The following is a 229,405-nucleotide window of genomic DNA, read 5'->3' as shown; positions in this document are numbered from 1 at the left end:
GGACGTTAGCTGGTGGGCAGTCGGCCGCGCCAGATCTGGATGCTGCATATCGTTCTTGGAGTGCACTCGGCCGGCCGCGGACGGCCATCGGCGCTACCGCTTCCTCACCCATTACGCCGACAATCCCACGGCACGGTCCGAACTCGGGACCGCGCGCTCACTCGACCGGTGGTGCGCCGTGCTGGACCGACGACCGTCGATACCGGACTGATTCTCGGTTCTCGATTCGGCAACGCCGACGCACCGCGCGGCAACGCTTCAGGTGCCAACCCGCTACCCGCCGGGCTGCGGCGGGTAGCGGTAGAGCGCATTTTCTGAAACAAGTTCTACGGTGCGACGAGTGGCGCCAAACGCTTCAGTTGCGCCACGTCCGGCACCGAGACCAAAAGCATGGTGACACCGGCGGCCTCCCAGACTCCGATCTGCTCGCGAACCTGGGACTCGTTGCCGATGATCGCGGTCTCCAGTACCAGCTCGTCCGGTACGACGGCCGCGGCCTCGGCCTTACGACCCGCCTGGAAGAGGCGGCCGATCTCGTCGACCTCCTTCTCGTAGCCCATCCGGCGGTACACCTGGGCATGGAAATTGAGCTCGGGCGCCCCCATCCCGCCGATGTAGAGCGAGGTGATCCAGCGCATGCGTTCGATCTCGGCCGCCGGATCGTCGGTGATTATCACCTGCGCGGTGGCGGCGATCTCGAAATCCTCCCGCGAACGCCGGGCACCCGGCCGCGCGAAGCCCTCGTCCAGCCATTCGTTGTACACATCCGCCATGCGGGGCGTGTAGTAGATGGCCAGCCAGCCGTCGGCGATCTCGGCGGTGAGGGCGACGTTCTTCGGCCCTTCCGCGCCCAGCCAGATCGGCAGATCCGCACGTAGCGGGTGGGTTATCGGCTTGAGCGGCTTACCCAGACCGGTCGCGCCGGGGCCGTTGTACGGCAATGGATAGTTCGGCCCGTCGTTGACCACCGGCCCCTGCCGGGCCAGCACCTTGCGCACGATATCGACATATTCACGGGTGCGCTGCAACGGTTTGGCAAACGGCTGGCCGTACCAGCCCTCCACCACCTGCGGACCGGAGACGCCGAGGCCCAGGATCGCCCGGCCGCCGCTGAGATGGTCGAGGGTCAGCGCGTGCATCGCCGTCGCGGTGGGGGTGCGCGCCGACAGCTGCACCACCGAGGTGCCCAGCCGCACCCGCTCCGTCGCCGACCCCCACCAGGCCAGCGGGGTGAAGGCGTCCGACCCCCAGGACTCGGCGGCGAACACCGCGTCGAACCCGGCTTCCTCGGCCGCGACCACGACCTCGGCGGCATGTTCCGGCGGTCCCGCGCTCCAATATCCGAGCTGCAATCCGAACTTCACATCCGACCCCTTTCCGGCCAACTGCTTGCCAGCAGAATAAGAACCTGTTCTACTCGATATCGTGACTCAGGGGAATACTGCACCCACGGTAATTACGCAGGAACGCCCGCCGGGACTGAAACCGAGCGATGTGCTCAGTGCGCCCCTGCGGATGCAGTTCGACTACACGCGTTCCGTCGGGCCCACCATCGGCAAGTTCCTGACCGGGCTCCGCGAGCGCCGCATCTTCGGCAACCGCGGTTCCGACGGCCGGGTACTGGTACCGCCGGCCGAATACGACCCGGTGACCGCCGAACCGCTCTCGGAATTCGTCGAGGTCGCCTCGACAGGCACCGTGAAGTCCTGGAGCTGGGTCCGCGACCCGCTCCCGGACCAGCCCTTCGACCGGCCGTTCGCGTACGCGCTGATCCAGCTGGACGGCGCCGACACCGCCCTGCTGCACGCGGTGGATGTGCAGTCCCCGGAGCAGATCAGCACCGGTATGCGCGTGACGGCCCGCTGGGCCGGGGAGACCACCGGCACCATCCACGACATCGCCTGCTTCGAGCCCGGTGACACCCCGACGGCCGACCCGGCCCCGGCATCGGACGCCGAACCGGTCACGATGATCACCACGCCGATCGCGATGGATTACAAGCACACCGCGTCCCCCGAGGAGACCGCCTTCCTGCGCGGTTTGAAGGAGGGCAAGCTCATCGGCGGTCGTGCCGACGCGAACAGCAAGGTGTACTTCCCGCCGCGCGGCGTCGACCCGGTCGACGGACGCTCCACCGCCGATATGGTCGAGCTGGCCCATACGGGCATCGTCACCACCTTCTGCATCGTGAACGTGCCGTTCCAGGGTCAGCGGATCAAACCACCCTATGTGGCCGCGTACGTGCTGATCGACGGCGCGGATATCCCCTTCCTGCACCTGGTGCTCGGCTGTGAGGCCACCGAAGTACGGATGGGTATGCGGGTCAAGGTGGTCTGGAAGCCCCGCGAGGAGTGGGACTTCACGATGGCCAATATCGACCACTTCGAGCCGACCGGCGAGCCGGATGCCGATTACGACACCTACAAGCATCACCTGTGAGAGGGCTCCCCGCGTGACCATCACCGAGCGTTCCACCGATAACGCCACCGATATCGCTGTCGTCGGCTTCGCACACGCACCGCATGTGTCGGAGACCTACGGCACCACCAACGGTGTGGAGATGCTGGTCCCCTGCTTCCAGCAGCTCTACGACCAGCTCGGCATCACCAAGTCCGATATCGACTTCTGGTGCTCCGGATCGTCGGACTACCTGGCCGGACGTTCCTTTTCGTTCATCTCCGCGATCGATTCGATCGGGGCGGTGCCGCCGATCAACGAATCCCATGTGGAAATGGACGCCGCCTGGGCCCTGTACGAGGCGTGGGTGAAACTGCGCTCCGGGCAGGCGCACACCGCCCTCGTGTACGGCTTCGGCAAGTCTTCCGCGAGCACTCTTCGCCAGGTGCTGGCCACCCAGCTCGACCCTTACCTGGTCACTCCCCTGTGGCCGGATTCGCTGGCCGTCGCCGGACTCCAGGCCCGCGCCGGACTCGATGCCGGCCGGTGGACCGAACGCGATATGGCCGCCGTCTCGGCGGCGCACACCGTCCACGGCACCTCGGTCGACGATCTGCTGGCCAACCCGTACGTCGCGGACCCGCTCCGGGCCCACGACTGCGCGCCGATCACCGACGGGGCCGCGGCCATCGTGCTGGCGGTCGGTGACCGCGCCCGCGAACTGTCCGAGCGGCCCGCGTGGATCACCGGAATGGCGCACCGGATCGATTCCAGTGCGCTGGGCGCCCGCGATCTGACCACCTCCCCCTCGGCGGCGGCCGCGGGACAGGCGGTGACCGGCGGCGACACCACCGGCATCGATGTGGCCGAACTGCACGCGCCGTTCAGCCACCAGCAGCTCATCCTCGCCGAAGCGCTCGGATTGAAACCGGAGACCTCGGTCAACCCGTCCGGCGGCGCACTGGCCGGCAACCCCATGTTCGCCACCGGGCTGGAGCGCATCGGCTACGCCGCGCTGCCCATCATGGCGGGCACCGCCGGGCGCACCCTGGCACATGCCACCAGCGGCCCGGCCCTGCAGCAGAACCTTGTGACAGTACTGAATTCGGAGGCCCGCCGATGAGTTTCCCCGCCGCGGTGCTGGGCACCGGACAGACCCATCACGTCGCCAAGCGCAGCGATGTCTCGATGGCCGGGATGTGTCGGGAGGCGATCGACCGGGCGCTGGCCGACGCCGACCTGACCATGGCCGATATCGACGCGATCGTCATCGGCAAGGCGCCGGACATGTTCGAGGGCATGATGATGCCCGAGCTGTACCTGGCCGACGCGCTGGGCGCACCCGGGAAACCGCTTTTGCGCGTGCATACCGCGGGGTCGGTCGGCGGCTCCACCGCCTGTGTGGCCGCCAGCATGGTGCAGGGTGGTGTGCACGAGCGGGTGCTCGCCATCGCCTGGGAGAAGCAGTCGGAATCGAACGCCATGTGGGCCCTGTCGATTCCGGTGCCCTTCACCATGCCGGTCGGCGCGGGTGCCGGCGGCTACTTCGCGCCGCATGTGCGCTCCTATATCCGGCGTTCGAACGCGCCCCTGCACATCGGCGCAACGGTCGCCGCCAAGGATCGGCGTAACGGAGCCAAGAACCCGCACGCCCATCTCAAACAGGGCGATAAGACCGTCGAAGAAGTACTGGCCTCCCAAATGCTGTGGGATCCCATCCGATTCGACGAGACCTGCCCGTCCTCCGACGGCGCCTGCGCGGTGGTCATCGGCGGCGAGCAGTCGGCGGCCGCGGTGGAAGCCTCCGGTAAGAAGGTCGGCTGGATCCACGCCACCGCGATGCGCACCGAGCCACTGGCCTATGCCGGCCGTGACCAGGTGAACCCGCAGGCGGGTCAGGATGCGGCCAAGGCACTGTGGGCGCAGGCCGGGATCACCGACCCGCTCGCCGAGATCGATGCGGCCGAGATCTACGTGCCGTTCTCGTGGTTCGAGCCGATGTGGCTGGAGAACCTCGGATTCGCCGCCCCCGGCGACGGCTGGAAGCTCACCGACAAAGGCGAAACCGAGATCGGCGGCGCGCTGCCGGTCAACCCCTCGGGTGGAGTGCTCTCGTCCAACCCCATCGGCGCCTCCGGCATGATCCGGTTCGCCGAGGCCGCCAAGCAGGTGATGGAGCGGGCCGGGGATTACCAGGTCGACAACGCCCGCAAAGCTCTGGGCCACGCCTACGGCGGCGGCTCGCAGTACTTCTCCATGTGGGTCGTGGGATCGGAACGCCCGTGACACTGAAATTCAGCCTCGGAATCGCGCTGAGCCCACTGGATCAGCTGCCCGAGCTCGCCCGCACCGCCGAGGAGGTCGGCTTCACCTCCATCGCGCTGCCGGATTCGCTGTTCTATATGAAATCCCAGGCGGCGGACTATCCCTACACTCCGGACGGCAGCCGCTTCTGGGGACCGGAGACCCCGTGGGTGGATCCGCTCATCGCCGCGACCGCCATGGCCGCGGTGACGACCCGGCTGCGCTTCTACACCAATGTGCTCAAACTCGGATCGCGTAATCCGCTGCTGCTGGCCCGGCAGGTCGGGTCGGTGGCGAACCTGTCCGGCAACCGGTTCGGATTCGGTGTGGGAATCGGCTGGGCGCCGGAGGAATTCGAGTGGTGCGGCGTGCCCTACGCGCGTCGCGGCGCCCGGGTCGACGAGATGATCGAGGTCATCAAGCGGGTCCTCGAGGGCGGGATGGTCGAATATCACGGCGATTTCTTCGATTTCGACGAACTGCAGATGAGCCCCGCGCCGAGCGAGCCGGTTCCGTTCTATATCGGCGGTCATACCGACGTGGCGCTGCGCCGGGCGGCCAAGGTCGGCGACGGGTGGACCTCGGCGATGATGAAATTCGCCGATCTCCAGACCACCATCGCCCGCCTGGGCGAACTGCGGGCGGAACACGGACGGGCCGATGTCCCGTTCGAGATCCAGGCGGTCTGCATCGACAAATTCGGCCGCGACGGTTACCAGGAGCAGTACGACGCGGGTGTCACCGACGCCATCGTGATCCCCTGGCTGGCCGCGGGTATCGGTTTCGATGGTGAAATCGAGGCGAAAAAGGACGCGCTGCGCAAGTTCGCCGAGGAATTCATCCAGAACCCGATCGCCTGAGCGCCCGGTGCCGCTGCCGCTGCGGCGGCGGCACCCTGGCCTGTGGAGAGGAACCCCTATGAGCAGCGACGAACATCCCGCCCGGGCAGCCGGCCTGGCGTCCCAGGCCGCGGTCCGCGCCCGGGACAAGGACGCCTGGCTGGCGTTGTTCGCCGCGGACGGCGTCGTGGAGGACCCGATCGGCCCGTCCGGGTTCGATCCCGAAGGCAAAGGCCATCGTGGGTCCGCGGCCATCGCGGCGTTCTGGGACAAAGCGATAGCCGCGACGGACTCGATCGAGTTCCTGTTCGGTGATTCCTTCGCCTGTGGACCCGAGGTCGCCTTCACCGGCGCGATCCGCAGCGTCATCGGCGGTCACCGGATCGACGCGGAGGGCGTGTTCACCTACAAGGTGGACGATGCGGGCAAGATCCTGGCCCTGCGCGCGTTCTGGGAGATCGACCGAGCCATGGCGACGGCCGCACCGGCCACCTGAACGGCGGCCGGCCGGCTTCCCTCCCGGCTCGGCCGCTTCAAGCCTCGTCCACGGGTCTGCCCGGCACACTGTTCGGTGTGCCGGGCAGACCCGTATGCGCACGATGGTGACAACACCACCTGCCCTTTCGGGCCCGGGCCCTGATCGATCCGGATTGCGCGATCCCGCCTCCGGTGCGGTATCGGGCCCCGGACCTCGACAGCAGGCGGCCTCGGTAGTGTCAAAGGCCGGCGCCGCCGGTAGCGTCCACGACACGGCCGGTGATCCATCGGGCATCACTGGAGGCGAGGAACGCGGCAATATCGGCGATATCGGCGGGCGCGCCGACCCGGCCGAGCGCCGCGAGCGCCGCGGCACCGGATTTCGCTTCCGAGTCGCCCCGCAACCAACTCGCGTTCATATCGGTGTCGGTGATTCCCGGTGCGAGGGAATTGACCGTGATACCGCGTGGACCGAGCTGCTTGGCAAGGTTGAGGGTGAAGGTGTCCAACGCTGCTTTGGTCGACCCGTAGGCGATGGCACCGGGCAGGGCCAACCTCGCCGCCCCACTGGACACATTGATGATCCGTCCGCCGTCGGGGATCCGCGAGAGTCCGTGCTGCACGATGAAGAACGGTGAGCGTACGTTCACGGCGAACACCCGGTCGAAGTCGTCTTCGGTGAGCTCCGAGATGTCGGCATAGCAGCTGACACCGGCGTTGTTCACGAGTATGTCGACTCGCCTGTCGGGTACCGCCGCATCGAAGGCCGCCCACATCCGGGCGGCATCGTCGTGGGTGCCGAATTCGGCCTGCACGGCCACCGCCCGGCCACCTTCCGCATGGATCCGGGCTACGACGTCGTCGGCCGCCGGGTGGTCCGTGGCATAGGTGATGGCAACGGTAGCGCCGTCGCGGGCAAGCCGTTCGGCGATGGCCCGGCCTATCCCACGGCTGCCGCCGGTCACCAGTGCCGTCATCTTGTCGAGTGCTCCCACGGTACGGCCTTCCAATTGTTGGTCGATCAATCAACAAAACATAGCATGTTGTTGAGTGATCGACCTACAATGTGGACATGGCGGCAACGACGCGCGGACGCCCTCGGTCCTTCGATCGAGGCACGGCACTGGCCGCCGCGACCCGACTGTTCTGGGAACGCGGCTATCACGCCACCTCGCTCAGCGATCTCACCACCGCCATGGGCATACGGTCGGCGAGCCTGTACAAGGCGTTCGGAGACAAGCCATCATTGTTCCGGGAAGCCGTCGACTTCTATTCCGCCACCCCACACGCCGCGTTCGTGCGCCGCGCCCTCGACGAATCCCCCACCGCCCGGACCGCGTTCGATCGCATCCTGCACGACGCCGCGAAAATCTACCCGGACCCGGCGCACCCACCCGGCTGCCTGATCATCACCGCTGCGACCAACATCACCGAACAGGACGCCGAGGTCGAGTCCTACCTGCGCGATATCCGCAATGCCAATCTGCAGGAGTTCCACAACCGGCTCGAGGTTGCCAAGGAGACAGGCGAACTACCGTCCGACAGCGACTCCGGCGCACTCGCGAACTTCTTCGCCGTGGTGATCCAAGGCATGTCACAGCGCGCCCGCGACGGCGCGACAGCGGCGGACCTCGTTCATGTGGCAGACCTCGCGATGAAAGCGTTCTGAATTACTCGACAGCCCCGAACCGAACCACGTTCCGTGAAATGGCCCGGCCCCGCACACCAGGTCGGTACACGGGGCCGGGCCAGGTCGCTCTGCGGAACAGTCAGCTTCCGCTCTTACCCGTCACCGGGCAGGTCTTGTAGTCGACCTCGAACTCCTTGATGCCGTTCAGCCAACCCGAGCGCAGCCGCTTGGGGTCGCCCAGTTTGGTGATATCCGGCATGTGGTCGGCGATCGCGTTGAAGATCAGGTCGATCTCCAGCTTGGCCAGGTTGGCGCCGATGCAGTAGTGCGCGCCGGTACCACCGAACGCCACGTGCTGGTTGTCCTCGCGCATGATGTCGAACTTCATCGGGTTCTCGAAGACGTCCTCGTCGAAGTTCGCCGACCGGTAGAGCATCAGGACCCGCTGGCCCTTCTTGATCTGCACGCCGCCCAGCTCGGTGTCCTCGAGTGCGGTGCGCTGGAAGGTGGTGATCGGGCTGGCCCACCGAATGATCTCGTCGGCTGTGGTCTTGGGGCGTTCCTTCTTGTAGAGCTCCCACTGATCCGGGTTCTCCAGGAACGCGATCATGCCGTGGGTGATGGCGTTGCGGGTGGTCTCGTTGCCCGCGACCGCCAGCAGCATCACGAAGAAGCCGAATTCCTCGGACTTGAGGGATTCGCCGTCGATATCGGCTTCGACCAGGGTGGTGACGATATCGTCGGCCGGACACGCCTTACGGGCCTCGGCCATCATGTACGCGTACCCGAGCAGCTCGGTGGAGGCCTGCACCGGATCCACATCGATTTCCGGATCGTCGTAGCCGGTCATCTCGTTGGACCAGGTGAACACCTTCATCCGGTCTTCCTGCGGGACGCCGATCAGTTCGGCGATCGCCTGCAGGGGCAGTTCGCAGGCGATCTGGGTGACGAAATCGCCGGACCCGGCCTCGGCCGCGGCCTTGACGATGGCCTCGGTCCGCTTCGACAGCTCCTCCCGCAGCGAGTTGATCGCGCGTGGGGTGAACCCGCGCGAGATGATCTTGCGCATCCGAGTGTGCTCGGGCGGGTCCATGTTCAGCAGAATGAAACGCTGCAGTTCGATCTGCTCACGCTCGATATCGTCGTTGAAGCGCGGCAGCGCGGTGTTCTCGAAGGTCGAGAACACATCGCTGCGCCGCGAGACCTCCTTGACATCGGCGTGCTTGCTGACGACCCAGAAGCCGTCATCGTGGAAACCGCCGACCTCCGGCGATTTCTCCTGCCACCAGATCGGCGCGGTACGCCGGAGTTCGGCGAACTCCTCGACCGGAATCCGCTGCACGTACATGTCGGGGTCCGTGACGTCGAACCCGTCCGGCAGGTTCGGCCGAGCCATGCGCGTATCCACCACCAGATGTCTCCTTCGACAAACTGAAACACGTTCTACAATCATTGAAGCACAGGCGCGAGAATGAGGAAAGAAACCGGTCTGATCTTGCCCCCGCCCGTGCGTGGAACACGTTACAGTTTTATGTCCGAAACGAAAGGTTCAAGATGGGCACACCCGTTATCGTCGAGGCAGCTCGTACCCCCATCGGCAAGCGCAACGGCTGGCTGTCCGGGCTGCACGCCACCGAGATCCTCGGTCTCGCCCAGCGCGGGCTGCTCGATCGCGCCCACCTCGACCCCGCCAAAGTCGAGCAGATCATCGGCGGCTGCGTCACCCAGGCGGGCGCGCAATCCAACAATGTCACTCGCACGGCATGGCTGGCCGCCGGCCTGCCGTGGCAGGTGGGCGCCACGACGATCGACGCCCAGTGCGGTTCGGCCCAGCAGGCCAACCACCTGATCGCCGGTCTGATCGCGGCCGGCGCCATCGATATCGGCGTCGCATGCGGGGTCGAGGCGATGAGTCAGGTTCCGCTGGGCGCCAACGTCGGCGAGCAGGCCGGGCCGCGCCGTCCCGCCTCCTGGGATATCGATATGCCCAACCAGTTCGAGGCCGCCGAGCGGATCGCCGAGCGGCGCGGCATCACTCGCGAGGATGTGGACGCGCTCGGCGTCCGGTCCCAGCGGCTGGCCGCGCAGGCCTGGGCCGAGGGCCGGTTCGATCGCGAAGTGCTCACGCTGACCGCGCCGGTGGTCGACAAAGAGGGCAACCCGACCGGAGAGAAGCAGGAGGTCAGCCGCGACCAAGGGCTCCGGGAGACCTCGGCGGAAAGCCTCGCCAAACTGAAGCCGGTGCTGGAGGGCGGAATCCACACCGCCGGTACGTCTTCGCAGATCTCCGACGGCGCGGCGGCGGTGCTGCTGATGGATGAGAAGGCAGCCGAGCGGGAGGGTCTGCGGCCGCGGGCCCGGATCGTGACCCAGTGCCTCGTCGGATCCGAGCCGGAGTTCCACCTCGACGGCCCGGTGCAGGCCTGTGCCCGGCTGCTGGAGCGATCCGGTATGAGCATCAACGATATTGATCTGTTCGAGATCAACGAGGCGTTCGCGTCCGTGGCATTGTCCTGGGCCCAGGTCCACAAACCGGATATGGACCGGGTGAATGTGAACGGCGGCGCGATCGCCCTCGGCCATCCGGTCGGTTCGACGGGGTCCCGGCTGATCACCACGGCCTTGCACGAACTGGAGCGTTCCGATCGAAATATCGGCATGGTTCTCATGTGCGCCGGTGGCGCACTCGCGACAGGAACCATCATCGAACGCCTGTAGGCGACCGCCGAATTCCCTGCCGCGACAGGACGACGGGGCCCGAGTGCGGCCGCCCATGGACCCACGGGCCCCGTAACCACCGTAAATTCCACACGGTAGGTTGAACGTTCATCTCAACTTTCAGCAGACGTGTCGTACGCCACACAATGGCCGTGGCACACTACTGGAAGGGGTACCAGCTATCCAGAGGCTACTCGCCGCCCGCTCGGGAAGACCCCCGCGACGGGCGGCTACCTGGTGGTATCAGGAGTCCACAAGATCCGTGCGGGCAACCCGCAAACGCGGTACCACGGTCCACTTCTCCTGATACATGCCTAGAAGCTTCAAGGAAATCCTGATTCAGGCGTAGGTTTTCAGTTACTGAGCCGCTAATATCAATGATAGGTATCCGAGATAACGACTGTTAGTACAGTGAAGGGAATTGGGCGGCTCACAATGGCTGATTTCGCGGCGCGGCTGAACAAGCTGTTCGAAACCGTGCATCCCCCGGGGCGAAAGCCGCATACCAATGCAGAGGTAGCGGCAGCACTGACGGCATCCGGTCATCCGATCTCCAAACCGTATCTGTCGCAGTTGCGGTCGGGCCAGCGAACGAATCCTTCTGATGAGACGGTCGCCGCCCTGGCGAAGTTCTTCAAGGTCAAGCCCGACTACTTCTTCAACGACATCTACGCCGCGAAGATCGACCATGATCTGGAACTTCTATCGCAGCTACAGGGTTACGGGCTGCGGCGGCTCTCCAGCAGGGCATTCGACCTGTCCGAGGAGTCACAGAATCTCCTCACCTCCATGGCGGAGAAACTGCGTGCAAGCGAAGGCTTGCCCGAAATTCCTCCGGACGGCACCGAATAGCAGGGACAGTCAGCGCGGTGTGGCCCCGGTCGGGGCCACACCGCGCTGATGCCTGTTGATAGAAATCCCTGTGCCACCTTCCAGGCGGCCACCCGAATTCCTTCGGTGAAGGTATCGCCATGCCTGAACATCTGCGGTCCTGAGGAATACGGACCGACCGCTCGGCATGATTCCAAGGCCGCATCCGGAGATAATCACAGTGACGTAACGGACATACCGCATACCTCGGGCAACTACCGAACCGAGGCGTCGGGCCGTTTCACGGCTTCCGGCTGCGCCTCGAACGCCGCGGCGATCGCCTGCACCCAGCCGCGCGGGCTCATGCCTTCCGGTGGTGCGATCCACCGTGAGTCCACCACGACCCGGCCGAGGGGATGCCGCGCCCACTGCGCCACCTGTTCGGCACGAGCCGAAACCGCGGCGGGAGGCTCTCCGGCAGTGGCGATCTCGACGCCACCGCCGGACTGCAGATACAGCGCGTCCAAGATCTGAGCCACCCGATCCGATGCCTTGAGCTGAGTCGAAGTCCCGGTCTCCTCTTGGACGACCTCCGGGAAACGCTTCACCAGCACCTTGTGCAGCGTCTGCACCCGCCGCAGCAGCAATCGCGCGCGCGTCCACATCTCGACCACGATCCACACCGCCCCGAAGGCGATCAGCAATGCGGCCACCTGCCAGAACGGCCAGGCCCAGGCCGGCCGTCCGGGATCGGGCCGGGCGGCGCCGGCCATACCGCGCTGAATCTGGCCCACCGCCAGCAGGACCACCAGCACGGTGCCGGTGATGTAGACCGCGATGCCGCGGCCGAGCGCTGTCCAGCTCAGATTGCGCAGGCCGGTCACGATGACGAAGAGCGCGGCCGCCGCGGTCACCACCCAGGCGGCGGTGAACGAAGTGCTCAGCCCAGCGATAACCGCGAAGAGTCCCATTCCGTATATGCACGAGGCGATCTGGCGCAGATTACGGCGTGACACCACCGGCCAGGCCGCCGAAGCGACCACCGACGTGGCGGTGGCGAAGAGCAGCCACGCGGCGACCACCACACCTTCCGACAGCCGGCCCGGCGGTAAACCCCCAGGCAGCAGATTGTCGACGGCCAGTGCCACATCGGGTATCGCGGCTGTGCATGCCAGCGCCACCGCGGCGACGGCCACGACGATCGCCACCCTGGCGGTGGTCGCGGGTTTGACGAGTACACGTCCCACTCGGGCGCCGGCAGCGACCCAGACCAGCAGGGCGGTCAACCAGAACGTCATCCCAGTGCCTCATCGAATCGAAGGACCGAGACGCCCGCGCCCCGGCTGTTGAACACACGCAGACGCGTCATCAGCATGGCGGCGAAAGTCTCGGCCTCCCATTCGGCCTGGTCGTCCTCGCCGTCCTCGAGCGCGGTCTGATGTGCGCGTTGACTCAACATGTAGGCGATGAGCTCATCGCTCACCTCGAGTGTCACCTCCGGGGCCGGGGCGCCTTCGTGATCGAAGACGATATGCCCGAGCTCGTGCGCGAGCGTATGGTCCCGGCTCGGTAGCGCACTGGCCAGCACGATGATGTCCTTGTTCGGGTAGTACCGCCGCTGCCCGCAGACACCGGGACCGAGGTCGGCGTCGGCGATCTCGATCGGACGTCCGCGTTCGGCCGCGACCGCCTCCACCACTTGTTCCAGCGTGGTGGCGTCGGCATCGGCGGCGATCGCGCACACCGCGTCGACCGCGGCGGCGACCCGGCGGTAGGCGCGAGCGCTCTGTGTACGGCTCTGCGTCATCGCGATCACGCACCCGTTCCGAAGAATTCGGCACGCGCGGCATCGATCCGTGCCTGCGCCTGCGCGGCACTCTGAAAACTCATCACGGCCGAGCCGGTGCCGGCGATGGCCAGTGCGACCAGTCCGCCGATCACGGACAGGACCTTGGGTTCGGGCAGCACGCCTTCGGCATTGGTCGGCCGTATCGCGTGACTCGGCGGCGCGGCCGCGATCGCCGGCGCACCGCCACCCGAAGCGGGCGGGCCGGAAGCGGCAGGCGGCGCCGGGACCCCTGGGGGCACAACCGCAATCGCGATATTCGGCGCCGCGCCGGCACCGGCTCCAGGCGCCGGCAGCGCCAACGGCGGCCCGACCGGTGCCGGAAGCGGCGGCACCGGAAGCAACAGCAGGAGAAGAGGAGCCGCCGAACCGACTGCGGCGGAGCCCAGTGCGGCCGAACCGACAGCCGCGGAACCGACACCGGCCGACCCGGTACCCAGCACACCCACGCCCGCCGAACCCAACGCCGCCGAACCCGTACCCAGCACACCGACACCCGCCGAACCCAACGCCGCCGAACCCGTACCCAGCACACCGACACCCGCCGAACCCAACGCCGCCGAACCCGTACCCAGGGCAGCGGAACCCGTACCCAGCACCGCGGAGCCGGTACCGAGCGCGGCCGAACCGGTCACACCGACTCCCAACCCGGCCGACCCCACCGCGGCCGAACCGGTGCCGACCGCGGCGGAACCGGCACCCAGAGCGGCGGAACCGGTCACGGCGAGGGGGGCGGCAGCGGCCGAACCCACGGCCGCCGAACCGGTGGCAAGGATCGTTCCCAGTGCGGTGGCAAGTCCGGCGGCGCCCACCGGTTCAGCGACCGATGCGGGCTCGGGAACCGATATAGCGGGGGCGGCAGTTCCGACCGGTGCGGAGGGTTCCGCGACACCGCTGCGGCCCGGAATGTCCAGCGGCTGCCATTGTGCGTCCGCACCGGAGTCCGCGCCGCTACCACCGGTACCGTCGTCGGGACCAGCAGGTTCACCACTCCCCGCGCCGCTCGGGATCGAGAGCGGTCCCCCGGCATCGGATTCCGGCCCTTCCGTCTCCGGTGGGACAACTCCGCCGGCACTACCGGTTGGTCCCTGTTGGACGACCGGACCTCGCACTGGATCGGCTTGCGCGACTATCGGCCCCCCGAGTAGCCCCAGGAACCCCGCCGCCCCGGCTACTGCGAGTAATCGCCTGCTGCGACCCACGGCCATGCGCCAGCCATCCCCTCGATCGATAGTGCGAAAATAGCCCGGCGATACCACCTTTCCGGGCAGACGAACAGATGGTTGCCCATGGTAAACCAGCACACCGGCCGATGCATGATGAAGCGTCAACCTCAGAGGTAGCGCCCGGCCAACCTGCAGATAGCACGGCAGGCCACCGCGCTCCCCGGCTGAGAAAACATGGGATAGGTCATAATCACCGAACCATCGCCCCGGTAGCTGGACAGAATCGACTCCGCCTGGCCTACGACGAGGATGTCGGTCAGCCCGCGAGGTGAGACGCGGGCTTCGCTCGTGAAAGCGAGAGTCTGGAACTGCCGGAGGCCAGAATGCGGGCTCGCTCCCGAGCACGAGAAGCCAGACCGCGCGTGGAGGTAGAAGCGGTTTTGCTCGGGAATGTGAGAGGTGAGCTCGCCCGGCAGCGCAAGAAACGAACCCACCGGCGAAGGTGAGAAGTGAGCTCGCTCGCGAAGGCGAGGAGTGGGGTTGCTCGCGAAGGTCTGTGTTTATTTGCGCCGCCTGCGGCGTCGCGGGGTTGAGGCCCCCTTGGTCCCGGCGTTCAGCCCTCGAGACTCGAGGCTTCGCCTCATGCGCTTTCGAGGACTGAACGCCGGGACGGGCCTCAACCCATTAAGTGCCTCGCTGGACTCGGCGCCGAGCGGTTACGTCGCGTACGGACCTCCCGGACCATTGCCGACCCGTCCGCACAGGCAGACCTTGTCACCGATCCTGTTGTCCAGGGGCTGCACAGCGCACGGCTCTCAGCATGCTGGTCCGCACGGGCACACCTCGAATGGTTGCCCCCGCGCGCCGCCGCACCCACCCTGCGCCGAGTCCAGCGAGGCCCACAAAGGTTGCGGCCCGCCCGCACCGCTCGCCCCATCCCGACAGCCCACCCCCACGGTCGGGGCCCGCCCCGGTTCTGGAGCGACAGAGCGAAGGAGCGCAGCGACTGAGCGCCGGAGTGAAGAACCGGGGTTAACGAGGGCCCCGACCCGCCCCGCCGAAGGCGGGGCAAATAAACACAGCCCCGCCCCGCCGAAGGCGGGGCAATATATACAGCTTTTACGCGCCGTACACCGGTTCCGGTGTCGCGCCCTTCGCGAGCAGTTCCGTGACTACCGATCCGAGTTCGGCCGGATTCCACCGGGCGCCCCGGTCGACGGGCACTCCGTGCCGCCAACCCTCGGCCAGTGCGAGACGGCCGCCCTCGACTTCGAACATCCGTCCGGTGACTCCCGTTGATTCGGTACTGCCGAGCCACACCACGATCGGCGAGATGTTCTCCGGAGCCATGGCGTCGAAGCCGTTGTCCGGTGTGGCCATCATGTCGGCGAAGACGGTTTCGGTCATCCGGGTGCGCGCGGAGGGGGCGATCGCGTTGACGGTGACGCCGTAGCGGGCGAATTCTGCTGCGGCGGTGAGGGTCAGGCCGGCGATACCCGCTTTCGCGGCGCCGTAGTTGCCCTGGCCGACGCTGCCCTGCAGTCCGGCGCCGGAGCTGGTGTTGATGATGCGGGCGTCCACGCTGCGCCCGGCTTTGGATTCCGCGCGCCAGTAGGCGGCTGCGTGACGCATGGTGGCGAAATGGCCCTTGAGGTGGACTCTCACCACCGAATCCCATTCGTCTTCGCCGAGGTTCACCAGCATGCGGTCGCGGACGAATCCGGCGTTGTTGACCAGGACGTCCAGTCCGCCGAAAGTATCGACGGCCTGCTGGATGAGCCGTTGCGCGCCGTCCCAGCTCGCCACATCGTCACCGTTGGCGATCGCTTCGCCTCCGGCGGCACGAATTTCTGAGACCACCTGTTCGGCAGGGGTTTCCGCGGTCGATTCCCCGCTGAGGGTCGATCCGAGGTCGTTGACCACGACCTTGGCTCCTTCCGCGGCGAACGCCAGCGCGTGCGCCCTGCCGATGCCCCGGCCCGCGCCGGTGATGATCACGATCCGTCCGGCGCAGATGCCCTCGGTTGCCATGTCCGTTCCTATCGTCGATGGTCGATATCTGTGGTCGTCGAGCTACGGGTGTGCGGGTCCGGCTTGCGCCTGGTCGGCGGAATGCGGGGCGGTCGCCACCGAGAGGAACGCCGGGGGTTCGCCGCCGCCGTGGATCTGCAGGGTCGCGCCGGAAATATAGGAGGCGAGCGGGGAGAGCAGAAAGGCCACACCGTTGCCGACGTCCTCGGGCCGGGCCAGGCGCCCCATGGGGATGGTCTGCCCGACAGCTGCCACCCCGGCGGCGTCGCCGTAGTGCAGTTCGCTCAACTCGGTTTCCACCGCGCCGACGACCAGCGAGTTGATCCGGACCCGGGGCGCCCACTCCGCTGCCAGTGAGACGGTGAGGGCGTCCACCCCTGCCTTCGCGGCGCCGTAGGCGGCGGTTCCGGGCGAGGGCCGGTGGCCGCTGAGGCTGGAGATATTGACGATCGACCCGCCCTCGTCCTGCCGACTGATCACCGCGTGGGCCGCCTGGGCGACGTGCAGGGCCGAGAGCAGGTTCAGTTCGATGATCTTGGTGTGGAACTTCGGGCTGGCGTCCTGGGCCAGCGCGTAGGGCGCCCCGCCCGCGTTGTTGACCGCGTGGTCCAGCCGGCCGTGCCGCCGGACTATCTCGGCGATCATCTCGCGCACCGCGTCGGGATCGCGCACGTCGCACGGCAGGAAGTCGATCTCGCGCCCGTCTACTTCGACCGGGGCGTCGCCGGGGCGGCGGGCACATGCCACGACGGTGGCGCCGGCGGCCAGCAGGACCCGGCTGATCCCGGCGCCGACACCGCGGACGCCGCCGGTTACCAGAACGACGCGATGGGACAGGTCGATTTCGAGTGCCACCGTGTTAACCTACCAAGCAATTGCTTGCTTAGCCAAGACGCTCGAGATGCGAGATGGGATACGCGATGGGGATCAAGCGCCATTCGGAATCCGCCGGTATCGCCGTGGTCACGGTCGACTATCCGCCGGTCAACGCCATACCGTCGGACGGCTGGTTCGCCCTCGCCGACGAGATCCGCGCGGCCGGGCGCGACCCGCAGACCAACGTGGTGGTCCTGCGCGCGGAGAACCGCGGCTTCAACGCCGGGGTGGATATCAAGGAGATCCAGCGCAAACCCGGCCACCAGGCCCTGATCGACGCCAACCACGGCTGCTTCGAGGCGTTCGCCGCGGTCTACGACTGCCCGGTTCCGGTCGTCACCGCGGTCCAGGGTTTCTGCCTCGGCGGCGGTATCGGGCTGGTCGGCAACTCCGACATCATCATCGCCTCCGACGACGCGACCTTCGGCCTGCCCGAGGTGGACCGCGGTGCACTCGGCGCCGCCACCCATCTGGCCCGGCTGGTCCCCCAGCACCTCATGCGCGCGCTCTTCTTCACCGCGAGCACCGCCACGGCCCAGCAGCTGCACCACTTCGGCTCCGTGCTGAAGGTGGTGCCCCGCGCGGAACTCGATGCCGCCGCGCTCGAGGTCGCCAAAGACATCGCCGCCAAGGACGGCCGGGTCATCCGCGCCGCCAAACGCGCGCTCAACGGCATCGACTTGCAGGACGTGCACCGCAGCTACCGCTTCGAGCAGGGATTCACCTTCGAACTGAACCTCTCCGGAGCCTCCGACGAGATCCGCGAACGCTTCGACGAAGACCTGGCGGCGCAGAAGGACAAGAACTGACATGGAGCGGAAAACCATGCGAGACAAGCGGAAAACGCTGGAGCAGATCGTCGGCGAACTGCGCAGCGGAATGACAATCGGCATCGGCGGCTGGGGGTCGCGGCGCAAGCCGATGGCCCTGGTACGCGCGCTGCTGCGATCGGACGTCACCGACCTCACGGTGGTCACCTACGGCGGCCCCGACCTGGGGCTGTTGTGCTCGGCCGGAAAGGTCCGCAAGGCCTACTACGGTTTCGTCTCCCTCGACTCGGCGCCGTTCTACGACCCCTGGTTCGCAAAAGCCCGGACCTCCGGGCAGCTCATAGCCCGGGAAATGGACGAAGGCATGCTCAAGTGCGGGCTCGAGGCGGCGGCGGCGCGACTGCCGTTCCTGCCGATCCGCGCGGGCTTGGGATCGGATGTGCCGAACTTCTGGGAGGGCGAACTGAAAACCGTCACCTCCCCGTACCCGAGCCCGGACGGCCGGCCCGAGACCCTGACCGCCATGCCCGCGCTGAACCTCGACGCGGCGCTCGTGCATCTGAACATCGGTGACGCGCACGGGAATGCCGCATACCAGGGCGTGGACCCTTATATGGACGACCTGTTCTGCCTGGCCGCCGAAAAGCGCTATCTCTCGGTCGAGCGTGTCGTGGAGACCGACGAACTGGTGAAATCCGTTCCCCCACAGGCTCTGCTGCTCAACCGCATGATGGTCGACGCGGTGGTCGAAGCCCCCAACGGCGCACACTTCACTCTCGCCGGCGAAAGCTACGGCCGGGACGAGAAATTCCAGCGCCACTACGTCGAGGCCGCCGGCTCGCCGGAGACGTGGCAGACCTTCGTCGACACCTACCTCAGCGGCTCCGAAGCCGACTACCAGGCCGCTGTCGCGCGATTCAAGGAGGAGCGGTGACCAGCACCGAAACCATCAGCCGCGCCGAGGTGTGCGCGATCGCCTGCGCCGAGATCTTCCGCGACGCCGGCGAGATCTTCGCCAGCCCCATGTCGCCGATGTCGCAACTGGGCGCGCGACTGGCGAAGCTCACCTTCGAGCCCGACCTGCTGCTCTCCGACGGCGAGGCCTTGTTCCTCGCGGAAACACCGCCGATCGGCGGCAAAGCGCCCGCCGAGGGCTGGATCCCGTTCCGCAAGGTCTTCGACGTGCTGGCCTCCGGCCGTCGCCATGTGGTGATGGGCGCCAACCAGATCGACCGCTACGGCAACCAGAACCTCTCCGCCTTCGGCCCGCTCCAGCAGCCCACCCGGCAGATGTTCGGCGTCCGCGGCGCGCCCGGCAACACCGTCAACCATCCCACCAGCTACTGGATCCCGCGGCACGGTAAGCGAGTGTTCTGCGAGCAGGTGGATATCGTCGCAGGTGTCGGGTACGACAAGGTCGACGCGGACAACCCCGCGTTCCGGTTCCATCACATCCATCGTGTGATCAGCAATCTGGGCGTCTTCGATTTCGGCGGCCCCGGGCACACCATGCGGGCGCTGAGCCTGCACCCGGGGGTCACCGCGGACGAGGTCGCGCAGAACACCTCGTTCGAGATCGCGGACCTGGGGACGGCGGGCGAATCACGTCTGCCGACCGATGAGGAGCTGCGGATCATCCGCGAAGTACTGGATCCCAAGAAGATCCGCGACAAGGAGGTCCCGCAGTGACCTCTCGGCTGCGGACCCCCCTGACCGAACTCGTCGGGATCGAGCATCCCGTCGTACAGACGGGCATGGGCTGGGTCGCGGGACCGGGTCTGGTGTCCGCGACATCCAACGCGGGCGGCCTGGGCATCCTGGCCTCGGCCACCATGACCTACGACGAGCTGGAAACAGCCATCGCGAAGACCAAGGCGCAGACCGACAAACCGTTCGGCGTGAACATCCGTGCCGACGCCTCCGACGCGCCCGAGCGGATCGACCTGCTGATCCGTGAGCAGGTGAAGGTCGCGTCGTTCGCCTTGGCGCCGAAGAAAGAACTCATCGCCGAGCTCAAAGACGCGGGCGTCGTGGTCGTCCCGTCGATCGGTGCGGCCAAGCACGCGGTGAAGGTCGCTTCCTGGGGCGCCGATGCCGTCATCGTCCAGGGCGGTGAAGGCGGCGGCCACACCGGCCCGGTGGCGACGACCCTGCTGCTGCCGTCGGTTCTCGACGCCGTGGACATCCCGGTGGTCGCGGCCGGCGGATTCTTCGACGGGCGCGGCCTGGCCGCCGCTCTCGCCTACGGCGCCGCCGGAATCGCCATGGGCACCCGCTTCCTGCTGACCCAGGAGAGCAGCGTTCCCGACTCGGTCAAACAGGAGTACCTGAGCCGGCGGCTCGGCGAAACCGTCGTCTCCACAAAGGTCGACGGTATGCCGCACCGGGTGCTGAACACCGAACTCGTGCAGAAACTGGAGAACTCCGGCCGAGTTCGCGGACTCACCGCGGCCGTGGGCAACGCGGCCCGGTTCAAGAGCATGACCGGAATGAAATGGTCCACGCTGGTCAAGGACGGCCTGGCGATGCGAAAGGCCAAGGACCTCACCTGGTCGCAGGTCGTCATGGCCGCCAACACCCCGATGCTGTTGCGCGCCGGTCTGGTCGAGGGCAACACGGAGGCCGGGGTACTGGCGGCCGGACAGGTGAGCGGCATCCTGGAAGACCTGCCGACCTGCCGAGAACTGATCGATCGGATCATCACGGACGCGGTGGCGCGGATCGACACGATCGCAGCGCTCACCCACACCGCCGATTCGGCGGGCTGACAGAAACAAGACGAGCGCAGGTCCGACACCCGCACCCCGCAGCCGCGGGGTGCGGGTGTCGGTCTTCTAGAAGCGGCCCACACCTCTCCCCAGCTCACGAGACTCCGCCCTCGACCCCGCGATCAGTCACCGAAAGGAGTCCGCGGCCGTTCCTCGAGTTCCCCGTCGATGTACACATCGACCTTCTCGTTGTAGAAGCAGGCCAGCCCCGCGACCTTCTGACTCTCCGGTGTCGGAGTTCGGTAGATCCACACCAGGTCCGGGTATTCGGTGTCGTCGATCCGGACGTTCCAGTAGTCCGCGTTGCCCTTGTACGGACAGCTGGTGTGGGTCTGCGAGGGCCGCAGCAGGTCCATCCGGATATCGGTGAGCGGCAGGTAGAAGCGGGCGGGCAGCCCGGTTTCGAACAGGATCCGGGGGGATCGTGAATCCGCGAGCGTCACGCCGTCCAGTTCCACCCGAACGTGCCGTGAGCTCGCCAGGATGTCCACCCGCGTGTAGGGACTGCGTGGGTGTACATAGATCGGTTCGTCCTCCTCGAACCATTCGTCCATCGCGTCCCAGTCCAGGCGCACCAGGTCACGTAGTTCCGGTGACGGTGAGTCCGGGTAGCGCAGCGCGGCGCCGGCGGCGGTGGCGCCGTCGACCACGACGTCGTGCCCGATTCCCTCGCCACGGCGAGCCGAGACGCGAGTGTTGCCGTCGGGTTCGAGTTTCGCGCGCATATCGGCGACTGGGATGTAGTAGGCCGGATAGTAGGGGTTTTCCCAGACGAGGGCGGGACGCACGGTGTCGGCGACCAGGTGCCCGCCGAAGTAGGCCCGCACCCTTTTCTGGATCGTCTCGACCCGGACCTCGTCTCGCTGCGCTTCGGTCATACCCCCCGACCCTACGCTCGACGCCCGGCCGGGCAGCCGAAAACAGGGCAGGCCCCGCTGGTGCGCGGGACCTGCCGATGACCTCTTGTGAAGGTCAGTCACCAACCGTGACGGCCTGCGCTTCTTCCACACTGTGCGGGGCCGGGTCGTGGTCGTCGATATGGGCGAGCGCGGAGCGTCCGAGCAGCAGGACCACCACGCCTACCGCGGTACATGCCGCACCCACCCAGAACGGGAGCGAGATGCTGTGCTCGCCGAGTTTGCCGGCCAGCCACGGCGCGGCGGCGCCGCCGGCGAACCGGACGAAGCTGTAGGCGGCCGACGCGGTCGACCGTTCCACCGGAGCGGAGATCATCACAGCTTCGGTGATCAGCGTGTTGTTCACACCCAGGAACAGCCCGGCCAGGATCACTCCACCGATCAGTACGGGCTTGTGCTCGGCGAACATCGCCATCACCGCCAGATCCGCGGCGAACAGCGCGACTGCCACGGCGATCATCGGAAGGGTGCCGAAGCGTGCCTGTAGCTTCGGCGCGAAGAACACCGAGGCGACGGCCAGCAGAATGCCCCAGCCGCAGAAGATGAAGCCGATCGCGTAGGTGCCCATGTCCAGCGGGAAGGGCGTGTAGGCGAGCAGAGTGAAGAACCCGAAGTTGTACAGCAGGGCGGTCAGACTGACCACCAGCAGCCCGCGGTGCCGCAGCGCTTTGAACGGCGCCGCCAGCGAGGTCGGTTTCGCGGCGCGCGGCCCCTCGGGCAGCAGCACGACGATCGCGACGAACGCGACGGCCATCAGCACCGAAACTCCGAAGAACGGACCGCGCCAGCTGATTCCGCCCAGGACCCCGCCCAGCAGCGGACCGGTGGCGATACCGATACCCAGCGCCGCCTCGTAGAGGATGATGGCCTTCGCGACCCCGCCGCTGGCGGCGCCGACGATGGTGGCCAGTGCGGTCGCGATGAACAACGCGTTGCCCAGACCCCAGCCCGCGCGGAATCCGACGATCTGCCCGACCGTTCCGGACATGCCGGCGAGGGCCGCGAAAACGATGATGAGCGCCAGACCGGCCAGCAGCGTCTTCTTGGCTCCGAACCGGCTGGAGACGACGCCCGTGATGAGCATGGCCACGCCGGTGACGAGCATATAGCTGGTGAACAGCAGCGATACCTGCGAAGGCGAAGCGTCGAGCTGTTCACCGATGGGTTTGAGAATCGGGTCGACCAGGCCGATGCCCATGAACGCGATAACGCTGGCGAAGGCGACGGCCCAGACTGCCTTCGGCTGCCCGGTCGATGTGCTGGTCGGCGGCGCGTCGGCCGTCCTGGTCGTGGTGCTCATCGGTGTTTCCTCGGTTGCGTGTGGTCTCCGGCCGATTCCCGTATCGCCGCCAGTAGTTCCCGCAGGTCGGCGGCGAGTCCGGTCAGGCGTTCGGTGTCGAAACCGGGTAGCGGACCGGATAGCGCCGCGCGCATGGATGCGCGGGTGGCGGCGAGCCGGGCACGCCCGGCCGGCGTGAGTTGTACGACGACAGCGCGTGAGTCGTCCGGGTCGCGATGCCGGGAGGCGTATCCCTCCCCCACCAGCCGGGCGATGAGCGTGGTCGCCGTGGGTTGTGATGTGCGGTCGATACGAGCGAATTCGCTGACGCGCAGTGAACCGTGTTCGTCGAGCACTGCGAGTGCTCGCACGGTGGCGCGCGGCAGGTCGTCGACGCTGAGCGTGCCCGCCGCCCGCGTGAGCCGACCCGCGGTGACCAGGAGATCGACGACGGTGTCGTTCACATCGGTCACCGGGTTCGGCTGCACCCAAATATTATTACATAGGCTAACTATCTATTTCCAGCCCGTGCGGTGGGATACCCGCCACATGCCGCAACCGCGAGGAAGATCGCCTGGTCGCCGCCCTCGACCATGGGCACACTCTGGACCGCGCGGGCCTGCGGCGCGCGACGACGAATGGCGCCGACTGGGCACATGTACCCGAGCGCATGGGCTGAACAGGCCCTCGATCCGATAACCGTCTCACCTGGAAAACCGAAGGTGGCCAAGATAATTCATAAAAAAAGCGGCGACCGGCTTCTCGATGGAAGCCGGCCGCCGCTACCGCAGGAAGTCCGCGGGCACGAACCCACCGCCGGGTCAGGGCGGCGGCTCGGTGCGTCAGCGGTCCAGACGTTCGATGATCGTCGCGTTGGCGGTACCGCCGCCCTCGCAGATGGTGAGCAGGCCGTAGCGGCCGTTGACCCGCTCGAGCTCGTTGAGCAGCGACGCGAACAGTTTCGCCCCGGTCGCGCCCAGCGGATGCCCCAGCGCGATCGCTCCGCCGTTCACGTTCACCTTCTCCGGGTCGGCGCCGGTCTCCTTCAACCAGGCCAGCACCACCGGAGCGAACGCCTCGTTGATCTCGACCACGTCGATATCGTCGATCGTCAGACCGGTCTTCTCCAGCGCCCACTTGGTAGCGGGAATGGGTGCGGTGAGCATGTACAGCGGGTCGGCGCCACGGGCACTGACATGGATGATCCGGGCCCGCGGGGTCAGCCCGTACTCCTCGACCGCCCAATCCGAGGCGAGCAGCGTGGCGCTGGCGCCGTCGGAGATCTGCGAGGCGACCGCGGCGGTGAGCGGGCTGCCCTCCTCCAGCGCCGGCAGCGAGGCCATCTTCTCCAGGCTGGTCTCACGCGGCCCCTGGTCGATCCAGAAGTCGCCCACCGGCACGATCTCATTGTCGAACCGGCCCGCCTTGATGGCGGCGCGCGCCCGCTCGTGGCTGCGCAGCGCCCAGTGCTCCATATCCTCGCGGCTGATCCCCCACTTCTCGGCGATCATCTGGGCGCCGCGGAACTGGGACACCTCGCCGGTGCCGTAGCGGTGATCCCAGCCCTTGGCGCCGACGAACGGCGAATCGAAGCCGTACTCCTTGCCCGCGATCATGGCCGCGGAAATCGGGATGGCGCTCATGTTCTGCACGCCGCCGGCCACGATCACCTCGGCCGTACCGCTCATGATCGCCTGGGCGCCGAAGTTGATGGCCTGCTGACTGGACCCGCACTGCCGGTCCACGGTGACCCCCGGAACCTCCTCCGGATATCCGGCCGCCAGCCAGATGGTGCGACCGATATTGCCGGCCTGCGGGCCGACATTGTCCACACAGCCGACGATCACATCGTCGACCCGCGCCGGGTCGATCGGATTGCGCCCGAGCAGGCCCTGCAGCGCGGCCGCGCCGAGATCGGCCGGGTGCACCTGCGCCAGCGCGCCGTTGCGCTTGCCGACCGGGGTGCGCACCGCATCGATCACATACGCCTCGCCCAGCGGCGTATAGGGGCGGCGAGCTGTTGCCATGGATTTCTCCTAATCGGTGTGGCCCGGCACGGTGAGCCCGTCGAGCACGATGGTGAGGTACTGCTTGGCGAGGGTTTCGACGGTGACCGACCCGCCGCCCGGCTGATACCAGCGGACCGCTACCCACACCGTGTCACGCAGGAAGCGGTAGGCGAGATCGATATCCAGTTCGGGACGGAAGCTGCCGTCGGATACGCCGCTGGTGAGCACCCGGCGCCACAACTCCCGGAATTCACGGTTGTAGTCGTCGATGTAGGCGAATCGCTCAGCGGCCCGGAGTCGTTTGGCCTCGGACTGGTAGATGGCGACTGCGGCGTGGGAGCGGTCGAACGATTCGTAGGAGGCCAGCACCAGAGCTTCGAGTGTGGCTCGCGAACTCAGCCCGGCGGTCACGATCTCGCGGTAGCGTCCGAACAGTTCGTCGAGGAATCCACGCAGGATCTCGTCCACCATGCCCTCTTTCGAGGAGAAGTGATGGTAGAGGCTGCCGGAGAGGATGCCGGCCGCGTCTGCGATATCACGCACCGTGGTGGCGCGCACGCCCCGTTCGGCGAACAGGTCGGCCGCCAAGTCGAGCAGTTCGGTTCGCCGGGCCGATTTCGAGGGGTCGGGTGCGGTCACCCCGCCATAATACAACCAAGCATTTGCTTGGTCCAGGCGGTAGGGTGCGAAACGGGCCCGGCGTTTCCGGCTCCCCCCTCCCTGTCGGAGCCGGACCCGGCCGGGCCCGCATCGTGGCGAAGCGGTGCCGTGCACTGCTTTCCGATCAATTCGACGCGCCGGGTCGGGCCGCGGTTCCACCGCACCCAGATTCACTACGGATTCGGCCGGGGTGCACGATCAGCGCACTCCGGCCGATCGGTCAGGCGCGCTGGCTGCTGATCGACACGACCTCGCCGGTGAGGTAGGTCGTGTAGTCGCTGGCGAGCATCGCGATAGTGGCCGCGACTTCCCACGGTTCGGCGGCCCGACCGAAAGCCTCACGCTCGGAAAGGCGGTCCAGCAGTTCCGAGGAGCTGACCTTGTCCAGGAAGGCGTGCCGGGCGATGCTCGGCGATACCGCGTTGATCCGGACGCCCAGTTCGGCGGCTTCCACCGCACTGCACCTGGTCAGCGCCATCACACCGGCCTTCGCGGCGGCGTAGTGCGCCTGGCCGTACTGAGCCCGCCAGCCCAGCACACTGGCGTTGTTGACGATCACGCCACCGTGTTTCGCGTCCCGGAAGTAGTTCAGGGCGGCCCGGGTGCACCGGAAGGTGCCGTTCAAGGTGATGTCGAGTACGCGGTCCCACTGCTCGTCGGTCATATCGACCACCGGCGTCTCACCGCCGAGTCCGGCATTGTTGACGAAGATATCGACTCCGCCCAGGGCCTCGGCGGCGGCCCGGACCAGTTCGTCGACCTGCGCCGTGCTGGTCACATCGCAGACGACGGCCCCGACCGTGCGGTCACCGAACTCCGTGGCCAGCTCCGCCCGCGTCGCCTCCAGGCGCCGTTCGTGCCAGTCCGACACCACCACGTCGGCGCCCTCGGCGAGCAACCGGCGGGCCGTGGCCGACCCGATCCCGGTACCCGCGGCCGCGGTGACCACGGCCCGGCGACCGCTGAGCAGGCCGTGGGCCGGTGTCTGCTCGGGTGCGACCGACAGCGGCCCGCTCACTGCCGGGCCTCGCGGGGCAGACCGAGCACCCGCTCGGAAATGATATTGCGCTGCACTTCGTTCGAACCTCCGTAGATCGTGTCGGCGCGGGTGAACAGGTACAGCCGCTGCCATTCGTCCAGATCACCGTCCGCGGCGACCAGTCCCGCAGCGCCGCGCACCGCCATGGCGATCTCACCGAGTCCGCGATGCCAGTTCGCCCAGAGCAGTTTGCCCACCGACGCCTGGCCGCCGTCGTCGGCGGTCTCGGCCATGGTGCGCTGGGCGTGCGCGCGCAGGACCCGCAGCCCCACCCAGGCTCGATCGATCTTGTCCGCCAGCAGTGGGTCGTCGAGAGCGCCGGAGTCACGGGCCAGATCCTCGATGGCCGCGAGTTCCCGGGCGAAGCGGATCTGCTGTCCGAGGGTGGAGATCCCGCGTTCGACATTGAGCGTGCCCATGGCGACCCGCCACCCGTCGCCCGGTGCGCCGACCACCAGATCGGCTTCGGTGCGAGCGTTGTCGAAGAACACTTCGTTGAATTCGGAGGTGCCGGTGAGCTGCACGATCGGCCGTACCTCGATACCGGGCTGGTCCATCGGCACCAGCAGGTAGGACAGACCCTTGTGGCGTTTGGAGCCCGGTTCGGTACGGCACACCGCGAAGCACCAGTCGGCCACGTGCGCCAGCGAGGTCCAGATCTTCTGGCCGTTGATCGACCATTGGTCGCCGTCCAGCCGGGCCGAGGTGGATACCGCCGCGAGATCGGAGCCCGCGCCCGGTTCGGAATACCCCTGGCACCACAGTTCGGTGACCGTGCGGATCCCCGGCAGGAACCGGTCCCGCTGGGCGTCGGTACCGAAGGCGAGCAGGGTCGGGCCCAGGAGTTCCTCGCCCACGTGGGAGACGCGGGCCGGCGCGTTGGCCTTGGCGTATTCCTCGTGGAAGATGATCTGCTGTCGCACGCTCGCCGCACGTCCGCCGTATTCGACCGGCCAGCCCAGGCAGGTCCAGCCCGCGGCCGCCAGTGCGCGGTCCCATTCCAGGCGCTCGTCGAAGGCCTCGTGTTCCCGACCGGGTCCGCCCAGTCCGCGCAACTCCCGGAATTCCCCCTCGAGCTGCTCATCGAGCCAGCCCCGCACCTGGGCGGCGAATTCGCCGTCGTCCAGTGCGGCGACGCTGGTTCGTTCGACAGTCGTACGCGGCCCCGCCGCGGCCGCGACACGCGTCCCGGCGGGCGGTTCGGCCGATTGCCGTCCGTCATCGCGGCCGGTACCGGATTCTGAGGTCTGGATAGCACCCACGCCGGTAGGATAACCTACCAAGCACTTGCTTTGTAGACCGCGCACCCACACGGCCGCACGACATCGAGGACACCCGTGACAACCCCCGCGCACACACCGCCGACGGACCGGACCACGCCACTGGCGCTGCACGCCGCCGCGCAGACATATCGCACGGCGCCCGCGCTGGTCGACGGACCCGTCCAGCTCGACTGGACCCAACTGCTCGAACAAGTACAGGACGTGGCGCGGGCCCTGCTCGCGCGCGGTATCCGCACCGGCGACCGGGTGGGCATCTGGTCGCCCAACACCCACCACTGGGTGATCGCCGCCCTGGGCGCCCACTACGCCGGCGCGACCCTGGTCCCCCTCAACACCCGCTACGTCGCCGACGAGGTGGCCGACGTACTGCGGCGAGTGGATGCCAAGGCCCTGTTCATCGCGGGCACCTTCCTGAAACGCGACCGGCTCGCCGAGTTGCGCGCGGCCGCACCGGAGCTGCGGATCGACACGGTCGTGGTGCTGCCGGTCGAGGGCGCGCAGGAACCGGTCGAGAACGCGCTGAACTGGTCGGACCTGGCCGCGACGGGCACGTCGGTGAGCCGCGAACAGGCGCGGGAACGGGCCGAGTCCATCAGCGCCGAGGATCTGTCCGACATTCTGTTCACCTCCGGCACCACCGGCCGCAGCAAGGGCGTGCTGATCGCGCATCGGCAGACGTTGTCCGCGGTCCAGGGCTGGACGGAATGCGCGACGTTGAACAGCGACGACAACTACCTGATCGTCAACCCGTTCTTCCACAGCTTCGGCTACAAGGCCGGGATCATCGCCTGCCTGCTCACCGGGGCCACCATGGTGCCGCAGATCGTGTTCGACGTGCCGACCACGATGCGGCTGATCGATCAGGAGAAGATCACGGTCCTGCCCGGACCACCCACCATCTACCAGTCGATCCTGGATTTCCCCGACCGCGGCGGATACGAGCTGAACAGTCTGCGGGTGGCGATCACCGGAGCGGCGCCGGTGCCGGTGGTGCTGGTCGAACGGATGTGGTCGGAACTCGATTTCGATGTGGTGCTCACCGCCTATGGTCTGTCGGAATCGACCGGGTTCGGAACCATGTGCCGGGTCGACGACGCGGCCGAGACCATTTCCGGCACCAGCGGACGCCCGATGGCCGGTTTCGAGCTGAAGCTGAGCGAGGCCGGTGAAGTACTGCTGCGCGGTCCCAATGTGATGCTCGGCTATCTGGACGATCCGGAGAGCACCGCGAAAACGATCGACGCGGACGGCTGGCTGCACACCGGCGATATCGGCGAGATCGACGACCGCGGCTATCTGAAGATCACCGACCGCCTCAAGGACATGTATGTCAGCGGCGGTTTCAATGTGTACCCCGCGGAGGTCGAACAGGCCCTCGCCAGGTTGGCCGGGGTCGCCGTGACCACGGTGATCGGTGTGCCCGACGAGCGGATGGGCGAGGTGGGCAAGGCCTACGTGGTCCGCAAACCGGGCGCGACGCTCAGCGAGGACCAGGTGTTCTCCCATGCCACCAAGGTGCTGGCCAACTTCAAGGTGCCGCGCTTCGTCGAATTCCGTGACGAGCTGCCCTACAACGCCGCCGGCAAGGTGCTCAAACGCCAGCTACGTGAGGAGAATTCGTAATGTCGGATCACAGCTCCACGAACACCGAGACCGGGAGCATCCCCTACGAGCCCGATGTGGTGACCTACGAACGCCGCGGCGCCGTCGCGGTGGTCACCCTGAACCGGCCCGACTACCGCAACGCGCAGAACTCGGTGATGACCTACGCGCTCGACGCCGCATTCGAACGAGCGGTCGAGGACCCCGAGGTCAAGGTCATCGTGCTGGCCGGCAACGGAAAACATTTCAGCGCCGGACACGATCTGGGCACCCCCGGCCGCGACCATCACGTCAAGTACCCGAACAAGGCCACGCTCTGGTGGGACCACGTGGACCGCCCCGGCGGCGACCAGCGGTTCTCCCGGGAGATGGAGGTCTACCTGGGTATGTGCCGCCGCTGGCGGGAGATACCCAAACCCACCATCGCCATGGTCCAGGGGGCCTGCATCGCGGGCGGGCTCATGCTGGCCTGGGTCTGCGACATGATCATCGCCTCCGACGACGCGTTCTTCTCCGATCCGGTGGTGCGCATGGGCATTCCGGGCGTCGAATACTTCGCGCACCCCTGGGTCATGGGACCCCGGGCCGCCAAAGAGTTCCTCTTCACCGGCGACCGGTTCGATGCCGCGCAGGCCAAGGAATGGGGCATGGTCAACCGGGTCGTGCCGCGCGCGGATCTGGAATCGGAGACCATGACGCTGGCGGAGAAGATCTCGGCGATGCCGCAATTCGGCCTGGCGCTCACGAAAAAGGCGGTCAACCAGTCCGAGGACCTGATGGGTATGCGCACGGGAATGGACTCGGTTTTCGGCCTGCACCATTTCGCCCACGCGCACAACGCCGAGGTCGGGGCCGATTCCCTGGGCGGGATGAACGCCAAATCCATGAAAGCGCAGGCGAGTTCTGCCGACGCGAAGAGCAAGGACGGGAAAGCCTAGATGGATCTCGATCTCGACGACAGCACCCGGGAATTCCAGCGGGAGGTTCGCGAATTCCTGGCGGCGAACGTGCCGGCGCAACCCCTGCCCTCGATGGACACCGAGGCGGGTTTCGAAGCCCATCGGGCCTGGGAACGCACACTGGCCGAGGCGCGGCTCTCGGTGGTCTCCTGGCCCCGGGAATTCGGCGGTCGCGACGCGTCGCTGCTGGAATGGGTGCTGTTCGAGCAGGAGTACTACGCGGCGAGCGCGCCGGGCCGGGTGAGCCAGAACGGCATCTTCCTGCTGGCCCCCACCCTGTTCGAGCACGGCACGCCCGAGCAGTTGGAGCGGATCATGCCGCGGATGGCGCGCGGCGACGACATCTGGGCGCAGGCCTGGTCCGAGCCCGAGGCCGGCAGCGACCTGGCCGGTATCCGCTCCACCGCACGGCGTACCGACGGCGGCTGGGTGCTCAGCGGTCAGAAGACCTGGAGTTCGCGCGCGGCGTTCGCGGACTGGGCCTTCGGCTTGTTCCGCAGCGACCCCGCGGCCGAGCGGCACCGCGGCCTCACCTACCTGATGTTCCCGCTCGACGCCGAAGGCGTTACCGTGCGGCCGATCCCCCAGCTCGACGGGGAACCCGGTTTCGCGGAGATCTTCCTCGACGACGTCTTCGTCCCGGACACCGATGTCATCGGAGCCCCGAACGAGGGCTGGCGGGTCGCAATGAGCACGTCCAGCAACGAACGCGGTCTCTCACTGCGCAGCCCCGGCCGCTTCAGCGCGACCGCCCAGCGCCTGATCGACCTGTGGACCGCGGGCGCCGACACCGGCACCGCCGCCCGTGATGCCGTGGTCGACGCCTGGATCGGCAGCGAAGCCTACCGGCTGCACACCTTCGGGACAGTCACCCGGCTGAACGAGGGCGGAAAACTCGGCGCGGAATCCTCGATCACCAAGGTGTTCTGGTCCGAACTCGATATCTCCATGCACGAGACCGCACTCGACCTGCTGGGCGCCGAGGCCGAAGAGGCGAGCCGCTGGACCGACGGCTACCTGTTCTCGCTGTCCGGCCCGATCTACGCCGGCACCAACGAAATCCAACGCAATATCATCGCCGAGCGGCTCCTCGGCCTACCGAGGGGAAGCAGCCGATGAAGTTCGCGCTCAGCCCGGAGCACCTGGACTTCGGCGCCAGTATCCGCAAACTGTTCGAGTCCGGCTCCACCGCCGCCGCGGTGCGGGCGTGGAGCGCCGGGGATCCGGCTCCGGGTCGCACGCTGATCGAACAGCTGGCCGCCGCCGGGGCGCTCGGATTGACGGTCACCGAAGAGTTCGGCGGTCTCGGCGCCGAACCGCTCGACCAGATCGTCGCGTTCGTCGAAGTGGGGCGGGCGGCCGCGCCCGGGCCGCTGGTGGAATCGGCGGCCGCGGTTCCCGCGCTGCTGCAAGCGCTGGCGGCGAGTGACCCCGAACCCGCGCAACGCTGGCTGCCGGGCATCTCGGAGGGCACGCTGTCGGCCACCGTCGGTTTCGCCGGGCGCGGGGGTCGCGCGGTCGCCGTGGACGCCGATCGGGTCGATCTCGTTCTCGTGACCGACGGCGAACGCCTCAGCACGGGCCGGGTCGGCGAACCGGTGCGGTCGGTGGATCCGGCCCGGCGACTGTTCGTGGTCGAGGCGGACGAGCTGATTGCCGAGGGGCCGCAGGTGGTCGAAGCGAGTGCGGCGGGCTTCGATTCCGGGGCGCTCGCCAATGCGGCCCAACTGCTCGGCGCGGGCACAGCGCTGCTGGACGCGTCGACCGACTATGTGAAACAGCGCAAACAGTTCGGGCGTCCGATCGGTGAGTTCCAGGCGATCAAACAGAAGCTGGCCGATGTCTTCATCGGTCTCGACCTGGCCGAACCGATGCTGTACCGGGCCGCGCTGACCACCGCGACCCCCAACCGGGCCCGCGATACCTCCGCTGCGGCCGTGGCCTGCGCCGACGCCGCCTACCGGGCGGCCCGCGCCGCTCTGCAGGTACACGGCGCCATCGGTTACACCGCCGAATACGACCTGTCGCTGTGGCTGACCCGGGTCACCGCCCTGCGCAGCGCCTGGGGCACCCCGGATCTGCATCGCGGCCGGGTGGCCGACGCCCTGCGAGCCGGGCCCGCGGCGGATCCGTCCGGCGCGCTCACCTGACCACAGCAGCACCAGCAGGCAGCGGCGAGAGCGGACGGACGCACTGCCGGTGTCGGTCCGAAACCCACGGGAGAAGAGATGATCAGCGAGGAACAGCAGGAGCTGGTGGCGGCGGTCCGGGGACTGCTGGCCAAGCGGGACGCCCGGGCCGGTATCCGCCAGGCCATGGACACCGATCTGGGCTACGACCCGAAGCTGTGGGCGCAACTGTGCGAGCAGGTCGGCGTCGCGGCGCTGGCCGTTCCCGAGGAGTTCGGCGGGTTCGGCGCGGGCCTGGTCGAATCTCTCCTGGTGGTGGGTGAACTCGGCCGGACACTCGCCGACGTACCGATGCTGGGGTCCGCGGTGCTGGGTGTCCAGGCGGTGCTGCTCTCCGGCGACACCGACGCCTGCGCCCGGCTGCTGCCCGAGGTGGCCGAGGGCAGCCGCACGCTCGCCGTCTGCTGGGCCTCGGCGCGGGGCTGGGACGACTTCGGCGTGCGGGCGGACGGGGAAACCCTCGACGGCACAGCGCACTATGTCCTGGACGGCACCATCGCCGACACCTTGATCGTGGTGACCGATACCGGATTGTTCGAGGTCGATCCGTCCGCCGCCGGTGTCGAACGGCAGCGGGTCGCGGCCATGGACCCCTCCCGCAGTCTGTCCGAGATCTCCTTCACCGCAACCCCGGGCCGTCGCCTGGGCAGCGCCGAAGTGGGCCCGGTCGCCGAACGCCTGCACCGGATCGCGTGGGCCGCCGTCGCCGCCGAGCAGGTCGGCGCGGCCGAATACTGCCTGGAGGCGACCGTGGAATACACCAAGTCACGAGTGCAGTTCGGCCGGGCCATCGGCAGTTTCCAAGCCCTCAAGCATCGTATGGCCGATATGTACGTACTGGCCGAATCCGCGAAATCCGCCTCCCTGGCCGCCACATTCGCGGTGGCCGAGGATTCGGCGACCGCGCCCGAAGATGTGTGGGTCGCCCGCCGCCAGTGCTCCGAATCGTTCTCGGCGATCGCCGCGGAAACCATCCAGTTGCACGGCGGTATCGCCATCACCTGGGAACACGACGCGCACCTGTACTTCAAACGCGCCCACGGCGACGCCGAGCTCTTCGGCCACCCGGCCCGGCCGCTCGTCAACAGCTGACCCCGCGGGACACGACTGCCGCGGGGCGGCGTTCCGGTGCGCGCGTCCAGCGACGCTGTCGGGCGAAGTGGTCCGTGGACAGCCCGTCATTCTGTGGGGTCGGTGGGTTGCGGGGTTTGTCGCAGTTCGGCGTTGATCTGCTGGGCTTCGGCGAGTTGGTCTTCGAGGATGATGATGCGGCACGCCGCGTCCAGCGCGGTGCCCTGGTCGACCAGTTCCCGGACCCGGGCCGCGATGCGTAGTTGGTAGCGCGAGTAGCGGCGGTGTCCGCCGTCGGAGCGTTGCGGGGTGAGCAACTGGGCCGTGTCCAGGGCTCGCAGGAAGGCTTGGGTGACGCCGAGGGCCGCCGCGGCGGCGCCCATGCTGTAGGAGGGGTAGTCGTCATCGTCGAGGTTGCCGGCGTGGCCGCCGGGGTTATCCGTCGATCCGTGCTGAGCTTCGTCCATGTACACCTGTCCGGGAAACGAGAATCGGCCCCCGGCGCTGTCTGCGCCGGGGGCCCGAGGGGTTTACTTCACGAGCCGTACGTAGTGACCGGCTTCATGCGTTCGCATCCCAGGAAGAGCAGGGTGCGAGGGGTTTCTCAGCGTGACTGTCGGTCACCTCCTATGGATCGAGGGGCGGTACCCGACGCCGACAACTCGCGCCGGGTACCGCCCACTACTTCCTTCGATCTCCCTGCAGACGCTGATCTTGCCGCGCCCGCAGCGGGTACTTCGACTACTTCCCGGGAAGTTCATCCTCTACCCGGCCGATAGGACTTTCTTCATCTGCTGATGAGACGAAGATATAACACTGGTTCGCATATGTCTACAGTCGCCACTACATATTTTCTGCCGGATGCCGGCGATGATGGAACAAGCACGTCCGGCCCGGATGAATGTCAGCCCGACCCCGTCCACGATCACATCGAATCGCTCGCCCCAAGAGTCGCCATAGGTCATCGCCGCGTCCGTCCCGCATTCCCGCACGAAACCGGCTTTGTCCGCTAAGAAGTAGCGGCGGTCGAACAAGCGCGTCACGGCCACCGTGATCGAGGAGGCGAACCAGGTTTTCGGCATGCTCGAGCCCGCCTTCGGCACCTACGCGATGACCCCGGAAAAACCGATTGCGGCCGATCCGGCGCCGTGACAGAGTGACCACAACAGCGAGTCGTGAGAGGAGGTGGAGAGCATGCCAGTAGCCCGGATTGTCGTGCCGCGGCGAACCGTTCCGGTTCGTGCCGCGCTGGCGTTCTCCACCCCGAACTCCCCTCGCTGAACCCGTCGGGTTCGGTGCCCGACGAAGGATTTCCCCACCATGGTCGACTTCGACCTGCTCGTTCCCTACGGCTGGACCGAAACCACCGCCGCGCAGTACCTCCCCCTCCTCGACCCCGGCTGTGTCCCCGCCCGGATCGTGCGGATGGATCGCGGCGAATGCGATGTCGTGGCACCCGCCGGCCCGGCCCGGGCCACCTGCCCGCGTGTGGATTCGCCGATCAGCGGCTTGTGCACTGGTGACTGGGTCACCCTCGACACCCGATCGCACGTCCGGGCCGCACTACCGCGTCATTCGGCCATCACCCGCTCGTCCGCGTCCGGACGCTCGGAGAGCCAGGTACTGGCCGCCAATGTCGACACCGTGCTGATCTGCGCACCCGCCGACGGTGACGTCGATCCGGGGCGGATCGAACGCATGCTCGCCTTGGCCTGGGAGAGCGGCGCCCAGCCGGTCGTCGTGCTCACCAAGGCCGACGCCGCCGATCACGTCCCCCTCGACGAAGTCCGCGCGGTCGCCCCGGGGGCGCAGGTACTGGCAGTCAGCGCGACCGCCGGGATCGGCCTGGAAACACTCCTGGCGCTGCTCGACGGCACCGTCGTTCTGCTCGGGGCATCCGGCGCCGGGAAATCCACCCTGGCGAACGTGCTGCTCGACGCGGAGGTCTTCGCGACCGATTCCGTACGCGCGGCCGACAAGAAAGGGCGGCACACCACGGTCCACCGGGAGCTACGGCCGCTACCCGGCGGCGGAACCCTCATCGACACCCCCGGGCTGCGGGGAGTCGGACTGTGGGATGCCGCCGAAGGCATCAGCCGCACCTTCAGCGATATCGAGGATCTCGCGGCGAACTGCCGGTTCGCCGATTGCGCGCACGACGCCGAACCGGATTGCGCCGTCCGGGCGGCCCTCGAAGCCGGCGAGATCCCGCAGCGGCGGGTGGACAGCTACCGGAAGCTGGGCCGGGAGAACGCCTGGATGGAGGCCCGGACGGACAAACGCCTGCGCGCCGAACGCGAGAAGGTCTGGCGGGGTATCAGCAAGCAACAGCGGCGGATGTACCGCGAGCGCGACACTCGTCGCTGACGGGAACGCGCGAAGTCGACGACCCTCGCCGAAATCGTCGCCGAGCGCCGCATCGGTCTCGTCGGAATCCGAGGACGGAGCAGGCGTGAGCGCGCCACGCAGCGAGCCACGGCCGGTTCGATCGGCTTGCCCGACCGGCGGCACGACCTCGGTCACCGGGTGCCCGGTGCGGTTGATGATGGTCTCCTCGCCCCGTTCGACACATCCGGCGATGCGCGACAGGTTCATCTTCGGCTCGTGGATATCGAACTGCTCCGACGCATAGCCCGCCATGGACGCCTCCTCAGGCGAGTCGCCCCACCTTCGGTGGTCCGAAGGATCCGCGCAGGTTATTTCGGAACGTCGAGTACACCCTCGTCGACGGCCCATTTGATCGTCCGCTGCAGGCGCTCGCACGTATCCGGGCGACCGGGCCCGTAGCCTTTGGCGCTGAGTTCGGCGAAGACCGGGCAGTGGGTGGCCGGGTTCTCCTTCCACTGCACCGAGGTCTGCCGGGAACTGCTCTTGCGAACCAGCACCTCGGTGTGGCAGGCCTGACACCGCAGCGGTGTCAGGCCGTCCTCGAGATACCGTTCCCGGTCCACGACCGTCTGGGCCTGCACCGCGGCCCGCCGTGCGGGCTGGTCGGCGAAGTCGGGTGCTTTCGCCCAGCTGGTCATGTCAGACTCCCGCCTCCGCCTGGTCGGCGCCGGATTCGGCCGCCTCTTCCTCACGTTTACGCTTCAGGTTCTCCTCGACCTCGGCCTCCCAGGCCTCGTTGGCCTTGGTGGTGTCGACCTCGAATTCGAACCGCTGCGTCATCTTCTCGGTCACGTCCGCGATGTCGACATAGAACTGGTCGTACCAGCGCCGCAGCTGATAGACCGGACCGTCCTCCTCGCAGAGCAGCGGGTTCTCGACCTTGGACTTGTGCTTCCAGATCTCCACGTCCTGCAGGAAACCGTCGCCGAAGAAATCGGCCATGGTCTTCGCGAGGTTCTGCGCGGTCGCGTCGTCGATGCCCTTCGGCTTCTCGACAGTCAGGCCCCACTGCAGCATGAACGAATCCTGCGACACCGGATAGTGGCAGTTGATCAGGTTGATCGTGATCTCGTAGCCGCCGTAGCTGTTGATCAACGGGTTGATCATGTAGGACGGCCCGAAGTACGACGCCTCCGACTTCAACAGCTGATCACCGGCGTATTTGGCGCCCAGCCCCACGTCCGGACGACCCTTGGTTTCCAGGAACTGAGTGGCCACATGGCCCTCGAAAACGTTCTTGAAGTAGGTCGGGAACGCGAAGTGGATATAGAAGAAGTGGGCCATGTCCACGACGTTGTCGATGATCTCGCGGCAGTTCGCGCCCTCGATCAGCAGCTGGTTCCAGGTCCACTGGGTCCAGCCGCTGTCCAGTTCCTCGACCGGATTGCCGTCGGCGTCGGTATAGGGGCCGGCGATATGGGGGATGGTCACCTCGGGCGGCGGTTCGTTGCGCTCGTGGTCGTGCCAGATGAAGAGCTGACCGTTGCGTTCGAGCGTGGTCCAGCGCCGCGTCCGGGCCAGCGGCGGCACCCGCCGGCCGTACGGAATCGACGTGCATTTACCGTTCGCGCCCCAGCGCCAGTCGTGGAACGGGCAGGCGATGTCGTCGCCCTTCACCTCGCCCATGCTCAGGTCACCGCCCATATGGCGGCAGTACCCGTCGAGGACGTGCAGTTCGTCGGCGCTGTCGGCCCAGATCACGAGTTTGGTGCCGAACGCCTGGACCGAGTGCGGTTTGCCGTCCCGGAAGCTCTGGGCCAGGCCCAGGCAATGCCATCCGCGCGCGTACCGGGTGGGGGTCGATCCGACGTCGAGCTCCCGTACCTTCGCCCCACCGCTTGCCGGGGTTACTGCCATCGCGATTCCTCCTCCTGCTGTACTAGAACACGTTACAAAACTGGCGTCTCGAACGCCAGCTATTCGCGCCACATCCAGCACATGTCGCATATTCCCAGACCACGAACACCGGTTCTCGACATGAACGAGAACCTGTTCTAGTCTCAGAAGTAAATTCTGCGGTGAGCAGATGACTACCGGTTAGTGAAACGACCAGGCAGGAGCAGGGCCGGAGATGACGCGAGAAGTGACCGAACGGGTCGAAGCGCTATTGCCCACGCTGCGCGCCCGCGCACAGGAAGCGGAGGATCTTCGGCAGATCCCCGAAGAATCCATCAAGGACCTGCAGGAAGCCGGTTTCTTCCGGCTGCTGCAGCCCGAGCAGTGGGGTGGACACGCCGCGGACCCGGTCGTCTTCTACGACACGGTCCGCAAGATCGCCAGCGCCTGCGGTTCCACCGGCTGGGTCGCCGGGATCATCGGCGTGCACAACTGGCATCTGGCCCTCTTCGGCCAGGATGCCCAGGAAGAGGTGTGGGGCGACAACACCGATGTGCGGATCTCCTCGTCCTACGCGCCGATGGGCGCCGGCACCGTGGTCGAGGGCGGCTACCGGGTCAGCGGATCGTGGGCGTGGTCCTCGGGCTCCGGCCACGCCGACTGGACTTTCGTCGGCGGACCGGTGATCAAGAACGGTAAGCCGGTCGATTTCGGCAGCTTCCTGATCCCGCGTTCGGAATACCGGATCGACGATGTGTGGAACGTGGTCGGCCTGCGCGGCACCGGCTCGAACACCCTCGTGGTCGAGGACGTATTCGTGCCGACGCACCGCTTCCTCAGCTACAAGACCATGAACGACCTGAAATCGCCCGGTCTGGAGCGCAATACCGCCCCGGTCTACAAGATGCCGTGGGGCACCATCCATCCCACCACCATCTCGGCGCCGATCGTCGGCATGGCCTACGGCGCCTACGAGGCCCATGTCGAGCACCAGGGCAAGCGGCTGCGCGCGGCCTACGCCGGCGAGAAGGCCAAGGAGGATCCGTTCACCAAGGTCCGGATCGCCGAGGCGTCCAGCGATATCGACGCGGCCTGGCGCCAGCTGTCGGGCAATGTCGCCGATGAGTACGCGCTGCTGCTGGAGGGCAAGGAGATCCCCTTCGACCTGCGCGTACGCGCCCGGCGCGACCAGGTCCGCGCGACCGGCCGGGCCGTCGCCTCGATCGATAAACTGTTCGAGAGCTCCGGTGCCACCGCGCTGGTCAACGGCACTCCGCTGCAGCGGTTCTGGCGCGACGCGCACGCCGGCCGGGTACACGCCTCCAACGATCCCGAACGGGCCTACGTCATGTACGGCACGCACGAGTTCGGGCTCCCGGTTTCCGACGGGATGGTGTGATGACCTCGACGGCCGAACTCACCTACGAGTCCACCTCGCGGTTCGCGCAGGTTCGTCCGGATCTGACACTGCACTATCACGAGGCCGGGGTCGGCAACGGCCCCACCATCGTGCTGCTGCACGGCGGTGGCCCGGGCGCCTCGTCGTGGTCGAACTTCTCCCGCAATATCCCGGTGCTGGCCCGCGAATTCCATGTGATCGCGGTGGACCAGCCCGGGTACGGGCAGTCCGACAAGCCGACCGAGCACCCGCAGTACTTCGTGCACAGCTCCTCGGCACTGAAGGATCTGCTGGACAAGTTGGAGATCACCGGCCGCGTCCACCTGCTGGGCAATTCGCTCGGCGGCGGCGCGGCGGTCCGGTTCGCCCTGGACTACCCCGATCGCGCCGGGAAACTGATCCTGATGGGCCCGGGCGGGCTGAGCACCAACCTCTTCGCCGCCGACCCCACCGAGGGCGTCAAGCTGCTGGGCAAGTTCAATGTCGAACCGACCCGGGACAATCTCGAGGCGTTCCTGCGGATCATGGTGTTCGACCAGTCCCTGGTCACCGCCGAACTGATCGAGGAGCGGTTCGCCTCCGCCAGCACCCCCGAGGCGCTGGCCGCCACCCGGGCCATGGGCAAATCGTTCGCGAGCGCCGATTTCGAAAAGGGCATGCTCTGGCGCGACGCGTACAAACTGCGCCAGCCGGTGCTGCTGATCTGGGGCCGGGAAGACCGGGTGAACCCGCTCGACGGCGCGCTGGTGGCGCTCAAGAACATCCCGCGCGCCCAGCTGCACGTCTTCGGCGGTTGCGGGCACTGGGCGCAACTGGAGAAGTTCGCCGAGTTCAACCGGCTGGCCGCTGATTTCCTGCTCGGCGTCAAGGAGAAATGACGATGAGTATCAAGGCACTCGGGTACATGCGCATAGCAGCCACCGATATGGCGGCCTGGCGCGAGTACGGGCTGAAAGTGCTCGGCATGATGGAGGGCAGCGGCGCCGATCCCGATGCGCTCTACCTGCGCATGGACGATTTCGCCGCGCGTCTGGTGATCGTGCCGGGCGAGCAGGACCGGCTGCTGGTCTCCGGCTGGGAGGTCACCGACGGCCCGGCGCTGCAACGGCTGCGGGAGTCGCTGGACAAGGCCGGGGTGACCTTCGAGGAGGGCACCAAGGAGGAGCTCGCCGAACGCCGCGTCGAGGGAATGATCCGGTTCCAGGATCCCTCCGAGAACACCCTCGAGGCGTTCTACGGCGCCCAGTACCTCGGCCGACGGTTCGTCAGCCCCTACGGCCACAAATTCGTCACCGCGGAGCAGGGCCTCGGGCACGTCGTGCTGACCTGTACCGACGACGCCGCGGCGCAGGCGTTCTACCAGGACGTACTGGGATTCCGGCTGCGTGATTCCATGCGGTTGCCGCCGGAACTGGTGGGCCGCCCCTCCGACGGGGATCCGGCCTGGCTGCGGTTCTACGGCTGTAACCCCCGCCACCACGCGCTGGCGTTCATGCCGCTGCCCAACCCGACCGGGATCGTGCATCTCATGGTCGAGGTCGAGAACTCCGACGATGTCGGCCTGTGCCTGGACCGGGCGATGCGCAAGAAGGTGAAGATGTCGGCCACCCTCGGCCGCCATATCAACGACAAGATGCTGTCGTTCTATATGAAGACCCCGGGCGGATTCGATATCGAATTCGGCTGTGAAGGGCTGGAAGTCGACGACCACCGCTGGACAGCCCGAGAATCCACCGCGGTGAGCCTGTGGGGCCACGACTTCTCCGTGGGTTTCAAGTGATCTCCGGCCGTGCCCGGTGCGATACTCGCACCGGGCACGGCTGATATCCGGCGGTCCGCCCGCCGGCAGCTCCAGTACGAGGCGAGGACGGTATGAACGTGACGGCACCAGCGGACCCGGCGGACGGCGCCACCGACGCGGCGACCACCGACCAGGCCACCATCGACCCCCGGCAGTTCCGCAACATTCTCGGACAGTTCTGCACCGGTATCACGGTGATCACCACCTGCACCGACGGCGACACCCCCATCGGCTTCGCCTGCCAGTCCTTCGCCGCCCTCTCCCTCGAGCCTCCGCTGGTGCTGTTCTGCCCGACCAAGGGCTCCCGCTCCTGGGCGGCCATCGAGGCCAACGGCCGCTTCTGCGTGAACGTACTGGCCGAGGAACAGCAGGCGGTCTGCGCGACGTTCGGTTCCCGCGAGCCGGACAAGTTCGGCGGAACCGATTGGCACACTTCCGAACTCGGCCTGCCCCGGCTCGACAACTCGCTGGCCACCATCGAATGCCGGGTGGACAGTGTGGTCGACGGCGGCGATCACTTCATCGTGATCGGGCGCGTCCTGGCCATGGCGGAGACCACCGCGACCACGAACGGCCGCCCGCTGCTGTTCTACCGCGGCCAGTACACCGCCATCGAACCGGAGAAGACCACCCCGGCCCCCTGGCGCGCCGACCTGGACCACTTCCTCACCACCACCACCCTGGACACCTGGCTGTAGCGCTGCGAGCCGCGATTGATATCAATATCTCCCCTGTGCGATAACTCTGCCCGGCCACCGCAGGGTGACACCCCCTGGACCGGCAAGCCACGCTGTGCAACAATGCTCTCAAATGAGAGCATTGCTCTCCATGAGGGAAGAGCTGGCCGTGGCGGAAATCTGGAAATGGACCAACCTGACGTTGGCCTTCGTACTGGAACTGACGGCGCTCGGCGCGCTGGCACTGTGGGGCTGGAAGATCGCTGACGCTACGCCGGTGAAACTTCTGGCAGCTGTGGGGATGCCGCTTGTCGCGGCAGTCGCCTGGGGGCTGTACGCGGCCCCGAACGCAACCTCCGATCATCCACTGCTCGCGGTTGCCACCAAGATCGCTGTTTTCGGCGGAGCCGCGATCGGGCTGTGGGTTGTGAACTACCGAGGATTCGCGATCGTGTTCGTCGCGGTCCTGATCGGCAACCTGCTGGCGATCAAGCTCGGGCACCTGAACGCGTGAACGAACAGGCGCCGCCCGCATCCATGTTCAGGCCGACCCCGGCGTCCCCCCGGCCCGGAGGATCGCATCGAAAGCCGATTTGTGGAAACGCTGATACCGGCCGACCGCACCTTCGCCGACCGTGACGGTCCCACTCAGGACGCCGCGGCGAAATAGGCGGTTCGCACATCCACCATCGTCGGAGCCGGGAACTCGGGCGCACCGGCGCCGAGTTCGCCCATCGCCACCCGCCAGGCACCGGCGGATCTGTCGATCGCGGTGCGTGCGTCGGACGGTTGTAGAACGACTTCGGCGCCCCCGGTGCAGGAGTAGGCGCCGACCAGACCGTCGGATCGGCCGCCCCACGCCCCGCCCACCCGGATACGACAGGTGCGTCCGTCGGCCAGGTCGAGCGCCCAGGGCTCGGGGTCCGCGGTCGCCCCGATCGGTTCGAGCGGCGGATCTACCGTGTAACGGCGCAGCTCACGCAACCACGGATCGCCGGCGCAGAGCAGTTCCGTCCTGGTCGGTGTCGGCCAGCAGACATCGGCCATATCCGCGGATGCGCCGCAGTGGTAGATGCCCGGGGTGTCGGCGGAACGACTGGGAGTGCCGTCACGGCAGTCGAGTTCACCGGTGAGTTCGGCGTCGGGCAGGGTGAACCCGTTGATCGGCCGGCCTGCCGTGTCGACGGCGATCAAGGACACGACGTCGGTCGTGGACGCGCTGTCGGTGGGTGGCGTTCCGGACGCGACCGGGCTCGCCGTCGGCGCGGATATCGGCGTGGCCGAGGTCGATTGCGCCGAACTGCCCGGCGGCGCCCCGAGCGGAGAGACAGCCGGATTCGCACCGCCGTCCGCGGATTCCACGCATCCGGTCAACGCCAGCAGCAGCACCGCGACACCCGGAACCGCCTTCCCCCACTTCGCGAATGCCATGAGCAACCGTCCTCGCCCCGGGGACAACATGCGATCCGAGTGTAACTCGGGCAGTCCCCGCGACGAGGGCACTTGCGACCCGATATTCGCGCGCGGCAGAGTCGTCGACGATCCGCGACCCCGCGACCGGCCGGTGGTGGTCGCGCCGATCAGCGCGACCCGGCCGGCTCAGACCCTGGCCGCGGCGAAACCCGCGCCGGCCCGCTCGATCACCTCGTCGAGTACGTCACGGGACCGAAGGAGGTCGGCGATCATCCGATTGATCCGCGCACGCTCGACTTGCAGCTCACCCACCAGCTCCGGTGTCGCGGATTCAGCGGCGCCGCCATCGGTATCGCGCAGGCAGGGCAGGATCTGCACGATCTTCTTGCTGCACAACCCGGCCGCGAACAGTTCCTGGATATGGATCACGCGGTCCACCGCCGGTTCCGGGTAGTCGCGATGCCCACCCGGTGTTCGGTCGGCGGCCAGCAGCCGCTGCTCCTCGTAGTAGCGCAGTGATCGTTCACTGACCCCGGTGCGCTGCGCCAGCTCTCCGATTCGCATTCTCACCTCGCAATATCACCCTAGGGCTTGAACCTCACATCAATGTCAGGTCTTACCGTCCAGCCATGACAACCACAGCGCACGGCGTTCTATTCACCCCGGCCCGCATCGGCGACCTCGAACTGTCGCATCGCCTGGTGATGGCCCCGCTGACCCGTAACCGCGCCGGCGCCGACGGCACCCCGTCCGACCTGATGGCGACCTACTACGCCCAGCGGGCCGGTGCGGGCCTCATCATCGCCGAGGCCGCGACCCCGAATCAGGTGGGCCAGACCTACGCCAATATCCCCGGCATCTACCGCGACGCCCACATCGCGGGCTGGCGGCGCGTCACCGACGCCGTACGGGAGGCCGGGGGCCGGATGTTCCTGCAACTGCAGCACGGCGGCCGCGTCGGACATCCCGACAACAGCGGCCTCGTACCGGTCGCCCCGTCACCGATCCCACTGCCCGAGACGGTTCACACACCGTCCGGGCATCAAGCGGCGGTGACGCCCCGAGAGCTCACGGTCGGCGAGATCCACGCGACCGTGGACGATTTCGTCACCGCCGCCCGCAACGCGGTCGCCGCCGGTTTCGCGGGTGTGGAGGTACACAGCGCGAACGGTTATCTGCTGCACCAGTTCCTGGCCGAGAACACCAATCGCCGTACCGACGCCTACGGCGGTCCGGTCGAGAACCGGATCCGTTTCACGATCGAAGTCGTCGAAGCGGTCGCCGCGGCCATCGGCCCGGAGCGGGTGGGGCTGCGCATCTCCCCGGCGAACCCCGTCAATGGAATAGCGGAAGGCGATACCGCGGCCATCTACCCGGCGCTCGTCACCGCGCTCGCCGATCGGAACCTGGCCTACCTGCACATTGTTCGTATCGACTCGGACGATCCGCTGTTGCGGCGGCTCCGGGATATCTGGCCCGGCGTTCTCATCGCCAACCCCGCGAAATCGGGTGACGCGCGCGACCCCGCGGCGATCGAGCGGGAGGCGGAGCGGTTGCTCGCCGCCGGAGCCGACCTGATCGCCCTGGGCCGTGCCTTCCTCGCCAACCCGGACCTGGTCCAACGCCTCCGTATCGGCGCGACCCTGAACGAAATCCGCGACGCGCACCTGATGTACGTGGGCGGCCCCGAGGGGTACACCGACTATCCCACCCTCGCGGAAGTCGTCGCCTGAGCGCGGTCCGCCCGGGCGCAGCGGAACCGGGCAGCCGGCGAGCCGCGGGCAGGCCGCGGGTCGAGCGAACCCGCTATTGTCCGTACAGCTCGGGTAATCCGATGAGCAATACATCCGAGTCCAGGGCCGCACGCTCGCGCAGCGAGGTGCTGAAACCGGCACCGCTGAAACACGCGAGACGGCATCCCGAGACATCCAGGCCGGCGCCGGCCAGCAGCTCCCGAGCTCGTACCAGTCGATCGAGATGGTTCACACCCATCGTCACCCCCCACTTCGACTCACCGATCAGCGATACCGCTGCCCGCCGACCGCCACTTCCTGCCTGTCTCACCGCGACATCGACCTGAATCTGTTGGCGTGTCTTCGAATCCGTGACGACCCCACAACCTATGTCCCCGAACACCGCGTCGGAACCGAGTAGGTCGACGCCGTCCCTCAATACGAACTCGCGGCATATCGCCTCGAAATGCGGACCGGCGACCTGCGCGGAGAAGCGTTCCGCCGAACGTGCCCAGACCTGTTCGGCCTGGCCGCTCTCCAACCGTGCCCAGGCCGGACGCATGATCGCCTCGTAGAAGGTGATCAGCGGCTCGGCAATTCGGTAGAGCGATTTCCCGGACCGGAACATGTCCGGCTCCCGGACCAGGAGGTGGCAATCCTCCAGCACGGTGAGTGGATGGGAGATGTCCACCGCCTTCCGGCCGATGTAGCCGGCAATTCCACCACGCGTGCTATTGCCCTGAGCTACGGCAGCCAGAACGGAGTGATATAGGGCGGTGTCCCGGATCTCCGCTTCCTCGGCGAGGAGATATCGCGCCTCCCGAAATAGTGGACTCAGCGGTGACAGCACAGTTCGGCACAGCCAAGAGTCGAACTCGGCCACCGAAGCGGGGACATCGTCGGCCAGGAACTGACGGCGATATGCGGGTGTCCCACCCAGCACGGCGTGTAGCCGGACAGCCAATGCGGGGTCGCGCGCCACACCCCAGAATTTCGCGGCGTCCCGGTACCCGAAAGGCCGTACCACCAACTCCAACTGCGCTCGGCCGCGCAGTGGTGCGCTGCTGGCCAACAGCCCGCCCATGACCGACATCGCCGAGCCGCACAGCAACATCCGGATACCGCTGGACTCGGTCTGATAGCGGTCGATTTCCCGCTGAATCAAGGAGGGCAGTTCAGGTACCGCCCTGACCAGGTACGGGAACTCGTCGATGACTACCAGCGTCGGGCTCTCGGCTCGATTTCCGGCGCCCAGGCCGAACATGTATGTGATCGCGTGATCCCAGTTCTCGAAGGAAATCGGAACCTCGGCGCCGGTGAAGTCGGACAGCGCGGCGCCGAATTGCCGCAGCGACTCTTGCCCCGTGGCCGTGGTAGCCCCGAAATAGAAACCACCCAACCGCTCGACCAACGCTCGCAGTAGATACGTCTTGCCCATCCGCCGCCGGCCGCTGACGATGCCCAGTTGCGCAGAAGCTATGGGCCTGGTCGCGAAGGAAACCAGTGCGTCCCATTCCACGACTCGGTCGAACAACTGCTCCGGTTTGACGGCCACGGCCGAACCTCCAGACTGTTAGGACTACACTCCTTAGGAGGATACTCCTAAGGAATCCGGGAGCTATCGGCCAGGAGCGGAGTCGAGATAGCCGCCCGCGTTCGGTCCAGCACAGTAGGACCGTCGAGCTCCACCCACGACGGCCCATCGCGCAGGATTCGTAAGGTCACAGATGTGCGACCGCCTCCCGGTAGCGCCGCCCCAGCGTGCGGATATGGTCCACCAGCTCCGGCGGACCGTCGATGCGGAAGTCCATCATCAGCATGCTCAGATAGATGGCGAGGGTCTCCATCGCGTCCGCGCCGGTGATCAGCACACAGGAGCTGTCGTCGACCGGTTCCACCACCCCGACCGCGGGGTTGATCCGGGCGAGCACGATCTGCGCGGGCGCCAGCACAGTGACCCGGGCGTGCACCTTCCAGCCCGCGGATGCGATCTCCCGCAGCACGAAGGCCACCAGATCGTGTTCGGGCAGCGTCCGCGCCGCGAATCGCCGCGTGCCCGGCACGACCCGGCGCCGGTCGGCCACCGGAAAAGCCCGCCAGATATGACCGTCCAGGTCATAGCCGACCAGGTACCAGCGCCGCTGCCAGCTGACCAGGCGGTACGGCTCCACGTGGTTGCCGTCGAGTTCGAGAACCCGGGCGGCCCGGATGGCGGCGGCGATCGTCGCCAGAGTTTCCGCGGGTACCGGCGCGTCCGGTTCGCGGGAACCGGTGGTCGCCGGGCCCACCGCGGTGGTTTCGCGTAACGCGTTCACGGTGCGCTGCAACCGTTTCGGCAGGATTCGCTCCAGTTTGGCCAGGGCGCGTTTCACGCTCTGGTCGATATCGGCGATACCGGTGGACCCGTCCTCGGCCAGACCGACCGCGACCGCTACGGCGATCGCTTCGTCGTCGTCGAGCAGCAGCGGCGGCATGGTGGCGCCGTGCCCCAGGCGGTAGCCGCCGACCGGGCCCCGGGTGGCGTGCACCGGATAACCGAGGTCACGCAGGCGGGCGATGTCCTGGCGCAGGGTGCGGCCGGTGATTCCGAGGCGTTGGGCGAGTTCGGGTCCGGTATAGGCGCGGTCCTGGAGCAGCGACAACAACCGGAGCACGCGGGTCGTGGTGGTGGCGGTCACAAATCCTCTTTCGCACCGGAGCGGTAATCAGGAACGAAATGAGCCTAATAGGGCCATATGCTGAGTTCAACGCCGGAACAACCGAGAGGCAAGACAATGGAAATCACCACCGCGCCCGACGCCACCGCCCAGCTCGCGCCGATCTGGCGGGATGTGCTGACCGCCGCGCACGACGCCCTGCGGTCGGTGATCGCCGGAGTCGAACCGGGCCAGTGGCAGCTCGCCACCCCGTGCGCGGAATGGAATGTCGCACAGGTGGCCGAGCACGCCGCCGCCGACCAACGCGCCTTCGCCGCGGCCCTCGGCGTGGGCGCCGGCCCCGCCTACGACCCCTTCTCCCCGCCCGGAGATATCGCCGACGGACCCGTCTCCCTGGTCGCCGTCGCCTTGGCGGAGACCGCGACAGCGTGGTCGACCGTCGCCGACGACACCGAAACCGTCCCCACCCCGCTCCCCTTCGGACCGCTGCCCACCCCCATCGCCGCGGTGCTGTGCGCGCTGGACGCGGCCGTGCACGCCTGGGACATCGCCGTCGCCACCGGACAGACGTCACCGTTGACCGATGATCTCGCGGCTCCCATCCTCACCGCCGCGCGCGGCCGCATCGAACCCCTGCGCGACTGGGGCGCGTACGGCGCGATCGTCGAAGGCCGGGACGGCACCAGTACCGACCAGCTGCTCCGGTACCTGGGTCGCCGGCCAGGCCACTGATCCGGCGCGCGGATCGGTCACGCGGGGGACCCCGCGTGACCGGTCGGCGAGTTCGGCACTCCAGCACCGGATCAGGGCTGTCGAAGGTCCCGTGGGCCGACAGCTCGGGATCGAACTCGGCAGGTAGAGGGCTTTGCCACCGGCATTCCGGCCGATACCGGAGCAGACGGGCCAGATAGGTTCAGACCATGGCTGCGCGCGAACTCCTCGACGACCCGCGGCTGACCACGGTCGGCCTGCTGTTCGAGACACACCACGGTCTGCTGACAAGACTGGCGCCCGCCTGGGAGGCGCACGGACTCTCCGGACTCGACCTCGACGCCCTGCTCCGGCTGAGCCGGTCGCCGGAACAACGGCTGCGCATGACCGACCTGGCGACCCAGGCCTCGCTGTCCACCAGCGGCGTCACCCGGCTGATCGACCGGCTGACCAGAAACGGCCTGGTGACACGTGAACTCGACCGCGCCGACCGGCGCGCCTCCTACGCCACCCTGACCGAGGCCGGCTCCGAGCGACTCGACGAGGTGCTGCCGGACTACCTCGACGCGATCCAACGCTCGCTCGTCGACGTGCTCACAGCCGAGCAACTCGACGCACTGGTCTGCGCCCTGCGCATTGTGCGCGACACCGTCGATCCGACGGCCGCGGCCGTCGACCGGTGACCCGAGGAGGTTCTCGGCCGGGCGGCACAGCGCGATCGTGGGACCGATGAGACCGACCACCAACAGAACCGGCGCCGCGTCGGCCCACATCAGGCTCTTCCCCGTTCGGGGTCGGCGCCGGGCCACTGATATTCCCGGGGGTAGATCTGCATCGGCGTGATCAGCGCAGCGTTCTCGGTGATGAGGTGTCGTAGGTCGTCGGCGTGCTCGAAACTCGGGACCACCACCGCTTCCGCCTCGACCTCGGCCGCGTGCGCGGCCAGCGCATGAATGGCGAGACGAGGGCCGATATTGATCTCAACCGTGTACACCAGCCGGTATCCGTGTCTTTCGGCGAGTTCGTGCAGGTCGATGTCGCGCATCGGGATCGCCGGCCGGATCAGCGCGATCGCCGGCGGCGGGATCCGGTCAGACATGGCGCTCCTCGGCCAGTTCCGCCCACCGCCGCATGACCTCGAGTAGATGTTCCAGCTGGACGAGCGTCGTCGGGACCGTCCATGCGGCCCCGTCCGGGATGTCGCCTCGGACTCTGATCGGCAGCGGTGTAGCGCACATGGTTCTCTGCTCCTGGCACTAGTCTGGTGCGCACCCGGTGCAGGGTCCGACGAAGGTCAGTGGCATCAGCGTGCCTACGAACCAGTTGATTCGGACCATCAGCTTTCGGCTACTCCTGGCGTCGAGCTGGTGTCTCCCAGGTGGCTCTGGAAGTTGGCCTGCACCGGGTGCCTTCTGAGTAGAACTGTGCCGCAGGTGAATTGAGAAGCCGTACTCTGGCAAATCCAAGCGGAAGTTCTGAATTTCCTGCACAGATATTGCAGCACTGCGCTTTCCAGGATTCAGGCTTCCATATTGGGGGCTTCCATATTCCACACATCCGGTTAGCAAAGGTAACTACATGGCAAACGGATCTACGCTCCCCCGCCGAGCTCTGGGCCGCCAGCTGCGAAAATTGCGTGAGAGAGCCGGTTTCACGCAGTCCGCGGCCTCCCGCGTAGCCGAGATCTCGCCGCAGTCCTATGGTCGCATCGAGGACGGCCGGCAGACGAAGGTCACCGATCTCGGACTCAACGCACTGGCGAACGCCTACGAGACCACAGACGAGGAGCGTCGGCTCCTACTCGACCTCGCCCGCGAGATCAGAGCGGCAACGGCTTCCGGTGGCGGATGGTGGCGGGCTTACGCGGACGCAATCGCCTCGGGGTTCCATCACTACCTGTCCCTGGAGGAGGCGGCGAACTGGGTAACCTCCTGGCAGACGACGGTGGTGCCCGGTTTACTACAGACCCGCGACTACCGGCAGGCGCTCACCTGGGCAACAAACCCGGACCAGTCGCCGGAGGAGGTCAATCGGACGCTGGACGTCGCAGCGCGGCGGCAAGATCTGCTGAACCGGCCCGAATTCCATTTCGAGGCGCTGATGAGCGAGGCTGTTTTGAGGTACACCGTCGGTAGCCCGACCGTCATGGCGGAGCAGGTGAAGCGCTTGATAGATCGCGCAGCCGCGCCGAACGTGGAAATCCGGGTCGTCCCGAACAGTGAGACCCGCCCCGTTGGGTTGTTCTCCCGCTCATTCCACCTGTTCAGCTTCCCGCCGCTGCCTTCGTCCAAGTTACAGGAGCCACCGGTGGCATTTATGGAGGCTTTGACCGGCGATCTCTATATTGAGCGCCGCGACGAAGTCGAGAAGTTCTCCCGTGAAGCGGAGCGTATCCGGCAGGTAGCGTTGTCGCCGTCGGCATCTCGAGATCTGATGCTGCGGATTGTGGAGGAGTGAGGATGATCGATCTGTCTCGGGCCGCATGGTTCAAGAGCAGCCGTAGCCAAGGAGGGACCGAATGCGTAGAAGCCGCCCACCTGGATAACTGCCTTGTCGGCGTGCGGGACTCCAAGAACCCCACCGGCCCCGCCCTGATCTTCACCCCCGGCGAGTGGGACGTCTTCCTGGTCGGCGCCAAAAACGGCGAGTTCGATCGCCCCTGACCGAAAACAATGAACCCCTGACTTCGTTCGATGAGAAGTCGGGGGTTCTTTTCCGTGCGGCTTCGTCGAGCGCCCCGACGAAGTGAGCAAGTACTCCGGCGAAGCCGAACGCATCAGGCGGGTAGCGTTGTCGGCGTCGGCATCCAGGGACTTGATGCTGCGGATTTCGAAGGAGCGACAATGACCGACGTGTCTCGGGCCGCATGGTTCAAGAGCAGCCGTAGCCAGGGCGGAAACGACTGCGTAGAGGCCGCCCACCTGGATAACGGCCGTGTCGGCGTGCGGGACTCCAAGAACCCCACCGGCCCCGCCCTGATCTTCACCCCCGGCGAGTGGGACGTCTTCCTGGTCGGCGCCAAAAACGGCGAATTCGATCGCCCCTGATCGAAAACGAAGAACCCCTGACTTCGTTCGATGAGAAGTCGGGGGTTCTTTTCCGTGCGGCTTCGTCGACGGAAGGAGCCGGGTCGCTTCAGTCCAGGAAGCCCGACGTCGCGCGGCCTTTGGTGTCGTGGAGACCGCCAGTGTCCGTTCCGAATGAATAGTGCGGTTGATGAATTCGCTGACCTGCGATCTGAAATCCTGGATGCGGTTTCGGTGGATCCGGTTGTCCAGAACTCGATTGCGGGATGTGTGAACTTCCGGTGCGTGTGCTTTCCGGCGCCGCAGTCCGCCGTCATCCGCTCGGTCCGTGTCTCAGGGCTTCCACCGTCGACGCGGGGCGGGCGTGAAGTAGGGCCGGCGCAGACTGACCACCGCCTCGGCTCGGCTTGTCGTCGCGGTTCGATTCGTTCCAGCCAGGGAGCGGGTTCGGCCCCAGTGCCGCGGTAGCCCGCGGAAGCGAGGCCGAGCCGGACGTAATCGAACGACCGGCCCCCGCACATCCGGTCGTGTGGCTTCCGCGATCGGCGACGGGTCTGCGAAACATTGGCTGTGGCTTTCCTGGGTGCCGGGTGTTCAGGCCTATTTTTCGGATTCGACGGTGCGGGTGACTGCGCGAGTCGAGAATTCGGTCGATCGTCCTGGGTTCTGGTCCGGTGCTCGAGCTGGTCGGTTCGTCTTTCGAAATTGACCTGGTGGCCGGCCGAATTCGTTTTTGAATGCATGGGCGAACGCGAATTCGGATGCATAACCGGAGTCTCGGGCGATGACCGTCAGCGGGGTATCGGTGTCACGCAGTTGCCGAGCCGCGAGGGTCATGCGCCACCAGGTGAGGTAGGCGATGGGTGGCCGGCCGATGAGGTCGGTGAATCGGCGGGCGAGGCCGGCTCGCGAAATCCCCGCGTGGGCGGCGAGTTCGGCGACGGTCCAGCCGTGCCCGGGCGAGCCGTGGATCGCCGAGAGCGCCGCGGCGACGGCTGGGTCGTGTAACGCAGCCGACCACCCGGTGTCGGTTCGGCGGTCGAGCCAGCCGCGCAGGATGTGTAGCAGCAGCGCGTCGAGCAGGGAGCGGAGCATGGCATCGTGACCGGGCCGGTCGGCGGCGAGTTCGCTGTCGAGGAGATCGATGATCGCCCCGACCGGGGTATGGCGTGTTTCCGGGGCGGGCAGATGGATGACCTCGGGCAGATCGGCGAGCATCGGATGTGACCGGCTTCGATCGAGCAGGTAGGCACCACACAGCAGCACGGTCTCTGGTTGCGGTGCGGATGCGGTGTCCGATCGGGACGGTCGCGGGTTCACCCGGCGCAGCGATGCAGCAGCAGGACGTAGTGGTGTGGCCGGATCGTCGGCCAGGCCATGGGTGCATCCTCCGGTGAGGAAGACTATGTCGCCCGGCCGCAGCGCAATCGGGTCGGCGGCGGGGGGCAGGAACCAGCAGGTGCCTGACAAGACCACATGGAATCCCGCGGCATCGAAGGCGGGAAACTGCCAGCCGAACGGCGCGTGGTGGCTGACCCGGCCCGAATGGGGCTCGCCGATCCGCATCGCGGCCACCACGTCAGAAAGGGGATCCACACCATCAAAACTATCAAATCAAGATTCGATCGAGACAGATTCGTATAGATCTTGGATTCTGACGCATTGAACGTCGCAGAGGGTTGGCTTTAGGTTCGAATTGCTGCTGATCATGCAGCGGAATCACGAGCCACAGGAGTTGACATGCTCATCACCGTCTACGGCGCCACCGGCTATCAGGGCAAACTCACCCTTACCGAGTTGTCCCGCCATGGCGTAGAGGTCCGGCTCGTCGGTCGAGAGCGGACGCGGCTGGAATCCGCCGCCGTCGAGGTCGGAATTCCCGGCGCCGATCGCCGGGTGGCCGGTCTCGACGACCGCGCCGCTCTCGTTGCCGCTTTGGCGGGTAGCGATGTCGTCATCAACTGTGCGGGACCGTTCACCACCTCCGGCGCGGTGATGGTCGATGCTGCGATCGCCGCCGGCGCCCACTACGTCGACACCGCGGGCGAGCAACAGTATGTGAAGGGTGTTTTCGATTCCTTCGGCGGCGACGCCGAGCGGGCGGGTGTCACGGTAGTGCCGGCGGTCAACGACGGCTGCCTGCCGGGCGACCTGCTCGCGCACCTGATCGCCGAGCGGACCGGGCCGCTGGCGGAGATCACGGTCAGCCACTTCATCACCGGTGCTGCCGGCCTCTCACGCGGATCGCTGCGCTCGGCGTTGGCGACGATGGACGCGATGCGGTCGGGCGGGCTGACCTATGACAATGGTGTCTGGCGCAGCGGCATCCCGGCCCGGCACGAGACGATCACATTGCCCGACGGCGAGTCCGTCGCGATGGCGGCGCTGCCGACGTGCGAGGTAGTCACCATCCCCCGGCACGTGCAGGTCGATCATGTCGAAAGCCTGCTGGAGGCAACCTTGAAGGCCGGCCTCGAAACACCCCTCACGCCGGAACTGATCGCAGGGCTTCCCGCAGGCCCGACCGAGTACGACCGCGCCGGGCAGCAATTCACCTACCTGCTCGACGCCGTGGACCACCAGGGTCTGCGGACACGAGGAGTCATCCGAGGCCGAGACACCTACGGAACCACCGCCGTCGCCGCGGTCGAAGCAGCCCGGCGATTGGCAGCAGGCAATACTGCCGCCGGAGTACTCACCCCGGCGCAGGCATTCGATCCCGCAGACTTCCTCGAAACCCTCTCCGGCCGCGACCTCAGCTGGACCATCGAAGCGACCCTGACAGTGAAGTGACATAGCGGTCACGTCTTCAGCGGAATTGAGCTGTCGTCGGCGGCGTGGCCGGGAGTTGAGTAGGACCGCTCGATCTGAACTGGACGCAGATGCGACGTATCCACCGGCTGCCCAACAGTATTCAGTGACTCTCCGCTCGAGCGGAAGAGGTTTCCGTCTCGCGCCGCAGTTCCAGAGCGATATCGATCAACTGATCCTCCTGTCCCCCGACCAGGTTCCGCCGACCCGCCCGCACCAGCATCTCCGCCGCCGAAACCCCGTATCGCTCCGCTTGCCGTTCGGCATGTTTGAGGAAACTCGAATACACGCCCGCATAGCCCATCATGAGCGACTGCCTGTCCAGCAGACATTCCTGCGGCATCGCCGGGCGCACCACGTCTTCGGCGGCGTCGGCGATGGCGAAGAAATCGATCCCCGTTTTCACGCCGATCTTGTCGCAGACCCCGACCAGCGCCTCCACCGGAGTATTCCCGGCCCCGGCGCCGAATCGGCGCGTGCTGCCGTCGATCTGAGTCGCTCCGGCGCGGATCGCGTAGACCGAGTTGGCGACCGCGAGGTCCAGGTTCTCGTGACCGTGGAAACCGACCTGTGCGTCGCTGCCCAGTTCGGCGACCAGGGCTGAGACCCGGTCGGCGACCTGGTCCAGCACGAGCGCGCCCGCGGAGTCGACGATGTACACGCACTGGCAGCCGGCGTCGGCCATGATGCGGGCCTGCCGGGCCAGCAGTTCCGGTGGCTGGGTGTGCGACATCATCAGGAAGCCCACGGTTTCCAGACCCAGTTCGCGGGCCAGGCCGAAATGCTGGATCGAGACGTCGGCTTCGGTGCAGTGGGTGGCGATCCGGCAGATACTCGCGCCGTTGCCGTGGGCGATCTCGATATCCGCCTTCACCCCCACCCCGGGCAGCATGAGGACCGCGATCTTCGCTTGTTTCGCGGTCTCGGCGGCGATCGTGACGAGGTCCTGCTCGGGGGTCTTGGAGAACCCGTAGTTGAACGAGGAACCGCCGAGCCCGTCGCCGTGGGTCACCTCGAGCACCGGCACCCCGGCGCCGTCGAGCGCGGCGACGATATCGCGTACCTCGGCGGCGGTGAACTGATGGCGCTTGTGATGGGATCCGTCGCGCAACGAAGTATCGGTGACGCGGATATCGAGCTCATTCGAGTACGCCATGTCGATCTCCCTTCTCAGACCCGGGCCGAGATGATCTGGCCGGCGACGACCTCGCCGACCCTGGTGGCCGCGGCGGTCATGATGTCGAGATTCCCCGAATACGGCGGCAGGAAATCCCCGGCGCCCTCCACTTCGACGAATACCGAGCATTTCGCCATCCCGCCGGAAACGATCGAAGGCGGATCGAACTGAGGTTCGTTGAGCAGGCGGTAACCGGGCACGTACTGCTGGATATCGGCGACCATCCGATGAATGGACGCGCTGATCGAATCGGTGTCGGCATTGTCGGGGATCGCGCAGAAAATGGTGTCGCGCATGATCATCGGCGGGTCGGCGGGATTCAGGATGATGATCGCCTTACCGCGCGCCGCACCGCCGATGGTTTCCACGCCGCGACCGGTGGTCTCGGTGAATTCGTCGATATTGGCGCGGGTGCCGGGGCCGGCCGAGACCGACGCCACCGAGGCCACTATCTCGGCATAGGGCACATCGACCACCCGGGACACGGCGGCGACGATCGGAATCGTCGCCTGTCCGCCGCAGGTGATCATATTGACGTTGGGCGCCTCGAGATTGGCGTCGAGATTCACCGGCGGCACCACGGCCGGGCCGACAGCGGCGGGTGTCAGATCAACGGCGCGGATTCCGGACGCGGCGTATTTCGCGGCGGCGTCGCGATGTACCCGAGCCGAAGTGGCCTCGAAGACGATATCGGGTTTCTCGGGTTGGGCGAGCAGCCAGTCGACGCCTTCCGCGGAGGTTTCCAGACCGAGGCCGGCCGCACGTTTCAATCCCTCGCTGGCCGGATCGATGCCGATCATCCAGCGCGGTTCGATCATCCGCGAACGTCGCAGTTTGTACAGCAGGTCGGTACTGATATTGCCCGACCCGACAATGGCGGCCGTGACCTTTTCGGCAGTCGCTTTCCCGGACACGTGCTACCTCCTCGCCTTCGACGACAGCCCGACCTTGTGGCCCACCACCCGCGCACCGGCGTCCAGCCGGCGGCGGATATCGATCAATTGGATCTCGTAGGAGTCGACGACGTCGATTTCCGGATAGCGGGCGACCAGCGGGCCGATGGCGACGCGGTCCTGTTCGGCCCGCCGCAATTCGTCGGCGAGCTCGGTTCGTACCGCGTCGGCCAGCAAAGCTAGACCCCTTCCGCAGGTGCCCCCCGCGATATCCGCTCTCCGGCCGGGCCGGTGCAGACGGAGATCTCGTCCGCCGCGCTACGGCCCGCACGACGGCCGGAGAAAATACAGTCTGCCAGGGACAAGCCGCTGACGTAGGAGTTCACGCAGATCCCGGCAGCCGTCCGGCCGGCCGCGTACAGACCCGGAATCTCCGCGCCGCCGGCGGTGCGGACGGCGCCGGTCTCCTCGTCGACCACCAGACCGCCGACGGTGAACATGGGGCACGGGTTGGGCAGGCTCGGTTTGATCGATACGTCCAGCAGCCAGTACGGTCCCGCGCCGACCGGACGGACGAATTCGGCCGGTTTGCCGACCGGGTCGGGGGCGCCGGTGGCGAAGGCGGAATTGTGCGCGGCCACCGTCTCCCGCAACCCGGCCGCGTCGATACCCGCGGCGGCGGCCACCGCGTCCAAGGTCTTACCCCGCTTCGCCTTGCGGCGCATGACCTCGAACTGCATCCGCTGGAACCACGCGGCCTGCGGCCCGATCTGGGAGAGGGCGGTGCGCATGAGGGCGTTGTCGGCCAACAGCCAGCCGATACCGTCGTGCCTGTTGATCAGGGCCTCGCCCACCGCGGCGCCGTAGCGGGTCTCATCGATCACCCGCTGCCCCTTCCCGTCGACCAGGACGGCGCCGGTGAACGAACTGGGCGGCAGCAGGAACCGCCAGGCCGAGACGTTCTCCATCCGGTCGGTCGCGCCGCCGACGCTGCGACCCAGTTCGATCCCACTGCCGTCGTCACCGGAACTTCCCAGTGCCAGGCCGTGCTTGTAGGCGGGTGCGTAGGAGTGCAGCATCTCCCGGTTGGCGATGAAACCGCCCGCGGTCAGCACCACTCCCCGGCGGGCCAGCACCCGGATCGTGGCGCCGTACTTGTGGTCCAGACGCGCGAGTCGTTCCTCCAGGGCGCGCCGCAGCGGCGGGTAATAGATGCCGGGTTTGGCGGCAACGGCGGCCATCCGGGTGTAGCGGGCCTTGACGCGAGCGGGCGCGTCGCGCAGAGTGCGGCATTCGACGCCGACGACGGTGCCGACATCGTCGGTGATCAGCGCGGTGGCCGTGGTCAGCGATTCGACCCGGACCCCGCGCCGCGCCGCCGACTCGGCCAGCGGCGCGAACAGTTTCTTTCCCGAGGTTCCCCACCCTTTGACCCGGTGACCGCGCTGTTTGGGGGTGATATCGGCGAAGGCGCCCGAGATCTCACTGCCGGAGTAGTAGAGGTAGTAGTCGTTGTTCGGATAGGAGGTCTTGTAGGGGCACAGGGACGCCTCGAAGGGCACCCCGTGCCCGGTCAGCCAGTCGATCAGGGCGGGACTGTCGTCGACGAAACGACGCAGAGTCGCGGGTGAGACGGCATCGCCGACCTCGCGCTCGAGATAGGCCAGCATCAGTTCCGGGGTGTCCTCGACCCCGCCGGCGCGCTGTACCCAGGTGCCGCCGCCTGCGTAGATGATGCCGCCGGAGAGCGCGGTCGCGCCCCCGCCGGTGAAACGATCCAGGACGACCACCTGGGCCCCGTCCTCGGTGGCCTGCAGAGCCGTTGCCGCGCCCGCCGCGCCGTATCCGACGACCACCACATCGGCGGTCAGGTCCCATTCGTGCCTCATGTACCCCACTCCACCAGAAACTGAAACGAGTTTCCCTGCTGTTTACGCCGTGGATCAAGTCTTCTGCCACACAACATAGACCTACGGCGCCCCTATTCTATAACGTGTTCTACATGAACGATCGGGAATACGATGTGGTGGTGGTCGGCAGCGGCGCCGCCGGGATGACCGCCGCCCTCACCGCCGCGCACAACGGGCTGAGTGTGGTGATCCTGGAAAAGGCGCCGTACTACGGTGGATCGACCGCGCGCTCGGGCGGCGGGGTGTGGATCCCCGGCAACAAGGCCCTGCGCGATTCGGGCGGTCCCGACGACCGCGAGGAAGCCCGCAGGTACCTGCACAGCATCATCGGCGACGTGGTCCCCGCCGAACGGATCGATACCTATATCGACCGCGGCGCGGAAGCCATGGACTTCGTCCTCGACCATTCACCGCTGAGGATGACCTGGGTCAAGGGCTACTCCGACTACTACCCCGAGGCCCCCGGCGGCCGGGCGGGCGGCCGGTCCTGTGAACCGAAGCCGTTCAACGCCAAGATCCTCGGCGAGGAGCGCTTCAATATCCACCCGCCCTATTCGAAGGCCCCGCTGAACGTGGCGGTCACCCAGGCCGACTTCGTCCGGTTGAACCTGATCCGACGGCATCCGAAGGGGGCGCTACGGGCCCTGCGGGTCGGGGTGCGCACCTACTGGGCCAAGTTCACCAACAAACATCTGATGGTGATGGGCCAGGCCGTGATCGCGGGCATGCGCAAGGGCCTCATGGATGCGAACGTGCCACTGCTGCTCGATACCCCCATGACCAAGCTGATCGTCGAGAACGGCAAGGTCACCGGCGTGGAGGCCACCCACAACGGTGAGACTGTCACCTTCACCGCCCGTCGCGGCGTGGTGCTCGGCAGCGGCGGCTTCGAACACAATGCCGAGATGCGGGCGAAGTACCAGCGCGAGCCGATCACCACTGAGTGGACGACCGGCGCCGCCACCAATACCGGTGATGGCATCGTCGCCGGGATGGACGCGGGTGCGGCGATCGGTTTCATGGAGGACGCGTGGTGGGGTCCGACCATCTTCAAAGGCGGTAAACCCTGGTTCGCGCTGTCCGAGCGCAACCTGCCCGGCTCGATCATGATCAACCCGCGGGGCGAGCGGTTCGGGAACGAATCGGCGCCCTACGTGGAGGCGGTCCACACCATGTACGGCGGCGAGTACGGGCAGGGTGAGGGTCCCGGCGAGAACATCCCCACCTGGCTGGTCTTCGATCAGCGCTACCGCAACCGGTACATGTTCGCCAGCCTCCAGCCGGGCCTGAAATTCCCGTCGCGCTGGATGGAGAACGACCTCATCGTCAAGGCCGCCACCCTGAACGAGCTGGCCGAGAAGATCGGGGTGCCCGCCGAGAAGCTCGCCGCCACCGTGGAGCGTTTCAACGCCTTCGCCGAATCCGGTGAGGACGAGGACTACGGCCGCGGCGACAGCCAGTACGACCGGTACTACGGCGACCCGACCGTCAAACCCAACCCCTGCCTCGCGTCGCTGGTCCAGGGCCCGTTCTACGCGGCCAAGATGGTGCCCGGCGACCTCGGCACCAAGGGCGGCCTGGTCGCCGACACGGCCGCCAGGGTGTTACGTGAGGACGGCACTCCGATCGAGGGCCTCTACGCCTCCGGCAACGTCTCCACCCCGGTGATGGGCCACACTTACGCGGGCCCCGGCGCCACCATCGGACCCGCGATCGCCTTCGGCTACCTCGCGGTCCACGACATCATCGACCGTACGAAGAACGCGGCCTGAGCAGTTCGAGGAGATCCGCATGTCCATCGATCCGAAAATCGCGCTGGGAGCAGAGCTCCCGAGCAAGGAATTCTCCTGGACCGCCACCGATGTCCAGCTGTACCACCTGGGTATCGGCGCGGGCCACCGCTGGACCGACCCCGCCGAACTGCGCTACCTCGACGACCGGGAACCACAGGTGCTGCCCACCTTCGCCACCGTCGCGCACACCCTCCGCGAAACGGACCCGCCGAAGGTGAAGTTCCCGGGCGTCGATATCGATCTCGCCAAGGTGGTGCACGGATCTCAGGAGATCCAGGTGCACCGCCCCATTCCGTCCGCCGGTAAAGCGACCCGGACCGGCCGGATCAGCGAACTCTGGGACAAGGGTTCGAACGCGGTGATCGTGCAGGAGTTCACGGTCACCGGTTCCGACGGCGAGGCCCTGTGGACCGAACGGTCCTCGATCTTCGCCCGCGGCGAAGGCGGATTCGGCGGGGAACGCGGCCCGAGCAGCAAGGCCGGACAGCCAGACCGGGAACCGGATTTCGACGTCACCACCGCGACCCTGCCGCAACAGGCCCTGCTGTACCGGCTCTGCGGCGACCGCAACCCGCTGCACTCGGACCCGGAATTCGCGAAGGGCGCGGGCTTCCCGGCGCCGATCCTGCACGGCCTGTGCACATACGGGATCATCTGCAAAACCGCCACCGACACAGTGCTGGATTCGGCCGCCGACCGGGTTACCGGTTTCAAGGCCCGGTTCGCGGGAGTGCTGTTTCCCGGGGAGACGCTGCGGTCGCGGATCTGGCGGGAACCGGGCCGGTTGACCATCAGTGCCACGGCCGTCGACCGCGCGGACGCGCCGGTGCTGGGAGACGTGGAACTCACCTACGCCGAGTGACCCGACCGATCCACGCGGCGGCCGACGATTTCGCCAGAGATCGTCGGCCGCCTGCTTCCCGATGAAATCGCGGGTGTCGCGATGGGCCGATCCGGCACGCCACAGGTCTGCGTGACTCTGGGTTCACGCGCCCCGACTGCTGCCGGGTTCGGCAGTGACCGGCTGCCGCTTCAGCCGATTCTCGAGTTCATTGAGTCCAGCGCGAGCGGAGACGGCCGGGAGCTGAGGAAGAACTGCCGCGGACAGTCGGTCGCGAGAGGACCACCGCGCAGTGCGGAATCGATCAGATCCTGAAATGCCTTGTCCTGCGGTTCATCTCGATGCACCACGTGGCGTCCGGGGCAGAACTGCTGGACACTCGCGTTGACGGCCCCCGGCAGCGGTTCGCGTTCGGGACCCTCGTTCTCCGAGTACAGGTGGTAGGCGGGGAGCCCGGGCGGCAGGGCCGGCGGCGTGTTCAGCTCCCGCAGAAACGCCGACCCCGGTGCGATATCGCCGCATCCGGGGAACACGGGCGCGCAGAGATTCCCCAGGGGTTCGCCGTAGTTCGGGGTGCCGAAGTCGAGATAGGTCCCCACCGACTCGCGTCCGCCCAGCGATTTCACGTAGTACCGCTGTGCCAGCCCGCCCATGGAGTGGCCGACCAGATCGACCCGCCCGCCGCCGGTGCTCCGCCGGATCTCGGCGACTCGGTCGGCGATCACGGCCGCGGACTCGGCGATGGAGACGGTTCCCGACGATCCGGCGGGCACCCCGGGCAACACCATCGAGTACGCGGTGTAGCCCCGCCCGGACAGCTCCGATCGAAGGCTCTCCAGAATGCCGCGGTCCGCGTCGAAACCGCCGATGACCAGGACGGGATTCGCCGCCGCGAGGTCGGCGTGCGCGATTGCGGTCGGCGCGACGACCGAACCGCAACCGAGGAATGCGAGAACCACACCGAATCGGGCGAGCAGCGCGAACACAGTTTTCATCGACCTGCTTTCCGGAGGCTGAACGGCCGCTCCGCTGTCACCCGAAGCGCGACAGCGTCGACCGACGGCCTGGATGCTAATCCGCTGATCGCCCGGGTGCGCGGAGGCGCAGCGGACCGTCCTGCTCAGCTATTTTGCCCAGCGCATTGATCGCGCGCGCCCGCTCGAGACATTTCGCCACCTCCAGCAGGGCGGCATCGACCGTATCTTTTGAATACCCAGGCCCACCAACTCGTTCGCCTGATGCCGCCGCCCCGGACAGTAGTTCAGCGGTGTCGCAGCGATGCGCGCAATGCCCGGCCGAACCAGGCGAAGACCGGCCCCAGGTCCGGCAGCGGGGCCCAACCGTTGATCGTCGACACCAGCTGCCAGTACCGCGTCACCCGCGAGTCGTCGGCCACTACCAACCGCTCGAGGATCCAGGATCGCAACTCGCTGTCATCCGCTCTGCCGAAAGTCTCGGCATATCGAGCGGTGAGCAGGTCGACGACCGGCACCGCCGAATCCGAGTCCGGCTCGATTCCGGTCGCGAGTGCCCGGCCCACCGCCTCGCGCACGGCTTCGGTCAGCTCGTGGTGCAGCCCGGTGTCGTCTCCGGCGGCACGCTCCTTCGCCTGGTATTCGGCCATCCGGCGCACCGCGGCCCGGAAATCCTCGTCCTGTACCAGCTCCACCAGTTCCATCCACGCCGCGACCTGACCGGTGGTCGGGTCGGCCGGAAGGTCCGGCATGCTCGACCGCAGCAACTCCACGACGGCGGGGGCGGCGTCGGCGGTTCCGAACGTGTCGTCGACGAAATCGTGGACGAGGCGGTGCCGTTCGGCTTCCGAAAGGTTCACCAGTTTGTGCATCAGATCCATCTCCTGAGGGTTCGACTCTCGCTGGGCGACCGCCCGCAACACCGCACGCCGTAGCCGCAGCGTGCGAATCCGGACGTCGAGGGCATCCGCGTGCGCCGCCGCCACTTCGCTCAGTGACGTCTCGCGGGAAAGGATGCGGCGCACGGTCGCCAGATCGATGTCCAGGTCACGCAAGGTGCGAACCAATTCCAGGCGTGCCAGCGCGTGCGTGTCGTAAAGCCGATGACCGGCCGGGCTGTGACAGGTCGCCGGGACGATTCCCTTGTCGGCGTAGAACCGGATCGCCTTGACGGTGAGACCCGTGCGCGCGGCCAGTACCCCGATGGGAAAAAGCGTCTCGTCGTCCATACCGACAGCCTGCGGTCTCCCCCTGGGGGAGGCGCAAGCCGGTTTGCTTCTCGACAGTGCGCCACGCAGCCTTCCAGTGCGATCGTCCGGGTCTGCGACGAAACGCCGCCTACCGGACACGACTCGTTCGTCCGGTCTTCCGGCATCGATTCCGGTCGATCTACGTGCAACGATGAGGTAGATCAGGTTCGAGACACGGAGGTGGAGGCGTTGCCCGAGCAGCCCACGGGACCTATGAGCGATCCATTCGACGGCCGGCGACCGACCGCCCATGAGCGTCTCAGCGGACAGCCTTGGGACGCCTCGTATTCCGACGGCCCGGCACCCTGGGATATCGGCCGCCCACAACCGGCGGTCCTACGAGTGGCCGCCGAAGGCGGTTTCACCGGGAGCGTGCTCGACGCGGGCTGCGGAACCGGAGAGAACGCCTTGCACATCGCCGCGCTGGGATTACCGGTGCTGGGTTTCGATGTGGCGGAGACGGCGCTGGCCATGGCCCGCGAAAAGGCCGCCGACCGGGGTGTCGAGGCCGAATTCATCGCCGCCGACGCTCTCGCGCTGGCAGACCTGGGCCGCACCTTCGACACAGTGCTGGACTGCGGCCTCTTCCACACCTTCGACCGCGACGAACGCCCCGGCTACCTGACGAGTCTGGCCTCGGTCACCCACCCCGGGACGACCCTCTACCTCCTGTGCTTCAGCGACGACGCCCCCGACATCGGACCGCACCCCGTCAGCCTGGAGGAATTGAACGCGGAATTCAGCCCGTCCACCGGTTGGAATATCGCCGCCGTCGAACCGGACCGGATCGAAACAAGATTCCACGACCACGGCGCCCCGGCCTGGTTCGCGACAATCGACCGGGTATAGAAACAGGTCGGGGCGCAGCGTCATTCGAGGGTCAAGGATCGGATTCCGGGTAGCCGGGGCTCCGGCCGTCAATCGGTGAAGCAGTTGGCGAAACGACTATTCGGAGGTTCGACCCGCTGTGTCGATGACGAGGTGGTCTCGGCCGACTGAGCCGACGGGGTGTTGGGTGAGACCTGACCTGACAATCGCCTGCTCGATCGTGTCGATTCGCAGGTGCATCGCACCGATCCGCCCGGCAAGCAGCCGTGACAGATATGCCATAATTTCGCTAGTATTATGGCATGACCATGTTTCAGGTGAGCGACCTAGCGGGAGCCCGACGCCGCGAGTTCCTCGACGAAGCGAAGCGCTCATCGGCCTCATTACGCGATACCGATGGCTCGGTGCTCATCATGTTCGAGGCTCAGCGGATCGCCGCCTTGCGCGAAGCGGCCGCCACCATCACTCAGCTCTTCTCGGCCGAAGCCGTACTCGCCCGCACCGATGCACCAACACCGGTGGAACTGGGCGGGCTGGCATGGCTGTCGGAATTCGACCCCGACGACCGGGCGGAGGCGCTGGCCGAGATTCGAAATGCCGTGGTCCTCACTGTGACGTCCGAGGATCCCCACCCTCTGCGAGAAGTGCTGCATGCGTGGGCGACCACTGCTTCGGTGATGCGCGATCCCATGCGACGGGCCGTGCACATCGCCCCGGCCGACGAGTCCGATTACACCGAGGTAGATGCCCCCCAGCAGAGAACTGATGGCTGATCACGACCCGCTGCCCGGTGCATACCGGCCGTTCGTCGCGGCCCGCGCACCCGGTGGCCGACCGCCCACGAAGCCGGCCTATCGAGTTCTGGTGCACAGACAATATCTCGATGCCTGGAACGGTCTGGCCGATCGTGTCGGGATCACCTCGGCCCAGCAGTTCTGGGTACACGTCGCGTCGACGCCGGGAACTCCGCCCGCCGTCGGAAACTCAACTGTGCTCCGCGGTAAGAATCACGGCCCGAAGTGGGAGGGGTACTCGCGCACCATCCACTACGAGATCAGCGGAGCAGGACGGATCGACTACCAGTACTGCAACTCCACAAGGGAAGGGGATCACGGCGATCCCCACCCCGTCGTCAAGATACTCACGATCGATCTGGGGAGTCACTGAGGCCGCGCCCGCCGGCGAATGGTTCGACTGCCCGAGCTGTGCTCGTCGCATCGCCTGCCACCGGCGGGAACAGAATTGTCTCCGGTCCCGTCGGCGAGTTGCGAGGCTGCCATCGGCAAGTTCGGGTCAGCAGCCCGTGCGCCCCGGACGATCAGCGCTCATGCCTCGCGAGTGATTACTCGGCGGCCGGTCACCCGATTCGATCGGCGGCGAGCACTGTTGCTTTCGAAGGTGCGCCGAACCAACTGGAAAGGGCATCGCGTAGCGTGACCAAGGCGGTCTCGACGGGTTCGTCGGCGGTCACGGCCCAAGCGATATGGGCGTCCGGGCGGATCAGCACGGCATCGGCCGTGGGGTGCTCGGTTTCCGCGGAGACGATGTCGATGCGACCCTCCCACTCCCGAACGACCGCACGCAGTTCCGGCCGGTCGGCCAGATTCAGGAACACCGGCCGCGCAGCGTGCATGAGTTCCGCGACGCTGGTGAACCCCTCCTCGGTACGCAGCGCGAGGTCGGGGGCGAAGGCGCCGATCAGCGGATGCCGGTCGGCGCCCGGCAGCGGATAGCGAATATCGGCGCCGGAGATCATGGCACCGATGCGGCGGGCCGGTTGTTCGTCGGCGAGCAGTTCCTGGAACACCTGCCGGAGTGCGTCGGCGGCCGGGTCCAGGCTACGCCGCAACGCGACTTGGGCGCGGGTCTGCAACAGTGCCCGAGAACCCGCGAAATGCCGTTCTGCGTGATAGCTGTCCAGCAGCCCGGGCGGCGCCCAACCCTGGATTTCGCCCGCCAGTTTCCAGGCGAGGTTCACCGCGTCGAGCATGCCCGCGTTGAGACCCACACCCGTGCTGGGAAGCAGGTGGGCCGCGTCGCCCGCGATCAGCACCCGGCCGTCCCGGTAACGCTCCACGTGCCGGTCCTTGAAGGTGAAGCGCGTCAACCTCAGAGGGTCTCCCAACGGAATGTCAGAACCGAGTACCCGGCGAACACTGTCCTGGAACTCGGTCAGGGTCATCGGAGTCGCGTCGTCGAATTCGGTGGACTCGTCCTCGGTGACGGAGAACATCAGCACTCCGGAAGTGACCGACCCGAACCCGAAGACACCGCGCTCGGACCTGATGAAACCGGTGCCGATCCGGCCCATTCCGGGGATATCGATCTCGCCGTTGTCGAGCACGGTCACCGACTCGTGCGCGGTGACCACGGCGAGCCGGTTGATCTCCGGATACGTGGTGCCGGGGAACGGTATTCCCGCCATATCGCGCACCGGGCTACGGCCGCCGTCACAGGCCACCAGATACCGCGCGGTCGCCCGGTACGGGCCGTCCGGTCCGTGCACCTGCACGGTTGCCGCCGCCTCGTCCTGGTCGACCCCGACCACCTCGTGTCCACGGCGCACATCGGCGCCGAGCTCACCGACGTACTCGTCGAGGATGCGCTCGAGTCGCGTCTGCGGAAGCGGCAGCCCCTCGAGCGGTGAGTCCGTCAGCTGTGTGAGGTCCACATGTATGCCGCCGAACGGAAAACGCGCGGGCGGGATCGGGTCGGTGGTGGCCGCCTCGCATCGCTCCAGCAGGCCCCGGTAGCGCAGCAGGTGCAGGATCTGCCCGCCCAGGCCCATGGCTTTCTGGGTCTCCCGGGGCTGCGCGTGCTTCTCCAGGACCAGCGGTCGCACACCTGCCAGACGCAGTTCCGCGGCCAGCATCAGGCCGGTGGGTCCCGCGCCCGCAATGATGACATCGGCGTCCGTCACCGGTCGCTCCTCCCGCAGTTCTCCGTCATTTCCTCGCACACCCGGGTGGCCGACGACTTCACGCACTAGCAACTCCAGTTTCCGCAGGTGATGGCTTCGGCTAGCGAGTATGCGGCACCACCCGGGTCTTGCCGCAAGCCCCGGGGTGCGCTATATCTTGAAAGCGGGAGACCGACGGACTCCCATTCTTGTCGACCATTCGGAGTGGTCCACTTCGACACGAAGCCCGGTCCTCGGCCACGCCACCGCCTCATTCACCCAGGTCGAACCACCTCCAGCAGCAATCGCGACAAGAACAGACCGCCCGCGTCGACGGGCGGACTGCTCAGATCGTCGGCACGCCCTGTTCCCGGCCGAGTACGCGACCTGGTCAAGGTTCGCGGTGGTACCCGGCCGGCCGAGCGCGGACTGGGCGGGCCGGCTGGAGCTGGGCGAGTCGTCGGGTCGACGACGCAAAGGCGCGCTTCGTAGTCGCCGCCGAAATCGCGGGCTCGGGTCGGCCGTGTGGGTCAGTCGCGTTGGTGGATGGCGGCGAATTCGCGTTCGTAGTCCAGGGATACGTCTTCGCCCGCGGTGATCACGACGCTGGCGACGGTGGCGCCGGTGAGTGGGAAGGGGCCGGTGTAGTCGGAGCTGACGGCTTGGCCGCGGTCGCGGCCGATGTTGGAGCCTTCGCCGGTGAGGGAGAAGTACCCGGGTTGGACTTTGATGGTGGCGTCGGCGACGGTGTCGTCGTCGATATGGAGAACGGCGGTGCCGGTGGGTGAGGGTCCGTCGACGCCGGTCTTGGTGAAGTCCATGCCGACGACGACCAGCCCGGTCGGTAAGGGGGTGGGTGCGATGAGTTTTTGTTCGAGTTCGCCGAGCCAGTTGTAGGTGTAGTGCAGGACGCCGTCGAGGAGGTAGAGCGTGTGGCCGCCGAAACGGCCGCCACTGGCGAAGATGACGCCGTGGGATCCAGGGTCGGTGACGGTGAGCGAGGCGGTGACGGCGAAGGAGCGGCCGACGATCGGGAAGGACCGTTCGGGCACTTCGGAGGCGCCGGGGAACAGTTCCATGCGACCCGCTTTGCCGGCGACGCTGGGTTGATCCAGTTCCGCGAGATCGGCGGCGGTGCGGTCGTCGAGGGGATATCCGTGGTATTTCCCGGCTTCTTGTTCCCAGAGTTGCTGAAGCTCGGCGAGGAGTTCGGGTTTCTCCTGAGCGAGGTCGTGTAACTGGTTGCGGTCTCGTTCGAGGTGGTAGAGGCACCAGGTGTCCTGGTCGAAATGCGACCAGCCGCTGGGCGCCGGGGGGTGGACGGCGTTGGCGTGCCAGCCGTCACGCCAGATCGCGCGGGTGCCGAAGATCGAATAGAACTGGGAATGTTTCGGCGAGGGCGCGGTCGGGTCGTGCAGGATCGCGGCCATGCTGACGCCTTCGATCCGGGTTTGCGGCACCGACCGCACCGTGTCGGGCGCGGTGATGCCGAGCAGGTCGTAGAGGGTGGGGACGAGGTCCATGGCGTGCAGGTACTGGTCGCGGGTCTCCCCGCGCGCTTTCAGGCCGCGCGGCCAGGACATGATCATCGGATCGGCGGTGCCGCCCTCCCAAGCAGCGTTGATCTTGTACATCTTGAACGGGGTGTTGAACGCCATCGCCCACCCGTTCGAGAAGTGTGGGTGAGTGGTCTCGCCGCCGAGCTCGTCGAGGACTTTCAGATTCTCCTGGATGCTCTCGGGAACCCCGTTGTACCAGCGGTTCTCATTGACGGAACCGGCTTGTCCGCCTTCGGCGGAGCAGCCGTTGTCCGATAGCGCCACGATCACGGTGTTGTCGAGTTGGCCGGTGTGTTCCAGGTAGTCGAGTATTCGTCCGATCTGGGCGTCGGTGTAGGAGGCGAATCCGGCGTACACCTCGGCTTGCCGGACGAACAGTCTGCGTTCGTCCTCGGTGAGTTCGTCCCAGGGCCTGACGATATCGGAGATCGGCCACGGAGCGCCGTCCGCGCTGGTCTCGTGGGCCAGCGGGTTGATGTCGGGCAGCTGCAGCGAGTCCGGGACCAGGCCGAGTTGTTTCTGCCGCGCGAGTACGGTTTCGCGATACCGTTCGTAGCCGTCGTCGAAGCGGCCGCGATATCGGTCGGCCCATTCCCGGAACACATGGTGGGGGGCGTGGCAGGCGCCGGGACAGAAGTACATCATCCACGGTTTGCCCGGCGCGGTCGCACTGGAATCGGCCAGGAAATCGATCGCGCGGTCGGCCAGATCACGGGACAGGTGATAGCCCTGCGCGGGCGTGGTGGCCGGGTCGATCTGGTGGTTGTCGTACCACAGATCCGGATACCACTGGTCGGTCAGGCCGCCGAGGAATCCGTAGAAGCGATCGAATCCGCGCTGCAGCGGCCAGGTCCGTTTCGAGGCGCCCATCGACATCTCGGTCGCCGGGGACAGATGCCATTTCCCCACGGCCATGGTGTTGTACCCCTGTTCGCGCAGGACCTCGGAGATGAAGCCGTTCTCCGGCGGGATGAGGCACGAGGTGTTGGGGAACCCGTCGGCGAATTCACCGACCACGGTCATTCCGTTGGTCCCGGCGCTGCGCCCGGTCAGCAGGCACGACCGGGTCGGTGAGCACAGGGCCGTGGTGTGGAACTGGGAGAAGGTGATCCCGGCCTCGGCGATACGCCGCATATTCGGCATCTCGATCAGCCCACCGAACACGTCCCAGGACCCGTATCCCATGTCGTCCCACACGATGTACAGCACATTCGGCGCCCCCGCCCGCGCGGCGGGTTCCACATAGGGCGTCCAGTCCGGAACGGAATCCCGGACGTCGTGGGCGATCTTCCCGGAGAACGACGCGGCCATGACCATCTCCCAACTCGTAGTCGCTGCGAACAGTGCTGATCAATCGGGTACGACACAGCGGAATCCGAGGTGACACGTCGCGGTGTCCTCGGCTTGCCCTTGCCGGGCGGCGGGCCGGTAGCGCAGGCAGTAATTCGGTGCACACAGGTAGGAACCGCCCTTGATCACCCGCCGTGGATGCCGTTCCCCGGCCTCGACCGGTGGTGGACCGTCCCGACGCTGCGCGTCATTCGGCGCGCAGCACGATCCCCCGCTGCCGTGGTCGGCACGGAAGTAGCCGGTGGTCCACTCCCACACATTTCCGGTCATGTCGAACAGGCCGTAACCGTTGGGCGGATAGCTGCCGACCTTGGTGGTGGCAGGCTGGTCGGTCTGGCCTCGTCCGGGCAGGAACTGCCACGGAAACTGCCCGACCCAGGTGTTGGCCATCCGCCGCCCCTTGGGCTCGAACTCCGCACCCCAGCTGAACGTCGCGCCGGCCAGGCCGCCACGGGCGCCGAATTCCCACTGTGCCTCGCTGGGCAACGCCTTACCCGCCCATGCCGCGTAGGTGGCGGCGTCTTCGTAGGCGACCTGGATCACCGGATGGTGATCGCGGCCGTTCAGATCGCTGCCCGGCCCGTGCGGATTCCGCCAGTTCGCGCCCGGCACATACGCCCACCAGCGCCGCCAATCCTCCAACGGAACCGGACCACGACTGCGCCGGAAGACCAGCCCACCGGGAACCAGATCCGCGGCCCGGGCGCCGGGGAAATCACCCGGATCGAGTTCACGCTCCGCCACAGTCACATAACCGGTGTCCCGGACGAACCGGCCGAACACGGCGTTGGTCACCGGATGCGCATCGATCCAGAACGGCTCCACCGACACCGGCCGCACCGGCCGCTCCTCCGGGAAGAAATCCGAAGCACCCATCGCGAACTGCCCACCCGGCATTCGAACCATGTTCTTGTGCGTCCGCACCGCCGAACAGCCCGCCATACCCGCAACCTCCGCGATCGGCCGCAATCCGGCGCCGATCCATCTCCGTCGACGTTTCCAGTGGGTTCTGCGCGGGATTCTTCTGCATCGACGGCTCGATCCGAGGTAGGCGAGGCCGTGCGCACACTGCGCAACCCGGAATCCGATCCACGTATGGCCGGGGGTTGTTACGCCCCGGATGTCCGAGTGGCCTGGTCTTGGTGTGCGAGGTCCGGCCCTGCCGGTGTCGGACGCCGCCGGGTCGCGGTGATGCTGTAGGTCAGGATCGACGACAGCAGGATCACCAGCACCGGCGCCACCACCGGCGCCCACGCCAACCGCACCGGCAGCAAGGCCGCCCCACTGGCCGCCATGGTCCACAGCACCGCGCCCACCACCGACGGCAGCGTGGTCGGGACGACCCCGCGGGGCGCCGTCACGGTCGCGATATTGAGCAGATAGGTGGTGGCCACCAACCCCGCCGCGGCCGCCGCGACGAGTCCGGTATCCGAGAGCGCGAGAACGCCGATCACCAGCAGTACCGCGCCGACGGCCGCCCAGCGCCACCACCAGCCGACCACTACCAGCACGATCGCGGCCGGGGCCGCCCACGGCTGGATCAGCGCGACCAGGAGTACGAGCAGCGTTCCAGCGAGATGCGCGAGGAATTTGATCATCGGCGCACCCGGCTCATCCGGCGGTGCTGCGGCAGCAGCCGCATCGTCTGGTCCAGGCGGGCGTCATCGGCCCAGTGCACGATATCCACACCGACCGTGCTCATATCGCGGTACATCGACATCCGCTCCAACTGCCACATCTTCTCCATGGTGGGGTCGAGATCACCGGCGAAGGGGCTGCCGCGCAGCACATCCACGGCCACCACCACGTGCCCGCGTTTGCGCAGATCGATCAACGCGAGAGCGAACTGGGTGTCCAGCAGGGTGCTGAACGCGACGATGATCGCGCCGAGCGGGACCGCGGCGTAGGGCGCCAAGGTCCCGGTCGTGGGTATGTACTCGTCGCCCACATCGAGCACGGTGTCGACGATGCGATAGAACTGCCGGCGGCCGATATCGGGGCGCAGCCAGCGCGGCGACCGGCCCAAACAGACCACCGCGGTGCGGTCTCCGGCCTGCAGCGTCGACTGCACCACCTGCGCCGCACCGCGCACCGACAGTTCCAGCGCGTCGGTGGCCGGACCGGGCGCCTGCTGGGAGGTATCGACCAGCACGACCACGTCCGCGGATCGGTTGGTCAAGCGTTCGGTCACGTACAGCCGGCCCCGGCGGGCGCTCACCTGCCAGTTCACGGTGCGCAACTGGTCGCCGGGGGCGTAGGGGCGGATATCGGCGTATTCCACACCCGGACCGTGCCGGCGGGTGAGGTGCACGCCGAGGCGTTCGGGGAGTTCGGTGCGCGGCAGCCGCATCCGCTGCGGATCGGTGACCGGATAGACGTAGATCTCCCCGGCGGGCAGGGTCGCGGTGGCCAACGCCATTCCGGCGGGGCTCAACGCCTTGACCCGCACGGAGATCGGATAGCGACCCCACCGCGTCGCCGACACCGTCAACCGCAGTCCGGCCGGCGCCGAACCGGAATCCGCCGATTCCTCGACCGTGACCGTCATACCGTCGACCGCGACCGGTTTGCAGCGCAGCAATGCCTGCCCCTGATCCACGAATGCGGCGATGGTGACGGTGACCTGCTCGTTCTCGAAACAGCGCTGGGTTCCGCCGCCGTCCACCTGGATCCGGGTGCGCGACACCTGCCAGGGTGCGCTGGCCAGCACGCCGAGCATGGGCGCCGCGAACACCACCAGCTGCCAGCTGCCCGCGATCACCGCGCCCAGCAGTGCGACCGCCGACGCGATGGCCAGCAGATAGGTGAGCGGGGCGGGGCGCCAGCGCAGGCGGGCCTCCACCGTGGCACTGGCGTCGCGGTGTCTCATTGCGTGGCGGCGCGGGGAACCGGGAGGCGGCGCAGGAGTTCGCTGATCACGTCCTCGCCGCGGATGCGCCGCACCCACATCTCCGGCCGCAGGGTGATCCGGTGCGACATCGCGGGAATCGCGAGCGCCTTCACGTCTTCGGGAACCACGAAGTCGCGGCCGTTGAGCAGGGCGCGGGCGCGGGCCATCTGCACCAGGTCCAGTTCCGAACGCGGGCTCGCGCCGACCTCCACCTGCGCGTGGGCGCGCGTGGCGCTCGCCAGTGCCACCACATAGCCGACGACATCCGGGTGCACCGAGACGAATTCGACGGAATGCCGCATTTCCAGCAGCCCTTTGGCGTCGACCACCTGGTTCACGCGCGGCGATACCGCACCGCGTTCGAGGCGGCGGCGGATCATCTGGGTTTCGTCCTGTTCGGACAGGTAACCCAGTCGCAGCTGGATCGCGAAACGGTCCAGCTGCGCTTCGGGCAGCGGATAGGTGCCTTCGTATTCGATGGGGTTGTCGGTGGCGAGTACGACGAACGGTTGTGGCAGCGGGAAGGTCTCGCCGTCGATGCTCACCTGACCCTCTGCCATCGCCTCGAGCAGCGCCGCCTGCGTTTTCGGCGGGGTGCGGTTCACCTCGTCGGCGAGCAGCATATGGGTGAACACCGGGCCCCGGCGGAAAGTGAACCGGCCGGTGGACATGTCGTAGATCGTGGAGCCGAGCAGATCCGCCGGCAGCAGATCCGGGGTGAACTGCACCCGGGTGAAGTCCAGCCCGAGGGCGGCCGCGAACGACCGGGCGATCAGCGTTTTGCCCAGCCCGGGCAGATCCTCGATGAGCACATGGCCGCCGGCCAGGATCGCGATCATGATGAGCTGTAGCTCTTCGCGTTTGCCGACGACGACCCGGGAGACCTCCCGGAGCACGGCTTCGGTGCGTTGGACGGTCGCGTCCAAGGGCATGGTCATGTCATTTCTCGCAATGCGTCGACCCGTTTCACATTCTCTGAAGGCGGCTCAGGATCTCGTCGAGAGCCGCGCGGCCCGGCGCGGACGTGTTCTGGTCACGCAGCGCCGAGTCGGCCGGGTCCACCCAGCGCCATAGGTCGGCGCCGAACAAATGGACTCCGGCGCTTTCCAGCGCCCGCCGGTTCTTGCTGACCCGCAGGCCGGCGGACAGTTGGAACTCTTTGGCCAGCAGCGGGCGCAGATGCCGATCCCAATCGGCGCGGCTGCCGTCGGCACGGTCGACGAGCATTTCGGCGCGGGCATGCCAATGGCGCAGCATTTCGGCGGGCCCGTTCTCCATGACGTCGGCCGGTTCCTTTTCCCTCTTCTCCGGGCGCAGCAGCACCCAGACGAAGCAGCACAGTGCGACGGCGACCGGCAGCCCGGCCGCGATCAGCATCAAATCCCGGACTCGCAGGTAGGCGACGGCTTCCAGTCCGGCGACCGCGATGATCGCGGCGGCGACGATCCAGGGTCTGCTCATATCGACCTCGTCACGTCGGGCGAATCGCTGCTCAGCGGCGCGGCGGGCGGATATCCAGCGTCCATGGCGGCCGTCACAGCCGGATTCGGCGGCGCGGTCTGCTGCAGGTCGGAGAGCACCACGCGCAGCAATTGTTCGGCCCGCATCCGCTGCCAGGCCATCATGGAGTGCGGGCTGAACCGGGCTTCTTCGAACAGCGCCACCAGTTCCCGGGCCGAAGCGTCCTGCAGCGCTCCGTGCTCGAATGCCCGCGCGAGCACTTCCATCGGGGTGTCGGAGGCCAGCGGCGCCAGGCCGCGCGCGAAGATCAACCCGCGTTCCATCGCGACATAGCAGGCGATGATCGCGGTCCGCGGGTCCTGACCGGGCGCGTTCATCGCGGCCAGACCCATCTCGGCGGCCTTGACCAACGAATCGGTGTCCGGGGGCAGCGGCTCGCCGCCGGCCGCCGCGGCGTCTTCGGCGGCCTCGGCGCGTTCGCGGCGCTGCTGGGTGTTGACGGTGACGACGGCCAGACCGGTTACCGCGACCGCGACCAGAGTTCCGGCGGCGGCCGTGGCCAGGATCAACCCGGTGCCGGTGAGTACCGGCTCGTCCTCGTCGACACCGGGTGGTGTGGCCGGACGCGGAACATACCGGGAATCGCCGGGTGGGGCGGGCGGCACCTGCTCGGTGGTGCGCTGGAAACCGATGAAATAGATGGCGAAGGAGATCGCCGCGAGTACTCCGGCGACGGCCAGCAGGAAAAGTACGACCAGCCCGAAGCGGCCGAGCCGCCAGTGCAGTTCGTGTTCGTCGGAGTCGAGGTCGGGCAGGGCCAGCGGCAGCCGGTGCTGGCTGGCGATGACCCCGGCCAGCAGCACCACGATCGAGACGGTGAGCAGTACCGGCATCAGCGCGACGGTGAGAGCGGAGGAGGTGCCCTCGGCGGTGTCCTCGGTGTTCTCCGGCATTCCCGGGATATGACCGCGCAGGGCGATGACAGCGCAGAACAACAGCGCGAACACCGCCACAATGCGCGCGATCAGCGCCCGCGACCCGGCCAACCCGATACCTCGAACCTGCTCACTGCCAAGAACAGCCACATGTTTACATGCCGGACGGCCGGTCCGTTAGCGTTTCGACAATATGAAATGACGAGTTTTCCACTTTTTTCAGCCCCTTGTCGGCAAACCTACTGCCCATTGCGCAATCGACAGTTATATCTTGTTACCGACTGTGAATAGTCACAACCCTCACGGACACAGCAATCGATTCCCGGCGGCCGGCATCCGGCGCTCAGCTCGGACGACGAGCATCCGCCGCGCCGAACCCGGAAAATCGGGTACGGCGCGGCGGTGTCGACAGCGGTTGACGGAGGGCCCGGTGGCGAGCCGGGTCAGGCGGCTCGGTCCGCGCTCAGCACCAGCCCCGATGTCGGGACCCCGGTACCGGCTGTGACCAGCACGTTCTCCACCTTCTCGACCTGATTCACCGAGGTTCCGCGCAACTGGCGCACCCCCTCGGCAATCCCGTTCATTCCGTGGATGTACGCCTCACCCAGCTGACCGCCGTGGGTATTGATCGGTAGTTTCCCACCGATTTCGATCGCCCCGTCGGCAATGAAATCCTTCGCCTCGCCACGCGGGCAGAAACCGAGTTCCTCCAACTGCATGAGGACGAACGGCGTGAAGTGGTCGTACAGAATTGTGGCCTGCACATCATCGGGTCGCAAACCGCTCTGCGCCCACAACTGATCGCCGACCAGACCCATTTCCGGAAGCCCGGTCAACGCGTCCCGGTAATAGCTGGTCATCACGTATTGGTCGGCCCCGCTACCCTGCGCCGCGGCGGTGATGACGGCCGGGGCGTTGGGCAGATCCCGTGCCCGCTCGGCACTGGTCACGACGATCGCGACACCGCCGTCGGATTCCTGGCAGCAGTCCAGCAGATGCAGCGGTTCGGCGATCCACCGCGAATTCTGGTGATCCTCCAGGGTGATCGGCTTGTTGTAGAAAAAGGCGTTCGGATTCACCGCGGCGTGCTTGCGGTCGGCGACCGCGACCCGGCCGAAATCGGCGCTGGTCGCGCCGTACACGTGCATATACCGCCGGGCGACCATCGCCACCTGCGCCGCGGGGGTGCCCAGGCCGTGCGGATACGACCAGCCGGCGTCGATTCCCGAGGAGGTCGGCGCCGCGGCCAGCGAGGTCGAGAACTGGCCGAACCGGGAGACCGAACGCTCGTTGAAGGCCCGGTAGGCCACGACCACATCGGCGACTCCGGTCGCCACCGCCATCGCCGCCTGCTGCACGGTGGCGCAGGCCGCGCCGCCGCCGTACCCGATATGGCTGAAGAACTTCAGCTGCGGGATCCCGACGGCACGCGCCACCGCGACCTGCATATTGGTGTCCATCGTGAAGGTGGTCAGCCCGTCGACGTCGGCGGGGGTGAGCCCGGCGTCCGCGAGGGCGGCGGTGACCGCCTCGGCCGCCAGACGCAGTTCGCTGCGGCCGGACTCCTTGGAGAAGTCGGTGGCGCCGATTCCCGCGATGGCGGCCCGGCCGGACAGTGGATGTTCAGGAGTAGTCATACGGACCTCATTCCGCGGGCTGGGACAGGACTCTGCGTATCGGCGCTCACGCCCCGCCACCGACTCCCGCAACACTGACGACGACCGTCGCGACGATGTGATCGCCCAGGCTGTCCTTGCCGAGGACCTCCAGCCGGACCTCCGCCCCCTCCACCGCGGTGACCTTGCCGGTGAGGGTCAACGTGTCGTAGGCGTACAGGGGTACACCGAGCCGCAGCGCGATGGATTTCACCACCGTCGCCGGGCCCGCCCAGTCGGTGACGAAACGCTGCACCAGACCCGTATCGGTGAGGATGTTGACGAAGATGTCCTTGGACCCGCGCTCGATCGCCTTGTCCCGGTCGTGGTGCACATCCTGGAAGTCCCGGGTGGCCAGAGCGGTGCTGATGACGAAGGTGGGGTCGGCGTGGATCGACAGTTCCGGCAGTTCGGTGCCCACCTGGACCGTGGTCGGATCGAATGCGGCGGTCATACGCTCACCTTCCAGAACGGCAGCACCGTATCGTCGTCGAGTTTCTCGAAACCGGCGGCGACCCGCAGTCCCACCTCGACCCGACCGGGTTCGACGCCGCGCAGTTCGCCGAGCATCCGCACACCCTCGTCGAGTTCCACCAGCGCGACCACGAACGGCAGGTCACGACCGGGCACCTTCGGGGCGTGGTGCACGACGTAGCTGAACACCGTGCCCTTCCCGGTGGACACCACATAGTCGACCGGTTCCGTCTTGTCCTGCCAGATCGCCGGGATCGGCGGATGCCGCAGCGTGCCGTCGGGCAGTTTCTGGATCCGCAGTTCGCCGGCTTTCGTACCCTCCCAGAAGAATTCGGTGTCCAGCGAGACCAGCGGGCGCACCCGTTCGGCAGGGGCCGGCGCGGGGGCGGCGCTCTTGGCCGGAACGAACTTCAGAATGCGGAACAGCATCTCGGTGACGAGTTCGTCGCCGACGTACCAGCTGGTGCGGTAGGTCAGGAAGAAACCCTCGCCCAGCCCGGTGCGTTTCGGGCCCTTGATGCTGTCCAGCGCGCTGGTGATGTTCACTTCTTCACCGGGCCGCAGATAGCGGTGGTAGACCTGCTCGCAGTTGGTGCCGACCACCGAGGTGTATCCGGCGGAGTCGAGCAGCGCGTTCGTGGCCTCCATCGGATCATCGGCCGACCGGCTGCCGCCCAAACCCAGCATGGTCCACACCTGCGCCATAGCGGGCGGGGCGACGATCCCGTCGAACCCGGCAGCCTTGGCGGCGGCCTCGTCGACGTACACCGGGTTGGTATCGCCCAGTGCCTCCACCCAGTTGTTGATCATCGGCTGGTTCACCGGGTCGCGACCGGGCCGGGGCGCGCTCGCGCCGGCCGCCATGATCTTCTCCGCGGCGGCGGTGATCGCTTCCGGAGTACTGATATCCGGCACGCACTGCTCCTTATCTTCTTGCCCCGCCTGCGGCGGGGCGGGTCGGGGCCCTTGTCAACCCCGGTTCTTCACTCCGCCACTCAGTCGCTGCGCTGCCTCGCTCTGTCGCTCCAGAACCGGGGCGGGTCCCGACCGTGCGGGATTGCGTCGCCTACGGCGCCGCGGGTCGGGGCCCTCGTGACCCCGGTTCTTCACTCCGCCGCTCAGTCGCTGCGCTCCTTCGCTCTGTCGCTCCAGAACCGGGGCGGGTCCCGACCACGAATGCGGACCATCCGGAAAAGGTATGGCGCCCACACCGACCGACACCTTGTAACCCGAACGTTTCCGTACGCAGCCCACACCCCCAGGCAACCTGCGGCCGGACACTCCACATCCGAACGCCGACGCCGAAGCGAAGGCGGAGGACCGCACGAGGCCCACACTCCCAGGCAACCTGCGGCCGGACACTCCACATCCGAACGCCGACGCCGAAGCGAAGGCAGAGGACCGCACGAGGCCCACACCCCCAGGCAACCTGCGGCCCGACACTCCACATCCGGACGCGGACGCCGAAGCGAAGGCGGAGGACCGCACGAGGCCCACACCCCCAGGCAACCTGTGGCCGGACACTCCACATCCGGACGCGGACGCCGAAGCGAAGGCGGAGGACCGCATCAGCGCGGCACTCGCGGCAGTTTCAGGCCTGCGGAGGCGACCAGTTCGCGCATCACCTCGTTGACGCCACCGCCGAAGGTGACGACCAGGTTCTGTTTGGTTCGGCGGTCCAGCCAGGTCAGCAGCTCCGCCGTGGCCGGATCGGCGGGGTCGCCGAAGCGTCCGACGATCTCTTCCGCGAGCCGCCCGGCCTCCTGCAACGATTCGGTCGAGAAGATCTTGGTCGCGGAAGCGTCGGCGATGACCTGCGCCTGATCGACGTCCGGATCTTCCGCGGTGGCCGCCACCTGCCAGTTCAGCAGTTCGTTGAGCCGGGTCATGGCGTGGATACGTCCCAGCGGGAGCTGCGCTTCGGGTTCGTCGAGGATGCCGCGGGGACGGGCCCAGTCGCGGACCTTGTCGTAGAGCTGTTCGATCTTGCCCGACGGCCCCAGGCTGACCCGTTCGTGATTGAGCTGGGTGGTGATCAGCCGCCAGCCCTTGTCCTGTTCGCCGACCAGCATGCTCGCCGGAACCCGGACACTGTCGAAATAGGTGGCGTTGGTGTGGTGGGCGCCGTCCGCGGTGATGATCGGCGTCCACGAATAGCCCGGATCCCGCGTATCGGCGATCAGGATGGTGATGCCCCGATGCCGGGACTCCACCGAACCGGTCCGGCACGCCAACCAGATGTAATCGGCCTCGTGCGCACCGGTGGTGAAGATCTTCTGGCCGTTGACCACCCAGTCGCCCGAGTCGTCCTGGACCGCGCTGGTTCGCAGCGCGGCCAGATCGGTGCCGGCTTCCGGTTCGGAATACCCGATGGCGAAATGGATATCGCCGGCCAGGATCCCGGGCAGGAACTTCTCCTTCTGCTCCTGGGTTCCGAACTGCTGCAGGGTGGGGCCGACGGTCAGCAGGGTGACCAGCGGTAGCGGCACGTCGGCCCGGGAGGCCTCGTTGAAGAAGATCTGCTGTTCGACCGGGCCGAAACCCTGGCCGCCGTACTCCTTGGGCCAGCCGACGCCCAGCCAGCCGTCCCGGCCCATCCGGCGCACCACCTCGCGGTAGGCGTCGCCGTGCCGGTTGACCGACATCTCGGCCGCTTCCTCCGGCGTGACGAGGTCGGCGAAGTAGGCGCGCAGGTCGTCGCGTAGTTTGCGTTGTTCGCTGGTCAGATCGATGAACACCCTGCCCCCAATCGTTCGAGCCGCAGCGCGGCGCCGCCCAGCCAGCGGGCGAGGTCCTTGGACTGTGAGTAATAGCGGTGCATGGAGTGCGTGACATCCACTCCGATACCGCCGTGCAGGTGGTGACATTTCTGCATGGCGCGCGGAAGTTCCGCGGCCACAGTGTAGGCGAGCACATTCAGATCGTCGTCGATCCGCTGCTGCCGCTCCGGACTCGAATCATCTTGCCCGAGAGCCCAATTGGAAGCTACCGCCGCCACATGCAAGGTCCGGGACACTACGTAGAGGTCGGCGATCTGCTGGGCCACCGCCTGGAACTCCGCGAGCGGCCGGTTGAACTGGCGACGCGTTCCCACATGCGCGGCGGTGAGTTTGACCGCGCCCGAGAGCAACCCGTCGGCGACCGCGCCGATCGCGGCGAGCACGAACCGGTGCAGCTGCGGGCCCGCGTCCGGCAGCAACCGGTCGGCGGGCACCACGACCCCGTCCAGCTTCACCGAGAACTCGGCCAGCTCACCGGACACCGACGACGGAACCAACGACAGCCCCGACGCGTTCGAATCGACCAGTGCAACGCCGGAATCCGTGCTGACCAGCAGCCAGCGCGCCTGATCCGCGCACGGCACCGCCACTTTGTACCCGGTGATCCGCACAGTCTCGCCGGACACCTCGGCCTTCGTCGCGGGTTCGGTGGTCAACGGCGCACCGGGTTCGCTGATGGCGGCGGTGAGCACAGCGCCCTCGGCGACCGCCGGGAACACCTCCGCGGCCACCGCCTCGGGCAGCGACCCCAGCAGGGGCAGCACACCGAACCCCAGGGTGGGCAGGGCGGGCGCGGCGACGGCGTCGGTGGCCAGTTCGGTCAGCAGCACCGATACGGCGTCGATTCCCATATCGTCGCCGCCGAACCGCTCCGGTAGCGCTACCGACAGCAGGCCGGTGGCCGCTAGTTCGGGCCACAGGTCGGCGTCGCGCGCCGCCTGCCGCTCCAGTAGTCCGACGACGACCTCGGCCACCGCCTCTTGGGCCTCGTCTCGGGTGAAGTCCACGTTCTGCTCTCCAGTCGTCGCACGAACTAACCGGCCGCGTCGCGGGGTAGTCCCAGAATTCGTTCGGCCGCCACAGTCAACAGGATCTGCTCGGTTCCGCCCGCGATGGACAGACAGCGGGTGAGCAGGAATTCCGAGGTGTCCTCGGTCGTTCGCGCACCGGCCGGGCCGGCCACCTGTACCGCGAACTCGGCGACCGCTTGACGGTGCCGCACACCCACCAGTTTGCGCACACTGCTCTGCGCGCTCGGATCGGCGCCGGCCAGGATCCGCACCGCCGCGCGCTGCTCCAGCAGCAGCCCGGCGATCGCGTCGGCGACGAAACCGCCGAGCCGATCGTTGACCAGTTCCGAACCACGCCCGGTGGCCGGCAGTTTGGCGATCAGTTCCTCCAGCGCCGGACCGATGCCGTTGCCGCTCATCGCGACCCGTTCGGCCGACAGCGTGGCGCGGGCGATCCGCCAGCCGTTGCCCAGCGCGCCGACCACGCAGTCGTCGGGGACGAAGACCTCGTCGAGGAAGACCTCGCTGAAGCGCGCCTCCCCGGTGATCTGCACCAGCGGCCGGATATCGATACCGGCGCTGCGCATATCGACCAGGAAATAGCTGATGCCCTTGTGCTTGGGCGCACTCGGATCGGTGCGGGCCAGGCAGATCGCCCAGTTCGCCTCTTTGGCCAGCGAGGTCCACACCTTCTGCCCGCGCAGCACCCAACCGCCGTCGGTACGTTCGGCGGTGGTCCGCAGCGCGGCCAGGTCCGAACCCGCTCCGGGTTCACTGAACAGCTGACACCACACCACGTCGCCGCGCAGCGTCGGCCACGCGAAACGCTCGATCTGTTCGGGCGTGCCGTGCTGCAGCAGGGTCGGTACCGCCCAGCCGCCGATCGTGAGGTCGGGGACGGTCAGGCCCGCACGACGCAGTTCCTCCGAGATCACCAGGCCGGCCATCGGGTCCGCGGCCCGGCCGTAGGGCTCGGGCCAGTGCGGCATGATCAGCCCGGCGGCGGCCAGCGCACCGCGCTGCTCCGCGGCCGGCAGCGCGGCGATCCGGGCCACCTCGGCGGCGAGTTCATCGGTCACCGTGTCGGTGTCGGCATCGCCGGCGGCCAGGGCCGCGTCGGCGAAGACCCGGTCGGCGCCGGTGGTGCGGCGCCTACCCGCCCGGGTCAGCTCGGTGACCCGGGCCCGCCAGTACGAGCCGCCACCGAGCAGCTGGCTCAGCGCCACCGCCCGGCGCAGGTACAGGTGCGCGTCGTGTTCCCAGGTGAATCCGATCCCGCCGAGCACCTGGATGCAGTCTTTCGCGGTCTCGACGGCGGCGTCCAGGCTGATACTCGCGGCTATCGCCGCCGCGATCGGCAGTTCCGCGCCGCCGGAATCCACCGCGGCCGCGGCGTCGGCGGCCACCGAGCGGATGAGCTCGGTACGGCACAGCATCCAGGCGCAGATGTGTTTGACCGCCTGGAACGACCCGATCTGCCGCCCGAACTGTTCGCGTACCTTCGCATACTCCACCGCGGTGGACAGGCACCAGCCCGTCACTCCCGCGAGCTCGGCCACGGCCAGCGCGACCAGCAGGTCTTCCACGGCGTACGCGGGTGCGAACACCGCGTCCGGATCCACCCGCACCTCGGTGCAGCGCACCCGGGCGAGCGGGGTCGACAGGTCGAGGGGGTCCAGCGATTCGAGTTGCAGTCCGGGCGCGTCCGGCGCCAGCAGGCACCAGCGCCGGCCGTCCGCGGTGTCCACCGGCAACAGCACAGCCGTACCGGGCGCGGCACCGAGCACCGATTCCCAGCTGCCGCTGAGCAACCCGGCGCCGTCCAGCACCGGCACCGCCGAACCTCCGGCGCCCACCGCCTCATCGGCGACGACCGTGTCCAGCGCGACCCCGCAGGGTTGTTCCTCCGGCAGCCGGCCGGAGGTCACCAACCCGGCGATCGCCGTGGTGAGCACGGGTCCGCCGACCATGTCGTGCGCGGCCTGTTCGATGAATACGGCCAGATCGGAGACCGATCCGCCCGCGCCGCCCGAATCCTCTGCCACGGCCACGTGGAAGATTCCGAGTTCGGTCAGTGTTGCCCAGTACGTACGCCAGAAGTCGGTCGCATCGGCCCGCATTGTTGCAATCGGTTGCGCCGCTGCTGCCCACCCGCTCATCGACTGTTGAACGGCTTTATGCTCGTCAGTGGTGGCGATGGTCACAGTCCATACCGCCTTTCCGGCGTGACTCCCACACCTAGAACATGTTCTAATATCCACGGTAGGCGTAAGTCAAGGCATGCGTCTACCGCACTGCTCCACGCGCTATGAACACGTCACGGAAAGGACGCCCCTCCATGGCCAGCCCCTCCCGTTCCCAGCCCGGCGACTCGAACGCGGCCACCGCCGCGCCCGTCACCACGCTGCGGGAGGACGAGCTGAGTTCCGCCGCGCAACGCGAGCGGCGCAAGCGGATCCTGGACGCAACCCTGGCCCTCGCCTCCAAGGGCGGCTACGACGCGGTGCAGATGCGCGCCGTCGCCGAACGCGCGGACGTCGCCGTCGGCACCCTGTACCGGTACTTCCCGTCCAAGGTGCATCTGCTGGTTTCGGCGCTGGCCCGGGAGTTCGAGCAATTCGAGGGCAAACGCAAACCGCTGGCCGGTCAGTCGCCGGAGGAGCGCATGCACATGCTGCTCTCCCAGATCACCCGGATGATGCAACGCGACCCGCTGCTCACCGAGGCGATGACCCGCGCATTCATGTTCGCCGATGCATCGGCCGCCGCCGAGGTCGACCGAGTCGGCAAAGTGATGGACCGGGTCTTCGCGCGAGCCATGAACGACGGCGAACCCACCGACCGCCAACTCGCCATCGCCCGCGTCATCAGCGATGTCTGGTTGTCGAACCTGGTCGCCTGGCTCACCCGGCGCGCATCCGCGACCGATGTCTCCGAACGGCTCGAGCTGACCGTCGACCTGCTGCTCGGCAAACGCTCCTGAGGCGAGGCGAGTAACGGAGACAATGGCCTCCGACCACGAGCGAAGGGCCGGGTGGCGACCGGTCAGCAACCGTTGTCGGCCCAGGGCAGCTGCCCGCACTTCCCGCCGAATCGGTGAAGGGATCGCGACACAGTATTGTCATGCGCGCCCCCTCTTAACGAAAACTCCGATCAATAGGTTGGATGTGTGAGCGCACAGGATCTGCCACTGGAACTCCGCCGAGCGCTGTCGACGGTCGCGCGCGTGCCTCGGCTGCTGGTCGCATCGGACTACGACGGGACACTCGCTCCCATCGTCTCCGATCCGGCCAAGGCATACCCGCACGGAGAATCCGTACGGGCTTTACGCGCGCTGGCCGGCCTGTCCGGCACCACAGCCGCGGTCATCTCCGGCCGGGCGCTGCGCGACCTCGCCGCACTCTCGCGACTTCCGGTCGAAGTTCAGCTGATCGGCAGCCACGGTTCGGAATTCGATGTGGGCTTCGTGCACGCCATCGACAACGACGCGCGACAGTTGCTGCGCGAAGTGGTGGCGGCCCTCAACAAGATCGCCACGGACCATCCCGGCGTCAGCGTCGAGACCAAACCCGCCAGCGTCGCACTGCATGTGCGCAACGCCGCTCCCGAGGTGGGACGGCGCGCGCTGCTCCAGGCCCAGCAGGGCCCGGCGTGCTGGGTCGGCGTCCAGGTCACCGAAGGTAAAGCAGTCATCGAACTGGCCGTGGTGCCGACGGACAAGGGTTCGGCCCTCAGCACGGTGCGACATCAGGAGAGCGCGTCGGCGGCGGTGTTCTTCGGCGACGACGTCACCGACGAGAAAGCGTTCCGCGCGCTGGCCGGCCCCGATATCGGCATCAAGGTCGGCGAGGGCGAATCTCTTGCCAAATACCGGGTGGACAGCACCGAAGCGGTCGCTCATGCCCTGGCCTTCCTGCTCGAGGAACGCCGCACCTGGCTGGCCGGCGCCAGCGCCCCCCGGATCGAACGGCTGACCATGATGGCCAGCCCACGGTCGGTGGCGCTGCTCACCCCTGATGCCACCGTCACCTGGTTCTGCCATCCGGAACCCGACTCCGCCGCGGTGTTCGCGCACCTACTCGGCGGAACCGACGCCGGACACTTCTCGGTGGCGCCGCAACGCCCCGGCCTCCCGCTGTCACAGCGGTACATCGACGGCACCATGACCGTCGAGACCCGCTGGGCGAAATTGCAGGTCACCGACTATCTCCCGCATGATGTCGACCCTGACCGCACCGACCTCACCCGCGTCATCACCGGTACCGCCCCGGCCGAGGTGACCTTCGCGCCACGTCCCGAATTCGGCCAGGTCGGGGTGTCCATCGTGGTCGAACCGGACGGACTGCGCGTCTGGGGCACCAACGACCCGCTCGTGCTGCGCTCCCCCGGCGTCCAGTGGCGGATCCAGAGCGACGGCGTACACGATTCCGCCGTCGCTGTCGTCGACCCGGCCGGTGGGCCCGTGGTGCTGGAACTGCGCTGCGGCACACATGATCTGACCCCGGCCACGACACTCGAGCCCGAACGTCGGCGGATCGCCGAGATCTACTGGTCGGAATGGGCGGCGAGCCTGGACCTGCCCGCGCTCAAACCGGATCTGATGAAGCGGTCCGCGCTCACCCTGCGCGGCCTGGTGCACGCGCCCTCGGGATCCATCCTGGCGGCGGCCACGACCTCGCTGCCGGAGGATATCGGCGGCGTACGCAACTGGGACTACCGCTACTGCTGGCTGCGCGACGCCGCCCTCACCGCCAGCGCCCTGGTCTCGCTGGGCTCGCTGGCGGAGGCCGAGCAGTACCTGGACTGGGTGCACCGGGTACTGGAAACCCTGCCCGGCCCCGAGCGACTGCACCCGCTGTACACGATCTACGGCGAAACTCTGCCCCCGGAAGCGGTGATCGATCAGCTGCCCGGCTACGCGGGATCGCGCCCGGTACGCGTCGGCAACGCCGCGAACATGCAGGTGCAGCTGGACGTATTCGGTCCGATCGTGGACCTGATCGCCCATATGGCCCACGCGCGCGAGAACCAGGGCATCACCGATCCCCGCAAGGTGCTCCCCGACGCCGACTGGGAACTCGTGCACGCCATGGTCTCCGCCGTCCAGCGCCGCTGGACCGAACCCGACCACGGCATCTGGGAAATCCGCGGCAACCCCCGCCACCACGTCTACTCCAAGGTGATGGGCTGGCTGACGGTGGACCGGGCCCTCACCCTGGCGGGGAAGTTCGATCGTCCGGTCGACACCGAATGGGCGCCGCTCCGGGAAACCATCGCCGGAGAGGTGCAGAACAAAGGCTGGAACGAAGAGGTCCAGTCCTACACGGCGGCCTACGACGGCACCGATCTGGACGCGGCCACCCTCCACATCGGACTCAGTGGCCTGATCGACCCGTCCGACCCGCGGTTCGCGGCGACAGTGGTGGCCACCGAAGCGGAACTGCGCAGCGGATCCACGGTGTACCGCTACCACCACGACGACGGACTGCCCGGCGGCGAAGGCGGCTTCCACCTGTGCGCCGCCTGGCTGGTGGAGGCGTATCTGCTGATCGGCAAACGATCGGACGCGGAAGCACTGTTCGCGCAACTGGTGGACGTGGCGGGCCCGACAGGGCTGCTCAGCGAGGAATACGATCCCGTCGCGGAACGGTCGCTGGGCAACCATCCCCAGGCGTACAGCCATCTGGGTCTGCTGCGCTGCGCGCAACTACTGGGTAAGTGAGCTGTATCTATTGGCGCCGCCTGCGGCGGCGCGGGGGTTGAGGCCCCCTTGGTCCCGACGTTCAGCCCGCTAGACTCGAGGCTTCGCCTCATGCGCTTTCGAGGGCTGAACGTCGGGACGGGCCTCAACCCTTTGTGGTGTCACGATCCCGCTCGACATCCGTCGCGGGACCGATTGGGACCGCGTGCTATTCGGCATGTGCGGACGCCGGGTACGGTGGCCGGGCTCAGAGGGTGTGCGCGGATGCGGTGAACGCGTCGACCAGGCCCTGGGCCGTGCCGTCGTGCAGATCACCGAAGAGTTCAGCGGTCTCGGTGGCGACTTCGGTGCTGCGGGCGAACATGTCCTGCTCGTATTCGGTGAGGGCGGTCTCGATGTCCTCGGGGTGCGCGGCGAGGGCCTTGCCGAGTTCGGCGCCGTCGAGCAGGGCGAGGTTGGCGCCTTCGCCGTTGGTGGGCATGAGGTGGGCGGCATCGCCGAGCAGGGTCACCCCGGGAACTCGATCCCACCGATGCCCGACCGGCAGCGAGTAGTGCGGGCGCCAGACCGGCGGGATATCGGTGTCGGCGATCAGCGCGGTGAGTTCCGGTGCCCAGCCGTCGAACTCGTCCGCGATTCGTGCGGTGGCCGCGGCGGCGTCGGTGAAATCGATGGCGGCGAACCACTCGTGCGGCTCGGCGAGCACCACGTAGGCGTGCAGGGTGTCGCCCCTTTCGCGGTGTGCGTGGATCTCTCGGCCCGGCGAAGGCGCCATCATCGATCCGCCGCCGACTGCCTTCGCGGTGGCGGGGTGGCGGGTGTCGGCGTCGTACAGGTAGGTCTCGACGAAGGATTCGCCGGTGTAGTCGGGTATCGCGGTGGACAGTAGCGGCCGGACCCGTGACCACGCGCCGTCGGCGCCGACCAGCAGACTCGTGACGACCGTGCTGCCATCGGCGAAGGTCGCCTCGTGGCGACCCGCGCCGAGAGCCTGAACACCGCTGAGCTTGTGGCCCCACCGGACGGTGCCGTCCGGCAGCGAGTCGATCAGGAGTTGTCGCAGTTCGCCGCGTTGCACCTCGGGGCGTCCGCCGGTCCCGTCGTCGGCTTTGTCGAGCAGAACTGTCCCGTCCCGGTCGAGAATCCGCATCGCCTGGCGGCCCGGCAGGACGAGGCTGCGGAATTCTTCCATCAGGCCGGCCGCCGTCAGGGCGAGTTGGCCGTTGTAGTCGTGGATGTCGAGCATGCCGCCCTGCATGCGCGCCGTCGGAGTGGTTTCGGCCTCGTACACCGTGGCCGGGATGCCGTGCGTGTGCAGGACGCGGGCCAGAGCGAGTCCGCCGAGCCCGGCGCCGATGATCGTTATCGAATTGGTCATGATGCCGAAGGTGCCGGGCGCGGATTGCACCGCCCTTGCGCCCGGCTTGCATCCGCATGCGTCTACCTCCCGCACGCAGCGAAACACCGGCTCGCGATATGCCGCCGCACGGCGTGATCGCGCGCCCGCCACGGGACAGACCTGTATTCGGCAAGTGTGCGCATCCCCCAGCTCGCCTCCACACCCTCACGTACAGTCCAGGCACTTCACGAGCGAACCCTCACCCTGCGCCGACAGCCTCCCTGCCTCACCGAGCTGGTCCCCACCTGCCGTGGCCCGCCCTCAACGAACCGCCCTTCGCCCACAGCCGCCCACCCAAAGACTGGGCGGTCGGTTCGGAGCAGATCGTTCGTGCTGCTAAAGTAAAACGGAAACGATTTCCATTAACTCTGGTAGGTATTTGCCGTGTCACCTAAATCTGCCCGTAGCGCTCTCGTCCTGGCCATGGGAGTCGCGGCGGCCGCGGCGCTCACCGCATGTGGTGGGTCGGGCGCCGATTCCGGTAAGCCGTCGGTCGTCGCCTCCACCAATGTATGGGCCGATATCGCGAGCACTGTCGCGGGGCCCGACGCGGAGGTCTCGTCGATCATCACCGACCCCGCCGCCGACCCGCATTCACACGAGACCTCGGCCGCGGAATCCGCACAACTCAGCGATGCCGACCTGGTGGTCTATAACGGCGGCCACTACGACGAGTTCGTCGCCAAGGCCATCGAAGGCCGCGATAAGCGCACGGTAGAAGCCGTAGCGGCACGCGACAACGAGATCCGGAACGACTCGAACGAACACGTCTGGTACGACATGGCGACCGTGGCGCTGGTCGCCGACCGGATCAGCGACGAGCTCGCGCAGATCGACCCGGCACACGCCCAGGGTTATGCCGACCGGGCCGCCCAGTTCACCGACCGGTTGGGGCAGGTCGGCGCGAGCACCGACCGTATCGCCGCGGACCACCCTGGCACGCCGGTCCTGCAAACCGAGCCGCTCGCGTACTACCTGCTGCAGGATGCCGGTACCGTCGACCGGACGCCTCGTGACTATCAGGAAGCGATCGAGCAGGAGACCGACCCCTCTCCCGCGGCCGTCGCGGCCACCCGCGACCTGGTCGCCGGCAAGCAGGTCGCGGTGCTGATCTACAACGTGCAGACCGAGGACAAGGTCGGCCAGGACCTCCGGGCGACTGCCCGGGCGGCCGGAATTCCGGTGGTAGAGGTGACCGAAACCCTGCCGGCCGGAATGGATTTCGTAACCTGGCAGACACAGAACGCGCGCGCTCTGGCCGACGCGATCGGCTGATCGGTACCGGACAGCGAAGAACGGATGGATCCAATGAGCGATACCGCGCCGGCGGCTCACCGTGCCGTGAGTGACAGCGCTTTCGCGACCCGCCCCGCCGCCCCGTTACCCGCCGAACCGACGGTGCGGCTCGAATCCGCCACCTTGGGTTTCGGCGACCGCACGCTGTGGCGGGACCTCGACCTCAGCGTGTCGCGCGGCGAGTTCATCGCGGTGCTCGGGCCCAACGGCTCGGGTAAGACTTCCCTGCTCCGGGTGTTGCTCGGCCAACTCGCCCTGAGCTCGGGCAGCGCACGGGTCGCCGGAGCCGCACCGCGCGCCGGGCACCCGGATCTCGGTTACATACCGCAGCAGCGCACCATCGACGCGGGGGTGCAATTACGCGGTATCGACCTGGTCGGTCTCGGTGTCGACGGACATCGGTGGGGACTGGGCCTGCGCGGACGGGCCGAACGCCGCCGCAAAGTCGCCGCGGCGATCGCCGATGTCGGTGCGCAGGCCTTCGCGAAATCCCCGTTGGAATCCATGTCCGGCGGCGAACAACAGCGGTTGCGGGTGGCGCAGGCGCTCGTCGGCGATCCCGCCGTACTGCTCTGCGACGAACCTCTGCTCAGCCTCGATCTGGCCAGCCAGCAGCTGGTCTCCGGGCTGATCGATGCCCGACGGCGCGAGCACGGGACCTCGGTGCTGTTCGTCACTCACGAGATCAATCCGATCCTGCCGCTGGTGGACCGGGTGCTCTACCTGGTCGGCGGAAAGTTCCGGATCGGCACGCCGGAAGAGGTCATGACCTCGGCGGTGCTGTCCGAGCTGTACCAGACCGAGGTCGATGTACTGCGGGTCCGGGGCCGGCTGGTCGTCGTCGGAACCGGGGACACCATGGACGCGCTCGGCACCGCCGGCGCCCACTGCCACGGGGATCCGGGGACTCCGCACGATATCGCCGACCCTTTGGCCGAACTCACCCAGCGAGCGGGACAGGCGAACAGGTAGATGGACAAGCTTTCCGATGTGTTGTCCGAGATCTTCGATGTCGGTACCACCGTCCATCTGCTCGGCTACGACTTCGTCCAGCAGGCTGTACTCGCGGCCGCGCTGCTCGGGTTGCTCGCCGGCGTCATCGGGCCGCTGATCATCAGTCGGCAGATGTCGTTCGCCGTCCACGGCACCAGCGAGCTCTCGCTGACCGGTGCGGCCGCGGCCCTGCTGGTAGGTGCGGGCGTGGGGCTGGGCGCGATCGCCGGCTCGGTGGTCGCGGCCGTGTTGTTCGGAGTGCTCGGCACCAAGGCCAGGGAGCGCGATTCGGTGATCGCGGTGGTCCTGTCGTTCGGTCTCGGCCTGTCGGTGCTGTTCCTCTGGCTCGGTCCCGAACGCGCGGGCTCGAAATTCTCGCTGCTCACCGGGCAGGTCGTGAGCGTCGGCTTCGGCGGGCTGACACTGCTGGCGACCTGTACGGCGGCGGTGCTCGCCGTCCTGGCCATGGTCTACCGGCCGCTGCTGTTCGCCAGCACCGACCCCGAAGTCGCGGTGGCCCGCGGCGTGCCGGTACGCGGGCTGTCGATCCTGTTCGCGGTGATGCTCGGTATCACCGCCGCTTTCGGTGTCCAGATCGTGGGCGCTCTCCTGGTGCTCGCGCTGTTGATCACTCCGGCGGCCGCGGCGGCGCAGCTGACCGCCGACCCGATGCGGGCCACCGTGCTCGCGGTGATCTTCGCGGAGATCGCGGCGGTGGGCGGGATCCTGCTCTCCCTGGCTCCCGGGGCCCCGGTCTCCACCTTCGTCACCACCATCTCGTTCGTGATCTACCTGGTCTGCCGGGTGATCGGAGCCCGGCGGCGACAGGTCGCTCGGGTGCGCTGACTTTTGCAGGCACATGCCTTCAGTCTGGGTGCCGGGGTTTCGTATGCTCGTCCTCAACGCCCCCGGACCGAAGGTGACCACTGATGATCGACTTCACGATTCCCGCCGACCTCGCCGTCGAACGTGACCGGATCCGCGCATTCGTGGCCGAGAAGATCGTGCCCTACGAGCGCGACCCCCGCCTGACCTCCCACGGTCCCACCGACGAACTCCGCCAGGAACTCGTCGAACTCGCCCGCGCCCAGAAACTGCTGACCATCCAGGCACCCACCGAACTCGGGGGCCGCGGCCTCACCCACGTGGAACAGGCCGTTCTCTACGAAGCCGCCGGCTGGTCCACGCTGGGCCCGGTCGCCATGAACTGCGCGGCGCCGGACGAGGGCAATATGTTCCTGCTCTCCAAGATCGCGAACCCCGAACAGACCGACCGCTACCTGCGGCCGGTGATCGACGGCCACCAGCGCTCGGTATTCGCCATGACCGAACCCGACGGCGCCGGATCCGACCCCGGTCAGCTCGCCACCACCGCCACCTTCGACGGCGAGAACTTCACCGTCGAAGGGCGCAAATGGCTGATCACCGGCGCCAACGGCGCGAAAACCTGGATCATCATGGCCCTGCTCGCCGACAACCCCCATCTCCCGGCCGGCCCGACCCTGTTCCTCACCGACGGCGACCAGCCGGGCATCGTCATCGAACGCACCATGAACACCATGGACCGCAATTACGTAGCCGGGCACTGCGTGGTCCGTTTCGACAAGCTGACACTCCCGAAATCGGCGCTGCTCGGCGAGGCAGGCCAGGCCCTGCGCTACGCCCAGCTGCGTCTGGCCCCCGCCCGGCTCACCCACTGCATGCGCTGGCTGGGCGCCGCCGAACGCGCACAGAGCATCGCCATCGACCACGCCAAGACCCGCACCGCCTTCGGCAAAACTCTCGGCGAGCACCAGGGTGTGTCGTTCATGATCGCCGACAACGAGATAGCCCTGCACCAGAGCCGCCTGACCATCTGGCACGCCTGCTGGCTGATGGACCAGGGCGAGAAAGCCCGCCACGAGAGCTCGATGGCCAAATCGTTCGTTTCCGAAGAGCTGTTCAAGGTCGCCGACCGTTGTGTCCAGATCCTGGGCGGAATCGGAGTCAGCGACGAAACGGTCGTCGAGATGATCTTCCGCGATATGCGCCCCTTCCGCCTCTACGACGGACCCACAGAGGTCCACAAGTACGCGATCGGTCGCACACTGCTGCGGTGAGACAGACACCGGTCGGGGCCCGCCCGCAGGCCGCGGACGATCACATCACCTCGCCGGCCGCGGACCGGGAACCTCGGACCGGACGCGAGCGAGAGCACCGCAAGCTCGTGAGGTCCGTATTCGACCTCACTGCGGCCCGGAGTTCCGTACGCGACGTAACCCGCGGGCGTCGAGTTCAGCGAGACACCCCAAAGGGTTGAGGCCCGTCCCGACGTTCAGCCCTCGAAGCGCATGCGCCGCAGGCGCGAGTCTCGAGGGCTGAACGTCGGGACCAAGGGGGCCTCAACCCCCGCGCGCGCCAGCGCGCCAAAAACCCAGCTACCATTCCAGATCATGAGTTCGGAATTGCTCGTCGATGTCTCAGCGGGCATCGCCGTCCTCACGTTGAACCGGCCGGCCAAACAGAACGCTTTCAACCCCGCGATGACCGAGGCGCTCGGTGCCGCTCTGAAACGCTGTGACGCCGAGGACGCGATTCGCGTGGTGGTCATCACCGGGACGCCGCCTGCCTTCTGCGCCGGCGCCGACCTGTCGGACCGGGTGGGCGAGGTGAGCGCGAGTATCGATCCGCCGCCGTTCCGAGTGCGCAAACCGGTGATCGCGGCCGTCAACGGGCACGCGGTGGGCGCCGGGCTGGCGCTGGCCCTGCAATGCGATCTGCGGTACCTGGCCGACGACGCGGTCTATGCGCTGAGCCAGGTCCGGCGCGGGGTCCTCGCCGACGGCTACGTGCACTGGACGCTGCCGCGGCTGGCGGGTCTCGCCAATGCCGCCGATATTCTGCTCACCGGGCGCACCTTCGACGGTGAAGAGGCCAAAGCCATGGGCTTGGCCAATGCCTGCCTGCCGACGGCGGAGGTGCTGCCGACCGCGATGGCGGTCGCGCACGATATCGCCAACGGTTCCGCGCCCCTGACCGCGGCATTGTCCAAACGGCTGTTGTGGGAAGGCGTCGGGCTCGAACCGGCGGTGGTCGGGCGGCTGGAATCCGAGCTGAACGAACATATCGACGACGGCCGGGACGCCGGTGAGGCGATGGCAGCCTTCCGGGAACGTCGCCAGCCCACCTGGTCCGGTTCGATCAACGACGAATGGCCGAGTTGGGCACGCACCAAATGGCACGGCCAGCAGAGCCTGGACTGAAGCGACGGTCAGCCGCCGCCGATCAGCACCACGATGAACAGCAGGGCCATCACGACCATCAGGATCGTGCCGATCACGCCCAGCGTGAAGCCGACGACCACCTGGGTTTGGCCGCCGTAACCGCCACCGGATTCCTCGATCTGATCGAGCGCGCGTTTACCCATCGCCCAGGCCACCGGCCCGGTCAGCCCGCAACACAGCACGCTGAGCGCACCGAGCAGCAGCACCGTCGTCGCGTGCGGGTGCTCGACCGGCTTTCCGATGGGCGCGTTGGGTATCACCACATGTCGAATTCTACGGTGCTGTGCCGGATTTGCGGTCCGGGCGCGGCGGATTCACTCCTGAACCGCCCGCTGACCGCGATCCCGACACGCCCGATCTTCCCGGCGCGCCGCCGATGATCGGGTTACGACCGGGGCCGCTGGACCCGGTCGGAAGCCTCGGCTCGCCGAATCAGCCGCGCCGTTGCCGCGCCGTCTCGGCCAGCACCACACCGGCGGCGACGGAGGCGTTCAGCGATTCGACCGGACCCGCCATCGGGATGCTCAGGACCGCGTCACAATTCTCGCGCACCAGCCGGGACAGGCCTTTGCCCTCCGACCCGACGACGATCACCGTCGGCGCAGTGCCGTCGAATTCGTCGAGCGACAGGTCACCGCCCGCGTCCAAGCCCACGATCTGCACTCCCTTGGCGGCCCAATCCTTGAGCGTGCGAGTGAGGTTCGTGGCGCGAGCCACCGGCAGTCGAGCCGCCGCGCCCGCGCTGGTCCGCCATGCGACCGCGGTGACGCTCGCGCTGCGGCGCTGCGGGATCACCACGCCGTGACCGCCGAAGGCCGCGACCGAGCGCACCACCGCGCCGAGGTTGCGTGGATCGGAGATATTGTCGAGCGCCACCAGCAGTGCGGGCTCCGTGGAATCCTTGGCCCGGGCCAGTAGATCGTCGGGGTGCGCGTACCGATAGGGCGGCACCTGCAGCGCCACACCTTGATGCAGCCCGTTGGAGCTCATTCGGTCGAGGTCGGTGCGCGGCAGTTCGAGAATCGAGATCCCGGTATCGGCGGCGATGCGCACGCTCTCGGTGAGCCGCTCATCGTTCTCGGTGCCCACCGCGACGTAGAGCGCGGTCGCGGGGACCCCGGCGCGCAGACACTCCACCACGGGGTTGCGGCCCAGCACGAGTTCGGGCCCGTCGTCGGCACGCCTACCGGCCGGTCGACCGCGGGTGGGCGGATTGTTCTGGGCGGCTTTGGCTTTGGCCGCGGCTCGGCGCGCCGCCGGATGCTTCGTACGCTGTTCGGCCGGCGGCGTCGGCCCGCGGCCCTCCAGCCCACGGCGCCGCTTGCCGCCGGTCCCGACCACGGCCCCCTTCTTGGTGCCGCCTTTGCGGATCGCGCCACGACGTTGTGAGTTGCCGGCCATCAGCCCGCCTTTCCAGGGGTAGGTGCGCCCAGCGACCATTCGGCACCGTTGGGTGTATCGGTTACTTCGATGCCGGCCGCCTGGAGACGATCGCGCACGGCGTCGGCGGCCGCCCAGTCCTTCGCGGCGCGGGCCTGCTGCCGCCGTTCCAGTTCGGCGCCCACGAGCACATCCAGTGCGGTGTCCGCGGCCGAATGGTCGGCGGCGCTGCCCCAGTGCGGGTCGAGCGGGTCCACGCCCAGTACGTCGAGCATGGCCCGGATCTGGCTCGCATGTTCACGGGCGGTTTCGAGGACACCCGCATCCAGGGCTCGGTTGCCCTCGTGCACTCCGTGATGGATCTCGGCGAGCGCCTTCGGGACACCGAGGTCGTCGTCCAGGGCGGCAGCGAATCCGTCGGTCCATTTGCCCATCGGGATGTCGCCCCCACGTTCGGCGACCCGCTGCACGAACGCCTCGATCCGCTGGTAGGACTGGGCGGCGTCGGCCAGCGCCTTATCCGAATATTCGAGCATCGATCGGTAGTGGGCGCTGCCGAGGTAGAACCGCAATTCCACAGCGCGCACGGATTTCAGCACATTGGGAATGGACAGCACATTGCCGAGTGATTTCGACATCTTCTCGCCGCCCATGGTCACCCAGCCGTTGTGCAACCAATACTGGGCGAACCCGTGGCCGGCCGCCTTCGACTGGGCTATTTCGTTCTCATGGTGCGGAAAGACCAGATCCATACCACCGCAATGGATATCGAAATCCGAGCCCAGATAGAACTCGGCCATGGCGGAGCATTCCAGATGCCAACCGGGTCGGCCCGGGCCCCAGGGCGACGGCCATGTCGGCTCACCCGGTTTCGCCGCTTTCCACAGCGTGAAATCACGGGGGTCGCGTTTACCGAGACCCGCGCTCTCACCCTGATGCACATCGTCGAGCCGGTGACCGGAGAGATGTCCGTAATCGGGATAGCTCCGCACATCGAAATACACATTGCCTTCAGAGGCATAGGCGTGCCCCCGATCGATCAGGCGCTGCATCAATTCGACCATCTGGGTGATATGCCCGGTGGCTCGCGGTTCGGCAGACGGCGGCAGCACACCGAGTTGGCGATAGGCCCGATCGAAGGCGCGTTCGTGCGTCGCCGCCCATTCCCACCAGGGCCGACCGGCCGCGGCGGCCTTGGTCAGGATTTTGTCCTCGATATCGGTGACATTGCGAATGAATGCCACATCGAAGCCGTTCGCCGTCAGCCAGCGACGCAGAATATCGAAGGCCACACCGCTGCGCACATGGCCGATATGGGGTAGCCCCTGGACGGTAGCGCCACACAGGTACACCGAGGCGTGGCCGGGTACCAGCGGCGTGAAATCACGCAGGGTCCTTTTCTCGGTGTCGAACAGGCGCAGCGTCACGGCGTCGATCCTAGTTTCGTGTATGGATTGCACTCGGATGTGGTGCAGGTGGGGATATGGGCAGGGTAGCGGTGCGGGTCGGCGTGCGAGTAGTCGGCTCGGCCGCGTGTGGGAAGGTCGGCGGTCGATGTCCGGTGCGCGCACTCGACAGGAAGCGCTGAATGGGCGGCCACAGGCCCGAACCGGTCGCACTTCGCACCGGTCGAGCCGGGCGCTCGGCCACAGGACTGGATGGGCGGCTTCGCCGGCCCTACGCCGGTCGCACCTCGCTACCGTCCGCGGGCTCTACGCTCGGCCGCCCCGGACAGTACAGCAGGGCATTGGCGATCGCGGCGATGCCCTCACCACGCCCGGTGAGGCCCAGACCGTCGCTGGTGGTGCCCGAAACCGAGACCGGCGCGTCCAGCAGATCGCCGAGCACCTGCTGGGCTTCGGCCCGGCGCGGGCCGATCCGCGGCCGGTTGCCGATCACCTGGACCGCGGCGTTGACCACCTCGTATCCGGCATCGTCGAGCAACCGCCGCACTTCCTTCAGCATGGCGGCCCCGGAAACACCGGCCCACTCCGGCCGGCCGGTGCCGAACACCGAACCCACATCGCCGAGTCCCGCCGCGGACAGCAGGGCATCGCAGAGCGCGTGGGCGGCGACATCACCGTCCGAGTGTCCGGCGCAGCCGTCGTCTCCGTCGAACAGCAGACCGGCCATCCAGCAGGGACGCCCCGGTTCGATCGGATGCACATCGGTCCCGATCCCCACCCGCATGTTCAGCATGACCTCACCGCGGCGGTTCCGTCGAGCACGGCTTCGGCCAAGTGCAGGTCCAGCGGTGTTGTGATCTTGAAGGCGAGGGGGTCACCGGCGATGGTGCGCACCGCGACGCCGAGCCGCTCCACCAGGCCGGCGTCGTCGGTCGCGCCTTCGGGATGGGCATAGGCGGCGCGCAACACCTCGGCGGTGAAGCCCTGCGGGGTCTGGATGGCACGCAACGCACCGCGGTCCGGGGTGCCGGTGACGGTTCCCGCGGAATCGACGGTTTTCACGGTGTCGACAACCGGTAGCGCCGGGACGACCGCGCGATGCCCAGCCCGGAGTTCGGCGACCACCCGGGCGATCAGGGCAGGCGGAGTGAGCGCGCGGGCGGCATCGTGGACCAGGAAGTACGCGGAGTCACCGGCGGCCGCGAGACCGGCGCGCACCGAGTCGGTGCGCTCGACGCCACCGACCACCACCCGGACCGGCGCCGCGGGCGCTACCAGGGCTGTCGCCGTGTCGACGAGTTCGGCGGGCACCATCACAATGATCTCGTCGACAACACCGGACGCCATCAGGCCGTTCACGGCCAGTCCGAGCATAGGTGTGCCGCCGACCGGGACGAACGCCTTGGGTTCATCTGCACCCAAGCGCACGCCACGGCCGGCGGCGGGAACCAATACGGTGACGGGTCCAGCGCTACGGCCGGGACCGTCCTTTTCGTGCACGGTCAGGACGCCGCTGCGAGAACCTCGTCGAGGAGCGTCTCGGCCTTGCCGTCATCAGTACCCTCGGCGAGCGCGAGCTCCCCGACGAGGATCTGCCGAGCCTTGGCCAGCATCCGCTTCTCGCCCGCGGACAGACCACGATCCTGCTCCCGGCGCCACAGATCGCGAACGACCTCGGCCACCTTGTTCACATCGCCGGAGGCGAGCTTCTCGAGGTTGGCCTTGTAACGGCGGGACCAGTTGGTGGGCTCTTCCGTATGCGGCGCACGCAGAACCTGGAAGACCCGATCCAGGCCTTCCTGGCCGACTACATCGCGAACGCCGACATATTCCGCGTTTTCCGCGGGAACCCGAACAGTGAGGTCACCTTGTGCGACCTTCAGGACCAGATACTCTTTCTGCTCACCCTTGATGGTGCGGGTCTCGATAGCTTCGATCAAAGCCGCCCCATGATGGGGATAAACGACGGTATCTCCGACCTTAAAAATCATGTGTCCCGTGCCCCTTTCGATGTTCACAGTTTAACACGCGACTCGATAACGGCGCGATCAACTGCGCAGGTCAGCGCCACAACGACCAGGTACTGAGGCTTGACAGGACGAGTTTGGTGTGCATCACGTTGCGCCCGAACGGGTGTCGGGCCGGGCCCCTTCAAGAGCATCTGAAATGACGTTTCACGCGGGTCCGCAAAAGGGTCGGAGAGGCCCGATTGTTACCGGTCAGCGCCGCATACCCCGGCAATGGAACACACCACCGAACGGGCCGCCGAACGACGAACTCCGAAGCGTGTCACGCCGGTCGCCCGCACCACAGCCGGACGGGCCTCGACGTGCGACAAATCACACACCGATACCACGCAATCCCCCCTGACGCCGCCCGGTGCGCCCCGCGTCCCGAGACAACTACTACAGTGCCTAGTTGGAGTGCGCCCACTCGGACATGGAGGACAACCCGTGACTGCCCTGACTGCTGTGACTGCCGCGAGCCCGGTCGCCCCGACCCGACGGCGCCGCATGGCGACGGTCGCCGCGCTCGCCGCCGGTGCGGCGCTCATCCTGTCCGGCTGCGGTGCCGGCCAGGTGTCGCAGACCGCCGACCAATCCGCCGCGATCAACGGCAACCACGCCAATATCGGTGCCATCGCGCTGCGCGACGTGCACATCGTCTACCCGGGCAACGGCACCAGCATCAACACCACCGGCGGTCAGGTCGCGCTCGCGCTGTCGATCGTGAACACCGGCGAAACGGTCACCGACGAGCTCACCAGCGTCACCACCGACCTCGGCACGGCCAAGATCACCCCCGGCACCGGCGACAAACTCGTGATCGCCCCCTCGGAGACGGTCGTGGTCTCCACCCCGCAGGCAGGCGCGCAGACCCACACCAGCGGCGAAACGATCCAGACCGAAGGCGGCGAGACCACCCCCGCCCGCATCGAGATCACCGGCTTGACCAAGAACATCACCCCGGGCCTCACCTACGACGTCTCGTTCAACTTCAAGGAGAACGGCGCCGTACTGGTCCAGGTCCCGGTCGATGCCGGGATGGAAGCGCCGCGCCACGAATCGGAACTCTCCAAGAGCAGCACCGGGTCCACTGGCGGGCACTGATCTTTCGGCGCCCGCCAGTGGCTCGTCGTGCGCGGCGATGTCGGTGCGGGTGCGTAGGGTGCGGCTGTGGCAGTGACCAAGAACAAGGCCGTCTACCGGTGTTCGGAGTGCGCGCACGAGGTCGCCAAATGGGTTGGCAAATGCCCCGGTTGCGGGTCGTGGGGCACCGTAGACCAGGCGCTGCCGGCGGCCGCGCCGATCGGCGGAACCACCCGTAAGGCGATGCTGCCCACTACCGCGGCCGCGCCGATCTCCCGGATCGATTCGCAGACGAGCACCGCTCGGGCGACGGGGGTTTCCGAACTCGACCGAGTACTGGGCGGCGGGATCGTCGCGGGGTCCGTGGTGCTGCTTTCCGGGGAGCCCGGAGTGGGCAAATCGACCCTGTTGCTCGAGGTGGCGCATCGGTGGGCGCGACAGCGCGACGAACGGGCGCTCTACGTCACCGCGGAGGAATCCGCGGGACAGGTGCGGTTACGCGCCGACCGGACCGGCGCGGTGCACGACCGGGTGTATCTGGCCGCCGAATCCGATCTGTCGGTGGTCCTCGGGCATGTCGATCAGGTGAAACCGACACTGCTGGTGGTCGATTCCGTCCAGACCATGCTGGCCGCCGACAGCGACGGCGTGACCGGGGGTGTCACTCAGGTCCGCGCGGTGACCGCGGCGCTGACCTCGCTGGCGAAGGCGAGCGGTATCGCGGTACTGCTCGTGGGGCATGTCACGAAGGACGGTGCGGTCGCCGGGCCCCGCACCCTGGAGCATCTGGTCGATGTCGTATTGCAGTTCGAAGGCGATAAGAACACCGCGTTGCGGATGGTGCGTGGTATCAAGAATCGCTTCGGCAGCGCCGACGAGGTGGGCTGCTTCGAACTGCACGACGACGGAATCGCCTGTGTGACAGATCCTTCCGGACTCTTCTTACATCACCGCGCCGACTCCGTCCCGGGTACGGCCGTCACCGTCGCGATGGACGGGAAGCGGCCGCTGGTCGGTGAGGTCCAAGGGCTCACCGTCGAAACCCAGGCGCCGGCGCCCCGCCGCGCGGTCAGCGGACTGGACTACAACCGGGTCGCCATGGTGCTGGCCGTCCTGCAGAGCCGCTGCGGCCTCTATGTCGGCAAACAGGACATCTACGCGGCCACCGTGGGCGGTATGCGGCTCACCGAGCCCGCCGCTGATCTCGCCATCGCGCTGGCGATCGCCAGCGCCGCGCGCGATACCGCGCTGCCGCCCGGCTGGGTGATCCTCGGCGAAGTGGGTTTGGCCGGAGAGGTCCGGCGGATCACCTCCACCACCCGCCGGCTCGCCGAAGCCGAGCGGCTCGGGTTCACCACCGCGGTGGTACCGCCCGGCGTGGACGGCAAGGCCACACCGATGACCCTGCACGAGGCGTCCAGTCTGCGCGGCGCCCTGCGCCTGGCCGGCCTGACGAAGAAATGAGCCCTATCCGGCGATATTGAACGGTTCCGGGGCGCTGCGCACCGAACCCATCTGTGCCACCACGTTATAGGCGCCCGGGGGAACCGGGACCCGTTCCCCCGCACATTCCGGCTGCGAGGTGGCGCCCTTCCAGGTCACCGTGAACGCGGCCTGCTCGCCGCGATCCAGAGTCCGCACATCCGGTTCGCCGTCGGGATAGCAATCCGTACTCGCCCACAGCTGACGGCCGCCGTCGAGCGAGTGCACGGACACCCGTTGCAGACCCGACCCCATGTCCCGGTTACAGGGTTCGCCGGAGATGTTGGTGATCACGATCCCGAATACCGGTTCCTCCCCCACCTGATAGGTGGGCTGACCCACCGAAACCTTGATCGCCAGCGACTGGTCGGCGCACTGCCCGGACGCCACCGGCGTCGGCTCGGCGCCACGGGTACCGGAAGCGGCGGTGGTCCCCTTGGCGGTGGTCGTGGCGGACGTGGTGGACGTGGTGGACGCCGACGCCGAACTCGCGACGGGTTCGGTGGTCTCGGAAGCCGCCGCGGCGGCATCGGGCGTGTCGCCGCCCCGGGCTACGGTGACGACCAGCCAGATAACCACCGCGAGCGCGACGACCAGCGCCCCGATGGCAAACACGCGACGCCGCCAGTAGATCTCCGGCGGTAACGGTCCTGTCGGTTCCAACACGTGTCAACGGTAAGCGCATCGGGCGGCAGTGGCTGTCAACGGCACACCCGAAGGTGTCGCAGATCGCCGGCCGCGGGATCCACGGTGACCCGGCCCGGCCCTCCCGGACCGGGCCGCGGGTGCCTGCATCAGACCGTTTCACCGATATTGCCGACCACACGTTGTAGTTTCGCCCGGCCGTCGACCAGCTTGTAGGTGACGCAGGCGATCGCGCACTCGCCGGTCGCCACCCGCTGGGAGACGATCATCGACCGCTGCATCAGCAGCCGGCTGGTCTCCACCACATGGCGGGCCTCGAGCTCGTCGACCGTACTCAAACCCTCGCGGCGCCCGATGAGCATCGACGGCGTGACCTTCTCGACAATGCTGCGAATGAACCCGCCGGGCACCTCACCGCCGTCCAGCGCGTCCAGGGTCGCCTTGACCGCCCCGCAGCTGTCGTGACCGAGCACCACGATCAGCGGCACGTTCAGCACACCGACCCCGTACTCGATGGACCCCAGCACCGAGGAATCGATGACATGGCCGGCCGTACGCACCACGAACATATCGCCGAGGCCCTGGTCGAAGATCAATTCCGCCGCGACCCTGGAATCTCCGCAGCCGAACAGCACGGCGGACGGATTCTGGCCGGCGACGAGCTTGGCTCGATCGGCGGCTCCCTGGCTAGGATGCAGCAGCGTGCCGTTCACGAAGCGCTCGTTACCTTCGCGCAGCGACTTCCAGGCACTTACCGGGTTGGACTGAGGCATGTGTCCATTCTGCACGATTTGGATTTCGCACTGCTTCGGTCCCGTTACGACGCGGCATCCGATCGCGCCGAACCGGTGGAACTGCACGGTGAGGTGAACGGAGCGGGTCGGTTGAGCAGCGGAATTCACGGGCATCCGGGTGCGGGCGGACGCGCGGGCGTCTCGATCGAACCCACCGCGATCGACTCGGACGCGCTGATCGACTGGTACGCACACACCGCCCGCGACCTGCCGTGGCGGCGGCCGGGCGTGAGTGCCTGGCAGATCCTGATGAGCGAGATCATGCTGCAGCAGACCCCGGTCTCGCGGGTGGAACCGATCTGGCGGGAGTGGGTAGCACGCTGGCCCGTGCCCTCGGCCATGGCGGCGGCGAGCGCCGGCGAGGTCCTGCGCGCGTGGGGCAAACTCGGATATCCGCGCCGTGCCCTGCGGTTGTACGAATGCGCCGGGGTCCTGGCCGCCGACCACGGCGACGAGGTGCCCGCCGATGTCGATGTACTACTCGGCCTGCCGGGCATCGGCGCGTACACCGCGCGCGCGGTCGCCTGCTTCGCCTACGGGCAGCGGGTTCCGGTGGTGGACACCAATGTCCGCCGAGTGGTTGCGCGGGCCGTGCACGGCCGCGGAGAGGCCGGCAACCCGGCGACCCGCGACCTCCGGGAGACCGAGGCCCTGCTACCCGCCCGCGTCGATCGGGCGGCGGTCTTCTCGGCGGCGCTGATGGAACTCGGAGCGACGGTGTGCACCGCGCGAACCCCGGACTGCACCCGCTGTCCCCTCCCGCACTGCGCCTGGGTCGCGGCGGGTCGGCCCGTCTCCGAATCCACCCGCCGGACCCAGAAGTACGAGGGCACCGATCGGCAGGCGCGCGGGCGATTGCTCGATGTCCTACGGGCGGCACACGCGCCGGTGGAACGCCTCCGCCTGGATCTCGCCTGGACGCGCGACCCCGGCCAACGCGACCGCGCGCTGGATTCGCTGCTGGTGGACGGCTTGATCGAACAAACCGACGACGGACGGTTCGCGCTGGCGGGTGAGGGCTGACGCGGGCCCGATAACGTGCGCGGCCAAGGCTCGACCCGTTCAGCCCCCAGCGGCGGGCTCGGGGGTCGCCCGTAGCACCCGAGCGAGAAACCGCTGCACTTCTACCCGGTAGCGCGTCGGTTGATCGTCATGGATCAGATGGCCGGCGGCGGGAACCACGATGTGCTCGGCATCAGGATGGAGTTCGGCCATCCGGCGCATCTGGCCGGGTGGCGTGATCGTGAACTCGCCTTCGATCAGCAAGGTGGGGACCGTCAGCCGACCCCATTCCCGCCAGAACGACCTCGTTCCCCACTCCTCGGAGATATCCCGGAAAGTGGCCACCTCACCGTGCAGGCGGTAGCCGTCCGGGGCGCGCTCGAAAGAGTTCCGGAAATAACGGCCGGCAACCGGACCGAAGTAATCGATCAGGGCGGCCTCATCCGGGAACGGTTGCGGCCAACCCTCGACCAGGGCGGCCCAATGGGCGGCGGTGCGGCCCGTGAAATCCGCGGCCATGTCCTCGACCACCAAGCCCCGGACGCGACCGGGGTGCGCAGCGGCGAACATCCAGCCGTGCAAGCCCCCCATCGAATGGCCGATGACCACCATCGGCTCGGCGATCCCCGCGGTAGCCCGCGCCAGATCCGCGACGAAGGCGTCGGTGGTGAGTTCGGCCGGGGCGGGCCGCCCGTGCCCGGCGGCGTCGAAGGTGAACACCCGCCCGTACCCGCGCAGCCATTCGATCTGGTCCGCCCAGGTCCGCGCGCTGCCCATCAACCCGTGCAGCAGCAGTATCGGAGCGCCGCAACCACCCTCGTCGTGCAACATCGAGCCGAGTGTATTCGCCCCCGGCCGTGCTCCGTCCGCGCACCGCCACCAGGCTCCTGGGACATCGGCATGCGCGAAGCAGGCCCACCTCCCACCTTGGCGAGCAAGCAACCCACCCCACCGTCAGGGTTGTGTGCCGACGTCCTCGACCTCCACGAATCACTCACCCACCTCACAAAGGCCAGCATTCATGGTCGGGCCCGCCCCGGTTCTGGAACAACAGCGCAAGGCCGCACGGGAGCCGCCGCCCGCGATGCATGCCGGACCCACCAGAACTCCGACCCACACCGCGATCGTCCCTATCGAACGGCCGACATCCATGGTCGGGGCCCGCCCCGGTTCTGCAGCGACGAAGCGAAGAACCGCAGCAACCGAGCGCATGCGCACCGCCGACCATAGATCGGCGACCATCGAGCACTGGCAGGGTCGTGTACCTACCCACACCGACCAAGAAGCAGGTCCGCCCCCACCTCTCGCCTCGTCCGGATGGTCCACCTCCGAGGTCGGGGCCCGCCCCGGTTCTGGAGCGACGAAGCGAAGGAGCGCAGCGACTGAGCGTAGGAGTGAAGAACCGGGGTTGACGAGGGCCCCGCCCCGCCCCGCCGAAGGCGGGGCAATATATACAGCATGGCTGTTGTGAAGATCAATGCGATCGAGATCCCCGAAGGTGCGGGTCCGGAACTGGAAAAGCGGTTCGCCCACCGTGCGCACGCCGTCGAGAACTCTCCCGGGTTCCTCGGCTTCCAGCTGCTGCGGCCCACCGCCGGCGAGAACCGGTACTTCGTCGTCACCCAGTGGGATTCCGAGGAGTCCTTCGCCGCGTGGCGGGACGGTCCGGCCAAGGAGGCGCACGCCGGGCAGCAGAACAAGCCCGTCGCCACCGGCGCCTCGTTGCTGGAGTTCGAGGTGGTGCTGGATGTAGCCGGTAAACCCGCCTCCTGACTCCGGCCGGACCTGGCCACGCCCCCGGATCCCGGGTGGCGTGGCCAGTGCTTATTCGGGGGCGTATTGACGACCACGACCGGTGGTGTCAAAGTTCCAGGTGAAGCAAAGGTGATGCGGTAATCCGGTGAGAACCCGGAGCGGTCGCGCCACTGTGATGTCCACGCCTTCCGCGATGGGCAGAGTCAGACACCGGCACCTGCGCGCAACTCGCGAACCGGACGCGAGCATCCGGATGAGGAGGATCGACCATGGCCATAGTCCACGTCCCGAACAGGGCCGCCGACACACTGGCGACAGTGCTCGTCACCGTCGGTGTCGTTTTGCTGGCGTTGTTGACGCTCTATCTGGTCGGGTTCGACCAGGGTGCCGTCTCGCGCGGGGGAATGTTCTTGCACGAGCTGATGCACGACGGGCGGCATCTGCTGGGCGTCCCGTGCCATTGAGCGGATCCTTCGGCGCATTACTGATCCGTGGTCTGCTGGCCGGCTTGATCGCCGGCCTGCTGGCGGGCGTCGTCGGCAATTTCGTCGGTGAGCCCAAGGTCGACGCGGCGATCGCGATCGAGGAGGCCGCCGCACCCGCGGCGGAGCATTCCCACGAGTCGGGCGGCGAGCACAGCCACGGGGACGAGGCGATCGTCAGCAGGCCCTGGCAAAAGTTCGGTCAGTTCCTGGCGAACGCGCTGGCCGGGATGGCGTTCGGCGCGATCGTCGCGACCGCGGCGCATTACGCGCGGCGATTCACCTCCCTGCCGGGACCTCGGCTCGCGCTCGGGCTGGGTGTGGCCGGTTGGGTCGCGGTGGTAGTGGTGCCGTTCTTCAAATACCCGGCCAACCCGCCGGCGGTGGGCGATCCCGAGACGATCAATGATCGCACCCTGCTCTGGGTGGCCGCGGTCCTGCTGGGACTGGCGGCCGTCGCAGCCGGTGTCTATGCCTGGAAGGCCCTCCACCAACAGCTCGAATCGTTGCGGCTGATCGCCGCGGTGGCAGTCTCGGTGCTGGTCACCACGCTGGGCTATGTGCTGCTACCGGGTGTGAACGAAGTGGGAGCGGATTTCCCGGCGACCCTGCTGTGGGAGTTCCGCGCGGCATCGCTGGCCGTTTCCACCACGCTGTGGGTGAGCATCGGCCTCGTTTTCGCCGCGCTCACTGAGTGGAGCACGCGCGGCAATACAGCGGTACCCGAGGTCGCCGCTACTTCAGGGTGATCACAGCGTCGGTTCCCGGCGGGCAGTGTCGGATCATGTACGACACAGACACTGCCGCTGGACCGCGGCACAGCGCGCTCTCATCTCGGCCCACGGCCGTCACGACGGCATTCGCGGGGCTCGTGGCGGCTGTGGCCTTCGGTATCGCGGAGACCATGGTCCGCGCCGCGCGCGACTGGTTCCGGACCGGCGCAGACGGCAAACGCCCCCGCTGAGCCGCCCGAGTGACCCGGGCTCCCGACGATCCGGAAGCCCGGGAACCGCTCAGGATTCCAGTGCGGCGTCGAGCGTGATGTCGTCCACTCCGGTCAGCGCCTTGCTGATCGGGCAGCCGGCCTTGGCAGCGGTGGCCGCGGCGAGGAAGGCCGCCTCGTCGAGCCCGGAAACCCGGCCGCGCACGGTCAACGCGATCCGGCTGATCCGGAAACCACCGGCCGGATCGGGACCCAGGGTCACCGCCGCCGAGACGTCGAGGCTCTGCGGAGTACCGCCGACCTGGGCGATCTCGTTCGACAGCGCCATCGCGTAACAGGACGAATGCGCCCCCGCGATCAGCTCCTCCGGGCTGGTCGTACCGTCGGCGTCATCGGCCGACCGCTTGGGGAACGACACCTCGTACTTGCCGACCCCCGAGCTGACCAGCTCGACCTGGCCGGAGCCGTCCTGCAGACCACCGGTCCATGCGGTGCGCGCGGTACGTGTGGGCATCATGATCCTTTCGAAGACGATTCGTTCGAGTGCGATTCGAACCTACTCGCACCTGCACACCCTCACACCGTCGCAGCCGTTCGTTCGTCCAGCTGGGCCAGCACCGCCGGCCAGGCGGCCCGGTGCCGATCGCGGGCGGCCTCGTCGGCGAATCCGCTGTGCCGCAGACGCAACCGGATCCCGCGGGGTTGTTTGACGAGTTCCACCCGGACCACGGTCTCGGCGCCCTCCGTGCCCCCCGCGCCCGTCACCCAGGTCAATTCGACCAGTCGGCTCGGCTGGAGACGGAGGAAGCGGCCGTAGTGCGGCTGGATCTTCCCCTCATGGCGGGTCTCGAAATAGAACGGCTCGTTCACCTCCGGGCGCATCCGCACCGACGACGCCTCCGCGAACCAGATATCGAAGCCCTGGGTCCACGCCAGATACAGGAGTTCGGGCGAAGCGGTCATCACACGCTCCACCGTGAGTTCGTACGGCCGTGCGGACAGGTCCGGTACGCGCACTTGCTGGTCGACCATCTCTGGACCATACCCGCGTCGGGGCAGGTCCCGCCGCAGATGCGGCGATCATCGCGCTACTGTCGATCGTCACGCCGGAAACCGGGAAATCCGGCCCGGAATACCATTGCGGCACCGGAAATCCGGGTGTGCGCCGACGGTTCACCGCGAGGGGCGAATAGGGTGGTGCGGTGGAGCGTTCGCGATGACGAGCTGGCAGATAGTCGGGCTACTGGGTTGGCTTGCGCTGGCCGCGGCGGTGTTCGAGCTGCTGCGGCAACGCCGCACGCTCGGACGGACCCGCCGGGCGCTGCACGCCGCCGAACGCGTGGCCGCACAGCGGCAGCGAGAATTGGAGGTGAGCACCGAGCGCCTCCTGATCGCCCGCGAGCTGCACGATGTGGTGGGCCACAATCTCTCGCTGATCAACGTGCAAGCCGGGATGGCACTGCAGCAGGTGGAGAACAATTCGGCGAAGGCGGCGGGGACCGTCTCCGAGATAAAGACCACCAGCCGCAACGCGCTCGAGGATGTCCAGGCGTTACGCCATGCGATCCAGACGGTCGAGCCGGCCACACCGGCGCCCACCCTGTCCCCTGCCGACGACCGGCAGACGGGCGCCGGAGTCGAGGCCCGTCCGAACCGTGAGAAGCGTTCGCGGCGCGGTGGTTTCGCTCGACGCGAGCGGCCGGCCGCCGACCGCGCGCAGCGAGACTCCGGCGTCGGCGGCCGTACTCCCGTCGACCGGCCGACGCCGACTCCGCCGCCCCGCGAACCCGATCCCACCATGTCCGACCTCGATGAGTTGCTGCGGAAACCACGCATGGCGGGGTTGACCGTGCACACCCGCGTAGTGGGCGCCGCTGATTCCCTGCCCGCGGCGATCGACGACGCCGCGACCCAGATAGTCCGGGAATCGCTGGCCAATGTCGTACGCCACGCGCCCGGCTCCGAAGCCACGGTGACCGTGCGCTACACCGCGGACTCCGTCGACCTCACCGTCGACAACACCCGTCCCACCGGCAAACCCGAACACACCGGCCCCACCCGCGGGATGGGCATCATCGCGATGCGCGAACACACACACGCACTCGGCGGCGCACTGACCGCCGGGCCCAAACCCAGCGGCGGCTACCGTGTCGCGGCCCGGCTGCCCAGCCGCCCACTCCGGATTGCGATCGACTCGGATGCGCGGCCCCGGACCCGCAAAGGCCACGGTGCCGGCGAATCTCGCGAAACGGCGGCACCGGTCGCGGTCACCTCGAAATCGCAACGGACCGCTCCCAGCACGGCCGACACCGATTCCGGTAGGCCCGACTGAACCGGGCGCCTCACCCGGGGTTGGCGTCGCGCCGCTCCTCCTCGGTGAATCCCGCGGCGCGTGCCGAACCCGGGTCCGACGGTGCCTGCAGCCGCCGGGAGTAGGCACCGGCAGCCCGGAAGACCCCCGCGACACCGGCCGGAGCCGCACCATAGGTGATCGACTGCTGCGGTGCGAACCCCAGACCGCTGCCGATCGTGACGGCGTCCATATTGGCGCCGAGAAACAAGAAATCCCAGCTGTACACGTTCTGCTGCTGTTCGATCAGTGAACGCACCGCGGCATGGGTCCATTCGCGGCTCGAATTCTCGTGGCCGTCGGTGAGCACGACGACGATCACCGTGCCCGGACGCTCGTCCTCCGGACGGCCGGCCAGTTCGGTGCCCAGATCGGTGACGAGCTTGCCGATGGCATCGTAGAGAGCGGTGCCGCCGCGGGGCTGGAGCACCGGCGCCGGGACCTGGTCGATCGCGATATTCGAGTACACGCATTCGTACTCGGTGTCGAACTGCGCGAGCGTGACCCTTACGGCCTTCTCGGCCTTGCGCTGTTCGTCGAAGAACGCGGCCAGACCGCCCTCGGTATCCGATTTGATGGTCTGCATGGAGCCCGAACGGTCGAGCAGCACCGCGATCGTGGTCAGGTCCGGATTCGTCATGGTGTACCCCCGGTTCGTATCGAATGAACATCACCACCGTACTCGTGCTCACCGACCGGAAACCGTCGATGACCGGCCCCCCGGGCCACGAAAAGGGCCTGCCCAACGGTGCGATACCGGTGGGCAGGCCCTTGCCGTTGGCTGCTACTCGCCCGAGGCGGCTTCGGTCGAGCCGCCGCCCTCGGACGCGCCGGTCAGCACGACCTCGGGCTTCTTCTCACCGTCTTCCTTGGTGAGTTTGGCCTTCGGGGTGAAGGTGAACTTGGCGTCCTCACCGGAGCCTTCGCCGTCCCAGTTCTCGACGTCGACCATCACGACCTGGCCCGCACCGATCTCGCCGAAGAGGATCTTCTCCGACAGCTGGTCCTCGATCTCGCGCTGGATGGTGCGGCGCAGCGGCCGAGCACCGAGCACGGGGTCGAAACCACGCTTGGCCAGCAGGCTCTTCGCGGTATCGGTGAGTTCCATCGCCATATCTTTGTTCTTCAGCTGCACGCCGACACGGTTGATCATCAGATCCACCATCTCCACGATCTGATCCGTGGTGAGCTGGTGGAAGACGATGACATCGTCGATACGGTTGAGGAACTCCGGCCGGAAATGCTTCTTCAGCTCGTCGTTGACCTTGAGCTTCATCCGCTCGTAGTTCGAGCCCTCGGCGTTGCTCTGGGTGAAGCCCAGGCCCACGGCCTTCGAAATATCCGAGGTGCCGAGGTTGGAGGTGAAGATCAGCACCGTGTTCTTGAAGTCCACGGTCCGGCCCTGGCCGTCGGTGAGGCGACCGTCCTCGAGGACCTGCAACAGGGTGTTGTAGATCTCCTGGTGGGCCTTCTCGATCTCGTCGAACAGCACGACCGAGAACGGCTTGCGGCGCACCTTCTCGGTGAGCTGGCCGCCCTCTTCGTAGCCGACGTACCCGGGAGGGGCACCGAACAGCCGCGAGGCGGTGAAGCGGTCGTGGAACTCGCCCATATCGATCTGGATGAGCGCGTCGTCGTCACCGAACAGGAAGTTCGCCAGCGCCTTGGACAGCTCGGTCTTACCGACGCCGGACGGACCGGCGAAGATGAACGAACCGGACGGACGCTTCGGATCCTTCAGACCCGCGCGGGTACGGCGGATGGCCTTGGAAACGGCCTTGACCGCGTCCTCCTGGCCGATGATCCGCTTGTGCAGCTCGTCCTCCATACGGAGCAGACGGGTGGTCTCCTCCTCGGTGAGCTTGAACACCGGGATACCGGTCCAGTTGGCCAGGACCTCGGCGATCTGCTCGTCGTCGACCTCGGCCACGACATCCAGATCACCGGAGCGCCACTGCTTCTCGCGCTCGGCCCGCTTGGCGACGAGCTGCTTCTCCTTGTCGCGCAGCCGCGCGGCCTTCTCGAAGTCCTGCGCGTCGATCGCCGATTCCTTCTCCCGGCGCGCATCGGCGATCTTGTCGTCGAATTCGCGCAGGTCCGGCGGGGCGGTCATCCGGCGGATACGCATCCGGGCGCCGGCCTCATCGATCAGGTCGATCGCCTTGTCCGGCAGGAACCGGTCGTTGATGTAGCGGTCGGCCAGGGTGGCGGCGGCGACCAGGGCGCCGTCGGTGATGGACACCCGGTGGTGCGCCTCGTAGCGGTCCCGCAGACCCTTGAGGATGTTGATGGTGTGCTCGACGGTCGGCTCGCCCACCTGAACCGGCTGGAACCGGCGCTCCAGGGCGGCGTCCTTCTCGATGTACTTGCGGTACTCGTCGAGGGTGGTGGCGCCGATGGTCTGCAGTTCACCGCGGGCCAGCTTCGGCTTCAGGATCGAGGCCGCGTCGATGGCGCCCTCGGCGGCACCCGCACCGACCAGCGTATGCAGCTCGTCGATGAACAGGATGATGTCGCCGCGGGTGTTGATCTCCTTGAGCACCTTCTTCAGGCGTTCTTCGAAATCACCGCGATAGCGGCTGCCCGCGACCAGGGAACCCAGGTCGAGGGTGTAGAGCTGCTTGTCCTTCAGCGTCTCGGGCACCTCGCCGTTGACGATCGCCTGGGCGAGGCCCTCGACGACGGCGGTCTTGCCGACGCCGGGCTCGCCGATCAGCACCGGATTGTTCTTGGTGCGGCGGCTCAGCACCTGCATGACCCGCTCGATCTCTTTCGAGCGGCCGATGACGGGGTCGAGTTTGCCCTCCAGCGCGGCCTGGGTGAGGTTACGGCCGAACTGATCGAGTACCAGCGAAGTCGACGGAGTGCCGGTTTCGCCGCGGGCGCCGGATTCCACCGGCTCCTTGCCCTGGTACCCGGACAGCAGCTGGATGACCTGCTGGCGGACGCGGTTGAGATCGGCGCCGAGTTTGACCAGCACCTGCGCCGCCACACCTTCACCCTCGCGGATGAGGCCCAGCAGGATGTGCTCGGTGCCGATGTAGTTGTGGCCGAGCTGCAGCGCCTCGCGCAGGCTCAGCTCGAGTACCTTCTTGGCGCGGGGTGTGAACGGAATATGACCGGACGGGGCCTGCTGGCCCTGGCCGATGATCTCCTCGACCTGGCTGCGCACGCCCTCCAGCGAGATGCCGAGCGACTCCAGCGACTTGGCCGCGACACCCTCACCCTCATGGATCAGCCCCAGCAGGATGTGCTCGGTGCCGATGTAGTTGTGGTTGAGCATCCGGGCCTCTTCTTGGGCCAGGACGACGACACGCCTCGCGCGGTCGGTGAACCTCTCGAACATCGCTCCCTCACTCTCCTGCTCCGGACTCTATGGCCGGCTGATGCCGTGGTGTGTCGTGGACAACCGTCGACCTCAGCCTGCCATGAAGGCCAGGGGTTGCGGCCCCCGCCTCCCACTCTAGTTGGCAGGGGATTACACCGCCGCCGCTCCACCCCAATGATGCAGGGTCGACGACAGGTTATTCACTCATAACGCCCTTACCCACCGATTGGTTTCCCATTCGGGTTTTGCCCAGAGCGAACACAACGGCTCCCAGAAATGGGGAGACCGGCGCCACCGGACGGGGCGGCCGGGCCGGGGGGTTACAGGTCGCGATCTGTGATGAGTCCGCTGCGCATGGCCAGCGCGGCGAGCCGGACCCGCTTCTGATTCTGCGGCAGATCCTCGACACCGAACTTGGCGAACAAGGCGCGCAGATGGGTCTTGACGGCGTCCACGCTCAGGAACAGCTCGTCCGCGATCTGCTGGTTGGTGGCGGGGGCCGCGAATCCGACATCCCCTTTGTAAGGGCGGCACAGCGCGACCAGCACGCCGCGCTGCGCCTCGGTGAGCGAGCGGACGGTGGGGAGGCTGGCGCCGGAGGCTCGGGTGGCGTCGTCGGGGACGCCGTTGAAATCGTGGAACGACACCAACGAGGTGCCGACCCGGATCCGGTCCCCCGGCATCAGTCGGCGGCGGCCGTTGATGCGTTCGCCGTTGACGAACGTGCCGTTGCGGGAGAGGCCGTCGTCCACGATGGTCCAGTGCGCGGCGAGGTATTCCACCGCGGCGTGCAACCGCGAGACCTCGGCGTCCCACCGCAGCGATAGGTCAGCGCCCGCCGAACGGCCGATGGTGATCCGCTGACGGTCCGGGCTCAACACCACCTCGCGGCGACGGCCTTGGTCATCGGTGAATCGTAGGAACGAGCCGACGGATCCGGTCACTGCGCCGATACCTCACTCTTCATACCGGCAGCAACTGCCGAACACTACGGACCTCTTGCACCGCGGCGCGTAGGGGCCCGATCGATCACATCCATGGTGCCGGGCGAGCGTGCGCTCGAGCAAGATGGAACGCCGCCGGGCGCAGCGACCCCGGCGTTCAACGCCGGGGCCAGCGGTAATTCCAAATAGCTATCGAGAAAGACCAGCCGTCGTGGCGTTCCGAGAATAACCCTGGCGCACGACGGTTGAAAGAAGAACTAACCCTTCGCGGCCTTGTTGTACGCGTCGGTGATATCGGCGGAGATACGACCCCGCGCGGAAACCTTGTGACCATTCCGGCGGGCCCACTCACGAATGGCCGCGCTTTGTTCCCGGTCCATGGTGGCACGGGCCTTGGTACCACCGACGGCGGCGACCGCGGACTTCACCCGGCGCCGGCCACTCACGCGGCGGGCGCTCGTTACCCACTGCTCCAACTCGTCCCGAAGCTTCGACGCATTCGTCGACGACAGGTCGATCTCGTACGACACCCCATCGATTGCAAACTCGATGGTCTCGTCCGCGATGGACTCACCGTCGACATCGTCGATCAGGCTAACGGTGACCTTCTTTGCCATGAGATGAACGTCCTCTCGAAATCGTGCGGCCCGCAAAATGCGGCCGATTACCCGAGGCAAGAATACCCCGTATTCGAAAAATTCCAAGACGAGCGGCCTGCTATGCAAACCGTTCGCTCAGCGGCCGACCGGCCGCACTATTGGGAACAGTATCGTTTCCCGGATTCCCAATCCGGTGAGCGCCATCAACAACCGATCGATTCCCATACCAGTTCCCGTTGTCGGCGGCATCCCGTGTTCCATCGCGGCGAGGAAGTCTTCGTCCAGCACCATTGCCTCGTCATCACCCGCCGCGGCCAGACGCGCCTGATCGACGAACCGTTCGCGCTGGATCACCGGATCCACCAACTCCGAATAGCCGGTGGCCAACTCGAAGCCCCGGACATACAGATCCCACTTCTCGGTGACACCGGTCCGGGACCGGTGCTGCCTGGTCAACGGGGAGGTCTCGACTGGGAAATCGCGGACGAAAGTCGGCACGTACAGCTTGTCGCCGTAGCAGTGCTCCCAGAGTTCCTCCACCAGTTTGCCATGGCCGTAGCCCTTGCCTTCCGGAATTTCCAGTCCGAACCGATCGGCTAGCTCGAGCAATTCCGGAACAGTTGTTTCCGGGGTGACCTCCACCCCTGCCGACTCCGACAGCGACGGATACATCTCGACCGTTGTCCACTCACCGCTCAAGTCGTATTCCGAACCGTCGGCGAGCGTCACGACCTGAGTTCCCATCGCCTCCTGAGCGACTTCCTGGATCAATTCCCGGATCATCCGCGCGGAGTCATCGTAGGTGCCGTACGCCTGATATGTTTCGAGCATCGCAAACTCGGGTGAATGGGTAGAATCGGCACCTTCGTTACGGAAGTTGCGATTGATCTCGAACACCCGCTCGAGGCCACCGACCACACAGCGTTTGAGAAACAACTCCGGAGCAATGCGCAGGTAGAGATCCATATCCAGCGCATTGGAGTGTGTTCGGAAGGGACGGGCGGCCGCACCGCCGTGCAGGGTCTGCAACATCGGCGTCTCGACCTCGAGGAAATCGCGCCGTTCCAGTGCATTGCGCAGTGCGCGCACCACCGCTACCCGGGTACGGGCCATCTGCCGGGCCTCCGGGCGCACGATCAGATCGACATAACGCTGCCGGACCCGCGACTCCTCGCCCATGTCCTTGTGCGCCACGGGCAGCGGACGCAGTGCTTTGGCTGCCATGGACCAAGAATCGGCCATGACGCTCAATTCACCCGTACGCGACGAGATGACCTCACCGTGCACGAAAACCATATCGCCGAGGTCCACATCGGTCTTCCAGGCCGCCAACGCGTCCGCGCCGACTCCGTTCAGGCTGACCATTGCCTGCAAAGTGGTGCCGTCACCCTCCTGTAGCTGAGCGAAGCACAATTTGCCGGTATTCCGCATGAAGATGACCCGGCCGGTCACTCCGGCGAGCTGCCCGGTCGCGGTATCGGCCGCGAGATCCGGATAGGCGGCACGAATTTCGGCCAGGCTGTGGGTGCGGGGCACCGACACCGGATAAGCGTCCCCACCGGCCGCGAGCAGCCGTTCCCGCTTCTCCCGCCGGATCCGCATCTGCTCGGGGACGTCGTCGACCTCCGCGGAGCGGCTGGATCGCCCCGCGGGAACAACGCCCGCGGAGCCGCCGGATGACGAGATGTTCGGGTTGCTCACAGCGAACCACCCTAGCGTGCACCGCAAATCGATTCGGCAGCCGCCCGCCCTGTGCACGCGATAAGGAATCAGCCGTGGAACGCGCGGCTACCAGGGCAGGTAAAAATAGACCATTTGGTTGCTTAGAATTTTTCCGGCGCGCCACAGCGCGTCGGAAAAGTATTGCCGTCCCGCCGCATTCGTCCCGCGGGAAGAATTCAGAGAACAGCCAGCGAACGAACTTCCCTGGTGAAGTGAGCGGCGCCGGTGGCGACCGTTCGCATACCGGCCGCTTCCAGTGCCTTATATCCGCCGACCAGATCGGTCGCCCGATGCAGGCCCAATTGACGCAACGACGCCGCGGCCAGGCTGGAGGTGTAGCCCTCCGAGCACACCACCACCCATTCGACATCGTGGTCGGTGGCCAGCGCCAGGCGCGCCGAACTACTGGGGTCCAGCCGCCACTCGAGGACATTTCGTTCGATGACCAGCGCCCCGGGCAGTGCCCCTTCCCTGGCGCGCTGTGCCGCGGGCCGGATATCGACCAGGAACGCGCCCCGGGCGAGCGCGGCCGGCAGTTCCACGGGATGGATCCGCCGCAACTGCGAGCGGGCCTGATCGAGCATCTGATCAATGGTCAGTCGCGACATCAGAGATCACCTTCGGGCTGGTCGGTGAGGGCGGTGTGAGTACGCCGCAGGCTGCCGTGTCCCGTCACCTCGTAATAGGACATGGCAGTGAGCGGCGGCGAGTAGGCATGCACACTGAGGGTCGGCTCGAGCGGGCCGATATCGGCGGACCCGGATACCGCGATCCGGTCGGGGGCGCGCACGACGTCGTGCACCCAGCCGATCGGGAACGCGGCCTGGTCACCGGCGGCCAGCACCCGGTGGCGTAGTTCGGCGCCGTTCCAGCGATATTCGGCGAGTGCGCCGCTGAGCACGGTGAGCGCACCGAGCGAGCCCGCGTGATCGTGCAGTTTCGTGGATTTGTCCGGAGTCCAGCTGATCAGCCAGACATCGACCTCGTCGTCGGCGACCAGCCGGGTGGCCCAGCGGTCGACCGTCGGCCACAGCCCGTCCGCGGGGAGTAGATGGTCGTACCGGCCGGAGAGAACATCCTCACCGGCCTCGTCGGTGAGCCGGAGCAGATCCGCCGGACGCAGCCGCGTCGGCAGAGCCGGGGCGATCGGGCGATCGGGAATGGGATTCGCCATCGCGGCGGAATTGTTCCGGGCCGAGGGGCGCACTGCGGACGAGGCAACAGGCGAATGCATGATCGCATCTCCAGGAAGTTAAAGAAACGGTCGAGGACTTTACGAATGCCTCGAACGGTCGAGGCGGCGTCAGCCTCGACAACACTCCTGGGTACGCATGCGATTCAGCACAGGCCGAGCTTAGCAAGCCGGGCGCGATGCGGCCACATTCGGCTCAGCGGAATCCGTCACAGTCGCGAAATCACACACGAGCACGGCGCTGGTTGCGTTCGTAGACCAACCGCAACCCCGTCACCGTGAGGTGGGGGTCGTGGTGCTCGATCGTCTCCGACTCCCCGATGATCAGCGGCGCCGCCGCCCCGGTCGCCACCACCGCGACCCCGTCGCCGCCGAATCCGTCGATATCGTCGCGGATCCGATCGATGAGACCGTCCACCAGACCCGCGAAACCGAAGATCGCACCGGATTGAATGCATTCGACGCTGTTCTTACCCAACACCGACCGGGGCCGGGCCAGCTCGACCCGCCGCAACGCGGTCCGCTCGATCAGCGCCTCGCTCGCGGTCTCCACTCCCGGAGCGATCACACCGCCCAGGAACTCCCCTTTGGCCGACACCAGGTCGACACAGATCGAGACGCCGAAGTCCACGACGATGGCGGCACCGCCGTACACGTGATGGGCGGCCAGACAGTTCACGATCCGGTCGGCGCCGACCTCTTTCGGATTGTCCACCAGCAGCGGGATACCGGTGCGCACGCCGGGCTCCACCAGCACATGCGGCACCTGTTGCCAGTAGCGATCCAACATCACCCGCAGCTCGCGCAGCATCGGCGGCATCGTCGACAGACCCGCCACTCCGGTCACCGCGTCCAGCTCCGGGCCCACCAGCCCGCGCAGTTTCATCGCGAACTCGTCTGCGGTGTGCAGCGGGTTGGTGTGTATCCGCCAATACCGGACGAGTTCGGCCTCGGACCCGGTGCCCGTGACCAACCCGACCACGGTGCTGGTCGTGCGGACGTCGATGGTCAGCAGCACGCGGTCACCCGCCGCTCAGACGAAGGACAGATTGCGCGGGCTGATCAGATCCGAGCCCTCGGGTGCGTGGGCCGGATCCGAACCCAATTCGACCGGGCGATTCCGGGAATCCACGAATACGACTTTCGGGTCGTACTCCCGCAGTTCGGCCTCGTCCATCATGGCGTAGGCGATGAGGATGACCAGGTCGCCCGGGTTGACCAGATGCGCCGCGGCACCGTTGATACCGATCACCCCGGACCCGCGCTCACCGGCGATCACATAGGTCTCGAGGCGCGCGCCGTTGTCGATGTCCACAATGCAGACCTGCTCGCCCTCCAGCAGATCGGCGGCATCGAGCAGATCCTGATCGATGGTCACCGAACCGACGTAGTGCAAATCGGCATGGGTCACGGTGGCCCGGTGAATTTTCGACTTCATCATGGTGCGAAACATCGCCGCCGCCTCTCGGTGTACACGGCGCCGCTTCCGACGCCGCGGGGTGCAGTGTTCATGGCGGTGCTTCCGGCACCGCGGGGTTCTGGGCACATCCGGAAGAAGTGCGACGGCGGGCGGACCGGGTAGGTGAGCGCTGCGACGGTGTTCACCGGCCGTCCGTTCCCGAAGAGCCACCGGTCGGGTATTCGGCGGACCCACCGGCCGAACTGCCGACCAGGGAGGCATCGGGGTGACCGTCGAGCTGGGCGCCCAGACGGACGGCGGCGTTGTCGATCAACCGGGTGGCGCCGACCCGGGCCGCGATCAGCAGCCGGGCATTGCCTTCCGCGGGCGCGGGACCCAGGTCCGAGGCACGCAGCTCGAGATAGTCCAGTTCGATCTCCGGGACGGCGGCCAGCACCGAGCGCGCGGCGTCCAGGACGGCTCGCGCACCGGCCGCGCCGGACCGCGCGCCGGCCAGCAGCGCAGCGGACAGCGTGGTGGCGGTTTCCCGCTGGACGGGATCGAGGTAGCGGTTGCGCGACGACAAGGCCAGACCGTCGGACTCCCGGACAGTGGGCACCGCCACGATCTTCACATCGAAGTTCAGGTCCCGGACCATCTGCCGGATCAGCGCCAGCTGCTGGTAGTCCTTCTCCCCGAAGAACGCCTCGTGCGGACCGACGATCTGCAGCAGTTTGGCCACCACAGTGAGCATTCCGGCGAAATGGGTCGGCCGCGACGCACCCTCGAGATCGGCGCCCACCGGACCGGGCTGAACAGTTGTGCGCGGGCCGTCGGGATACATATCCGACGCACTCGGCGCGAACACCAGCGCGACGCCCTCCGCGCGCAGCAACTCCACGTCGGCGTCGAGTGTCCGGGGGTAGCTGTCCAGATCTTCGCCGGCGCCGAACTGCAGCGGATTCACGAATACGGATACGGCCACGACCTGGTTGGTGCGTTTGGCGCGCCGTACCAGTTCGAGGTGACCTTCGTGCAGTGCGCCCATGGTGGGCACGAGCCCGACCGTGCGGCCGGTACTCCGCAGCGCACGCACGACCTTGCCGAGCACGGCCGGATCGTGCTGCACCGTCAGTTCACCCGCGCGATACGCGCCGCGCAGCGTCGATTCAGTCATGGAGCCTCCTTCGAAGCTGTACATGCGCGGTCCGCGAAGGCCGCAGCAAAGGCGGACGTATCGCAACACCGAACATCTCTTGAAGCTCTCCATGCGGCCCGCGGAAACCGGAGCGAATACCGCACACCGAGCCTCCTTCGAGGCTGAACATGCGGCCCGCTGAGGCCACAGCGAAGGCGGAGGGACGCATCATCGGTGCTCCTCCAGCAGCTCACGTAGTTCGGCGGGGGCCTGCGCCCGTTCGGCGGTGCGCCGCGACAGTGCCCGATATCCGGCGGCGAGCTCGGGATCGGCCGCTCCCAGCGCCTCGAGATGGGCGAGGACCGCCGCCGTATCCCCGCGCGCCACCGGCCCGGTGAGCGCGGCCTGTCCGCGGCGGAGGGCGTTGTCGAGCGCCGCCGACGCCAGGGGCGCCAGCAGGCGTTCCGGCAGACCGCCCGGCTGATCGTCGACCGTCTGCTGGCCCATCAGGCCGGGCCCGGCCAGCGCCAGTCGCAGCGCCGCCACGGCGTCCAGCACCAGGGTGACCAGATGGTTGCTGCCGTGCGCGAGCGCGGCGTGATAGAGCGTGCGCTGTTCCTCGGCCACCCGGACCGGCTCCCCGCCCATCTCGATGACCAGCGACTGGGCGATGGCGTAGCCGATCTCATCGGCCGCGGTGATCCCGAAACAGGCGTTGGCCAGGCGGGCGAGGTCTTCGTCGTGGCCGGTGAAGGTCATGACCGGATGCACTGCCAGTGGGAGAGCCCCGGCGTCCCGCAGCGGCGCCAGCACGCCGATGCCGTTCGCGCCGGAAGTGTGCGCCACGATCGTGCCCGGCCGTACCGTGCCCGAACTCGCGAGACCGCGGACCAGTCCGGCCAGCTCCGCGTCCGGGACGGCCAGGATCAGCAGCTCACTGCGGGCGGCCACCTCCTCGACCGGGAGGATCCGCGATTCGGGCAGCCGGGCCTGTGCCCGGCGCACGGAGGCGTCGGAGATCGCGGCGACGCCGAACACCACATGTCCGGCGCGCTCGAGCGCGGCGCCGAGCGCTGATCCGACACGTCCCGCCGAGACGATTCCTACAGTCAGTCGTGCGGGCGCCGGATCACCACTCGCGGCCGGGTTGCCAGGAGTCACGCGTGGCGAGGTCAACATTGTCCTCTCGAAGTCGTTCCAGTCCCGCGCTGCGGGTACCGGACGTTACGTGTCGAGGATAGGACCCGGTCCGGCCGATGCGCCATGGGCCCCCGGGTGATATGCGCCGCACTTCAGGAGCTGCGCTGCTCCTCTTCCTGTCGCAGGTTGGCCATGATCTCGGCCACCGACAGTCGTCGCGAACCACCGGAATCGGCCTGGGTGCGGCGCCGCCGCGAATTCGCCGGGCGCGCCGACAGGTCGGTCGACCCGCGCCACGCGTGCTCCCGCGGTTTCTCGGCGACAGCCGTCTCGGCCGTCTCGGCGACAGCCGTCTCGGCGACAGCCGCTTGCGCGACGAACTCCGGCGCGGGCGGGCCGTAGATCAGTTCTTCGGGGCGCGGCGGGCCGTAGGTTGCGCCGGCAGCATCATCGTGTACCTCGGTGAATGCGTCCGCCCAGGTCGGCCCGGAGATATCGGGAGCGGGCGGCCCCTGCGGCGGGTCGTCGTCGAGGCGGACGATCGCCGTTTCAGCGGTGACCGGGGCATCGTCGGGACTCGCGAAGCGCGGGCGGCCCGGATAGTCGGTCTCGTAGACCGGGGTGGCGGTATCGCGCTCCCGGCTGTCGGGGCCCGGGTCGGCCGCCTCGGCTTCGGCGTCGGCCCATCCGTCCGCGGCATGTGACCAGCTGGCCGCGGCATTCGCCCAGGCATCGACCGCTCCCCGCTCACCTTCGTCGGAACTCGGCCAGTCGGCCGCGACACTCGGCTTGTCCTCGGCGCTGGGCAGTTCCTGAACCCGGAACGCGGAGGCACGCAGCGCCGGACGTTCTTCCGGGAGCTCGCCGTCGAAGAGCCGCTCCAGATGCCGGCGCAGGATGGCGAGTTCGGCACGTAGCGCGGCCATTTCCGTGGCGTCGGCGCCCAGTTCCGCCCGCACCCGCGATTCGACACCGAATTCGTGTTCGCGACGGGCGCTGATCTCCCGTTCGAGTTCCAGCTCGTAGATCCGACGCAGATCCCGGACTTTCGCCTGATACCGGCTCACCGCCCAAGCACCCAGTACCGCCGCCCACAGCGCGACCACCAAACCCACCCGGATGAACTGCAAGCTGTCGCTGAGTACGAGAAATACGCTGGCCACCAGACCCAGTAGGACGAGTGCGCCGAGGAAGAGCTTGCCCACATCTTCCCGGCCGCGCGCGGAAGTACTACTGCGGGACGGTGAAACCATGACCGCAAGGGTAGCCGCGATATTCGGCTGCGCCCAGGTCAGGAGAGGCGTGATCGATCACGAACCGGGTGCTACGAAGTAGCGGGGTCGTCCGTCGGATCGTCGGGCGCACGGCAGCAGTATTCGAGCCACAGCGCGGCCACGGCCAGTGCGATACCGGCGCCGCATCCGATGAGCGCGCCCGGAAAGTCCGCGGCGGCCGCCCGTAGATCCCCGCGCTGCGGGAAGATCCAGAGCAGAAATCCGAGCCACACTCCCGCGGCCAGCGACCCCACCTGTGCGGAAGCCTTCGCCAGGGCGAGCGCGCGGGCCACGGTGATCGGATGCAGCTGTCGCAGATCAGCGCCGATCTGACTATTGCTCACCCGCCCCCGGATATAGAAGCCCAGGGCCACTTCGAGCGCCGCGACCGGATACAGGGAGGCGCCGGCGACGGTGGAGATCGGCGGAAAACTCGAATAGGCCAGCCGGGTGGCGACCCAGGCGATCACGGCCGCGATCAGGATATTGGCCAGCAGCTCCCGGATACGGGTGGGTTTCAATTTCATGCCGCCGCCGTCTCCGCCGCCGGGACCACCGCTGGTGTTCATATCGCTGCCCCCGAGAGTCATGGAGCCTCCTCGGACGCGTGTACGTGCAACCCGCGGAGGCCGTGGCGAAGGCGGCGGTAGCGCATCATGACACGGTCCCCGTGGCCGGTACCAGGGCGAATTCCGTGTGGCGCACCCCCGCGCGTTCGGCGGGGTCCAGCTCCGCCAGCAGGTCGCGCACCGCCCGGGTGGTTCCGTCGACCTCCAGGGATGCGTCCGGCTCGACGTCGAGCCACGGGATCAACACGAACGCCCGGCGATGGGCCTGCGGATGCGGCAGGGTCAGATCGGGGTCGGTGCGGTGGAGGGCACGCAGTCCGCTACCCGCCGGTGCGGCGCAGGACACGATATCCACGTCGAGGGTCCGGGCGCCCCAGCGCACCGTACGCTCGCGGCCGGCTGCCTCTTCCAGCCGCTGTCCGTGCCGTAACCAATCGTGGCAGTCGTAGTCGAGGTCGTCGGCCACCAGCACGGCGTTCAGGAAGTCGTCCTGGTCCACGCCGCCCCAGGGCGCCGTGGTGTACACCGGGGACACGGCGCGGATCCGGGCGCCGAAACCCGCCACGACGCCGCGCAGCAACTCCAGCCGATCCCCCATGTTCGAGCCGATGGATAGAACGGCGCGCGTCATGAGGGCACCTGTCCGCGCCGCCCGGCGGTGACCACCCGCACATCGGCGAAGCTGTGCGGGATCGGCGCGGCCGGTTTGTGCAGCACCACCTCCACCTCCGCGACGCCGGGGACCGCACACACCCGATCGGCGATTTCGGCGGCGACGGTTTCGATCAGATTCCGGGGCGGCCCCGCCACGACGCGCACGGCCAGTTCGGCGAGGGCGCCGTAGTCGACCGTGTGGGCCAGATCGTCGGTAGCCGCGGCGGCGGTGAAATCCGACCACACGGTCAGATCCACCACGAATTCCTGTCCATCCCGGCGTTCGTGCTCGAAGACTCCGTGATGGCCGAAAACCCGCAGCCCACGGAGTTCGATCCGGTCCGGGCCGGGCGCCGGTGCAGTCACCGCGGCGCTCCCGCCCGCTCGGCACGACGCCAGGCGTCGGTCACGGCGATCGCGTCCTGCGATCCGCGGACGTCGTGGACGCGCACCCCCCACGCGCCGTGCCAGGCCGCGAGCGCCGACACCGTAGCGGTCGCGGTCTCCCGGCCGGCCGGTGGCCGAGGGCCCTCGGTATCAGCGAGCAGCGATCCCAGGAATCGTTTACGCGAGGCGCCGATGAGCACCGGAAAACCGTCGGCGACGAATTGTTCCAAGGCGCCCAGCAGTGACCAGTTGTGCTCCGCGGTCTTGGCGAATCCGAGGCCGGGGTCGAGGATGAGCCGGGCGGGATCGACGCCCGCGTCGATCGCATGCTGGACCTGGACCCCGAGTTCGGACCGCACCTCGGCCACCACATCGTCGTAGTGATCGGCCGGGCCGGTGTGCCGGTAGTCCGCGGCGGCCCGCCAGTGCATGAGTATCCACGGGATATCGGCGGCGGCGACCACCTCCGCCATCGCCGGGTCGGCACGCCCGCCGGAGACATCGTTGATGACCGATACACCGGCAGCGATCGAAGCCTCGGCCACTCGCGCCCGCATGGTGTCGACACTGGTGGGGATCCCGGCCGCGGCCAGTCCGCGCAGCACGGGAACCACTCGTTCGATCTCGGTGTCCGCGTCGACGCGGTCCGCGCCCGGGCGCGTCGACTCACCCCCTACATCGATGATGTCGGCACCCATCTCATGGAGCCGGACTCCGTGTTCGATCGCACGCCCGGGATCGAGATAGCGCCCGCCGTCGGAGAACGAATCGCTGGTGACGTTCACCACCCCCATGACCACACACGACCGGCCCGGGCGCGGCTGCACACCCGGACGGGGCCGTGCACCGGTCAGCGTGGGCACAGTGGCGGCAGATCTCTGGTCGGTCACTTGCGCAGGATCAGGTCGAGGGCCTCGGAACGCGACGCCGAGTTGGTCTGCAGCAGTCCCCGGACCGCCGAGGTCGTGGTGCTGGCACCGGGCTTGCGGATACCCCGCATGGCCATGCACAGGTGTTCGGCCTCGACCACGACGATCGCGCCGCGCGGATCCAGTTTGCGCATGATCGCGTCCGCGATCTGGCTGGTCAGACGCTCCTGAACTTGCGGACGCTTGGCATAGAGGTCCACCAGCCGCGCCAGTTTCGACAGCCCGGTCACCCGGCCGTGCGGGCCCGGAATGTAGCCGACATGAGCCACACCGTGGAACGACACCAGATGGTGTTCACATGTCGAGTACATCGGAATATCACGGACCAACACCAGTTCCTGGTGCTCTTCGTCGAAGGTGGTGTTCAACACCGCGTCCGGTTCCACATACAACCCGGCGAACATCTCACGGTACGCACGAGCTACTCGGGCCGGGGTGTCGCGCAATCCCGGCCGGTCGGGATTCTCGCCGACCGCGAGCAGCAATTCGCGTATCGCCGACTCGGCCCTGGCCTGATCGAACGGTCTGCCGGTGTGCAGCGCGATCAACTCTCGCGCGGATTCGCCGGTCTCCCCCAATTCGGCGGGGATACCGGCCGCCTGGCCATTGGTTTGCTGATTGGCCGACATTCGAGGACACCTCCACATTTCGGGCGCGGCAGTACTCACCGGGCGCCGATCCCGTCCGAGCGTAATCGGCGACTACTTACTGCCGACCGTTCGGGCTGTCCCAGGAGTGCGCCCCGCCACGGCCGGGCTCCTCGCCCGAGCCGTATCCGGAATCGCCCTGACCACGGTCGTAACCGGAGTTCTGGTCGGGATGGGTGTGCCGTGGCTGCTCCGGCGCGCCGCCGTGACCCCGGTCTGCCTGCGGCTCGTCGCGCGGCGGCCAGCCCGGTGCCGACCAGCCGGCGGGGGCGCCGTAGTCCGGACGTGAACCGTGCGTGGAACCGCGCGGATAGGCGGGCGCGGGCTGTGCGGGTGCCGGATAGCCGGCGGGTGGCTGGCCGTACCCGGGCTGCTGGACCGCGCCGCCCGGATATCCGGCCGGCTTCGACAGAATTCCGGCGGGCGCGGAATCGCCCGGCGCGACGCCTGCCGGCACCGGTGGTTCCGGGGGCCACGGCTCGCCGCGTTCCACCGCGAGCTCACCCGGGGTTTTGACCGGCGGTTTGTCCGAGGGAACCCGATCGCCGAAATCGTTGAAGGCGGTGATCCGCGGCCGCTTCTGCACCGCGCTGAGCAGGATTTCCAGATCCTTACGGTGCAGGGTTTCGCGCTCGAGCAGGGCGGTGGCCAGCTCGTCGAGTACATCGCGGTACTCGCTGAGGATCGACCACGCCTCGGTGTGCGCGGCCTCGATGAGGTTGCGGACCTCTTCGTCGATGGCGCCGGCGACTTCGTGCGAGTAGTCCGAGGCAGTGCCCATGGACCGGCCGAGGAACGGGTCGCCCTGCTCCTGGCCGTAGCGGACGGCGCCGAGCCGGGCACTCATCCCGTATTCGGTGACCATCGCGCGGGAGATCTTGGTGGCCTGATCGATATCGGAGGATGCACCGGTGGTGGGCTCGTGGAAGACCAGTTCCTCGGCCGCGCGGCCACCCATGGCCATGACCAGCCGGGCGATCATCTCCGAACGGGTCATCAGGCCCTTGTCGTCCTCGGGCACCGTCATGGCGTGCCCGCCGGTGCGCCCGCGGGCCAGGATCGTCACCTTGTAGACCGGTTCGATATCGGGCATCGCCCACGCCGCCAGCGCGTGACCACCCTCGTGGTAGGCGGTGATCTTCTTTTCGTGCTCGCTGATGATCCGGCTCTTACGGCGCGGACCGCCGATCACCCGATCCACCGATTCCTCGAGCGCGTCACTGGTGATGGTGGACCCGTTCTCGCGGGCGGTGAGCAGCGCGGCTTCGTTGATCACGTTCGCCAGATCGGCGCCCGACATGCCGACGGTGCGTTTGGCGAGCCCCTCCAGATCCGCTTCCGGCGCGATGGGCTTGCCCTGCGAATGCACCCGCAGGATGGCCCGGCGACCGGCCAGATCAGGATTGCTGACCGGTATCTGCCGGTCGAACCGGCCCGGTCGCAGCAGCGCGGGATCGAGGATATCGGGGCGGTTGGTCGCGGCGATCAGGATGATGCCGGTGCGATCACCGAACCCGTCCATCTCGACCAGCAACTGGTTGAGCGTCTGTTCGCGCTCGTCGTGCCCGCCGCCCAGTCCGGCACCGCGCTGGCGGCCCACCGCGTCGATCTCGTCGACGAAGATGATGCAGGGACTGTTCTGCTTGGCCTGCTCGAACAGGTCACGGACGCGGGAGGCGCCGACGCCGACGAACATCTCCACGAAATCCGACCCGGAGATGGTGAAGAACGGTACGCCCGCCTCACCGGCCACAGCGCGCGCGAGCAGCGTCTTACCGGTGCCGGGCGGCCCGTAGAGCAGTACGCCCTTGGGGATCTTGGCGCCGAGTGCCTGGTAGCGCACCGGATTCTGCAGGAAGTCTTTGATTTCGTAGAGCTCTTCGACTGCTTCGTCCGCGCCGGCCACATCGGCGAAGGTGGTCTTGGGCATGTCCTTGGACAGCTGTTTGGCCTTGGATTTGCCGAAGCCCATCATGCCGCCGCGGCCGCCGCCCTGCATTCGCGACATCACGAAGATGAACAGCCCGAGCAGGATCACCATGGGCAGCACGAACAGCAGGATCTGGGTGAGCCAGCTCTCCTGTTTGACCACGGTGTTGTAGTCGGCGCCGGAGTCCTGCACGGCCTTGAAGATCTGCGCCGAGGTATCGCTGCCGCCGGGGTACTTGGCGATGATCTTGTTATGGCCCTGGGTGGCGTCGTTCCCGTTGTTCAGCTCGATCCGCAGTTGCTGTTCGCGATCATCGATCTGAACGTTGGCGACGTTCTCCTTGTCGGCGAGCTGAGTGAGGGCCACCGAGGTGTCGACGCTCTGCCAGCCGCGGGTGTCGTTGCCGAAGTAACTGAACAGATAGATCACGAGCAGAATGCCCGCGATTATCGCCAGGGTGCGAAACACTGTCTTGCGGTTCATAGAGCGTCGGCCGGGTGGCCAGTCCTTTCAGGCGTCTCCGCGTTCTTACCTAGCGATGCGTCGGTGTCGGGCGGCGCAACCCACATCCCTGGCCACCCGGTGGGCGGATTCGGATGCGGACATGCCACGTTACCGCGTACGGTCTAGTCGATACATCGCGCTTCCTGACTTATCGCAAGCAAGGAGTTCGGCTGGTGATGCAGTTCAAGAAGTAAACGGCCGGAAAACCACGGTGGTTCCCGGGGTCGTGTTCTGTGATATTTCGTAGTGATCACAATCATGGCACGCATGTAAGACCGATGATGATCGCGTACGACCCGAGCAGGGGGTATGGACATAGTCGAGTTACGGACACCCACGGCAATCGTGCGCCACGGTGAAGGGCGACTGATCGTCCTGCGCCCCGGCGCCGACGGCGAAACCGAGAGCGACGGTGAACGAGTCCTGGACGTCGCGGTCACCGATCTGCTGGAGGTACGACTCAGCCGGCGAGCCGACGACGCGGTGGTCATCGAGATCTACCTGCGCTACCCGACCCCCGTGCTGGTCGGCGTACCCGCCGACCGGACCCCGCTGCCGGTGCTGATCGCCGAGCACGATGTTCCGGCCGCCGCCGGGATCGTCTCCCGCATCAACGACCAGATCCTGGCCGCGCAGCGTATCGATACCGCCGCCCCCGAGCTGACCGCACCGCCCACCGAATGGACCGACCGCGGTCCGGTGCGCGCGGATGTGGAGCGCGCGGTTCGCCGGATGTCGGCGGCCGGGCGTGGCGAATCCGCCACAGCCGGTCTGGCCGGTTATGTCACCGGCGACGAATACGTGCTGGAAACCGCGAGCGTGGTCGCGCATCCGCCGGTAGGGGACGACGACCCCTGCCTGCTCGCGGTGACGACCACGCGCCTGCTGCTGGTCTCACTGGGCTCCGGTAAGTCGTACACCCACGAACTGCCGATCCCCATGATCATGCGAGCCCGCGCGACCGAAGAGGCCGTGTCGGTGGTGAAGGACATCCAGGTGCGGGACCGCCGGCCTTTGGTCGAAGTGCACGACGGCAACACCGCGATGTGCTTCACCGCCCTCGATCGGGCCGATTCCGAACGGCTGGCGTGCGCCATCAACTTCGCGGTACGGCTGGTCGCCGTGGACGGAGCGGCCGGCCCGGCCGACCCCAGTGTCGCGCATCTGTACTCGGAGTGGGAACTGCTGGTGGAGCGGCATTCCCTGGGGATGGTCGACGATACCCAGTTCCAGCGCTACGGCCGCGGCATCCTGCGCTCGCTGCCGGGTGTCTGACGCCTCCCGGCACCGCGCGGCGGTTAACGCCGTCCGGTACGGGAGGCGCTACTCCGATCGCGGTCAGCCGTCGCCAGGTGCGGGCCGGGGCCGAATCGGGCAGGTCGGCGAGCTAGGGCACAGGACCTCGTCGATATGGCCCGCCGCACCAACGCGGCCCGCGGCTGTTCGGTCCGGCTCGCACCGACCTGGGCTTCCCTGCTCGGACCCGAAATGGCCGGGAATGCCCTGTTGCCCGGGAAAGACGCGCGCATCGCACCCACAACCTTCGACGAGTGGCTCACCGGCCAACGGTAGGAACCCGGCCGGTCCGTCACCCGATTCGAAATCTGCCCGGTGATCAGATGATCGGGGCGCGCCCTCCTGCAGCACAGCGCGAAGGAGCGCGACCACCAACCCCAGCAACCACGACCCCACCTCCTCCTGACGGTCGCCATTCCATGGTCGGGGCCCACCCTGGTTCTGCAGCGGTGAAACGAAGCAGCGCAGCCACCCACCCCCAGGAATGACGACCCACGACCACCACACCGAACGGTCACCATTCCATGGTCGGGGCCCGCCCCGGTTCTGGAGCGACGAAGCGAAGGAGCGCAGCGACTGAGCGCAGGAGTGAAGAACCGGGGTTGACGAGGGCCCCGACCCGCGACGCCGCAGGCGGCGCAAATAAACACAGGCCTTCCCGAGCAACCCCACGCCTTCACCTTCACAGCCCGGCAGCCTTTCTCACCTTCACACATCACACACCCCGCCGATGCCCGACATCCCTGGTCAGGCCCACCCCGGTTCTGCAGCGGTGAAACGAAGCAGCGCAGCCACCCACCCCAGGAACGACGACCCCAGCACCACCTCTCCCGGCAATCACCGTCCCAAGGTCGGAGCCCCGCCCCGGTTCTACAGCGACAAAGCGAAGCAGCGCAGCCACCCACCCCCAGGAATGACGACCCACGACCACCACACCGAACGGTCACCATTCCATGGTCGGGGCCCGCCCCGGTTCTGGAGCGACGAAGCGAAGGAGCGCAGCGACTGAGCGCAGCGACTGAGCGCAGGAGTGAAGAACCGGGGTTGACGAGGGCCCCGACCCGCGCCGCCGCAGGCGGCGCAATAGATACAGCTCAGTTCAATCCGATGCGGCGCCACGGACTGGTCGGGCGCAGCCAGAGGCGCAGGAGTTCCAGGCGCCGGTCGACCCCGCCGTCTTTCAGTTCGGCCAGGTCTTCGCAGGCTTGCCAGTAGGTCCAGCCGGTGAGGTAGGCGTCGCCGAACTGCCGCCAGTTGCGGTATTTGCGCTGGGCCAGGGGTAGCGCACGGGCCAGGTAGTCCCAGGCGACGTCGGTTTCGATGTAGCCGGCGGTGTAGGACATCCGTGCCACCGCGACCACCCGGGCCAGGTCCCAGGCGTGGATATCAGCGGGTAGCGGCCGGGACAGGTGATCGGTGAAACCGATCTTGATCGCCTGGGACCAGATGTCGTAGTCGCGGACGAGAGCTTCGGAATTGTCGATACCGCGGAACGAGGCGACCTGGCGCAGGAAGGCGCGGTGCCGGTCGGCGCGTTCCCCGAAGCGGTCGCGTTCGCTGGCATTGAGCGAGGCGGTGACCAGCGGGTGCACCAAGGCGTACAGCGGGGCGTGCATCCCCTCGAGCAGTTGTTCCATGGAGGCGCGGGCCTCGGTGCCGTCGGTGATGCCCCATGCTCCGGTGAGGGTGTCGATGGCCAGTTCGCGGCGGTCGCCGAGGGGGTGGTCGCGTTCCGGGCCGAGCAGCAGCTCGTCGTGGAAGGCGTCCCAGCGCGCCGAGTAGAAGGCGCCCAGCGCCAATGCCCGCAACCGGTCATCGTCGATGGGCGCGCCGGACCAGTGGTCCTCCTCGCGCTTGTCGAGCTCCGGATAGGGGAAAGGGGTCGGCGTGGGCAATCCGGGAGCAGCCATACCGTGAGTCTAGGACCCGGGTCGCGGGTGGGGCCGGTCAATGTGTTTTCACATTTGTTCCTTGGCCTGTCACCAGCCCTGTTCCGGGGCTAATGTGCATTCATGTGTAGAAACATCACCGTCTTGCGAGGTCTGGAACCCGCCGCTACCGAGCAGGAGATCTATGCCGCCGCACTGCAGTATGTGCGCAAAGTCGGTGGCCTGTCCGGGCTGAGTTCGGCCACCAAACCCGCTGTGGACAAAGCCGTTGCGGCCGTGGCCGCGGCGACCACCGATCTTCTCGCGGAGTTACCCGACCGCCGGGTGCCCCCGGCAAACGAGCCGCCACTGCGCCGGTTGGCTCGCGAATCCCAATAGATCCCGGCATCGGACACCGCGACCGGGCGCGGTGTCTCGCACAGTGTGTCACGATCGATCCGGTGAGCTGATTCACAACGATCAGCCACAGCGGTTCCGAGCACGACGCAGTGGGAGAACAGCAGTGACCAAAACCGAATCGGGACAACCCGACGCCGCGGCGAATACCGCGGAACCACCCCCGGACTCGGAGATCCGGGTTCTCAATCCCGCCACCGGCGAGGTGGTCGGCTCGGTCGCCGATACGCCGGCCGAGCAGGTCGTCGTGACCATCACCGATCTGCGTGAGCAGCAGCGCGAATGGCAGGCCATCGGCCCCGACGAGCGCAAGGAATGGCTGCTCAAACTACAGGACTGGATCATCGACAACACCGAGGTGCTGGCCGACGTACTGCAGTCCGAGACAGGTAAACCCCGGGTCGATTCGCTTATCGATCCGATCTTCGGCAGTGACCTGATCGGGTATTACGCGCGCCGAGCCGGCAAGTTCCTGGCCGACGAGCATCCCGCGCCGCACAGCCCGCTGTCCCGGGTGAAACGGCTGACCACGGTGTTCGAGCCGTATCCGGTGGTCGGCGTGATCACCCCGTGGAATTTCCCGCTGGCAATGCCGCTGCTCGATGTCGTCCCGGCGTTGGCCGCCGGCGCCGCGGTGATCTTGAAGCCGTCCGAGGTGACCCCGCTGTCGGCGCTCGAACTCGCCCGCGGCTGGCGAGAGATCGGTGCGCCCCCGGTGCTGTCCGTCGTCACCGGCGCGGGTGTCACCGGCGCGGCCGTGGTCGACAACGCCGATTACATCCAGTTCACCGGCTCCACCGCCACCGGCCGCCGGATCGCCGCTGCCTGCGCGGCCCGGATGGTCCCCTACAGCCTGGAGCTGGGCGGTAAGGATCCGGCGATCGTGCTGGCCGACGCCGATCTCGATCGTGCCGCCGCCGGTATCGCGTTCGGCGGGATGTTCAATTCCGGGCAGGTCTGCATCTCGGTGGAGCGGGTGTATGTCGAGGCGCCCGTCTACGAAGATTTCGTCGCCAAGCTCACCGAGAATGTCAGGTCCCTGCGACAGGGGCACGACGATCGCACGCCACGTCACGATGTGGGGGCCATGGCCAACGAGAGCCAGGTCGGCATCGTCGAGCGGCATATCGACGACGCCGTCGCCGCCGGCGCGAAAGTCCTGACCGGGGGCAAACGGACGGGCGTGGGCACTTTCTTCGAGCCGACCGTGCTGGTCGATGTCGACCACAGCATGTCGTGCATCCGCGAGGAGACCTTCGGGCCGACACTGCCGGTCATGAAAGTGGCCGACGAGGCCGAGGCCATCCGGTTGGCGAACGACTCCGTCTACGGACTGTCTGCGACAGTGTGGACCGGGGACAAGGCCCGCGGCGAACGGGTAGCCCGGGCACTGAACGCGGGCGCAGTCAATATCAACGACGTCTTCGCCAACCTGTTCAATTTCGCTCTCCCGATGGGCGGCTGGGGCGATTCCGGTGTCGGGGCCCGCTGGGGCGGCGCAAACGGGGTGCGCAAGTACTGCCGGGCCAAGGCGATCACCACGCCGATCCTGCCGACCCAGGAACGCGAACTCACTTGGATGCCCTACGACCTCAACAAGATCCTGATCGGTCTCGGGGCGATGCGTGCCGCCGGCGCCCGCGGTCTGCGCCGATTCGACGTCCCGGCGTTGCTGCGACTCAAGGGAGACAACCGATGATGGAATACCTCCGCCTTCGCTGCGGCCTGCGCGGACCGCATGAAGCCACTCCGAAGGAGGAGCGGTGAGCAAGAGCGAATCCATTCGCGGCAAGGTCGTCGTCATCACCGGCGGCGCTCGCGGTATCGGCCTGGCCACCGCGGTCGCCCTGGACGAACTGGGCGCCAAGATCGCGATCGGCGATATCGACGAGAAAACCGTCAAGGAATCGGGCACCGACCATGATTTCGACTTCTACGGCCGGCTCGATGTCACCGACAAACAGTCGTTCACCACATTCCTCGACGATGTGGAACGCGAGGTCGGCCCGATCGATGTGCTGATCAACAATGCCGGCATCATGCCGACCGGGCGACTGGTGGAGGAGGACGACCAGATCACCCGGCGGATCCTGGACATCAACGTCTACGGCGTGATCCTGGGCTCGAAGATCGCTCTGGCCCGGATGCTCGAACGTAGGAGCGGGCACATCATCAATATCGCCTCACTGGCCGGCGAGACCCATATTCCGGGGCTGGCCACCTACAACGCGTCCAAGCACGCGGTGCTCGGTTTCACCGACACCTTGCGCGAGGAGTACCGGGGCACGGGCGTCTCGTTCTCCTCGGTGCTGCCTACGCTGACGAACACCGAACTCGGCTCCGGGGTCGCGGCGCCGAAGGGTCTGCCGGCGGCGGAGCCGGCGGACATCGCGGCGGCGGTGGTGCGACTGATCGCCAAACCCAGGCCGAAGGCCCGGGTGACCCGGGCGGCGGGCGCCATGTCGGTGTTCGTGAACCTGCTGCCGCAATCGGTGGGCGATGCCCTGGGCCGTTCGATGGGGTCGGCCCAGACCTTCCTCGACGATGTGGACACCGAGAAGCGCAAGGCCTACGAAGAGCGCGTCCGGCACGACTGAATCCGCGGCGCAGCGCCGCGGTCCGGCACCGACGGACCGCGGCGAGGCCGCCGTGCCCGCCGAAAACCCGCCATCGAAACCCTATTGTGATCAATGTCACTTGACATGGATAGTTGAGGAAGAACGGCGCGAAACTTGTCCACGCGACCCGCCTCGGCGCGGACCCGGCGCCCATCGACCGAGGTAACAGCACGCCCCGCACGAACAGCCCTACCACGACAAACGCCGACGATTCTCCGTTGCATCGCCCAGCGAGGCCGAACGATCGGCGATCCGAAGAACTCATGATGCACATCACCGCGAGACCCCATAAGCTGTCACTAACAAACCTGCTGACTGTTTCGGGCCCCGTATGCGGACCTCTTGAACAAATTAGGGCTGGAAATTCAGCAACGATTCTGATAGCAAGGTGCTATGGACCCGCATTTGCGCGATCTGCGGTATTTCGTCGCTGTCGCCGAGGAACTGCACTTCACCAACGCCGCTCAGCGGCTGCACATCGCTCAACCGACCCTGTCGCGTCAGATCCGGCAGCTGGAACGTCAGCTCGATGTGGTCCTGTTCGATCGCAACCAGCGCAGTGTCGCGCTGACGGTTGCCGGTAAGGAACTGCTCACCGGCGCCCGCAAAATCCTGGAGCTCTGGGAGACCACCAACAGCTCGCTCCAGGAAGCGGGCGAGGTGCTGCGCGTGGGCCTGCAATCGACACTGGGCCGCGGACTGCTGCACGATCTGGAGAGCGCCAGCGGCCATCGGCTCGCGCTGCACCCCGCCGCATGGACCGACCCCTCCAGTGGACTCGCCGGACGGCAGGCCGATCTCGCCCTGGTCTGGCTTCCGCTACCGGATCCCAACCGCTACCGCTGGCAGGTGCTGCGCACCGAACGCCGCTGGGTGCTCCTACCGGAAACGCATCCCCGCGCCGGTCAGGAAATGATCGATTTCACGGACCTGCTCGACGAACAATTCATCGCCCTGCCCGCCGAGGCCGGCGCCGTGCGCGACTTCTGGCTCGGCAACGACGCCCGCAACGGCCGCCCCGCGACCATCGGCGCCGAAGCGGCCACCCCCGAAGACCGGCTCGAGGCCGTCGGACTGGGACTCGGACTCTGCCTGCTCGCCGAGAACAACGTCCCGATGTACCGCTGGCCCGGTCTGACCGCGCGCCCGGTGACCGGGATGCCGCCGTGCGAACTCGCGGTCGCCTGGCGGGCCGACGACACCCGGCCGACCATCCTCGAATTCGGCCAGCGGGCCGTCTCCGGCGGATTCGCGGCACCGCCCGCCATACCCGCCTGATACGCAGATCCCGCGTGGGTAGGCGAAACTGCGCCTACCCACGTCGGGTTCAGCGCTGATCGCCCCCGTACACCCGCGGGTGCAGCGTGCCGATATAGGGCAGATCCCGGTACCGCTCGGCGTAGTCCAGGCCGTACCCGACGACGAATTCGTTCGGGATATCGAAGCCGACATTCGCCACCTCGACCTGGGTGCGCAGTGCGTCGGGTTTGCGCAGCAGGGTCACCACCTCGAGTGAGGCGGGGTTGCGGGTGGTGAGGTTGCGCATCAACCAGGACAGTGTCAGCCCCGAATCGATGATGTCCTCGACGATGAGCACGTTGCGGCCCGCGATGTCCTTGTCCAGGTCCTTCATGATGCGCACTACACCCGACGAGGACGTGGACGACCCGTAGGACGATACGGCCATGAACTCCATCTGGGTGGGCATCGGCAGGGCTTTCGCCAGATCCGTCATGAAGAAGATGGCGCCCTTGAGCACGCCGACCAGCAGGAGATCGCCCTCCGGCGCGTCGGCCGGGTACCGCTTGGCGATGAGTTCGGCCAACTCATTGACCTTCGCCGCGATTTCTTCTTCGGTGATCAAGACCGAATCGATATCATCCCCGTACACGTCAACTGGTTTCCCTTCGGTCTCAGCGCTCCCGATCGGTGCGGGCAAGTGTCAGCCTGCCATGCTCACGAACGACGACCAACCTCGTCCCCCGCACTCCGCCGCCCACCGCGACCCCGCCCTGGCCGCGCCAGGCCACCACCAGCTCATCGATTCTCCGGATATGCGTCCCGGCCACCCCCCGCACACCCTGTGCCAGCAGCCACGCCCGTACCGCCCGGCGACGCACCGCGGGGGCGGCCGCGCCGAGCACAGCGCAGTCCAGCGCGAGACCGGAACCCGCGCGCGACAGCAGCTCATCGGCGAATTCGTCCAGTGCGCCGTTGTCGGCACGCAACTGTTCGGCGGTTCGGGCCAGCGCGAGCGCCGCGGTACCGCCGAGGACATCCTCCAGCAACGGCAGCACCTCGGTGCGCAGGCGAACCCGGGTGAAATCCGGGGAGCTGTTGTGCGGATCCTCATACGGCGTCAGACCGAGGTCCGCGCAGAACTGCCGGGTGGTCGCCCGGCGAACGGACAGCAGCGGCCGTCCCCACGGCCCGTCACTCGGCGCCATTCCCTGAATGGCACGCGCGCCCGAACCCCGGGCGAGCCCCAGCAGCACGGTTTCGGCCTGGTCGTCGAGGGTGTGGCCGAGCAGCACCGGCAGGCCTGCGCGTGCGGCGTCCAGCGCCGCGTAGCGCGCGGTACGCGCGGCGGCCTCCATACCGCCGGTCCCGGTGACCTCGACCGGCAGCACCCGCGCCGACCGGCAGCCGAGGGACCGAGCGGTCGCCGCCGCGACGGCCGCCACCTCGTCCGACCCGTCCTGCAACCGGTGGTCCACCACCAGCGCGTCCACGGCCGCGGCCTCGGCGACGGCGGCGGCGGTCAACGCCAGCGAATCCGCCCCGCCCGACAGCGCGACGGCCACCTGGAGCTCCGCCGGCGGCAGACCGGTCGACCACTCCCGGACCGCGTGCCGCACGGCCAGCACCGCGAGTGTCTCCGGCAACCGGATCGGCCGCTGCCGCACCGGTCGCACGACTCAGTCCAGTACCCGGGCGATCCAGCGCCGCGGATCGTCTATCTCGTCGGTGCGCGGCAGAGTCTCCGCATTCGTCCACACCGTGTTGAACCGCTCCATGCCGACCGTGCCCACCACCTCGTCGACGAACGCCTTACCGCGCACGTACTGCGCCACCTTCGCGTCGATACCGAGCAGGGCGCGCATCAGGCGCTGCACCGGATTCGCGGGCCGGGTCCGGCGTCTGTCGAAGGCCATCCGGATCTGCTCGACCGTGGGCACGACGCTGGGGCCGACCGCGTCCATCACGTGATCGGCGTGCCCCTCCAGCAAGGTGCCGAGCAGAAGCAACCGGTCCAGCGCCGCCCGCTGCTCCGGCGGCTGGGTCGCCCGCAGCAAGCCGACCACGCCGCGCGTGGCGGGGTCGTCGGACGCTTGCCCGCTGCGCCGGAGCTTCACCTCGGCGATCAACCGCGACAGCATCTCCGAGGTCGCCTCGTCTCCCATCTCCCCGAGCACCTCGACGTTCTCGCGCATGTAGTCGGCGAGCCACGGCGAAGCGGAGAACTGAACCCGGTGGCAGACCTCGTGCAGACACACCCAGAAACGGAAATCGGCCGGTGAGACCCCCAGCGCCCGCTCGACGCCCACGATATTCGGAGCTACCAGGAGCAGGGTGCCGTCCGGGCCGGTGAAGGGGTCGTACTGGCCGAGGATCGCGGTGGACAGGAACGCCAGCATGGCGCCCACCTGCACACCGGCCGGTTTACCGTTGAGGCCGAGTCGCCCGGGCCGGTCCTCGGTTCCGGTCCCGGTGAGCTGCGACATGGAATCCGCCGCCGCACCGATCCAGCCGGGCCGGTCGACGATTCGGGCGGCCGGGACCGGCTGATCGTCGAGCAGACCCGTCACCGCGCGCACGGGTTCCTCGGCGCGTACCGACGCCTCGGCGAGCTCGGCCACCACCTGTTCGGCCGCCGGCCGGGAGGTACGCGGACCGGCGGGTACGAGCGCGGCACCGGTGCGGGCCGCCCAGCGCCAGTCCACCGATCCCGAGAAGGTGCGCCGGTCCGCGTCGGCGTCCCCGGACGCGCTATCGGCCGCCACCGGGGCGCCGGGCCCGTCGGGACCTTGTCGAATCGTCATGCGCCCTCCAGCCGTCAGGAACATCCACAGTTACGCAGCGTGGTCGCCACGGCGTCCAGTGCGGGTCGGCTGACCTCGGGCGGTCGATCGCTCGACATCAGTGTGAAGGTCAGGACCCGGCCGTCGCGGTCCAGCACGTATCCAGCCAACGTACTGGCCACCGACAGAGTTCCGGTCTTGGCGCGCACCCACCCGGCACCGGACTGGTTCTCGGTGACATAACGGCTGCTCAGCGACCCGGTACCGCCTGCCACCGGCAGATAGTCCAACAGCCGGACCAAACGGCTCGACAGCGTATCGGCGGTGTCGGCGGGCGGGGTCTGCCGCCCTGCGCCCGCGCCCAGCCGCGGGGCCAGCGGGGCAGGCGCGGAGGTGGTCGGCTCGGTATCGGGTGCGGGCCCGGCCGCGGTGTTCAGGATCTGGTTCAGGACCCGGGCGGGAATGCGGTCGTCCACGGAGAGTCCGCTGCAGTCGAACATGGTCACGCCGGTCATATCGAAGCCGTTCTCGGCCAGCACTGCGGCCACCGCGGCCGCCGCCCCCTCGAACGACATCGGTCGGCCGGTGGCCTGCGCGACCTCCCTGCCGATGCTCTCGGCCAGCACATTGTCCGAGTGCACCATCATGTCCCGCAGCCGGTCGCGCAGCGGCGCGGACGCCACTTCACCGAGCCTCTTGGTGCCCTGCGGTGCGGCGCCGATACGAACCCGGGCCGGGTCGAGACCGAGGTCGGCGGCCAACCGCCGGCCCACGTCCAGCGCCGGTGTCGTCGTACGCGGCGAATACTCGGCCGACGGGTCGAGGCGGCCACCGTCGAGCATCACCGGTTCGATCGGCGCGATGGAACCACCCGGGACATCGATCGGATCCCAGCCGCGCGCCATGGTTTCACCGGAATAGGCGGAGGTGTCGACCACGATCGTATCGGCGCGGACATCGGCGTTGCGCAACTGATCAGCCAGATCGATCAGGCTCGCGGAGCCCGGGTAGTACCCCTCGCCGCCCGGCTGGGCGGTCAAGGTGGGATCGCCCGCGGCCACGAGTGCGATCTCGTTGGGCGCCGCCCCGGCGACCACCCGGGTGTGCACGCGCTGGTCGGCGGGCAGCGTCAGCAGCGCCGCCGCGGTGGTCATGATCTTCGCGGTCGACGACGGCACCCGCGGTTCGTCGGCGCGCTCGCTCCACAGCACGGCGCCGGTCTCGGCATCGGTGACCGAGCCCGCGAAACCGCCCAGATCGGGACTGGCGACCACCGGCCCCAGCGCCGCCGCGAGACCCGTCGCGCTCGGCGTGGGCGCGGCTTGCGGGGCGGGTGCGACGTCCGGGGAGACGGTTACCGAGGCAGGTGGCGCGGCGATGGTGAGCCCACCGTGCCGGAACTCCGGGGTCCACGGCCTGAGTATCGCGGCGGCCACTGCCGCCGCCCCGGCCAGCACCACCAGCACGATGATCAGCCAAGTCCGTACGCCGCGGCGCCGGCGCGTGGCCGAACCATTCATACCGCTGCCGCCCTGCACAACCACGTTGTTCGTCTTCTCCCTCGTCCCCGACTTCGCATCGGGCCACCGCTGAACCCATGTGCCCGCCGACAACAATATCGGTGTTCGGTTACCGTTCTCGGCGAACAACCGGGTGGGTCGGCGACGTCGGCCACCACGGCGCATCGTGAGAGCAGCGGAAGGAGCTGGCGTGGAGTTCGACGTCACCATCGAGATCCCCAAGGGTTCACGCAACAAGTACGAGGTCGATCATGAAACCGGGCGCGTCCGCCTCGACCGGTTCCTGTACACCTCGATGGCCTACCCGGCCGACTACGGCTATATCGAGGACACCTTGGGCGAGGACGGCGATCCCCTGGACGCGCTGGTCCTGCTGCCCGATTCCGTGTTCCCGGGTGTGATCGTCGAAGCGCGACCGGTCGCGATGTACAAGATGACCGACGAAGCGGGCGGCGACGACAAGATCCTGTGCGTCCCCGCCGGCGATCCGCGCTGGGACCACATCCAGGACCTCGGCGACGTCTCGGAGTTCGAACTGGCCGCCATCAAGCACTTCTTCGAGCGGTACAAGGACCTCGAACCCGGCAAATTCGTCAAGGGCTCGGAGTGGGTCGGCCGCGCGGAGGCCGAAGCCGAGATCGAAGCGTCCTTCCAGCGATTGAAGGACAAGGGCGGGCACTGAGTTCTGGCGCCGCCTCCGGCGTCGCGGGGTTGAGGCCCCTTGGTCCGGCGTTCCGCCCTCGAGACTCGAGCCTGCACTTCGAGGGCTGAACGCCGGGACGGGCCGCAACCCTTTGGGGTGTCTCGCTGAACTCGACGCCGGCTGATACGTCGAGTCACCGCCCCTTGTACTCGGGGGTCCGCTTCTCGAACACCGCCTGAATCGCCTCGGTCAGGTCCTCGGACGGCAAGAAGGCCGCGTTCCAGGCCGAGACGTACCGCAGCCCTTCCGCGACCGCCGCGGAATTACGCTGGCCCAGTATGTCTTTCGCACCCTGGACCACCAGCGGCGGGTTCGCGGCGATTTCCCGCGCCGTCGCGTGCGCCGCTTCCAGGACCGCCTCCTGATCGGCGAAGACATCGTTGACCAGCCCGATCTTCTCCGCCCGCGCGGCGTCGATGTCCTTGGCCGTGAAGGCCAGTTCGCGGAGGTGACCTTCGGAGATGATCCCGGGCAGCCGCTGTAGCGAGCCCACATCGGCCACGATGGCGACCTTCGCCTCACGCAGGCTGAACTTCGCTTCCGCGCTGGCGTAGCGGATGTCGGCGGCCGCGATCAGGTCGAGCCCGCCGCCGATGCACCAGCCCGACACCGCGGCGATCACCGGTTTGCGGCATTCGGCGACCGCGGTGATCGAAGCCTGCAGGCGACGGATATCGGCGAGGAAATCGGTGCGCGGCGCGGCCAGTGCGCGGTCGGCCATCAAGGGCCCGAAGGTGCCGCTCATCGCGGGCAGGTCCAAGCCGTAGGAGAAGTGCTTGCCCGATCCGGTGAGCACGACCGCGCGGACCGCGGGGTCGGCGTCGAGACCGCGGAAGATCTCCGGCAGCTCACGCCAGAAATCCGGGCCCATCGCGTTGCCTTTGCCCGGTCCGGTGAGTCTCACCCGGGCGACGTGGTCGTCGGTTTCGACGGTGAAAGCCTGCCAGTCTGTCATCGGTCCAGACTAATGGTCACCGCTGTCCGCAGGTCAGGCCGTGGTCCGCGGGTGTACGGGACCGGCGTCCCGTCCGATCAGTGGGTTTTCGGCGGCGAGACGCGCCGGATCGCTCTACCCTGTGCCCATGCGCAGGTCGCTTCCACAGATAACCTGCCGGGTATCGGACACTTTGATCGCTCGCGGTCATCACGGGCTGATCGTCACCACACCGGGTTCGGCGACCGGTCCCGCGGAAACCGCGGAGGCGATGGAGGTGGATCTGGGTGCGGTGGTGCACTCGGAGGTCTTCCTTCTCGGCGAAGAACCGGTCCTGCTCCTGGTCTCGGCCGCGCACCGGGTGGATCCGGCGCGAACCGGCAGGCGGCTCGAGGGAGCGCTGATCCCCGCGCCGCCGCATCTGGTGATGCGGTACACCGGGCAGCTACCGGGCAGCGTCGCCCCGGTCGGGCATCCGGTGAATCTGCCCACCTGGGTGGATACGAGTTTGTCCGAACATCGTGAACTCTGGGCCGCGGGCGGCAGCCCGGCGACCGTGTTCCGCACCTCGTATCCGGAACTGCTGCGGATCACCGCCGGGCTGTCCATCGACGTGGACTGAGCCGGTCACGTGGGGTTCCCGGACAATGGACCGGAACCGGTCTGCGCGTCGATCCGGGCGTAGCGTCGGCGAGGTGAGCGAAGTACCACGGCCCGATACCGGAATCCGAATACCCGACGATCTCAGCGGTATCACCGCCGAGCAGTACCGCGCCTCGATGCGCCATTACCCGTCCGGCGTCACCGTCGTGACGCTCGATTCGGCCGTCGGCCCGGTCGGCTTCACGGCGACCTCGTTCGCCTCGCTCTCCTTGGACCCGCCGCTCGTATCCTTCAACATCAGCGATACGTCCTCGAGCTTGACGGCCCTGACCGCCGCCGAATCCGTGGTCATCCATTTCCTCGGCGAACACCAGCGTCATCTGGCCCAGCGTTTCGCCCGGGCCGCGACGCACCGGTTCAGCGACCGCGCCCTGTGGAGCGCGCTGGACACCGGCGAACCGGTTCTGCACGGCACCCCGTTGTGGTTGCGCACCACTGTGGAACAGCTCATACCGATCGGTGACCACACGTTCGTGGTCGGCCGGGTGGTCCGGGTGCACGACGATACCGACGAGGAGCCGTCGACCGCTCCCCTGCTCTATTACAACGGCCGCTACTACCGACCCACCCCGCTCGCCGACGACGCGGACTAGCTGCCGCCGCTTTCCCGCTGTCGCCGTCGCGTAAGAATCGCCGAGTACTCTGTTCACCCGGTCGACCGCTGTTTGCCGGGCGGTAACCCTGGTATGAGACAACGAGTCCGTCGGCAGGGCGATGGAAGGTGGGCCGGACAGATGCGGTCGCAGCTGCGAACGGTGAGCGAACTCCAGCGTGCCGAGGCGGCGCCACCTGCGCGCACTCTCGTCGATGTGCTCGCCGAGACGGCCGCCGCCTACCCCGAGGCGCCGGCTGTCGCGACCGCGGACCGCACCCTGTCCTACGCGGAACTGCTCGCCGAGATCGACGACTCGGTCCGGGATCTGGCCGCCGCCGGAGTGCGTCGCGGCGACCGCGTCGGCGTGCGGATGCCGTCGGGCACCTGGGAGCTGTATCTCACGATTCTCGCGGTGTTGCATGCCGGGGCGGCCTACGTCCCGGTCGACGCCGACGATCCCGAGGAGCGGGCCGAACTGGTCTTCACCGAGGCCCGGGTGACCGCCGTCGCGACCGCCGCCGGGATCCGTCCGGTCCCGGCGGATGCCCCGGGCGCCGCCCGGGCAATCGGCGAGCAATCTCCTGGGCCGCCCGCGGTCGGCGACGACGCCTGGATCATCTTCACCTCCGGTTCCACCGGCACGCCGAAGGGCGTCGCGGTGACCCACCGCAGTGCCGCCGCCTTCGTGGACGCCGAGGCGCGCCTGTTCCTCCCGGACAGCCCGATCGGCCCGGGTGACCGTGTCCTGGCCGGGCTGTCGGTGGCCTTCGACGCCTCCTGCGAGGAGATGTGGTTGGCCTGGCGTAACGGAGCCTGCTTGGTGCCGGCGCCGCGCGCGCTGGTCCGCACCGGCGCCGATCTCGGCCCCTGGCTGGTCCGGCAGGGCATCACGGTGGTGTCCACCGTCCCGACCCTGGCCGCGACCTGGCCCGCCGAAGCATTGGAGTCGGTGCGGCTGCTCATCTTCGGCGGCGAGGCCGTCCCCCCGGAGCTGGCCGAGCGCCTGGCCGACGAGGACCGCGAGGTGTGGAACACCTACGGGCCCACCGAGGCGACCGTGGTCGCGTGCGCCGCACTGCTCGACGGCACCGGACCGGTGCGGATCGGTCTCCCGCTGGACGGTTGGGACCTGGTGGTGGTCGATGCGGACGGCGTTCCGGTGGGCGAGGGCGGAACCGGGGAACTGGTGATCGGCGGAGTCGGGCTGGCCCGCTACCTCGACCCGGCCAAGGACGCCGAGAAGTACGCGCCGCTGGCAACCCTGGGCTGGGACCGCGCTTACCGCAGCGGCGATCTGGTCCGCAACGACAGCGCGGGCTTGATCTTCCTCGGTCGCGCCGACGATCAGGTGAAGATCGGCGGCCGCCGGATCGAACTGGGCGAGATCGACAACGCCCTGCAGCATCTGCCGGGTGTGAGCGGTGCGGCGGCCGCGGTGCGCACCACGGCGACCGGCGCACCGGTTCTGATCGGCTACCTCACCGGCGTCGCCGAGGACTACGACCTGGCCGCCGCCCGCGCGCACCTGGCCGAACGACTTCCCGCACCACTGATTCCCCGCCTGGTAGTGGTTCCCGATCTGCCCACCCGCACCTCGGGCAAGGTCGACCGCAATGCCCTGCCGTGGCCGCTGGCCGGCGCCGACGCCGGAACCGAGCACGGACTCACCGGCACCGCGGCCTGGCTGGCGACGCTGTGGACCGATGTCCTCGGCGCCGAGATCACCGGCGCCGACGCAGATTTCTTCGCGCTCGGCGGCGGATCGCTGTCGGCCGCGCAGTTGGTCACCGCCCTGCGCGCCCGGTACCCGCGGGTCACGGTCGCCGATGTCTACGACCATCCCCGGCTGGGGGCGCTCGCCGAACTGCTCGACCAGAGCGCCCCGGGTGCGGCCGCCGAAACCCGGCTGGTGCGGCCGACACCGCTGACCGCGCAATGGATTCAGGTGCTCGCCACCCTCGCGCTGACCACGCTGACCGGGCTGCAGTGGGTGACCTGGCTCGCCGCCGCCTCCGGCGTCGCGGGCTGGTTCGATCTGCTGCCTTGGCTGCCGCGTCTTTCCTGGTGGTGGACCGCGCTGCTGTTCCTGGTCTTCATCAGCCCGCTCGGCCGGATGGCGATCTGCGTGGTCGGCGCCCGGACGCTGCTGTCGGGCGTGCGACCGGGCACCTATCCGCGCGGCGGCTCGGTGCATGTGCGGCTGTGGGCCGCGGTCCGCCTGGCGGAGGCCAGCGGCGCGGAGAACCTTTCGGGCGCGCCGTGGATGGTGCCCTTCGCCAGGGCGCTGGGGGCGACCGTGGGCAAGGGCGTCGATCTGCACACGTTGCCCCCGGTGACGGGCATGCTCGAATTACGCGACGGCTGCAGCATCGAACCCGAAGTCGATCTGTCCGGTTACTGGATCGACGGCGATACGGTGCACATCGGCTCCATCGTGGTGGGCAAGGGCGCGGTGGTCGGCGCGCGCTCGGTGCTGCTGCCCGGCACGAGAATCGGCCGGGACGCCGAGATCGCGGCCGGCTCCGCGGTCTCCGGGAAGGTGAAAGCCGGTCAGGAATGGGCCGGATCACCCGCGGTGAAGGTGGGCAGGGCCCGCCATCGCTGGCCCGCACAGACCCCGGAGCGCGCGGTGCACTGGGTGCTGGCGTTCGGAGTCGGCTCGCTGGCGCTGGCGGGAGTTCCGCTGCTCGGACTCGCGGCGGGCCTCGCCGTGATCACCTGGAGCGTCCGGGACAGCCCGGACCTCGGGTCCGCCCTGCTGCCCGCTTTCCTGTGCTTACCGATCGCCACGCTCGTCAGCCTGATCGTGTACGCGGTCGTCACGATCGTCGCGGTACGGCTGCTCAGCGTCGGCCTGACCGAGGGTTATCACCCGGTACGCAGCCGGGTGGGCTGGCAGGTCTGGGCCACCGAACGCCTCCTGGACTCGGCCCGCACCTTCCTGTTTCCGCTGTACGCTTCCCTGCTCACCCCGATCTGGTTGCGTCTGCTCGGGGCGAAGGTGGGCAAAAGGGTCGAGGCGTCCACGGTGCTGCTGATCCCCAAGTTCACCACGGTCGCCGACGGCGCCTTCCTCGCCGACGACACCATGATCGCCAGCTACGAGCTCGGCGGCGGCTGGCTGCACATCGGTGAGGCCAAGGTCGGCAAACGCGCGTTCCTGGGCAATTCCGGGATGGCCGCGCCCGGTCGCCGGGTGCCCAAGAACGGCCTGGTCGCCGTGCTGTCCGCGGCGCCCAGCAAAGCGAAGGCCGGCTCGTCCTGGCTGGGCAGCCCGCCGGTCCGGTTACGGCGGTCCGCCGGTACCGCCGATGCCGACCGCACCTACGACCCGCCCCTGCGCCTGCGGATCTTCCGCGGCGCCTTCGAAACCTGCCGCCTCGCCGCGGTCGTGGTGACCTTCGCCATCGGGCTCGGGGTGCTGCTGGTGCTGGCCCGGCTGGCCACCGGTTTCGGATATCTGGCGGCGGCGCTGCTGTCCGGGGTGGTGCTGATGGTCGCGGGCGCCGTGGCCTGCGCGAGCGCGGTGACGGCGAAATGGGCTCTGATCGGCCGTATCCGGGCCGGCGAACATCCCCTGTGGAGTTCGTTCGTCTGGCGCAACGAGGTATCGGACGCGTTCGTGGAAACCGTCGCGGCGCCCTGGTTCGCGCGGGCGGCGACCGGTACGCCCGTACTCAACCTCTGGTTGCGCGCACTGGGCGCGAAAATCGGCCGCGGGGTATGGTGCGAGTCCTACTGGCTTCCGGAGGCAGACCTGGTGACACTCGGTGACGGCGCGACCGTGGAACGCGGCTGCGTGGTGCAGACCCACCTGTTCCACGACCGCATCATGGCCATGGACACCGTGACCTTGGAACCGGGCGCCACCCTCGGACCGCACTGCGTCGCACTGCCCGCCGCCACCCTCGGCGCGGGCGCCACCGTGGGCCCGGCGTCACTGGTGATGCGTGGTGACACCGTCCCGGCCTCCACGAGATGGTGGGGCAACCCGATCACACCCTGGACCGCCGCTGTCGAGTCCGATCCGGCCGAAGAGGAGACGGACCGCTGATGGGGAGCAGGTTCTACGACGCCCCCATCGACGACTATCTACCGCAGAACGGGAATCGGGGTTATCGGGTATCCCGGTACGAACTGGACCTGAACTACAAGGTCGCCAGCAACCGGCTCGCGGGGCGGGCGGTGATCACCGCTGTCGCCACCGCGGAGCGCCCGCGGTTCTCCCTCGACCTCTCCCAGGCGCTCGCGGTTTCCAAAGTGCTGGTCAACGGCAGCAAAGCCGGTAAGTACACCCATCAGCGCGGCAAACTCACCGTCACCCCCCGCGAGCGGATACCCGCGGGCGGGATCCTGCAACTGATCGTGCAGTACGCCGGCGCGCCGAAACCGGTGCGCGGCCCATGGGGCGAGGTCGGCTGGGAGGAACTCACCGAAGGTTCACTCGTGGCCAGTCAACCCAACGGCGCCGCGTCCTGGTTTCCGTGCGACGACCATCCCAGTTCCAAGGCCAGCTACCGGATCTCCATCGCCACCGATACCCCGTATTACACCCTCGCCAACGGTGACCTGGTCGGCAAACAGACCAAGGCCGGTCAGACGACCTGGATCTACGAGCAGACCGAGCCGATGGCGAGCTACCTGGCCACCGTGCAGATCGGGCGCTACCAGAAACACCAGCTGACCGACCGGCATGCCCCGGTGCCGATGCACGCGGTGCTCCCGACCCGGCTGCGCGCCGCCTTCGACCACGATTTCGCGCGACAACCCCAGATGATGTCGGTGTTCAGCGATCTGTTCGGCCCGTACCCGTTCCAGAGCTATTCGGTGGTCGTCACCGAGGACGAACTGGAGATCCCCATCGAAGCCCAGGGCATCTCCGTGTTCGGCGCCAACCATTGCGACGGCCGGCGCGGCGCGGAACGCCTCGTCGCGCACGAACTGGCACACCAATGGTTCGGCAACAGCCTGACCATCCAGCACTGGTGCGATATCTGGCTGCACGAGGGTTTCGCCTGCTACGCGGAATGGATCTGGTCCGAGGCGGCCGACGGTGCCAGTGCCGACCAGCTCGCCCGCGCGGCCTGGCACACCCTGCACCGCCAGCCGCAGAACATCGTGGTCGGCGATCCGGGCCCGACCCTGATGTTCGATGACCGGGTGTACAAGCGCGGGGCCCTCACCCTGCACGCGCTGCGCCTGGAATTGGGCGATACCGCCTTCTTCCGCCTCATCCGCGATTGGACCGCCCGGCACCGCCACGCTTCGGTCTCCACCGAGGAGTTCACCGATCTGGTCGGTCACTACAGCGCGACACCGATGCAGCCGCTGTGGCAGGACTGGCTCTACTCCGAACCGCTGCCGCAGCTCCCACCGGTCGGTGGGACCGGGCGGCCGGGTCAGAACACCAGGTAGCGACCCGCGAGCTGTTCTACCAGCGGATCGTCCTCGGCGACTCGGTCGAGCGCGTCGAGGTCGGCGACTACCGAGATGAGGCGTGGGTCCTCGGATCCGGGCCCCAGCGGACCGTCCTCGGCCAACTGCCGCATCAGTTTGTCGCGGACCCGGTCCTTGAGTGAATCGCGCATCTGTGCCTCGTGTGTCAGACCGGCGTCAGCCAGGTGCCCCAGGGGGTGTTGCGCAGAACCGTGTAGACGGCGATCGAGCCGAACAGCATCCACATCGTGGCGCTGCTGATCTCGGGCAGTCGCGGCCCGGCGCCCCGTCGGGCGCGGATGGCCCAATCACTCACCCACAGCAGGAAGAGCGCCAGCATCGGCAGCGCCAGCAGGTTGCTGTGCAGGGAATCGACGATATGTCCATCGGTCAGGTTGTGCACGGCCCGCATACCGCCGCACCCGGGGCAGTACACCCCGAACAGCGCGTAGACCGGGCACAGCCCGTACGCACCCTCGATATGCGGATCACGCACGTGCAGCAGCGCCACTGCCGCCGCGCCCACGCCCGCCGCGGCCGCGGGTAACGCGAGTCCGAGCCACCCGGTCGGCCACGATGTCGGCGCGCGTTGCGACCCTTCCGCTCCCGGAACCCCGGGATCCACCAGCTCTCGTGGTTCGGCTGCGTCCGAGTCGTTCACAGTGTTCACCGTAGTCGCGGCGGACCGGTTGACGCCACAACCTCCGGAGGTGCTTGCTCCGTTTCAGCCACTCCTGGCATAGAACACCGTACGAATGGGCATTCTGGGCTAACAGCGCCACCTGCTCCGCCGATATCCGGGACAACAACGACATCCCGGATACCGGAAACCCGGTACAGCGCTTGCTCTTGTAAGCACCCAGCTTGCAGGGTTACCGTGTCAGCAGGCACAAAGGAGTGTTCTGATGCTGGTGAAGTCGATAACCGCGCTATCGCAGGCGCACGAAGGCGCGTTGACCGCCCCGTACCGAGCTACGTTGCGTGCGCGCCGATTCCGGACCCCGCACTACAACGCGCCGGCGGCCGGTCCCGAGATCATTCCCGTCACCACTGTCGACGGCGCCCGCCTGCGAGTGCACTCCTATGGTCCCGCCGATGCCGAGCCGATCGTGCTCATCCACGGCTGGAGCTGCTGTATCGAATACTGGCACCCCCAGATCAACGCCTTCGCGGACCGTTATCGCGTGATCGCCTACGACCAGCGCGGCCACGGCGACAGCACGCTCGGCCGCGCTCCCCTGAGCGACCGCACGCTCGCCGACGATCTGTCCGCCGTCCTCGACGCCACCCTGCGCCCGGGGCAGAAAGCGCTGCTCGCCGGCCACAGCATGGGCGGCATCACCCTGCAGGCCTGGGCCGCCCGCCACCCCGAACAGGTCGCCCGGCGCGCCCGCGCGGTGGTCCTGGCCAACACCACGTCGGGAAACATCCGGTACGACACCGATCTGCTGCCCCTGCTGAACAAGCCGCTCGCCGTGTGGAAACAGCCGATCACACTGCTCGGGTCCCCCATCCGGCTCCCGATGATCGTCGCCGAATCCATTCTCACCACGCCGCTGCCGCTCCCCGGCGGCTGGGCCGCGCGCGAGATCCTGAGAGAACGCATCATGGCCCGGGGCGCCACCAGTGAGCAGGCCGATTTCGCCCTGAACATCGTGCGCTCGTGCCGGCCGTTGGCGCGTGGCCGTCATGCGGCGATCCTCGCGGATCTGCAGCTGGGCGCAGCCGCGGCGAACCTCACGGCACCCACCACGATCATCGCCGGCCGTTATGACCGGCTGCTTCCCGAACGCATGTCCCGGATCATCGCCGAGACCATGCGCGCGGCCGGCCACCGGCCCGATTACCAGGTCTGGCCCACCGGCCACCTGGGCAATATCGAGAAGGTGGACCTGTTCAACGCCGAACTCACCGCCGTCCTGAACCGCACCAGCGCACGGTCTGCGGCCGTGAGCTGAGCGGAAGTCCCCGAGTCCGGTCAATGTCGCCCGGCTCGGCGGACCCTCCGCACCCGGCCGCGGACCGCCGCGCCGGAATCTATCGCCTGCGGCGCGTCGTTGCACGCAAGAGGGGACCGCAACCGATAGGACTGGACGATGCGTGCAGCGACCTACGACCGGTACACCACCGACAACAGCGATGTGCGAGTTCGTGACCTGCCGAAACCGAAGGTCTTCCCGGGTTCGGCCCTGATCGAGGTCCGCGCGGCCGGGGTCAACCCGGTCGACTGGAAGGTGATGTCGGGCGGGCTGGACGGTCTCATCGACGCGGTCTTCCCGGTGATACCGGGTTGGGATGTGGCCGGAATCGTGGTCGAGACCGGATTCGACACACCGGAGTTCACGGTCGGCGACGAAGTACTGGCCTATGCCCGCAAAGACGTCCTGCATGCGGGCACGTTCGCCGAATTGGTCGCCGTCTCGGCGGCGCATATCGCGCACAAACCCGCCGATCTGCCGTGGGAGCAGGCGGGGGCGCTACCACTGGCCGGCGGTACCGCACTGCGCACCCTCGACATTCTCGAGGTCACCACCGGCGAGACCGTCCTCATCCACGCCGCTGCCGGCGGTGTCGGCAGTATGGGAGTTCAGATCGCCCGGGCCCGTGGCGCCCGCGTACTGGGTACGGCCTCCTCTCGCAACCACGACTACCTGCGCGAACTCGGGGCCGAACCGGTGTCCTACGGGGAGGGCATCGTCGAGCGCATCCGCGACCTCGCACCGGAGGGCGTGCAGGCCGTCGCCGATTTCGTGGGCGGGCAGCTCGACACCACCCTGGCGGTCCTGGCCCCCGGCGGCCGGCACGCGTCGATCGCCGACAACACCGTGGCCGAGCACGGCGGCCATATCGTCTGGGTCCGCCCCGACGGCACCCACACCCAGCGTCTGGCCGATCTCGCCGCCAAAGGCGATCTCCTCGTGCCGGTAGGTGCGACCTTCTCCCTGGAAGAGGTACCCGATGCCTTTGCGGCAGGCCGGTCCGGACATACCCGGGGCAAGAACGTCATAGTCCTCTGAGGCGGGTTCACCACGGTTCATCGGCAGACAGGTCGGGCCCGGCGGCCCGGTAGGCCGATGAGCGGACCGGGCAGTAACCGGACCGCTCATCATCGGAGCTCCGCTCCCATTGCTCATCTCAGGCCGCGGCCAGCGCTGTTCATCTCAGGCCGCGGCCAGCGCGACGAGCAGCGCGATCAACACGAACGTCTGCAGCGCGACCCGGGCGTAGATGATGCTGTCCCACCGGTCCTGGAGCTCGCGGGCGTTCGCCGGAACGATTCCGCTCTGGGCCGCGGCTTTCTGCGCGGTGTTGATGGGCTTCGCGATACGGGCATAGAGCACCAGCCACAACACCAGCGCAGCCACCGCGAGCCCGGCCGAGACGGCGGACAGTGCCGACCCGGCGATGGCGGCGAGAACCCCGGCAACCAGCGCACTCAGCACTCCGGTGATGCCGACCGGCGGCATTCGGCGGTCCGCGTAGTAGTGACCCCACCCGGCGCTGAGGGTCATCGTGGCGTCGTCGAGCCGGCGGTAGACCGAGCGCATGACCAGGGCGGCGAGGACATCGGTGCCGTAGACGACGGCATTGGCGAGTACGGCCAGTACCACGAGGATCTGGATGGACAACGACATGGTGTGCTCCTGATGGATTCGAGGATCGCGCGGCGGTTACCGAGCGCGGTGGAGGACTGTCCTGTCAGCGATCGCCGCGCGGGCGTTCGCGGATGAGCAGCAGCCCGGTGAGCGCGACGAGCACGGCGGTGAGTCCGTGGACTGCGAAAGCGGTCGCGGCGGAGCCGTGATGGGACAGCACGGTGATCATGTCCCCCACCGGGATCAGCGCGATGACGAGCATGACGACGCCGAGGGCGAAGCGCTGGCCCAGCGCCAGCAGCGCGAGGATGACCACCCCGGAAACGGTGTCGCGCACACCCTTGATGTTCAGGAAGGCGGCCGCGTCGCCGGTCGGCCATTCGGGCAGACCGAAGCCGGTCACGATGATTCCGGGGGTGATCAGGTAGCTGATGCCGATGTAGAAGATGAATGCTGCCCCCAGCACCGTCAGTGCGGTGGCGATACGTCGGGTGGTGATCATGACGCTCCAGAATCTAGCAGTGCTATTAACTAGAGCGATAGTAGACATACTCTCGCTAACTTGTCTAGCAGTGCTAGAATTCGAGCATGGGAATCCAGAGCAGGCGGGAACGCGAACGCGCCGAGCGGCACCGGCTCATTATCGAAACGGCCCGCGAGCTGGCGGAGACCGAGGGCTGGGATGCCGTCACGGTCCGCCGCCTCGCAGACCGGATCGAATACAGTCAGCCCGTTCTCTACAGCCACTTCGCCGATAAGAACGCCATCGTCACCGCGGTCGCCGAAGACGGCATCGGCGAACTCGCCGCCGCCATGGGCCGGGCCAGAGCCGCCTGCTCCACGCCCTCTACCGCCCTGGCCGCCGTCGCGGGCGCCTACAGCGATTTCGCCGCCGAGAAACCCGCCCTCTACGACGCGATGTTCGCCATGACCACAGATCTGAAGTTCGGTCCGGACGCCCCCCAGCCGTTACGCGACGCGTTCGCCGAACTGGTCGCCGTATTCGCGCCTTTCGCCGGCGGCGACGACGTGGAGACCCTCACCGAAACCGGCTGGAGCGTCCTGCACGGTCTCGCCACCCTCGAACGCGGCGGCCGCCTGCGCCCCGGCCTCCGCGAGCAGCGCCTGGCGATCCTGCGGCGCTGGATCGAGCGGACCTGATCCGGCCCGCGAATACCGGGCGCCGATCAGCCCATCAGTGCCCAGATCACGCCGAGGACCACGGTCGCCAACGGCGCGGTCCCCTGCTTGACCGCGGCGGCGCGCTTATCCGGCGACGAGAGCAGCAGGACGACCGCCGCGCCCAGCATCGACCCGGTTCCGGCGAGGATCAACGCCGTTCCGACACCCCGGTTCCCCGCCACCGCGATCACGATCCCCACACCCGCGATGATCGCGAGGAACAGATTGTAGAACCCCTGGTTGTAGGCCAGTTCCCGAGTGGCCGCGGCTTCCGTGGCGCTTGTTCCGAACACGGCCCGCGCCCGCCCGGTCCACGCGAACGACTCCAGATACCAGATATATACGTGCAGCAGCACGGAAACCGCCGCGAAGACTGCGAGGGCGATCAGCATGAGCACCGACCTTAGCCCACGACCGGGCCGATCGGCGCCCGGCGACGCGATTCGGCGCGGGCCCGATCCTCGATGAACCCGGCGGCCGGACAGCACGATCGCGGCGCCGCGCCGGCCCGCCGAGCCGACAGAGCAACCTCTTTGACCTGCGAACGGGCGTGCGTTTGAATGCACAGGCGTCCGGCAACGACGCTGTCTCGGCACCCGGCTCTCGAACTGTCCCGCCCGACCGCATCGATGCTCGATCGCGCCGCCGCCCTTTCCGCACGGCCCACCCGGCAGCGCAGTCCCGCACCGGGAAACGGAGTTGTGCCATGAGGACGATCGGATTCGCGGCCGCGAAGAGGTTCGCCGTCCACACCGCCCCGGGATCCGGTCGGCGAACGACCGGCTACCGCGCCCTCGCCGTAATATTGACCGCGACAACAGCATTCACCACCGGTCTCATCGCCGCAGGTCATGTGACAGCCCAACCGGATCCGCCACCGCCACCCCCGTCGGCAGACCCGTTCTACAGCTACGATCAGCCGCTCGGGCCGGTACCGCCGGGCACGATCCTGCGTTCCCGCTCCGCACCCTTCGCCGCCGGAAATCTGCCGACACCCGTCATCGGCACCCAGGTGCTCTATCGGACGACCAACCAGCAGGCCAACCCGACCTCGACCGTCGCGACGGTATTACGTCCCCTCACCTCCGGCCCGGCGCGACTCGTGTCGTACCACATGGCCTATGACGCCCTCGGATCCGAATGCGATCCCTCCTACACTCTCACCGGTCACGCCGACCACGGCGTCGCGATGGCCGAGCAGGCGGTTGTCGCGGGCTACCTCGCCGCCGGATACACGGTCGTGGTGCCCGATTACGAAGGTCCGGAACTGGAATGGACCGTCGGCCGGCAATCCGGCTACGCCGCGCTCGACGGCATCAGGGCCGCCGAGGAACTGCTGGGACTCCCCGATTCGACTCCGGTAGCGCTGATCGGCTACTCGGGCGGTTCGGTACCCACCGAATGGGCCGCCGAAGTCGCTCCGCGGTACGCGCCCGAACTCGCCGTCGTCGGCGCCGCCGCGGGCGGTCTGCCCGTCGACCTCGCCCACAACCTGCCCTACATCAGCGGAAGCCCCCAGTGGGCCGGGGTCATACCCGCGCTCGTCGTTGCCTATCAGCGCGCGTACGGCCTCGACACCGCGGCGTTCCTCTCCACGCGCGGGAACGAGGTCGTCGATGCCGTGAACGGGCTCTGCATCGGACAATTCGCCTCCGACTATCCCGGCCTCACCGATGCCGATATGGTGCGCGCCCCCTATACCTCGCTGCTCGACGTCCCCCAGGTGGTCGCCGCGATCGACGACAACATCATGGGCACCGCGGGGACACCGGCCGTACCCCTGCTGCTGGCGGTAGGCCAGGTCGATCCGACCGGTGATTCGGTGATGGTCACCCGGGACGTCGAAGGACTCGCCCACGAGTACTGCGACCGGGGCGTGGCCGTGACCTACACGCGCTACGACGGTCGCGCGCACGGCGCCGCGTTCGCCCCGTTCGAGGCACAAGCGGCCCAGTTCCTGGCCGACCGCTTCACCGGCGCTCCGCCGCCGAACAACTGCGCGACCGTCGGTCCCGGGAACACGCTGACGCCCACACCCCTCCCGATCGGATGACAGCCGGGAATATTCCTTGACTTGAATATTCTCTTTAGTGAATACTTTGGTGCATGGAACAGATCGCTTCAGCACTCGGAGACGGCGCGCGATGGCGCATCGTCGAGCTCCTCACCGAGCGCCCCCGGTCTGTCGGCGAACTGGCCGAACTCACCGGATTGCGCCAGCCGCAAACGACCAAGCACCTCCAGACCCTGGCCCGCGCGGGCCTCGTCACCGTTTTTCCGCTCGGGCAACGTCGCGTCTACGCGATCGAATCGGCACCCCTGCAGGCGCTGGAACGCCGGTTGCGACAGCTGGTCGCAGCGACCGAGGCACATGCGGGTGAGCGAGATGCGCTCGCGCGCTACCGAACCGCCATCGACGCGGAATCCGCGTCGGCCCACCGGGACCGCTGGGCCGACGGGCGCGGCTTCTCGTTCGAGCGCGCGCTCCCCGTGCCCCGCGAACTCGTGTGGCGGCACTGGGTCGAACCGGAACTCCTCACATCCTGGTGGGCACCCCCGTCCATGACCGTCACCGATTGCGTCCTCGAGCCGGAGCCGGGCGGCCGCGCGGTCCTCGACTACCGCGACGCCGAGGGACGCCGATACCGCTCAGCAGGGCGAGTCCGCACAGCGCAGGACCCCGGCCACCTCGTGTTCGACCTCTCGGTCCTGGACGGAACGGGAGCGGTCTCGTTCACCGGCCACTACGACCTGACCCTCGAGACGGTCCCAGAGGGCACCCGGCTGCGGCTCGATCTGACCATCACCGAAACGACCGTCGCGGCCGTCCCCTATATCGCCGGAATCGAAACCGGCTGGGGCCAGGTCCTCGACCACCTCGCCGCCGCCGTCGGCTCGTCCGCCCACACCACCGGACAACCCACACCGAAAGACAAGGACACACAGTCATGACCGACACCACCCAACGCAAGGTCACCGCGAACATCAGCCTCACCCTCGACGGGCGCTACAACGGCCCCGGCGGCCCCGGCGACATGGGCGCCATCGTCTCGTACGCGACCACCGACGTCGCACGCAACCACCTCACCCGTATCTGGGAGAAGGCCACCACCGTCCTGCTCGGCCGGCTCAATGCCGAAGGATTCCTCGGATTCTGGCCCACAGTCGCCGCGGACGAGAACGCCGACCCGCGTGACCGCGGCTACGCCAAATGGCTGGTCGACACCGAAAAAGTGGTCTTCTCGACCACCCTGACAGCAGCGCCCTGGGAGCGCACCCGCATTGTGAACGCCCCCGCCGCCGAGGTCGTCGCCGCCCTCAAAGCCACCGGCGCCGGCGAAATCCTGGTCAACAGCAGCGCGAGCGTCATCAAGCCACTGCTGTCCGCGGACCTGATCGACCGCCTCTACCTCATGATCTGCCCCGAGATCGCCGGCGGCGGACAACGGCTGTTCGACGACGGCCTGCCGGGGTCGAAATGGACACTCACCGAACAGGAAACCGGCGAACTCGGCGAGATCGCCCTCGTCTACGACCGCGCACGCTGACCCGAGTCGCTCCTCCTGAGCGGCGTCGACGACGAACAGCTCAGGAGAAACACCTCGACCGAGCATTCCCCGACGCGGTCAGGGCAGGCAGCAGTCCCCACTACAGCGCCCAGAGCACGAATCCTGTTCCACCACAGATCAGGATCACAGGGAAGACTCGGGAAATCGGGCTCGACCGGGGGCGATCGAACGCCGCTGGCACGACCGAACGCGATCGAGATCCGGTGCCCCGGAGGCATCATCCTCGCTGCTCGGATAGCAAAATCCCCGGTGATGGCCACCGGGGATCACAGAGCCGCCTAGGAGAATCGAACTCCTGACCTTTTCATTACGAGTGAAGCGCTCTACCGACTGAGCTAAGGCGGCGTGCCGTTCGGCGTGGCGAGTCTATCCTCTCTGTCCGGGGAACGCGAAAACGGGTGGTCACGAGGTTTCGGCTATGAGGGTGGCCGCCATGGCGGCGACCGCGAAGCGGGGTTTAACGTTCTGGTCGAGAGCTTCGCGGCAGGCGAGGATCGCGTCGATCGAGCGGAGCAGACCTTCGGGGCGGACTCGGCGGGCCAGGTCGCGGGAGCGGTCGGCCAGGTCCGGGTGGGTCATGGTGATGCCGCCGGAGTCGCCGAAGCTCACCGCCAGGGCATCGCGGTAGAGACCCGCGATATCGAGCAGGGCACGATCCAGGGCATCGCGGCCGGTGCGGGTGGCACGGGATTTCTGGCGACGCTCCAGATCCTTGAGCGCGCCCGCCGAGCCGCGGGTGGCGCCCGCCGCTCCCTTGCCCGTCCCGCCGGCGCCGAGCGCGGTGGCGAGCTCGTCGCGTTCGTGCTCGTCGCGTTCGGCGCTGAGCTGTTTCGCCTCGTCTTCGGCCGTTTTCACCAACTCGTCGGCCGCCGGGTAGCCGGTGCCGCGGGTCACCGCGGACACCAGATCGAGGGCGCGGCGGCGGCGATCGCGGGCCTCGTCGTCGGTGGCGAGGCGGCGTGCGCGCCCGATATGGCCGCCGCTCACTGCGGCCGCCCACTCCGCGGTTTCGGGGTCGAGGCCGTCGTGTTCACGCAGCACCCGGGCGATCGCGGGGGCCGCGGGGGTGACCAGATGGACGTGCCGGCAGCGGGAACGCAGGGTCACCGAGATATCTTCCGGATCCACCGACGGCGCGCACAGCAGGAACACGGTCCGTTCGGGCGGCTCCTCGACCACCTTGAGCAGCACGTTCCCGGCTGCCTCGGTGAGCCGGTCGGCGTCCTCGATCACCACCACCTGCCAGCGGCCGGTGCTGGGGCGGCGGGCCGCGATCTGCACGATCCCGCGCATTTCCCTGGTCGAGATGCTCAACCCCTCGGGCACCACCCGCCGAACGTCGCCGTGGGTTCCGGCCAGCGTCGTGGTGCAGGCGTGACAGTGTCCGCATCCGGGCCGGTCGGGGTCGGTGCACTGCAGGGCGGCCGCGAAACACAGTGCGGCGACCGAACGCCCGGACCCCGGCGGGCCGGTGAACAGCCAGGAGTGTGTCATCGCGCCCTCGGCCACCCCGGTACGTCCGGCGACCGCGGCATCGGTCAACTCGGCCGCCACCGAGTCCTGACCCACGAGACGTTCGAAGACACCGACCACGCCGCCCACCTTAGCCAGCGCGCTGGGCTGTGGTGTTCGCCCCGTCCAACTGCTCGCGAATGATATCGGCGTGCCCACTGTGGTGGGCGATCTCACGCAGAATGTGCAGGATCAGGAAGCGAGCGGACCACCATACGCGGCCGGGCACCCACGGATTCGTCGGCGTGGGAATCGATGCGTCCAAATCGTCCACGGTGCGCACGAGATCCGCGGTGTTCGCGGCGACGCGCTCCCACTCCGCGAGCAGACCGACGACCGTCTCGTCGTCGCCCATCACGTACTCGCCGTCGTAATCTTCCAACTTCTGCTCGGCGGTCTCGTCGCGTTCGACCAGGACGGTGGTCCACTGCCTTTCGCATCGGATCAGATGGTGCAGCAGACCGCCGAGGGTCAGGTCGCCGACGGTCGTGCGCTGCCGCGCCTGCTCCTCGTCGATACCCCGCAGCGTGATCCGGAACATCTCCCGTTGCTCATCGAGCAACCGGATGAGATCCTCGCGTTCCCCGCTATCTGCCATCAGCGCTCCTCATCAGTTCGACGGTGTTCGCGCGCGACGCTACGTGGGGGGTACGACAGACGCGAACTACTCGCCGCTCTCGGGCGCCGAACGCGCCGCGGCCTTCTTCGCCGGCGCCTTCTTGGCCGGGGCCTTCTTCGCGGCCGTCTTCTTCGCGGCCGCCTTGGCCGTCGTCGTCTTCTTCGCCGCAGTGGTGGTCTTCTTCGCGGCGGCCTTCTTGGCCGGAGCCTTCTTGGCGGTCTTCTTCGCCACCTTCTTCACCGGACCGCGGGCGCGCCGGTCGGCGAGCAGTTCCGAGGCACGTTCGTCGGTGATGGACTCCACTTCGTCGCCCTTGCGCAGGCTGGCGTTGGTCTCACCGTCGGTGACGTAGGGCCCGAAGCGCCCGTCCTTGATCACCATCGGCTTCCCGGTGGCGGAGTCGTTACCGAGTTCCCGAAGCGGCGCGGCTGCCGCGGCCTGTCTACCTCTACGTTTGGGCTCCGCGTACAGCTTGAGCGCGTCGTCGAGGGTCACATTGAAGATCTGATCCTCGGTGGCCAACGACCGGGAATCAGTGCCCTTTTTCAAGTAGGGCCCGTAACGACCGTTCTGTGCGGTGATCTCCTCACCGGACGCCGGATCGGTACCCACCAACCGGGGCAGCGACAGCAGTTTCAGCGCGTCTTCCAAGGTGACCGTCGATGTATCCATGGATTTGAACAGCGATCCGGTGCGCGGTTTCGGACCGGTCTTCTTCGCGGTCTTCTTCACCGCCTGGTCCTCTTCGGGCTCCGGCAGGATCTCGGTGACGTACGGGCCGAAACGCCCTTCCTTGACGACGATCTCGTGCCCGTTGGACGGATCGTTTCCGAGCGTGCGACCCTCCTGCGGTGTCGCGAAGAGTTTCTCCGCGACCTCCGGGGTCAACTCGTCCGGTGGCAGATCGTCGGGCAGGTTCGCCCGCTGGGATGTCGGTTCGGCATCAGGCTTGTCGGGGTCGGTGACCATCCGTTCCAGGTACGGCCCGTATCGACCGACCCGCACCACCACATCGCGATCCGCGTCATCGGTGAACAGTTTGATGGAGTTGATCACACGGGCGTCGATATCGTCGAGGCGCTCACCGACCATTTTCTTCAACCCGCCGGACCGCGCGACCGACCCTTCGGCACCGTCGTCACCGCCGAAGTAGAAGCTGGACAGCCAGTTTCCGCGCCGGGCACGGCCGCCGGCGATCGCATCCAGATCGTCTTCCATGGCCGCGGTGAAATCGAAGTCGACCAACCGGCCGAAATATTGCTCCAGCAGCCCGGTCACCGAGAACGCCACCCAGGACGGCACCAGCGCGCTACCCCGTTTGTAGACGTAACCACGGTCCAGGATGGTTTTGATGATCGACGAATACGTGGAGGGGCGCCCGATACCGAGCTCTTCCAGTGTCTTGATCAGCGACGCCTCGGTGTACCGCGCGGGCGGATTGGTGCTGTGCCCGTCGGGGTTCAGCTCGACCGCTGTGACACCCTCGCCCTCGTCCAGCTGCGGCAGCCGGGTTTCAGCGTCGTCGGACTGGCCGCCGGCCTCCTCGTCGACGCTCTCCACGTAGGCCTTCAGGAAGCCCGGGAAAGTGATGGTGCGACCGGACGCGGAGAACACGCACTGCTCGCCGGTGCCGGCGGTACCGGTGATCCGCAGAGTCAGGGTCGTGCCCCGGGCATCGGCCATCTGCGACGCTACTGTGCGCTGCCAGATCAGCTCGTAGAGCCTGAACTCGTCGGTGTCCAGCCGCGCGTGCAACTGTCCGGGAGTGGCGAAGGTATCACCGGCGGGGCGGATCGCCTCGTGTGCTTCCTGCGCGTTCTTCACCTTGCGGGTGTACTGCCGTGCGGTGGGGTGTACGAACTCGGCCCCGTACAGCTGAGTGGCCTGGTTACGCGCGGCATTGATCGCCGACTCCGACAGCGTGGTCGAGTCGGTACGCATATAGGTGATGTAGCCGTTCTCGTACAACCGCTGCGCGGTGCGCATGGTGCGTTCCGAGGTGAACCGCAATTTGCGGCCGGCCTCCTGCTGCAGCGTGGACGTCATGAACGGCGCATAGGGTTTGCGCGTGTAAGGCTTGGATTCGGCGGAGGTGACCACCAGGTCGGCACCCTGCAATGCCTCGGCCAACCGGCGGGCGCGGGATTCGTCCAGGACCATCGCCCGGGAGTCGGCCTTGAGCCGGCCGTCGGATCCGAAATCACGGCCGGTGGCCACCCGGGATCCGTCGACATCGACCAGTCGCGCGGAGAACACCCGCGGATTGGCGGTGTCGGTAGCCCCGCCCGCATCCAGTCTCGCCGCGATATCCCAGTACTCGGCCGAGCGGAACGCCATCCGTTCCCGTTCACGCTGCACGACCACCCTGGTCGCGACCGACTGCACCCGGCCCGCCGACAGGCGCGGCATCACCTTCTTCCACAGCACCGGACTGACCTCGTAGCCGTACAGACGGTCCAGGATGCGGCGGGTTTCCTGCGCGTCGACCAGGTCGTTGTCCAGGTCACGGGTATCGGCGGCGGCCGCCCGGATCGCGGGCTCGGTGATCTCGTGGAACACCATCCGCCGAACCGGGACCTTGGGTTTCAGTGTCTCCAGGAGGTGCCAGGCGATGGCCTCACCCTCCCGGTCGGGGTCGGTGGCCAGATACAGCTCATCGGCGTCGGCGAGCAAGCTCTTGAGTTCGGTGACCTTGCTCTTCTTGTCCGGGCTCACCACGTAGATGGGTTCGAAGTCGTTGTTGACGTCCACGCCGAGGCGCGCCCAGTCCTGACCCTTGTATTTGGCCGGCACGTCGGCCGCACCCCGCGGCAGGTCGCGGATATGGCCGACGGAAGCCTCGACTGTATAGTTCCGCCCCAGGTAGGGGGCGATTTTTCGAGCCTTGGTCGGTGATTCGACAATGACGAGACGACGCACGGGACGACCCGCCTCGGCTGCGTTTCGGTCTCGTGTTGCCACCGGCGAATCCCTTTCCTTCTCGACCCGCGAAGCGCCGCTGGGGGCGCGGGACGCGGCTGAATGAGCAGATGGTGACGGTCTACATCACCACCAGACACGTTTATACCTTGACGCGGCGACTGGTCGAGCGGTTGCGACCATCGGGCGATGGCGCGTCGATGACGTTCAGTATGCAGTGCCGCGCTACCGGCCGGCACGCACGGTGCGTCACAAATCCACTTGGCATCGCACTGACCGGTGTGCGTGGAGGCCAATCGGGCGTCGGCCCGCGCGTGGCGCAAACCACGCCGGAGACAGCTGAGCGAGGTGCGAGCACAACCGGCTCGGGAACAGACAGGAAGCCTCCGGGTGTCGTCACGGGGGCGTGCGGTGCGCCTCTGTCCGGCGCGGAAGATCGGATAGGGCGTACCCATGCGGTCCGCATCCCGTCAGAGCACCGGGCCGGAACGGACGGCCGGGAGCGCGGCGCGCGCTCGGCCGAAATCCGTGGCCCAGCGAGTGCGGACGGAACGTATACCCGGCCACGCGGCGAGCGGATGGCCGCGCCTGTGGCCCGGCTACGCGAAGAACGCATGGTCGAAGCGGATCCGGAGGTACGCATACTCCACATATAGTTCGTCCCTCGCTCCCGTTACGGGATGCGAGGGACGAACTGGGGGTTGCACTCGCTCAGCTGAGCGCGCGAACTCCGGTGGCCTGCGGGCCCTTGGTACCCTGACCAACCTCGAACTCGACCTTCTGGTTTTCTTCGAGGGTACGGAATCCCGAACCCTGGATCTCGGAATAGTGGACGAAGACGTCCGCAGAGCCGTCCTCGGGCGCGATGAAGCCGAAGCCCTTCTCCGCGTTGAACCACTTCACAGTTCCCTGTGCCATTCTGTTCCTTCTCTTTTCTTACTCGGAACGGCGGACAACTGGGTTTCGTCCACCGGGCCTGTTCCGACCGGCTGTACTCTGGACTCCCATAGGGGGCCTTCGTATGCCGTTCGCAACATCGATCCTGCCAGGGTTTGGACTTTGCATCCGTCCCTCGAACACAGAAGCTTGCGACCGAGAACCAGTGAACCATGTCTTTGGGAAATTCGACAGCGGAGTTACCGACAATTTGCAAAAAAAATGATCTAGCGAATGCGGGAGTAAGGGATTGCCTGCCCAAATCTGTACTTCCGGTATGTTTGCCTACCGATAACCAGCCACCGGACCGAGTACCCGCCTGTGACCCAGATCGCTATTGGGTATCGAACCCGCAGGTGGTGGCACGCGGACGGCAGCGTTTCACATCTTTCGGCGACCTGGAGAGCAGGCCGGCATGACTCGCGAGACCCGCACCGAACCGACCTACGGTCGATCGTTGCTCAATCGTGTCCTGGACGGCGTTCCGGCCACGGATCCGCGGCTGACGCATATCACCGAGATCCCGGCCCGCGCCGCTGTGACAACCGGATGGCCCGCGTGGGCAGCGCCCGAGGTCGTGGACGCACTGCGTGCAGTAGGTATCGAGGCCCCGTGGAGCCACCAGGCGACCACTGCCGATCTCGCCGCCGGCGGGCAGCACGTCGTGGTCTCCACCGGCACCGCGTCCGGAAAATCGCTGGGCTATCAGCTTCCGGTGCTCACAGAATTACTCGAGGACCCGCGGGCGACAGCCCTTTATCTGGCCCCGACCAAGGCACTTGCCGCCGATCAGCTCCGGATGGTCGGCGAACTGACCGGGCACGGATCTTTGCGCCGGATTCCGGTCGCCGCCTACGACGGCGATACTCCGACGGATATCAGGCAATGGGTGCGAGCCGAGGCCCGCTGGCTGTTCACCAACCCGGACATGCTGCATCTGAGCCTATTGAGATCACATCACCGCTGGTCACGGCTGTTTCGCCGGTTGCGCTACGTGATCGTCGACGAATGCCACGCCTACCGGGGCGTGTTCGGCTCCCAGGTGGCGCTGGTCCTGCGCCGACTACAGCGGCTGGCCGCCCACTACGGCGCGGACCCGGTATTCGTGCTCTGCTCCGCGACGGCCGCCGATCCGGCGCGATCGGCATCCCGCCTGATCGGCGCCGACTGTGTGGCGGTCACCGAGGACGGCTCGCCGCGCGGACCACGCACCGTCGCGTTCTGGGAACCCCCGCTGCTCACCTCGGTGACCAGCGAGAACGGTGCACCGGTGCGGTTGGGCGCGACCACGGAGGCGGCCCGGATCACGGCCGACCTGGTCCTGGAAGGCGCGCGGACCCTCACGTTCGCGCGATCACGCCGCGCAGCGGAGCTCATCGCGGTGCACACCCGCCAGCGACTCGCGGAGATCGACCCCGAGCTGGCGGAACGGGTGGCCGCCTATCGCGGCGGTTATCTGCCCGAAGACCGGCGGGCCCTCGAAGCCGGCCTCGCGGACGGGTCGATCCTGGCCGCGGCGACGACGAATGCCCTGGAATTGGGCGTGGACATCGCCGGTCTGGACGCGGTGGTCCTCGCCGGATTCCCCGGGACGGTGGCCTCGTTCCGGCAGCAGATCGGGCGAGCCGGACGGCGTACGCAGGGGGCGTTGGCCCTGCTCGTCGCGCGTGACGACCCTTTGGACACCTTCCTGGTGCATCATCCCGATGCCCTGCTCGACCGTCCGGCCGAAGCAAGCATCATCGACCCCGCGAATCCCTATGTCCTGGGCCCGCAGCTGCTGTGCGCAGCCATGGAACTGCCGATCGAGGACGACGAGGCCGAACGGCTGGGCGCACACCCGGTCCTCACCGAACTCGCAGGTCTGGGCCTTGTTCGCCGCCGGGAAGCGGACGGCGGACCCCGTTGGTTCTATACCGCCGCCGAACCGCCCCACGATGCCGTCGACGTTCGTGGCGGAATCGGCGGCCAGATCGCAATCGTGGTCGCCGAGACGGGGCGGCTGCTGGGTACCGCGGACGCGGAGCGGGCTCTTGCCACCCTGCACGAGGGGGCGGTCCATCTGCACCAGGGCGAGAGCTATCTGGTCGAGGAGCTGGACGTCGAGGGTGGCGTCGCACTGGTCCGCGCCGAGACCCCGGGCTGGACGACAAGTGCCCGCCAGACCACCTCCCTGACCATCGACTCGGTACGCGAGACCGTGGCATTCGGGCAGGTCACCGCCGCCTTCGCGACAGTCACCGTGCGGAGCCGCGTTGTGGGATACCTACGCACCCTGGTGACCGGCGAGGTTCTCGACCTGGTCGAACTCGACCTGCCGGAGCAAACGCTGCCCACTACCGCAGTGCTCTATACGGTGACCCCGCAACTGCTGGACCGCGCCGGAATCGGCGCCACCGCCGTCCCCGGTGCGCTGCACGCCGCCGAGCACGCGGCGATCGGGCTGTTGCCGCTGGTGGCGACGTGTGATCGATGGGATATCGGGGGCGTTTCCACGGCTTTGCATCCCGATACCGGCCGCCCCACGGTTTTCGTCTACGACGGTCAGGCCGGCGGTGCCGGGTTCGCCGAACGTGGCTACAGCATGCTGCGGCGCTGGCTCGGCGCCACACTCGCCGCCGTAAACGCGTGTTCCTGCCCGAGCGGCTGCCCGTCCTGCGTGCAGTCGCCCAAGTGCGGGAACGGCAATGAGCCGCTCGACAAGGCAGGCGCGATCAGATTGTTGACGGCGATTCTGGCCGAGTTCGCTGAACCGAGCCATAGCGGAACTCTATCGATATGAAAACCCGGTGGTCAGGTCGTTGCCGCTGCACGGCGGCGGCGCACAGTACCCCGGCCGGCCGCCAGATTTAAGAGGATAAGCATCATATTAACTGAATTGTTGCCAAAGGATTGATAGTTAGCTACGGCTAGGGTCTTCGTATCAATTCCAGAACGAATGATTAATTCGAGTAACGGGTAATTAATTGCCGTAGCTAAGCGAATGCCGTATTCGTCGTTAACAAAATTCGGCAAAGGGCGATCACTTCGCTTCTTCGACCGGCCCGGCACGCGCAACCGCTCGCATACTCCGCATCCCGAACGGACCCATCGGTACTTTTTCTTCTATCAAGATCACTGCATCCCAACCGGCTATCTCGCACTGTGCGACCCGGGCTTTCATCTGCCTCCCCAGCCTTTCCGCGGCCGCGCATCCGGCTTCCGCGCCGTACCGGAGTTCACCCGCCGCGGCCAATGCGGCGAGATCCGCCGCTGTCTGCGCCCGGTGCCGACCCACCACCACTGCCCCGAAATTCATGATGAGCACCGTCGACACGAGCAGTGCCGCTAGCGCGAGGCAGGCGGTAACCGTCGCCGAGCCGTCCTCCCGCGACGGGAGCTGTGGTCGCGCCTGCCACCCGGCCCGTGCGGTCCACCTGGTTCGCCGGACCAGGGCCGCCCGCCGGACAGCCGCCACCGCGAGGCCGACCGGGCCGTTCACGTGGCCTGATCCGGTTCTTTCACCGCGACCGCTTCGGCACGCAGTTCCAGCGCAGGTAACAGCGGGGTATCCGAGGATACGAGGGCGATCACCCGGTCGCCCTCGAAGCGCAGTGTGATCTCGGCCCCCGCCGGCGCCACCCCGCGCGCGGCGAGTAGCGCGCCCGCCCGGTCGCCGCGCGCAGCAAGTCGAGCCGCCTCCCGCGCCGCATCTACACAGCGCACCTGGGTGACCGCCGCGAACACCGCTCCTACGCACAACGCGGTGGCGGCGGCGAGCGCGCCCAGCGCGATCGCCGCCTCGACGGTCACCGATCCGGCATCGCCGCCGAGCGTGGTCGACCGCCGGCATGCCCCGGTGGATGCGCGTTCGACGGCAGCCCCAGCCCTCGGCCGACCGTTCCGGGTTGTCAGACGCTCGTGTTCAGCGCTTTCTCGATGATCCCGGTCAACGCGTCGGGGATGCTCTCGCCGGTCACCACGGTGTAGAGCACCGCACCGAACGCGGCCGCGGCAATGGTCCCGATCGCGTACTCGACCGTGCTCATCCCCTCTTCTGCCGAGATCACCCGCAGCAGCCGGGTGTTCATCGTCTCCTGCGCGGTCCGCGCTCGACGCAGCGTGGACCACGCCGTTTTTCGGATCTGCACCTGAATCCCCTCTTTCCTCGACTCGCACAGCGGCTCTGCGCGACGACATCTCGGCGGTCGGCGTCGGATCAGCGCTCACAGCAGAGCCCCGCCGAGTACCCGACCGGCCAGGCCGATGATCACCGGAACGATGCCCAGGCAGATGAACGCCGGAAGGAAGCACAGCCCCAGCGGCCCACCGATCAGGACGCCGGCACGTTCGGCCCGGGCCGTCGTCGCCTCCTCGACCAGGGTGCGGCCTTCATCGGCAAGTTCGCCGATCGCGGCGGCCAGCGAAGATCCCGAGCGCGCCGACCGCCGGGCCAGCCGGGCCAGCGCATCGAACTCCGAGGGCGCTCCCGCCCGGTGGGGATCGGCCGGGGCCCACGCCACAGCCGGATCGGCGCCCAAAGTGAGCAGATCGGCCACTCGCTGCAGCCGATCCCCCAGCGAGGCCGGGGCGGCGGGGACCACCGCGCGCAATGCGGCGGCTGTCGGCAGCCCGGCTCGCAGGCAGGCCCCCAGCAGATCCAATAGTGTCGCGATTGCCACCGGGTCGGATGTACCTCGGACTTTCCGCCCCGGGGATCGCCGCCGCACCGAGCCGGCACGAAGACGGCCGAGCGCCGACGGCACAGGCGGTATCAGCAAGGTCGCCGCCATCAGCAGAACCAATGGCCACGCCACAGCGGTGGTCGTCACTCTTCCTCCAGAGTCCGGTGATCGTGTAGCTTCCGGATCGCGCACACTCGAACCGCCTCCCACCGCGACGGGCGGGTTACATGCGCGAGCGGGGCACCGGCTCACCGGGGTACCACCCGGCGGGTTATCTCATCGGCCCAGAGCAACCCCGCGCAGGCCAGGCCGGTACCGAGCGGCAGCAGATACCGGCCGGCCGGGGAGACGAAAAGCACCTGCAGTGGATTCGCGCCCATCAGTTGCCCCAGACCGATACCCAGCACCGGCAGTACAGCGAGGATGGCGGCGGTCGCCCGAGCTCCGGCCAGGGCGGCGTCGGTTCGACTCCGAAATCTGACCCGAGCCGCCAGATCGGCACGTGCGGCCGCGAGCAGTTCGGCCAGGGCCAAGCCGTGCCGTTCGGCGACCTGCCAGGCGTCGGCGACCCGCCGGAGTTCGGCGGCGATCACGGCATCGGAATGCAACAGTCCGTCGGCACCGGATCCGCCCAGCCTGCTGCGCGCCGAGCCGATCGCGAGCGCCGCCGCCGCGATACCGCTGGTCTCCCGGGCGGCGGCCGCCGCCGCGGCACTCGGATGGGCGCCCACCCGTAGTTCGGAGATCACCGCCTCCAGTCCGTCGAGCAGAAATCCGCATTCGGTGCGATGCAGGCTCGCCCGGCGAGATCGGCGCAGCCGCACCGCAGCAGTGCCGACGACGATCAGCACGGCCATGAGGCTCCCGCTCCCCAGCGTCAATGCCAGCGCACAACCGGCACCGGCCGCACCGCACGCCACCGACCGCTTCGGAAAGCGCCGCCGCGAGGACCCGGCACCGAATACCGCACCGAACCTTCGCCGACCGACCGGATCCGGTATGAGAAGCAGTGCGAGAGTTGTGCAGCCGAGCGCCGCGGCCGGTTCCGCCGCGATCATCGCCCCGTCCTCTCCGCGAGGAGCTCCTGCAGATGCCCGGCGGCGGGCGCTGGACCGTCTACTCGCCACGCGGGGCAGATATCGACACGTCCACCGGTATCTCGCTGCACCACACCGATTTCCTCGAGCAACCGTGAGCCGTCGGCACGGCGCCGGACGTGCAGCACAACCTGGACGGCCGCGGCCAGCTGACTGTGCAGAGCGGCTCGGTCCATCCCACCCAGCCCGGCCAGCGCCTCGAGCCGGGCCGGCACTTCCCGCGGAGAATTCGCGTGCACCGTCCCCGCACCGCCGTCGTGCCCGGTGTTCAACGCGGTCAGCAAATCCGCCACCTCGGCGCCGCGCACCTCACCGACCACGATGCGGTCGGGGCGCATACGCAACGCCTGTCGCACCAGATCACGCAGCGTGATCTCCCCGGCGCCTTCGATATTGGCGGGCCGGGCCACCAATCGGACCACATGCGGATGCGGCGGGGCGAGTTCGGCCGCGTCCTCGACGCAGACGATGCGCTCACTCTCATCCACCTCGGCGAGCAGCGCGGACAGCAATGTGGTCTTCCCCGCCCCGGTCCCGCCGACAACCAGAAATGCCAATCGGGCCCGAATTATGCGCCGCAGCAAGGTTTTCGCCTCGGCGGGTACCGCGCCCGCCCGGGCCAGCGCGTCCAGGCCCTGAGTCGCCGGCCGCAGAACCCGCAGCGATAGACACGTGCCACCGCGCGCGACCGGAGAAAGTACAGCGTGCAACCGCACGCCGAAGTTCTCCCCCAGCACCATTTCCCGTCCCGACAACTGCCCGTCCACCCAGGGCTGCGCGTCGTCGAGCCTGCGGCCGGCGGAGAGCGCCAGACGTTGTGCGAGGCGCCGGACAGCCGCCTCGTCCGGAAAGGTTATCGAGGTCCGTTCGACGCCGTGTCCACGATCGATCCATACCGCGTCCGGAGCGGTGACCAGCACATCGGCGACCGTCGGATCGTGCAGAAGGGGCTCGAGGGCGCCGGCGCCGGTCAGCTCGGTCTGCAACAGCCGCAGGGCGCGCAGCAGATCTGTATCCCCCAGCATGCCACCGGCTTCGGCGCGAACAGCCGCCGCTACCCGCGCCGGTTCCGGTTCGGCGGACTCCCCCGCCAACCGCTTACGCACCCGGTCCAGCAGGTCCGGGGTAACCACCCCGGCGGCGTCCGGCCCGGCGTTCATCCGGCCCGCCGCTGGTCCGGTGGACTCAGGACGGCGAGCACCGCGTCGCACGCGTCCCGCAGCGGCCCGCGCCGCAGCCGCAGTCCACCGCGTTCCAGCCGGGCGGCCAGCCCCGGTTGTGCCCGGACCGCTGCCAGCAACGGCAATTCGAGCACCGCGGCGATTTCGTGGCCGCGCAGGTTGCCCGGCGCGGGGCCGCGCACCACCAGCCCGCGATTCGGATTCCGCCGCGCAATCCACTCCGCGACCGTCTGCGCCGCCGCCACCGCACGGAGACGGGCTGGTACCACCAGCACCACCAGATCGGCCGCGTCGAGGATCCGATCGATATGCGGGCCGCGCTCGCTGGAGACATCGCATACGACGAGATCACCTGCGCCCCGCGCGGCTTCGACTACGGCGTGCACCGCCGCGGCACCGATGGGGCCGGTCCGGCCGCGCCCGCAGGACAGCACCGACAGCCCAGCTCCCGCAACGGGTAGTGCGCTGTGCAGTTCGGCGGCGGCGACCCTGCCGTCGTCGACCACCAGATCCGGCCATCGCAGTCCCGGTGCGCCCTCGATGCCGAGCAGGAGATCGAGACCGCCCCCGTGGGGTACGCCGTCTACCAGCACGGTGTGCGGCCGGAAGCCGGCGGTAGCCGATCGCAATGCGGTCGCCGCGGCCAGGGTGGAGGCTCCCGCACCACCGCCCGGACCGGCGAGGGCGATGACGATCCCGCCGTCGGCATGTTGTTCGCCGTATCGGGCGAACTTCTCGATCAGATCTACCGCGGCGTCCGGGAGCGCGATGACCTGTTCCGCGCCGATCACCGCGGCCGCCTGCCAGTCGGCCAGGTCCGGCTCCCCATCGGTAACGGTCACCACCCCGTTGCGCCGTGGCGGCCCGGCCGCCGCGCACTCCACCGCGGCCGTGGTGTCGAGGACCACGAGTGGCGCGACCGCCCAGGGATGCCGGCCGACGGGTGGCTCAACCTCATCGATTCGCCGACCGGCCGCTGCGGCCACCCGGCTGACCTCTTCGCGTAAACGGTTGTCCCGGATGAGCACCAGCACAGCGGGTGGTCCGCCAGCCGTCGGCATCGCGTCGTGATCCATGAGTTCAGCGTGGCCGGAAATAACCGCGCCGAACGGGCCGAGACGGCGATTGTGGACAACTCGCGGGTTGTGGAAAACCCGTTGTGGAAAACGTGCCGGATCCCGCAAACAACCTTTGCGAATCACCCTTGAAATAGAGGACGGCCCCAGCCGGGGGGGGAGGAGGCTGGGGCCGTCGGGGTTCAGCCCCGGGGGGTCGGGCTGAACGCGCCTGGAACATGTCCAGGTGCCAGCAATACTACACCCAAGCACCGACCGGAACGCAAGCCCGACGTCAAAGAAGTTCCCCACGTCACGCCCCTCTCCCACCAAGGGCGAAAACCACAGGTCAGAGCCCACGAATAGGGCCCGCCATCACGACACGCCGCCCGCCAATGCCTATCCTGGAGCGGTGACGGGCTCCGGCGAAACGACACCGATTCCGGGCGATCGGCAGCGCGAGAACAGCCGCATCGCTGCCTTCTTCGATCTGGACAAGACGGTGATAGCCAGATCGAGCACCTTCGTATTCAGCAAACCGTTCTTCGATCAGGGACTGATCACTCGCCGCGCGGTCCTCGAGAGCAGCTACGCCCATTTCATGTTCCTGCTCTCCGGCGCCGACCACGACCAGATGGAACGCATGCGCACACACCTCACGAGCATGTGCGCGGGGTGGGACGTAGCCCAGATCCAGTCGATCGTCGCGGAGACATTGCACGAGCTGGTGGATCCACTGATCTACGCGGAGGCAGTCGATCTCATCGCCGACCATCGCATTCGCGGACACGATGTGATCATCGTGTCCGCCTCCGGCGAAGAGGTGGTGGGACCCATCGCCGACGCGCTGGGAGCCAGCCATACCGCGGCCACCCGGATGGAGGTCGTGGACGGCAGGTACACCGGCGCCGTCGACTTCTACTGTTACGGCGAAGGCAAGGTCACCGCCATCGAGAAGCTGGCCGCCGCAGAGGGATACGACCTCTCACGGTGTTACGCGTATTCCGATTCGATCACCGACCTGCCGATGCTGACCGCGGTGGGCCACCCGACCGCGGTGAACCCGGACCGCAATCTGCGGCGGGAGGCAACGGCTCGGGGTTGGCCGATCCTGGGGTTCTCCAACCCGGTATCGCTGTGGTCACGTTTTCAGGCACCTTCGAAAACCGTGGCCACGGGACTGGCGGTCGGACTGAGCGCGATCGCCGCCGGAGTGCTGACCTACCGCCTGCTGCGGCGGCGATGAACCTGCCCGCGAACTGGACATATAGCACAGAGCTCCGACCAATGTGCCCGGTTTTCTTTTGTTCTCCGAAGTTGCGCCAACCCTTGATGTGAGTGCCGTCACAGTGTAAAAATGGAGGCACGGAAGGACGGACGGCCAAGGCGCAGCCAGAAGAGAAGGCTCAGTCCCCCGACCACCCTTCCCAGCACGGATGCCCGGCACCCACGCGGAGCTCGCCGCGACAAGGGCAGAAGCGTTGTGGGCCTGCGAAGTCCGGTCCGTTGCCGGCGATGGCCCCGCATAGCTGCGGGGATGAGCTGCTACGGAGTCGGAGGAACGCCGAGGCCGGAGAACACAACCCATACCAGCACGCATGGTAACCAGGTAGTCCGTGCTCGCGGGCGGTGAGGTCTGAGGACCACGCCGCCCGCTTTGACGTCCGGGTACATCACACCGCCGAAAACCACGAACGTCGGGTCGGACCGCCCGGGAACCATCCCGGGCGGAGCGATCAGCCCGCCGCGGCGTCGGCGATGGAAGTCGCCTCCCGGGCGCCGTCCTCCAGCGCGCCGCAGCAGAAAACCACCCAGCCGCCGACTCCCGGCGCGGACCCGGAACCGAATCCGGCCGCGGCATCCTGGTAGGCCTGCGGCCGGCGCAGCCAGAAGACCTCGGGTACCCCCAGTGCCCGCGGGTCGAGCCCGCTGGACACCGTCACCAGGCGGGATGCCGCCCGGGCGACCAGCCCGTCGGCCGAGCCGAACGGTTTCAGCGTCAACAGCTCACCGTGGACCACTGCCGCGGTGACCGGGGCGGGCGCCGATGTGGTGAGCAGCGTCTGCGCCAACATGTCCAGGCGCGCCGCCACCCCGCCGTCGGCACGGGGCCGGCCCAGTTCGTTCTCGTCCGCCACCAGATCCGCGGCGGCCAGCAGGTGCAATCGCGCGAGCGCCTGCAGTGGCGCGCGCTCCCATATCCCGACCAGATTCCGCAACGCGTCACCGTCGAGGGCCTGTCCCACGCGCAACGCACCGGCCAGTATCGGATCGGTGACCGCGCCGTCGACCGGTAGTTCGGTACTGCCGCCTTCGAGCGCCGCCGACGAGCGCGCGGCTCGTACCGAGGCCTCGGCCGCGGTCGTCGCCCAGCCTCGGCGGTTGGCCTTGTGCCGGTGGACCGCGGCCAGCGCATCGCGCGCCTTGTCAGCGGCGGCCCGGACACCGGGCAGTTCGGTGAGAGGCGCGAGCGGATCGGTCACGGGTTAGCAGGCTACTGCCGCGCGCCACCGAGCCGGGCGTCGGCCCGGTGCGCGAACCCCGATCACACGAGCAGGCCGCGGCCGGGTATGGCGGCGAGCAACCCCCGGGTGTAGTCCTCGCGCGGGGAATCGAAGATCTCCGCGGTCGGCGCCGTCTCGACGATACGGCCCTGGTTCATCACCAATACCTCGTCGGCGATCTGGCCCACCACCGCGAGATCGTGGGTGATGAACAGGTAGGTGAGGTGCAGCTCGTTCTGTAGCCGGGTGAGCAGATCGAGAATATTCGACTGCACCAGCACGTCGAGAGCGGAGACCGCCTCATCGCAGACCAGCAGTTCGGGCTCCAGCGCCAGCGCACGGGCGATGGCCACCCGCTGCCGCTGCCCGCCGGAGAGTTCGTTGGGATAGCGGGACAGCACGCTGCTGGGCAGCGCGACATGATCCAGCAGCTCGCGGACCCGGATATCGCGTTCGGCACGCGTTCCGAGGCGGTGGGTCCGCAGGGGTTCACCGATGCACCGGTGGATCGAGTACATCGGGTCCAGGGAGGCGTAAGGGTTCTGGAAGATCGGCTGCACCCGGCGCCGGAACCGTATCTCCTCCCGGGTGCTCAGCCGGCCGATCTCCGTTCCGTCGAAGCGCACCGACCCGGAGCTGGGTTCGAGCAGGCCGAGCACCAATTGCGCGACTGTGGACTTCCCGGATCCGGACTCGCCGACCAGCGCCGTCGTGCGCCCCCGGCGCAGGGTGAACGAAACATCCTCGACAGCAATGGATTCCCGTGACTTCCACGGCGCCGATCCGCGTACCCGGTAGGTCTTGGTGAGCCGGTCGGCCACCAGAACGGGCTCGGCATCCGCGGTTTCCCGGGAGCGCGCCGGCCGCCGAGCGCCTGCCAGCGAGGGCGCCGACTCGACCAATTTCCTGGTGTACTCGTGCCGCGGATCACGCAGCAGGTCCAGTGCCGGACCGGATTCCACGACCCGTCCCCGGTACATCACCACCAGATGTTCCGCGCGTTCGGCCGCCAAACCGAGGTCGTGGGTGATGAGCAGCATCGCGGTACCGGATTCGGTTGTGAGACTGTCGATATGGTCGAGGATCCGGCGCTGGACGGTGACGTCGAGTGCGGAGGTCGGCTCGTCCGCGATCAGCAGATCGGGCCGCCCGGACAATGCCATGGCGATGAGCGCGCGCTGCCGCAGTCCGCCGGAAAGTTGGTGCGGATACTGGTCGATCCGCTGCTCGGGATCGGGGATACCCGCGGCGCGCAGGAGTTCGACCGATCGGTCCCGGGCATCGCGGCCGCGGGCGATACCGTTGGCCGCGAGCGTCTCCCGGATCTGAAACCCGATCTTGTGCACCGGGTCGAGGTTCGACATCGGGTCCTGGGGCACGAAGCCGATCCGGGTACCGCGTAGGTCCACCATCCGTGATTCGCCGGCTCCGGCGAGTTCGGTGCCGTCGAATCCGATGCTGCCTCCGACGATCCGGCCGGTGCCCGGTAGCAGGCCGAGGATCGCGTGCGCGGTCGTCGACTTCCCCGATCCGCTCTCCCCTACGATCGCCACGGTCTCACCCGGGTACACGGTGAGGTCCGCACCGCGGACCGCGTCTGTCCGGTTCGCACCGGATCCGAACGTGATACGCAGATCCCGGATCTCCAGCAGCGGGCGCTCCTCGACACCGGCACTCATAGTCGCTTCCTGTCTCGAATCCGCGAGCTCCGCTCGCCTGAGGTGATCACCGCGGGCCCCTGGACTTCGGATCCAGGGCATCGCCCAGGGCGTCACCGAGCATGATGAAACCGAGCACGGTCAGCGCCAGGGCGGTAGCCGGATAGAACAAGATCAGTGAACCGCCGCGCAACTGCTGTTGACCGGTGGCGATATCGGCGCCCCAGGACACCTCGGTGGGCGGCAGACCGACGCCGAGGAACGACAGTGTCGCCTCGGTGACGATGAAGACTCCGAGCCAGATCGCGGTCACCACGATCACCGGACCCAGCGAGTTCGGCAGCACGTGCCGGACGAGGATGCCGAAGCGGGATACGCCCAGTGCCCGTGCCGCCAGTACGTATTCGCTGTTCTTCGCCGAGATCACGGTGCCTCGCGCGATCCGGGCCGCCTGCGGCCAGGTGAAACCCGCGAGGGTGACCACCACGAGCCCGATGGTCCGCTGGGACGACAGTTGCATGAGCACAATGGCGGCCAGCATGAGCGGCACGGCGTACACGATCTCCGAGACCCGGGAGATCACCGAGTCGAGGAATCCACCGTAGTATCCGGCCAGCGCCCCCAGACTCGCCCCGATCAGCACGAACAGCAATGCCGCTCCGACCCCGGTGAGAACCGAGGCGCGGGCCCCGTAGATCGTGCGGGCGTAGATATCGCAGCCCTGCAGATCGAACCCGAACCAGTGCGCCGAACTCGGCGGCAGCAGGCTGTTGTCCACCACGCAGTAGCGCGGGTCCTGATCGGTGAACAAGCCCGGAACCGCGGCGACCACCAATACCAGCACGATGAGCGCCACCGAGATCCAGAACAGCGGATTGCGGCGCAGACCGCGCCAGACCTGACCCCAGAATCCGTTCGGCGCACCCGCGACCCGCACCCGATCGGCGGTCTCCACGGTGACCGCGTCCGGCGCGGCGACCCAGCGTTGCCTGTCCGGCCTGATCGGGCCGGCCTTCTCATCGGACATGACCGCACTCCTGTTCAGGTATAGCGAATCCGTGGGTCGAGCACGGCGTAGAGCAGGTCCACCAGCAGATTGGCGAGCAAGAACACCACGATCAGCACGGTGACGAACGAGACCACGGTCGGCGCCTCGCCTCGCACCACCGCCTGGTAGAGGGTGCCGCCGACGCCGGGAATGTTGAAGATGCCCTCGGTCACGATCGCCCCGCCCATCAACGCGCCCAGATCGGCGCCGAGGAAGGTGACCACCGGGATCAGCGAGTTCCGCAGAATGTGTACCCGGACCACTCGCCGCCTCGGCAGCCCTTTGGCCGTGGCGGTGCGCACATAGTCGGCATCACGGTTCTCCGCCACCGCGTTCCGGGTCAGCCGCACCACATAGGCGAACGACAACGCGCCGAGTACCAGTGCGGGCACGATCAGCCGGCTCCAACTCGCGTCCGCGCCGACGGTCACCGGCGCGATCCCCCATTCGACGCCCAGCAGATACTGCGCCAGGAATCCGAGGACGAACACCGGGACAGCGATCACCAGCAGACTCAGCACCAGCATCGCCGAGTCGAACAGTTTGCCCTTGCGCAGCCCGGCCAGGGTGCCGAACAGGACCCCGAACACCGCCTCGAACAGCAGTGCCAGCACCGCGAGGCGGATGGTGATCGGAAAGGCCCGGGCCAGTTCGTCTTTCACCGACCTACCGGAGAAGGTGGTGCCCAGATCGAAGGTGAAGATGCCCTTCAAGTAGTAGAGATACTGGACCAGGAACGAGCGGTCCAGGTGATAGCGCGCCCGCAGCTGCGCCTCCAGCGCCGGGGTGAGGGTGCGGTCACCGGCCAGCGCGGCGACCGAGCCCCCGGAAACCCGGTAGATCAAGTAGTAGATGAGCAGTGTCGCGCCGAAGAACACCGGGACCATCTGCAGCAGCCGCCGCACTACATACCACGCCATGGGCGCCTCCCGGGTTCGGGCGAGGATTCGCGGACCGCGGTCATATCAACTCGATGTTCTCGAAGTCCGCCAAGCCGTTCCAGCCGAAGGTGACGCCGCGGACCCGTTCGGAGTAACCGGCCGAATTCACGTAGTCGAAGATCGGAATGGTCGGCAGATCGCGCAACAGCACCGTCTGTGCCCGGTCTACTAGTGCCCAGGACTCGGGCTCGGTGGGGGCCGCCTCGGCCGCCGCCAGCAGGGCGTCGAATTCGGGGCTGTGATAGTCGAAATCGTTGGTTTCGGAGTTGCTCAGGAAACCCGGCTCCAGGAACTGGAGCATGGTCGGATAGTCACCCTGCCAGCCGGACCGGAACGCCTTGCCGACGGTGCGCGCGGTGATCTGGTCCCGCAGCTGCTTGAAGGTCGGATATGCGGCGCCGACGGCCTCGATGCCCAGGGTGTTCTTGATACTGTTGGCGACCGCGTCCACCCACGCCTGGTGGTCGCCGTCGGCGTTGTAGGCGATCTCGAAACGACCGCTCCACGACGAGATCTCGTCGGCCTTCGCCCAGATCCGACGCGCCTCGTCGGGGTTGTAGTCCAGCACCTCCGAGCCCGGCAGATCGCCGTTGTACCCCGGCAGCACACTCGAGGTGAAGTCCCGGGCCGGTACCCGAGTGCCGCGGAAGATCTTGTCGCCGATGGCTTGCCGCTGGATCGCCATCGAGATCGCGGTGCGCCGCAACCGGCCCTCCTGCCCGCTGAAATGCGGGAGGCCCGGTTGCGTACCGATCCACTGGTTCTGCGCGGTCGGCGCGGATACCGACCGATCGCCCAGATCGGCGTCCACGACGGTCAACGCGCTGGAGGGAACCGTATCCAGCACATCGAGGTTGCCGGCCAGCAGATCGGCGTACGCGGCATCGAAATCCGAGTAGAACACGAAAGTCAGGCCCTTGTTCCGGGCGGGCCGCCCGCCCTCGTAGGTTTCGTTGGGCACCAGATCCAGTTTCACATCGTGCTGCCACGGGTCCCCGTCGGCGAACCGGTAGGGCCCGTTGCCGATCGGGTGCCTGCCGAACTCCTCCATATCGTCGTACGCCGCCGCGGGCAGCGGATAGTACGGGGCATAGGCCAACCGGGTCCGGAAATCGATCGTGGGCTCTTTCAGCGCGACCGTGAAAGTGAGGTCGTCGATCACCCGCAGGCCCGACATGGTCTGCGCGCGAGGCGGATCCGCCTGCACATCGGCGAAGCCGGCGATCGGCGCGTAGGTGTAGCTCTGCAACTGCGCGTTGGTGATCAGGGCGCCGTAGTTCCACGCGTCGACGAACGAATGCGCGGTGACCGGTGAGCCGTCGCTGAAGATCCAGCCGGGTTTCAACCTGATCCGGTAGAACTGCTGATCGGTGGTCTCGATGGACTCGGCCACCTCGTCGTGCAAGCTGCCGTCCGCCGCGATCCGCCGCAACCCGGCGAACAACCGGTCGACTACGCGCCCGCCACCGTTCTCGTTGGTATTCGAGGGAACCAGCGGATTCTGTGGTTCGGAGCCGTTGACCGCGATGGAATCACCGAGCGCCGGTGTCACCGTGCAGGCGGGCAGCAGCGTCGCGCCGATCAGGACCAGCACCGGCCCGACGGCCCGCAGCACCCACGACGATCCCCTCACGCAACCTCCCCGCTCGTCACTCGCCCGCTCGGCACCCCGCAGAGTTGTCTGCAGAATATAAGGCCGATTGCGCGATCCTGCCGGGTTCGTGAACTCTCGCCCCGGTGGGCGCCCGGTCCCGCGGGGCCGCCGTGACGTCCGTTCGTCCGCCGTCAGCTGCCGTTCGCCGAGTACCGGCGACCATTCGTCCCGGGACCACCGCGACGGGCCGGAGCGAGAGTTTAGGGTCACAGGTGGCCCTTTATGGTGCAGGTAACGCGAAGGAAGTGACTCAGATGACCGAAACCGCCGATCACCCGGACGCCTACCCACCGAGCGCGGAGTTCGCCGCCGCGGCGAATGTCGATGCCGGTATCTACGAGCGCGCGGCGCAGGATCGCGAGGCGTTCTGGGCCGAGCAGGCCGACGGCCTGCACTGGCATCAGCGGTGGACCCAGGTGCTCGACTGGACCGATGCCCCGGTGGCGAAATGGTTCGTCGGCGGCCGGCTCAATGTGGCGTACAACTGCGTCGACCGCCATGTCCTGGAGGGGCGCGGCGACAAGGTCGCGTTGCACTGGGAGGGTGAGCCGGGCGATTCCCGGTCCATCACCTATTCCGAACTGCTCGCCGAGGTGAGCCGGGCCGCGAATTACCTGACCGAACTCGGGTTGACCGCGGGCGACCGGGTCGCGATCTATATGCCGATGATCCCCGAGACCATCGTGGCGATGCTCGCCTGCGCCCGCCTGGGTCTGCCCCATTCGCTCGTGTTCGCCGGTTTCTCGCCGACCGCGCTGCGGCAGCGGATCGACGACGCCGAGGCGCGCCTGGTCATCACCGTCGACGGCCAGTGGCGACGCGGCAATCCCGCGCCCCTCAAGGAGGCCGTGGACGAGGCGCTGCTGGCGAAGGGCGATGTGCCGTCCAGCGTGGAACACGTCCTGGTGGTGCGCCGCGTCGGAACCGAGGTCGCGTGGACCGACGGCCGCGATGTGTGGTGGCACGAAACGGTCGCGCAGGCCGATCCGGTGCACGAAGCCGAGGCCTTCGACGCCGAGCATCCCCTGTTCATCCTCTACACCTCGGGGACCACGGGTAAGCCGAAGGGCATCCTGCACACCAGCGGCGGCTATCTGACCCAGACCAGTTACACGCACCGGGTGGTCTTCGATCACAAACCCGAGACCGATGTGTACTGGTGCACCGCCGACGTCGGCTGGGTGACCGGGCACAGCTATATCGTCTACGGCCCGTTGGCCAACGGCGCCACTCAGGTGCTGTACGAGGGCACGCCGAATTTCCCCGACGAGCACCGGCACTGGCAGATCATCGAGAAGTACGGCGTCACGATCTACTACACCGCGCCCACGCTGGTTCGCACCTTCATGAAGTGGGGCCGCCAGATTCCCGACGCGCACGATCTGTCCACGATCCGGGTGCTCGGGTCGGTCGGCGAACCGATAAACCCGGAGGCCTGGCGTTGGTATCGGGACGTGATCGGCTCCGGTACAGCCCCGATCGTCGACACCTGGTGGCAGACCGAGGCCGGTGCCATCATGATCTCCCCGTTGCCCGGGATCACCGCCACGAAGCCGGGCGCCGCCATGACCCCGGTACCGGGTGTCACGGCCGCTGTCGTCGATGAGGAAGGCAATCCGGTGCGCCGCGGCGAGACCGAAGCGAACGGTTATCTCGTGCTGGACCAGCCGTGGCCGTCCATGCTGCGGGGCATCTGGGGCGATATGGAACGGTACCGGGCCACCTACTGGGATCGATTCGCCGCGCAGGGCTGGTACTTCGCCGGTGACGGGGCGAAGCTCGACGTCAACGGCGACCTCTGGGTACTGGGCCGCGTCGACGACGTCATGAATGTGTCCGGCCACCGCATCTCCACCGCCGAGGTGGAATCCGCGCTGGTCGGGCATTCGGGGGTGGCGGAGGCGGCGGTGGTCGGCGCCAGCGACGACACCACCGGCCAGGGCATCGTGGCCTTCGTGATCCTGTCGGCGGACGCGACCGATACCGGGGCCGCGATGGTCGGCGAGCTGAAGGCCGAGGTGGCCCGGGCGATCAGTCCGATCGCCCGGCCGCGGGAGATCCACGTGGTGCCCGAACTGCCCAAGACCCGCAGCGGCAAGATCATGCGCCGGCTGCTGCGCGATGTGGCCGAGGGCCGGGAACTCGGTGATACCTCGACCCTGGTGGACCCGCAGGTCTTCGAGTCCATCCGGGCCGGCCGCTCCGACTGACCGAGAGCGATCCGGGCGCCCGTCCACGCGAACCTTCTGTCCTTCCGGTCGGTCTGTTCCATGGTCGGGGCCCGGTTCTGGAGCGACGGGGCGATAGAGCGCAGCGACTCGGTGGCGACAGAGCGCAGTTACTCCGTGGCGACAGAGCGCAGCGACTCGGTGAAGGAGTGGAGAACCGGGGTCACGAGGGCCCCGATCCGGGCCGCCGGAGGCGGCGCCGATAAAGTTGCCCACGGTGTGCCGGGAAGTCTGGTCGGCGAGAACGTCGTGTGCCCGCGGGAGCTGAATCCGGACGGGTGCGCGCGGCAGATGTCCGTACGCCCGAAAGGTTTCCCGTGTCGAGCAGCCCCCGGTCCGAACTCGCCAGATATCTGCGAACCGAAACCGTCGGCGGCGCACTACTGCTCATCGCCGCGGCCGCGGCATTGCTGTGGGTGAACTCGCCCTGGGGACAGAGCTACCTCACCCTCACCGAAACCCATCTGGCCATTCCGCCGCTACACCTGGATCTCACCCTGGCCGATTGGGTGAAGGACGGACTGCTCGCGGTCTTCTTCTTCGTCGCCGGCCTCGAACTCAAGCGCGAACTCGTGATCGGCGAACTGGCCGACCCCAAACGCGCCGCGCTACCGATCATCGCGGCCGCGGGCGGAGTGGTGACACCGGCGATCATCGCCTACACGGTCGGTTTCGGAGTCGAGGGCATGGACCGGGGCTGGGCCATACCGGTCGCCACCGATATCGCCTTCGCGCTCGCGGTACTGGCGATGACCGGCTCCCGCATCCCGGCCAGCGCGCGTGTCTTCCTGCTCAGTCTCGCCGTGGTCGACGATCTGATGGCGATCGTCCTGATCGCGGTGCTGTTCACCACCGGCCTGGCCTTCATCTGGCTGGCGGCCGCCCTGCTGTGCTGCGCGGGCTGGTGGTTCGCGCAGCACAGACGATGGACCTCCCCGCTGATCTATATCGCACTGGCGCTCGTGTGCTGGTACGCGCTCCACGAGGCTCATATACATCCGACACTGGCCGGTGTGGCCTGCGGTCTGCTCACCAGAGTCCGCCCGGACGACGGCGAAGACGAGGCTCCCGCGGCCCGGTGGGAACACCGTTTCCAACCCATCTCGGCGGGGCTGTGCGTACCGTTGTTCGCTCTCTTCGCGGCCGGAGTTCCGATCAACAGCGAAGTGCTCGGCGATCTGTTCACCGACCGTCTGTCGCTGGCGATCATCCTCGGTCTGCTGATCGGCAAGACGGTCGGCATCTTCGGGATCAGCTGGTTAGCCATCCGCACCGGAATCGCCGAACGTCCAGCGCACCTGGGCTATCGCGATATGTTCGCCCTGTCGGTGCTGGGCGCGATCGGGTTCACCGTTAGCCTTCTCGTGGCGGAACTGGCACTGGAGAACTATCCCGATTCCGCCGAACTCGCCAAGGCCGCGGTCCTGGTGACGTCCATGGCCGCATCGTTGATCGGTTCGGCGCTACTGTTGCGGCGTGGGCGTGTCCACCGCGCACGGCGGGACGCGGATGCGCTAGAACCAGAACAGTAGGACCGACCAGAATCGGGACAGGGAGAGGGTCGACGACGTGAGTGTCACACAGGGCGGTAACGGAGACGGTGCACGGGGCGGCGCGGTCACCTCGATTCCGCTGTCCGAGATCGACCCGCACGCATCGGCCAGTTTCGGCAGTCTGGTCCGCGACGCCTCCGAACAGGTCTCGACTCTGGTGCGCGCCGAGGTGGCCCTGGCCAAGGCCGAGGTCACCGGTGAGGTCAAGAAGGGCCTGCAGGGCAGCGTCTTCTTCATCGGCGCGCTGACGGTGCTGCTGTTCAGCAGTTTCTTCTTCTTCTTCGCCGTCGCCGAAACCCTGGACATCTGGCTCACCCGGTGGGCCGCGTTCTGGATCGTGTTCGCGCTGATGATCCTGGTGACGGCGCTGTTGGCCTTCCTCGGGTACCGCAAGGTGAAGAAACTGCGCGCGCCGGAGAAGACCATCGACTCGCTCAAGCAGACCCGCACCGTGCTGCCGTCCGGCTTCGGCAGCCACGACGAGCCGGTCGCGCTGGACAAGACCGTCTCCCGGTAAGCGGGTCAACCGCGCGACGCGCAGCGGCATTCACTACGCTCGGACGCCGTGGCGTCGAACTTTCCACCGGATCCGTCCAGTGTCCGCTTCGCCGGTTCCTGGACGCACCGCGATGTGCACGCCAACGGGATACGGCTGCACGTGGCGAGCGCCGGACCCGACCGTGCGGAAGCGCCGCTGGTCGTGCTCCTGCACGGGTTCGCGGACTTCTGGTGGTCGTGGCGCCATCAGCTGACGGCACTCGCCGAACTCGGCTATCACGCGGTCGCGGTCGACCTGCGCGGCTACGGTGACAGCGACAAACCCCCGCGCGGCTACGACGGCTGGACTCTGGCCGGGGATATCGCCGGGCTGATCCGTGCCCTCGGCCACACCAGCGCGACATTGGTCGGGCATGCCGACGGAGGTCTGGTCTGCTGGGCGACTGCGGTCCTGCATCCGCGTCTGGTGCGGGCGATCGCCGTGGTGTCCTCCCCGCATCCGGCGGCGCTGAAGAGTTCGGTGCTGCGGGACAATGCGCAGCGCCGGGCCTGGTTGCCGGATTTCCTGCGCGCGCAGCTTCCCAGGTACCCCGAACACCGGCTCACCCGGGACAGCGGTGCTGGCGTGGCCGACCTGCTGGCGGGCCGCAGTTCGGATTCCTGGTCGGCGACAGCGGAGTTCGCCGACAGCGCGGATCGTATGCGCTCGGCCATCCGGATCCCCGGGGCCGCCCATTGCGGACTGGAATACCAGCGCTGGGCTTTCCGCAGCCAGTGGCGCGCGGACGGCCGCCGCTTCATCGCCGTGATGCGCAAACCCGTCGATATACCGGTGGTGTCCATGCGGGGTGAGTTCGACCGCTACATCCTGCCCGCCACGGTGCACCGGGGACCCCAGCTGTCTCCGCACCGGCGGATCGTCACCATCCGCGACGCGGCGCATTTCGCGCATCAGGAGAACCCGGACGCCGTCACCGCCGAAATCGCGAAACTGCTCAGCGGAGCGGGCCGACCGAGGCCGGACCGACCCGCCTGACCGGGCTGCCCGGACCCGATCCACCGGTCGCCCGGCCGGTCACGACCGTCAGCTGAGTACGCACGGGCCGGTATCGACCGGCGTTGTGGACGATTCCGCGATGGTGATGCGTTCCTGGACCTCGTTCAGGGTCAGCACGTAACCGGTGTCGTCGTCGGTGACGGCGGCCCCGAACACCACGCCCAGCACATGGCCCTCGGTATCGACCAGCGGTCCACCCGAATTACCGGCCCGCACCGAACCGCGCACCGTGTACACCTCGCGCTCGACCGTTCCGTCCCGATAGATGGTGGGGCCGGTCAGGTCCAGCGTCTCGCGCACCCGGGCCGCGCTCGCCGTGTACCGGCCGCCGCCGGGATACCCGAGCACGATCGCGCTCTCACCCGAATCGGCCGGCTCCGGCGCCTGCGGGATCACCGGGGCGACCAGACCGGGCACCGACAACACCGCGATATCCATCGACGGATCGAACTCGACGACCGAAGCGTCCAGCGGCCCGGCCGCCGAATCCACCGTCAGACTGGTGGTTCCGGCCACCACGTGCGCGTTCGTCATGACCCGCTCCGGCGCGATCACGAAACCGGATCCCTCCAGGGCGCGCTGGCAACTCGGCGCGACGCCCCGGATACGCAGCACGCTCTGCTGTAGCGAACCGGCGACCGGGCTGGCCAGCACACTGGGGTCCGGAGGTTCCACCGCGGCGATGGGCGCACGCCCGAACGGGCCGATAACGTCCGGCAGGCCCGAGGTGTTGAGCAGTTTGGAGAACTCGTTCGGCAGTTGGCGCAACCAGTCCGGCGCGACCCGGTTGACATCGGCGAGCACCCGGGAGCTGTTGATGGCCGACGCGATCGCCGGCTGCGAGGACGTCGCGAGCGGCAGCGCCAGCAGCCACGCCGTCACCATAACGGCCCCGGTCTGCAGCACCGCACCGACCGCGCTGTCCGCGCCACGAGCGAACGGATGGGTCATCCCGCTGCGCGCCGCCCGGCCCAGGACCATCCCGGCGACCTCGCCGACGATCACCAGCGCCACGATGAGCAGCACACCGGCCAGAACCCGGCTGCGGCCCTCGTCGATGTGCACAAGGATGTGCGGGGCGATCAGGATTCCGGCGACAGCGCCGAGCACCACCCCGAGAAAAGCCAGGGCGGAGGCCACCGCGCCCTGCCGCCACCCGGAGGAGGCGGCCAGAAGCGCCAAGATGACAACCGCGATATCGAGCCACGCCGAGGAACTCACCACACCATCCCCACCGCGGCCAACGCCTGTTCCAGATCACGCACGTCGGTTCGGTCCCATTCCGCTTCCCAGCCCAGTGAAGTCACGAGTTCGGCCAGTATGCCGCCGGTCAGCCCCCAGACCAACATTCCGTCCACCTGGAACGCCGGACTCCGGTAGCCGAGCGCGCTGCGCACCAGGAAACGATTGGCCGGATCGAGTAGTTCGGCCATCGGCACCCGCACCACTCGATCGGTCTCGGCGCGGTCCACCACCCGCACGGCGCTGGGCGTCCGCCAGTAGGCGATCACCGGTGTCACATCGAAGCGGGAGGGCGGCACGAACAGTTTCGGCAGGGTCGCGATCGGCTGCACCCCGGTCCGGTCCAGGCCGGTCTCCTCACGCGCCTCCCGCAGAGCTGTGTCGACCGGTCCCTCGTCGCCGGGGTCCACGGCACCGCCGGGGAACGCCACCTGTCCGCGATGCTGCCGCATAGTGGATGCCCGCTGGGTCAACAGGACCTCCGCGTCGGCGGGCAGGCCGCCGGGCGCGTTCGGGTCGCCCGTGGGATCGCCTCCGAACAGCACCAGCACCGCGGCCTCCCGTACCCGGCCCGCCATCGTCCGGCGCAGCGCGCGCGTCCGGCCCAGCGAGTCGGAGAAATCGGGTTGCCCGGGACCAGCCGCCCCGCTCAACCACGACGGCACCTGTTCCTCGCTCACAGAGCCTCCTTTGAAGCGGTTACCTGCGGTCCGCGGAGGCCGCAGCGAAGGCGGAGGTATCGCATCACAGAACCTCCCCCGAAACGATCACATACGGTCCGCGGAGGCCGCAGCGAAGGCGGAGGTATCGCATCACAGAACCTCCAGCGAAGCAGTCGCATACGGTCCGCGGAGGCCGCAGCGAAGGCGGAGGTATCGCATCATGCGGTGACTCCCAGAGCGCCGGACACACTGGCGGCGATTTCGTCGGCATCGTGGAACGGGCGCGCGACGTACTCCGCGATCGAACCGTCCGCGCGGATCAGGACGGTGATCGGCAGGGCGGTCGGCGCCCGCGCGGCCGCGCGGACCCGGGCATCGGGGTCCTCCAATGCCGGCAGACGCAGTTCCGGGCGCCCGTCCGCGCGTAATTCGTCGTTCAGCGCGGCGAGCAACGCGAGCGCCTTCGCCTCGTCCGGGTCGCTGTGCACCGTGAGGACCCGCACCGCGGGGCCCGCCCGGTCCGCGTACTCCTGGAACAGCGGCAGCTCGGCGCGGCAGGGTTCACACCAGTACGCCCAGAGGTTGAGCACCATCGGCCGGCCCGTCATCCGCCCGGGCGCCGCCGGAGAGCCGTCGGCGAGACAACTGAGCACCAGATCCGCCAGCGGACCCGGCCGGGGCGGCTGCGTCGATTCCGGGGGGCAGTCCGCCGCTCCCGACGCGGCCCGCGACCCCGGATCGATCTGTCGTGCGGGTGCGGGCGTGGATCCGGTGCCGCTGGAATCCGAACCACCGCGCGGCCAGAGCGCGACAGCCGCCGCCAATGCCACGATCACCACCGTCAATGCCCATTTCCAGAAAACCGGTATTCGGCTCACCGACCCACCAGTTCGAGCAGATGCGCCGCTTCGGGTCCTTTCACCAATGCGGCGGCCGCTTCCGGATCGGTCGGTCCGGCACCGAAGGCAGGGCAATCCTTGGCCAGCAGGCAGGCTCCACAGGCCGGTTTCCGGGCATGACAGACCCGGCGCCCGTGGAAGATCACCCGGTGGGACAGCATCGTCCACTCCTTGCGTTCGATCAGCGCGCCGATGGCGTGCTCGACCTTTACCGGATCTTCCTCGGTGGTCCACCCCCAGCGACGCACCAAACGGCCGAAATGGGTATCGACCGTGATACCGGGAATTCCGAAAGCGTTGCCGAGAATGACATTGGCGGTTTTGCGGCCGATGCCCGGCAAACGGACCAATTCCGTCATCGTGTGAGGTAATTCACCATCGTATTGCTCGAGCAGCGCCTGCCCGAGGCCGGTGAGCGAACTCGTCTTGTTACGGAAGAAACCCGTGGGCCGGATGAGTTCCTCCAGCTCCGCACGGTTGGCCTCGGCGTACGCGCGTGCATCCGGATAGGCGGCGAACAGAGCCGGAGTGGTCATGTTCACTCGCACATCGGTGCATTGCGCCGACAGGATCGTGGCGACCGCCAATTCCAGCGGAGTACCGAAATCCAACTCACAGTGCGCGTCCGGAAACGCACGCGCCAGAACGCGGTTCATCCGGCGGGCCCGGCGCACCAGTCCCAAACGTGTTTCCGCCGGTCGGGAAGTAGATTTACGGGTGCGCGGCTCACCCTTCGCCGGGCGCGCGGGAGCTGCCTCGGCAGTGCCGGAAAGGTCGCTTCCGACGGCTTCTGAGGGGGAGGTACGCACCCGTCCACCATACGGAACCGTCCGACAACGTTGCCTTCTCAGTTCTACTCCCGTATTCCATCTGAGACCTCGACCGTGTTAACTACCCGGCATGCAAGGACTCGCTGTGGTGCTCTTCCCAGTGGTGTTGATGCTGTTCGCACTCGGCATGGAACGGGTGGAGAACCGGCTTCGCAAACTTATCGAGCCCGACGAGGAAGTCCAGGCCTACCTGGACAAGGCCAGCAACGCCGAGGTCAACGAGCTGACGAAGCTCGGCCTACCGGCGGCGGTCGCGCGTATTCGCCGACGGCGCCATCGCAGCGAGGAGGCCGAGGAGACCGTCGACATCGCCCGCGCGAGCTGATTCGTGCGGGCGTCACACCGCTCCGGTCCGACCGCGGTCGACCTCCTTACGTGGTGTCTGTCACTGCGCGCCGATAAGGCCGCGTAGACTGCACTGTCGGCCGAACCGCATCGGTCCGCCCGACGACTACAGCCATTTCCCTAAGGAGCACATTCGTGGACGAGGCCCTCGCCAGAGCAGGCATCTTCCAAGGCGTTGAGCCCACCGCGGTGGCTGCGCTCGCCAAACAGTTGCAGCCCGTAGATTTCCCTCGTGGCCACGTCATCTTCAACGAGGGTGAACCGGGCGATCGGCTGTACATCATCACGTCCGGCAAGGTGAAGCTGGGCCGGCGCTCGCCGGACGGCCGGGAGAACCTGCTGACCATCATGGGTCCGTCGGACATGTTCGGCGAACTCTCCATCTTCGATCCCGGTCCGCGCACCTCCACCGCCACCACGGTGACCGAGGTCCGTGCCGTCACGATGGACCGCGACGCGCTCAAGTCGTGGATCGACCAGCGTCCCGAGATCGCCGAACAGCTGTTGCGCGTGCTGGCCCGCCGGCTGCGCCGGACCAACAACAACCTGGCGGACCTCATCTTCACCGACGTCCCGGGCCGGGTCGCGAAGGCGCTGCTGCAGCTCGCTCAGCGGTTCGGCACCCAGGAAGCGGGTGCGCTGCGGGTGACCCACGACCTGACCCAGGAGGAGATCGCCCAGCTGGTCGGCGCTTCCCGGGAAACGGTCAACAAGGCGCTCGCCGATTTCGCACACCGCGGCTGGCTGCGCCTCGAGGGCAAGAGCGTGCTGATCTCCGATTCCGAGCGTCTGGCCCGTAGAGCTCGCTGACACCGCGTCGGCACGACCGGGCCCGCATCGGGTCCCGGGGCCGCCGCGTGCGGATGTAGGCCTTCGTTGCGGTATCGCGTACGGGAAGCGGACACTGTCCGGTACACCACGAAATCGGAGCGGGCGCGGCACTCGAGGGCAGGCCCCGGGCGCCGCGCCCGTATTCAGCTCGACTCAGTTCTGTGGGTCCGGCTCCGACCGCAGATACGTGAGCTGTGATTCCACCGAATTGCACGCGGCAGGCCACAGGCTCTCGTCCACGTCCGCGTAGACCTTGCGGACCACATCCATGGCCTTCGCGTCCGCACCGAGTTCGTCGAGTGCCGCGCGGACCTGCGCGAGCCGTTCGTTACGGTGCGCGATGTAGTACCGCGCCACCGGTTCCAGATCCGGATGATCCGGCCCGTGCGCGGGCAACAGAGCCCGTCCGGCGCCGACCTCCAGCAGCCGGTCCAGGGACCGGAGATAGTCGCGCAGCGTGCCGTCGCGGTCGAGCACCGTGGTGCCCCGTCCAAGGATCGTGTCCCCGCTCAACACCGCGTCGGCGAGCAGGAAACTCACCGAATCCGCCGTGTGGCCGGGTGTGTGCACCACCGTGATGCGCAGTCCGGCGGCTTCGACGATCTCGCCGTCGGTCAACGGCGACACGTCACCGCGCAGGAACTCCGGGTCCATGGCACGCACCGGCGTTCCGGTCAGGCGCACCAACTCGTCGATACCGCCGGTGTGGTCGGGATGCCGGTGCGTGATGAGGGTGAGCGCCACCGCGCCACCGGTCGCCTCGGCGATCGCGGCGATGTGCGCCGGGTCGTCCGGACCCGGATCGATCACCACGCAGTCCGTGCGACCGGGCGATCGCAGGATCCAGGTGTTCGTCCCGTCCAAGGTCATCGGTCCGGGATTGTTCGCGAGCAGCACCGCCGCCGACGGTGTCACCGTCCGCAGTTGCGCATAGGCCGGATGGGTGAGGGTCACCACAGCACCTCCAATTCGAGAGCAGCCCAATCGAATCTATGGGCTCGGCGGCGGGTCTGCCGAACTAGACCCGTCCGACCTGATCACGAACCTCGGCGATCAGCTCGACCTCCACCGGGGTGTTCTTCGGCAGTTCGAATACCCCGACCGCCGAGCGCGCGTGGGCTCCGGCCGGACCGAACACCTCGGCGAGCAATTCGGAAGCGCCGTTGATCACCAGCGGCTGGTCGGTGAATCCCGGTGCCGAGGCGACGAAGCCGACCACCTTCACGATTCGCACCACCTCGTCCAGGCCGACCAGATCGTGCACGGCGGCCAGTGCGTTCACCGCGCACCACCGCGCGGCGGTCACCGCGTCCTCGAAGGAGACCTCGGCGCCGACCTTGCCGACCGCCGAAAGCTCACCCGCCACGAACGGCAGCTGTCCGGAGGTGTAGACGTGGTTCCCGCTGCGCACCGCGGGCACATAGGCGGCGACCGGCGCCACCACGGCGGGTACCGCCAAGCCCAGCCGCTCGAGGTTCGCCTGCCATTCGGTTGCCGGGCGCACTGCGCCGGATTCCCCCATGGCGCTTACTGCTTCGGCCGCTTGAGGTACGCGACGTGCTGCTCACCGGTCGGCCCGGGAAGCACCGTCACGAGTTCCCAGCCGTCGGCACCCCACTGATCCAGGATCTGTTTGGTCGCATGGGTCAGCAGCGGCACGGTCGCGTATTCCCACTGGGTCACATCGCTCATGCGCACGGAGCCTACTGGGTGCCGTGCCGAGCACCCACGGCGCAACCACCGGTCCGGGGCCCGAGGCGCCGAGTCCCGGTGTCTGGTACACCACATCCGCACAAACCGGAGTATGCGGGCATCCGTCCAGTCCGAGTTATAGGCTCGCGACCGTGGCAGAACCAACGACGGTCTCGGAATCGGCCGAACCGGACCTGAAGACAGGGTGGCCCGACCGCGCGGCCGACGCCCGCCTGCACTATGTCTCCGGCAAGGGCGGCACCGGTAAGTCCACTGTGGCCGCGGCTCTGGCTCTGGCTCTGGCCGCCGGCGGTCGGCGGGTGCTGCTGGTCGAGGTGGAGAACCGGCAATCGATCGCCCAGCTCTTCGATCTGCCACCGCTGCCGCCCACCGAAACGAAGATCGCCACCGCGGACGGTGGCGGCGAAGTGGTGGCGCTGGCGCTGGATATCGAACACGCCTTCCTCGAATATCTCGATATGTTCTACAACCTCGGCTTCGCCGGCCGGGCGATGCGCCGGATGGGCGCAATCGACTTCGTCACCACGATCGCACCGGGTCTGCGCGATGTCATCCTGACCGGCAAGATCAAAGAGTGCGTGGTCAGGTCCGATAAGACCACCGGCCGGCCGGCCTACGACGAGGTCGTGGTCGACGCACCGCCGACCGGCCGGATCGCCAGTTTTCTCGATGTCACCCAGGCGATGGCCGAGCTCGCCAAGGGCGGCCCGATCGCCGCACAGGCCGACGGCGTCTCCAAACTGCTGCATTCGGATCAGACGGTGATCCATCTGGTCACCCTGCTCGAGGCGCTGCCGGTGCAGGAGACCCTGGACGCCATCGCCGAGTTGCAGGACAACGATCTGCGGATCGGCAGCGTGATCGTCAACCGCACCGCGCAGAGCCCGCTCACCGCCGAGACCCGCAGCCTCGCGGCGTCCGGCCGGCTGGACCGCGACGCCGTGCGCACCCACCTGGAATCAGCCGGGATCACGCTGTCCGATGCCGATTTCGCCGGTCTGCTCACCGAGACGATCGAGCATTCGGCCACTCTGAGAGCACAGGATGCCAGCGCGGCCGAACTGCTGGACCTGGAGATCGCGCGGCTGGAGTTGCCCGCCCTCACCAACGGGATGGACCTGGGCGGCATCTACGAACTGGCCGCCCATCTGAACGAGCAGGGAGTCCGATGAGTACCCGACCGGCCGCCCCGGCACCGCTCGATATCTCCACCATCATCGACGATCCGACGGCCAGGGTCGTGGTGTGCTGCGGTTCCGGCGGCGTCGGTAAGACGACCACCGCCGCGGCGATCGCGTTGCGCGCCGCCGAAGAGGGTCGCAAAGTCGTGGTCCTCACCATCGACCCGGCCCGCCGGCTGGCCCAGTCGCTGGGCGTCGCAGATCTGGACAACAGTCCGCAACGAGTCGCGCTGGGTCCCGAGGCCAAGGGCGAACTGCATGCCATGATGCTGAACATGCGACGCACCTTCGACGAGATGGTGCTGGAGCACACGACGCCGGACAAGGCCGAACAGATCTTCGCCAACCCCTTCTACCAGGCGGTGGCCTCGTCTTTCGGCGGCACGCAGGAATACATGGCGATGGAGAAGCTCGGTCAGCTCGCGGGGCATCGGGAATGGGACCTGATCGTCGTGGACACCCCGCCCTCGCGTAACGCACTGGACTTCCTCGACGCACCCAAGCGCCTCGGCAATTTCCTGGACGGCCGGATGATCCGGGTCATCATGGCGCCCGGCCGCGGGGTGGGGCGGTTCGTCACGGGTGCGATGAGCTTGGCCGTGCGCGGCGTCTCGACCATTGTCGGCGGCCAGATGCTCAAGGACGCCTCGAACTTCCTGCAGTCGCTGGAGTCGCTGTTCGGCGGGTTCCAGGAGCGTGCCAACCGAACCTTCGCGATGCTGGCCAAACCCGGGACGCATTTCCTGGTGGTGGCCGCGCCGGAACCGGATGCGCTGCGGGAGGCGTCCTTCTTCGTGGACCGGCTGTCCACCGAGAAGATGCCGCTGGCCGGGTTGGTGCTCAATCGAACACATCCGGTCTTGTGTTCGCTGTCGCCCGATCACGCGCTGACCGCCGCCGACCGGATCGGTGATTCCGATCCGCTATCGGCCGGCGTGCTGCGGGTGCACGCCCAGCGGGTGTCGACGGCCCGGCGGGAACAGCATCTGCTGCACCGGTTCACGGGCGCGCACCCGCGGGTACCGATCGTCTCGGTCACCGCGCTGCCGTTCGAGGTGACCGATCTGGTGGCGCTGCGGGCCGTCGGGGCCCAATTGGCCGGTACACAACCGGGCGGCTGAACCACTCCGACCGGCCCACCCGAGCAAGGCGAACCGGTCCCACCGAACAACCGCCGGGCACTCGTGAGACGAGTGCCCGGCGGTTGGTAGTCCAATAGGAATTCGTTTACATAGCCACCTGGTGATGGCGCTGAGCGCTGAAGAACTCGGCCCAGGAGGTCACCTCCGGATGCTGCTTGAGCAGCGCCCGCCGCTGTCGCTCGGTCATGCCGCCCCACACCCCGAACTCGACCCGGTTGTCCAATGCGTCCGCTCCGCACTCCATCAGGACCGGACAGTGCCGGCAGATCGTCGCGGCCTTGCGCTGTGCCGCGCCACGGACGAACAGTTGATCGGGATCTACTTCCTTGCATCGGGCCTGGGTGACCCAGGCGATCCTTGCCTCGGCCTCTTCTACGTCCAATCGAGCGACGGGGGTTGTCATGTGCATTTGGTGTGCCCCTTTGCCAGTCCGAACACCGGGTCACGGCGCTCCGGAATCGCGTGACACTCCGCAGCAACCCGAACCCCGCTGCGAAGTGCACCACATTCCACATTGAGTGTTAGCTCTATCACACTGAGCTCTCAATCTAGGTAAAGGTATGCCCTCAGCGCAAGACCGAGTGATGACTTTTTGGTACGTCCGTGCCTGCGACCTCGGGCTCTTCCCCGGCCCACGCGCCCGAACACGCACGTCAGGCGCCTTGGTCGATACCCGCCGCTCAATCCGCTGATCTGCGAACACAACACCCGGTGTCCACACTTCACGAGCCCCGAACGGCCACCCTCTACGCTGGTGCTGTGCCGATCACACGTGCGCTCCTCAAGCTGTCGGGCAGCTGTGTACTCGCCTCCGTGCTCGTAGCCGGATTGTTGTTCCCGGTCGCCGGAGGTTTCGGATTCGTCTCGAACCGCGCCGCCGACGCCGTCGACAACGTGTCCGCCGAACTGGTCGAGGGAACCGTTCCCGCTGTCTCCACCATGGTGGACGCGGCCGGTAACCCGATCGCCTGGCTGTACGAGCAGCGCCGGTTCGAAGTGCCCAGCGACCAGATCTCCAACGATATGAAGTTGGCCATCGTCTCCATCGAGGACAAGCGCTTCGCCGACCATCACGGTGTCGACTGGCAGGGCACCATTCGCGCCTTCCTCACCAACACCAGCAGCGGCGAGGTCCAGCAGGGCGCCTCGACCCTCGACCAGCAATATGTGAAGAACTTCCAACTGCTCGTCGTCGCGAAAACCGACGCCGAGCGCCGCGCCGCCATCGAGACCACTCCCGCACGTAAGATCCGCGAGATCCGGATGGCGCTGACCCTGGACAAGGAACTCAGCAAGGACGAAGTCCTCACTCGCTATCTGAACCTGGTTCCGTTCGGCAATTCCTCGTACGGCATCCAGGACGCCGCCCAGACGTACTTCGGTGTCGACGCCAAGGATCTGAACATCGCCCAGTCGGCGATGCTGGCCGGGATGGTGCAGAGCAGTTCCAAACTGAACCCCTACACCAACCCCGAAGGCGTCACCGCGCGACGCAATACCGTGCTCGACACCCTGATGCAGAACATCCCCAGCCGGGCCGAGGAGTTCCACACCGCCAAGTCCCAGCCGCTGGGCGTGCTGCCGGAACCGAAGGGCCTGCCCCGGGGTTGCATCGCCGCGGCCGACCGCGGGTTCTTCTGCGATTACGCCCTGCAGTACCTGGCCAATGCCGGACTCAGCAAAGAACAGATCGAAAAGGGCGGCTACCTGATCCGCACCACTCTGGACCCCGCCGTCCAGGATTCGGTGAAGCGCTCGGTGAACGCCAACGCCGACCCACACCTGGAGAACATCGCCGAACTCATGTCGCTGATCGGCCCGGGCAAGGACAAACATCCGCTGCTGGCGATGGCGAGCAGCCGCACCTACGGCCTGAACCGGGACGCGCACGAAACCCTGCTCGGGCAGCCGTACACGATGGTCGGTGACGGCGCGGGCTCGGTGTTCAAACTCTTCACCACCGCGGCCGCGATGGAGAAGGGCATGGGCATCAACGCCCAGCTCGACGTGCCGTCCCGGTTCGACGCCCGGGGCATGGGCAACGGCGGCGCTCCCGGCTGTCCGCCCGCCACCTATTGCGTGGAGAACGCGGGCAACTACCGATCGCCCATGTCGGTGACCGAGGCCCTGGCCACCTCACCGAACACCGCCTTCGTGAAACTCATCCAGGCTGTCGGCGTGACGCCGACGATGGATATGGCGGTCCGGCTCGGGCTGCGCTCCTACACCGAGCCCGGCACCTCCGGACACGACGACAACCAGAGCCTGGCCGATATGATCAAGGGCCAGAATCTCGGATCGTTCACTCTCGGTCCGGTCGCGGTGAACCCGCTGGAACTGTCCAATGTGGCCGCGACCATCGCCTCCGGCGGCACCTGGTGCCCGCCGTCGCCGATCGCGGAAGTCATCGATCGCTACGGCAAGCCGGTTCCGCTCACCGAACAGGCGTGCGAGCAGGTCGTCGAGCCGGGTCTGGCCAATACTCTGGCCAACGCCATGAGCAAGGACTCCGCCGGCGGCGGCACCGCATCCGGCGCGGCCGCGTCGGCCGGCTGGAACCTGCCGGTATCGGCCAAGACCGGTACCACCGAGAGCCACCGGTCCTCGGCGTTCCTCGGGTTCACCAACTCGCTCGCCGGGTCGGTCTACGTCTACGGCGACAGTCCGACACCGGGCGAGATCTGCTCGTTCCCGCTGCGCAACTGCCCCGCCAACGACTCCAGCGGACTGTTCGGCGGTAACGAGCCGGCCAGAACCTGGTTCGGCGCCGTCAAGGCCGCCGCCACGAGCTTCCCGCCACCGGCCCTGCCGCCGATCGACGAGAAGTACGTCCGCGGCGCCGAGAACGCCCAGGTGCCCGATGTCGTGGGAATGACCGCGGGTGAGGCGACCGGGGCACTCACCGGCGCCGGGTTCAAGGTCACCTCGGTGACCTCGCCCGGCTCGGCGCCCAAAGGCACGGTCACCGGGTCGACCCCGAACGGCTCGGCGATCCCCGGATCGCAGGTGACGATCTACCTCAGCGACGGCACGGTCCGCGAACCACCGCCACCGGGCCGACCGGCCGCCACCACCCCGAACGCGCCGGGGATACCGCTGCCACCGTTCCTGCCGCCGATCCCCATCCCGGTGCCCATCCCACGGTGACCCCGGTGACGGCGCGGCCCGATCCCACGATCGAACCTAGAGTCGCGCCTTCACCGCCGCCGAGATCCGGGAGCCGTCGGCCTGACCGGCGGCGAGCCCGGTCGCGACCTTCATGACCTGGCCCATCTGCCGCATTCCGGGCCGTTCGCCCAGTTCCTCCGCGACCTGGGCGATCGCGGTATCGGCGACATCGGCGACTTCGGCGTCGGTGAGCTGGGTGGGCAGGTATTCGTCGATGATCCGCGCCTCGGCGTGTTCGTTGGCCGCCAGCTCACCGCGGCCCGCCTGGGTGTAGATCTCGGCGGATTCGTTGCGTTTCTTCGATTCCTTGGTCAGGACCGCGACGACCTCGGCATCGGACAGTTCGCGGGCTTCCTTCCCGGCGACCTCGGCCGTCTGGATGGCGGCCAGCAACATCCGCAGAGTGTTCAGACGCAGCGAATCCTTCGCCTTCATCGCGGCGGTCATATCCGCGCGCAGCCTCGATTTCAGTTCCGACATGCGCAGAACGGTAGCCGCTGCACCCCGCCACGCCCACCGGATTACCCGCTGAAGCGGGCGTGTCCGGGTCGCGGTGGTTCGGGGTATTTCCCAGGCCACAGGCCTCCCACCGGCCGCCACGCCGTGTCATCGACCCCCCACGCCGCGGAAACTGTGGCTCAACACGCTGCGCGCACAGCGTGCTGGTCACCTATGCTGGGCAAATGCCCGTGATCTCGACGTCGGCCCTGCGCCGAACCGCCTTCGGCGCCGCCGGAGTCGCGGCGGCCGGAGTCGGCTACGCCTCTTTGATCGAACGCAATGCCTTCGTTCTGCGCGAAGCCACCATGCCGGTACTTCGACCGGGCTCGGCGCCGCTGCGGTTGTTGCACATCAGCGATCTGCACATGACCCCCGGGCAGAAACTCAAACAGCAGTGGCTGCGCGAACTCGACCGGCTGGAACCCGACCTGGTGATCAATACGGGCGACAACCTGTCCCACCAGAAGGCCGTTCCCGCGGTGGTCCAGTCCCTGGGCCCGCTGCTGTCGCGGCCGGGCCTGTTCGTGTTCGGCAGCAACGACTACTTCGCGCCGGTGCCGAAGAACCCGCTGAAGTACTTCGACAAGAACCACAAGCGGGTACACGGCGCACCCTTGCCCTGGAAGGATCTGCGCGCGGCGTTCACCGAACGCGGCTGGCTGGACCTGACACATACCCGGCGAGATATCGAGGTCGGCGGTATCCGGATCGCCAGCGCGGGCGTCGACGATCCGCATCTGCAGCGCGACCGCTACGACACCATCGCCGGCGCCCCCAACCCGCTCGCCGATCTCCGGATCGGTCTGACGCACTCGCCGGAACCGCGGGTCCTGGACCGCTTCGCCGAGGACGGCTACGACCTCGTCCTGGCCGGTCACACCCACGGCGGGCAGCTCTGCCTGCCCGGCTACGGCGCCCTGGTCACCAACTGCGATATCGATCGCTCGCGGGTGAAAGGGCCGTCCAAGTGGGGCGCGCACACCCGGCTGCACGTCTCGGCCGGGATCGGCACCTCCCCCTGGGCGCCGTACCGCTTCTGCTGTCGCCCCGAGGCCACCCTGCTCACCCTCGTCGCCGTCCCGCCGAAACAACCGGCCGCCGACTCCGGCCGCGGTATCTCGACATCGCAGGCGGTGGCCCGGTAGCTCTGGCCGCCGCCGGAAAATAGACGCTGAACTGGCGGTTTCTTTTCCGGACGGGACCTGGGGTAAGCTATCGCAGGTCCACTTCACGGGGTGTGGCGCAGCTTGGTAGCGCGCTTCGTTCGGGACGAAGAGGTCGTGGGTTCAAATCCCGCCACCCCGACTCGTGTTGGTCGAGACACGATAAGGCCCCTGACCGATGGTCAGGGGCCTTTCTCGTTTCCCTGGCTCGCCACCGCCGATCCGACCCCTCCGTCCGGCGTGCGGGAATGCAGGCCCTGCCCGCCCGGGGACGCTCCGTCCGGTCGCCACAGCGTCCACAGAATTCGGGTGTAGCGTCCCCGAATATTCATGACCTCAGTTAAGGAGTTTCATGGTCGGGACCACGCGCCGCGCCCTCCGTACGACGGTCGCGGGGGCGACCCTCGCATTCGGTGTCTCCGTGCTGATACCGCAGGCGGCCTCCGCCCAACCAGCGCGGCCCACTCTGCCGGTCGGTGCGCCGGCCTACACCGTCGAGGTGAACAGCCCGGCGGGCAGCCCCGGCTATGTCTACTACTCGACCGGAATGAGCGCTGCTGCGCTGGTGCCGGGTGTCGAGCCGCTGCTGTCGCAGCTGCCTCCCACCGCGCCCGCGAACATCGTGCGGGACAAGTCCGGCCGCGAGATATGGCGGTACACCCCGCCGCCGGGGCAGAGCGTGTCGAACTTCCGGGCACAGAATTATCGGGGCGAACGGGTGCTGACCTGGTGGCAGGGCACGACGGTCGGCGGACACGGCTCCGGGGTGGACGTGATCGCAGACGAGCACGGCAATATCATCGAAACGCTCTCGCCGGGCGGCGATTCCAGTGATGTGCACGAGTTCCGGATCACGCCCGACGGACGAGCCCTGATCACCTCCTACCATGAGGTGACGGCCGATCTGTCGGCGATCGGCGGTCCCGTGGACGCCCGGATGTTCGACACTGTCGCGTCGGTGGTGGATATCGCGAGCAAGCAGGTGCTGTTCCGTTGGAGTGCCGCCGAGAACGTACCGCTCACCGAGAGTGCGGAGGCCGGCAAGTTGCCGGGCAGCGGCGTTTACGATCCGTATCACATGAACGCGATCAGCCTGGATCCCGCGGGGAACCTGGTGCTCTCCATGCGTAACACCTCCACCGTGTACAACGTGGACATCCACACCGGGGCGATCAACTGGCGGCTGGGTGGCAAGAACTCCACTTTCGAGCTGGGGCCGGGCGTGCAGTTCGCGTTTCAGCACGACGCGGAATTCGCCGACGACGACACGCTGCGGCTGTTCAACAACAACTCGAGCGGTTTCACCACGCTCGGCACCTCCAGTGCGCAATGGATCGATCTGGATCTCGGCGCCCGGCGGGCGACACTGGCGCGCAACCAGACCCACCCCGCGGGGCTGACTGCTTTCGCCATGGGGAACGCACAGGGTCTCGACAATGGGAACACACTGGTGGGCTGGGGTATGGCGCCGCATATCTCGGAGTTCTCCCCCACCGGCGACCTGGTCTTCGACGCCGCGCTCCCGCTGGGGACCTACCGCGCCTACCTGGAGGATTGGGCTCCGGCCGGGAAGTGATCGCAGTCCGGGCGCGGCCGGTTCATCAACTGCCGTCGTTCGCTGTCCGGCGCGACCGGCAACCTGTTGGGACATGCCGATGCCCGGTCGACGGGATCGGGCAGTGTGGGGCATATCAGCCCTCGGCCGATTTCTCGGCCGAGGGCTGATCATCGATGAAGGTGGACCCGGTCGGCACCGCCGAAACCGCGGGCGAGTCAGTAGGACCGATCCGGCCGAATCGGCGACGGCCGCGAGTCAGAACTCGAGGACGATCCGGCCGCGCACCCCGCCGCGTTCGAGCCGGCGATGGGCTTCGCTCGCTTGTTCGGCGGGCAGCACGTCCGCTACGCGCAGGGACAGTACGCCGGACGCGGCCAGTTCGGAGAGACGATCGAGCCGGTCCTTCTCGTGGATATCGGTGCCGACGAAGATCTCGTGGACGGTCAGGCCGGGACGGGGGGTGACACCGCCGGAAAGCTGCGCGGTGCGCAGGGCGGCGTAGCCCCCACCGGCGCGGATCACCGGGGTGATCTCGTCGCGCAGCAGCGCGGCGTCGATCACGGCGTCCACTCCACCCGGAAGGTGCGCGCGGATCTGCGCGGCGGTCTCGGCGCCGCGGTCGACGATGATATCGGCGCCCAGGGTCCGGACCAGGTCACGGTCCGCGGGGGCGGCATCGGCGATCACCTGGAGACCCGCGTGTTTCGCCAACTCGATCGCGTATCCGCCGACCGCACCGGCCGCACCGGTGACGACGAGCGACTGCCCGGGCTCCAGCGCCAGGCGGTCGAGGGCCTGCCACGCCGTGAGTCCGTTCATGGGAAGGGTCGCGGCGGACGCGAAATCCCGGCCCGCCGGCAGGGCGGCCACCGATTCCGCCGGGACGACGATCTTCTCCGCGTAAGCTCCGCCGCCATCGAGCACCGGCAGGGTGATCGCCACGACCTCGTCGCCGACGCGCCAGCCGGTCGCGGGGTCGGCCTCATCGACCGTTCCCGCCGCGTCCCAGCCGGGTACATAGGGCGGGTTCACCGCCGCGTACCGTGGTTGCGACAACCCGCTACGCGTCACGACATCGGATGGGTTGACGGCCGCGGCTCGCACGCGGATCCGCACCTGCCCGGGGCCGACGGCCGGTTCTGGGAGATCGAAGCCCCGCAGTACCTCGGGACCCCCGGGCTCGTCGAAACCGATGACCCACATAGTTCGCCCACCTTTCGGTTTGATAGCTATCAAACCAAGCCAACAGGGCCAGCTCCGACGGTATTCCACGACCGGCCGCTACGCCCATCGGAAGCTGTTCGGCGCCACCCGCTAGCCCGGACTCGATTCCGATGACAGCGCGGCAAGCGCTTCGCCCAGCCGGGCTCCACTGGGCACTGAGCCCTCGGGGTTGCCCATCCACTGCATGACCAGGCCGTTCAGGATGATGAAGTACAGCTCGGCGACGGCACGCCCCCGGGAGCCGTCGAGGCCGGGATAGGTTTCGACCAGTAGATCCGCGATCTCGGAGACGGCGAAATCTTGCATCTCCTCCATCCTGGGCCGTTCACTCGGAGTCCGGTAGATGCGGACCAGGTTTTCCATACTCGCCACCAGCACCTCCCGGTTGGCGGCGAAGAGGTCGGCCATCCCGTCCCATACCCACGAAAACGCCTCGCCCGGCGATTGTCCGGCCGTGGCCCTGATCCGCCGCTCGAGGTCGTCACCGATCACCCGGCCGGTCTCATCGGTGAAGGCCTCGGTGAGCAGGCGGTCCTTCGAACCGAAGTGATATCCGATGGCCGCCAGGCTGACTCCCGCGGTGGTCGCGATGTCACGGGCCGTGGTGGCGGCGAACCCACGCTCGTAGATGCAGGTGCGGGCGGCCGCCAGCAGATCCTCCTTGTTTCCCATACGACCACTCTAGCCAGGTCTTAGACATTTGTTCTAGACATACGTTCTAGTCCTGTGTTAGACATTTGTCTAAGACATTCGATCAAAACCTCGAACGGGGACCTCGATGACCACACAGCCCACCGCAGCGAAACTCCGAGTGCTCATCTCCGGCGGCGGTATCGCCGGCAACGCGGTCGCACTTCAATTGCTCCGAGCCGGAATCCGGCCCACGGTGATCGAACGCGCCGCCGCGCCCCGGCCCGGCGGCCAGGCCGTCGACCTGCGTGGACCCAGCCGCGGGGTCGCGGAACGGATGGGGCTCATGCCGGGAATCCGGCGGCACCAGCTCGACGAGCGCGGCGTGGTCTATGTCGACTCCACCGGCAGCGAAGCGGCCCGGATGCCGGCCGAACTCTTCGAAGGCAAGGGCGCGGTGGCCGAAATCGAGATCACCCGCGGCGATCTGAACCAGGTACTGCTCGACGCGATCGCCGCGGAAACCGGCCGGCCCGGTATCGACTACCGGTACGGCGAGCAGATCAACGCGCTCCATGAACACGGCGACGGCGTCACGGTGGAGTTCGCCTCCGGCGGCACCGAAGAGTTCGACCTGGTGATCGGCGCCGACGGTCTGCACTCGGCCACTCGCCGACTGGCGTTCGGGCCCGAAGAACAGTTCAGCACCTACCTCGGCGGGTACACGTCCTACTTCACCATGCCCACACCGGCCGGGATCCGGCCACACTGGATGACCGTGCACCTGATGCCGGGCGGGACGTTCCTCGCCTTCCGTCCGGACGCCGACCCCGCGACCACGAAGGCGATGATCAGCGTTCGGATGCCGGCCGATCCGGCCCTGCGGCGCGACACCGCCGCCCAGCAGCGGCTCCTGCGCGAACGCCTCACCGACGGTGACTGGCTCGCCCCGGAGGTCGCCGCGGCCATGGAGCGGGCCGACGACTTCTACTTCGACGAGCTCGCGCGTATCACCATGCCCCGCTGGACAACCGAACGGATCGCGCTGGTCGGCGACGCCGGTTACTGCGGGTCGCCGCTCAGCGGGCAGGGCACGGCCATGGCGCTGGTGGGCGCCTACGTACTGGTCGGTGAGATCACTCGCACCCCGGACCAGCCGACCGCGGCACTGGCGCGGTACACCGAAATCTTGCGCCCGTTCGTGGAATCCGCTCAGCAGCTGCCGCCGGGCGGGGTGAAGGCCATGACTCCGAAGACCCGAACGGGTATCAGGGCCTCGCTGGCTCTCGTCCGGTTCACCACCTCCCGGCTGATGGCGCCGCTGATGACGCGCATGCTGTCCGGGACCGAGGACTACACACTCCCCGATTACTCCGCCGCCGACCCGCTCCCGGTGGCGAAATAAGGACCTGCGCCGGGCGCGGCCGGAGTGGAACGAGAAACCCACTCGACCGTCACCATTGCGGTCGCCCGGACTTCACTGTGCGTCCCGACGCGGATTCCGGCATCGGCCGGGCCTGCGGCCGGCCGGACGCAGGCGACCTACCCACTTTCGTCCGACCGGCCGTGCTGCCGTAGCGCCATCATCGATCCTCGAACGGTTACCTTTCGCGGCGGCGGACCGGATCACCTGGACTCATACCATGTTCCGATTCCGCTGCTGAGCATCCGGAAGAGCCGAACTCTCACTCGATGGCCGTCCGTCCGGCCCGGTCACCCCGCGAGACCGGCCCGGTCGGACGATGCCGCCGGCCCGTGGGCCGGTCTGCCACCCCGCGGGACAGACCGGCTCACCGGACTCCCCGGCTCCCCCGCCGGTTCGTCCACCCCACCCCTGCGCCGAGGCGGTTCCGGTTCCTCCCCAGGTCCCGGAACCACCTCGTCCCCGCCCAGCGGATCCCTCCCCCGGATCCACCCCGCTCCCCCACTTGCCGGGGTACTTTCCGGGTCCTCCCCAGGCACCGGTCCGCACCCCACCCCCACAGGACGGCGTATTCGACTACTGGCAGGAGTCGAATACGCCGAGTTCGGTGCGACCGTCCTTGATCAGGTAGCCGGTCGCGATCTCGGTACCGTCCATCTCGGCCGGTTCGGTAACGCCGGCCGTGCCGGTCTCCCTCTCACCCGCGCCGGACAGGGCGCCCTGCGCGCCGTCGACGATCACCGTGCGACACCTGATCTGCTGGTGCTGCCCCGGCTGGTAACGGGCCTGGGCGTAGACCGCCGGCGCGTCGACTTCGATGACGATCTCGTCGTCGTGGGTGTAGGTGGCCCGACGGGTCAGGGCGGTGCCCGGCTCACCTTCGGTAGCCGCGGCGGGCCCGGCGGCCGGCACCACGGTGGTGGCGGGCAGGGTGAGCGCGGCGGTCAGCTTGCTGATCATCTACGGTTCCTGTTCGCAGTGTCCTCGTGCCGGTTGTTCCGGCGTCGACACCAACAATGCGGCCCCGCACTTGGCGCGCTCTTAACGTGAACTTATAACGCTGCGACCACGATTCGTCACAGTGCAGACAAGGTCGGGGCACAGCTGGGCCTTCGCTGCCGGGATCCCGGTATCTCGGGCATCATGGAGGCATCCGCTACGACAACGAGTGGGAGTGTGGATGGATACGTTGGTCGTATGGGCTCTGGCCTGTGCGTTCTACTGGTTCGGGCTGCTCTGACGGGTGTAGCTGGGCCCAGCCCGTCCGCGGCACGCGCATGGCCGGAGCGCACGCGGAGGTACGCCTAGCAGGGCCCGCGCCGAGACCGTGCCGGCACCGCGACACCTCGTGCCGGTAGCAGACCGCCCCTGACCCGATCCGCCGATCGAGTCAGGGGCGGCGCGCTGTCCGGAACGTCGCGTCGCCGGTACCGGCCTTCCCCCGTAACGAGCGTTAGTGTGATCCGCATGGTGCGTTTCGGTGGGCTCCTGGCGGGGGTCACGGCGGTGACACTGATAGCAGGGCAGGTATTCGCGGCGCATGCGCAGGCGACTCCCGGACACGGACAACCGGCCACCGAATGCGAGGTGTCCTCCGGCCGGGAACCGGCCCGGGCCGAGCCGGAACAGGTCGGTCTGGATTCGGCCCGCCTGGCCGACGCACTGGCCTTCGCTCAGAGCCGGAATCGTTTGAACATCCAGGTTTTTCGGCACAACTGCCTGATCGGTGCGGGCTCGGAGAACGAGCGGACCGGCGATACCCCCTGGAACGTGTGGAGCGTGACCAAAAGCGTGGTCTCGCTGCTCACCGGCATCGCGGCCGGACACGGCCGTATCGATATCGACGCGCCCATCGACCGGTATCTGCCGCCGGGGCTGGGCGACTCGCGACACCGGGCCATCACCGTCGAGAACTTGCTCACCGAGACCTCGGGCATGCGTACAGGCGTAGTGACCGAAGGCCTCACCGGAGCCGTCCCGCTCGATCCGAACAGCGCGGTGCAGGCCCTGGGCGTACCGCTGGATCACCAGCCCGGCACCGTGTTCACCTACAGCCAGCGCACCGTCGATCTGCTCTCGTACGTCCTGGAGCTGGCGGTCGGGGAACCGCTGCAGGAGTTCGCGCAGCGCGAGTTGTTCGCGCCGCTGGGTATCGAACGCGGCGACTGGTATTGGGCGCGCGACCGATCCGGCCACACCTACGGTTACGCGCATCTGCTGATCCCGCCGAACGATCTGGCGAAACTCGGACTGCTCGTCGCGAACGACGGCAACTGGAACGGGCGTCGGATAGTGCCCGCGCAGTACCTGTCCCACGCCACCAGCCCCTCGGCCACGAACCCCTGCTACGGCTACCTGTTCTGGACCGGACCCGATTGTGCGGAGAATCCTTCGTTCATGCCGCCCGACACCTATGCGATGGCCGGAGTCGGCCTGCAGAACGTGTTCGTCGTGCCCAGCCTGGATCTGATGGTGATGTGGACCGGAGTGTTCGGGAACGTGAGCGCCTACGGGCCCGGCGGGATCATCCAGAACACCGGCGAATTGCCGCACGAGTTCTTCCGCCTGTTGTTCGCCGCATTCCAGGAACCGCCGGTGCCCGACCCCGGGCCGTATGTGGAACCGCCACTGCGGACCGATCCCAACTCCTATATCGACACCGATATCCTGCTGGCCGTGTTCGGGATCGGGCCGTCGGCGTATCCGGGCTGCACTGTGTTCGACTGCCTCGGCGCACCACTCGCGGCGCCGTTCAGCGACGCGCCGCCCGGCTGTGTTCTCCTGGCCTGCCTCGGAACCGATCCGCGCACACCGGGAATCCACTGAACCGGACGGCGGCCGCCCTCAGCGGTCGGCGAGCAGTACCTCCGCGATCTGGATGGTGTTCAGCGCGGCGCCCTTGCGCAGGTTGTCGCCGGAGATGAACAGCGCCAGGCCGCGGCCGTCGGGCACACCCGGATCCTGGCGGATCCGGCCGACCAGCGATTCGTCCTTGCCGGCCGCCGCCAGCGGGGTGGGAACGTCGACCAGCTTCACCCCGGACGCCTTGGCCAGGATCTCCTGGGCCCGCTGCACCGACAGCGGGTCGGCGAATTCGGCGTTGATCGACAATGAGTGACCGGTGAACACCGGAACCCGGACACAGGTGCCGCTGACCAGCAGATCCGGCAGACCGAGGATCTTGCGGCTCTCGTTGCGCAGCTTCTGGTCCTCGTCGGTCTCGCCGGATCCGTCGTCCACCAGCGCGCCGGCCAAGGCCAGCACATTGAACGCGATCGGGGCGACGTACTTGTTCGGGGCCGGGAAATCCACGGCGCTGCCGTCGTGGGTGAGCTTCTCGGCATCGTCGATCACCGCGCGGGTCTGCGACGCGAGTTCCTCGACACCGGCCAGACCACTACCGGAAACCGCCTGATAGCTGGACACGATCAGCCGCTGCAGGCCGGCCGCGTCGTGCAGTGGTTTGAGCACCGGCATCGCGGCCATGGTGGTGCAGTTGGGGTTGGCGATGATGCCCTTGACCAAATTGCGGGTCTGTTCCGGGTTGACCTCGCTGACCACCAGCGGGACCTCCGGGTCTTTGCGCCAGGCCGACGAGTTGTCGATCACGGTGACCCCGGCGGCCGCGAAACGCGGCGCCTGCACCCGCGACATGGTGGCGCCCGCGGAGAACAGGGCGATATCCAGGCCCGCGGGATCGGCGGTCTCGGTGTCCTCCACCACGATCTCGCCGCCGCGCCACGGCAGCTTCTTGCCGGCGGACCGCGCCGACGCGAAGAACCGCAGTTCGTCGGCCGGGAAATCACGTTCCTCGAGAAGTTTGCGCATCACGGCGCCGACCTGCCCGGTCGCGCCGACCACACCTACGCGAACACCCATGGGCTGTTTCCTTTCGACATGATCGGGAGCGCTACGTGGTTACGCTGCGCTGCCTCCTCCGCGCCTGACCCGATCACGTCAGCGCCCCGTTCCGGCGTGTACGACGGCGACCTCGTCGCCGCCGAGGTCGAAGGCACGGTGCAGGACCTGCACGGCGTCGTCGAGTTCGGTGTCCTTGACCAGCACCGAGATGCGGATCTCGGAGGTGGAGATGAGGTCGATATTGATTCCGGCCTCGGCCAGCGCCTCACAGAAGGTGGCGGTGACCCCCGGGTGGCTCTTCATTCCGGCGCCGACCAGCGACACCTTGCCGATGTGGTCGTCGTAGAGCACCTGGGAGAAACCGATATCGCCCTGGTACTTGCTCAGCATCTCCACTGCCCGGACCCCGTCGGATTTGGGGAGGGTGAAGGTGATGTCGGTCTTGCCGGTCTCCACCTTGGAGATGTTCTGCAGGACCATATCGATATTGATCTCGGCCTCGGCCACGTAACGGAACACCTTGGCCGCGTAGCCGGGTTCGTCCGGCAGCCCGACTACGGTCACCTTGGCCTCGCTGCGGTCGTGCGCGACGCCCGTCAGGATTGCTTGTTCCAAGGGAATGTCCTCCATCGATCCGTATACGTAGGTGCCCTGCTTGTCGGTATAGGACGAACGCACATGCACGGGCACGTTGTAGCGGCGTGCGTATTCGACGCAGCGCAGCATCAGCACCTTCGACCCGCAGGCCGCCATCTCCAGCATCTCCTCGTAGGAGACCTGCTCGAGCTTCTGCGCGTCGTTGACGATGCGCGGATCGGCCGTGAACACTCCGTCCACGTCGGTATAGATCTCACAGACGTCGGCCTCGAGCGCGGCGGCCAGCGCGACGGCGGTGGTGTCGGAACCACCGCGCCCCAGCGTGGTGACGTCCTTGCTGTCCTGGCTGACGCCCTGGAAACCCGCGACCAGCACGATCGTGCCTTCGTCGAGGGCTTCGCGGAGGCGGCCCGGGGTGACGTCGATGATCTTGGCCTTACCGTGCACCGACGTGGTGATGACACCGGCCTGGGAGCCGGTGAACGACCGCGCCTCGGCGCCGAGACTGTGGATAGCCATGGCCACCAGTGCGTTGGAGATGCGTTCACCGGAGGTGAGCAGCATGTCCATCTCCCGGGCCGGCGGCGCGGGAGAGACCTGTTCGGCCAGGTCGAGCAGTTCGTCGGTGGTATCGCCCATGGCCGAGCAGACCACGACGACGTCGTGGCCCTGCTTCTTCGTCTCGACGATCCGTTCGGCGACGCGACGGATCCGGTCGGCAGAGGCTACCGAGGATCCTCCGTACTTCTGGACAACGAGTGCCACGAGGGGTCCTCCAATGTCGGCGAACAGGCGATCAGTGCAATAGCGTACCGATGCCGGTGCCGCTGTTCCGGGAGTATCCGCCCTGGTTGTGGAATAACACACAGCCGTGTGACGTCACGTTTACCTGCGCCCGCACCCGCCGGACGCGCCGGACGCGCGGGGTGGGCGGGGTGGGCGGACCAGCGGCGTTCAGGCCCGGTCGAACCAGGTGACCTGCGCCCCATTACTGAATTCCTGTCGTTTCACCGGAGTGAAAAGGACAGGCCGGAAGCGCCCGCCGAGCGCGGGGACCCCGGCGCCGGCCAATACCGGATAGCTCTTGAAGATGAGTTGGTCGATCTCGTCGATCAGCTCACCGGCGAGCTTGCCACCACCGCACAGCCAGATGTCCTTGCCCTCCGGCCCGTCCGCCCGTTTGAGGCGTCGCACCAGTTCGACCGGGTCGGTGCGGACGAGTTCCACCTCCGGATCGTCGATCTTCTCCAGGGTGGTGGAGACGATGTACTGCTTCAGGTGGGTGTACGGACTCGTGATGCCGGCGGAGCGGGCGGGTTCATAGGTGCCGCGACCCATGACCAGCGTGTCCCAGTGCCGGTTCGGCACGTCGGGCGCGATGCCGGCGTGCTCCCGGATATGACTCGGCACGGATTCGGGATAACGGGCGTTGATCCACTCGGCCATATCGCCGGCGAGCGGATAGAAGTCGACCTCCCCGGCGGGGCCGGCGATGTAGCCGTCGAGGGAGACGCCCACGTAGTAGACCAGCTTTCGCATCAGATACCGCCCTATTCGTAGTACTTTATTTGAAGTGGTTTAAACGTAGTACTACACACGTAGTGGTGTCAAGCAACGGATTCGGTTGCCGGACCTCGATCGCCGACGCGACGATCGAGGTCTCCCGGCCGTGACCGCGCGGCGGCGGCGAAAGAGTAATAGCAACCGGACAAGGCTTGTGACACCTGCCATGTTGCTCGAATAATGAGGCCATGATGGCGAACGTCGGAGACCGCTTGCACGTGCACGGGCACACCGTCGGCCAGAGTGATCACGAAGGTGAGATCGTCGAGATACACGGCCCGGACGGAACACCGCCGTATATGGTGCGTTTCGAGGACGGACACGAGTCCCTGGTCTTCCCCGGACCGGACGCGACGGTCGAACGACCACTCTGACCTGCCCCGCCCCGGCAGGTACTCACATACCGGTCCCGAACCATTTGCGGCCGGTATGCCGGCGAGTCGGCTTCCCGCCGGACGGAAACCCGCGTGTTGACGATCACGCGACCCCAGGCGACAATCGTGGCCGATTCGTAATAACCGGGGGTGCGAGGAACCATGCGTACGAAGACCGATATCAGATTCGACGTCGCGGCCGACCCGGGCCAGGTGCTGGACGCGTTGATGGCGGTCGAGATGCTGTCCGAATGGTCGCCCGACTTCGAGGACGCGCGCGTGGCCGCCCGCGACGACGAAGGACGGCCACGGCGGATGTTCATCCAGGTTTCCGTCAGCAATACCCCGGATATGCAGGTATGGGAATTCGGCTGGTCGGAGAACCGGATGTCGTGGGAGGTCTCCGACAGCACGCGCGGAATCAAGGGCGGCGGATTCTTCGAGGTCAGCGCGGGCGAAACCGGTAGCGATGTACTGCTGCACGTCGAGCAGTACATGCCGATGCCGATGCCGGGTTTCCTACGCAAGAAAACGGTCCGCAGGTCCTACGAAGCCCTCGTGGAGAACTTCATCGCCTACGCCGAGCAGTACCCCGAATCCGAGGCCTACGACCTCGTCTGACCTCCGGACCCGGCGCGCGTCACCGGCGAACGCCGCCCGCGGGCTGCCACGATAGGGCCATGCGAGGTCTCACGCGACGCACCCGGATCCAGCAGATGGGCGAGGATTCCTCGGTCACCCAGCTGGAACTCTTCTTCGACCTGGTCCTGGTCTTCGCCTTCACCATGGTCACCGATCTGGCCGCCGAAGAACCCACCGCGGTGAACATGCTGCGGTCGCTGCTGGTGCTGGCGGTGCTGTGGTGGGTGTGGATCGACTACGCCTGGCTCGGGAATGTGATACGCGCCGACGAAGGAGTGACCCGAGTCGCCATATTCGTCGCGATGGGCGGCGGATTCGTCGCCGCGATCACGATCCCCGAGGCATTCCACGACATGCCCGGCGGCTGGTACGGGCCGCTGGTCTTCGCGATGGCCTATCTGCTGGTCCGAATGGTGCATCTGGTGATGTTCTGGCTGGCCAGCGTCGAGGATCCCCAGTTGCGCGGGCAGGTGCTGCGCTGGGCCCTCGGTTCGATCACGGTAGGCACCACACTGCTGGTGATCGCCGCCATGACCAGCGGCACCCTGCAGATCTGCCTGTGGATCGCGGCGATCGGCGGCGACTACCTGTGGACGCACTTCGCGGGCAACGACTGGCGCCTGAACTCCGCCGGCCATTTCGCCGAACGCCACGGTCTGATCATCATCGTGGCGCTGGGCGAATCGATCGTGGCCATCGGCATCGGCGTAGCCGGTCTCCCGGTTTCCTGGCCGATCGTGGTCGCGGCCATGCTCGGGCTCATGGTGTCAGGCCTGCTGTGGTGGGCGTATTTCGATACCGACGCGCTGCGGGTCGAGCACGCGCTGCGCACGGCCACCGGGGCGCGCCAGATCCAGATCGCCCGGACCTGCTACACCTTCTGGCACTTTCCGATGATCGTGGGCATCATCGCGCTCTCGCTGGGACTGAAGAAGGTGCTGTCCTATGTCGGCGACGAGAGCGAGCACACGTTGTCCGACGCACTCACCGGAATTCCGCTGGTCGCGCTGTACGGCGGGGTGGTGCTGTACCTCGTCGGGCTGATCGGGTTCGGCTACTTCGGCACCGGGCGGACGGGCGTGCTCCGGCCGGTCGCCGTCGTGGTGCTGTGCGCGCTCACCCCGCTCGCCGCGAAACTACCGGCGCTGGCAGCCCTGGGCCTGCTGTGCGTGGTCCTGGCGGTGCTCATCGCCTGGGAAACCCTGCGCTTCGCCGAGACCCGCGATCACATCAGGCATCCCGCTGCCGGTTGAGGTGCCGTGCGGTCAGGTGATGCGGTGTCGGGCCGTAGGCCGAGGGCGCCACCTTCACCCCGGACCGCACCGAATCGCGGATCTGGTCGACGTTCTCCCGGATCATGTCCGAGACGAGTTCGTCGGTGCGCGGATCGGCCAGCACCTGGAACAGGATCCGGAAGACGGTATCGGCGACCAGGCGGATGATCTCGTCGTGGAAGGGGATGTAGCGGACCCGGCCGGTCTGCGGATCGTTCTTGATCATCTCGACGATCATCTCGTCGATTTCGCCCCGGTTCTCCTCCAGCGCGACCGCGATATTGCGGGTGTAGTGGCCGGTCCGCAGGACCGCGGTGACCTCCTCCATGATCGCGATCGTCATCGGGCGTTTGATGACCTCGACGATCGTGCCCACGGAATGGTTGATCACCGCGGCGGTGACCCGGTCCCCGAACACCCGGTCCGCCACACGCGCCAGCCGGACCAGGATGACGACGATCCGCAGCAGCCGGAACGCACGGAAGAAAGGGCTGGCCACGGGGATCATGCCGAGCAGTTCGTACCAGTAGACCAGCGGGAACGTCCACGACCATCCGCCCCGACGCCAGCGCCACAGGAATTCGACGGCGAAGACCGCGCAGATCGCGTAATCGATTCCGACGATCACCCGGTAGGTCTCGGGCGAGACCTCGAAGAAGGTGATCCAGCAGACCAGCACCACGGAGACGGCGGCCAGCGCCAGCATGACGAAATCGGTCCACAGGGCGGGCGGTTTTCTGGGAAAGCCCTCCGGCTCCGGGCCACGGGGGTCGGACTCTGTGGACGGCGGTGTTGACACCTGCATTCCCTTCGACGCCGAAAGATCGCGGACAAGTATGACTCGGTCGACCGCGACCGGACCGCCGAATACGCCGGTACCCGGGGACGCGCACCACTGAGCGGGACCCTACGACGCGTTCCCGGGGAGCGCCTCCGGAGTCAGCGGATCCGGGGGATCATCGGCCCTCGCGGATGATCGCCTCGATATTGCGTTCGGCCAAGGCGGTGATGGTGAGGGACGGATTGACGGTGCCGGTGCTGCCGGGAATCGCCGCACCGTCCATGACGTACAGACCCGGATGCCCGTGCACCCGGCCGTAGGCGTCGGTCGCCCGGCCCAGTACCGCCCCGCCCAGCGGGTGCGCGGTGAACAGGGCGTTCGCGTCATATCCCAGAGCGCCGTATTCGGCCATCGCACCGGCCCGATCGGCAATGCCCCGGTCCACCGCCCGGGCCGCCGCCGTCACCTCGTCCTGGGCGTTGCGCGGCCAGGAGAGTCCGACCCCGCCCGAGGCCGGGTCGTAGCCGAACCGTGTACGGGTGGGGTCGAGCACCATCGCCAGCGAAGCGAGGGCGCCGGTCTCGAACGGGATTCCCGGGATGTACCAGTTCTGCAGGCTCAGTGCCATGCCCGTGTCGTCGAAGATCCGGCTGGCGCTCGGCACGCCCTGGCCGTTGCCGGCGACCGAACTGGCCCCGCGTGCCAGCACCACATCACCGTTGGTGCCCCAGCCGTCGCCGACGTGTTCGTTGAGCTCGGGCAGTGTGCCGGTTTCCCGGGCCCGGACCAGGAGTTCGGAGGTCCCGATCGAGCCTGCGCCGAGGAACAACTTGTCGCAGGTGAGCGTGCGGCGGCCGCGCTCCGCGCCGGTCGGATGGAGTTCGGTCACCGTCACCGCGAACCGGCCCCCGGGTTCCTGGGCGATCGTGTCCACGCGATGACCCGGGAAGATCCGTGCCCGGCCGGTGGCTTCGGCATCCTTCAGATAGTTCTGGTTGAGATCGAACTTCGCGCCGTTGGAGTTGCCGAGGTTGCTGCGGCCCGCTGTCGCCGACGCGCGGGTCGCGCCGGACAGTTCACCGCGCAGCACATCCCAATTGAAGATCGAATCGTTGGGGATCGGCCGGTAGCCCGCTTTGCGGACCTGGTCGTCCCAGGCGCGCGAATGGGTGAACGGCGCCGAACCGTAGATATCGGCGGGCATCAGGTCGAGCCGGAGCATCTCACGGACCCGGGGAAAGTAGACGCGGTCCAGTTCGCCGTAGTCGACCACACCGCCGAAGATGTGGTCGAAGAACCGGCGTTCGGGCGCGACCATCGACCCGGTGAACACCACCGAACCGCCGCCGACGGCGGCGCCGCGCCATACGTCGATCCCCGGATACCTGGTGCAATCCAGGACCCCGCCGAAATCCGCGAACCGCATCGGCACCTTGGTGACCCCGGTGAAGCTGGTGGCGTGCCAGAAACCGCGGCCGTCGGGCAGGTCGTCGCCGGTGAAGATCTCCCGCCACGGGTCGTTGGGCCAGCGCGAACCACGCTCCAGCACGGTAGTGGCGACTCCGGCCCGGGCCAGGCGTAATGCGGCGACCGCCGCACCGAAACCGGAGCCCACGACAATGGCCTCGGTGTGCTCCGGTGGGGCGGGCAGAGGCGCGAAGATCTCCGGGACCCACTGGGCGAACAGGTCGTGCCAGCCCGGTTGCGCAGTGGCCCGGGGTAGCGCGGTTCCGGGTCTCGGCAGCGCCGACCCGACCGCGCCGATCAGAGCAGCCGCCCCCGCGGCCTTGAAAAGGGCACGCCTATCCACCCCGACACCTCTCAGTCATGCATACAGCGCACGGATGGTACCGAGAATCGACCGATATTGAACAGTCCTGGCCGGGAACCGATTCGAAAGCCGAGTGGCTAACCGAACACCAGCCGGATCACCGCGAGGGTGCCGACGACCACGATCACCGCGCGCAACACGTTCGGCGGCAGCCGCCGGCCCACCCCCGCACCCAGCTGGCCCCCGATGATCGCACCGGCCGCGATCAGCGCGACGACCGTCCAGTCCACCTCGGCGACCACGATGAAAATAACCGCCGACAGCCCGTTCGTGAGCAGTGCGAGCACATTCTTCACCGCGTTGAGGCGCTGGATGTCCTCGTGCACGAAGACTCCCAGCAGCGCGAGCAGCAGCACCCCTTGGGCCGCGCCGAAGTATCCGCCGTAGATACCGGTTCCGAAGATCGCGGCGAGCAGGATCGGGCCGCCGTGCGCCGGAACACTGTCGGAGGCGCTCTGCCGTTCCCGGACCCACGCCGCGAGCCGGGGCTGCACCACCACCAGCACCAGGGCCGCGATGATCAGCACCGGCACGATGGCCGTGAACGCTCCCTCGGGCAGGGTCAGCAGCAGGACCGCGCCGACCGCGGCGCCCAGCAACGACGCGGAGCTGTACCGCAGCACCCGGCCCCACTGCCCGGACAGCTCACGGCGGTAGCCGATGGCCCCGCTCAGCGAACCGGGCACGAGCCCGACCGTGTTCGACACATTCGCCGTGACCGGTGGCAAACCGATGGCCAGCAGGACCGGGAAGGTGATCAGCGTCCCCGAACCGACGACGGTGTTGATACCGCCCGCAGCGATACCCGCGGCGAAAACGGCCAGCATTTCCAGCCAAGTCATGCTCGATCCTCGACCTCCCGGACCGGCGACCGGTCACTTCACAACCCGATCAGCGACGCTAGCGGTTGGTTCCCCCGGTGATCGCGACGGGTCCACCGAGGCCGGCGCGGCGGCACCGGGCCCGCTGCCCGCACTGGGCCGCGACTCGCCGAACCGGCCCGACCGCTCGGCCGGAGGGAGCACGGCGTCGCCCACCGGTGAGCAGCCGGTGCTGACGCGAAACGGCCGGGCGATCCCGCGCGAATAGATTCACGACGATCGCCATGCTCGGGCCCGGAACCTGCCGCGACCAGGGCGGACCGGCTCGTCGGCCGTCGACGGCGGCTACAGCCGGGCCGCGGTGCGCCCCGGACTGTGAAACACGAACCCTCCGGACCGCCTTGGCAGGGCCCGCACCATAGGAGGTAGACTCGCACAGATCATGCAGCGGGCACTTCTTCTCAGCCGCCGCGACGGGGTCTGATCGGACCGGCCTCCCGTCGCGGGGTTCTGCCGCGCCGGTCGACCCAATTCGGGAAAACAATCTCACCCACGGAGAAATCGCATGTCACCCGCTGACGCCTTCGTTTCCGGCACGCGCACCATCACCGCGCCCGCCAAGCCCGCGCCCGCCGACCAGCCCGCGTGGAACAAGCAGAAGAATTCGTCGCTGCCGGTCTTCCGCTACCGGCCCTTCGCCGAAGAAGTAGAGCCCGTAGCGGTACCCGACCGCACCTGGCCGGACAAGGTCATCGACCGGTCCCCCGGCTGGTGCGCGGTGGATCTGCGCGACGGCAACCAGGCGCTGATCGACCCGATGAGTCCCGCCCGCAAGCGCCGCATGTTCGATCTGCTGGTGCGGATGGGTTACAAGGAGATCGAGGTCGGCTTCCCCTCGGCCAGCCAGACCGACTACGACTTCGTCCGCGAGATCATCGAGGACGGCGCGATCCCCGACGACGTCAGCATTCAGGTGCTCACCCAGTGCCGTCCCGAACTGATCGAGCGCACCTTCGAGGCCTGTTCCGGCGCCGCGAACGTGATCGTGCACTTCTACAATTCCACCTCCATCCTGCAGCGGCGGGTGGTGTTCCGCGCCGATCGCGCGGCGGTGCAGAAGATCGCCACCGACGCGGCGCGGCTGTGCTTGGAGACCGAGCAGCGGTACCCGGATACGAACTGGCGGTACGAGTACAGCCCGGAGTCCTATACCGGCACCGAACTGGAATACGCCCGCGAGGTGTGCGACGCGGTCTCCGAGATCATCGCCCCGACCCCGGAAAAGCCGCTGATCATCAACCTGCCGGCCACCGTGGAGATGGCGACGCCGAACGTCTACGCCGACTCCATCGAATGGATGCACCGCAATCTGGCCCGGCGTGACTCGATCGTGCTGTCGCTGCATCCGCACAACGACCGGGGGACGGCGGTCGCCGCCGCCGAACTCGGCTACCAGGCCGGCGCCGACCGGATCGAGGGCTGCCTGTTCGGCAACGGCGAACGCACCGGCAACGTATGTCTGGTGACGCTGGGCATGAACCTGTTCTCACAGGGTGTGGACCCGCAGATCAACTTCTCCGATATCGACGAGATCCGTCGCACCGTCGAATACTGCAACCAGCTGCCGGTGCACGAACGCCACCCCTACGGCGGCGATCTGGTGTACACCGCGTTCTCCGGCAGCCATCAGGACGCGATCAACAAGGGTCTGGACGCGATGAAAGCGGCCGCCGACGCAGCCGGATCCGATGTGGACGATATCTCCTGGGAGGTGCCCTACCTGCCGATCGATCCCAAGGATGTGGGGCGCACCTACGAGGCGGTCATCCGGGTCAACTCGCAATCCGGCAAGGGCGGCGTGGCCTACATCATGAAAACCGACCACGGCCTGGCACTGCCGCGCCGGCTGCAGATCGAGTTCTCCCAGGCGATCCAGCAGATCACCGACGGCGAGGGCGGTGAGGTGACGCCCAAGGAGATGTGGGATGCCTTCGCCGACGAGTACCTGACCCCGATCCGGCCGCTGGAACGGATGCGGCAGAAGGTGACCGCCGCCGAGACCGACGGCGGCACCGACCGCATCACCGCGGTCGTCAAGGTGGACGGGGTCGAACAGGAAGTCACCGGCAGCGGCAACGGTCCGCTCGCGGCCTTCGTCGACGCCATCGCGGCGGTCGGGTACCAGGTGGAGGTGCTGGACTATTCCGAGCACGCGCTGTCCGCCGGCGACGACGCACAGGCCGCGGCCTATGTGGAATGCGCGATCGGCGACCGGATCGTGTGGGGTGTCGGTATCGCCACCTCGATCACCACCGCTTCGCTGCGCGCCGTGGTCTCGGCAGTGAACCGGGCCGCCCAGCAGTAGCGGCAACCGGCAGCTACGACCCCGGCCGCCACCACCCGTCCCGTGCGGGTGGTGGCGGCCGGGGTCGCTGTAATCCGCCGACATGCGCTCCGCCGCGCACCTGCTAGCGTTGGTTCGGACTCCACGCCGCCGAGCTCTCTGCTCGAAAATCCCGAGCAGATGGGGGAACTGTGACTACTGACGACCACAACCCGACTTCCCAGCCCTGGCTCCCGAGTCAACCGGCGGACACCGCCGGCAGTGGCGGCGAGCCGGATACCGGGCAGGCCACCGAAGCCGCGCGTACGGACCCGGCGCCGGACAACGACACCGCGCAGGGCACCACCGACGCGGCCGACCCCGAGACGGTCGGTCCCGACGCCTCCGAAGTGACCGTGAAGAACGAGATCTCGCTGAGTGCGGAATCCACCGGCGCCGGGGATGCCGAGAATCCGGGTCCGAGCAGCGGTGCGCCGGACGAACAGTGGCCCTCCGGTCCGGCCGATCCGACTGCCCCGCCGTGGGAAGTCCAGAACGGTTTCGCCCCGCCTCCCGAAGGGCAGGCACCGGTCGGGAACGGGCCGCTCTACGGAAACGCACCACTCGATCAGTTCGCCCCGGGAACCGGCGGGGCGTTCAGCGCGCCTGCCCCGGACCAGTTCTCGGCGGCCGGCAGCGGGCAGTTCCCACAGCCGGACCCGAATCAGTTCCAGGCCGCGAACACCGGTTACGGCAGCGGCGGGTTCTCGCAGGCCGAACCGGGCCAGTTCCAGGCGCCCGGCTACGGCAGCGGACAGTTCCCGCAACCCGAACCCGGCCAGTTCCAGGTCCCGGGACACGACCCCTTCGCGCCGTCCGGGCCGAACGGCGGGCAGTATCCGCAACAGGACCCGAACCTCTACCCCGGGCAACCGAATCCGGAACAGGCGTCCTACCCGCCACCGGGCTCGGACGGTGGTCAGTTCCAGCAGCAGCCGCCCCAGCAGGGCGGATACGCGCCCGGCGGCACACCGGAACCCGGCCGATCACCCGCGCCGGAGAGCGAATCGGGCGGCCCGATCTACAGCTGGGCGCCGCCGCCGATGCCGGCCGCGCCGCCGCCCGTACCGCAGCAGCCGTTCCAGCAGGCGCCGCCCCAGCCGATCAACAACCCCCCGACCGGGCAGTTCCCGACCCCGGAGAATTGGGGCGCGAACCCCGGCCGGAGCCAGCCTCCGGCAGCGCCGCAACAGCCCCAGCAACAGCAGCCAGGGCAACAGCCGGGACAGCCGCGGCAGATGCCCGAACCGGGCCAACTCGGTCATTCGGTGAACGATCTGAACCTGCTCAAGCGCGCCCGCAAGGCACCGCGCAGCGGCTGGCGCCGCGCCGTGCACAAGGTATCGCGCGGGGCGATCAATCCGGGCGAATCGGCCTCCGATGTCGTGCACCGCGACCTGGTGGGCCGCGTGAACGCGCCGGTGTACGGCGATTTCCGGATCGCGATCCTCTCGCTCAAGGGCGGGGTCGGCAAAACCACCACGACCGTCGGCCTCGGGGCCACGTTCGCCTCGCTGCGCGGCGACCGGGTCATCGCGATCGACGCCAACCCCGACCTGGGCACGCTGGCCCACCGGGTGCCGCGCCAGACCCGATCCACCGTGCGCAATCTGCTGGAAGACCAGAACATCACGCGCTACTCCGATGTGCGAGCGCACACCTCGCAGTCACCGAGCCGGCTGGAAGTACTGGCCAGCGAACAGGATCCGGCGGTCTCGGAGGCGTTCAGCGAAGCCGATTACCGGCGGGCGATCGGGATCCTGCAGTCGTTCTACAACATCATCCTCACCGACTGCGGTACCGGACTGATGCATTCGGCGATGTCGGGGGTGCTCGATATGGCGAGTTCGCTGGTCCTGGTGACCTCCCCCGCCATCGACGGCGCCCGCAGCGCCTCGGCCACCCTCGACTGGCTCGACTATCACGGCTACTCGCATCTGGTGCAGCAGACCGTGGTCGTCGTCAACGCCTCCCGGCGCGGCTCCACCTCGGTGAACCTGGACCATCTGCGGCGGCTGTTCCTGGACCGCACCCGGGCGGTGCAGGTGGTGCCGTTCGACGATCACCTCGCCGAGGGCGCGGAGATCGACCTGGAGTTGGTGAGCAAACCGACCCGGCAGGCGCTGCTGGAGCTCGCCGCGATGGTCGCCGACGATTTCGCCAATGTGGACGGTTACCCGTACGGCAACCGCTACTGATCGGTCGCGGGCGCCGGTTCGGCGGTGACCCGGCCGGCTGCCGCCGCGAACGAATCCAGTACGGCGGCGACGGCGGGACGCTTGTCGGCCCGGGGCCTGGTGACCAGGTCGTAGAGCCGCGCCGCCCGCACGCCGGACAGTCGCAGCTGCGACAGGCCGGGGTGTGTGACGACGTAACGGGGCATCAACGCCACCCCGTAGCCGGCGGCGACCAGAGTCTCGATCATCCGGAAATCATTGAGACGCTGGACGATACGCGGTTCAACGCCGGTGACCGTGGCTATCGAGCGCAGCACGTCGTCCACCGGGAACCCGCCGCGCACGCTCAGCCACGCCTCGTCGGCCAGTTCCGCCGCCGAAACCTCGGCGCGTCCCGCGAGCGGATGGTCGGGCGCGACCAGCACGTCGATCGGTTCGCGCATGAGCACCCGGGAACTGACCCGGGGCCCGGCCATCGAGGCGGCGCGTTCGTCCCGATGGGTGAGGACGATGTCGTAGTCGGCGAGCAGGCGCGGGGTGTCCTGCGGCGGGACGTCCTCATCGCCCGCCACTATTTCCACGCCGCTGCCGGCCATCGCCGGAAGTACATGGGGTAGCAGTAGCGCGCCGCCGGACGGAAACACTCCGACTCGGACCTGCCCGCGCGCAGACCCGCGGTAGTGCGCCATCTCCGCCACCGCGCGGTCGAGTGCGGCCAGCACCTCGTCGGCCCGGACCACCAGGGCATGCCCGGCGTCGGTGAGCCGTACCCGGCGACCGCTCGGTTCGAGCAGGGACACACCCGCTTCCCTGGCCAGGACCTTCAGCTGTTGCGATACCGCCGACGGTGTCATGGACATGGCCGCGGCGACGGCGCCGACTGTGCCGCGATCGGCGAATTCGCGCAGGATGCGCAGACGCTCGACGGAAAGCGGCGGACCAGCAGAGACCATTAAGCAATGCTAAATCATTAGTCCACAACAATTCGATTGTGCTCACCGATTGATACATCCCATGATTAGTGGGTGACCTCCCGTGACCGCATGCTCGCCCTGACCGTCATCGTGTTGTGGGGGCTGAACTTCCTCGCCATCCGTGTCGGACTCGATCATCTGCCGCCGTTCTTCTTCGCGGCGCTGCGATTCGCGGTGATCGCGGTACCCGTGGTGCTGTTCGTCCCGCGGCCGGCGGTCCGAATACGCTGGATACTGCTGTACGGCACGGGCTTCGGCATGCTGCAGTTCGCCTTCCTGTTCACCGCGATGCGGGTGGGCATGCCCACCGGGCTGGCCTCACTGGTCCTGCAGTCCTCGGCTCCGTTCACCGTGTTGCTCGGGGCCGCACTGCTGCGGGAGCGGCTGCGCTCGGTACAGATCGCCGGACTCGTCGTCGCGGTCGCGGGAATAGCGATCATCGGCTGGAACCAATTCGCCCACGCCGCCCTGCTACCGGTACTGCTCACCCTGGCCGGAGGTCTCAGCTGGGCGCTGGGCAATATCGGCGCGCGTCAGGCCGGCGTGGAGACGCCGGGGATCAATCCACTGCATCTCACCCTCTGGATCACCGCGGTTCCGGTACTGCCGCTGCTCGCGCTCTCGTTCGTGTGGGAGGGACCGGATACCGGGTTCCGCGCACTGGCGGCCACATTCAGCGGGGACGGCTGGCCCGCGCTGGTGGGCCTGGCCTACATCGTCGTACTCGGTACGGTCGTCGGGTCCGGTGTGTGGACCTACCTGATGAGCCGGTACCCGGCGGGCAGCGTCGCGCCGCTGTCGCTGCTCGTGCCGGTCGTCGGGTTCACCACCGCGTGGGCCTTCCTGGGCGAGACACCGGCGCCCGCGAGCCTGATCGGCGGAGCGGTGGTGATAGCCGGGGCATTCGCGGCGACGGCAGGCGCGAAGAAAACAGCCGCCCCGCGGCCGGACCACGTGCCGGACGGCCTGCCCGCGAGGGTCGACATCGCCGATCCCAAGCCATTGGAGACAGCCGCCAGATGACACGCGGCCTTCGGCTCGGCGCGGTCGGTGCGCCGACCGCGCCGCCGCCCGTTTAGAGTATGGCCCGATCGCGACAGCTTCCCCGGGTTAGGCAGCAGTAGACAATGGCACAGCATCGGTGGCCCTCGGCGGGCGCCGCGACAGTCGCGGCTCAGCATGCCCCAGGGGTGGGGACGATCTCCCGGCGCAGCGTGCTCCGCGCCACGGCGGCCGCGGGAATCGGGGCGGCCGCCGTGGCAGCGCTGCCCAGCGCAATCGCCCACGCCCGGACGAAATCCCGGGTGGCGGTACTCGGCGGCGGCGTCGCCGGGCTCACCGCGGCCCACGAACTCGCCGAACGCGGATTCGAGGTCACCGTCTACGAGCGCCGGGCACTCGGCGGCAAAGCACGCAGCGTCCCGGTGCCCGGCACCGGGGGCGGCGGACGCCCGGACCTCCCCGGCGAGCACGGTTTCCGGTTCTTCCCCGGTTTCTATCAGCACGTCCCCGACACGATGCGGCGGATCCCGTTCGGCGAGAACCCGAACGGCGTATGGGACAACTTGATCGGCGTGCCCGACGCCCGGTTCGCCCGGGCCGGCGCCGACGATATCCGCGCGCCACTCGGCTTCGGCCGGATCGACGCCGCGACACCCGAGGGCATGCGGGAAAGCCTGGCCTCGGTGATCACCACCACCCTGAAGATGCCGCCGGACGAAGGCCTGTTCTTCGCGAACCGGCTGCTGGTGTTCAACACCAGCTGTGAGGCACGCCGTTTCGGACAGTGGGAGCACACCTCCTGGCTGGATTTCGTAGGCGGTCACCAGCGATCACACGAATTCCGGGCGCTGGTGTCGCGCACACTCACCAGCCTGCTGGTGGCGGCGAAGGACGGACTGGCCAGTGTCCGGACCATCGGATCCATGGGCGAGCAGTTCCTCGGCAACCCGATGCAGATCGGCCGCGACGGCGACCTGGACCGGGTGCTCAACGGCCCGACGAACGCCGTATGGATCGATCCCTGGGTCGCGCGACTGCGTGAGCTCGGCGTGCGTTTCGAGGTCGGCGCCGAGATACGCGGGCTGGAGGTCGCGGATCGGCGGATCACCGGCGCCCGGATCGTCACCGCGACCGGCACGACCGAGACCGTGACGGCGGACCACTTCGTCGTGGCCCTGCCCGCCGAGCGCGCTCGCGACCTGTGGAACGCCGACATCCTGTCCGCATGGCCGGAGCTGGCCGCGATGAACAGGCTCTACACCGACTGGATGAGCGGAATCCAGTTCTATCTGCGCCGCCGCCCGGGGATCGGCAGCGGCCATTCCGCCTATATCGACTCGCCCTGGTCGCTCACCTCGATCGCCCAGAACGCCCTGTGGGCGCGCAAACTGCCCGAATACGGCGACGGGACCGTACAGGACTGCCTTTCGGTGGACATCTCCGACTGGAACACTCCGGGCATCCTGTTCGGCAAAACCGCGAAGGAATGTACGCACGAGGAGATCGCCAAGGAGACCTGGGCGCAGATCCTCGCGCATCTCAACGATCGCGAAGAACTGCTGGGCGACGCCGATCTGCACTCCTGGTTCCTCGACCCCGGTATCAGCTGGAACGCCGACCGCGGCGAGAACGCCAACGCCGACCCCCTGTTGATCAACACCGCCGGATCGTGGGACCTGCGGCCGGAACCGCACGGCGGGGTCGAGAACCTGTACCTGGCCGGCGACTATGTACGCACGAATATCGACCTGGCCACCATGGAGGGTGCCAACGAATCCGCCCGGGCCGCGGTGAATGCGCTGCTCGAGGTCACCGGATCGGACGCGCCGCGCTGCCGGACCTACACCCTGTGGCGCGCACCGGAACTCGAACCGTTGCGGCAGGCCGACGCCGACGCGTACGCGGCCGGGCGGCCGAACATGTTCGATATCCAACTCTGATCCCCGGCCGGGCCCGGCCGGCGCGACCACCCGCAGCGAAGAACTACGAGCACGCAGCGCCGGCGAGGTGACCACCGTCCGGATTCCCGCGCGGCCGCGCGGACCATGACGGGTGGCGACGGGCCCGCTCGGGGCACCGGCTGGGGACCGTTGTCACAGCGGCGTGAAGTCACCCCGCGCCGTGCGAGGACAGACCGGGCGGGTCGTTAGACTGCGCGGCGTGGCAGAGATATCGGTGCGGGGGCGAATAGCCCTCGGGGTGGCCGGCGCGGCAGCGTGGGCCTCCCGTAAGGCGGGCCGTGGCAACGGGTCGATGATCGGCGGACTGCTCGCGCTGAAGGTCGACCCGCAGATCATGAAGCAACTGGGTCGCGGGCGGCGGACCGTGCTGATCACCGGCACCAACGGCAAATCCACCACCACCCGCATGACCACCGCCGCGCTGAGCACCCTGGGCGAGGTCGCGACCCAGGCCGACGGCGCGAACATGGACGCGGGAATCGTCTCCGCGCTGAACGTGCACCGGGACGCCCGGCTGGCGGCGATCGAGGTGGACGAACTCCATCTGCCGCATGTCACCGACGCGTTGAAACCCGAGGCCGTCGTGTTGCTGAACCTCAGCCGCGATCAGCTGGACCGAGTCGGTGAAATCAATATGATCGAGCGGCGGCTGCGCTCGGGCCTGGCCCGGCATCCCGATACCGTCGTCATCGCCAACTGCGACGATGTGCTGGTCACCTCCATCGCCTACGACCATCCGAACGTGGTGTGGGTCGCGGCCGGCAGCGGCTGGGCGATGGACGCCACCAGCTGCCCGCGCAGCGGCGAGCCGATCCTCTGGGAAGGCGCGCGCTGGTACAGCACCGGTGTCGATTTCGCCCGGCCGCAACCGGATTGGTGGCTCGACGGCGATAAACTCTGCGGTCCCGACGGAGTGCGCCTGCCGCTGCGGCTGGCGCTGCCCGGACGGGCGAACCGGGGCAACGCCGCGCAGGCGGTGGCCGCCGCGGTCGCGATGGGCGCCGATACGGAGCAGGCCTGCGCCGCCACCGGGACCGTGCAGGAGATCGCGGGCCGATACCGCACCGTGCAGGTCGGCGAACACGCCGCCCGGCTGCTGCTGGCCAAGAACCCGGCCGGCTGGCAGGAGGCGCTGTCCATGATCGACCACGCCGCGGCCGGCCTGGTCATCGCGGTGAACGGGCAGGTACCCGACGGCGAGGACCTGTCCTGGCTGTGGGACGTACGGTTCGAACACTTCGAGGACGTGCACGTCGTCGCGGCCGGCGAGCGCGCCACCGACCTCGCGGTGCGCCTGACCTACGCCGGAGTCGAGCACACCACCGTGGCGGACCCGGTGGACGCCATCGCGTCCTGCCCGGCCGGGCAGGTCGAGGTGCTGGCCAACTACACCGCGTTCCGCGATCTGAACCGTGACCTCCAGGAGCGGGCCAAATGAGTGAATCGACGGTCCGGATCGGGCTGGTCCTACCCGATGTGATGGGCACCTACGGCGACGGCGGCAATGCGCTGGTCCTGCGGCAGCGGCTGCGGCTGCGCGAGATCGACGCCGAGATCGTGGAGATCACCCTGCCCGATCCCGTACCGGACTCGCTGGACATCTACGCCCTCGGCGGCGCGGAGGATTCGGCCCAGCGACTGGCCACCCGGCACCTGCTGCGTTTCCCGGGCCTGCAGACCGCCGCCGGGCGGGGCGCACCGGTACTGGCGATCTGCGCGGCGATCCAAGTCCTCGGCCGGTGGTACGAGACCTCGAGCGGCGAACGCGTGGAAGGGGTCGGACTACTCGACGCCACCACCTCCCCGCAACAGTCACGAGCGATCGGCGAAGTGACGACCAAACCCGTCCTCCCCGGACTGACCGCACCGCTCACCGGTTTCGAGAACCATCGCGGCGGCACCACCCTGGGCCCGGAGGCCACCGGACTGGCCCGGGTGACCCGCGGCGTCGGCAACGGTGTGGGCGACGGACTGGAAGGCGTGGTGCAGGGATCGGTCCTGGGCACCTACATGCACGGTCCCGCTCTGGCCCGCAATCCCGAGCTCGCCGACTACCTGCTGTGCCGGGCACTCGGTGTCGACTCGCTGCCGCCGCTCGAACTCCCCGAAGTGGACCAACTCCGCCGCGAACGCCTCCGCGCCTGAGCTGTGTTATCGGCGGCGCGGGGGTTGAGGCCCCCTTGGTCCCGATGGTCAGCCCTCGAGACTCGAGGCTTCGCCTCATGCGCTTTCGAGGGCTGAACATCGGGACGGGCCTCAACCCTTTGTGATGTCTCGCTGAACTCGACTCCGGCGGTTGTGTCGGTGCTACGGGTTACGCCGGGCGGCCGGGTCGACAACCCGGCGGTCCGTACGGCTGCCCCGCAGACCGGTGCAGGATGACGGACCGGCCCGAAGCGGGTGCGGCGAAACGCCCGGCCCGGTACCGGAAACCGCGGGACCGGGGTGGCACGCACCTATGTGGTGCAGGGGGCCGATGGGCACGACCTACGCTGGGCAGGTGAGTTACGACCATGTGCTGCTGCCGTCCGGTGTCGCGTCCACGCCCGCGGAGGTCGACGCGTATCTCGCGACTCAGCAGGGGCAGCCGGAGACGGCAGATATCGCGGCGCTGGCGCAGGAGCTGAACGCGCGCAACGACGAACTTCCCGAATCGGACAGCTTCCTGAGCGTTTCCCCGTTGGGCGGGGCGGCGACCGGGGCCGCGCTCCAGGTGCCCAGCCCCTACGACGCCATCGGTTTCGTCCGCGAGCTGCTGTTCCGGCTCGCCACCCCGCGCGACTACGCGATCTACGATCCGCAATTGACCTGGTTGATCGATCCCGCGGGGCATATCCCGGTCACGGTCACCCATGGCGGGGCGGGCGAATTCCCCTATCTGACCGAAACTCTCGCCACCACCTGGGTGCGGGAGCTCGCCGACCCGAACCCGTACCTGATCGTGGAACGGGCATCGGAGGTCTATATCCAGACCTACCGGGAATCCGCCGACGACTACACCGTGGAGTACCGGGACGGCGGCCCCGAGCGGCATTTCGCCGCCCGGGTGACCGGGCCCGACGCCGTGGCGGACCTCATCTGGGATTGGACCCGCCAGGACCGCACCCGGCTCGACCGCCTGCCCTGGGAGCGCATGGAGTTGTGACCGCCACCGGAAGTCCGGTCACAGCGGGCGACGACCGGAGAACGCCCGCCCCAACGTCAATTCGTCGGCGAATTCAAGATCACCGCCCATGGGCAGCCCGGACGCGAGGCGGGTGACCGTGAGCCCGGGGAAATCCCGCAGCATCCGGACCAGATAGGTCGCGGTCGCTTCGCCCTCGGTGTTCGGGTCGGTCGCGATGATCACCTCGGAGACGTCCACCCCGTCGTCCTGATTTCCGATCCGGGTGAGCAGCTCCCGGATTCGCAACTGCTCGGGCCCGATCCCGCTGAGCGGGTCCAGTGCCCCGCCCAGTACGTGATAGCGGCCCCGGAACTCGCGGGTGCGCTCGATCGCCGGTACATCCTTGGGCTCCTCGACCACACAGATCATGCTGCGGTCACGCCGCGGATCCGCGCAGATCCGGCACAGTTCGCCGTCGGCCACCGTGCCGCACTGCGCGCAGAACCGTACGCCGTCCCGGATCTTCTGCAGCACTGCCTGCAGTCGATCGATCTCCGGCGGTTCCACCTGCAAGAGGTGGAAGGCGATCCGCTGGGCGCTCTTCGGGCCGACGCCGGGCAGTTTGCCCAGTTCGTCGATGAGATCCTGAACCGGCCCCTCGTACACCGCGATACCCCGGTGCGGTCAGAAACCGGGCAGACCGGGCGCGCCACCGCCGGCCAGCGGGCCCAGTCGTTCGGCGGCCAAGTGCTGGGCGTTGGCCATCGCGTCGTTGACCGCGCCGATCACCAGGTCCTGCAGGGTTTCCACATCCTCCGGGTCGACGGCCTTCGGATCGATGGTCAACGACAGCACCTCACCGGTGGCCCGGATCGTCACCTCGACCAGACCGTTGCCGGCCTGCCCCTTCACCTCGGCTGCGGCGATCTCGGCCTGGGCCGCCATCACCTGCTCCTGCATCTGCTGGGCCTGTTGGAGCAACTGCTGCATATCGAACTGACCATCGGGCTGCACGGCATTCCTCTCTACGGATGGGTCACAATTCAGCCTAGACCGCCTCGGTTCCGGATTCCGCCGCACCCACGCCCGCCTAATATCGATTTGCCGGTGCATTCGCGCCGCGCCGAAAATCCTGATTCTTACTGGAGCTAACGGTGTCCAAGGGGTATTTGCTGGGTGCACTCGTCATGGTGTGCGGCGTGTTCCGCGCGGCGGCCGCCGAAGCCGACCCCGACCCAGCGACCGACCACGGCAACGGGTGTGTGATCGACCCGGCCGCACCGGCGATCACCGTCGATTCGCTGCGCTGGCGCTGCACCGCCCGGCAGAGCGGTGATATCTACGCCGCGGCCCCGGCCGGTGCGGTGCCGTCGGGGGTGAAGAACGGCTGGGTGACCGCCACGTCGATGATCGAACCCATCGCGCCGACGTACTGGGTCGGCAAGACCTTCTACACGGGTGCGGACGGCGGCCGGGTGATGAACCGGGTGACCGGCGCCGGTATCGAGGGCTGGCCGGCGAATGTCTACCGGGGCCCCTCCCGGATCGACGGCGAGGAAACCTGGGTGCTGGACTACGCGCCGGCCGTCACACCGCAGGTGTACGACGAGATCCGGGAAGTCGTTCCCGGTGTGTGGCTCGGCTATTCCTGGTGGCGCGGCGCGCTGCAGACCCCGCTGCTGCTGGCGTTCGTCCTCGCCTGAGGCGCTTCCCGCCGGGATGAGAGTTCTTCGCCACAGCCACGTTCTTCGCCACAACCACGCGGCAATCCGGCGCGGGCCGGCCGTCACCGTGGATCTCGTTCCCACGCGCGCCGGCCGGCCGGCCGGCCGATCAGGCGAGTTCGCCCTTCAGGTTCGCCAGCACCTCGGCCTGGATCTTGCGCAGGCCGAGCGGGGCGAAAATGCCTTCGAAGATGCCCTTGACACCACCGGCGCCCTGCCAGGTGGTCTCGAGGGTGACCGTCGAACCCGAACCGGACGGCACGATCGTCCAGGTGTTGACGAGGGTGGAGTTGGCGTCCTTCTCGGTGACGACGAGGTCGGCCACGGAGACCTGGGCGCGAATATTGCGTACCCGGCTCTCGGTGGCCTGCAGGGTCCAGTCGGCGACGGTCCCGTCACCTTGCCCGCCTTCCACCACTTTGTAATCGCGGTAGTGCGCCGACAGAATCTTCGGGCGCACCTCCGTGTAATCGGCGACCGCCGCCAGCGTGCGCTGCGGGTCTGCGGCGACCTCGATCGAACTGCCGGCTTTGACCTGTCCCACGATGAACTCCTTATCGGGATGCGTTGTGACCGCCCCATCCTGCCCTGTGTTTGTTTGCACCGCTCCCCCTGCCGGTCGGCGCGCGAGAACACGGACATTTCAGTAATAGCGGTCAACCAGGGTGAACGCGTCATCGAACGCGGTGCAACGGATATGTGACATTTCGCCACCGACGATCCCCCCGCTGTGGCAGATCAAGACCAAGTAGGACTAGCGTCTAGACGTGGCAATGAGTCTGTTGGGGAAGGCCGGCCACGGTCCGGCCGCAAATGAATCCGGGTTCGCCGCATATCGGTCAGGTGTCGAGCGCCTGCTCGCGAGCTACCGTGCCATCCCGGCGGACGCCGACGTGCGATTGGCCAAGAAAACCTCCAATCTGTTCCGTGCCCGGGCGAAGAACACCGCACCCGGGCTGGACGTATCGGGTCTCACCCGGGTGATCGAAGTCGACCCGGACGCGAAGACCGCCGAGGTCGCCGGAATGACCACCTACGAGGACCTGGTCGCCGCGACTCTGCCGTACGGGCTGGCCCCGCTGGTGGTGCCGCAGCTCAAGACGATCACCCTGGGCGGCGCGGTGACCGGGCTCGGGATCGAATCGAGCTCGTTCCGCAACGGCCTGCCGCACGAATCGGTGCTGGAGATGGAGGTCCTCACGGGTGCGGGCGAGATCGTCACCATCACCCCGGACGGCGAGACCGGAGATCTGTTCCGCGGTTTCCCGAACTCCTACGGCACGCTGGGCTACACCACCCGCCTGAAGATCGAGCTGGAGACCGTGGCGCCCTATGTGGCGCTACGGCACCTGCGGTTCCACGACCTGCGCGAACTCGAGGACACCCTCGAGCAGATCGTGCGGGAGCGGAGCTTCGACGGCGAACAGGTCGACTATCTCGACGGCGTCGTCTTCAGCGCCGGCGAGAGCTATCTGACCCTGGGCCGGCAGACCGCCGACCCGGGCCCGGTCAGCGATTACACCGGGATGGACATCTACTACCGTTCCATCCAGCACGACGGCGCGGCGCCGAAGCGGGATCGGCTGACCATCCACGACTATCTGTGGCGATGGGACACCGACTGGTTCTGGTGCTCACGCGCTTTCGGGACACAAAATCCGAAGATCCGCCGCTTCTGGCCGAAACGCTATCGACGCAGCAGTTTCTACTGGAAACTGATCGCGCTCGACCATCGATACAATATCGGCGACAAGCTCGCGGCGCGAAAAGGCGATCCACCGCAGGAGCGCGTGGTGCAGGACATCGAGGTACCGGTGGAACGCACCGCCGATTTCGTGGAATGGTTCCTGCGCGAGATACCCATCGAGCCCATCTGGCTGTGCCCGCTGCGACTGCGTGATTCCGGCGCGACGGACAATGCCCGGCCCTGGCCGCTGTACCCACTACGGCCCGGCCATACCTATGTGAATATCGGCTTCTGGTCGGCGGTTCCGAAAACGCACGGCCAGATGGATGGTGCGGCAAACCGCGCCATCGAGAAAACCGTCACCGAATTCGACGGACACAAATCCCTGTACTCGGATTCTTTTTACGGACCCGAGGAATTTGCCGCCCTGTACGGCGGTGAAAGTTACAAAGAATTGAAGAAACGCTACGATCCCGGCCAGCGCCTGCTGGATCTGTACTCGAAGGCGGTGCAACGCAAATGACGACATTCAAGGATAGATCCGATGCTTTCGCGGACTTGGGCACCCGGCTCAGCATCGCCGAGGTCGTCGAGACCTTGGTCGACGGCGATGTCCCCATCAAGCTGACCGCATACGACGGCAGCACCACCGGTCCCGTGGATTCCGAGTTCGCGCTCGAGATCCGTAATCCCCGCGGGATCAACTACCTCGCCAACGCACCCGGCGATCTCGGGCTGGCCCGTGCCTACATATCCGGCGATATGGACGCCGCCGGAGTGCACCCGGGCGACCCGTACGACATCCTCGCCGCGATGACGGACCTGAAATTCAAACGTCCGTCGGCGCTGTCACTGGTGGCCATCGCCCGATCACTCGGCTGGGAGCGGCTACGCCCGGTACCGCCGCCCCCGCAGGAGACGCTGCCGCGCTGGCGCCGGATCGCGCTCGAGGGCCTGCGCCATTCCAAGGCCCGCGACGCGGAGGTCATCCACCACCACTACGACGTCTCGAACACGTTCTACGAGTACGTCCTCGGCCCGTCCATGACCTACACCTGCGCGTGTTACGGCGACCGGGAATGGTCGCTGGAGCAGGCCCAGGAGAACAAGTACCGGCTGGTCTTCGAGAAGCTGCGGCTCAAAGAGGGCGATCGGCTCCTCGATATCGGCTGCGGCTGGGGCGGGATGGTCCGATACGCCGCCCAACGCGGAGTCCGTGTCATCGGCGCCACGCTGTCGGCCGAACAGGCCTCCTGGGCTCAGCGCAAGATCGCCGAGGAGGGGTTGAGCGACCTCGCCGAGGTCCGGCATTCGGATTACCGCGATATCGCCGAGACCGAATTCGACGCGGTGTCCTCGATCGGGTTGACCGAACATATCGGGGTCCAGAACTACCCGTACTATTTCCGGTTCATCCAGAGCAAGCTGCGCGAGGGCGGGCTGTTCCTCAACCACTGCATCACCCGGCCGGACAACACCCGCACC

At 67.6% G+C, this 229,405-nt stretch carries 218 protein-coding genes, 2 tRNA genes and 1 pseudogene (1 of these 221 only partly in view); 96 read left to right on the top strand and 125 right to left on the bottom strand.

Annotation, left to right across the window (positions count from 1 at the left end; all coding sequences use genetic code 11):
- Positions 1 to 326: 326 nt before the first annotated feature.
- Complete coding sequence (locus OG804_RS24880) at positions 327 to 1,364, bottom strand: LLM class F420-dependent oxidoreductase (protein ID WP_328390414.1); 1,038 nt, start codon at positions 1,362 to 1,364, stop codon at positions 327 to 329.
- Positions 1,365 to 1,425: 61 nt separating this feature from the next.
- Here OG804_RS24880 and OG804_RS24875 point away from each other — a divergent pair, with 61 nt between their 5' ends.
- From OG804_RS24875 to OG804_RS24855, 5 genes are read left to right on the top strand one after another with little or no spacing between them, the layout of a single operon-like run.
- A complete protein-coding gene (locus OG804_RS24875) occupies positions 1,426 to 2,439 on the top strand; it encodes a Zn-ribbon domain-containing OB-fold protein (RefSeq protein WP_442941623.1) in 1,014 nt (337 codons plus the stop codon).
- A 13-nt stretch (positions 2,440 to 2,452) separates the two neighbouring features.
- A complete protein-coding gene (locus tag OG804_RS24870) occupies positions 2,453 to 3,520 on the top strand; it encodes a thiolase domain-containing protein (RefSeq protein ID WP_328390412.1) in 1,068 nt (355 codons plus the stop codon).
- Positions 3,517 to 4,683 (top strand): thiolase domain-containing protein, encoded by a 1,167-nt coding sequence (locus OG804_RS24865; RefSeq protein WP_328390410.1) that lies wholly within the window; start codon positions 3,517 to 3,519, stop codon positions 4,681 to 4,683. Before OG804_RS24870 ends, OG804_RS24865 begins: the two co-directional genes overlap by 4 nt.
- 2 nt (positions 4,684 to 4,685) lie before the next feature.
- The gene (locus tag OG804_RS24860) at positions 4,686 to 5,561 is read left to right on the top strand and encodes a TIGR03619 family F420-dependent LLM class oxidoreductase (RefSeq protein WP_328398719.1); all 876 of its coding nucleotides are present in this window, start codon (positions 4,686 to 4,688) and stop codon (positions 5,559 to 5,561) included.
- A gap of 58 nt (positions 5,562 to 5,619) precedes the next feature.
- On the top strand, positions 5,620 to 6,036 hold the full coding sequence (locus OG804_RS24855; protein WP_328390408.1) for a nuclear transport factor 2 family protein: 417 nt from the start codon (positions 5,620 to 5,622) through the stop codon (positions 6,034 to 6,036).
- Positions 6,037 to 6,256: 220 nt separating this feature from the next.
- Here the strand turns inward: OG804_RS24855 and OG804_RS24850 are convergent, their stop codons facing one another.
- Complete coding sequence (locus OG804_RS24850) at positions 6,257 to 7,042, bottom strand: SDR family oxidoreductase (protein ID WP_328390406.1); 786 nt, start codon at positions 7,040 to 7,042, stop codon at positions 6,257 to 6,259.
- Between the two features lie 47 nt (positions 7,043 to 7,089).
- On the opposite strand from OG804_RS24850, the gene OG804_RS24845 reads away from it, so the two are divergent.
- Positions 7,090 to 7,686, top strand: a complete 597-nt coding sequence (locus OG804_RS24845; protein ID WP_328390404.1) for a TetR/AcrR family transcriptional regulator — start codon at positions 7,090 to 7,092, stop codon at positions 7,684 to 7,686.
- Positions 7,687 to 7,786: 100 nt separating this feature from the next.
- On the opposite strand, the gene OG804_RS24840 is transcribed toward OG804_RS24845, so the two are convergent.
- The gene (locus OG804_RS24840) at positions 7,787 to 9,043 is read right to left on the bottom strand and encodes a cytochrome P450 (RefSeq protein ID WP_328398718.1); all 1,257 of its coding nucleotides are present in this window, start codon (positions 9,041 to 9,043) and stop codon (positions 7,787 to 7,789) included.
- A 158-nt stretch (positions 9,044 to 9,201) separates the two neighbouring features.
- Between OG804_RS24840 and OG804_RS24835 the strand changes: the two genes are divergently transcribed.
- Positions 9,202 to 10,365 (top strand): steroid 3-ketoacyl-CoA thiolase, encoded by a 1,164-nt coding sequence (locus tag OG804_RS24835; RefSeq protein ID WP_328390402.1) that lies wholly within the window; start codon positions 9,202 to 9,204, stop codon positions 10,363 to 10,365.
- A 435-nt stretch (positions 10,366 to 10,800) separates the two neighbouring features.
- Entirely contained in the window at positions 10,801 to 11,217 is a 417-nt protein-coding gene (locus OG804_RS24830) for a helix-turn-helix domain-containing protein (protein ID WP_011207048.1), read from the top strand.
- 233 nt (positions 11,218 to 11,450) lie between these two features.
- Here the strand turns inward: OG804_RS24830 and OG804_RS24825 are convergent, their stop codons facing one another.
- The 5 genes from OG804_RS24825 to OG804_RS24805 all read right to left on the bottom strand — a co-directional run bounded on the left by OG804_RS24825 (position 11,451) and on the right by OG804_RS24805 (position 17,073).
- On the bottom strand, positions 11,451 to 12,473 hold the full coding sequence (locus tag OG804_RS24825; protein WP_328390399.1) for a hypothetical protein: 1,023 nt from the start codon (positions 12,471 to 12,473) through the stop codon (positions 11,451 to 11,453).
- Positions 12,470 to 12,982: an ImmA/IrrE family metallo-endopeptidase gene (locus OG804_RS24820; RefSeq protein WP_328390397.1), complete on the bottom strand. Its 513-nt coding sequence runs from the start codon at positions 12,980 to 12,982 to the stop codon at positions 12,470 to 12,472. Before OG804_RS24820 ends, OG804_RS24825 begins: the two co-directional genes overlap by 4 nt.
- A 5-nt stretch (positions 12,983 to 12,987) precedes the next feature.
- The gene (locus tag OG804_RS24815) at positions 12,988 to 13,833 is read right to left on the bottom strand and encodes a hypothetical protein (RefSeq protein ID WP_328390395.1); all 846 of its coding nucleotides are present in this window, start codon (positions 13,831 to 13,833) and stop codon (positions 12,988 to 12,990) included.
- A gap of 1,473 nt (positions 13,834 to 15,306) precedes the next feature.
- Positions 15,307 to 16,218, bottom strand: coding sequence for an SDR family oxidoreductase (locus tag OG804_RS24810; protein ID WP_328390393.1), 912 nt, complete (start codon positions 16,216 to 16,218; stop codon positions 15,307 to 15,309).
- Between the two features lie 42 nt (positions 16,219 to 16,260).
- Complete coding sequence (locus tag OG804_RS24805) at positions 16,261 to 17,073, bottom strand: SDR family oxidoreductase (protein WP_328390391.1); 813 nt, start codon at positions 17,071 to 17,073, stop codon at positions 16,261 to 16,263.
- Between the two features lie 65 nt (positions 17,074 to 17,138).
- Here OG804_RS24805 and OG804_RS24800 point away from each other — a divergent pair, with 65 nt between their 5' ends.
- The 4 genes from OG804_RS24800 to OG804_RS24785 are packed head-to-tail and all read left to right on the top strand — an operon-like array spanning position 17,139 to position 20,632.
- Positions 17,139 to 17,903: an enoyl-CoA hydratase family protein gene (locus OG804_RS24800; RefSeq protein ID WP_328390389.1), complete on the top strand. Its 765-nt coding sequence runs from the start codon at positions 17,139 to 17,141 to the stop codon at positions 17,901 to 17,903.
- 16 nt (positions 17,904 to 17,919) lie between these two features.
- Entirely contained in the window at positions 17,920 to 18,798 is an 879-nt protein-coding gene (locus OG804_RS24795; protein WP_328390387.1) for a CoA transferase subunit A, read from the top strand.
- Positions 18,795 to 19,553 (top strand): CoA-transferase subunit beta, encoded by a 759-nt coding sequence (locus tag OG804_RS24790; RefSeq protein WP_328390385.1) that lies wholly within the window; start codon positions 18,795 to 18,797, stop codon positions 19,551 to 19,553. The genes OG804_RS24795 and OG804_RS24790 overlap by 4 nt, the downstream gene beginning before the upstream one ends.
- Complete coding sequence (locus OG804_RS24785; protein ID WP_328390383.1) at positions 19,550 to 20,632, top strand: NAD(P)H-dependent flavin oxidoreductase; 1,083 nt, start codon at positions 19,550 to 19,552, stop codon at positions 20,630 to 20,632. The genes OG804_RS24790 and OG804_RS24785 overlap by 4 nt, the downstream gene beginning before the upstream one ends.
- 122 nt (positions 20,633 to 20,754) lie before the next feature.
- Here the strand turns inward: OG804_RS24785 and OG804_RS24780 are convergent, their stop codons facing one another.
- The 7 genes from OG804_RS24780 to OG804_RS24750 all read right to left on the bottom strand — a co-directional run bounded on the left by OG804_RS24780 (position 20,755) and on the right by OG804_RS24750 (position 27,663).
- Positions 20,755 to 21,510: a DUF427 domain-containing protein gene (locus OG804_RS24780; RefSeq protein ID WP_328390381.1), complete on the bottom strand. Its 756-nt coding sequence runs from the start codon at positions 21,508 to 21,510 to the stop codon at positions 20,755 to 20,757.
- Positions 21,511 to 21,604: 94 nt separating this feature from the next.
- Positions 21,605 to 22,849: an MFS transporter gene (locus OG804_RS24775; protein ID WP_328390379.1), complete on the bottom strand. Its 1,245-nt coding sequence runs from the start codon at positions 22,847 to 22,849 to the stop codon at positions 21,605 to 21,607.
- The gene (locus OG804_RS24770) at positions 22,846 to 23,316 is read right to left on the bottom strand and encodes a MarR family winged helix-turn-helix transcriptional regulator (RefSeq protein ID WP_328390377.1); all 471 of its coding nucleotides are present in this window, start codon (positions 23,314 to 23,316) and stop codon (positions 22,846 to 22,848) included. Before OG804_RS24770 ends, OG804_RS24775 begins: the two co-directional genes overlap by 4 nt.
- Positions 23,317 to 23,670: 354 nt before the next feature.
- Positions 23,671 to 24,825 carry an acetyl-CoA C-acetyltransferase gene (locus OG804_RS24765; RefSeq protein ID WP_328398716.1) on the bottom strand — a complete coding sequence of 385 codons (1,155 nt, stop codon included), beginning with the start codon at positions 24,823 to 24,825 and terminating at the stop codon, positions 23,671 to 23,673.
- Between the two features lie 39 nt (positions 24,826 to 24,864).
- A complete protein-coding gene (locus tag OG804_RS24760; protein WP_328390375.1) occupies positions 24,865 to 25,476 on the bottom strand; it encodes a TetR/AcrR family transcriptional regulator in 612 nt (203 codons plus the stop codon).
- 241 nt (positions 25,477 to 25,717) lie between these two features.
- Positions 25,718 to 26,515: an SDR family oxidoreductase gene (locus tag OG804_RS24755; protein ID WP_328390373.1), complete on the bottom strand. Its 798-nt coding sequence runs from the start codon at positions 26,513 to 26,515 to the stop codon at positions 25,718 to 25,720.
- Entirely contained in the window at positions 26,512 to 27,663 is a 1,152-nt protein-coding gene (locus OG804_RS24750; protein WP_328398714.1) for an acyl-CoA dehydrogenase family protein, read from the bottom strand. The genes OG804_RS24755 and OG804_RS24750 overlap by 4 nt, the downstream gene beginning before the upstream one ends.
- Positions 27,664 to 27,873: 210 nt before the next feature.
- Between OG804_RS24750 and OG804_RS24745 the strand changes: the two genes are divergently transcribed.
- From OG804_RS24745 to OG804_RS24725, 5 genes are all read left to right on the top strand, one after another.
- Complete coding sequence (locus tag OG804_RS24745; RefSeq protein ID WP_328390371.1) at positions 27,874 to 29,442, top strand: FadD3 family acyl-CoA ligase; 1,569 nt, start codon at positions 27,874 to 27,876, stop codon at positions 29,440 to 29,442.
- Positions 29,442 to 30,359, top strand: coding sequence for an enoyl-CoA hydratase (locus OG804_RS24740; RefSeq protein WP_328390369.1), 918 nt, complete (start codon positions 29,442 to 29,444; stop codon positions 30,357 to 30,359). Before OG804_RS24745 ends, OG804_RS24740 begins: the two co-directional genes overlap by 1 nt.
- A complete protein-coding gene (locus OG804_RS24735; protein WP_328390367.1) occupies positions 30,360 to 31,499 on the top strand; it encodes an acyl-CoA dehydrogenase family protein in 1,140 nt (379 codons plus the stop codon).
- Positions 31,496 to 32,530: an acyl-CoA dehydrogenase family protein gene (locus tag OG804_RS24730; RefSeq protein WP_328390365.1), complete on the top strand. Its 1,035-nt coding sequence runs from the start codon at positions 31,496 to 31,498 to the stop codon at positions 32,528 to 32,530. The genes OG804_RS24735 and OG804_RS24730 overlap by 4 nt, the downstream gene beginning before the upstream one ends.
- A 78-nt stretch (positions 32,531 to 32,608) precedes the next feature.
- Complete coding sequence (locus tag OG804_RS24725) at positions 32,609 to 33,661, top strand: acyl-CoA dehydrogenase family protein (protein ID WP_328390364.1); 1,053 nt, start codon at positions 32,609 to 32,611, stop codon at positions 33,659 to 33,661.
- Positions 33,662 to 33,747: 86 nt separating this feature from the next.
- Here the strand turns inward: OG804_RS24725 and OG804_RS24720 are convergent, their stop codons facing one another.
- Positions 33,748 to 34,107: a helix-turn-helix domain-containing protein gene (locus OG804_RS24720; protein ID WP_328390362.1), complete on the bottom strand. Its 360-nt coding sequence runs from the start codon at positions 34,105 to 34,107 to the stop codon at positions 33,748 to 33,750.
- A gap of 853 nt (positions 34,108 to 34,960) precedes the next feature.
- On the opposite strand from OG804_RS24720, the gene rsgA reads away from it, so the two are divergent.
- Positions 34,961 to 36,007, top strand: a complete 1,047-nt coding sequence (rsgA, locus tag OG804_RS24715) for a ribosome small subunit-dependent GTPase A (protein ID WP_328390360.1) — start codon at positions 34,961 to 34,963, stop codon at positions 36,005 to 36,007.
- Between the two features lie 329 nt (positions 36,008 to 36,336).
- Here rsgA and OG804_RS24710 read toward each other — a convergent pair whose 3' ends face one another.
- Both OG804_RS24710 and OG804_RS24705 read right to left on the bottom strand, forming a co-directional pair.
- Entirely contained in the window at positions 36,337 to 36,666 is a 330-nt protein-coding gene (locus OG804_RS24710) for a hypothetical protein (RefSeq protein ID WP_328390358.1), read from the bottom strand.
- Position 36,667: 1 nt separating this feature from the next.
- Entirely contained in the window at positions 36,668 to 37,885 is a 1,218-nt protein-coding gene (locus OG804_RS24705) for a Rieske 2Fe-2S domain-containing protein (protein ID WP_328390356.1), read from the bottom strand.
- Between the two features lie 214 nt (positions 37,886 to 38,099).
- Between OG804_RS24705 and hsaA the strand changes: the two genes are divergently transcribed.
- The 5 genes from hsaA to OG804_RS24680 all read left to right on the top strand — a co-directional run bounded on the left by hsaA (position 38,100) and on the right by OG804_RS24680 (position 42,255).
- Positions 38,100 to 39,263: a 3-hydroxy-9,10-secoandrosta-1,3,5(10)-triene-9,17-dione monooxygenase oxygenase subunit gene (gene hsaA, locus OG804_RS24700; protein WP_328390354.1), complete on the top strand. Its 1,164-nt coding sequence runs from the start codon at positions 38,100 to 38,102 to the stop codon at positions 39,261 to 39,263.
- Entirely contained in the window at positions 39,263 to 40,141 is an 879-nt protein-coding gene (gene hsaD, locus OG804_RS24695) for a 4,5:9,10-diseco-3-hydroxy-5,9,17-trioxoandrosta-1(10),2-diene-4-oate hydrolase (protein WP_328390352.1), read from the top strand. Before hsaA ends, hsaD begins: the two co-directional genes overlap by 1 nt.
- Before the next feature lie 2 nt (positions 40,142 to 40,143).
- Positions 40,144 to 41,043 (top strand): iron-dependent extradiol dioxygenase HsaC, encoded by a 900-nt coding sequence (gene hsaC, locus OG804_RS24690; protein WP_328390350.1) that lies wholly within the window; start codon positions 40,144 to 40,146, stop codon positions 41,041 to 41,043.
- A gap of 92 nt (positions 41,044 to 41,135) precedes the next feature.
- Positions 41,136 to 41,762, top strand: a complete 627-nt coding sequence (hsaB, locus tag OG804_RS24685; RefSeq protein WP_442941622.1) for a 3-hydroxy-9,10-secoandrosta-1,3,5(10)-triene-9,17-dione monooxygenase reductase subunit — start codon at positions 41,136 to 41,138, stop codon at positions 41,760 to 41,762.
- Between the two features lie 112 nt (positions 41,763 to 41,874).
- Positions 41,875 to 42,255 (top strand): YrdB family protein, encoded by a 381-nt coding sequence (locus OG804_RS24680; RefSeq protein WP_328390348.1) that lies wholly within the window; start codon positions 41,875 to 41,877, stop codon positions 42,253 to 42,255.
- A gap of 134 nt (positions 42,256 to 42,389) precedes the next feature.
- Here OG804_RS24680 and OG804_RS24675 read toward each other — a convergent pair whose 3' ends face one another.
- Together OG804_RS24675 and OG804_RS24670 are read right to left on the bottom strand one after the other, a co-directional pair.
- Positions 42,390 to 43,172 carry a hypothetical protein gene (locus tag OG804_RS24675; protein WP_328390346.1) on the bottom strand — a complete coding sequence of 261 codons (783 nt, stop codon included), beginning with the start codon at positions 43,170 to 43,172 and terminating at the stop codon, positions 42,390 to 42,392.
- A 168-nt stretch (positions 43,173 to 43,340) separates the two neighbouring features.
- Complete coding sequence (locus tag OG804_RS24670) at positions 43,341 to 43,718, bottom strand: MerR family transcriptional regulator (RefSeq protein WP_328390344.1); 378 nt, start codon at positions 43,716 to 43,718, stop codon at positions 43,341 to 43,343.
- Positions 43,719 to 43,783: 65 nt separating this feature from the next.
- On the opposite strand from OG804_RS24670, the gene OG804_RS24665 reads away from it, so the two are divergent.
- Positions 43,784 to 44,887 carry an alkene reductase gene (locus OG804_RS24665; RefSeq protein WP_328390342.1) on the top strand — a complete coding sequence of 368 codons (1,104 nt, stop codon included), beginning with the start codon at positions 43,784 to 43,786 and terminating at the stop codon, positions 44,885 to 44,887.
- Between the two features lie 73 nt (positions 44,888 to 44,960).
- Here OG804_RS24665 and OG804_RS24660 read toward each other — a convergent pair whose 3' ends face one another.
- Positions 44,961 to 46,442: an AAA family ATPase gene (locus OG804_RS24660; RefSeq protein ID WP_328390340.1), complete on the bottom strand. Its 1,482-nt coding sequence runs from the start codon at positions 46,440 to 46,442 to the stop codon at positions 44,961 to 44,963.
- Positions 46,443 to 46,608: 166 nt separating this feature from the next.
- Entirely contained in the window at positions 46,609 to 47,565 is a 957-nt protein-coding gene (locus OG804_RS24655) for a helix-turn-helix transcriptional regulator (RefSeq protein WP_328390338.1), read from the bottom strand.
- A 96-nt stretch (positions 47,566 to 47,661) separates the two neighbouring features.
- On the opposite strand from OG804_RS24655, the gene OG804_RS24650 reads away from it, so the two are divergent.
- Both OG804_RS24650 and OG804_RS24645 read left to right on the top strand, forming a co-directional pair.
- Complete coding sequence (locus tag OG804_RS24650) at positions 47,662 to 48,276, top strand: TIGR03086 family metal-binding protein (RefSeq protein ID WP_328390336.1); 615 nt, start codon at positions 47,662 to 47,664, stop codon at positions 48,274 to 48,276.
- 188 nt (positions 48,277 to 48,464) lie between these two features.
- Positions 48,465 to 48,938, top strand: coding sequence for a MarR family winged helix-turn-helix transcriptional regulator (locus OG804_RS24645; RefSeq protein ID WP_328390331.1), 474 nt, complete (start codon positions 48,465 to 48,467; stop codon positions 48,936 to 48,938).
- A gap of 89 nt (positions 48,939 to 49,027) precedes the next feature.
- On the opposite strand, the gene OG804_RS24640 is transcribed toward OG804_RS24645, so the two are convergent.
- Both OG804_RS24640 and OG804_RS24635 read right to left on the bottom strand, forming a co-directional pair.
- A complete protein-coding gene (locus OG804_RS24640) occupies positions 49,028 to 49,354 on the bottom strand; it encodes a hypothetical protein (RefSeq protein ID WP_328390329.1) in 327 nt (108 codons plus the stop codon).
- Complete coding sequence (locus OG804_RS24635; protein WP_328390327.1) at positions 49,347 to 49,493, bottom strand: hypothetical protein; 147 nt, start codon at positions 49,491 to 49,493, stop codon at positions 49,347 to 49,349. The genes OG804_RS24640 and OG804_RS24635 overlap by 8 nt, the downstream gene beginning before the upstream one ends.
- Before the next feature lie 340 nt (positions 49,494 to 49,833).
- On the opposite strand from OG804_RS24635, the gene OG804_RS24630 reads away from it, so the two are divergent.
- The 3 genes from OG804_RS24630 to OG804_RS24620 all read left to right on the top strand — a co-directional run bounded on the left by OG804_RS24630 (position 49,834) and on the right by OG804_RS24620 (position 51,302).
- On the top strand, positions 49,834 to 50,712 hold the full coding sequence (locus tag OG804_RS24630) for a helix-turn-helix domain-containing protein (protein ID WP_328390325.1): 879 nt from the start codon (positions 49,834 to 49,836) through the stop codon (positions 50,710 to 50,712).
- Between the two features lie 2 nt (positions 50,713 to 50,714).
- The gene (locus tag OG804_RS24625; protein WP_328390323.1) at positions 50,715 to 50,918 is read left to right on the top strand and encodes a DUF397 domain-containing protein; all 204 of its coding nucleotides are present in this window, start codon (positions 50,715 to 50,717) and stop codon (positions 50,916 to 50,918) included.
- Positions 50,919 to 51,098: 180 nt separating this feature from the next.
- Entirely contained in the window at positions 51,099 to 51,302 is a 204-nt protein-coding gene (locus OG804_RS24620) for a DUF397 domain-containing protein (RefSeq protein ID WP_328390321.1), read from the top strand.
- A 579-nt stretch (positions 51,303 to 51,881) separates the two neighbouring features.
- Here OG804_RS24620 and OG804_RS24615 read toward each other — a convergent pair.
- On the bottom strand, positions 51,882 to 52,877 hold the full coding sequence (locus tag OG804_RS24615; protein WP_328390319.1) for an AraC family transcriptional regulator: 996 nt from the start codon (positions 52,875 to 52,877) through the stop codon (positions 51,882 to 51,884).
- Between the two features lie 144 nt (positions 52,878 to 53,021).
- On the opposite strand from OG804_RS24615, the gene OG804_RS24610 reads away from it, so the two are divergent.
- Entirely contained in the window at positions 53,022 to 54,074 is a 1,053-nt protein-coding gene (locus OG804_RS24610; protein ID WP_328390317.1) for a saccharopine dehydrogenase family protein, read from the top strand.
- A 121-nt stretch (positions 54,075 to 54,195) separates the two neighbouring features.
- On the opposite strand, the gene dmpG is transcribed toward OG804_RS24610, so the two are convergent.
- From dmpG to OG804_RS24590, 4 genes and pseudogenes are all read right to left on the bottom strand, one after another.
- Positions 54,196 to 55,248, bottom strand: a complete 1,053-nt coding sequence (dmpG, locus tag OG804_RS24605; protein WP_328390315.1) for a 4-hydroxy-2-oxovalerate aldolase — start codon at positions 55,246 to 55,248, stop codon at positions 54,196 to 54,198.
- Between the two features lie 14 nt (positions 55,249 to 55,262).
- Entirely contained in the window at positions 55,263 to 56,183 is a 921-nt protein-coding gene (locus tag OG804_RS24600; protein WP_328390313.1) for an acetaldehyde dehydrogenase (acetylating), read from the bottom strand.
- An 18-nt stretch (positions 56,184 to 56,201) separates the two neighbouring features.
- Positions 56,202 to 56,399, bottom strand: a pseudogene (locus OG804_RS24595) (2-keto-4-pentenoate hydratase); the annotation flags it as partial.
- Between the two features lie 2 nt (positions 56,400 to 56,401).
- Positions 56,402 to 58,051, bottom strand: a complete 1,650-nt coding sequence (locus OG804_RS24590) for an FAD-binding protein (protein ID WP_328390311.1) — start codon at positions 58,049 to 58,051, stop codon at positions 56,402 to 56,404.
- Between the two features lie 104 nt (positions 58,052 to 58,155).
- Between OG804_RS24590 and kstD the strand changes: the two genes are divergently transcribed.
- Positions 58,156 to 59,844 carry a 3-oxosteroid 1-dehydrogenase gene (gene kstD / locus OG804_RS24585; protein ID WP_328390309.1) on the top strand — a complete coding sequence of 563 codons (1,689 nt, stop codon included), beginning with the start codon at positions 58,156 to 58,158 and terminating at the stop codon, positions 59,842 to 59,844.
- A gap of 19 nt (positions 59,845 to 59,863) precedes the next feature.
- Entirely contained in the window at positions 59,864 to 60,727 is an 864-nt protein-coding gene (locus OG804_RS24580) for a MaoC/PaaZ C-terminal domain-containing protein (protein WP_328390307.1), read from the top strand.
- 170 nt (positions 60,728 to 60,897) lie between these two features.
- Here OG804_RS24580 and OG804_RS24575 read toward each other — a convergent pair whose 3' ends face one another.
- Positions 60,898 to 61,701, bottom strand: coding sequence for an esterase/lipase family protein (locus OG804_RS24575; protein WP_328390305.1), 804 nt, complete (start codon positions 61,699 to 61,701; stop codon positions 60,898 to 60,900).
- A gap of 266 nt (positions 61,702 to 61,967) precedes the next feature.
- Positions 61,968 to 62,909: a MerR family transcriptional regulator gene (locus tag OG804_RS24570; RefSeq protein WP_328390303.1), complete on the bottom strand. Its 942-nt coding sequence runs from the start codon at positions 62,907 to 62,909 to the stop codon at positions 61,968 to 61,970.
- 234 nt (positions 62,910 to 63,143) lie between these two features.
- Here OG804_RS24570 and OG804_RS24565 point away from each other — a divergent pair, with 234 nt between their 5' ends.
- The 3 genes from OG804_RS24565 (at position 63,144) to OG804_RS24555 (ending at position 64,925) form a co-directional block, all read left to right on the top strand.
- Positions 63,144 to 63,779, top strand: coding sequence for a class I SAM-dependent methyltransferase (locus OG804_RS24565; protein ID WP_328390301.1), 636 nt, complete (start codon positions 63,144 to 63,146; stop codon positions 63,777 to 63,779).
- A gap of 281 nt (positions 63,780 to 64,060) precedes the next feature.
- A complete protein-coding gene (locus OG804_RS24560; protein ID WP_328390299.1) occupies positions 64,061 to 64,531 on the top strand; it encodes a hypothetical protein in 471 nt (156 codons plus the stop codon).
- On the top strand, positions 64,524 to 64,925 hold the full coding sequence (locus OG804_RS24555; RefSeq protein WP_328390297.1) for a hypothetical protein: 402 nt from the start codon (positions 64,524 to 64,526) through the stop codon (positions 64,923 to 64,925). Before OG804_RS24560 ends, OG804_RS24555 begins: the two co-directional genes overlap by 8 nt.
- A 190-nt stretch (positions 64,926 to 65,115) precedes the next feature.
- On the opposite strand, the gene OG804_RS24550 is transcribed toward OG804_RS24555, so the two are convergent.
- From OG804_RS24550 to OG804_RS24485, 14 genes are all read right to left on the bottom strand, one after another.
- Positions 65,116 to 66,678, bottom strand: a complete 1,563-nt coding sequence (locus OG804_RS24550; RefSeq protein WP_328390295.1) for an FAD-dependent monooxygenase — start codon at positions 66,676 to 66,678, stop codon at positions 65,116 to 65,118.
- A 509-nt stretch (positions 66,679 to 67,187) separates the two neighbouring features.
- Positions 67,188 to 69,527 carry an arylsulfatase gene (locus tag OG804_RS24545; protein ID WP_328390293.1) on the bottom strand — a complete coding sequence of 780 codons (2,340 nt, stop codon included), beginning with the start codon at positions 69,525 to 69,527 and terminating at the stop codon, positions 67,188 to 67,190.
- A gap of 39 nt (positions 69,528 to 69,566) precedes the next feature.
- A complete protein-coding gene (locus OG804_RS24540) occupies positions 69,567 to 70,472 on the bottom strand; it encodes a formylglycine-generating enzyme family protein (RefSeq protein WP_328390291.1) in 906 nt (301 codons plus the stop codon).
- A 203-nt stretch (positions 70,473 to 70,675) separates the two neighbouring features.
- Positions 70,676 to 71,164, bottom strand: a complete 489-nt coding sequence (locus OG804_RS24535; RefSeq protein WP_328390289.1) for a hypothetical protein — start codon at positions 71,162 to 71,164, stop codon at positions 70,676 to 70,678.
- Positions 71,161 to 72,435 (bottom strand): DUF58 domain-containing protein, encoded by a 1,275-nt coding sequence (locus tag OG804_RS24530; RefSeq protein WP_328390287.1) that lies wholly within the window; start codon positions 72,433 to 72,435, stop codon positions 71,161 to 71,163. The genes OG804_RS24535 and OG804_RS24530 overlap by 4 nt, the downstream gene beginning before the upstream one ends.
- Positions 72,432 to 73,394: an AAA family ATPase gene (locus tag OG804_RS24525; protein ID WP_328390285.1), complete on the bottom strand. Its 963-nt coding sequence runs from the start codon at positions 73,392 to 73,394 to the stop codon at positions 72,432 to 72,434. Before OG804_RS24525 ends, OG804_RS24530 begins: the two co-directional genes overlap by 4 nt.
- A 28-nt stretch (positions 73,395 to 73,422) precedes the next feature.
- Entirely contained in the window at positions 73,423 to 73,917 is a 495-nt protein-coding gene (locus OG804_RS24520; protein ID WP_328390283.1) for a hypothetical protein, read from the bottom strand.
- On the bottom strand, positions 73,914 to 75,002 hold the full coding sequence (locus OG804_RS24515) for a DUF4129 domain-containing protein (RefSeq protein ID WP_328390280.1): 1,089 nt from the start codon (positions 75,000 to 75,002) through the stop codon (positions 73,914 to 73,916). The genes OG804_RS24520 and OG804_RS24515 overlap by 4 nt, the downstream gene beginning before the upstream one ends.
- A 293-nt stretch (positions 75,003 to 75,295) precedes the next feature.
- Positions 75,296 to 76,489, bottom strand: a complete 1,194-nt coding sequence (locus tag OG804_RS24510) for a lipid-transfer protein (protein WP_328390278.1) — start codon at positions 76,487 to 76,489, stop codon at positions 75,296 to 75,298.
- 46 nt (positions 76,490 to 76,535) lie between these two features.
- Entirely contained in the window at positions 76,536 to 76,961 is a 426-nt protein-coding gene (locus OG804_RS24505; RefSeq protein WP_328390276.1) for a MaoC family dehydratase, read from the bottom strand.
- Entirely contained in the window at positions 76,958 to 77,896 is a 939-nt protein-coding gene (locus tag OG804_RS24500; protein ID WP_328390274.1) for a bifunctional MaoC family dehydratase N-terminal/OB-fold nucleic acid binding domain-containing protein, read from the bottom strand. The genes OG804_RS24505 and OG804_RS24500 overlap by 4 nt, the downstream gene beginning before the upstream one ends.
- A gap of 653 nt (positions 77,897 to 78,549) precedes the next feature.
- Positions 78,550 to 79,719, bottom strand: coding sequence for an acyl-CoA dehydrogenase family protein (locus OG804_RS24495; protein ID WP_328390272.1), 1,170 nt, complete (start codon positions 79,717 to 79,719; stop codon positions 78,550 to 78,552).
- On the bottom strand, positions 79,704 to 80,768 hold the full coding sequence (locus OG804_RS24490; RefSeq protein ID WP_328390270.1) for an acyl-CoA dehydrogenase family protein: 1,065 nt from the start codon (positions 80,766 to 80,768) through the stop codon (positions 79,704 to 79,706). Before OG804_RS24490 ends, OG804_RS24495 begins: the two co-directional genes overlap by 16 nt.
- Positions 80,769 to 80,794: 26 nt before the next feature.
- The gene (locus tag OG804_RS24485; RefSeq protein WP_328390268.1) at positions 80,795 to 82,975 is read right to left on the bottom strand and encodes an acyl-CoA dehydrogenase; all 2,181 of its coding nucleotides are present in this window, start codon (positions 82,973 to 82,975) and stop codon (positions 80,795 to 80,797) included.
- Positions 82,976 to 83,109: 134 nt separating this feature from the next.
- Here OG804_RS24485 and kstR point away from each other — a divergent pair, with 134 nt between their 5' ends.
- On the top strand, positions 83,110 to 83,754 hold the full coding sequence (kstR, locus tag OG804_RS24480; protein WP_328390266.1) for a cholesterol catabolism transcriptional regulator KstR: 645 nt from the start codon (positions 83,110 to 83,112) through the stop codon (positions 83,752 to 83,754).
- Positions 83,755 to 83,940: 186 nt separating this feature from the next.
- On the top strand, positions 83,941 to 86,493 hold the full coding sequence (otsB, locus tag OG804_RS24475; protein ID WP_328390264.1) for a trehalose-phosphatase: 2,553 nt from the start codon (positions 83,941 to 83,943) through the stop codon (positions 86,491 to 86,493).
- A 226-nt stretch (positions 86,494 to 86,719) separates the two neighbouring features.
- Here otsB and OG804_RS24470 read toward each other — a convergent pair whose 3' ends face one another.
- Positions 86,720 to 87,850, bottom strand: coding sequence for an FAD-dependent oxidoreductase (locus OG804_RS24470; RefSeq protein WP_328390262.1), 1,131 nt, complete (start codon positions 87,848 to 87,850; stop codon positions 86,720 to 86,722).
- A gap of 405 nt (positions 87,851 to 88,255) precedes the next feature.
- On the opposite strand from OG804_RS24470, the gene OG804_RS24465 reads away from it, so the two are divergent.
- From OG804_RS24465 to OG804_RS24445, 5 genes are all read left to right on the top strand, one after another.
- Positions 88,256 to 89,146: a metal ABC transporter solute-binding protein, Zn/Mn family gene (locus OG804_RS24465; RefSeq protein ID WP_442941620.1), complete on the top strand. Its 891-nt coding sequence runs from the start codon at positions 88,256 to 88,258 to the stop codon at positions 89,144 to 89,146.
- A gap of 33 nt (positions 89,147 to 89,179) precedes the next feature.
- Complete coding sequence (locus OG804_RS24460) at positions 89,180 to 90,139, top strand: metal ABC transporter ATP-binding protein (RefSeq protein WP_328390260.1); 960 nt, start codon at positions 89,180 to 89,182, stop codon at positions 90,137 to 90,139.
- On the top strand, positions 90,140 to 91,006 hold the full coding sequence (locus OG804_RS24455) for a metal ABC transporter permease (protein ID WP_328390258.1): 867 nt from the start codon (positions 90,140 to 90,142) through the stop codon (positions 91,004 to 91,006).
- Positions 91,007 to 91,089: 83 nt separating this feature from the next.
- The gene (locus OG804_RS24450) at positions 91,090 to 92,259 is read left to right on the top strand and encodes an acyl-CoA dehydrogenase family protein (protein WP_328390256.1); all 1,170 of its coding nucleotides are present in this window, start codon (positions 91,090 to 91,092) and stop codon (positions 92,257 to 92,259) included.
- A 333-nt stretch (positions 92,260 to 92,592) separates the two neighbouring features.
- The gene (locus tag OG804_RS24445; protein ID WP_328390254.1) at positions 92,593 to 93,402 is read left to right on the top strand and encodes an enoyl-CoA hydratase/isomerase family protein; all 810 of its coding nucleotides are present in this window, start codon (positions 92,593 to 92,595) and stop codon (positions 93,400 to 93,402) included.
- A gap of 8 nt (positions 93,403 to 93,410) precedes the next feature.
- Here the strand turns inward: OG804_RS24445 and OG804_RS24440 are convergent, their stop codons facing one another.
- From OG804_RS24440 to carD, 6 genes are all read right to left on the bottom strand, one after another.
- The gene (locus tag OG804_RS24440) at positions 93,411 to 93,686 is read right to left on the bottom strand and encodes a DUF4190 domain-containing protein (protein WP_328390252.1); all 276 of its coding nucleotides are present in this window, start codon (positions 93,684 to 93,686) and stop codon (positions 93,411 to 93,413) included.
- Positions 93,687 to 93,855: 169 nt separating this feature from the next.
- Entirely contained in the window at positions 93,856 to 94,824 is a 969-nt protein-coding gene (rlmB, locus tag OG804_RS24435) for a 23S rRNA (guanosine(2251)-2'-O)-methyltransferase RlmB (RefSeq protein WP_328390250.1), read from the bottom strand.
- Positions 94,824 to 96,230, bottom strand: a complete 1,407-nt coding sequence (gene cysS, locus OG804_RS24430) for a cysteine--tRNA ligase (RefSeq protein ID WP_328390248.1) — start codon at positions 96,228 to 96,230, stop codon at positions 94,824 to 94,826. Before cysS ends, rlmB begins: the two co-directional genes overlap by 1 nt.
- Before the next feature lie 250 nt (positions 96,231 to 96,480).
- Positions 96,481 to 96,993 carry a 2-C-methyl-D-erythritol 2,4-cyclodiphosphate synthase gene (gene ispF, locus OG804_RS24425; protein ID WP_328398708.1) on the bottom strand — a complete coding sequence of 171 codons (513 nt, stop codon included), beginning with the start codon at positions 96,991 to 96,993 and terminating at the stop codon, positions 96,481 to 96,483.
- 2 nt (positions 96,994 to 96,995) lie between these two features.
- Entirely contained in the window at positions 96,996 to 97,709 is a 714-nt protein-coding gene (gene ispD, locus OG804_RS24420; RefSeq protein ID WP_328390246.1) for a 2-C-methyl-D-erythritol 4-phosphate cytidylyltransferase, read from the bottom strand.
- 2 nt (positions 97,710 to 97,711) lie between these two features.
- The gene (gene carD / locus OG804_RS24415; RefSeq protein ID WP_011206964.1) at positions 97,712 to 98,200 is read right to left on the bottom strand and encodes an RNA polymerase-binding transcription factor CarD; all 489 of its coding nucleotides are present in this window, start codon (positions 98,198 to 98,200) and stop codon (positions 97,712 to 97,714) included.
- Positions 98,201 to 98,662: 462 nt separating this feature from the next.
- Between carD and OG804_RS24410 the strand changes: the two genes are divergently transcribed.
- Both OG804_RS24410 and radA read left to right on the top strand, forming a co-directional pair.
- Positions 98,663 to 99,319, top strand: a complete 657-nt coding sequence (locus OG804_RS24410; RefSeq protein WP_328390244.1) for a hypothetical protein — start codon at positions 98,663 to 98,665, stop codon at positions 99,317 to 99,319.
- Positions 99,320 to 99,391: 72 nt separating this feature from the next.
- Positions 99,392 to 100,762: a DNA repair protein RadA gene (gene radA / locus OG804_RS24405; protein ID WP_328398706.1), complete on the top strand. Its 1,371-nt coding sequence runs from the start codon at positions 99,392 to 99,394 to the stop codon at positions 100,760 to 100,762.
- Between the two features lie 3 nt (positions 100,763 to 100,765).
- Here radA and OG804_RS24400 read toward each other — a convergent pair whose 3' ends face one another.
- A complete protein-coding gene (locus tag OG804_RS24400) occupies positions 100,766 to 101,446 on the bottom strand; it encodes a hypothetical protein (RefSeq protein WP_328390242.1) in 681 nt (226 codons plus the stop codon).
- 128 nt (positions 101,447 to 101,574) lie between these two features.
- Positions 101,575 to 102,198: a carbonic anhydrase gene (locus OG804_RS24395; RefSeq protein WP_328390240.1), complete on the bottom strand. Its 624-nt coding sequence runs from the start codon at positions 102,196 to 102,198 to the stop codon at positions 101,575 to 101,577.
- A 165-nt stretch (positions 102,199 to 102,363) separates the two neighbouring features.
- Between OG804_RS24395 and OG804_RS24390 the strand changes: the two genes are divergently transcribed.
- Positions 102,364 to 103,242 carry an A/G-specific adenine glycosylase gene (locus OG804_RS24390; protein WP_328398704.1) on the top strand — a complete coding sequence of 293 codons (879 nt, stop codon included), beginning with the start codon at positions 102,364 to 102,366 and terminating at the stop codon, positions 103,240 to 103,242.
- A 39-nt stretch (positions 103,243 to 103,281) separates the two neighbouring features.
- Here the strand turns inward: OG804_RS24390 and OG804_RS24385 are convergent, their stop codons facing one another.
- Complete coding sequence (locus OG804_RS24385; protein WP_328390238.1) at positions 103,282 to 104,052, bottom strand: alpha/beta fold hydrolase; 771 nt, start codon at positions 104,050 to 104,052, stop codon at positions 103,282 to 103,284.
- A gap of 627 nt (positions 104,053 to 104,679) precedes the next feature.
- Here OG804_RS24385 and mhuD point away from each other — a divergent pair.
- From mhuD to OG804_RS24365, 4 genes are all read left to right on the top strand, one after another.
- A complete protein-coding gene (mhuD, locus tag OG804_RS24380; RefSeq protein ID WP_058853342.1) occupies positions 104,680 to 104,994 on the top strand; it encodes a mycobilin-forming heme oxygenase MhuD in 315 nt (104 codons plus the stop codon).
- 251 nt (positions 104,995 to 105,245) lie between these two features.
- A complete protein-coding gene (locus OG804_RS24375; protein WP_328390236.1) occupies positions 105,246 to 105,440 on the top strand; it encodes a CbtB domain-containing protein in 195 nt (64 codons plus the stop codon).
- A complete protein-coding gene (locus tag OG804_RS24370; RefSeq protein ID WP_328390234.1) occupies positions 105,431 to 106,207 on the top strand; it encodes a CbtA family protein in 777 nt (258 codons plus the stop codon). The genes OG804_RS24375 and OG804_RS24370 overlap by 10 nt, the downstream gene beginning before the upstream one ends.
- A 35-nt stretch (positions 106,208 to 106,242) precedes the next feature.
- Positions 106,243 to 106,422 (top strand): hypothetical protein, encoded by a 180-nt coding sequence (locus OG804_RS24365; RefSeq protein ID WP_328390232.1) that lies wholly within the window; start codon positions 106,243 to 106,245, stop codon positions 106,420 to 106,422.
- Positions 106,423 to 106,471: 49 nt separating this feature from the next.
- Here OG804_RS24365 and OG804_RS24360 read toward each other — a convergent pair whose 3' ends face one another.
- Positions 106,472 to 106,915, bottom strand: a complete 444-nt coding sequence (locus tag OG804_RS24360) for an OsmC family peroxiredoxin (RefSeq protein ID WP_328390230.1) — start codon at positions 106,913 to 106,915, stop codon at positions 106,472 to 106,474.
- A gap of 62 nt (positions 106,916 to 106,977) precedes the next feature.
- A complete protein-coding gene (locus tag OG804_RS24355) occupies positions 106,978 to 107,433 on the bottom strand; it encodes an SRPBCC family protein (protein WP_328390228.1) in 456 nt (151 codons plus the stop codon).
- Between the two features lie 184 nt (positions 107,434 to 107,617).
- On the opposite strand from OG804_RS24355, the gene OG804_RS24350 reads away from it, so the two are divergent.
- On the top strand, positions 107,618 to 108,733 hold the full coding sequence (locus OG804_RS24350) for a sensor histidine kinase (RefSeq protein ID WP_328390226.1): 1,116 nt from the start codon (positions 107,618 to 107,620) through the stop codon (positions 108,731 to 108,733).
- A 10-nt stretch (positions 108,734 to 108,743) separates the two neighbouring features.
- On the opposite strand, the gene OG804_RS24345 is transcribed toward OG804_RS24350, so the two are convergent.
- From OG804_RS24345 to ftsH, 18 genes are all read right to left on the bottom strand, one after another.
- A complete protein-coding gene (locus OG804_RS24345) occupies positions 108,744 to 109,391 on the bottom strand; it encodes a vWA domain-containing protein (RefSeq protein WP_328390224.1) in 648 nt (215 codons plus the stop codon).
- 144 nt (positions 109,392 to 109,535) lie between these two features.
- The gene (locus tag OG804_RS24340) at positions 109,536 to 112,097 is read right to left on the bottom strand and encodes an ATP-dependent Clp protease ATP-binding subunit (protein ID WP_328390222.1); all 2,562 of its coding nucleotides are present in this window, start codon (positions 112,095 to 112,097) and stop codon (positions 109,536 to 109,538) included.
- Positions 112,098 to 112,399: 302 nt separating this feature from the next.
- Positions 112,400 to 113,023, bottom strand: a complete 624-nt coding sequence (locus tag OG804_RS24335) for an FHA domain-containing protein (protein ID WP_328390220.1) — start codon at positions 113,021 to 113,023, stop codon at positions 112,400 to 112,402.
- A gap of 257 nt (positions 113,024 to 113,280) precedes the next feature.
- The gene (locus OG804_RS24330) at positions 113,281 to 113,640 is read right to left on the bottom strand and encodes a histone-like nucleoid-structuring protein Lsr2 (RefSeq protein WP_328390218.1); all 360 of its coding nucleotides are present in this window, start codon (positions 113,638 to 113,640) and stop codon (positions 113,281 to 113,283) included.
- Positions 113,641 to 113,757: 117 nt separating this feature from the next.
- Positions 113,758 to 115,224, bottom strand: coding sequence for a lysine--tRNA ligase (lysS, locus tag OG804_RS24325; protein ID WP_328398702.1), 1,467 nt, complete (start codon positions 115,222 to 115,224; stop codon positions 113,758 to 113,760).
- A 296-nt stretch (positions 115,225 to 115,520) separates the two neighbouring features.
- A complete protein-coding gene (locus OG804_RS24320) occupies positions 115,521 to 115,943 on the bottom strand; it encodes a rhodanese-like domain-containing protein (protein WP_328398700.1) in 423 nt (140 codons plus the stop codon).
- 8 nt (positions 115,944 to 115,951) lie between these two features.
- A complete protein-coding gene (locus OG804_RS24315; RefSeq protein ID WP_328390216.1) occupies positions 115,952 to 116,518 on the bottom strand; it encodes a cysteine dioxygenase in 567 nt (188 codons plus the stop codon).
- Positions 116,519 to 116,759: 241 nt separating this feature from the next.
- A complete protein-coding gene (locus OG804_RS24310; RefSeq protein WP_328390214.1) occupies positions 116,760 to 117,554 on the bottom strand; it encodes a type III pantothenate kinase in 795 nt (264 codons plus the stop codon).
- A gap of 15 nt (positions 117,555 to 117,569) precedes the next feature.
- Positions 117,570 to 117,989, bottom strand: coding sequence for an aspartate 1-decarboxylase (panD, locus tag OG804_RS24305; protein ID WP_328390212.1), 420 nt, complete (start codon positions 117,987 to 117,989; stop codon positions 117,570 to 117,572).
- Positions 117,990 to 118,137: 148 nt separating this feature from the next.
- A complete protein-coding gene (gene panC, locus OG804_RS24300; RefSeq protein WP_328390210.1) occupies positions 118,138 to 119,112 on the bottom strand; it encodes a pantoate--beta-alanine ligase in 975 nt (324 codons plus the stop codon).
- A 189-nt stretch (positions 119,113 to 119,301) separates the two neighbouring features.
- Positions 119,302 to 120,252, bottom strand: coding sequence for a Rossmann-like and DUF2520 domain-containing protein (locus OG804_RS24295; protein WP_442941618.1), 951 nt, complete (start codon positions 120,250 to 120,252; stop codon positions 119,302 to 119,304).
- Between the two features lie 113 nt (positions 120,253 to 120,365).
- Positions 120,366 to 121,466 carry a DUF6779 domain-containing protein gene (locus OG804_RS24290; RefSeq protein WP_328390206.1) on the bottom strand — a complete coding sequence of 367 codons (1,101 nt, stop codon included), beginning with the start codon at positions 121,464 to 121,466 and terminating at the stop codon, positions 120,366 to 120,368.
- 71 nt (positions 121,467 to 121,537) lie between these two features.
- Positions 121,538 to 122,014 carry a DUF3180 domain-containing protein gene (locus tag OG804_RS24285; RefSeq protein ID WP_328398698.1) on the bottom strand — a complete coding sequence of 159 codons (477 nt, stop codon included), beginning with the start codon at positions 122,012 to 122,014 and terminating at the stop codon, positions 121,538 to 121,540.
- A gap of 127 nt (positions 122,015 to 122,141) precedes the next feature.
- Entirely contained in the window at positions 122,142 to 122,687 is a 546-nt protein-coding gene (folK, locus tag OG804_RS24280) for a 2-amino-4-hydroxy-6-hydroxymethyldihydropteridine diphosphokinase (protein WP_328390204.1), read from the bottom strand.
- Entirely contained in the window at positions 122,684 to 123,076 is a 393-nt protein-coding gene (gene folB, locus OG804_RS24275; RefSeq protein WP_328390202.1) for a dihydroneopterin aldolase, read from the bottom strand. The genes folK and folB overlap by 4 nt, the downstream gene beginning before the upstream one ends.
- Positions 123,073 to 123,891, bottom strand: coding sequence for a dihydropteroate synthase (folP, locus tag OG804_RS24270; protein ID WP_328398696.1), 819 nt, complete (start codon positions 123,889 to 123,891; stop codon positions 123,073 to 123,075). Before folP ends, folB begins: the two co-directional genes overlap by 4 nt.
- Positions 123,892 to 123,983: 92 nt before the next feature.
- Positions 123,984 to 124,655: a GTP cyclohydrolase I FolE gene (folE, locus tag OG804_RS24265; RefSeq protein ID WP_328390200.1), complete on the bottom strand. Its 672-nt coding sequence runs from the start codon at positions 124,653 to 124,655 to the stop codon at positions 123,984 to 123,986.
- Between the two features lie 76 nt (positions 124,656 to 124,731).
- On the bottom strand, positions 124,732 to 127,086 hold the full coding sequence (gene ftsH, locus OG804_RS24260) for an ATP-dependent zinc metalloprotease FtsH (RefSeq protein ID WP_328390198.1): 2,355 nt from the start codon (positions 127,084 to 127,086) through the stop codon (positions 124,732 to 124,734).
- A 330-nt stretch (positions 127,087 to 127,416) separates the two neighbouring features.
- On the opposite strand from ftsH, the gene OG804_RS24255 reads away from it, so the two are divergent.
- Both OG804_RS24255 and OG804_RS24250 read left to right on the top strand, forming a co-directional pair.
- Positions 127,417 to 128,382, top strand: coding sequence for a hypothetical protein (locus OG804_RS24255; protein ID WP_328390196.1), 966 nt, complete (start codon positions 127,417 to 127,419; stop codon positions 128,380 to 128,382).
- 135 nt (positions 128,383 to 128,517) lie between these two features.
- Complete coding sequence (locus tag OG804_RS24250) at positions 128,518 to 128,679, top strand: hypothetical protein (protein WP_328390194.1); 162 nt, start codon at positions 128,518 to 128,520, stop codon at positions 128,677 to 128,679.
- Between the two features lie 818 nt (positions 128,680 to 129,497).
- Here the strand turns inward: OG804_RS24250 and OG804_RS24245 are convergent.
- Positions 129,498 to 130,313 (bottom strand): DUF1266 domain-containing protein, encoded by an 816-nt coding sequence (locus OG804_RS24245; RefSeq protein WP_328390192.1) that lies wholly within the window; start codon positions 130,311 to 130,313, stop codon positions 129,498 to 129,500.
- Between the two features lie 102 nt (positions 130,314 to 130,415).
- On the opposite strand from OG804_RS24245, the gene OG804_RS24240 reads away from it, so the two are divergent.
- From OG804_RS24240 to OG804_RS24225, 4 genes are all read left to right on the top strand, one after another.
- On the top strand, positions 130,416 to 130,670 hold the full coding sequence (locus OG804_RS24240; protein WP_328390190.1) for a DUF2277 domain-containing protein: 255 nt from the start codon (positions 130,416 to 130,418) through the stop codon (positions 130,668 to 130,670).
- A gap of 124 nt (positions 130,671 to 130,794) precedes the next feature.
- Positions 130,795 to 132,387 (top strand): aldehyde dehydrogenase family protein, encoded by a 1,593-nt coding sequence (locus OG804_RS24235; protein WP_442941617.1) that lies wholly within the window; start codon positions 130,795 to 130,797, stop codon positions 132,385 to 132,387.
- A 64-nt stretch (positions 132,388 to 132,451) separates the two neighbouring features.
- Positions 132,452 to 133,285 carry an SDR family oxidoreductase gene (locus OG804_RS24230; RefSeq protein WP_328390188.1) on the top strand — a complete coding sequence of 278 codons (834 nt, stop codon included), beginning with the start codon at positions 132,452 to 132,454 and terminating at the stop codon, positions 133,283 to 133,285.
- Between the two features lie 414 nt (positions 133,286 to 133,699).
- Entirely contained in the window at positions 133,700 to 134,584 is an 885-nt protein-coding gene (locus tag OG804_RS24225; RefSeq protein WP_328390185.1) for a LysR family transcriptional regulator, read from the top strand.
- 49 nt (positions 134,585 to 134,633) lie between these two features.
- On the opposite strand, the gene hpt is transcribed toward OG804_RS24225, so the two are convergent.
- The 4 genes from hpt to OG804_RS24205 are packed head-to-tail and all read right to left on the bottom strand — an operon-like array spanning position 134,634 to position 138,848.
- Positions 134,634 to 135,197: a hypoxanthine phosphoribosyltransferase gene (gene hpt / locus OG804_RS24220; RefSeq protein ID WP_328390183.1), complete on the bottom strand. Its 564-nt coding sequence runs from the start codon at positions 135,195 to 135,197 to the stop codon at positions 134,634 to 134,636.
- Positions 135,198 to 135,219: 22 nt separating this feature from the next.
- Positions 135,220 to 136,197 carry a tRNA lysidine(34) synthetase TilS gene (gene tilS / locus OG804_RS24215; protein WP_328398692.1) on the bottom strand — a complete coding sequence of 326 codons (978 nt, stop codon included), beginning with the start codon at positions 136,195 to 136,197 and terminating at the stop codon, positions 135,220 to 135,222.
- Positions 136,198 to 136,224: 27 nt separating this feature from the next.
- A complete protein-coding gene (locus OG804_RS24210) occupies positions 136,225 to 137,349 on the bottom strand; it encodes a zinc-dependent metalloprotease (protein WP_328390181.1) in 1,125 nt (374 codons plus the stop codon).
- A gap of 14 nt (positions 137,350 to 137,363) precedes the next feature.
- Positions 137,364 to 138,848 (bottom strand): D-alanyl-D-alanine carboxypeptidase/D-alanyl-D-alanine-endopeptidase, encoded by a 1,485-nt coding sequence (locus tag OG804_RS24205; RefSeq protein WP_328398689.1) that lies wholly within the window; start codon positions 138,846 to 138,848, stop codon positions 137,364 to 137,366.
- Between the two features lie 190 nt (positions 138,849 to 139,038).
- Between OG804_RS24205 and OG804_RS24200 the strand changes: the two genes are divergently transcribed.
- The gene (locus OG804_RS24200; RefSeq protein ID WP_328390179.1) at positions 139,039 to 139,530 is read left to right on the top strand and encodes an inorganic diphosphatase; all 492 of its coding nucleotides are present in this window, start codon (positions 139,039 to 139,041) and stop codon (positions 139,528 to 139,530) included.
- A 154-nt stretch (positions 139,531 to 139,684) separates the two neighbouring features.
- Here the strand turns inward: OG804_RS24200 and OG804_RS24195 are convergent, their stop codons facing one another.
- Positions 139,685 to 140,506: a crotonase/enoyl-CoA hydratase family protein gene (locus tag OG804_RS24195; RefSeq protein ID WP_328390177.1), complete on the bottom strand. Its 822-nt coding sequence runs from the start codon at positions 140,504 to 140,506 to the stop codon at positions 139,685 to 139,687.
- A gap of 127 nt (positions 140,507 to 140,633) precedes the next feature.
- Between OG804_RS24195 and OG804_RS24190 the strand changes: the two genes are divergently transcribed.
- The 4 genes from OG804_RS24190 (at position 140,634) to OG804_RS24175 (ending at position 147,158) form a co-directional block, all read left to right on the top strand.
- A complete protein-coding gene (locus OG804_RS24190; protein WP_328390175.1) occupies positions 140,634 to 141,107 on the top strand; it encodes a YbaK/EbsC family protein in 474 nt (157 codons plus the stop codon).
- A gap of 73 nt (positions 141,108 to 141,180) precedes the next feature.
- Positions 141,181 to 141,741 carry a flavin reductase family protein gene (locus tag OG804_RS24185; protein WP_442941616.1) on the top strand — a complete coding sequence of 187 codons (561 nt, stop codon included), beginning with the start codon at positions 141,181 to 141,183 and terminating at the stop codon, positions 141,739 to 141,741.
- 141 nt (positions 141,742 to 141,882) lie between these two features.
- Positions 141,883 to 145,797, top strand: coding sequence for a Pls/PosA family non-ribosomal peptide synthetase (locus OG804_RS24180; protein ID WP_328390173.1), 3,915 nt, complete (start codon positions 141,883 to 141,885; stop codon positions 145,795 to 145,797).
- Positions 145,797 to 147,158: a M1 family metallopeptidase gene (locus OG804_RS24175; RefSeq protein ID WP_328390171.1), complete on the top strand. Its 1,362-nt coding sequence runs from the start codon at positions 145,797 to 145,799 to the stop codon at positions 147,156 to 147,158. The genes OG804_RS24180 and OG804_RS24175 overlap by 1 nt, the downstream gene beginning before the upstream one ends.
- Here the strand turns inward: OG804_RS24175 and OG804_RS24170 are convergent.
- Positions 147,143 to 147,331: a hypothetical protein gene (locus OG804_RS24170; protein ID WP_328390169.1), complete on the bottom strand. Its 189-nt coding sequence runs from the start codon at positions 147,329 to 147,331 to the stop codon at positions 147,143 to 147,145. The two genes, OG804_RS24175 and OG804_RS24170, sit on opposite strands and share 16 nt — an antisense overlap.
- Positions 147,332 to 147,345: 14 nt before the next feature.
- Positions 147,346 to 147,840 carry a DUF2752 domain-containing protein gene (locus OG804_RS24165; RefSeq protein WP_328390166.1) on the bottom strand — a complete coding sequence of 165 codons (495 nt, stop codon included), beginning with the start codon at positions 147,838 to 147,840 and terminating at the stop codon, positions 147,346 to 147,348.
- A gap of 244 nt (positions 147,841 to 148,084) precedes the next feature.
- On the opposite strand from OG804_RS24165, the gene OG804_RS24160 reads away from it, so the two are divergent.
- Complete coding sequence (locus tag OG804_RS24160; RefSeq protein WP_328390164.1) at positions 148,085 to 149,137, top strand: alpha/beta fold hydrolase; 1,053 nt, start codon at positions 148,085 to 148,087, stop codon at positions 149,135 to 149,137.
- Positions 149,138 to 149,275: 138 nt separating this feature from the next.
- Complete coding sequence (locus tag OG804_RS24155; RefSeq protein ID WP_328390162.1) at positions 149,276 to 150,196, top strand: NADP-dependent oxidoreductase; 921 nt, start codon at positions 149,276 to 149,278, stop codon at positions 150,194 to 150,196.
- A 144-nt stretch (positions 150,197 to 150,340) separates the two neighbouring features.
- Here the strand turns inward: OG804_RS24155 and OG804_RS24150 are convergent, their stop codons facing one another.
- Entirely contained in the window at positions 150,341 to 150,814 is a 474-nt protein-coding gene (locus OG804_RS24150) for a DUF1772 domain-containing protein (protein ID WP_328390160.1), read from the bottom strand.
- Positions 150,815 to 150,878: 64 nt separating this feature from the next.
- Positions 150,879 to 151,277: a DUF4267 domain-containing protein gene (locus tag OG804_RS24145; RefSeq protein ID WP_328390159.1), complete on the bottom strand. Its 399-nt coding sequence runs from the start codon at positions 151,275 to 151,277 to the stop codon at positions 150,879 to 150,881.
- A gap of 86 nt (positions 151,278 to 151,363) precedes the next feature.
- Between OG804_RS24145 and OG804_RS24140 the strand changes: the two genes are divergently transcribed.
- Positions 151,364 to 151,936 carry a TetR/AcrR family transcriptional regulator gene (locus OG804_RS24140; protein WP_328390157.1) on the top strand — a complete coding sequence of 191 codons (573 nt, stop codon included), beginning with the start codon at positions 151,364 to 151,366 and terminating at the stop codon, positions 151,934 to 151,936.
- 26 nt (positions 151,937 to 151,962) lie between these two features.
- On the opposite strand, the gene OG804_RS24135 is transcribed toward OG804_RS24140, so the two are convergent.
- Positions 151,963 to 152,349 carry a DUF1304 domain-containing protein gene (locus tag OG804_RS24135; protein WP_328390155.1) on the bottom strand — a complete coding sequence of 129 codons (387 nt, stop codon included), beginning with the start codon at positions 152,347 to 152,349 and terminating at the stop codon, positions 151,963 to 151,965.
- A gap of 314 nt (positions 152,350 to 152,663) precedes the next feature.
- On the opposite strand from OG804_RS24135, the gene OG804_RS24130 reads away from it, so the two are divergent.
- The 3 genes from OG804_RS24130 to OG804_RS24120 are packed head-to-tail and all read left to right on the top strand — an operon-like array spanning position 152,664 to position 155,505.
- The gene (locus tag OG804_RS24130) at positions 152,664 to 154,010 is read left to right on the top strand and encodes a lipase family protein (RefSeq protein WP_328390153.1); all 1,347 of its coding nucleotides are present in this window, start codon (positions 152,664 to 152,666) and stop codon (positions 154,008 to 154,010) included.
- Between the two features lie 53 nt (positions 154,011 to 154,063).
- Positions 154,064 to 154,909, top strand: coding sequence for a metalloregulator ArsR/SmtB family transcription factor (locus OG804_RS24125; protein WP_328390151.1), 846 nt, complete (start codon positions 154,064 to 154,066; stop codon positions 154,907 to 154,909).
- Positions 154,906 to 155,505, top strand: a complete 600-nt coding sequence (locus OG804_RS24120; protein WP_328390149.1) for a dihydrofolate reductase family protein — start codon at positions 154,906 to 154,908, stop codon at positions 155,503 to 155,505. Before OG804_RS24125 ends, OG804_RS24120 begins: the two co-directional genes overlap by 4 nt.
- A 293-nt stretch (positions 155,506 to 155,798) precedes the next feature.
- Here the strand turns inward: OG804_RS24120 and OG804_RS24115 are convergent.
- From OG804_RS24115 to OG804_RS24095, 5 genes are all read right to left on the bottom strand, one after another.
- Positions 155,799 to 155,871: transfer RNA gene (locus OG804_RS24115), tRNA-Thr, on the bottom strand.
- Positions 155,872 to 155,928: 57 nt separating this feature from the next.
- Positions 155,929 to 157,119: a DNA polymerase III subunit delta' gene (locus OG804_RS24110; RefSeq protein WP_328390147.1), complete on the bottom strand. Its 1,191-nt coding sequence runs from the start codon at positions 157,117 to 157,119 to the stop codon at positions 155,929 to 155,931.
- A gap of 10 nt (positions 157,120 to 157,129) precedes the next feature.
- Complete coding sequence (locus OG804_RS24105) at positions 157,130 to 157,636, bottom strand: mycothiol transferase (protein ID WP_328390145.1); 507 nt, start codon at positions 157,634 to 157,636, stop codon at positions 157,130 to 157,132.
- Between the two features lie 66 nt (positions 157,637 to 157,702).
- The gene (gene topA / locus OG804_RS24100) at positions 157,703 to 160,618 is read right to left on the bottom strand and encodes a type I DNA topoisomerase (RefSeq protein WP_328390143.1); all 2,916 of its coding nucleotides are present in this window, start codon (positions 160,616 to 160,618) and stop codon (positions 157,703 to 157,705) included.
- 669 nt (positions 160,619 to 161,287) lie between these two features.
- Complete coding sequence (locus tag OG804_RS24095) at positions 161,288 to 161,494, bottom strand: cold-shock protein (protein WP_011206895.1); 207 nt, start codon at positions 161,492 to 161,494, stop codon at positions 161,288 to 161,290.
- A 433-nt stretch (positions 161,495 to 161,927) separates the two neighbouring features.
- Between OG804_RS24095 and OG804_RS24090 the strand changes: the two genes are divergently transcribed.
- Complete coding sequence (locus OG804_RS24090) at positions 161,928 to 164,294, top strand: DEAD/DEAH box helicase (protein ID WP_328390140.1); 2,367 nt, start codon at positions 161,928 to 161,930, stop codon at positions 164,292 to 164,294.
- Between the two features lie 240 nt (positions 164,295 to 164,534).
- Here the strand turns inward: OG804_RS24090 and OG804_RS24085 are convergent, their stop codons facing one another.
- From OG804_RS24085 to ssd, 7 genes are all read right to left on the bottom strand, one after another.
- Positions 164,535 to 164,993 (bottom strand): Rv3654c family TadE-like protein, encoded by a 459-nt coding sequence (locus tag OG804_RS24085; protein WP_328390138.1) that lies wholly within the window; start codon positions 164,991 to 164,993, stop codon positions 164,535 to 164,537.
- Positions 164,990 to 165,304 carry a TadE family type IV pilus minor pilin gene (locus OG804_RS24080; RefSeq protein ID WP_328390136.1) on the bottom strand — a complete coding sequence of 105 codons (315 nt, stop codon included), beginning with the start codon at positions 165,302 to 165,304 and terminating at the stop codon, positions 164,990 to 164,992. Before OG804_RS24080 ends, OG804_RS24085 begins: the two co-directional genes overlap by 4 nt.
- A 98-nt stretch (positions 165,305 to 165,402) precedes the next feature.
- Positions 165,403 to 165,582, bottom strand: a complete 180-nt coding sequence (locus OG804_RS24075; RefSeq protein WP_328398685.1) for a DUF4244 domain-containing protein — start codon at positions 165,580 to 165,582, stop codon at positions 165,403 to 165,405.
- A gap of 135 nt (positions 165,583 to 165,717) precedes the next feature.
- On the bottom strand, positions 165,718 to 166,173 hold the full coding sequence (locus tag OG804_RS24070; RefSeq protein ID WP_328390134.1) for a type II secretion system F family protein: 456 nt from the start codon (positions 166,171 to 166,173) through the stop codon (positions 165,718 to 165,720).
- Positions 166,174 to 166,424: 251 nt separating this feature from the next.
- A complete protein-coding gene (locus OG804_RS24065; protein ID WP_328390132.1) occupies positions 166,425 to 167,234 on the bottom strand; it encodes a type II secretion system F family protein in 810 nt (269 codons plus the stop codon).
- A complete protein-coding gene (locus OG804_RS24060) occupies positions 167,231 to 168,433 on the bottom strand; it encodes a TadA family conjugal transfer-associated ATPase (protein WP_328390130.1) in 1,203 nt (400 codons plus the stop codon). The genes OG804_RS24065 and OG804_RS24060 overlap by 4 nt, the downstream gene beginning before the upstream one ends.
- A complete protein-coding gene (gene ssd / locus OG804_RS24055) occupies positions 168,430 to 169,530 on the bottom strand; it encodes a septum site-determining protein Ssd (RefSeq protein ID WP_328390128.1) in 1,101 nt (366 codons plus the stop codon). The genes OG804_RS24060 and ssd overlap by 4 nt, the downstream gene beginning before the upstream one ends.
- A gap of 418 nt (positions 169,531 to 169,948) precedes the next feature.
- Here ssd and OG804_RS24050 point away from each other — a divergent pair, with 418 nt between their 5' ends.
- Positions 169,949 to 170,755: an HAD family hydrolase gene (locus tag OG804_RS24050; protein WP_328398683.1), complete on the top strand. Its 807-nt coding sequence runs from the start codon at positions 169,949 to 169,951 to the stop codon at positions 170,753 to 170,755.
- Positions 170,756 to 171,245: 490 nt separating this feature from the next.
- On the opposite strand, the gene OG804_RS24045 is transcribed toward OG804_RS24050, so the two are convergent.
- From OG804_RS24045 to OG804_RS24025, 5 genes are all read right to left on the bottom strand, one after another.
- Positions 171,246 to 171,992 carry an oxidoreductase gene (locus tag OG804_RS24045; RefSeq protein WP_328390126.1) on the bottom strand — a complete coding sequence of 249 codons (747 nt, stop codon included), beginning with the start codon at positions 171,990 to 171,992 and terminating at the stop codon, positions 171,246 to 171,248.
- 62 nt (positions 171,993 to 172,054) lie between these two features.
- On the bottom strand, positions 172,055 to 173,692 hold the full coding sequence (locus tag OG804_RS24040) for an ABC transporter ATP-binding protein (protein WP_328390124.1): 1,638 nt from the start codon (positions 173,690 to 173,692) through the stop codon (positions 172,055 to 172,057).
- Between the two features lie 46 nt (positions 173,693 to 173,738).
- Positions 173,739 to 174,698: an ABC transporter permease gene (locus tag OG804_RS24035; protein WP_328390122.1), complete on the bottom strand. Its 960-nt coding sequence runs from the start codon at positions 174,696 to 174,698 to the stop codon at positions 173,739 to 173,741.
- A 14-nt stretch (positions 174,699 to 174,712) separates the two neighbouring features.
- Positions 174,713 to 175,639, bottom strand: coding sequence for an ABC transporter permease (locus OG804_RS24030; protein WP_328390120.1), 927 nt, complete (start codon positions 175,637 to 175,639; stop codon positions 174,713 to 174,715).
- A 40-nt stretch (positions 175,640 to 175,679) separates the two neighbouring features.
- Positions 175,680 to 177,275 (bottom strand): peptide ABC transporter substrate-binding protein, encoded by a 1,596-nt coding sequence (locus OG804_RS24025; protein WP_442941905.1) that lies wholly within the window; start codon positions 177,273 to 177,275, stop codon positions 175,680 to 175,682.
- Positions 177,276 to 177,568: 293 nt separating this feature from the next.
- Here OG804_RS24025 and acs point away from each other — a divergent pair, with 293 nt between their 5' ends.
- From acs to OG804_RS24005, 4 genes are all read left to right on the top strand, one after another.
- On the top strand, positions 177,569 to 179,524 hold the full coding sequence (acs, locus tag OG804_RS24020; RefSeq protein ID WP_328390118.1) for an acetate--CoA ligase: 1,956 nt from the start codon (positions 177,569 to 177,571) through the stop codon (positions 179,522 to 179,524).
- Between the two features lie 335 nt (positions 179,525 to 179,859).
- Entirely contained in the window at positions 179,860 to 181,074 is a 1,215-nt protein-coding gene (gene nhaA, locus OG804_RS24015; protein WP_328390116.1) for a Na+/H+ antiporter NhaA, read from the top strand.
- Positions 181,075 to 181,111: 37 nt separating this feature from the next.
- A complete protein-coding gene (locus OG804_RS24010; protein ID WP_328390114.1) occupies positions 181,112 to 181,612 on the top strand; it encodes a phage holin family protein in 501 nt (166 codons plus the stop codon).
- A 48-nt stretch (positions 181,613 to 181,660) separates the two neighbouring features.
- On the top strand, positions 181,661 to 182,629 hold the full coding sequence (locus tag OG804_RS24005) for an alpha/beta fold hydrolase (protein ID WP_328390112.1): 969 nt from the start codon (positions 181,661 to 181,663) through the stop codon (positions 182,627 to 182,629).
- Between the two features lie 48 nt (positions 182,630 to 182,677).
- On the opposite strand, the gene OG804_RS24000 is transcribed toward OG804_RS24005, so the two are convergent.
- From OG804_RS24000 to nth, 4 genes are all read right to left on the bottom strand, one after another.
- Complete coding sequence (locus OG804_RS24000) at positions 182,678 to 183,871, bottom strand: MarP family serine protease (protein ID WP_328390110.1); 1,194 nt, start codon at positions 183,869 to 183,871, stop codon at positions 182,678 to 182,680.
- Positions 183,868 to 184,572: an NUDIX hydrolase gene (locus tag OG804_RS23995; protein WP_442941613.1), complete on the bottom strand. Its 705-nt coding sequence runs from the start codon at positions 184,570 to 184,572 to the stop codon at positions 183,868 to 183,870. Before OG804_RS23995 ends, OG804_RS24000 begins: the two co-directional genes overlap by 4 nt.
- 200 nt (positions 184,573 to 184,772) lie before the next feature.
- Positions 184,773 to 185,432 (bottom strand): TlpA family protein disulfide reductase, encoded by a 660-nt coding sequence (locus tag OG804_RS23990; protein ID WP_328390108.1) that lies wholly within the window; start codon positions 185,430 to 185,432, stop codon positions 184,773 to 184,775.
- A complete protein-coding gene (gene nth, locus OG804_RS23985) occupies positions 185,429 to 186,136 on the bottom strand; it encodes an endonuclease III (RefSeq protein WP_328390106.1) in 708 nt (235 codons plus the stop codon). Before nth ends, OG804_RS23990 begins: the two co-directional genes overlap by 4 nt.
- Before the next feature lie 217 nt (positions 186,137 to 186,353).
- Between nth and OG804_RS23980 the strand changes: the two genes are divergently transcribed.
- On the top strand, positions 186,354 to 186,608 hold the full coding sequence (locus OG804_RS23980; RefSeq protein WP_328390104.1) for a hypothetical protein: 255 nt from the start codon (positions 186,354 to 186,356) through the stop codon (positions 186,606 to 186,608).
- A gap of 155 nt (positions 186,609 to 186,763) precedes the next feature.
- Complete coding sequence (locus OG804_RS23975) at positions 186,764 to 187,438, top strand: Crp/Fnr family transcriptional regulator (RefSeq protein ID WP_030524212.1); 675 nt, start codon at positions 186,764 to 186,766, stop codon at positions 187,436 to 187,438.
- Between the two features lie 174 nt (positions 187,439 to 187,612).
- On the opposite strand, the gene OG804_RS23970 is transcribed toward OG804_RS23975, so the two are convergent.
- From OG804_RS23970 to OG804_RS23960, 3 genes are all read right to left on the bottom strand, one after another.
- Positions 187,613 to 188,413, bottom strand: coding sequence for an MBL fold metallo-hydrolase (locus tag OG804_RS23970; RefSeq protein ID WP_328390100.1), 801 nt, complete (start codon positions 188,411 to 188,413; stop codon positions 187,613 to 187,615).
- A 64-nt stretch (positions 188,414 to 188,477) separates the two neighbouring features.
- The gene (locus OG804_RS23965; protein WP_328390098.1) at positions 188,478 to 188,981 is read right to left on the bottom strand and encodes a RidA family protein; all 504 of its coding nucleotides are present in this window, start codon (positions 188,979 to 188,981) and stop codon (positions 188,478 to 188,480) included.
- A gap of 5 nt (positions 188,982 to 188,986) precedes the next feature.
- A complete protein-coding gene (locus tag OG804_RS23960) occupies positions 188,987 to 189,151 on the bottom strand; it encodes a DUF4177 domain-containing protein (protein WP_085995322.1) in 165 nt (54 codons plus the stop codon).
- 152 nt (positions 189,152 to 189,303) lie between these two features.
- Here OG804_RS23960 and OG804_RS23955 point away from each other — a divergent pair, with 152 nt between their 5' ends.
- The gene (locus OG804_RS23955; protein ID WP_442941611.1) at positions 189,304 to 190,344 is read left to right on the top strand and encodes an ArsA-related P-loop ATPase; all 1,041 of its coding nucleotides are present in this window, start codon (positions 189,304 to 189,306) and stop codon (positions 190,342 to 190,344) included.
- The gene (locus OG804_RS23950; protein WP_328390095.1) at positions 190,341 to 191,474 is read left to right on the top strand and encodes an ArsA family ATPase; all 1,134 of its coding nucleotides are present in this window, start codon (positions 190,341 to 190,343) and stop codon (positions 191,472 to 191,474) included. Before OG804_RS23955 ends, OG804_RS23950 begins: the two co-directional genes overlap by 4 nt.
- Positions 191,475 to 191,580: 106 nt before the next feature.
- Here OG804_RS23950 and OG804_RS23945 read toward each other — a convergent pair whose 3' ends face one another.
- The gene (locus tag OG804_RS23945) at positions 191,581 to 191,904 is read right to left on the bottom strand and encodes a WhiB family transcriptional regulator (protein ID WP_328390093.1); all 324 of its coding nucleotides are present in this window, start codon (positions 191,902 to 191,904) and stop codon (positions 191,581 to 191,583) included.
- Between the two features lie 350 nt (positions 191,905 to 192,254).
- Here OG804_RS23945 and OG804_RS23940 point away from each other — a divergent pair, with 350 nt between their 5' ends.
- Positions 192,255 to 194,642: a penicillin-binding protein gene (locus tag OG804_RS23940; RefSeq protein ID WP_328390091.1), complete on the top strand. Its 2,388-nt coding sequence runs from the start codon at positions 192,255 to 192,257 to the stop codon at positions 194,640 to 194,642.
- Between the two features lie 36 nt (positions 194,643 to 194,678).
- Here the strand turns inward: OG804_RS23940 and OG804_RS23935 are convergent, their stop codons facing one another.
- Positions 194,679 to 195,143, bottom strand: coding sequence for a GatB/YqeY domain-containing protein (locus OG804_RS23935; RefSeq protein ID WP_328390089.1), 465 nt, complete (start codon positions 195,141 to 195,143; stop codon positions 194,679 to 194,681).
- Positions 195,144 to 195,346: 203 nt separating this feature from the next.
- Here OG804_RS23935 and OG804_RS23930 point away from each other — a divergent pair, with 203 nt between their 5' ends.
- The 3 genes from OG804_RS23930 to OG804_RS23920 all read left to right on the top strand — a co-directional run bounded on the left by OG804_RS23930 (position 195,347) and on the right by OG804_RS23920 (position 197,903).
- The gene (locus tag OG804_RS23930) at positions 195,347 to 196,309 is read left to right on the top strand and encodes a metallophosphoesterase (RefSeq protein ID WP_328390087.1); all 963 of its coding nucleotides are present in this window, start codon (positions 195,347 to 195,349) and stop codon (positions 196,307 to 196,309) included.
- An 86-nt stretch (positions 196,310 to 196,395) separates the two neighbouring features.
- Positions 196,396 to 196,469: transfer RNA gene (locus OG804_RS23925), tRNA-Pro, on the top strand.
- 210 nt (positions 196,470 to 196,679) lie between these two features.
- Positions 196,680 to 197,903, top strand: coding sequence for an arylsulfotransferase family protein (locus OG804_RS23920; RefSeq protein WP_328390085.1), 1,224 nt, complete (start codon positions 196,680 to 196,682; stop codon positions 197,901 to 197,903).
- 237 nt (positions 197,904 to 198,140) lie between these two features.
- On the opposite strand, the gene OG804_RS23915 is transcribed toward OG804_RS23920, so the two are convergent.
- Both OG804_RS23915 and OG804_RS23910 read right to left on the bottom strand, forming a co-directional pair.
- The gene (locus OG804_RS23915; protein WP_328390083.1) at positions 198,141 to 199,088 is read right to left on the bottom strand and encodes an NADP-dependent oxidoreductase; all 948 of its coding nucleotides are present in this window, start codon (positions 199,086 to 199,088) and stop codon (positions 198,141 to 198,143) included.
- Between the two features lie 111 nt (positions 199,089 to 199,199).
- Positions 199,200 to 199,781 (bottom strand): TetR/AcrR family transcriptional regulator, encoded by a 582-nt coding sequence (locus OG804_RS23910; protein WP_328390081.1) that lies wholly within the window; start codon positions 199,779 to 199,781, stop codon positions 199,200 to 199,202.
- Positions 199,782 to 199,887: 106 nt separating this feature from the next.
- Here OG804_RS23910 and OG804_RS23905 point away from each other — a divergent pair, with 106 nt between their 5' ends.
- Positions 199,888 to 201,144, top strand: a complete 1,257-nt coding sequence (locus OG804_RS23905; RefSeq protein ID WP_328390079.1) for an FAD-dependent monooxygenase — start codon at positions 199,888 to 199,890, stop codon at positions 201,142 to 201,144.
- A gap of 594 nt (positions 201,145 to 201,738) precedes the next feature.
- Here the strand turns inward: OG804_RS23905 and OG804_RS23900 are convergent.
- Positions 201,739 to 202,122 (bottom strand): hypothetical protein, encoded by a 384-nt coding sequence (locus tag OG804_RS23900; protein ID WP_328390077.1) that lies wholly within the window; start codon positions 202,120 to 202,122, stop codon positions 201,739 to 201,741.
- A 507-nt stretch (positions 202,123 to 202,629) separates the two neighbouring features.
- On the opposite strand from OG804_RS23900, the gene OG804_RS23895 reads away from it, so the two are divergent.
- The gene (locus tag OG804_RS23895) at positions 202,630 to 203,988 is read left to right on the top strand and encodes a serine hydrolase domain-containing protein (RefSeq protein WP_328390075.1); all 1,359 of its coding nucleotides are present in this window, start codon (positions 202,630 to 202,632) and stop codon (positions 203,986 to 203,988) included.
- A gap of 18 nt (positions 203,989 to 204,006) precedes the next feature.
- Here OG804_RS23895 and OG804_RS23890 read toward each other — a convergent pair whose 3' ends face one another.
- The 3 genes from OG804_RS23890 to OG804_RS23880 all read right to left on the bottom strand — a co-directional run bounded on the left by OG804_RS23890 (position 204,007) and on the right by OG804_RS23880 (position 207,159).
- Positions 204,007 to 205,041 (bottom strand): aspartate-semialdehyde dehydrogenase, encoded by a 1,035-nt coding sequence (locus tag OG804_RS23890; RefSeq protein ID WP_328390073.1) that lies wholly within the window; start codon positions 205,039 to 205,041, stop codon positions 204,007 to 204,009.
- 78 nt (positions 205,042 to 205,119) lie between these two features.
- Positions 205,120 to 206,385, bottom strand: coding sequence for an aspartate kinase (locus OG804_RS23885; RefSeq protein WP_328390071.1), 1,266 nt, complete (start codon positions 206,383 to 206,385; stop codon positions 205,120 to 205,122).
- Positions 206,386 to 206,574: 189 nt separating this feature from the next.
- Entirely contained in the window at positions 206,575 to 207,159 is a 585-nt protein-coding gene (locus OG804_RS23880; protein WP_328390069.1) for a dihydrofolate reductase family protein, read from the bottom strand.
- 212 nt (positions 207,160 to 207,371) lie between these two features.
- Between OG804_RS23880 and OG804_RS23875 the strand changes: the two genes are divergently transcribed.
- The 3 genes from OG804_RS23875 to OG804_RS23865 all read left to right on the top strand — a co-directional run bounded on the left by OG804_RS23875 (position 207,372) and on the right by OG804_RS23865 (position 209,452).
- On the top strand, positions 207,372 to 207,557 hold the full coding sequence (locus OG804_RS23875) for a DUF1918 domain-containing protein (RefSeq protein ID WP_328390067.1): 186 nt from the start codon (positions 207,372 to 207,374) through the stop codon (positions 207,555 to 207,557).
- A 162-nt stretch (positions 207,558 to 207,719) separates the two neighbouring features.
- Positions 207,720 to 208,178: a hypothetical protein gene (locus OG804_RS23870; protein ID WP_328390065.1), complete on the top strand. Its 459-nt coding sequence runs from the start codon at positions 207,720 to 207,722 to the stop codon at positions 208,176 to 208,178.
- A 59-nt stretch (positions 208,179 to 208,237) separates the two neighbouring features.
- The gene (locus tag OG804_RS23865; RefSeq protein WP_328390063.1) at positions 208,238 to 209,452 is read left to right on the top strand and encodes a low temperature requirement protein A; all 1,215 of its coding nucleotides are present in this window, start codon (positions 208,238 to 208,240) and stop codon (positions 209,450 to 209,452) included.
- On the opposite strand, the gene OG804_RS23860 is transcribed toward OG804_RS23865, so the two are convergent.
- From OG804_RS23860 to OG804_RS23850, 3 genes are all read right to left on the bottom strand, one after another.
- Entirely contained in the window at positions 209,430 to 210,272 is an 843-nt protein-coding gene (locus tag OG804_RS23860; protein ID WP_442941610.1) for an ion transporter, read from the bottom strand. The two genes, OG804_RS23865 and OG804_RS23860, sit on opposite strands and share 23 nt — an antisense overlap.
- A gap of 157 nt (positions 210,273 to 210,429) precedes the next feature.
- Positions 210,430 to 212,064 carry a GMC oxidoreductase gene (locus OG804_RS23855; protein ID WP_328390059.1) on the bottom strand — a complete coding sequence of 545 codons (1,635 nt, stop codon included), beginning with the start codon at positions 212,062 to 212,064 and terminating at the stop codon, positions 210,430 to 210,432.
- 98 nt (positions 212,065 to 212,162) lie between these two features.
- Positions 212,163 to 212,927, bottom strand: coding sequence for a sulfite exporter TauE/SafE family protein (locus OG804_RS23850; protein WP_328390056.1), 765 nt, complete (start codon positions 212,925 to 212,927; stop codon positions 212,163 to 212,165).
- Between the two features lie 544 nt (positions 212,928 to 213,471).
- Between OG804_RS23850 and leuA the strand changes: the two genes are divergently transcribed.
- A complete protein-coding gene (gene leuA, locus OG804_RS23845; RefSeq protein ID WP_328390054.1) occupies positions 213,472 to 215,271 on the top strand; it encodes a 2-isopropylmalate synthase in 1,800 nt (599 codons plus the stop codon).
- A 170-nt stretch (positions 215,272 to 215,441) separates the two neighbouring features.
- Positions 215,442 to 217,487, top strand: a complete 2,046-nt coding sequence (locus tag OG804_RS23840) for a nucleotide-binding protein (protein ID WP_328390052.1) — start codon at positions 215,442 to 215,444, stop codon at positions 217,485 to 217,487.
- On the opposite strand, the gene OG804_RS23835 is transcribed toward OG804_RS23840, so the two are convergent.
- Positions 217,481 to 218,419: a LysR family transcriptional regulator gene (locus OG804_RS23835; protein WP_328390050.1), complete on the bottom strand. Its 939-nt coding sequence runs from the start codon at positions 218,417 to 218,419 to the stop codon at positions 217,481 to 217,483. The two genes, OG804_RS23840 and OG804_RS23835, sit on opposite strands and share 7 nt — an antisense overlap.
- A 72-nt stretch (positions 218,420 to 218,491) precedes the next feature.
- Here OG804_RS23835 and OG804_RS23830 point away from each other — a divergent pair, with 72 nt between their 5' ends.
- The 5 genes from OG804_RS23830 (at position 218,492) to OG804_RS23810 (ending at position 224,548) form a co-directional block, all read left to right on the top strand.
- A complete protein-coding gene (locus OG804_RS23830; protein WP_328390048.1) occupies positions 218,492 to 219,463 on the top strand; it encodes an EamA family transporter in 972 nt (323 codons plus the stop codon).
- A gap of 104 nt (positions 219,464 to 219,567) precedes the next feature.
- A complete protein-coding gene (locus tag OG804_RS23825) occupies positions 219,568 to 221,382 on the top strand; it encodes a hydroxysqualene dehydroxylase (protein ID WP_328390046.1) in 1,815 nt (604 codons plus the stop codon).
- 220 nt (positions 221,383 to 221,602) lie between these two features.
- Positions 221,603 to 222,841, top strand: a complete 1,239-nt coding sequence (locus OG804_RS23820) for a Mur ligase family protein (protein WP_328390044.1) — start codon at positions 221,603 to 221,605, stop codon at positions 222,839 to 222,841.
- A complete protein-coding gene (locus tag OG804_RS23815; protein WP_328390042.1) occupies positions 222,838 to 223,548 on the top strand; it encodes a type 1 glutamine amidotransferase in 711 nt (236 codons plus the stop codon). The genes OG804_RS23820 and OG804_RS23815 overlap by 4 nt, the downstream gene beginning before the upstream one ends.
- A gap of 355 nt (positions 223,549 to 223,903) precedes the next feature.
- Complete coding sequence (locus OG804_RS23810) at positions 223,904 to 224,548, top strand: hypothetical protein (protein WP_328390040.1); 645 nt, start codon at positions 223,904 to 223,906, stop codon at positions 224,546 to 224,548.
- 18 nt (positions 224,549 to 224,566) lie between these two features.
- Here OG804_RS23810 and recR read toward each other — a convergent pair whose 3' ends face one another.
- The gene (recR, locus tag OG804_RS23805; RefSeq protein WP_328390038.1) at positions 224,567 to 225,175 is read right to left on the bottom strand and encodes a recombination mediator RecR; all 609 of its coding nucleotides are present in this window, start codon (positions 225,173 to 225,175) and stop codon (positions 224,567 to 224,569) included.
- Positions 225,176 to 225,193: 18 nt separating this feature from the next.
- Entirely contained in the window at positions 225,194 to 225,523 is a 330-nt protein-coding gene (locus tag OG804_RS23800; protein WP_328390036.1) for a YbaB/EbfC family nucleoid-associated protein, read from the bottom strand.
- A 140-nt stretch (positions 225,524 to 225,663) separates the two neighbouring features.
- Between OG804_RS23800 and OG804_RS23795 the strand changes: the two genes are divergently transcribed.
- Positions 225,664 to 226,212, top strand: coding sequence for a hypothetical protein (locus OG804_RS23795; RefSeq protein WP_328390034.1), 549 nt, complete (start codon positions 225,664 to 225,666; stop codon positions 226,210 to 226,212).
- 130 nt (positions 226,213 to 226,342) lie between these two features.
- Here the strand turns inward: OG804_RS23795 and OG804_RS23790 are convergent, their stop codons facing one another.
- A complete protein-coding gene (locus OG804_RS23790) occupies positions 226,343 to 226,777 on the bottom strand; it encodes an SRPBCC family protein (RefSeq protein WP_328390031.1) in 435 nt (144 codons plus the stop codon).
- Between the two features lie 229 nt (positions 226,778 to 227,006).
- Between OG804_RS23790 and OG804_RS23785 the strand changes: the two genes are divergently transcribed.
- Positions 227,007 to 228,443 carry an FAD-binding oxidoreductase gene (locus OG804_RS23785; protein ID WP_328398675.1) on the top strand — a complete coding sequence of 479 codons (1,437 nt, stop codon included), beginning with the start codon at positions 227,007 to 227,009 and terminating at the stop codon, positions 228,441 to 228,443.
- Positions 228,440 to 229,405: the 5' portion of a class I SAM-dependent methyltransferase gene (locus OG804_RS23780; RefSeq protein ID WP_328390029.1), read on the top strand. It continues 351 nt past the right edge of the window; the window shows 966 of its 1,317 coding nt (coding positions 1–966); it begins with the start codon at positions 228,440 to 228,442; its stop codon lies off the right edge, out of view. The genes OG804_RS23785 and OG804_RS23780 overlap by 4 nt, the downstream gene beginning before the upstream one ends.

The organism is Nocardia sp. NBC_00416 (genome assembly GCF_036032445.1).
Classification (GTDB): Bacteria; Actinomycetota; Actinomycetes; order Mycobacteriales; family Mycobacteriaceae; genus Nocardia.
The sequence above is the reverse complement of the archived record's forward strand: the minus strand, read 5'-3'. Positions and strand labels throughout refer to the sequence as shown.

What these genes read in the sequence shown, in the direction of transcription:
- OG804_RS24130 (WP_328390153.1), top strand. Translation starts at nt 152,664, where the DNA reads ATGAGGACGATCGGATTCGCGGCCGCGAAGAGGTTCGCCGTCCACACC.
- hsaC (WP_328390350.1), top strand. Translation starts at nt 40,144, where the DNA reads ATGAGTATCAAGGCACTCGGGTACATGCGCATAGCAGCCACCGATATG.
- OG804_RS24385 (WP_328390238.1), bottom strand. Translation starts at nt 104,052, where the DNA reads ATGTTGCACGACGAGGGTGGTTGCGGCGCTCCGATACTGCTGCTGCAC.
- OG804_RS24810 (WP_328390393.1), bottom strand. Translation starts at nt 16,218, where the DNA reads ATGGCAACCGAGGGCATCTGCGCCGGACGGATCGTGATCATCACCGGC.
- ftsH (WP_328390198.1), bottom strand. Translation starts at nt 127,086, where the DNA reads ATGAACCGCAAGACAGTGTTTCGCACCCTGGCGATAATCGCGGGCATT.
- OG804_RS24120 (WP_328390149.1), top strand. Translation starts at nt 154,906, where the DNA reads ATGACCGACACCACCCAACGCAAGGTCACCGCGAACATCAGCCTCACC.
- OG804_RS24290 (WP_328390206.1), bottom strand. Translation starts at nt 121,466, where the DNA reads ATGGTTTCACCGTCCCGCAGTAGTACTTCCGCGCGCGGCCGGGAAGAT.
- kstR (WP_328390266.1), top strand. Translation starts at nt 83,110, where the DNA reads ATGGCCAGCCCCTCCCGTTCCCAGCCCGGCGACTCGAACGCGGCCACC.
- OG804_RS24315 (WP_328390216.1), bottom strand. Translation starts at nt 116,518, where the DNA reads ATGGCGAATCCCATTCCCGATCGCCCGATCGCCCCGGCTCTGCCGACG.
- OG804_RS24170 (WP_328390169.1), bottom strand. Translation starts at nt 147,331, where the DNA reads ATGCGCGATTCACTCAAGGACCGGGTCCGCGACAAACTGATGCGGCAG.
- OG804_RS24710 (WP_328390358.1), bottom strand. Translation starts at nt 36,666, where the DNA reads ATGACCAGCTGGGCGAAAGCACCCGACTTCGCCGACCAGCCCGCACGG.
- OG804_RS24535 (WP_328390289.1), bottom strand. Translation starts at nt 71,164, where the DNA reads ATGATCAAATTCCTCGCGCATCTCGCTGGAACGCTGCTCGTACTCCTG.
- OG804_RS24285 (WP_328398698.1), bottom strand. Translation starts at nt 122,014, where the DNA reads ATGAAATTGAAACCCACCCGTATCCGGGAGCTGCTGGCCAATATCCTG.
- OG804_RS24175 (WP_328390171.1), top strand. Translation starts at nt 145,797, where the DNA reads ATGGGGAGCAGGTTCTACGACGCCCCCATCGACGACTATCTACCGCAG.
- OG804_RS23835 (WP_328390050.1), bottom strand. Translation starts at nt 218,419, where the DNA reads ATGGTCTCTGCTGGTCCGCCGCTTTCCGTCGAGCGTCTGCGCATCCTG.
- OG804_RS24580 (WP_328390307.1), top strand. Translation starts at nt 59,864, where the DNA reads ATGTCCATCGATCCGAAAATCGCGCTGGGAGCAGAGCTCCCGAGCAAG.
- OG804_RS24365 (WP_328390232.1), top strand. Translation starts at nt 106,243, where the DNA reads ATGTACGACACAGACACTGCCGCTGGACCGCGGCACAGCGCGCTCTCA.
- OG804_RS24505 (WP_328390276.1), bottom strand. Translation starts at nt 76,961, where the DNA reads ATGACCGCCGCATTCGATCCGACCACGGTCCAGGTGGGCACCGAACTG.
- OG804_RS24030 (WP_328390120.1), bottom strand. Translation starts at nt 175,639, where the DNA reads ATGGCGTGGTATGTAGTGCGGCGGCTGCTGCAGATGGTCCCGGTGTTC.
- OG804_RS23960 (WP_085995322.1), bottom strand. Translation starts at nt 189,151, where the DNA reads ATGAGCGATGTGACCCAGTGGGAATACGCGACCGTGCCGCTGCTGACC.
- hsaD (WP_328390352.1), top strand. Translation starts at nt 39,263, where the DNA reads ATGACCTCGACGGCCGAACTCACCTACGAGTCCACCTCGCGGTTCGCG.
- OG804_RS24060 (WP_328390130.1), bottom strand. Translation starts at nt 168,433, where the DNA reads ATGAACGCCGGGCCGGACGCCGCCGGGGTGGTTACCCCGGACCTGCTG.
- OG804_RS23865 (WP_328390063.1), top strand. Translation starts at nt 208,238, where the DNA reads ATGCGAGGTCTCACGCGACGCACCCGGATCCAGCAGATGGGCGAGGAT.
- OG804_RS24510 (WP_328390278.1), bottom strand. Translation starts at nt 76,489, where the DNA reads ATGACTACTCCTGAACATCCACTGTCCGGCCGGGCCGCCATCGCGGGA.
- OG804_RS23965 (WP_328390098.1), bottom strand. Translation starts at nt 188,981, where the DNA reads ATGGGGGAATCCGGCGCAGTGCGCCCGGCAACCGAATGGCAGGCGAAC.
- OG804_RS23890 (WP_328390073.1), bottom strand. Translation starts at nt 205,041, where the DNA reads ATGGGTGTTCGCGTAGGTGTGGTCGGCGCGACCGGGCAGGTCGGCGCC.
- OG804_RS24665 (WP_328390342.1), top strand. Translation starts at nt 43,784, where the DNA reads ATGACAACCACAGCGCACGGCGTTCTATTCACCCCGGCCCGCATCGGC.
- OG804_RS24670 (WP_328390344.1), bottom strand. Translation starts at nt 43,718, where the DNA reads ATGCGAATCGGAGAGCTGGCGCAGCGCACCGGGGTCAGTGAACGATCA.
- OG804_RS24250 (WP_328390194.1), top strand. Translation starts at nt 128,518, where the DNA reads ATGGCCCGCCGCACCAACGCGGCCCGCGGCTGTTCGGTCCGGCTCGCA.
- OG804_RS24145 (WP_328390159.1), bottom strand. Translation starts at nt 151,277, where the DNA reads ATGATCACCACCCGACGTATCGCCACCGCACTGACGGTGCTGGGGGCA.
- acs (WP_328390118.1), top strand. Translation starts at nt 177,569, where the DNA reads ATGACCGAAACCGCCGATCACCCGGACGCCTACCCACCGAGCGCGGAG.
- OG804_RS24725 (WP_328390364.1), top strand. Translation starts at nt 32,609, where the DNA reads ATGATCAGCGAGGAACAGCAGGAGCTGGTGGCGGCGGTCCGGGGACTG.
- OG804_RS24520 (WP_328390283.1), bottom strand. Translation starts at nt 73,917, where the DNA reads ATGAGCAGACCCTGGATCGTCGCCGCCGCGATCATCGCGGTCGCCGGA.
- rsgA (WP_328390360.1), top strand. Translation starts at nt 34,961, where the DNA reads ATGGTCGACTTCGACCTGCTCGTTCCCTACGGCTGGACCGAAACCACC.
- OG804_RS24135 (WP_328390155.1), bottom strand. Translation starts at nt 152,349, where the DNA reads ATGCTGATCGCCCTCGCAGTCTTCGCGGCGGTTTCCGTGCTGCTGCAC.
- OG804_RS24195 (WP_328390177.1), bottom strand. Translation starts at nt 140,506, where the DNA reads ATGACAGACTGGCAGGCTTTCACCGTCGAAACCGACGACCACGTCGCC.
- OG804_RS24630 (WP_328390325.1), top strand. Translation starts at nt 49,834, where the DNA reads ATGGCAAACGGATCTACGCTCCCCCGCCGAGCTCTGGGCCGCCAGCTG.
- OG804_RS23915 (WP_328390083.1), bottom strand. Translation starts at nt 199,088, where the DNA reads ATGTGGGTCATCGGTTTCGACGAGCCCGGGGGTCCCGAGGTACTGCGG.
- OG804_RS24840 (WP_328398718.1), bottom strand. Translation starts at nt 9,043, where the DNA reads ATGGCTCGGCCGAACCTGCCGGACGGGTTCGACGTCACGGACCCCGAC.
- OG804_RS24635 (WP_328390327.1), bottom strand. Translation starts at nt 49,493, where the DNA reads ATGTGCGCTACACCGCTGCCGATCAGAGTCCGAGGCGACATCCCGGAC.
- OG804_RS23900 (WP_328390077.1), bottom strand. Translation starts at nt 202,122, where the DNA reads ATGATCAGCAAGCTGACCGCCGCGCTCACCCTGCCCGCCACCACCGTG.
- OG804_RS23785 (WP_328398675.1), top strand. Translation starts at nt 227,007, where the DNA reads ATGAGTCTGTTGGGGAAGGCCGGCCACGGTCCGGCCGCAAATGAATCC.
- OG804_RS24730 (WP_328390365.1), top strand. Translation starts at nt 31,496, where the DNA reads ATGAAGTTCGCGCTCAGCCCGGAGCACCTGGACTTCGGCGCCAGTATC.
- OG804_RS24445 (WP_328390254.1), top strand. Translation starts at nt 92,593, where the DNA reads ATGAGTTCGGAATTGCTCGTCGATGTCTCAGCGGGCATCGCCGTCCTC.
- OG804_RS24355 (WP_328390228.1), bottom strand. Translation starts at nt 107,433, where the DNA reads ATGGTCGACCAGCAAGTGCGCGTACCGGACCTGTCCGCACGGCCGTAC.
- OG804_RS24375 (WP_328390236.1), top strand. Translation starts at nt 105,246, where the DNA reads ATGGCCATAGTCCACGTCCCGAACAGGGCCGCCGACACACTGGCGACA.
- OG804_RS24125 (WP_328390151.1), top strand. Translation starts at nt 154,064, where the DNA reads ATGGAACAGATCGCTTCAGCACTCGGAGACGGCGCGCGATGGCGCATC.
- OG804_RS24225 (WP_328390185.1), top strand. Translation starts at nt 133,700, where the DNA reads ATGGACCCGCATTTGCGCGATCTGCGGTATTTCGTCGCTGTCGCCGAG.
- OG804_RS24330 (WP_328390218.1), bottom strand. Translation starts at nt 113,640, where the DNA reads ATGGCAAAGAAGGTCACCGTTAGCCTGATCGACGATGTCGACGGTGAG.
- OG804_RS24780 (WP_328390381.1), bottom strand. Translation starts at nt 21,510, where the DNA reads ATGACCGAAGCGCAGCGAGACGAGGTCCGGGTCGAGACGATCCAGAAA.
- OG804_RS24525 (WP_328390285.1), bottom strand. Translation starts at nt 73,394, where the DNA reads ATGACCATGCCCTTGGACGCGACCGTCCAACGCACCGAAGCCGTGCTC.
- OG804_RS24705 (WP_328390356.1), bottom strand. Translation starts at nt 37,885, where the DNA reads ATGGCAGTAACCCCGGCAAGCGGTGGGGCGAAGGTACGGGAGCTCGAC.
- OG804_RS23815 (WP_328390042.1), top strand. Translation starts at nt 222,838, where the DNA reads ATGAGTGAATCGACGGTCCGGATCGGGCTGGTCCTACCCGATGTGATG.
- hsaB (WP_442941622.1), top strand. Translation starts at nt 41,136, where the DNA reads ATGAACGTGACGGCACCAGCGGACCCGGCGGACGGCGCCACCGACGCG.
- OG804_RS24360 (WP_328390230.1), bottom strand. Translation starts at nt 106,915, where the DNA reads ATGCCCACACGTACCGCGCGCACCGCATGGACCGGTGGTCTGCAGGAC.
- OG804_RS24205 (WP_328398689.1), bottom strand. Translation starts at nt 138,848, where the DNA reads ATGAATGGTTCGGCCACGCGCCGGCGCCGCGGCGTACGGACTTGGCTG.
- OG804_RS24450 (WP_328390256.1), top strand. Translation starts at nt 91,090, where the DNA reads ATGATCGACTTCACGATTCCCGCCGACCTCGCCGTCGAACGTGACCGG.
- OG804_RS24395 (WP_328390240.1), bottom strand. Translation starts at nt 102,198, where the DNA reads ATGCCTCAGTCCAACCCGGTAAGTGCCTGGAAGTCGCTGCGCGAAGGT.
- rlmB (WP_328390250.1), bottom strand. Translation starts at nt 94,824, where the DNA reads ATGGCCGGCAACTCACAACGTCGTGGCGCGATCCGCAAAGGCGGCACC.
- OG804_RS23825 (WP_328390046.1), top strand. Translation starts at nt 219,568, where the DNA reads ATGGCACAGCATCGGTGGCCCTCGGCGGGCGCCGCGACAGTCGCGGCT.
- OG804_RS24160 (WP_328390164.1), top strand. Translation starts at nt 148,085, where the DNA reads ATGCTGGTGAAGTCGATAACCGCGCTATCGCAGGCGCACGAAGGCGCG.
- OG804_RS24835 (WP_328390402.1), top strand. Translation starts at nt 9,202, where the DNA reads ATGGGCACACCCGTTATCGTCGAGGCAGCTCGTACCCCCATCGGCAAG.
- OG804_RS24190 (WP_328390175.1), top strand. Translation starts at nt 140,634, where the DNA reads ATGCGCAGGTCGCTTCCACAGATAACCTGCCGGGTATCGGACACTTTG.
- OG804_RS24735 (WP_328390367.1), top strand. Translation starts at nt 30,360, where the DNA reads ATGGATCTCGATCTCGACGACAGCACCCGGGAATTCCAGCGGGAGGTT.
- OG804_RS24255 (WP_328390196.1), top strand. Translation starts at nt 127,417, where the DNA reads ATGGACATAGTCGAGTTACGGACACCCACGGCAATCGTGCGCCACGGT.
- OG804_RS24565 (WP_328390301.1), top strand. Translation starts at nt 63,144, where the DNA reads ATGAGCGATCCATTCGACGGCCGGCGACCGACCGCCCATGAGCGTCTC.
- OG804_RS24830 (WP_011207048.1), top strand. Translation starts at nt 10,801, where the DNA reads ATGGCTGATTTCGCGGCGCGGCTGAACAAGCTGTTCGAAACCGTGCAT.
- OG804_RS24065 (WP_328390132.1), bottom strand. Translation starts at nt 167,234, where the DNA reads ATGATCGCGGCGGAACCGGCCGCGGCGCTCGGCTGCACAACTCTCGCA.
- OG804_RS24795 (WP_328390387.1), top strand. Translation starts at nt 17,920, where the DNA reads ATGCGAGACAAGCGGAAAACGCTGGAGCAGATCGTCGGCGAACTGCGC.
- OG804_RS24095 (WP_011206895.1), bottom strand. Translation starts at nt 161,494, where the DNA reads ATGGCACAGGGAACTGTGAAGTGGTTCAACGCGGAGAAGGGCTTCGGC.
- OG804_RS24155 (WP_328390162.1), top strand. Translation starts at nt 149,276, where the DNA reads ATGCGTGCAGCGACCTACGACCGGTACACCACCGACAACAGCGATGTG.
- OG804_RS24295 (WP_442941618.1), bottom strand. Translation starts at nt 120,252, where the DNA reads ATGTTGACCTCGCCACGCGTGACTCCTGGCAACCCGGCCGCGAGTGGT.
- OG804_RS23910 (WP_328390081.1), bottom strand. Translation starts at nt 199,781, where the DNA reads ATGGGAAACAAGGAGGATCTGCTGGCGGCCGCCCGCACCTGCATCTAC.
- OG804_RS24545 (WP_328390293.1), bottom strand. Translation starts at nt 69,527, where the DNA reads ATGGCCGCGTCGTTCTCCGGGAAGATCGCCCACGACGTCCGGGATTCC.
- OG804_RS24645 (WP_328390331.1), top strand. Translation starts at nt 48,465, where the DNA reads ATGGCTGCGCGCGAACTCCTCGACGACCCGCGGCTGACCACGGTCGGC.
- OG804_RS23920 (WP_328390085.1), top strand. Translation starts at nt 196,680, where the DNA reads ATGGTCGGGACCACGCGCCGCGCCCTCCGTACGACGGTCGCGGGGGCG.
- folE (WP_328390200.1), bottom strand. Translation starts at nt 124,655, where the DNA reads ATGTCGGCCAATCAGCAAACCAATGGCCAGGCGGCCGGTATCCCCGCC.
- OG804_RS24590 (WP_328390311.1), bottom strand. Translation starts at nt 58,051, where the DNA reads ATGAGGCACGAATGGGACCTGACCGCCGATGTGGTGGTCGTCGGATAC.
- OG804_RS24090 (WP_328390140.1), top strand. Translation starts at nt 161,928, where the DNA reads ATGACTCGCGAGACCCGCACCGAACCGACCTACGGTCGATCGTTGCTC.
- OG804_RS24625 (WP_328390323.1), top strand. Translation starts at nt 50,715, where the DNA reads ATGATCGATCTGTCTCGGGCCGCATGGTTCAAGAGCAGCCGTAGCCAA.
- OG804_RS24555 (WP_328390297.1), top strand. Translation starts at nt 64,524, where the DNA reads ATGGCTGATCACGACCCGCTGCCCGGTGCATACCGGCCGTTCGTCGCG.
- OG804_RS23905 (WP_328390079.1), top strand. Translation starts at nt 199,888, where the DNA reads ATGACCACACAGCCCACCGCAGCGAAACTCCGAGTGCTCATCTCCGGC.
- OG804_RS24845 (WP_328390404.1), top strand. Translation starts at nt 7,090, where the DNA reads ATGGCGGCAACGACGCGCGGACGCCCTCGGTCCTTCGATCGAGGCACG.
- OG804_RS23895 (WP_328390075.1), top strand. Translation starts at nt 202,630, where the DNA reads ATGGTGCGTTTCGGTGGGCTCCTGGCGGGGGTCACGGCGGTGACACTG.
- OG804_RS23935 (WP_328390089.1), bottom strand. Translation starts at nt 195,143, where the DNA reads ATGTCGGAACTGAAATCGAGGCTGCGCGCGGATATGACCGCCGCGATG.
- OG804_RS24075 (WP_328398685.1), bottom strand. Translation starts at nt 165,582, where the DNA reads ATGAACACCCGGCTGCTGCGGGTGATCTCGGCAGAAGAGGGGATGAGC.
- folP (WP_328398696.1), bottom strand. Translation starts at nt 123,891, where the DNA reads ATGGGGGTGGTGAACGTCACCAGCGATTCGTTCTCCGACGGCGGGCGC.
- OG804_RS24150 (WP_328390160.1), bottom strand. Translation starts at nt 150,814, where the DNA reads ATGTCGTTGTCCATCCAGATCCTCGTGGTACTGGCCGTACTCGCCAAT.
- OG804_RS24820 (WP_328390397.1), bottom strand. Translation starts at nt 12,982, where the DNA reads ATGACGCAGAGCCGTACACAGAGCGCTCGCGCCTACCGCCGGGTCGCC.
- OG804_RS24240 (WP_328390190.1), top strand. Translation starts at nt 130,416, where the DNA reads ATGTGTAGAAACATCACCGTCTTGCGAGGTCTGGAACCCGCCGCTACC.
- ssd (WP_328390128.1), bottom strand. Translation starts at nt 169,530, where the DNA reads ATGGATCACGACGCGATGCCGACGGCTGGCGGACCACCCGCTGTGCTG.
- OG804_RS24350 (WP_328390226.1), top strand. Translation starts at nt 107,618, where the DNA reads ATGACGAGCTGGCAGATAGTCGGGCTACTGGGTTGGCTTGCGCTGGCC.
- OG804_RS23880 (WP_328390069.1), bottom strand. Translation starts at nt 207,159, where the DNA reads ATGCGAAAGCTGGTCTACTACGTGGGCGTCTCCCTCGACGGCTACATC.
- OG804_RS24455 (WP_328390258.1), top strand. Translation starts at nt 90,140, where the DNA reads ATGGACAAGCTTTCCGATGTGTTGTCCGAGATCTTCGATGTCGGTACC.
- OG804_RS24105 (WP_328390145.1), bottom strand. Translation starts at nt 157,636, where the DNA reads ATGGCAGATAGCGGGGAACGCGAGGATCTCATCCGGTTGCTCGATGAG.
- carD (WP_011206964.1), bottom strand. Translation starts at nt 98,200, where the DNA reads ATGATTTTTAAGGTCGGAGATACCGTCGTTTATCCCCATCATGGGGCG.
- OG804_RS24825 (WP_328390399.1), bottom strand. Translation starts at nt 12,473, where the DNA reads ATGACGTTCTGGTTGACCGCCCTGCTGGTCTGGGTCGCTGCCGGCGCC.
- panD (WP_328390212.1), bottom strand. Translation starts at nt 117,989, where the DNA reads ATGTTTCGCACCATGATGAAGTCGAAAATTCACCGGGCCACCGTGACC.
- OG804_RS24575 (WP_328390305.1), bottom strand. Translation starts at nt 61,701, where the DNA reads ATGAAAACTGTGTTCGCGCTGCTCGCCCGATTCGGTGTGGTTCTCGCA.
- OG804_RS24800 (WP_328390389.1), top strand. Translation starts at nt 17,139, where the DNA reads ATGGGGATCAAGCGCCATTCGGAATCCGCCGGTATCGCCGTGGTCACG.
- OG804_RS24740 (WP_328390369.1), top strand. Translation starts at nt 29,442, where the DNA reads ATGTCGGATCACAGCTCCACGAACACCGAGACCGGGAGCATCCCCTAC.
- OG804_RS24560 (WP_328390299.1), top strand. Translation starts at nt 64,061, where the DNA reads ATGACCATGTTTCAGGTGAGCGACCTAGCGGGAGCCCGACGCCGCGAG.
- OG804_RS23850 (WP_328390056.1), bottom strand. Translation starts at nt 212,927, where the DNA reads ATGACTTGGCTGGAAATGCTGGCCGTTTTCGCCGCGGGTATCGCTGCG.
- dmpG (WP_328390315.1), bottom strand. Translation starts at nt 55,248, where the DNA reads ATGGCGTACTCGAATGAGCTCGATATCCGCGTCACCGATACTTCGTTG.
- OG804_RS24035 (WP_328390122.1), bottom strand. Translation starts at nt 174,698, where the DNA reads ATGTCCGATGAGAAGGCCGGCCCGATCAGGCCGGACAGGCAACGCTGG.
- OG804_RS24675 (WP_328390346.1), bottom strand. Translation starts at nt 43,172, where the DNA reads ATGGCATTCGCGAAGTGGGGGAAGGCGGTTCCGGGTGTCGCGGTGCTG.
- OG804_RS24040 (WP_328390124.1), bottom strand. Translation starts at nt 173,692, where the DNA reads ATGAGTGCCGGTGTCGAGGAGCGCCCGCTGCTGGAGATCCGGGATCTG.
- OG804_RS23870 (WP_328390065.1), top strand. Translation starts at nt 207,720, where the DNA reads ATGCGTACGAAGACCGATATCAGATTCGACGTCGCGGCCGACCCGGGC.
- OG804_RS24855 (WP_328390408.1), top strand. Translation starts at nt 5,620, where the DNA reads ATGAGCAGCGACGAACATCCCGCCCGGGCAGCCGGCCTGGCGTCCCAG.
- panC (WP_328390210.1), bottom strand. Translation starts at nt 119,112, where the DNA reads ATGACTGAATCGACGCTGCGCGGCGCGTATCGCGCGGGTGAACTGACG.
- OG804_RS23930 (WP_328390087.1), top strand. Translation starts at nt 195,347, where the DNA reads ATGCCCGTGATCTCGACGTCGGCCCTGCGCCGAACCGCCTTCGGCGCC.
- OG804_RS23945 (WP_328390093.1), bottom strand. Translation starts at nt 191,904, where the DNA reads ATGCACATGACAACCCCCGTCGCTCGATTGGACGTAGAAGAGGCCGAG.
- hsaA (WP_328390354.1), top strand. Translation starts at nt 38,100, where the DNA reads ATGACGCGAGAAGTGACCGAACGGGTCGAAGCGCTATTGCCCACGCTG.
- ispF (WP_328398708.1), bottom strand. Translation starts at nt 96,993, where the DNA reads ATGCGGGTGGGGATCGGGACCGATGTGCATCCGATCGAACCGGGGCGT.
- OG804_RS24460 (WP_328390260.1), top strand. Translation starts at nt 89,180, where the DNA reads ATGAGCGATACCGCGCCGGCGGCTCACCGTGCCGTGAGTGACAGCGCT.
- OG804_RS24470 (WP_328390262.1), bottom strand. Translation starts at nt 87,850, where the DNA reads ATGACCAATTCGATAACGATCATCGGCGCCGGGCTCGGCGGACTCGCT.
- OG804_RS24180 (WP_328390173.1), top strand. Translation starts at nt 141,883, where the DNA reads ATGCGGTCGCAGCTGCGAACGGTGAGCGAACTCCAGCGTGCCGAGGCG.
- OG804_RS24650 (WP_328390336.1), top strand. Translation starts at nt 47,662, where the DNA reads ATGGAAATCACCACCGCGCCCGACGCCACCGCCCAGCTCGCGCCGATC.
- lysS (WP_328398702.1), bottom strand. Translation starts at nt 115,224, where the DNA reads ATGCGGATCCGGCGGGAGAAGCGGGAACGGCTGCTCGCGGCCGGTGGG.
- OG804_RS24245 (WP_328390192.1), bottom strand. Translation starts at nt 130,313, where the DNA reads ATGGCTGCTCCCGGATTGCCCACGCCGACCCCTTTCCCCTATCCGGAG.
- folK (WP_328390204.1), bottom strand. Translation starts at nt 122,687, where the DNA reads ATGACGCGCGCCGTTCTATCCATCGGCTCGAACATGGGGGATCGGCTG.
- OG804_RS24680 (WP_328390348.1), top strand. Translation starts at nt 41,875, where the DNA reads ATGAGAGCATTGCTCTCCATGAGGGAAGAGCTGGCCGTGGCGGAAATC.
- OG804_RS24210 (WP_328390181.1), bottom strand. Translation starts at nt 137,349, where the DNA reads ATGACGATTCGACAAGGTCCCGACGGGCCCGGCGCCCCGGTGGCGGCC.
- OG804_RS24530 (WP_328390287.1), bottom strand. Translation starts at nt 72,435, where the DNA reads ATGAGACACCGCGACGCCAGTGCCACGGTGGAGGCCCGCCTGCGCTGG.
- OG804_RS24140 (WP_328390157.1), top strand. Translation starts at nt 151,364, where the DNA reads ATGGGAATCCAGAGCAGGCGGGAACGCGAACGCGCCGAGCGGCACCGG.
- OG804_RS24610 (WP_328390317.1), top strand. Translation starts at nt 53,022, where the DNA reads ATGCTCATCACCGTCTACGGCGCCACCGGCTATCAGGGCAAACTCACC.
- OG804_RS23950 (WP_328390095.1), top strand. Translation starts at nt 190,341, where the DNA reads ATGAGTACCCGACCGGCCGCCCCGGCACCGCTCGATATCTCCACCATC.
- OG804_RS23875 (WP_328390067.1), top strand. Translation starts at nt 207,372, where the DNA reads ATGATGGCGAACGTCGGAGACCGCTTGCACGTGCACGGGCACACCGTC.
- OG804_RS24540 (WP_328390291.1), bottom strand. Translation starts at nt 70,472, where the DNA reads ATGGTTCGAATGCCGGGTGGGCAGTTCGCGATGGGTGCTTCGGATTTC.
- leuA (WP_328390054.1), top strand. Translation starts at nt 213,472, where the DNA reads ATGTCACCCGCTGACGCCTTCGTTTCCGGCACGCGCACCATCACCGCG.
- OG804_RS24720 (WP_328390362.1), bottom strand. Translation starts at nt 34,107, where the DNA reads ATGGACGAAGCTCAGCACGGATCGACGGATAACCCCGGCGGCCACGCC.
- OG804_RS24775 (WP_328390379.1), bottom strand. Translation starts at nt 22,849, where the DNA reads ATGAGCACCACGACCAGGACGGCCGACGCGCCGCCGACCAGCACATCG.
- OG804_RS24570 (WP_328390303.1), bottom strand. Translation starts at nt 62,909, where the DNA reads ATGGACGACGAGACGCTTTTTCCCATCGGGGTACTGGCCGCGCGCACG.
- OG804_RS24640 (WP_328390329.1), bottom strand. Translation starts at nt 49,354, where the DNA reads ATGTCTGACCGGATCCCGCCGCCGGCGATCGCGCTGATCCGGCCGGCG.
- OG804_RS24345 (WP_328390224.1), bottom strand. Translation starts at nt 109,391, where the DNA reads ATGACGAATCCGGACCTGACCACGATCGCGGTGCTGCTCGACCGTTCG.
- mhuD (WP_058853342.1), top strand. Translation starts at nt 104,680, where the DNA reads ATGGCTGTTGTGAAGATCAATGCGATCGAGATCCCCGAAGGTGCGGGT.
- OG804_RS23980 (WP_328390104.1), top strand. Translation starts at nt 186,354, where the DNA reads ATGCAAGGACTCGCTGTGGTGCTCTTCCCAGTGGTGTTGATGCTGTTC.
- OG804_RS24340 (WP_328390222.1), bottom strand. Translation starts at nt 112,097, where the DNA reads ATGTTCGAGAGGTTCACCGACCGCGCGAGGCGTGTCGTCGTCCTGGCC.
- OG804_RS24620 (WP_328390321.1), top strand. Translation starts at nt 51,099, where the DNA reads ATGACCGACGTGTCTCGGGCCGCATGGTTCAAGAGCAGCCGTAGCCAG.
- OG804_RS24865 (WP_328390410.1), top strand. Translation starts at nt 3,517, where the DNA reads ATGAGTTTCCCCGCCGCGGTGCTGGGCACCGGACAGACCCATCACGTC.